Below are 230,686 nucleotides of genomic sequence, written 5' to 3'. Positions count from 1 at the left end.
GAGCCCGATGAGTCCCGGCAGGAACGGCAGCGGACGCTTGCGGGACGGATCGAAGAGGCCCTCCGCCTGCAGCTGGCGACGCAGCCGTTCGAGACGCTCCAGCAGCTCGCCGAGCCCCACATGCGACAGCTCGAAGACCTGCACCGTGAGGCTGCCGCCCTTCACCCAGAAGTTCGGCTTCACGAGCGCGATCACCCGGTCGCCCTGCGCGAACTCGCTCGTGAGCCGCTGCGCGACCGAACGCCACACGGTGAAACTCACCGTCGCATCCTGTCCCAGATCCTTGAGCTTGCCGTAGACGTGGCCGCCGCGCAGCTGCCACTGCGTGATCTCGCCCTCGATCCAGACCTGTCCGAGCCGATCGATCCACGCCGCGATCTTCTCGCTCATGAGACCCACCGGCCACGGAGCGTCGCGGGTGGCGGGTGCCTGGGATCCTGCTTCGGCCATGCGGACCAGCCTAGCCGCAGCCCCGACGGCCCTGAATGCGAAGAGGGACGGCCCAGGTAGGGCCGGTAGAATCGGGGCCATGAGTGACGTCCTCGCTGCCCAGACCGCCCCGCAGGCCCGGGATCCGCGCACCATCGGTGCGCCGGTCGTCAGCCTTGCGATGCCCCGGCTGCGGCGAGAAGCGGGCCGGCTGAAGAACGAACCCGTCTCGGGGGAGAAGAAGGTGCTGCTCGCGGCGCCCCGCGGCTACTGCGCCGGTGTGGACCGCGCCGTCGTCGCCGTGGAGAAGGCGCTCGACCGCTACGGCGCCCCCGTGTACGTGCGCAAGCAGATCGTGCACAACGTGCACGTGGTGCGGACGCTCGAGAAGATGGGGGCGATCTTCGTCGAGGAGGTCGACGAGGTGCCCGAGGGTGCGAACGTCGTGTTCTCGGCCCACGGCGTCTCGCCCGCCGTGGTGAACGCCGCCGAAGAGCGCGGCCTTCACGCCATCGATGCCACCTGCCCGCTCGTCACCAAGGTGCACCGCGAGGCCGTGCGCTTCGCGAAGCAGGATCTCGAGATCCTGCTCATCGGCCACACCGGCCACGAGGAGGTCGAGGGCACCGCTGGAGAGGCTCCCGATCACATCACCATCGTGAACTCCCCGGAGGACGTCGACACGCTCGAGGTCGAGAATCCGGACAAGCTCGTCTGGCTCTCCCAGACGACGCTCTCGGTCGACGAGACGATGGAGACCGTGCGCAGGCTCCGCGAGAAGTTCCCGAGTCTGCAGGACCCGCCGAGCGACGACATCTGCTACGCCACGCAGAACCGCCAGGTCGCGATCAAGAAGATCGCCCGGCAGGCCGATCTCGTGATCGTCGTCGGCTCGTCGAACTCGTCGAACTCGGTGCGCCTGGTCGAGGTGGCCCTGGAGTACGGCGCAAAGGCGGCCTACCGCGTCGACTTCGCCAGCGAGGTCAAGCAGGAGTGGCTCGACGGCGTGCGCACCATCGGAGTGACGAGCGGCGCCTCGGTGCCCGAGGTGCTCGTGCAGGAACTGCTCGACGACCTCGCCGATGCCGGCTACTCGGATGTCGAGGCGACCGTCACGGCCGAGGAGGACCTGGTCTTCTCACTGCCCAAGGAGCTGCGGCAGGACGCCTCGGGCAACCGCGACGCGCGGGCCCTCGGGGGGCGCGTGCGCTGACGCGCTGCGGCCTGTCGGCCTATGCTCACGTCGCGCGAGGCACGAGCGGTGCGGGCAGCACTTCGCGACGCATGGCGGAAGGCCGCTCGGGAAGTTCGAGCAGTTCGAGCATCATGCGGGCCGCGCGTTGCCCGAAGACGAGCGGGCTCAGGTCGACCGATGTGATCGGAGGCGTGTGGTACTCCATCATGGTGCTGTCCACTCCTGAGACGAGCTTGACGTCCTCGCCGACGACGTACCCCAAACTGCGCAGCACGCCGGCGATTCTGACCGCGATGCTGTCTCCGCAGATGAACAGCCCATCGCAGGACTCGGCGTGCTCGCCGATCGCTGCGGCCAGTTTCTGGCGCAGCGAACCGTTCCCCTCGCCGGGGTCGAGGCGAACCACCTCGGGGGGGATCCCGCGTTCAGCGCACCATTCGCGGTATCGGGCCTCGATGCTCACGGTCCACTGCGAGACCGTCTCGACGGTCAGCAGCCCCGGGCGTTCGCTGCCTCTCGCGACCATGATGTCGAGCGCCTCGGTTGTGCTGGTGCGCGTATCGGACTCGACGACTCCCCAGGGCTCTGCTGAGCCAGGAGGAGCGGGGTCGATGCAGACGGTGGCGGCTTCGCCGCGCAGAATCTCATGCGTGCCGAGATCGTCCGAGTGCGGCTCGACCAGGATGTATCCGTCGACGGCTGGCAGATCCCGCAGGTCTCCGGTTTCGCTGGCTGAGGGCAGCATGACCGGCGAATACCCGGAGTCGGCCAGTCCGGCGACCACCCCGCGGGTGATCTCGCCGTAGTAGAGCGGATACTCCATGAGGGACGCGGGGGTGTAGATGCCGATGGAACCGACCCGCGAGAGCCGCAGGGCGCGCCCACTCTGATTGGGTCGATATCCGAGACGATCGGCCTCGGCGAGGATGACTGCACGCGTCGACTCCGAGACGCCAGGCTTGCCATTGATCGCCATGGATACCGCGGCCACCGAGAAGCCGGTGCTTGCCGCAATATCAGTCAGTTTCGTCGCCATAGTCCTCCGTTGCCGTCCCGAGTATAGCGACGGCAATCGTCGTGGCATCGTTCGCAGCCATTGCGGCTTGACACCTCGATGCGCGGTCGTCTAAGGTCGCTTCTCGTAGCTTAAACGATTAAGTTACTGAAAGACCTGTCTTGACAAAGGAGTCCTGTGGAGCACGTTTCTCTCGACCTCGCCATTCTGAACGGCGCGGTGTTCGACGGTGAGCAGTATATTCCGGCTCCCCACCACATCGGTATCCGCGACGGTCGAATCGTGATGGTCGGCCAGGAGGTGCTGGACGCTATCGAGAGCTCGACCGAGGTGGTCGACGCGGACGGCAAGCTCGTGCACCCCGGCATGAACGACTCGCACGTCCACCCGATCGAAGCGGGGATGGAGATGCTCGGCTGCGACCTGAGCGAGGGGTACACCCGCGAGGACTACCTCAAGCTGGTGCACGCGTACGTCGAAGAAAACCCCGACGTCGACTGGATCATCGGCGCAGGCTGGCAGCAGGCCGCCTTCCCCGGCGGAACCCCGGTGAAGGAAGACTTGGACGCGATCTGCACGGACCGGGCGATCATCATCTCGAACCGCGACCATCACAGCGCCTGGGTGAACAGCGAAGCTCTCCGCCGATGCGGTATCGACCGGAACACCCCCGACCCTGCAGACGGGCGGATCGAGCGCGACGACCAGGGCGAACCGACCGGAACACTGCACGAAGGCGCGCGCATGCTCGCCCTCCGCCACGCCCCGCAGCCCACCGTCGAGTTCATGTACGAAGGGTTCCTCGTCGGTCAGCGCAAACTCATCGAATACGGCATCACGAGCTGGCAGGACGCGCTGATCGGCCAGTACGGCAATCACAGCCCCGAGTTCTACAACGTCTATCGTGCGGCAGAAGAGCGCGGCGAACTGATCGCACGGGTCAACGGTGCGCTCTGGTGGGAGCGCACCCAAGGCGTCGAACAGATCGCAGACTTCGCCGCACGTCGAGCCGCGGTGGCCGGGCGCCGGTTCCGCGCCGACACCGTCAAGATCATGCAGGACGGCGTGGCCGAGAACCAGACCGCGGCAATGATCACGCCCTACCTCGCTCCGGGATGCGAGCATCGCGTCTCCGACAACTCCGGCATCTCCTTCGTCGATCCCGAGCGCCTGCGCGAATACGTCACCGAGCTCGACAGGCAAGGCTTCCAGGTGCACTTCCACGCCCTCGGCGACCGCGGCGTGCGCGAGGCCCTCGACGCAGTCGAGCAGGCACGCGAGACGAACGGCGAGGCATCGACCATGATGCACACGATCGCCCACATCCAAATCATCAACCCCGACGACGTGCCCCGCTTCGCGCAGCTCAACGCCTCTGCGAACATGCAGCCGCTCTGGGCCAGCTACGACCCCCAGATGCTCGAACTGACCGTGCCATTCCTCGGCGACGAGCGGGTGGGGCACCAGTACCCCTTCGCCTCCCTGCTCGGCGCAGGCAGCCACCTGAGCGGCGGCTCGGATTGGCCGGTCACCTCGGCCGACCCGTGGCTCGGGATCCACGTCGCGGTGAACCGCCAGGTGCCCGCCGACCACCCCGACTTCAGCGAACGCGTGTTCCTCGAACACGAGCGGCTCCCGCTCGCCGCCGCCCTGCGGGCCTACACCCTCGGCGGCATCGAGACCAACGGTCGCGATCACGAAGTCGGGCGTATCGCCCCCGGAATGCTCGCCGACGTCGTCATCGCGAATCGCGATCCCTTCCTCGGCGAGAGCGCGAGCATCCACGAAACCGTGGCAGAGCGGGTCTACGTCGACGGTCGCCTCGTGCACAGCCGCTGATCCACACCCTGCGACCCCATCCGCACCTCGAATCCATCACACCCATCCAATGAAAGGAACCCACATGAAGAAGAGCCTGCTGGCAGCAGCGGCGATCGCCGCCATGCTGCTCACCGCTGGTTGCTCGGGCGCCGGCAAGGACGCCGACCCGAAGGCCGCTGAGGAGACGACGTCCGCGAACACCGCGGTCGACCTCGCGAAGCTCGGAGTCAACGAAGAGGCCAAGGCCCTCGTCCCCGCTGATATCGCAGAGCGCGGCAGCGTCACCGTCGGCGTCGATGCGACGTACCCGCCCAACGAGTTCAAGGACGCGGACGGCAACGCGATCGGCTGGGAGGTCGACATGGTCGCCGCCGCCATCACCCGGATGGGCCTCGAGCCGGAGCTGAAGATCGCGAAGTTCGAGAACATCATCCCGAACATCGAGCTCGGCAAGTTCGACCTCGGCATTGCCGGCTACTACGACACGCTGAAGCGCCAGAAGGACTTCGACGTCGTCGACTTCATCTGGGCCGGCAACCAGTTCGCCTCGCTTGAAGAGAACGCGATCGACGATGAACTCGACATCTGCGGCCAGAAGATCGCCGTGCCCAACGGTGGCTCCGCACCCCTCTACTACCTCCCCGAGGTGCAGAAGAAGTGCGATGCGGCGGGCAAAGGCACCATCGACACCCTCGGCTACGACACCACTGACGAGATGGTCGCCGCGGTGAATCTGGGACGCGCATACGCGCTCGTCGCAGACTCGCCCGTCGTCAGCTACGCGGTGAAGAACTCCGAGGGCAAGCTCGTCGGCTCGCCGATCTACGAGAACATGCCCGCCGGTGCGCCGTTCTCGAAGAAGACCGGCGGCGAACTGGCCGAGGCCTTCGCCGTTGCCCTGCAGTCAATGCACGACGACGGCACCTACGACCAGATCCTCGAGTTCTGGGGTGTCGAGGCCGGGCGCTACGACAAGATCACCATCAACGCTGGCGATAAGGACTAACACGTGACCCAGCCGATCACCCAGGTGGTCAATGTGGCACCGCCGAAGCCGATTCGAGCGGTGCCACTCCGCCACCCCTGGCGCAACTTCTTCGCGGTCGCTCTCATCATTGCGATCATCGCGTTCGTCCTCGATGCGGCCCAGCGCGAGGCCTACGACTGGCCTTCCTTCGCGCAGTACCTCTTCGACGGCCGCGTGATGATGGGCGCGCTGAACACGCTCGCCCTGACCGTGCTCTCGATGATCCTCGCGATTGTCGTCGGCATCGTTGTCGCGATCATGCGCGAGACGACGAACCCTGTGCTCCGGAGCATCGCGTTCGGGTTCCTGTGGCTGTTCCGCGGCACCCCCGTCTACGTGCAGCTGGTCTTCTGGGGCCTCTTCACGGCGATCTACCAGCAGGTCAACGTCGGGCTGCCGTTCGCCGAGCCGTGGTTCACACTTGAGCTTGCCGACGTCATCCCGGTGTTCTGGATCGCAGTCGTCGGCCTCGGTCTGAACGAAGCGGCCTACATGGCTGAGATCGTGCGGGCAGGTCTGCTCTCGGTCGACCGCGGCCAGAGCGAGGCCGCCGACGCTCTCGGTATGAGCTGGTGGTTGCGAATGCGCAAGGTCGTCATTCCGCAGGCGATGAGGGTCATCATTCCGCCAACCGGCAACGAGCTCATCTCGATGCTCAAGACGACGTCTCTGGTCACCGCAGTTCCGTACAACTACGACCTCTACACCCGCGCCAGAGACATCTCATCGGCGACGCTCAACCCGATCCCACTGCTCCTGGTCGCCTCGGTGTGGTACCTGGTCTTCACTTCGATCATGATGTTCGGCCAGAGCCGACTCGAGCGTCACTTCTCCAAGGGGCAGAACGCTCGAATCGAGCGCAAGCGCAAGAAGACCCGGGGCCCGGCACAAGCCGAGATCCCCGTGGTCGGCAACGAGGAGGCCACGCGATGAGCGAAGCAAAGATGACGGCGCTCGATGTGCACAAGTCCTTCGGGGACAACTACGTGCTCAAGGGCATCGACATGACGGTGAAGCGGGGCGAGGTCAGTTGCCTGCTCGGCCCCTCAGGCTCGGGCAAATCGACGTTCCTGCGCTGCATCAACCACCTCGAGACGATCGACTCCGGGCGCATCGAGGTCGACGGTGAAGTGATCGGATACCGGGAGCACGGCGACAAGCTGTACGAGCTGCACCCTCGTGAGGCAGCCAAGCAGCGCGAGAACATCGGCATGGTGTTCCAGCGATTCAATCTCTTTCCGCACATGACGGCACTGGAGAACATCACCTGCTCTCCAATGTTCGTCAAGGGCGAAGGTCGGGCGGAAGCGAAGCGCTCTGCGATCGATCTGCTCGAGCGGGTGGGGCTGGCCGACAAAGCCGACTCGTACCCGAGCGAGCTCTCAGGAGGACAGCAGCAGCGGATCGCGATCGCCAGGGCGCTCGCGATGAAACCTGATCTCATGCTCTTCGACGAGCCGACCAGCGCGCTTGACCCCGAACTGGTCGGCGAAGTGCTCGACGTGATGAAGTCGCTCGCGGAGACCGGCATGACGATGATCGTGGTGACCCACGAGATGGGATTCGCCAAGGAGGTCGCCGACACGGTGACGTTCATGGACGGTGGCCAGGTTGTCGAGTACGGTTCACCCGAAGAAGTGCTGGTGAGACCTCAGCACGGTCGAACCCAGGCGTTCCTCTCGAAGGTGCTCTAGGCCAGCGGTGACGGGCTGGAGCCTGCGCTGACGCGCTGCAGGCCGGCCGGGGCATGACCCGGAAGGGGAGCGGGATCCGCGATTGCTGTGCATGGCAGCGCCCGGTTCCGTCGCCGGGCCGCTTTCATCGAGGTCACCCGTGTGGCCCTTTGCGCGCGAGCGAAAGGACTACACGGGTGACCTCGATGCATACCCGAGGGCAGCTGGGAAGGCCGTCGCGCTCGCGAGCCCGCTGCTCGCGAGCGGCGGCCCCGCGAGGGGCGGGCCTGTCCGCGCGCTACGGCTGCGTCGAGTTCAGGTAGTCGAGCAGCTTCTGCATGGACGCGGGATCCTCCGCGGCCTGCATGAGCTCGGGAACGCTCAGCATGGCGATGAGGGTGAGCACGAAGGTGAGGATCACCGCGAGCACACCCGCCGAGAGCGGCACCCAGAAGGCGAGCTTGCCGCCGCGCATGCGCTGGATCGAGAACACGAGGGCGACCGCGTAGAGCGCGAACATGGCGAGCGCGCTCACCGTGCTGAAGGTGCCGAGCCACGCGGGTGCACTGAAATCTGCGATCTCGAGGGCGTCGCCGACGAGCGAGATCGTGGGCGGCAGCGAGAACAGCACGAGCGCCGAGTAGAGCGCGCCGAAGGCGCCGAGCGCGAGCAGGGCGATGGTGAACGCCATGTCACCCGCTCGCCGGGGCTTCGCCTGCGGCGTCGGGCCCTGCGCGAAGCGGGGCTGCTGGCCGGGCCGCGCGGCGGGCGGCTCATCGGCCCGGTAGGGCGGCGGATCGCCGGCGCCGTGCTGCGGTCCGCGCTCCGGGGCGGGCGCCTCGGGTCGCGCGGCCCGCGGGGCCTGGGGAGCTTGAGGGGCCTGGGGCGCCACACCGAGATTGTGGGGCACACCAGCGAGGGAGCCCTGATCGGGTGCCTCGGCCTGCGCGGCCTCGGCGCCCTCGGGCTTCCAGCTCCAGCCCTCGGGAGCGTACTCGCCGTAGGCGGGGGTGGGGCGGTCGTCGCGCGGATCCGCCACTAGGCGCTCACCGACTTGCCGGCGGAACCGAGCTGATCGGCGGCGAGGGCGATGCGGGCAGCCATGCCGCTCTCGGCGAGCTTGCCCCAGGCGCGCGGGTCGTACTGCTTCTTGTTGCCGACCTCGCCGTCGACCTTCAGCACCCCGTCGTAGTTCTTCAGGATGAAGTCGGCGGCGGGCCGGGTGAAGGCGTACTGGGTGTCGGTGTCGATGTTCATCTTGATGACGCCGTTGCGCACCGCCTCGGCGATCTCCTCGGCGCTCGAACCGGAGCCGCCGTGGAAGACGAGGTCGAGGGGCTTCGCGCCGGTGCCGTACTTCGCCTGGAGGCCTTCCTGGATCTCGGCGAGGAGCTCCGGGCGCAGCTTCACGCCGCCGGGCTTGTAGACGCCGTGGACGTTGCCGAAGGTGAGCGCGGTGAGGTAGCGGCCCTGCTCGCCGAGTCCGAGCGCCTCGACCGTCGACACGGCGTCGTCGAGGGTCGTGTAGAGCTGGTCGTTGATCTCGTGGGTGATGCCGTCCTCTTCGCCGCCGACGACGCCGATCTCGACCTCGAGGATGATGCCGATCGCCGCCATGCGGGGGAGCAGTTCCTTGGCGATGTCGAGGTTCTCGGCGAGCGGCACGGCCGAGCCGTCCCACATGTGCGACTGGAAGTAGGGCAGGCCGCCCTGCTGCACGCGCTCTTCGCTCGCGGCGACGAGCGGCAGCACGAAGTTGTCGAGGTGCTGCTTCGGGCAGTGGTCGGTGTGGAGCGCCACGGTCACGTCGTAGGCCTTCGCGACCTCCTCGGCGTACTTCGCGAAGGCGATGGCGCCGCCGACGCGGTTCTTCACGGTGTGGCCGGCGAAGTAGTCTGCGCCGCCGAAGCTGACCTGGATGATGCCGTCGGAACCGGCCTCTGCGAAGCCCTGGAGCGCTGCGTTGAGGGTCTGCGAGCTCGAGACGTTGACGGCGGGGAAGGCGAAGCCGCCCGTCTTCGCGGCGTCGAGCATGGCTGCGTACTGTTCCGGAGTTGCAACTGGCATCTGTGCTCCTTGGCGTCGTGAAGGATCGGCTCCCTGCCGCTCCGAGGAACCAGTCTACGCGGTAGGGTTATGGGTATGACTGAACCTGTTTCGCTGGGCGATTGGCAGCCCGATCGCAACCTCGCAATGGAACTCGTGCGCGCCACGGAGGCCGCTGCGATGCGCGCCACCCCGTGGATCGGGCGGGGCGACAAGAACGCCGCCGACGGTGCAGCGGTCGACGCGATGCGGCGCTTCCTGTCGACGGTCAACATGAACGGCACCGTGGTGATCGGCGAGGGCGAGAAAGACGACGCCCCGTGGCTCTACAACGGTGAGCAGGTCGGCAACGGCGAGGGCGCCGAGTGCGACGTGGCCGTCGACCCGATCGACGGCACCCGCCTCACCGCTGAGGGCCGCCCCGGCGCGCTCTCGGTGATCGCCGTCGCCGACCGCGGCAGCATGTACGACCCCTCGGCCGTCTTCTACATGGACAAGCTCGTGTGCGGCCCGGCCGGCGTGGGCGTGGTCGACATCCGCCGCCCGATCGGCGAGAACGTCCGCGCGCTCGCCCGCGCCAAGGGCGTCGATGTGTCGGACATCCGCGTGGCCGTGCTCGACCGTCCGCGTCACGCGCAGCTCATCTCGGACATCCGCGAGGCCGGCGCCGGCACGCGGCTCATCATGGACGGCGACGTCGCGGGCGGCGTCAACGCCGCGCGCTGGGATTCGCGCATCGACATGTGCGTGGGCATCGGCGGCACCCCCGAGGGCATCATCACGGCCTGCGCGGTGAAGGCGCTGGGCGGCGTGATCCAGGGGCGCCTGTGGCCGAAGGACGACGAGGAGCGCCAGAAGGCGATCGACGCCGGCCACGACCTCGACCGCGTGCTCGAGGCGAACGACCTGGTGTCGAGCGACAACTGCTACTTCGTGGCGACGGGCATCACCTCGGCGGAGTTCGTCGACGGCGTGCAGCGCCGCGGCCCGTTCGTGCGGGCCGAGAGCATCGTGATGCGCGCCCACTCGGGCACGATCCGTCACGTCATCAGCGACATGGACCCGGATCGCTGGAGCTGATCCCGCTCAGCTCCCGACCTCGTAGTTCGCGGGGTTGATGATCGAAGCCCTCAGGCGCTCGCGCCTGGGGGCTTCGATCAGTTGTGGGCCTCAGCGTTGTCGCTCTCATCACCCCCGTCGGGGCGCAGTTCGGGGGCGATGAGCGGGCGCACCGCGTCGTCGAGCTGCGCGGGTTCAGTGCCGATCTTCTCGCCGTTGAGCGCGCCGATCTTGCGGGCGGTGGGCAGCACCTGGCGTTCGAGCGAGCCGACGTAGGCGTTGTAGTCTTGCACGCCCCGCGAGAGGGTTCGGCCGAGCTTGTCGAGGTGGGTCGCGGTGCGGCCGAGCCGGGTGTGCAGCTGGCGACTGAGGTCGAACAGCGTGCGCGCCTCGGCGGTGAGCGACTCCTGGCGCCAGCTGTGGGCGATCGATTTGAGAATGGCCCAGAGGCTCACCGGGGAGGCGAGGGCCACGCGCCGCTCGAAGGCGTACTCCAGCAGCAGCGGGTCGGTGTCGAGCGCGCTCGACAGGAGCGATTCGCTGGGCACGAAGGCGACGACGAGCTCGGGGGAATCGGGGAGCGCGGACCAGTAGCTGCGATTGCTCAGCGCGAGGATGTGCTCGCGCAGGGCCTTCGCATGCCGCCCGAGCAGGGCCGCGCGCCGGGTCTCGTCGTCGACGTGCTGCGCCTCGAGGTGGGCGTCGAACGGCACCTTCGCATCGATCGCGATGCTCTTGCCGCCGGGCAGGCGCACGACGAGGTCGGGGCGCGCGGCGCCGTTCTCGGAGGTGAGATGCTGCTGCACCTCGAAGTCGACGTGCTCGATCATGCCCGCGGCCTCGATGATGCGGCGCAGCTGGGTCTCGCCCCAGAGGCCGCGCGTGGTGTTCGAGCGCAGCGCGGCGGCCAGGCTCTCGGCCGTGCCGCGCAGCTTCTCCTCGGCTCGCGCCGCCTGCCGCAGTTGCTCGGCCAGCTCGCCGTGCTGCGAGGCGCGCTGCTGCTCCAGCGCGGTGACCGTGGTCTCGAGCTTGCCCAGGCTGTCGCGCAGCGGTGCCAGCTGCTGCAGCACCCGCTGCTCGTCGCGGTCGAGTTCGGAGCGCTGCCTGGCGTGCTCGTGCGCGTCGCGCAGCCGATCCTCGAGCCCCTGCACCCGGGTCTCGGCGGCGGCGAGCTCTTCGCGCAGCAGGCGCGCCCCCGATTCGGCGTCGAGCCTGGCCTGCTGCACGGCCAGAGTGCGCTCGTGCGCGGCCCGCGCCTCGATCTCGGCGATACGCTGCGCTGCGGCGGGAGCGGCGGCTCGGCGCCCGATGGCGAAGCCCGCGACGCCGAAGATGAGCGCTGCGACGACGATCAGGAGAAGAGTGGGAACGGTCATGCCGACATCGTCTCAGGGACCACTGACATTCTCGGCTCGGCCGATCAGAGTTTGAGGGGGATCGCCTTGAGCTGTTGGATGCGCAGCCCCGTCTTCTTGGCGAGCGCGGCCACGTCGCCCGCCTCGTGCCGTCGCGCCGCATCGGAGATGATCGCGGCGCAGGCCTCGGCGTCGGCGAGCGCGTCGTGGTGCGCGAACTCGCCGAACCCGGCCGCCTCGGCCGCGAGGGGGAGCCGGTGCGATGGGATCTCGTAGGTCTTGCGCGACACCTGCACGCTGCACAGGTAGCGCAGCCGAGGTGTTGGCGTGATGGTCTCGGCGCAGGCCGCCCGGATCACGCCCATGTCGAAGCTCGCGTTGTGGGCCACCGCGACGTCGTCGCCGATGAAGTCGCGCAGTTCGGCCAGTTGGCCGGCCCAGTCGCGGGCCTCGGAGACCATCTCGGCGGTGATGCCGTGGATCTTGATGTTGAAGGGAAGGAAAGCGGCGTGCGCCTCCGGCGGGCGGATCAGCCACTCCACGCGATCCACCACGCGCCCCTCGCGCACGCGCACCATGCCGACCGCGCAGGCCGAGGAGGGATGGCTGTTGGCGGTCTCGAAATCGATGGCGGTGAAGTCGACGGGCACGCATCTAGGGTGTCACACGCGTCTGACATTCACGGGCGCGAGGCAGTCGTGCGGGCGCACTGCGATGCTTCGACGGACATCATCGGTGTTTCGGGGCAGAAAGGCCGATTGCTTCCGAAATGCCGGAGAGATCCGAAACAGCGGGCCCCAGCGCACGTTGCGGCCGCACCAGCGGCGAAGTACCCGGGTGACGGGTAGGATGGACCCTCGTGGCTCTGACAATCGGCATCGTGGGACTCCCCAACGTGGGCAAGTCCACCCTCTTCAACGCACTCACCCAGAACGACGCGCTCGCCGCGAACTATCCGTTCGCCACCATCGAGCCGAACGTGGGCGTGGTGAACCTGCCCGACGCGCGCCTCGACAAGCTCGCCGAGATCTTCGGCAGTGAGCGGATCCTGCCCGCACCCGTCAGCTTCGTCGACATCGCCGGCATCGTGCGCGGCGCGAGCGAGGGCGAAGGCCTCGGCAACCAGTTCCTCGCGAACATCCGCGAGGCCGACGCGATCGCGCAGGTAGTGCGCGGCTTCAGCGACCCCGACGTGGTGCACGTCGACGGCGCCGTCGACCCGGCGAGCGACATGGAGACGATCAACACCGAGCTGATCATCGCCGACATGCAGACCCTCGACAAGGCCATCGTGCGCCTTGAGAAGGAGCTCAAGAACAAGAAGATCGACGCCTCGGTCGTCGAGACCGCGAAGGCCGCCCGCGCCGCGCTCGACGACGGTCAGGTGCTCTCGCACGCCGGCATCGACCTCGAGCCGATCAAGGAGCTCGGGCTGCTCACCGCGAAGCCGTTCCTCTACGTCTTCAACGTCGACGAGACCGTGCTGCAGGATCGCGCCCGCCTCGACGAGCTCGCCGCGCTCGTCGCGCCCGCAAAGGCGATCTTCCTCGACGCCAAGATCGAGAGCGAGCTCATCGAACTCGACGCCGAAGACGCCGCCGAACTGCTGGCCTCCATCGGCCAGGAGGAGAGCGGGCTGGATCAGCTCGCCCGCGTCGGCTTCGATACCCTCGGCCTGCAGACCTACCTCACCGCCGGCCCCAAGGAGGCCCGCGCCTGGACCATCAAGAAGGGTGCGACCGCCCCCCAGGCTGCCGGCGCGATCCACACCGACTTCGAGAAGGGCTTCATCAAGGGCGAGATCATCTCCTTCGAAGACCTCGTGGAGTGCGGATCGGTGGCCGAGGCCCGTGCGAAGGGCAAGGCGCGCATGGAGGGCAAGGACTACGTGATGCAGGACGGCGACGTCTGCGAGTGGCGGTTCAACGTCTAGGAGAAATCAGCGTAGATGAGATCCTCGAGCTGGGGCGTGCTTGGAGGTGCGACTGCGTGGGATCGCACGGGTGCTTGAGCCGGTGATCGGCTTCTCGTTCGGGCGGGGGCTGCGCGCAGACCGGGCTCGGCTCGCCCATCTGCTGGAAGAGGTATGCCCCGACGGAGACGAATCCCCGGGAGCTGAGAAGGTCGCGTAGGCCGCGAGTGGCTCGCGGCCTCAGACGTGGAGTCGGTTCGCCGGCCTGCGTCACCGCCGCCCGACGGGCGACAAAATGTGCCTGGAAGCGGTGGAGAGGCCGTGGCGGGAAAATGACAGCCCGCCGAGAGGCTTCGCATCGCGCGCCTCGCTCGCGGCGAGGCGCCCTACAGGGTCGGGCATCGAGGGCCAGAGCGGACGCCGACGAATCGGTTGGTGGAGCGCTGAATTCTCTCATAGGATGAGTGCAGCGAAATCGCGGTGACAGTTGGCATGACAACGACGATTTCGTCAGGCGCCCCGGGCATGGCGGCGCCGATCGTGATCTCAGCTGGATCTCTTCGACCCGGCTGTTATAGGGGGCTGCCTGCAGCCGGGGGAATTGCAATTGAAGAAGATCTTCTCAGTGGTGGTCACTGGCGTACTCGCTGTGCTCTTGGCGTTCACCGATGTGCTCGGCGGGGTCAGTGCAATCCCCGCGGCGGTCGCCGACGAACTGCCGAGCGTCACGCTCAACGGCACCGTGAGCGCGGGCGAGCCCGGATACCTCAACCCGAAGGCCAGCGTGCTCTCGACGGGCACGGAGACGCGACTGAACTACCGCCTCGTGCCGGGCTGGGCGTCGGGCGCCGCGAGCGGCGTGCGTGTGGCGATCCACCTGCCGTCGCTCGAATACGACGAGGCCACCGGCGAGTACCGGGTGCTTCCTCGGGATCGCGCACCCAGCAAGCTCGGCGTGCAGGGCCGCGTGAGCGCCGGCGGCGGCTGGAACGTCATCTCGGACACGACGATGCGGGGCGGCGCGATCGTCATGGAGTACGACGGCGACCTCGGCGCCGGCACGAACCCCGCCTTCGACATCTACCTCACCACCTACAACGACGGCACGGATGGCCCCTACGGCGGCGTGCCCGAGGGCACGACCTTCGAACTCAACGGATTCGTCTCGTACGAGATGTTCAACCGTGTCGAGGGCTCGTCGTGGAGCACCCCGCACGAGCTCGACGACGAGTCGCGCGTCTCGGTGATCTCATCCGACCTGCACTGGGAGACCGGCATCGAGTCGTACGTGCCCGGCGGCGGCTCGGACCTGGTGCCGATCTGGGATCGCTACCAGTACATCGACTACATGTACACCCTCTCGAACACCTCGGAGAACCCGGCCGCGAACATCGACGGCTACTCGGTGACCTTCGACATCGACTCCACCGCCAGCAGCGTCAACGGCATCATCCCCTTCGACATCAACCGGTGGGTGCACAACGAGGGCGGAACGCCGACGGCCAACCCGGACCGCGACTACACCTCGGGGCAGTTCGTGGGCGTGCCCGGCGAGGGCGGCATCCTCATCTACGACGTGACCGACTGGGACGGCGAGAGCGAGCTCACCGATGAGATCCCGTACACCTACTCGGGCACGGGCATGATCACGATCGATCGCGAGCACGGCGCGAACAAGCAGCCGATCACCCCAGGCGACGCCAGCGAACGCAAGTACCTCATCTCGCTGCCGCTGAGCCGGCAGGGCTTCCCGAGCCCGCCCACGAAGTTCAAGGTCACCGCCATCACGAACGTGCTGTTCGCGAAGACCGCCAACTGGGCGAAGACCCGGCTCGTCGAGCGCGAGATCGTGGTGCCCAGCTACGACTTCACCTTCTCGCACACGACCAAGCAGAACGACGTGGTCTACGGCTACGAAACCTACAACGAGATCACGAATCTCACGAGCGCGTCGAACGCTCCGGTGTTCGACCCGCGGATCGACTACGGTGTCGACCCCGACTTCGCCGTCGACCGGGTCACCTACGAGTTCGACCAGGCCGACACCGACTTCGAGAAGGCCGAGATCGTCTACTCGTACACAGACGAGAAGACCGGGGAGAAGGTCACCCAGACCCTGCAGCCGGCGCAGCGCGAAGAGGACGGCGCCGGCCTCGTCACCCTCACCTTCGACCTCTCCGAACTGAACGAGCTCGACTGGGACCGTCAGCTGTCGTTCAGCCTCACCGACCGCGTCGACCCGGGCGAGACACTGCCCGTGACCATCAAGATCTTCGGCGAGCCCTACCGGGTCGGCCCGATGAACTCCGAAGCTACCGTCGTCTACATCGAGAAGATCGCGAGCAACGACGACTTCGGCGAGAACACCACTTACACCGAGGTCGAGCACGAGGCGAAGCGCGACGTGAGCTTCAACGTGATCTACCCGAAGGAGGTCGTGCCGAGCATCCAGGTCAGCGTCGACGGCAAGGGCCCGCGCGCGACGGTGCCGTGGAACTCGACGAGCACGATCGACTTCCTCTTCGGCGTGAACGACACCGTGGCCGCGAACTCGACCACGACACTCGTGCTGAACAGCGGCGCGGAGCGGTTGAAGGACGCGGAGCTGATCCTCAAGGAGGCGCTCTTCGCCCAGGCCGAGAACGTCAGGGTCAAGTACGAGACCCTGGCCGGCAAGGTTGAGGAGCTCGATCTGAGCGAGTACTCCGGCACCGGCGATCTGCGCATCGCGCTCCCCGCGGGGGTCGCGAAGGTGTTCATCGACACCGACGAGCTCAGCTCGAACGGCGCAGTGAACTTCGTGTCGGTCGCGGCGCGGGTCGGCGACAATCTCGACAAGCAGCACACGGTGACCGCTGAGATCCGCACCTACCAGCCGAAGCCCTACGACAAGGACACGAAGCGTCAGGCGACCGGCACGATCGACATCCAGCTGCCGAACGAGCTCGTCCCGGCAGTCGACGTGGTGGGCGTGTACGGTGCGAGCAAGACCCAGACCACCACCCACGTGGGCTACGAGTCGCGGTTCGGGGTCGAATACAAGCTCGACACACGAGGGGTGAACTCTCCCTCCTCGGAGTACGTCATCGACATGCTCAAGGCGACGAAGACCGGCTCGCTGGTCTTCTCGAAGATCGCGCTGCAGAGCCCCTACCTCGACAACGCCTCGGACATCCGCATCGTCTTCGTGGACGCCGCGGGCGCCAAGCAGGAGTTCACGCAGGCCGAGGTCGCCGCGGGCGACGTGACCCTCGGCGACATCGCCAAGATCATCATCACGGGCGAGGATCTCAGCCTGCAGGGGCTGCAGACGATCGCGATCGTCGAGTACGACGCCGACATCGAGATGGGCTCGTCCCAGACCGTCCGCGCGACCTTCACCGGAACGCAGGAGCCGCCCTACACCGTCGAGAAGACCGCGACGAAGAACAACCAGATCACGGTGCGCGAGACCAAGACCGGCGTGAAGGTCGAGGGCGTCAACCAGGTCACCCGCGGGCTGGGCGCCGGCAGCAGCTACTCGATGGAGATCTACCGTCCTTGGAGCTGCGACAGCTACACCTGCGTCATCCACGACTACACGCTCGATCAGGGGTACAAGTCGCTCGGCGGCTTCACCTCCACGATCACCCGGCCCACGGCCGCCTACGACAACAACAATCAGCGCGTCAGCGTCGACGTCAACCTGCCCTTCGAGCACTTCGACCTCTACTACCTGAAGATCCGCGAGGAGATGCGGCCCTACATCGACACGGTGGAGATCTACCGCATGGTCGACGGAAAAGAAGAGCTCTGGAAGACGGTTCCCGGCAGCGAGTGGGTGGAGAACACCCAGGAGGGATCGCGATTCTGGCGGATCAACACCGCTCGCCCGGACATGGCCGACGATCAGCTGTTCGTCACCCACCCCTCGGTCGCCGGTGTGCAGGACCACCCCTACTACAAGGAGGCCTGGGACGCCGACGTGCGGCCCGAGGCCCCGGTGTCCCGCGTCGCGGTCAAGCTGCAGTTCACGCGCGACAGCAATGACGCCCTGCCCCAGATGGCGGGCACCCAGAACGACGTCGTCGAGTACATGGGCCGCTTCCACTCCTCCTCGGTCACCGGCAAGAAGCCGACGGTGCTCACCTCGACCGACCGTATCGGCCTGAAGACCGTGCTCACCCGCACGGCCACCCACTCGGTGAACTCGCTCGTCGGCTACCCCGTCGCCGAGACGAGCACCGGTGCGAACGACACCACCTCGCTGCCGGACAAGGTGATCCCGATGGGGCGGATCGGCGAGTACCTCGCGAGCATCCGGAACGTGAACACCTACCAGCCCAGCCGGTCGTACTGCCTGGGCCACGGGCCGAATCTGCACGTGCCGGTCGCGACCGAAGCCGACGAGTGGCTCTGCACGTACGACCCGGCCTCCTTCCACGACGAGCTCATCTACGAGTTCACCTACCCGGCGAGCCCGAAGGACGACGCCGTCTACAACCTCGAAGCCAAGTACTTCACCATCGCCGACTCGACAACGATGAAATACCTGACCGGGGTGCGTGCGTTCGACGAGCGGGGCGACTCGGTCGAGATCCGCTTCGACGCACCGCTCTCGGCGGCCGCCCGCTTCGACTACGACAACACCCAGGCCCGCGGCATCCACGACGACGGCGACGGCACCTTCACCGTGTCGTTCGGCGAGAACGGCGGCTACCCGAAGCGCTTCGAGGCCGTCTTCTCGAAGGCGGCCGGATTCGGCGAGCGGACCGCGGAGATCGACGGCGCCGCCGCCGACACCCTCGGCGCCTCGCTCGCCGAGGTCGACGTGCGCGTCGGCGGCATCGTGAACGGCAACAAGGCGCTGCGCGGCACCACGAAGCTGTACCGCGTGCCGGACGACACCGGCACGAAGACCCTCATGAGCACCACGAGCGCGACCCTCACCGGGTACACGCCGAAGCTCGGCGCGAAGCTCAGCATGGTGATCAACGACGGCGTCACCAAGGTCTACGACTACGCCGCCAACGGCACCGACCCCAACACCACACGGGTCGCCGTCGGCATCGAGAACAGCTCGGAAGCCGACATCAAGGACGCGGTCATCAACGTGCGCCCCGACGCCGCGTTCCGCACGCGCGCCGTCGAGATCCCCTCCGACATCTTCGCGGGGGACTGGTCGGTGCAGTCGGTCGTCGTCTCGCAGGGCACGAAGCACGTGACCCTCGACCTGGCCGACTTCACCGACCGGGGCGACGGATTCCACGTCTTCGAACTGCAACCGCTGTTCGACGACGGCACCCTCACGACGCAGGACGTGCCCGTCTCGCTCGGCGGCACCGCCACGCTGCGCAAGCAGCACCTCGACAACATCGCGGTGAAGTTCGTGGCGAAGGACGCGACCGTGGGCCTGTGGGGATCCCTCACCCGGGCGAACTCCGTCGATCCGCTGCCCACGAAGATGCGCGAGGGCGGCGACGTCTTCCTCGCGGGCGTGTGGGTCGACGAGGAGACCGGTGGCCCGAGCTGGCAGTCGAAGCCGTCGTTCGTCACCGACCGCACCAAGGGCGGCAACGAGACCCTCATGTACCACACCTCGTTCAACACGAACGCCGTGGTGACCTCGTACAACACGATCTCCGTCTCCGCGGGCGCCGCGAACAACAGCGACAAACCCACGCTCACGCTGTCGAGCGCGTCGGGGCATCCGGCCCCCCGCCTCTACACGCGCGTCGCACGCATGGAGACGCACGCGGTGCATCTGCAGCAGAACTTCGAACGGGCCGCGGATCCCGCCCTCTTCTACGACGCCGACACCGGCGCGCAGATCGACTATCGCAATATGGCAGTCGGCGACACCACGAAGGTGCTCTACGAGCTGCGGAACGTGGGCGGCACGGCTCCGGCCGACGATGCGCCCGGCGCGCTTCCCGTCTTCCGCCCCGTCGCGCACATCGAAGCACCCGCCGGACTGCGGATCTCCGACGTGCAGGCGAGCTCCGACTTCATGCGCGGCAACCCGAACCGGGAGGCCCGCCTCTCCGAAGGCCCCAACACCGCCGTCGAGGTCGCACCTGGCGACGTGACGATCGCCACCCCGAACACCAAGCGCGCCGACGTCTCGTTCGACGTCACGCTCAATGATCGCGAATCGGTGTTCTTCTACGTCGAGTTCACCGCGGTGAACGACTTCGGCGCCGCCCTCGGCGCCACGCAGGGCAAGACCCCGCAGTGGAACGCCTACGCGCGCCCCGCCTACACGCACCACTTCATGAGCTACGACAGCACGGGCGTCAACGGCACCCGCATCACGGGCACCACCACCACGAAGAACTACGACGGCGACAGCTTCGCGGAGCACCTCGGGCAGGTGCAGAACCACCTCTACCGCTACTCCGACCCGAACCAGCTCGTCATCGAGAGCCGATTCGACCGTGAGAACGTCTCGGGCGAGACGATGACGCTCACCGTCAAGAACATCCGCAACGAGATCCTGCACGACAACACCGATCTCGACCTGAACATCGCGCTCGACGCAGGCGCGCTCGGCGCATTCGAGCTCACCGGCTTCCCCGCGCCGCAGTACCCCGCCGGCTTCACGGGAACCTTCGGCGCGACCGAGACCGGCGTCGCCGAACCGAAGGTGTTCTTCAAGCACGGCAGCGACTGGGTGCCCGTGGCAGACTTCGACCCCGACGTCCACAAGATGGCGGCGATCAACGAGCTGCGGGTCTCCTACGGCACCGTGCCCGCAGTGGACCCCGCCACCGGGGCGACCTTCGAGGCCCAGCCGTTCACCATCCCCGGGATCGGCCACTGGCGCAGCGCGGGGGCAGCGACGACCAAGTCGTACGTCATCAGCTCGCAGGCGCGCACCACGCTCACCCACCAGGACGACGCGTGGCAGCCCGTCGCCTCCTACACCTACCTCGCCTCGGCGAGCCAGCGCGTGTACAAGGCGATCCCCACCGTCGAGTTCAATATCCAGTCCTTCGGCAGCGCCGCAGAGGCTGCGGCGAGCTACTCCGGCTCGCGGGTCGGCAAGACCGACTACGTCGCGGGCGACGAGGTGTTCTACCGGCTGACTGCGAAGAACCACACAAGCAGGCAGGGCACGAGCACGGATACGCCCTACGGCAAGGCGCCGCTGCGGCACCCCGTGATCTTCGACAAGCTGCCCGAGTACCTCCAGGCCGAACTCTCGCAGCACGTGCACGGCGGCGAGCTCGACGTGCAGGCGGCGATCGACGCCGGCGCGCTGCAGATCGTCGTGCGCGACGAGGCCGGTCAGCCGCGGGCGTTCACCCCGCCGAAGGTGACCGTGGAGGCGGCCACGGGGCTCGACATCGCCGGCTCGCAGACCTTCAACAAGGCCGGTCACAACAACGGCTGGGGCCTGCTCTCGAACGCGGAACCGCTGAACACGACCGCGAACCCCGCCGATGAGATCGACTTCCAGGTCTTCACCTACGACTTCCAGGACGAGACCCTGGGTCGCGGCGAGCAGATCGAGATCATCTACCCCTCTCAGGTGCGCACCGATATTCCGCTGCCCCGGGCCGACTACGCCGACGGCACCCCCGTGTTCGCACCGCTCTTCGGCTGGTACAGCAGCAACGTGCCCGTCGCGAACTCCGCGATGAACACCTCGATGGACATGGCGTCGCTGCTGCACGACGCGGGCATCACGGGCAACCGCGGCCACGAGATGACCGATCTCGAGTTCCTCTCGAACTCCTACTCGTGGCAGCCGGGCTCCAACGCGCAGCGCCGACACCCCAACAACTCGTCGGGTTCGAACCTGCAGACGACCTTCTACGACGAGACCGCGAACAAGCAGAAGTCGCATCCGGCCTATCTGCGCGAGGCGTATGCGGCGGGCAACGACCGCTACAAGAACGACCTCTACCTCACCTTCGCGGCGGCCGATCTCGAGGACAACTTCCGATTCGCCTCGAAGGGCCGTGTCAACGACGGCGCGGTGCTGTCCGATGAGCGCATCCTGTGGGCCCAGGACGGCATGCAGCTCAGCCGTGCCTGGTTGTACGGGGCGAGCGAGATGCTGCCGGCCGTCAAGCGCGGGGCCTACGGCACCGACGCGGCGAACTTCTACGAGCACGACGGCACGCTCAACTCCTACAACCGGCATCGTCTGGGCTACACGCCCTACGTGGACGACCCCTACACCTACGCCGTCGAGCTCCACGAGCGCTTCACCGTGCGGCTCCACGCCGCGAACCTCGGCGACCGCGAGGTCGAGAGCGGTCTCCTGTACACCGAGATCCTGCCGCTCGGCATCACCCCGTACGACGAGGACGGCAAGCTGATCGGGATCACCGCGGTCGGCGGGAACGGGAACTCAATCCCGAGCACCTTCGAGGTGATCCAGAGCCCGGACGACGACCAGGGGTATCGCGCCCCGGCGCAGTCCCAGGAAGCGGGAACGTACAAGACCGCGACGCTCGACGACGGCGTGCCCTACGTGGTGCAGGTGAAGGTCGCGACGCCGCTCACGGGCATGTTCAACGCGCCCGGTTCGAGCGCCAACGACAAGTACCAGCGCGTCGACATCGGCGTGCGCGTGTACGAGGAGCGCCCGCCCGCGACCGCCGCGGACGCCACTCGCCTCGCCAACATCTCGTACTGGCACGACCAGTTCACGCTCACCTCGATCGAGGAGGAGGAGTACCTCGAGATCTACGGCGCCACCTACGGGGGCTTCAGCGCCGGCATCAACCAGAACAACACCTGGCGCTACCCGAACGACGGCATGTCGCAGGGGATCGAGGTCAACGATCTCGCCTACTACTTCGGCAGCTACACCTCGTACTTCGCCGTCGAGCCGTGGGGTGCGTACATTCGCGGTCTGAACGCCCAGGGCACCACGACGACTTCGAGCGGCAAGCCCGCCATCGTCACCGGCGACCAGATCGCGATGCGCAAGCCCACGCTCCGCGTGTGGACCAGTTCCGAGAAGGACGAGTACGCGAGCGGGATCGATCCCACGATCCAGGACTTCAGCCTGGAACTGTACGAGGAGTTCACGCTCCACTCCACCGTGGAGAACCAGCAGCTGGAGGTGCTGGGCGAGTACAACCGGGTCAACAGCGGCTACAACTACTACTCGGGCGACAACCTCAACCAGGACATCTGGCTCTACGCGCCGCAGACCATCGGCGGCGCCCGCGGTTCGTGGTTCGAGCCGACCGTCACGATCGCCCTGCCCTACGGCGTGGCACCGGTGCTGGAGGACGGCTCCTACGGCCGCTACTATCGCGACCTCGACGAACAGCAGAACGTCGAGTTCACCGCCACCGTGAACAACGTCACCTACCGTTCGACGACGGTGGACAAGCCCGTCACCGAGTTCTTCGACGTGCGCGTCGAGATCGTGGAGAGCACCGCCGGCAAGCGCTTCGTGCTGCACTTCACGGTCAACGAGGATCGCGCCGCCGACGTGGCCTACGGCCAGTCGCTCGTGATCTCGCCGCGCGTGGTGACCATCGACACCCCCACCTTCGGCCCCGACACGGACGACACCCGCTACCAGGAGGTGCTGGCCTTCGCGAACACCGAGCGCCCGGTGTTCAACCCGATCGTCTCGGGCAGGTACACGACGGGCTCCCCGACCTCGCTCACCGAGCGGGACCAGGCCACCGGCTACCCCTACGTGAAGTCGTCGAACGGCCAGACCATCACCGCGAACGATCGCACCCGCCGCGACACCACGAGCACGTGGAGCAGCAACATGGGTGTGCTGAAGGTGACCGAGCGGCTCATCTCGGCGACGAAGGGCTACCAGGGCGACACGGACATCTCGCTGAACAGCAACGTCGCGTGGACGGAGCCGGGGGAGACCTTCAGCCCCGAGGGCGCGGCCGACAAGCATCCGAAGTCGGGCGCCTACGGAGGCACGCTCCTGAACCTGCGGAAGCCCTCGATCACGAACGTGACGAAGGTCGCCGCCTACCCGGGCGCCCCCGAGGCCGAGACCATCCGGGTCGACGCGGCCGGCAAGTACTGGTACACGACCGAGGTGACGAACGCTCCCGAGCAGATCGTCAACCCCTACGAGAAGATCAAGACCGCCGGTGACGTGCACAACTCGCGCTTCGTGGTCACGCACCACGTCACCGAGTTCGCGGAAGCGACGGGCGAGGTGCGGCTGCAGATCGGTGGCGACATCTACGATCGCGCCGCGTTCGAGGCTCTGGGCTACACGGTCGAGCGGGCGACGCCCGCCGTGTCGGAGGTGGGCGAGCGCAAGCGCATCCAGTGGCTGGTGACCCCTCCCGCGAACGAGCGCGGCACCCGGGGCGAACTGCAGTCGGGCGAGAGCTTCAAGCTGCTCTACGAGGTGCAGCTCGTAGACGGCTATGAGGACAACGTGGTGTCCGAGGATCCGGTCTGGAAGACCGACGACCTCATCGTCGACTCCTACGTGTCGCTCATCACGGACGACACGAGCCTGATTCCGGCCGATGCGGATCCCGCCCAGCGACCCGAGGACTTCATCGTGCAGTCCGCGGCCTCGATGGGCTACCGCAGCTACGCTTCGGACGCGGGCTCGTCCCTCGACATCGACGGCAACGGCGACCTCGACGGGCGCTACGCCGCGGACGAGGCGCAGGTGGAGATCCTGAAACCGCGGGCCGAGGTGCGCGTGAACACCACCCGCCCCCGCATCGCCTACTCCAACGGCATGTCCGGCGACAACTACTTCAACTCCTCGGACACGATCGAATACCTCGTCACCCACGCGAAGAACTCGGGCTCCGGCCTCAAGGAGTTCGTCGTCGAGAACATCCTCCCCACCCACCTGAGCAACGACAGCACGGTCTCCCTCAGCGGTCACCCGGTCTCGACGACCACGATGTACCTGACCTCGGGTGCGTGGGAGCTGCCGCAGGCGACGCTGGATCACCTCGCCGCCGACGGCACCGACATCGACGATGCATTCCGCAGCTACGTCTACGTGTCGCACGAACTCGCCGAGAACGGATACGAAGGCGGCGCCTGGAAGCTGCTCAACCCGGGCGGCAGCTCGATCCTCGCCAACGAGCGGCTGACGCTCGACTCGGGCGCGGAGCGCGCAGACGTCAAGAAGTTCCGCGTCGTGGTGAAAGCGCTCCAGCCGGAGCGCTACCTCGTGCCGCAGGGGCTGCGACTCGACGTCGACGCCGATCCCGTCGCAGACGGGAAGCAGTCGGTGCTCGAGACCGACCCCACCAACCAGAGCATCGAGCAGTACCCGGCGTCGGTGACCGACGCCGCGGTGAAGGTGGGCATGCGCGCCTCGTCGACCGCCAAGTCGACGCTGTTCGTGTACGGCACCGCGCAGGCCTGGGGCAACTACGTCAGCACGAGCGTGTCGAAGCTCGCTCAGAGCCAGACCCGCTCCTACCTCACCCCGTCGCGCCCGGTGGTCAACGTGAAGTACGACGCGCTCTACTACCGCAGCGACTCGACGCGCCCCCAGGGGGAGCGCTTCGGCTGGTCCGACATCATGGCCATCGCGCCGAAGTCGTCGCCGCACCTGAAGTTCACGGGCGAGTTCATCAACGCCGACGACACGATGTGGTCGCGAGACGAGGACAACACGTACTCCGCGGACACCCTGGTGGATCCGTTCGTGACCTTCCAGCTGCCGACGGTGATGGAGTCGGGAGGAGCCTTCAAGTACGTGCCCGCCGATGAGATCACTCCCGACCATCCGCTGAGCGACGAGCACCGCTCGCGCTACTCGCTGACGGCGCAGGAGAAGAACCTCTGGACCTGGAAGCTCGTGCGCGCCGACGGCAGCGAGGCGAGCCCGGATTCGCATCTGAAGCACACCGATCTCTACGCGGGTCCCTGGCCGGGCTTCGATCGCAACGTCATCTCGATCTGGTTCGAGGGCAACGTCTACCCCGGTGACAAGATCGTGGTCGAGTTCATCGGATCGGTCGACGCCTATTCGCCGGGCGCCGACGCGGAGGATCTGAAATCGCGCGCGGTGGTCACCAACAGCACGGGCCTGCTCTACCCGCTGAACTCGCAGCAGAACTCGGGCAACCGCCTGGGCTACTCGACCGACTACAGCGACTTCAACAAGAACAGCCTGATGAACGACCGCCTCGTGTTCTCGGAGCGCACGCTGTTCCAGTACGAGACCTACGACAACTTCGGCAAGCGCAAGATCGCCTACTCCGACCTGAACCGGGCCGGCACCGTCGCGCCGGAGATGACGCCGGTGCGAGAGGGCGGAGACTTCTCGTTCGAGGTGTCGGTGGACAACTCGAAGGAGTCCGGAGACCGGGCCTACCCCTATCCGATCCTGTACGACGTGCTCCCTTTCTCTGGCGACACCTCGATCAGCAACGCGACTCTGCAGCGAGGATCGCAGTACTCGGCGTGGCTGCAAGGCGACGGCATGAAGCTGGAGCGCGAGGGCGCCGAGAAGAAGACGTACCAGCCGAACGAGTACACGGTCTTCGTCGGCCCGTTCACGAAGCAGGGCGGCAAGATCGTCGACGCTGCGATGGTGCCTCACGCGGACGCGGGGAGCGAGTCGTTCTTCGACGCCCTCGGGACTCCGGGCGTGCCCTCGACGGTGCGCGACCGCCACTTCGTCGCGCTCGACGAGCTCAAGGCCGAACCCGAGCTGCTGAAGCGGGCGAAGACCCTGCTCGTGCTCTTCAACAACCCGAACGAGCAGCTGCCCGGTCAGAGCAAGCTCAAGTTCACCTATCAGATGAAGGCACCGCTGAACGCGCCGGCCTACCTCGAGCAGTTCGACGGTGCCGACCGCAAGCCGAGCGCCGCGCTCTGGAACTCGTTCATGGCCACGCAGCGGGTGAGCCGCTTCATCCCGCAGGAATCCAACATGGCCGGCTCCTTCGTGACGGAGAAGCGGGATCACGTCTACCTCGGCAACTACGTGTGGCACGACGTGAACTACAACGGCGTCCAGGACGAGGGCGACCCCTTCGTGGACGGCAACGGCCGCACACTGCTCGAACCGTCGAAGGATCTCGACTTCGACGGTGAGATCGACGACCCCGGCATCAACGGCGTGCGCGTCACCCTGCTCACGCCGAAGGGCTACAACGTCGACGCGCTCGGCAACCCGATCCACCGGGTGGGCGCCCAGTGGGAGGTCGTGGACGAGGCCACCGGCAAGTCGGTGCTCGACGAGGTCTTCCAGCAGCCGATCCGCTCTGAGGGTCCCCTGACGACCCTCACCGAGACCGACTACCACGGCAACGACGGGTACTACACCTTCTCGAACATCCAGCCGGGCGACTACCGCGTGATGCTGGAGTTCCCGCAGGAGTACGATTCGTTCTCGGCCACGACCACGGAGGTGTTCAAGCGCGCCGGGGTGACCGTCTACGCTCCCGGCGAGCAGCTCGACGTGCCCGCCGAGGTCGATGATGCGGCGCTGGTGACGATCACCGACGCCGCCCGGGTCGACACGGCCACGAGCGACGAGGAGCGCATGAGCTTCGACTTCGGCGTCGCCCAGACGCTGCGCGTCGGCGGCACCGTGTTCGCGGAGGACATCGACACCCTCGACGGCTACCAGGCGGGACCCGGCGAACCCGGCATCGCCGGCTACCACGTCTACCTCAAGCGGATGAACGGCGACACCGCCGTCGACGCCTACGGCGAGCCGATGGTCGCGGTGACCGACGCGCAGGGCAAGTACGCCTTCGACGTGCTGCCCGTCGACCGCGAATACTACATCGAGGTGACCGACCGCAACGACGGGTTCAACCCCGAGTGGGTCGTCTCGCCATTCGTGCACCACATCGATCCCTTCGCCGAGGCGACCGATAACGACGGCCTGAACGAGAAGGGCACGAAGGTCGTCAAGACGAACACCCTGCGGTTCGATCTGGAGGGGCTCTTCGAGTCCGGCTTCGCCGACCGCGAGTCGGTGAGCATCGGCTTCTACGAGAAGTCGACCTCGGGCGTCATCGGCAACCGCGTCTGGGACGACCTCGACCGCGACGGCGTCCAGGACGACGGCGAGCCCGGCATCGCCGGACAGGCGCTCGCGCTCCAGCAGTACGTGCGCCCGGCCGGAGGGGAGTGGACCCGCACCGGCTTCACCCAGTCCACGGTCTCGAACGCCGACGGCTACTACTACTTCACGAAGGTGCCGAGCGCCGTCTTCGAGGCGGGCGAGCCCGTCGAGACGAGGTACCAGGTGGTGGTCGACCGGCTGGTCGACGGCTACACCTTCGCGCTCGCCCATCAGGGGTCGGGTGCCGACGCCGCGGAGTTCGACTCGGACTTCTTCCCGAACGGCACGATGCACCGGACGGCGAAGGTGGGCGACAACCTCGTCAGCATCGGCGACTTCGACGAGGCGACGGGCGTGATGTACGGCATCAACGACAACACCGTCGATCTCGGCCTGGTCGCTCACGCGCGCTCGTCGCTGTCGGGCGAGGTGTTCATCGACACCGACGGCGACGGCGTGAAGAACGACGCCGCGAAGGCCGAGAATCGCTACACGGCGACGCTCGAGGTGCTGCACCAGGGCGCCTGGGTGGAGGCGAAGCAGGATGCGCAGGGGCTCATGATCGAGCCGGCCGTCGCGCAGAGCACGGACCCCGCGATCCGGAGCACCGCCGTCTCCGCCTACTCCTTCGAGAATCTGCACATCATGGACTCGGTGGAGCGGGTGCCGTACGAGTACCGGGTGAGGGTCACCGAGATCCCGCTCTGGCAGGACGTCACGAAGCTGCACGTCGGGTCCGATCCGGCGCGCGACAACGACTTCGTGCACGACGCGCGCACCATCGCCAACTCCGCGGTCTCGGATGCGCGCATCCTCGGGGAGCTGCAGCAGGGGCAGCTGCACCCGATCGAGACCTTCACCGGGGTGCCCGCGGTGAACGTCGACCTCGGCCTCGCCGAGCTCGAGACGGAGGCGACGATCGGCGACCGGATCTGGCACGACCGCGACGGCGACGGCGTCCAGGACGCCGGCGAACCCGGCCTCGTGGGCGTCGAGGTGGTGCTCAACCGCGTCGTCGCCGGCGCGCTGGTGCCCGTTGATCGCACGCGGACCGGCGCCGACGGCGCCTACGAGTTCACCGCCGAGGTCGCCGACACCGATCCCACGAGCCCCGGCTACCAGACGCCGCACGTCTACGCGGTCGAGTTCAACCTGACCTCGCGTCAGTCGCTCTCGCCCACCGTCGTCGACGGCGCGGCGACCGAGTCGAAGTTCTCGAACCTCGAGGTGGCGGGCGCGGCGCGCTACGATCACGGTGTGCAGGATCCCCGCCACACGGCGGTGTCCGAGGAGATCGTGCTCGTGGAAGCCGACGCGAACGGCTACGCGCGCTACGACACCTTGGAGAGCACCGAGCTGATCGACGGCGGAGTTCTGGTGCACGAGTCGGTCCGGGTGATCGGCGACACCGTCTACGATGACCGCGACCGCGACGGCGTGCAGTCGGCGGGTGAGCCCGGCATCGGCGGGCTCACCGTGAAGCTCTTCAAGCTGAACCGCGACACCGGCCTCTGGGAGGCCTCGCAGGGCGCGGGCGACTCGTCGTCGACGATCACCGACGCCAGCGGGCGGTACCGCTTCGAGGTCGAGGTCGCGGATCTCGACAAGGATTCGCCCCACTACCGCGAGGCCGAGGAGTACCGGGTGCTCGTCGAGGCTCCGGCGAACATGCGACTGGTCGAGATCGGCAACGTGTTCTTCTACCAGAGCACCGTCGACGTCGATGGCATCGCCATCGCCAAGCCCTTCAGCTACGTGCTGACCGACCCGGTGAGCCTCGTCGATGCGGGCGCCGACGGCGTGGACCTCGCCACTGCGCGCGACGTGCTCACCGCGGATGCCGGCTTCGCCGTGTACGACACCTCGGTGGTCGTCGGCGGCCGGGTGTGGGACGATGCCGATCTCAACGGTCTGCAGGACGCCGGTGAGGTCGGCGTCGCCGGTCGCACGGCGGTGCTGTGGGAGCTGGTCGACGGCGAGTGGCAGGAGACGGAGGATCTGGCCGGGCGCAGCCGCGTCGTGACCGGAGCCGACGGGATCTACGCCTTCGAGGTGAGCCCGACCCGCTACGAGGAGCACGAGCCCGGGTTCCTCGCGCCGCGCGAGTACCGCGTCACCGTCGAGCGCGAGGGGTACCACGTCTGGTCGCCGCTCAACGTCGGCGACGACCCGACGATCGACAGCGATGTTCAGGCGGCCGAACCGGAGTTCGGCACGCGGTACACCGGTGTCACCCACTCCTTCGTGATCGCGGATCATGCCAATGGTGTGATCGACATCGCGAGCGTCCGCGACGATCGCGCCATGGACATCGGCCTCAAGGTCTACGATCACGAGGTGATCGTCGGCGGCGCAGTCTGGAACGATATCGACGAGGATGGCCGGCAGCAGCACTCCGAGCCGGCCCTGCCGGGTCAGCGGGTGACGCTCTGGGAGCGGATCGACGACGAGTGGCGGATCGTCGAGGACGCCCGCGGGCGCTCGACGCAGCTCACCGACGACGCGGGACGCTACGAGTTCGAGGTGCACCCGACGAGCTACGACGAGGAGTCGGAAGCGTTCCTGCAGCCGCGGGAGTACCGCACCACGGTCGGTGTGCCGCAGGGCTACCGCCTGAGCGGGGGCAGCCTCACGGCCGAGCTGGAGGACGAGCTGGTGGTCTCCGCGAACGCGCAGATCTCCGAGCTCGACGAGGACGGCAAGGTCGACCTGGCGGTCAGCCGCGACGATCTCACGCTCGGCTTCCCGTTCGCGGCGGTGCCGGAGCCGGCTCTGGCGCTGACCGGTGCCCGGTCGATCCTCGTCATCGGCGTGCTCGTGCTCGCGCTCGGCGCCGTCGCGGTGCTCATCGGCGTGCGGCGTCAGCGTCGGGCGCGCGGAAGCGAGGAGGCGTGATGGAGGGAGATGCCGTGACGGAGCAGCCGGAGGAGGAGCCCCGCGGCCCGCGCGATCAGCGCCCGCGGGCGCCCCGGCGCAGGGCGCTGTGGATCGCGGCTGCGGCGGTGGCCGTGGCGATCGGTGCGCTGGTGTGGCTGAACTGGCCGGCGCAGGACGTGGAGTCTGTGACGGTCGGCGGTGCGGAGTTCGCGACCAACGTGCAGATGGAGGAGCAGGGCGGCTACGTGTACGCCTACATCCCGGTCAACACGGATGTCGGCGATGTCGTGATCGAGGTCGCCGACGCGGAGGACAACCGCGAGATCCGCGAGTTCCTCGACTCGCTCGACACGCTGGTGCCGGGGGAGCACGTGCTGGCGCTGAGCGATTCGAATCTGCACATCATCGTGGACGGCATGTCTGAGGGCTGATCCCACAATGTTGACGCTGCTCACATGCGATCGTAGGATCGATGTGAGCAGCGTCAACATATGCGGCTCGAGAGAGGCGGGCACGACATGCGGACGATCCTGGGCGCGGGCGGGCAGATCGCCGTCGAACTGGCGAAGGAGCTGCATCGCGCCTCCGGCCCCGAGCTGAGGCTCGTGAGCCGCAAGCCGCGCAGGGTCGAAGATACGGATGAGGTCGCGAGCGCCGACCTGCTCGACGCCCGGCAGACCCGGGCCGCGGTGGCCGGGAGCGACATCGTCTACTTCACCGCCGGGCTGCCCGCCGACACCGAGCTCTGGGAGGCGCGGTTCCCCGCTATGCTCCGCAACGCGCTCGACGCCGCCCGCGCCGAGGGCGCGAAGTTCGCCTACTTCGACAACACCTACATGTATCCGCAGGACGATCGGGTGCAAGACGAGCAGACGCCGTTCGAGCCGGTCGGGCGCAAGGGGGTCGTCCGCGCCCGAATGGCCGAGATGGTGCTCGCCGAAATGGATCGCGGCGACATTCCGGTGCTGATCGCCCGCGCCCCCGAGTTCTACGGCCCCGGTCGCACCCAGGGCTTCACGAACGCGCTCGTCATCGACCGGCTGCGCGCTGGCAAGACCCCCCTCGTGCCCGTGCGCGACGACCGCTTGCGCACGCTCATCTGGACGCCCGACGCGAGTCGCGGCCTGGCCGCCCTGGGCAACGCCCCCGACGCGTACGGCCAGACCTGGCACCTGCCCGTCGACGACGATCGCCCGACGTACCGAGAGCTCGTGGCCATGGCGGCCGAGGCCTTCGGGCGGGAGCCGCGCCACCGGGTGATCCCGCGCTGGCTGCTGCGCGCGGCGGGCGGTGTGAACGCCCAGGCGCGCGAGATCCGCGAACTCCTGCCGCGATATGCGAGCGACAGCATCTTCGACTCCGCGAAGTTCAGGTCCCGCTTCCCGGACTTCCGGGTGACCTCCTACCGCGAAGGGCTCGACCTCATCCGTGCGGAGTCGCGCACCGGAAGCTGACGGCGGCGCCAGCTGCAGCTAGCCGAGCACGGAGAACCCGGGGGAGAGGGCGCGCCGCCCCGTCAGCGCCTCCAGCAACCGCGGTCCGTCGCCGGCGTCCACCGCGAGCTCGGCGGCCAACGCCGCTGTGCGGTCCAGTGCGGGCCGGGGAGGCGCCGGATCCACCCCCGCCGCCCGGGAGATGTCGATGCCGTGCACCACCAGCTCGAAGGTGCGCGTCGGCAGGTAGTCGCTGAGCCGGATCCCGCCCACGAGGCACGCGATCGTCGGATCCCCGGCCCCGCTCAGCAGCCCGGTCACCCGATCCGCGATCCGCGAGAACGCGGCTGCCGGATCCGCGCCGAGCGCATCCCCCGCGGCCACGCCGCGCGCGTGCACCTCGTCCGGGCCCGCGCCCGTCGCTCCGCGGGTGCGCCGGAAGTACTCGGCCGGGCTCATGACATCCACCCGCTGCGCCGGCCTGTCGAGGTACTGCTCCACCGTGAGCAGCGCCCGGCTCGTGTGTCCCACGAGGGCGCGCAGATCCCAGGCGCCGAGGGCCGGTGCCGCCCAGTCCGGCTCGGCGATGCTCGTCACGAGCGCGCTCACCCACCCGGCCGCTGCGGCGAAGTTTGCGGTCGCACCGCCGGCATCGACCGCGGTACCCGGCGGTGCGAGATCTGGCGTGTCGCTCTGCATGCTCCTAGTGTGGAGCCAGAACGGAAGGAGCACCAGATGGCGGAGCCGACGAAGGGGCCGAAATCGTACTTCCCGTCGATCGAGGCGAAGTACGGTCGCTCGATCGACGAGTGGATCGCCCTGCTGCGTCCGCACGCGGGCGAGAAGCACATGGATCAGGTCGCCTTCCTCAAGGAGCAGGGCATGGGGCACGGGCACGCGAACGCGCTCGTGCACGTCTTCCGCGCCGAGCACGACGGGGCGTGACGCGGCGGCCGGTATCATCGGGGACGATCACCGATGAACGGAGCCCGATGACCGAGAACGCGCTGCCAGAACTGCCCCCGTGCCCCGAGTGCGCGAGCGAGTACGCGTACGAGTCCGGCGCACTGCTCGTCTGCCCCATGTGCGGACACGAGTGGGCACCCGTCTCCGGTGATGCCGCTGATGACGACGGCCCCCGGCCTGTCAGGGACGCGGTCGGCAACGTGCTCTCGGACGGCGATTCCGTGACCCTCGTGAAGAGTGTGAAGATCTCGGGCGGAGGCGGGGGCGCCATCAAGGCCGGCACGAAGGTGACCGGGATCCGCCTCATCTCGGACGGGGTCGGGGACCACGACATCGACGCCCGCGTGCCCGGCTTCGGCAAGCTGCAGCTCAAGTCGAGCGTCGTCAAACGCGTCGGCTGAGTCCCGTCGCGCTCCGGGGGTTCTGCATCCCGCCCGTCGGGCGCATACTGGGATGACGGTCACCCGACGCGAAGGAGCAGGACATGCCGCACACACTCGCAACGTACATCGCGCTGCCGGGCACCACCGGCGAAGCCATGGAGCACTGGCACGAGGTCTTCGGCGGTGACCTGCAGATCCTGAGGTACGGCGACATGCCCCCGATGGAGGGCATGCCGTTCACTCCCGATCCGAAGTCGGTCGCCCACTCCACGCTCGTGCTGCCGGAGGGCGCCGGGGTGATCGCCGGCGGCGACGCCATGGACGACGGCACCGACTACCCGGTGCGCGGATCCGCCTACTCGCTGCTCTACACGACCGACACACCCGACGAGGCGCGCGGGCTGATCCAGAAGCTCGTCGACGGCGGCGGTTCCGTGGGCATGCCGTTCGAGCAGGCTCCGTGGGGCGACTGGTACGGGCAGGTCTTCGACCGCTACGGCGTGATGTGGTCGTTCTCCTGCGAGAGCGCCTGACCGATAGCGTGGAGGGGTGACCGAGCAGACCCGCCCCCCTGTGCACTCCGTCGTGGTCGGCGAGGCCGCGCCGCGCCGCGTGGTGTTCCTCCACGGCCTCTTCGGGCGCGGGAAGAACCTCATGCGCATCGCGACGGGGCTCGAACCGGAGGCGCAGAGCCTGCTCGTCGATCTGCCGAACCACGGCCGCTCGGCCTGGACCGAGGCCTTCGACTACGTCGAGATCGCCGATCTCGTCGCCGAGCACCTGCGCGCGGGCTTCGCCGCTGAGGGGCAGGTCGACGTCGTGGGGCACTCCATGGGCGGCAAAGTGGCGATGGTGCTCGCACTGCGCCACCCCGATCTGGTGCGCCGGCTCGTGGTGATCGACATCTCGCCCGTCGCCTCGGGATCCTCGCGCGGGGAGTTCCACCATCTGCTCGACGCGCTCGCGGGGCTCGACCTCGCCTCGGTGACGCGGCGCTCGGATGCGGATGCGGCCCTCAAGGCCGCGATCCCGCAGGACGGGGTGCGCGGCTTCCTGCTGCAGAATCTGCGTCGCGGCGACCACGGCTTCGAGTGGGAGCCGAATCTGCGGCTGCTGCGCGAGCAGCTCCCAGCGGTGATGGGCTTCCCAGATCTGCCGGGGCCGTCCTTCAGCGGGCCGGTGCTGTGGATCGGGGGCGAGCGCTCCGACTACGTCTCCGACGAGGATGCGCCGGCGATGCGCGCGCTCTTCCCGCGCACGGTTAGGATGACGGTGCGCGGCGCCGGCCACTGGGTGCACTCGGAGAAGCCCGACGAGGTCGTCACGGCGCTGCGCACCTTCCTGGGCGACTGAGGCGGCTGAGGCGGCCGCGGCCGTCGATATGGGATCTGCCGAAGATATGCGCGATCCCGCCCGAAACGACATATATTGGGCAGATCCCAGACCGACGGCGCCGTCGGAGGAGGTCGAGGAGCTGCCATGAACCCGCAGAGCGAGCACGCTCAGACCTGGAACGGCCTGCTGCGCGAGCAGATCGACTGGCACTGGGCCCACCAGCTCAGGGGCCGGCTGGCCGGGCTCGGCGACGAGGAGTACCTCTGGGAGCCCGTGCCGGGCTGCTGGAGCGTGCGCCCGAGAGGCGAGAGCACGGCGGCCGTGCAGGGCGGATCGGGCGACATGGTCATCGAGTTCGCCGCGCCCCCGCCAGACCCCGCCCCCTTCACCACGATCGCCTGGCGGCTGGGTCACGTCATCGTCGGCGTGCTCGCCATGCGCAACGCCTCCCACTTCGGCCGCGAGGCCGTCGACTACTTCAGCTACGACTACGCCGCCACTGCGGCGGAGGCGCTGCGGCAGCTCGAGACCGAGCTCGGCCTCTGGCAGGCCGGCGTGGAATCCCTGGGGGAGGAGGGCCTTGCGCGCCCCTGCGGAGCCGCCGAGGGCCCCTACGCGGACTGGGCGATGGCGGCCCTCGTGCTGCACATCAATCGCGAGCTCATCCACCACCTCTCCGAGGTCTGCCTGCTGCGCGACCTCTTCCTGCACACGCGACCGGCCGAGGCGGGCGACCCGGCCTGACCGCTCAGTTCTCGCAGAGGCAGAACGGGTGGCCGGCCGGGTCGAGGAACACGACGAAAGTGCCGTCCTCGCTCGGCTGCACCGGGTGGCGGATCGCACCGGCCGCCTCCGCCACCGGTCCGGCTTCGGCGATGGAATCGACGTAGAGATCGAGGTGGGCCTGCTGCGGGATCGGACCGTCGGGCCAGTCGGGCGCACGGTAGTCGTCGACCTGCTGGCAGGCGATCGCGAAGCCGGGGCTCTCGCCGGCGGGAGGAGTGACGTTCACCCAGTCGGGTTCGGAGGGGTTCGCGCTCCAGCCCAGCAGCCGCGCGTAGAACGCCGCGAGCGACACGGCGTCCGGGCAGTCGAGGGAGTAGACGTGTCGAGTGGCGCGGATCGAGGTGCTCATGCCGGGAAGTGTAGGCCGGATCGCACCGGCGGGGAAGGCCCGCCGGTGCAGTCTCAGCCCCCTCGGACGCAGGACCACTACTCTGGCGACATGAGCACAGCCGCAGTCGACAGCTTCGAGACGGGTTCGGACGGAGGCGGCTCCGACGACGAGATCACCATCTCCGCCAGCGCGCTGCGCGCCCTCGGGGATCAGATGCAGCGCTTCCTGCTGGAGTACCGCTTCGCGATGCAGGAGATCGAGACGAAGCTCGCGATCCTGCGCGAGGAGTTCCTGCACATGCACGAGTACAACCCCATCGAGCACGTCTCGAGCCGGGTGAAGTCGGTCGACAGCCTCGTCGACAAGCTGCAGCGCCGCGGCCTCGGCAGCGACTTCGACGAGATCCGCCGCGAGATCCACGACATCGCGGGCGTGCGCGTCACCTGCGCCTTCATCCGCGACGTGTACCGGCTCTTCGACCTGCTCACGCAGCAGGACGACATCACCGTGCTCGAGGTCGAGGATTTCATCAAGGAGCCCAAGCCCAACGGGTACAAGAGCCTGCACGCCATCATCTCGGTGCCGGTCTACCTGTCGACGGGCCGGGTGGACGTGCCGGTCGAGGTGCAGTTCCGCACCGTCGCCATGGACTTCTGGGCGAGCCTCGAGCACAAGATCTACTACAAGTACGCCCGCCGGGTGCCGGACGCCCTGCTCGCGGAGCTGAAGCACGCCGCGGACACCGCGGCCGAGCTCGATACGCGAATGCAGCGCCTGCACGTGCAGGTGCACGGCGAACCGCCGCTGCACACGGCCCCTATCGAGCTGCGCGGCCTGCGGGCGCAGCAGTAGAGTCGGGGCGTGGAGAACGAACACCTGCCGGGCGGATCCGGCGGCGTCTGGCGACGGCGCGCCCCGGGCGGCGAGATCCGCGTGCACCGTCCCACCGGCCCCTGGACCCCCGCCGTGCACGCCCTCCTCGCGTACCTGCACGAGCGCGGGCTCGACGGCGTGCCGCGCGTGCACGGCATCGACGCCGACGGGCTCGAAGTGCTCGACTACCTGCCGGGCGAGACCCTCGACCCCGAGACCGAGCAGCCCGGCGACCGGGCGCTCGGCGAGGCCGCGGCCTGGCTGCGGCGCTTTCACGACGCCGTGCGCGACTTCCGTCCCGGCGCCGTGGAGTGGCGCCAGGGCGAGCAGGATCTCGGCCCTGACGAGCTGATCTGCCACAACGACCCAGGTCTTTACAATTGGGTGGTCGAGGACGGAGCATTCGCCGGCATGATCGACTGGGACCGCGCCGGCCCCGGACGCCCGCTCGACGACCTCGCCTTCCTCTGCTGGTCCGGGGTGCCGCTGCTGCGGGAGATCCCCGTCGCCGAGGCCGCGCACCGGGTCGCGCTCGCCGCCGAGGCCTACGGCGGGATCGCTCCGGGGGAGCTGCTCGACGCGGTGGACGCGCGCATGGAGCTCATCGCGCAGCGCTGGCGGGCGGGCATCGAGCGCGGCGATCCCGGCACGATCGCGCTGCGGGACTCGGGCGTGATGGATCGCCACCTCGAAAGGGTGCGCGGCTTCGACGCCCGCCGGGAGGCGATCCGCCGACTGCTGTAGCGCGCGGCCGCGCCCACCGCGACGGGCATGTGCCACACTGGAGCGGAGACTACCGGAGAGGGCCGTTCGGAACGGCCCCGTGAGGAGTACCAGCATGACGAGCACGAGCACGACGAGCGGAGCAACGCGGCTCGGCCTGGCCGACGGCGGGATCGAGACCGCACTGACCGACCGGCTGGGGCAGCGATTGCCCGAGTTCGCGGCGTTCACGCTGCTCGGCACGGTGGCGGGCCGGGAAGCGCTCCGCGAGTACTACCGCCCGTTCCTGCGGCTCGCGATCGAGCACGGACGCCCGATCGTGCTCGACACCCCCACCTGGCGCGCCAACACTGACTGGGGCGAGCGCCTGGGCTACGAGCAGGAGGCGCTCGACGCGGTGAACGCCCACGCCGTGGCGCTGCTGCGGGAACTCGACGAGGACGAGGGCGACGAATCGGTCGAGGTCGTCGTGAACGGCTGCGTCGGCCCGCGCTTCGACGACCACTACATCGAGGGTCGTCGCATGACCGAGGCGGAGGCGGAGGCGTATCACGCTCCGCAGGTGAACGCGCTGGCCGAGGCCGGCGCCGACCGGGTCACCGCGGTCACCACGCTCGACGCCGCGGAGGGCATCGGCGTGGTGCGTGCGGCTCAGGCCGCCCGCGTGCCGGTGGCCGTATCGTTCGTGGTGGGGGAGGACGGCCTGCTGGCCGATGGCAGCACGCTCGCCGCCGCCATCGCCGCGGTCGACGACGCCACGGGATCCGCCGCGATCGGCTTCCTCGTGAACTGCGCGCACCCCGCCGCCGTCGCCGAGGGCCTCGCCGCCTGCGGTGCGAGCCCGGAGCTCGAGCGCCTCATCGGCTTCCGTTTGAATGCGGCGCACGTCGGCGACGATGGCCCCGGCGACGGCCCCGAGTCGTTCGCCGAGCTCGAGGCCGGCCTGCGCGAACTCGCGCCGAACGCGAGCGTCTTCGGCGGCTGCTGCGGCACGGACACCCCGCACATCGCGGCGCTCGCGGCGCGGCTGCCCTAGGGAGCGGCTCTGAATCGGTCCCGCCGGTTACGGGGCGGCGGCCGGTTGTGGTTAGGCTGGTGTCGTGAATAGAGACCCATTCGAGGAGCTGTTCGGGGCGTCGAATCGTGATGCCCACGAGTCCGCGTCGGCGCCGGTCCCCGCCCGCGAGCGTCTGGCGTACGAGCAGGCCGAGCGGGTACGCACCTCCCAGCTGCCCGCGAGCAAGCGCACCTCCCCGACGGATCCGGACGACGGATCCGGCGACCGAGCCGCTCGGGCGAAGCCCTGGATCGTCGTCGGCATCGTCGCCGTGCTGGCGATCATCGCGTCGATCGTGATCCTGAACCTCGCGCGGGGGCCTCAGGAGGCGCCGCAGCCCACGACGGAACCGACGACCACGCAGACGCCGCAGACGAGCTCCCCGGCGACGCCCGACGACCAGGACGATGACGACGACTCCGACGCGGATCAGCCGAGCGGCCCGCCCGCCGTCGACGTCGGGCCGACCTACGACATGGCGATCGGCCCCTGGAACGCGACCTCGCAGATCTCGCAGCGCTTCGGCGCGGTCAACTTCAACATTCCCGACGGCGTGAACCTCGTGCTCACCTCCGACCTGCTGTCGTCGTTCCCGGACTCTTGCGCCGCCATGCGTCAGGGCTGGGGAGCCACGAAGACCGCGACCGGTTACGAGGTGCTGAAGCCCGCCACCCGCTGCACTGCGGCGCCCGAGCTGTACGACGAGGTGTGGGGCCTCACCGACGCCTGGGTGCAGACGATCCGCTAGGAACCTCCTAGCCGGCGAAGAGCGCCGGCCAGAGTGCGACGGCGAGCGGGTATCCCGCGAAGCTGACGATGTCGAGGATCCAGTGGGCCACGATCAGCGGCAGGGATCTGCCCCACCGCTGATAGGCCCAGCCGAACACGAGACCCATCACGACGTTGCCGATGAAGCCGCCGAAGCCCTGGTAGAGGTGGTAGCTGCCGCGCAGCAGTGCGCTCGCGATCACGGTCGCCACGGGCCCGACGCCGAGACGGCGCATCCGGTCGAAGAAGTAGGCGACCACGATCAGCTCCTCGCCGAGCGCGGCCCTGAGCGCCTGCAGCACGAGCACCGGAACGGTCCACCAGAAGGCGTCGAGGGCGGTCGGCACGACGGTGGTGTTGATCCCGATCCACTTCGCGAACAGATAGAACCCCAGCCCGGGCACGCCGATGAGCGCGGCCAGCGCGAAGCCGGCCCCGGTCTCGCGCAGCCGCCAGCCGGCGCCGTTCGAGCGTGCGGGCGCTCCGAGCCCGAGCCTGCCGAGGTGGGGGCGGCGATCGCGCCAGAGCAGGAAGACCACGAGCGCGACCGGTGCGAGCCCGAACGCGAAGGCGAGCAGCTGGTAGACCAGGTCGAAGACGGGGCGCTCGGCGAGGGAGCGGTTGATCGTCGCCGTCTGCGTGCTCAGCGCGGCCTCGCGGGTGAGGCGCTCGATGATCGTCACCACCGCATAGACGCCGGAGGCTCCGAAGGAGAGCGCGAGCACGATGCCGAGTTCCCAGCGCAGCCGCGCGGGCGATGGATGATCCGTCACCGCACCAGCGTATGAGGTCGGATCCCTCTGCGCACCTCGCGCACGCCAGTTGGGCGATCCGCAACGCGATCTCCCAGGAAAATGGTGACTTCGCACAGTCGCACCCACGAACGGCGTGAGAACTTTCTCGGACTCCTACAGACCTCCATCACGATGCCGTTACGGACCCCGTTTTGTGCAGCCGCCCCTCCGGCGGTCGTTAGGCTGGGGTGGTTATATCGAATTCATCCGGGGCGGAAGCCACATCGGCGTGCCCAGACCGGATGGAACATTTCAAGGAGGAAACCTCGTGAAGCGATCCAAGATTGGCTTCGGGTTCATCGCTCTGGCGGCAGCGGGCGCACTCGCGCTCTCCGGCTGCACCTCGGGCGGCGACTCGAACGCCGGCGGCGATGCTGCAGCCGGCGGCATCATCACTGTCAACAACACCGAGCCCCAGAAGGGCCTGATCCCGGCGGACACCACCGAGGTCGGCGGCGGCAAGGTCGTCGACGCGCTCTGGGAGGGTGTCGTCTACTACGATGCCGACGGCGTGACCCAGATGGGCGTTGCCGAGTCGATCGAGCCCAAGAACGACACCAACACCCTGTGGGAGGTGAAGCTCCGCGACGACGCGGTCTTCTCCGACGGCACCCCCGTGCTCGCCCACAACTTCGTGGACGCCTGGAACTACGCGGCGAACGTCGACAATGCGCTGGGCAACCAGTACTTCTTCAGCGCGATCAAGGGCTTCAGCGAGACCGATCCGGTCGAGGCGATGGAGGGCCTGAAGGTCGTCGACGACCACACCTTCACCATCGAGGCCTCGCCCGACTTCCCCGACCGTCTCGGCTACTCGGCGTACTACCCGCTGCCCGACGTCGCGTTCGAGGACATGGAGGCCTTCGGCCAGAACCCGATCGGCAACGGTCTCTACAAGCTCGACGGCGAAGGCGCCTGGAAGCACGACGAGTCGATCAGCGTCGTGAAGAACGACACCTACGTCGGCCCGCGCGAGGTCGCGAACGACGGCATCGAGTTCAAGGTCTACGCCTCGCTCGACGCCGCCTACACCGATCTGCTCGCCGGTAACCTCGACGTGCTCGACCAGATCCCCGACACCTCCTTCGCGGTGTTCCAGGACGAGCTCGGCGACCGCGCCATCAACCAGGCCGGCGCTCTCACCACCACCCTCGCCATCTCGACCAGCCTGCCGCACTTCGGCATGGACGAAGAGGGCAAGCTGCGCCGCGCCGCGCTCTCGATGGCCGTGGACCGCGAGGAGATCATCGACGTGATCTTCGAGGGCACCAACGTTCCCGCGGTCGACTTCACCTCGCCCGTGGTCGACGGCTACGCCGACGACCTCGCCGGCAAGGAGAAGCTGGAGTTCAACCTCGACGAGGCCAAGAAGCTGTGGGCCGAGGCCGACGCCATCAGCCCCTTCGACGGCACCATCGAGGTCGCCACGAACTCCGACGGCCCCCACCAGGTGTGGGTCGAGGCCGTGGCCAACCAGTGGGCCACCAACCTCGGCGTCTCGGCCGCCCCGAAGCTCTACCCGACCTTCGCCGCCTTCCTCGATGACCGCGAGGCCGACGTCGTCGGCGGCCCGTTCCGTGCCGGCTGGCAGGGCGACTACCCGGGTGCGTACAACTACCTGCAGCCCCTCTACTACACGGGCGCCAGCTCGAACCACGGCTTCTACTCGAACCCCGCGTTCGACGCGAAGCTCGATGAGGCCGTGCAGCAGAGCGACCACGAGGCCCGCAACAAGATGCTGAACGAGGCCCAGGAGATGCTCCTCGAGGACATGCCCTCGATCCCGCTCTGGTACCAGGGCACCACCGGTGGCTTCGCCGAGACCGTCGACAACGTCGCGTTCGGCTGGAACTCGGTGCCGATCTTCAACGAGATCACCAAGAAGTAACCCTCAGCGAGGGCCCCGGGTCTCAGACCCGGGGCCCTCGCCTCGTCCCGGCTCCGTGCGCCGGGCGACCTCTGCTCTTCGAACCGGGAACGCCGCAGTTCCCGGCTTCGCGTTTCCGCCCGATTGCGAGAGAATACGCAACATGTCAACCTACTTCGAACGGGGAGGAACCGGCTCATGCTGAGATACATCCTCTTCCGTCTGCTGCAGGTGATCCCGGTGCTGCTGGGAACCACCTTCCTCATCTACTTCATGGTCTTCGCCATGCCCGGCGATCCCATCGCCGCCATGTTCGGCGACAAGCAGCCGAGCGAAGCGGTGCTCGAGCGCGTGCGCGCGCAGTACCACCTCGACCAGCCCTTCATCGTGCAGTACCTGCTCTACCTCAAGGGCATCTTCGTCGGCGACTTCGGCATCAGCTTCTCGGGCGAGCCGGTCTCGCAGATCCTCGCCCGCACCTTCCCGGTGACCATCAAGCTCGCCGCGATGGCCATCGCCATCGAGCTCGTGCTCGCCGTGATCATCGGCCTGTTCTCGGGCCTGCGCAAGGGCAAGCTGTTCGACAACGTCAACCTCATCATCGGCCTGCTGTTCATGAGCATCCCGATCTTCGTGATCGCGTTCATCGCGCAGTTCGGCCTCGGCCTCAAACTGGGGTGGTTCAAGCCCACGGTGAGCTCCGGCGCCCCCGTGCAAGACCTGCTGCTGCCGGCGATCGTGCTCGGCGTGAGCCTCTACGCCACGAGCATGCGCCTCACCCGCGCCTCGGTCATCGACACGCTCAACCAGGACTTCGTGCGCACCGCCTACGCGAAGGGACTCAGCCGCGGGAGGGTCATCCCCGTGCACGTGCTGCGCAACTCCCTCATCCCGACGATCACCAACACCGCCACCGACTTCGGCGTGCTCATGGTCGGCGCGACCGTCACCGAGGGCATCTTCAACGTGCCCGGCGTCGGCAACGTGCTCTTCCAGGCCATCCTGAAGGGCGAGAACGCGACGGTCGTCTCCTTCGTCACCGTGATGGTGCTCATCTACCTCGGCGTGAATCTGGTCGTCGACCTGCTCTACGCCGTGCTCGATCCGAGGATCCGCTATGCCTGAGCCGCAGAACCAGCCCCAGCCCGGGCGCACCGTGCGCCCGCCGATCGAGCACTTCGTGGCTCCCGTCGACGAGACCCCCATCGTTCCCGTCGACGCGGTGCGCATCAAGGAGAAGAAGTCGAACCTCTGGCTCGACGCCTGGCGCGACATGCGCCGCCGACCCATGTTCTGGATCTCGGTCGTGATCATCCTCATCGTCGTGCTCGTGTCGCTGTTCCCGGCCATGTTCACGCAGGTGGATCCCCGGGCGAGCTCGCTCGCGAACTCGAACGGCGCCCCTACCGCGGGGCACCCGCTCGGATTCACGAAGCAGGGATACGACGTCTACTCGCGCATCATCTACGGCGCCTCGACCTCCGTCTCCGTGGGTCTCATCGTGATCGCCATCACCTTCGTGGTGGGCACCGTGATGGGCGCCCTCGCCGGCTTCTTCGGCGGTGCGCTCGACACCGTGCTCTCGCGTCTGGGCGACATCTTCTTCTCGATCCCCTACATCCTCGCCGCGGTCGTCGTGATGAGCGTGATGCAGGACCACCGCAACCCGCTCGTGATCGCCTTCGCGATCGGCGGCTTCTCGTGGCCGATCACCGCGCGCATCGTGCGCAGCGAGATCCTGCGGGTGAAGAACGCCGACTTCGTGATGGCGGCCGAGTCGCTCGGGCTCTCGCGCTTCGCGACGCTCGTGCGGCACGTGCTGCCGAACGCGCTGGCGCCGGCCATCGTGGTGACCACCCTCTCACTGTCCTCCGCCATCGTGGCCGAGGCGACGCTCTCGTTCCTCGGCGTCGGTCTGCCTCCCGGGCAGTTCATCAGCTGGGGCAACGACATCAGCGCTGCGCAGCTCTCGCTGCGCACCGATCCGATGCCCCTCATCTATCCGTCGCTCGCGCTCACGGTCACCGTGCTGGGGTTCATCCTGCTCGGCGAGGTCGTACGCGACGCGCTTGACCCGAAGGCGAGGGCCCGTCGATGAGCGCAGCCAACCAGAACGAGCAGGCTGCGAAGCCGCTGCTGAGCGTGCGCGACCTGCGGGTCGCCTTCGGCTCGAAGAAGCAGCCGAACGAGGTGCTGCACGGCATCTCCTTCGACGTGCACCCCGGCGAGACCGTCGCGATCGTGGGCGAGTCGGGCTCCGGCAAGTCGACCACCATGCACGCCGTCATCAACCTGCTGCCGGGCACCGGCCGCACCACCGGCGGCTCGGTGCAGTGGAACGGGCGCGAGCTCGTGGGCATCCACCGGCGCGACATGGAGGCGATCCGCGGACGCGAGATCGGCCTCGTGCCGCAGGATCCCATGTCGAACCTCAATCCTGTGTGGTCGGTCGGATTCCAGGTCGAGGAGGCGATCCGCGCCAACGGGCTCGCGAAGGGCCGCAAAGAGGTCAAGCAGCGCGCCATCGAGGTGCTCGAGCAGGCCGGCCTGCAGAACGCCGAGCAGCGCATGAAGCAGTACCCCCACCAGTTCTCGGGCGGTATGAAGCAGCGCGCGCTCATCGGCATCGGCCTCGCCGCGAGCCCGCAGCTGCTGATCGCCGACGAGCCCACCTCGGCGCTCGACGTGACCGTGCAGCGCGTGGTGCTCGACCACCTCGCCTCGATGACCGAGCAGCTCGGCACCGCCGTCGTGTTCATCACGCACGACCTCGGCCTCGCGGCCGAGCGCGCCGAGAAGCTGATCGTCATGTACAAGGGCAACATCGTCGAGTCGGGTCCGAGCCGCGAGATCCTGCAGCACCCGCAGCACCCCTACACCAAGCGTCTCGTCTCGGCGGCGCCGAGCCTCGCGTCGCGCCGCATCGGCTCCGACGCCGTGGTGCCGGCCGCTCCCACCGAGAGCTTCGACCTCGCGGCGCTCGCCGAGAGCGAGAAGCCCACGGTGAAGCACGGCGAGCCCATGATCGAGGTGCAGGGGCTCGGCAAGGTCTACAAGATCCGCAAGGGCAACTTCGGCTTCGAAGACTTCCACGCCGTCTCCGACGCCTCGTTCACCGTGAACCGCGGTGAGACGATGGCGCTCGTGGGCGAGTCGGGGTCGGGCAAGTCGACGATCGCGAAGATGGTGCTGCAGCTCGAGAAGCCCACGTCGGGCTCGATCCGCATCGGCGGCGAGGAGACTGCGACGCTCTCGGGCCGCAAGCTGTTCGACCTGCGGCGCACCCTGCAGCCGGTGTTCCAGGATCCGTACGGCTCACTCGATCCGCTGCACAACATCGGCAACACGATCATGGAGCCGCTGAAGATCCACAGCGTGGGCGACGCGGCGAGCCGCAGGGAGCGCATGCTCGAACTGCTCGACCAGGTCGCACTGCCGCGCGAGCTCGCGACCCGCTACCCGAACGAGCTCTCGGGCGGGCAGCGGCAGCGCGTCGCCGTCGCGCGCGGTCTCGCGCTCAAGCCCGACATCCTCGTGCTCGACGAGGCCGTCTCGGCGCTCGACGTGCTGGTGCAGGCGCAGATCCTCGACCTGCTGGCCGAACTGCAGCGGGAGCTGGGACTCACCTACCTGTTCATCACCCACGATCTCGCGGTGGTGCGCCTCATCGCCGACCGGGTGTGCGTGATGCAGCAGGGACGCATCGTGGAGCAGGCGACCACCGAGGAGGTCTTCGAGAATCCCCAGCAGGAGTACACGAAGAACCTGCTCGCCGCGATCCCCGGCGCGAAGATCGAGCTCGGGATCAGCTGAAGCAGCGCCCGCGCACTGCGCGGCGCACGCAGAAGGGGCGGATCGGCCGATGCCGATCCGCCCCTTCTGCATTGCCGCCATCGCTCGTCTTTCCTGTGCCTCCCGCCATCGCTCGTCCTTCCTGTGCCTCCCGCACATGAAATCGGGGTCACTTCTGGTCGTGTGTCGCGCCATGACACGGCAAAAAGTGACCCCGATATCGGTACGTATGTAGATACGTGCGGGCGTGCGGGCGAGACGCAGGCCGTGCGCCGTGCGGGCGCTGCGGGCCGTGCGGGCGTGCTGCGGGCCGTGCGGGCGAGCGCGCCGTGCGCGGGTGACGGCTCAGGCGCCGCGGCGGTAGACGAGCACGCCGATGCAGCCGAGGATCGCCGCCGAGAGCACGAACAGCGACATCGGCAGGGCGGTGTGCTCGCCCCAGGCTCCGACGAGGGGCGAGGCGAGGCCGCCCACGGCGAACTGGCTCGCCCCGAGCAGCGCGGATCCCGCTCCGTGCGAGGCCTCGGCGAGGCTGAGGGCGAGGGCGCTCGCGTTCGACATGATGAGCCCGGTGCCGCCGGTGAGGGCGAAGGCGCAGGCGATGAAGAGCGGCGGCGAGAGCGTGGCGGAGATCGCCGCCGCCGTGAGCGTCGTGCCCGCGGCGAGGGAGAGCCCGCTGCCGATGAGCAGCATGCGCGTGGCGGGCACCTTGCCGGCGAGCCGCGCGTTCGTCAGGTTCGCGAGGATCATCGCGAAGGCGCCCGCGGCGAAGGCGAGCGAATACAGGAAGGGCGGCATGCCGAGCACGGTCTGGCCCACGAAGGGCGACGCCGAGATGTAGGCCATCATGCTGCCGAACCCGAGGCCGAAGACGCAGGTGAGCAGCAGGAACCGGCGGTTCGCGAGCAGTCGGCCGAAGTCGTGCAGCGCGGTGCGGACGCCCGAGGTGGTGCGGTGGTCGCGGGGGAGCGACTCGGGGACGAGGATCAGCGCGAGCGCGAACATGGCGGTGGCGATGGCGGCGAGCGTCGCGAGCACGGCGCGCCAGTCGCCGAGCATGAGGATCGCGCCGCCTACGGGCGGGGCGAGCAGCGGGCCGAGCCCGACGAACATCGCGATGAGGCTGATGGCGCGGATCGCGTCGGGGCCCTTCGTGAGGTCGACCGCGATCGCGCGGGAGACGACCACCCCGGCGGAGCCCGAGATGCCCTGCACGGCGCGGAGCGCGACGAAGACCGCGATGTTCGGTGCGAACACCATCGCGATGCTCGACGCGGCGAAGACGGCGAGCGCGATGACGAGCACGGGCCGGCGGCCGCACTGGTCGGAGAGGGGGCCGAGCAGCAGCTGGCCGACGCCCATGCCGATGAGGAAGGCGGTGAGGGTGAGCTGCACGGACGAGGGCACGGCGCCGAGATCGTCCGCGATCGAGGTGAACGACGCGAGGTACATGTCGGTCGCGAAGGGGCCGACGGCGGCGAGGAACGACAGCACGGCGAGCAGACCGGGGGAGAGGCGGTCGCGCGCGAACATTCACCGATCATATACGATCCAGGGCCGAGTGCGGCGCGTGCAGGAGCGGGCGCACGGGCGCAGCCCGATCCGCCATGTCCGTGATCCCAGACAACGGCGCGGGGAACCGCGTTGTCGCGGGGGCGGGAGCGCGCTGGAATAGGGGGAAGACCACCGGGTCGCTCCGCGACTCCCCACGAAAGGATCACCCATGGCTCTTCCCGGCGCCCGCCCCGTCCGCGCCCCCCGCGGCACCGAGATCTCGACGAAGAGCTGGCAGACCGAGGCCCCGCTCCGCATGCTCATGAACAACCTCGACCCGGAGGTCGCCGAGCGCCCCGACGACCTCGTCGTCTACGGCGGCACCGGTCGCGCCGCCCGCAGCTGGGAGGCCTACGACGCGATCGTCGACACTCTGCGCGACCTCGAAGAGGACGAGACGCTGCTCGTGCAGTCGGGCAAGCCCGTCGGAGTGTTCCGCACGAACAAGTGGGCGCCCCGCGTGCTCATCGCCAACTCGAACCTCGTGGGTGACTGGGCGACGTGGCCCGAGTTCCGCAAGCTCGAGGCCGAGGGCCTCATGATGTACGGCCAGATGACCGCGGGCTCGTGGATCTACATCGGCACCCAGGGCATCCTGCAGGGCACCTACGAGACCTTCGCCGCCGCCGGCCGCAAACTGCAGGGCCAGGGGCGCATCGAGACCGTCGAGGGCAAGGGCTCGCTCGCCGGCACCATCACCCTCACCGGCGGCTGCGGCGGCATGGGCGGCGCGCAGCCCCTCGCCGTCACCCTGAACGACGGCGCCTGCCTCATCGTCGACGTCGACAAGACCCGACTCGACCGCCGCGCCGGCAAGCGCTACCTCGACGAGGTCGTCGAAGACCTCGACGAGGCGCTCGCCAAGGTGCAGCAGGCCAAGGACGAGCGACGCGGATGGTCGGTCGGCCTCGTCGGCAACGCCGCCGAGGTGTTCCCCGAGATCCTGCGCCGCCACCAGGCCGGTGAGGTCTCCATCGACCTCGTCACCGACCAGACGAGCGCCCACGACCCGCTGTCGTACCTGCCCATCGGATACGTGGTCGAGGAGCGCCTGGAGCGCGCCGAGGCCGACCCCGAGCAGTTCACGAAGGACGCGCAGGCGTCGATGGCGGCGCACGTGCAGGCCATGGTCGAGTTCCAGGACGCGGGCGCCGAGGTGTTCGACTACGGCAACTCGATCCGAGACGAGGCGCGCAAGGGCGGCTACGACCGCGCCTTCGAGTTCCCCGGCTTCGTGCCGGCCTACATCCGCCCCCTCTTCTGCGAGGGCCTCGGCCCGTTCCGCTGGGCGGCGCTCTCGGGCGACCCCGAGGACATCCGCGTCACCGACGAGGCGCTCAAGGAGCTCTTCCCCGACAACACGCATCTCCACCACTGGCTCGACGCCGCCGCCGAGCGCGTCGAGTTCGAGGGGCTGCCCGCCCGCATCTGCTGGCTCGGCTACGGCGAGCGCCACCAGGCCGGCCTGCTCTTCAACAGGCTCGTCGCCGAGGGCAAGGTGAGCGCGCCGATCGTGATCGGCCGCGACCACCTCGACTCGGGATCCGTCGCATCGCCCTACCGCGAGACCGAGGCCATGGCCGACGGCTCCGACGCGATCGCCGACTGGCCGCTGCTCAACGCGCTCACCGCGACATCCTCGGGCGCCACCTGGGTCTCGATCCACCACGGCGGCGGCGTGGGCATCGGCCGCTCCATCCACACCGGCCAGGTCTCGGTGGCCGACGGCACCGAACTCGCTGCTGAGAAGTTGGAGCGGCTACTCACGAACGATCCCGGCATGGGCGTCATCCGCCACGTCGACGCGGGTTACGAGCGCGCGGCCGAGGTCGCCGAAGAGCGCGGGGTGCGGATCCCCGTCGCGCCGACCGTGCGCAACACCGAGCGGGCCTGGTAGCAGGGGGCGGGGTGCCCTGGGGCGCCCCACTCCTTGCGCCCTTCCACCCTTCTTCCCCGCCCGGGGCGCCGAGAGGCGGGTTTCGCAGGTCTTCGGATCGGAGGAGCTGCGAAACCCGCCTCTCGGGCGCATCCGGCCCCGCGTCACCGCGGCGATCCGACATGAACGATGAGAGAGTGAACCCATGAGCGAAGGAAGCGCATCGGCCGCGCCCACCCTGCTGATCGACAACATCGGCGAGCTGACCACCAACGACCCGAGCCTCGGTGAGGGGATCGGCGGGCGTCTGCGCGCCGCCGCCGTGGTGGTCGAGGCCGGCCGGATCGCGTGGGTCGGCCCCGCAGCGGCGGCCCCGGCCGCCGACGAGCGCGTCGACGCGGCCGGGAGGGCGGTGCTGCCCGGCTGGGTCGACTCGCACAGCCACCTGGTGTTCGGGGGCGACCGCACCGCCGAGTTCGAGGCGCGCATGGCCGGCGAGGCGTACGCCGCCGGCGGCATCAACGTGACGGTCGAGGCGACCCGCGCCGCGAGCGAGACGGCGCTCGCCGCGAACCTCGCCCGCCTCGTCTCCGAGGCCCGACGCGGCGGCACCACCGTGCTCGAGACCAAGACCGGCTACGGCCTCACCGTCGACGACGAGGTGCGCGCCGCGCGGGTCGCGGGCGGGCAGGTCGACGCGGTCACCTTCCTGGGGGCGCATGTGGTGCCGGCCGGGCAGGATCCGCAGTCCTATCTCGACCTGGTGACCGGGCCGATGCTCGAGGCCGTCGCCCCGTATGCGAGCGCCGTCGACGTGTTCTGCGAGACCGGCGCCTTCGACGAAGCCGCCTCGCGGCGCGTGCTCGACAGCGCCCGCGCGGCGGGCCTCGCCACCCGCGTGCACGGCAATCAGCTGGGACACGGCCCCGGCGTGCAGCTGGCCGTGGAGCACGGTTCGCTCAGCGTCGACCACCTCGGATTCCTGAACGACGACGACATCGCGGCGCTCGCCGGCTCATGGGCCGACGGCGGCCGCGGCACAGTCGCGACCGTGCTGCCCGCCTGCGACCTCTCCACGCGCATGCCGCTCGCCCCCGCCCGCGCGCTGCTCGACGCCGGCGCGGTGCTCGCGATCGCCTCGAACTGCAACCCGGGCACCTCGTACACGAGCTCGATGGGCTTCTGCGTGGCGACCGCGGTGCTGCAGATGGGGCTCACGGTCCAGGAGGCCGTGCGGGCGGCGACGCTCGGCGGTGCGGTGGCGCTCGGCATGCACGAGGACGGCTGGCGCGATCCGCGCGGCGCAGCCCAGGCCCGCGTGGGCACCATCGCGCCCGGAGCCCGGGCCGACCTGCAGCTGCTCGACGCGCCCTCGGTGACGCACCTCGCCTACCGGCCCGGCATGCCGCTCACCGCCGCGGTCTGGCGCGCGGGCGTGCGCGAGGTCTAGCGCGATCTGTCACCGCACGGTGCGCCGGCCGTAGATGCGGGTCGAGAGCACCTCGGCGGCGCCCCGCACCTCGGCCGCGAGCTCGGGGAGGCGGTCATCGGGCACCCGCTCATCCGGGAACGTCACCGCGATGGCCGCGACCGGCCAGCCCCGGTGATCGAGCACCGGCACGCCCACCGAGGTCAGACCCGAAGTGACCGATCCGCGTTCGAGGGCGAAGCCGCGCGTCACGGTCTCGTCGAGCACCGTGCGCAGTCGCGAGTAGCGGTCGATGCCGTCGCCCGGCTCGTGCCGGTGCACGAAGGCGCGCTGGTCGGGGAAGAGCGCCCGGGCCTGCGCCTTCGGCAGGGCCGCTAGCACTGCGCGGCCGCTCGCCGTGAGGTGCATCGGCAGGCGCACGTCGACGTCGGTGACCAGCGGGGGAGACCCCGGCGCGCGCTCCTCGATCACGTAGAGCACGTCGCGGCCGTGCGGCACGGCCAGGTGCCCGCTCATCCGCACCCGGTCGACGAGCGCGGCGACGAGCGGGCGGCCGATGCGCGCGAGCGGCTCCTGTCGCTCGTAGGCGGAGCTCAGCGCCACGGCGGCGAGGCCGAGGCCGTAGCGCTTCTCCTCAGGCAGGTGCATCACGAAGTCGTGCTCCTGCAGCGTCGCGAGCAGGTGGTAGACGGTCGACCGCGGAATGCCCAGCTGGGCGGCGATCATGGTGGCGGGCATCGGCCCGCGCGACGCCGCCAGCAGGCTCAGGATGCGCAGCGCGTGATCCGCCGCGGGAACCTTCGGAGTGGCCATGCTTCGCAGCCTACCTTTCCGGTCTCGTGCGGGCGTCGCGTGCGCTTCTGCGTTGGGCGGGCGTGCGGCGCGAGGAGCTGTGCGAGATCGGGGTCGCTTTTGGCCGCGTGTCGCCGTGACACGCGACCAAAAGCGACCCCGATCTCGGTGAGGACGGTGAGGGCTTTTGGGAGCGCGGGGAGGACGGGGCGGGATGGAAGGGAGCGCTCAGGCGAGCGGTGCGCCCAGTCGTTCCTCGACGGCCGCGAGCACGCTCCCGGTCACGACGAGCTCGTGGGCGGCCGTGATGCTCGGCGACAGGAACTCGTCGGTGTCCGGGGCCGGGATGCGGGTGCGGAAGAGCGCGTGCACGGCCGCCGTCGACGCTGCAGGGGCGCCCGCCTCGGGATCGTGGGCTCGGAAGTCGAGTGCCCGCGTGGAGGCGAGCAGCTCGATGGCGAGCACGCGCGACAGGCCATCGATCGCGCGACGCAGCTTGCGGCCGGCGTGCCAGCCCATCGAGACGTGGTCCTCCTGCATCGCCGATGACGGGATCGAGTCGACCGAGGCGGGCGCGGCGAGGCGCTTCAACTCGGAGACGATGCCGGCGGCCGTGTACTGCGCGATCATGAGGCCCGAGTCGAGGCCCGCGTCGGCGGCGAGGAAGGGCGGCAGCCCGTGGTTGCGGGACACGTCGAGGAAGCGGTCGGTGCGCCGCTCGCTGATCGAGGCCAGGTCGGCGACAGCGATGGCGAGGAAGTCGAGTACGTAGGCGACGGGCGCGCCGTGGAAGTTGCCGTTCGACTCGACGCGGCCGTCGAGCGTGACGACGGGGTTGTCGACGGCGGATCGCAGCTCGACGGCCGCGACGCGCGCCGCGTGATCGGCGGTGTCGCGCGCGGCGCCGTGCACCTGCGGGGAGCAGCGCAGCGAGTAGGCGTCCTGCACGCGCGTGAACTCGCCCTCGCGGGGGCGCTGGATCAGGCTCGACCCGGCGAGCACCGCGCGCATGTTCGCGGCTGCGGCGGCCTGGCCGGGGTGCGGCCGCAGAGCTTGCAGATCGGCGGCGAACACGGCGTCGGTGCCGGTGAGCGCTTCGACGCTCGCGGCCGCGGCGACATCGGCGGTCTGCAGCAGCGCTGCGAGGTCGTGGAGCGCGAGGCAGAGCATGCCGAGCATGCCGTCGGTGCCGTTGATGAGGGCGAGGCCCTCCTTCTCGGCGAGGACGAGCGGCGCGATGCCGGCGGCGGCCAGGGCTTCCGCGGCGGGGATCGGGGCCTGGTGCGGATCCTGCCCGACCCGCACGTGTCCCTCGCCCATGAGGGTGAGCGCGCAGTGGGCGAGGGGGCTGAGGTCTCCCGAGCAGCCGAGCGAGCCGTACTCGTGCACCACCGGGGTGATGCCGGCGTTGAGGATCGCGACGTAGGTCTCGACGACCGCGGGCCGCACGCCCGTGCGCCCCGACGCGAGGGTGTTGATGCGCAGCAGCATGAGGGCGCGCACCACTTCGCGCTCGACCTCGGGGCCGGTGCCGGCGGCGTGCGAGCGGATGAGACTGCGCTGGAGCTGCTGCCGCTTCTCGACGGGGATCTGCACCTTGGCGAGCGCGCCGAAGCCGGTGGAGACGCCGTAGTGCGGGCGGGTGTCGCCGGCGAGGTCTTCGATGATGCGGCGGCTCTCGGCGACGCGGGCCAGGACGGCGGCGGGGATCTCGACCCGTGCGTCGTGGCGGGCGACCGAGACGACGTCGCCGACGGAGAGGGTGGCGTCGCCGAGCACGACGGAGGTGGCTGCGGGTGCGTTCGCGTTCATGGCTTCGATCTCATCGCACGCGGCTGCTCGGGTCCAGCGGTTTCCCGGCTCAGCTGTCTGAGATCCCGGACATCTGGGCGACTCGCAGACGCGGGTCTGGAATCACAGACGGCAGCAGCGGCTCGGGGTGGCGACTTCGGCGCCCGCAGCTGTTAGCTTCGCTGGCATGAGCCACGCAACGCCCGCCCGCCCCGCCCTCTCCCACGACCCCTCCTGGCCCCGGACGGGCGGCTGGTCGGCGCCCGACGGCGCCCCCGCCGACCTCGTGCTCGTCGGCATCCCCACCTCGCAGACCTCGCTCTCGCCGACGAACGCCCACGAGACGCCCGCCGCGGTGCGCGAGGCCCTGCGCCGCTACTCCAGCCACGTCGTGGCCGAGGGCGCTCCGGACGCCCGCGGCGATGAAGCCGAGCTGGTGCTCGACGACGCGCTGCGCATCATCGACGCCGGCGACCTCGCCGACCCCGACACCGAAGAGGGGGAGCGGCTGGCCTCCGAGCGGGTGCGGCAGCTCTCCGAGACCGCGCAGCTGCTCGTCGCGCTCGGCGGCGACAACGCCCTCACGGTGCCGGCCGCGCTCGGCGTCGCCGGCGCGGATCTCGCGACGGCGGGCCTCATCACGCTCGACGCGCACCACGATCTGCGCGACGGCCGCAGCAACGGATCCCCGGTGCGGCGCCTCGTCGAGCTCGGCCTCGACCCCAGCCGCATCGTGCAGATCGGCATCGCCGACTTCGCGAACTCGCGGGCCTACCGCCGGCGCGCGAAGGATCTCGGCATCACGGTGATCCACCGCAGCGAGCTGCGCACCCGGAACCTCGCCGAGATCGTCGGCGAGGCGCTCGCCGTCGCGGGCGCGGCCGGCGGGCCGATCCACGTCGACCTCGACGTGGACGTCTGCGATCGCTCGGTGGCGCCCGGCTGCCCGGCATCGATCCCCGGGGGCATCGCCGCCGATGAGCTGCGGCTCGCGACCCGGCTGCTCGCCGCCGATCCCCGGGTGCGCGGCATCGACATCGCCGAGGTCGACGCGACCGCCGATGCTCCCGACGGGCGCACGGTGCGGCTCGCGGCGCTGCTCGTGCTCGAGGCCGCCGCGGGGCTCGCCGAACGGCTGAGCCGGTAGTCTCGACCCTCGTGGGGCCCACCCCGCGGCCGCAGCAGACCACGAAGGGACACGGCGATGAGCTCGATCCACGGCGCCGGTGATGCGGCCGCGGGCTCCGGCGACGCGACCGGGAGCGCCGGCGACGCGGTCGCGGACCCGGGAGACGCAGCCGGTGACGGCGGCCTCCGCCGCGGTCTCACCGCCCGTCACATCCGCTTCATGGCGCTCGGATCGGCGATCGGCACGGGCCTCTTCATGGGCTCCTCCGGCGCTATCCAGACGGCGGGGCCGGCGGTGCTGCTCGCCTACGTGATCGGCGGTGCCGCGGTGTTCATGGTGATGCGCGCCCTCGGCGAGATGGTCGTGCGGCACCCCGTGTCCGGCTCCTTCGGGCAGTACGCGTCGCGCTACATCCACCCCTTCGCCGGGTTCCTCGTCGGCTGGAGCTTCGCCTTCGAGATGTTCCTGGTCGCCGTGTTCGACGCCACTGCGATCGGCCTCTACATGCGCTTCTGGTTCCCCGAGGTGTCGCAGTGGGTGTGGGGGCTCGCGGTGGTCTGCTGCATCGCGGCGATCAACCTCGTCGGCGTGAAAGTGTTCGGCGAGCTGGAATTCTGGTTCGCGCTCATCAAGATCGCCGCCATCGTGGTGCTCATCGCGGCGGGCGTGGGCGTGATCCTCTTCGGTTTCGGGGTGGCCGATCACGACCGCATGGGGGTGCAGAACCTGGTGGATCACGGGGGCTTCATGCCCCACGGCGTCTGGGGTCTGCTCGCCTCGTTCACGATCGTCACGTTCGCCTTCGGCGGGATCGAGATCATCGGCGTCACGGCGGGCGAGGCGCAGGACCCGAAGCGCGTGCTGCCGAAGGCCATCAACTCGGTGCCGATCCGTATTCTGCTCTTCTACGTGCTCACGCTCGGGGTGATCATGTGCATCCAGCCGTGGACCGAGATCACGGGGGAGACGAGCCCGTTCGTCTCCCTCTTCGAATCGCTCGGGTTCCGAGCCGCCGCCGCGGTCTTCAACGTCGTGCTCATCACCGCGGCGCTCTCGGCGATGAACGCCGACATCTTCGGTGCGGGGCGCATGCTGCACGGCCTCGCCGAGCAGGGCCAGGCACCCCGGGCGTTCACGCGGACGACCCGCGCCGGCGTGCCGATCCTCACCGTCGTCACCATGATCGTCGGCCTGCTCGTCGGGGTGGTGCTCAACTGCCTCTACCCCGACCAGGTGCTCTTCCTGCTCGGCGCGCTCGCCACCTTCGCGACGGTGCTGGTCTGGCTCGTGATCCTCATCGCCCACATCCGCATGAAGGCCGAGATCCGCCGGGATCACCGCCTGCCGAGCGAGTTCCCGGTGCCGCTGTGGCCGGTCGCCTCATGGCTCACAGCGGCATTCATCGTCTTCGTCATCGTGATGGTCGGGATCGTGCCGGAGTCGCGTCCCGCGCTCGTGGTGGGGCTCGTCTGGGTGCTGCTCCTCGGGGCCTGCTACCTCCTCTTCGTGCGCGGCGAGGGCCGTGCGGCGTACCGGCTCGTCGACACGACGCGGCCGATCGAGGTCGCCAACCGGCAGAGTGCACGGCGGCGCGCGAAACGGGTGGAGTGAAGCGCCCAGTGCGGCTCGCAGTTTCGGCATGTAACATAGAACGTTCGCTGTTTCACGTTCGTTAGGAACCATCTATGGCTCTCGCCACTCGCGAAGACCTCCGCAACGTCGCCATCGTCGCACACGTCGACCACGGCAAGACCACCCTCGTCGACGCCATGCTGCGTCAGACCAACTCCTTCGACGCTCACGCCGAGGTCGACGACCGGGTCATGGACTCCAATGACCTCGAGCGCGAGAAGGGCATCACCATTCTCGCGAAGAACACGGCGATCACCTACGAGGGCGCTCACGCGAAGAACGGGCCCATCGTCATCAACGTGGTCGACACCCCCGGTCACGCCGACTTCGGCGGCGAGGTCGAGCGCGCGCTCTCGATGGTCGACGGCGTGGTGCTGCTCGTCGACGCCTCCGAGGGCCCGCTGCCGCAGACCCGCTTCGTGCTGCGCAAGGCGCTCGAGGCCCACCTGCCCGTGATCCTCGCGGTCAACAAGACCGACCGCCCCGACGCGCGCATCGAAGAGGTCGAGAGCGAGGCGCAGGACCTGCTGCTCGGCCTCGCATCCGACCTCTCCGAGGATCACCCCGACATCGACGTCGACGCCGTGCTCGACGTGCCGACCGTCTACCTCTCCGGCCGTGCCGGTGCGGCGAGCCACAACCGTCCCGCCGACGGCGACCTGCCCGACAACCCTGATCTCGAGCCGCTCTTCGAGACCATCCTCGAGCGCGTGCCCGCCCCCGTCTACGACGACGAGCACCCGCTGCAGGCCCACGTCACGAACCTCGACTCCTCGCCGTTCCTCGGCCGTATCGCGCTGCTGCGCCTCCACCACGGCTGGATCAAGAAGGGCCAGAACGTGGCCTGGGTGAAGCACGACGGCACCGTGCAGAACGTGCGCATCACCGAGCTCATGCTCACCAAGGCGCTCACCCGCTACCCCGCCGAGCAGGCGGGCCCCGGCGACATCGTCGCGATCGCCGGCATCGAGGACATCACCATCGGCGAGACCATCGCCGACGCCGAGGACGTGCGCCCGCTGCCGACCATCACGGTCGACGAGCCCGCCATCTCGATGACCATCGGCGCCAACACCTCGCCGCTGGTCGGCAAGGTCAAGGGCCACAAGCTCACCGCCCGCATGATCAAGGATCGCCTCGACCGCGAGCTCATCGGCAACGTGTCGCTGCGCGTCGTCGACACCGGCCGCCCCGATGCGTGGGAGGTGCAGGGGCGCGGCGAGCTCGCGCTCGCGATCCTCGTCGAGAACATGCGCCGCGAGGGCTTCGAGCTCACCGTCGGCAAGCCGCAGGTGGTCACCCGCGAGATCGACGGCAAGAAGCACGAGCCCTACGAGCACCTCACGATCGACACCCCCGAGGAGCACCTCGGCGCGATCACCCAGCTGCTCGCGGCGCGCAAGGGCCGCATGGAGAACATGGTGAACAACGGCACCGGCTGGGTGCGCATGGAGTTCATCGTGCCGTCGCGAGGCCTCATCGGCTTCCGCTCGGAGTTCATGACGATCACCCGCGGCACCGGCATCGCGAACGCGATCGCCCACGGCTACGACGAGTGGGCCGGCGTCATCAACACCCGCAACAACGGCTCGATCGTGGCCGACCGCGCGGGCGTGGCGACGCCGTTCTCGATCATCAACCTCCAGGAGCGCATGAGCTTCTTCGTGCAGCCGACCGAAGAGGTCTACGAGGGCATGGTCATCGGTGAGAACTCGCGTTCGGAAGACATGGACGTGAACATCACCAAGGAGAAGAAGCTCACCAACATGCGCTCTTCCACAGCCGACAGCTTCGAGTCGATGACCCCGCCGCGCAAGCTCACGCTCGAGGAATGCCTCGAGTTCGCGCGCGAGGACGAGTGCGTCGAGGTGACCCCCGAGAACGTGCGCATCCGCAAGGTCGAGCTCGAGGCGTCGCTGCGCGCCCGTGCCGCGTCGCGCCTCAAGAACCAGAAGTAGCACTGCGCTGCTGAGGGCCGCCGCCCGACCCCGAGATCTCGGGGCCGGGCGGCGGCCCTCGGCGTTTCCTGGGCCTGTCTGGGGTGCGCCCTTGCGCGCAGTCGCGCGCGAGTGAGTGCGGCCGCAGGATTGACGCCGCCTGGTCGCGTCGCTACCGTGTGGGTGACGGCGCGACGAAGGGAGCAGCCATGAACCCGGTGAGCCGCGATGCGACTCTGGGAGGCGGTCCGCGCGCGAGCGGTTTGCGCATCGATCCTGGGGATCCGCGCCCTCCGTTCGAGCAGCTGCGCGCGCAGCTCATCGAGCGGATCATGACGCGGCAGCTGCCCGAGGGCACGAAGCTTCCGTCGGTTCGGCAGCTCGCGGCGGATCTCGCGCTGGCGCCGAATACGGTCGCGCGCGCCTACCGCGAGCTCGAGGCCGAGGGGTATCTCGTCACCCGCGGACGCAACGGCACGACCGTGGCCCCCATCGCCCCCGCCGACGCGGCTGCGCAGCTGGGGGCGGCAGAGCTGGTGGCTGCGTATGTGGAGGGGATGCGGGCGCTCGGTTTCGGATCCGAGGCGATCGTGGGGGAGGTGCGCCGGGCCCTGTGACCCGGCGCACGATCCGCTTCGGGGCGTTCAGCGCCGCGGGAACTCCTCGCCGGCGACGACGGTGAGCCGGGGCTCGGCGGCGCGCAGCGCCTCGGCGCCATCGGCGAAGGGGTCCGCGTCGAGCACGGCGAAGTCGGCCCGGCGCCCGGCCGCCAGCACGCCCCGTGAGGCCCCCCACCCGCAGGCCTCGGCGGCGCCGCGCGTCGCAGCGACGAGGGCGTGCTCGAGGTCGAGGTGCAGCTCGGGGTGGTTGGCGGGGAGCTCGGGCCGTTGGGGAGAGCGCCGCGTCACCGCGATGAAGAGATTCGGCAGTGGGGCGTAGGGGGCGGTGGGGGCGTCGGTGCCGAGCGCGATCCGGGCGCCGGCGGCCGCGAACTCGGCCCAGGGGTAGCCGCGCTCGACGCGCTCGTCGCCGAGCTGGCTGCGCCACGCGCCCTGCACTGCGGGGTCGGAGTGCACCGGCTGCACGGAGGCGACCGTGCCGGACTGCGCAATGCGTTCGGCGGCACGGCGATCCACGAATTCGAGGTGCTCGATGCGGTGCAGCGGCCCGTCCACGCCGTTCGTGCGACGTGCCGCCTCGATCATGTCGAGGGCGAGGTCGACCGCTGCGTCGCCGATCGCGTGCATCGCGACCTGCAGGCCGGCGGCGTCGGCGGCGGTGACGATGGGTTCGAGCAGCGCCCGGCTCCACAGGGGGTCGGGGTGGGCTCCGTCGGCGTAGGGGGCGGACATCGCGGCGGTGCCGCTGTCGATGACCCCGTCGATCCACACCTTGATACCCGCGATGCGCAGCATGGGGTCGTTCTCGCCGCGCTCGGCGGATCGGGCGGCGACGCGGTCGCGGATTCCGATGGCCTGCTGCAGCTGCTCCTGCAGTCTTTCGGGGTCGGCGGAGGTTTCGACGCGGAGATAGCCGGCGACGGGGATCGGCAGCGCCCCGCCCTCCCAGGCCCGTTCGAGCGCTTCGAACTCCGCGCGGCGCAGGCCGAGGTCGGCGACCGCGGTCGTGCCGGCCGCGCGATAGCTCTCGAGGGCTCGCAGCACGGCGTCGTCGCGCACGGCGTCGTCTTCGAGCCGCTCGACCCCTCCGCGCATGAGCACGAGCGCAGCGGTTTCGAGCAGCAGGCCCGTCGCATCTCCGGCGGCGTCGCGCACAATGGTGCCGCCCTCCGGATCCGGGGTGTCGCGGTCGATACCGAGCTCGTGCAGCGCAGCCGTGTTGACCCAGCCGGAGTGCAGGTCGTTCGACACGAGGTACACCGGGCGGTCGGCGACGACGGCGTCGATCATGCTGCGGTCCGGCTGCGCACCGGCGAGCGGTTCCAGCAGCCAGCTGCGGCCCAGCACGCGGGGGGCGTCGGGCTTCGCCGCTGCGGCCTCTGCGATCCTGCGCTGCATCTCGGGGAGGTCTCCGGCGTCGAGCAGGTCGACCTGCGAGAGCGAGCGGCCGAGGTTCACGAGGTGACTGTGCGCCTCGACGAAGCCGGGGGTCACGAGCGCGCCGTGCAGCTCGACCACGCGGGTCGTGCCGGGGTGGTGCGCGGCCAGCTGGTCGGCTGCGGCGACGGAGCCGGCGAATCGGATCGCGCCGTCGTGCACCAGCAGGGACTCCGCCCAGGGGTGTGCGGCATCGGCGGTGAAGATGCGCCCGCCGCGATAGTGGGTGAGTAAGTGCGACATAGGTCCTTCCCTGTTCAGGAACAGGGTATCGGCTCGCCGGGGCCCCGGAGAGGCCGCCGATTTTTGCCCTGGCCGGAAACGCGCTAGAGTAATCCTCGCGTGAAAAACGCAATCGGGATGTGGCGCAGCTTGGTAGCGCACGTCGTTCGGGACGACGGGGTCGCAGGTTCAAATCCTGTCATCCCGACCACGAAAGCCGCGGAAACCTTATGGTTTCCGCGGCTTTTTCGGTTGGTGAACTCGACCCGGCCACGGGGAGACCACTCCGATTCACCAGAGCAGGGGCGAGGGCTGCCTCCTCTGATGCGGCACGGCCGCGGGCCCCTCCGCCCGTCCGCGCGAGTACGCTGAGCGTATGGAGGATCGCAGCGACGCTCTCCCCGCGGTTCGCGCCGCGAGGCTATCGGTTCGGCGCGGCCGGCGCACGGTGCTCGACGGCATCGGGTTCGAGATCCCGCGTGGGCAGGTTACGGGGCTGCTCGGCCCGTCGGGGTGCGGCAAGAGTACGCTGATGCGCTCGATCGTGGGCGTGCAGGCGGGTGTCACCGGTGAGCTGAGCGTGCTCGGCGAGCGGGCGGGATCGGCGCGGCTGCGTCGCCGCGTCGCCTATGCCACGCAGGCTGCATCCGTCTACGACGACCTCAGCGTGGCGCAGAACCTGCGCTATTTCGCCCGCGTGCTCGGCGTTTCCAAGGACGATGCGGATCGGGCGATCGAGCAGGTGGGTCTCGGCGAGTACGCCGGACATCGTGTCGAAGCGCTGAGCGGCGGGCAGCGCAATCGCGTCTCATTGGCGGCCGCACTGCTCGGGAATCCCGAGCTCGTGGTGCTGGACGAGCCCACTGTGGGCTTGGATCCGGTGCTGCGGGTGGAGCTGTGGGGCCTGTTCCGAGAACTCGCGAGCACGGGCACGGCGCTGCTCGTCAGCAGCCACGTCATGGACGAGGCGCTGCGCTGCGACCGCCTGCTGCTGATGCGCGAGGGCCGCATCATCGCCGATACCGCGCCGGGCGCCCTGCTCGCGCAGACCGACACCGACGACCCTGAGGCGGCGTTCCTCGCGATCATCGCATCGCAGCCGGGCGACGGCACCCACCCGGTCCCGCCCGCGAATCCCGCTGATCCACCTCACCACGGGCGCCACAGCGCCGACGGTGCCGCAGCTTCAGGGGAGGCGCGATGAACCTCTCCCGCACCTGCTCCACCGCCGGCCGCGTGCTGCGGCAGCTCAGCCACGATCCGCGCTCCATCGCCCTGCTGCTGCTCATGCCGAGCCTGCTGGTGGGCCTCTTCGCCTGGCTGTTCGACGCGCAGCCGGGCGCGTTCGCGCAGCTCGGCGGGCCGATCCTGGCGCTGTTCCCCTTCATCCTGATGTTCATCATCACCTCGGTGACGACGCTGCGCGAGCGCCGCTCGGGCACCCTCGAACGGCTGATGACCACACCGCTCGGCAAGGGCGACTTCATCGTCGGGTACGCGCTCGCCTTCGGCCTCGCAGCCACCGTGCAGGCGGTGATCACCGTCGGCTTCGCGGTGATCGTCTGCGGGCTGGAGGTCTCGGGACCGCTCTGGCAACTCGGGCTCGTCGCCGTGCTCGACGCGCTGCTCGGCACCGGGCTCGGGCTGCTCGCCAGCGCGTTCGCGCGCACCGAGTTCCAGGCGGTGCAGTTCATGCCGGTGCTCGTGTTCCCGCAGATCCTCCTCGGCGGCCTGCTGATGCCGCGCGACCAGATGCCCGAAGCGCTGCACGCGATCTCGGACTGGCTGCCCCTCAGCTACGCGATCGACGCGGTGATCGCCGTGACCCGTGGCGACGAGGGCTGGGGTCTCGGCCGGCCGCTCATCGTGATCGCCGCGGTGACGCTGGTGGCGCTCGGGCTCGCGGCGCTCACTCTGCGCCGTCGTACGCCGTAGCCCGGCGGTTCCACAGCTGGTGCGTGAGGCCGCTCGCGCTGGCGACCGTCTCGAGCGTGAAGCGATCCTCGAAGCCGGTCACCCCCTCCCACAGGCTCACCCCGCGGCCCAGTGTGATGGGCACGATGATCACGTGCAGGAAGTCGACGAGATCGGCGCTCAGAAACTGGCGGATCGTGGTCGGGCCGCGGCCGATCCGCACGTCCCGCCCGCCCGCCGCCTCCCGGGCCTGCCGCAGCGCCTCCTCCGGCCCGGCGTCCACGAAGTGGAAGCTGGTGCCGTTCTCGAACACCATCGGCTCGCGCGGGTGATGGGTGAGGATGAAGCAGGGCGTCTTGAAGGGCGGCTCGTCGCCCCACCAGCCGCGCCAGCCGTCGTCGGGCCACGGCCCCTGCTGCGGTCCGAACTTGCGGCGCCCCATGATCTCGGCGCCGATGCCCTGGCCCCACAGGCTGAACAGCGCCCGGTCCAGCGTCACCGGCTCCGCCACCCGGTGCACGCCCTCGATGACCCGGCCGTCGAACCAGCCGAAGAGGCTGCGTGCGCCGCCGATCGGCTCATCGAAGGTGACGTACTCCCCGGCGGAGAACCCGTCGAGCGACACGAACTGATTGTGGACGCGCGTGCGAGTCATGATGCCTCCAGCGGATCGGGCGGGGCCGGCCCAATCTCGGATGAGAGGGGTGCGACCGCGCTCTCGCAGATTAGATGATCGGCCCCTGCCGCGCCACCCTCCAGGTGCGCGGCGGCAGCGCGATCAGGCCTCGTCACCGCCGCTCGACAGCTCCGACAACCCGGCCTGCACGGCCCGCAGCCGCACCCGTGCCCGGCGATACCGCAGGTAGTCGCCGAGGTTCGCGAGGCACACGGCGCCGACGATGACGAGCAGGATCGGGACCCAGCCGGTGTCGTCGGCGCCGTACCCCGTCAGCGCGAACAGCGCGGTGAGCACCGCCGCGGTGACCACGGCGGCGATCGCGCCGTTGAGGAGGAAGTAGACGCCCGCCCGCGCGATGCGCGCGGGCAGCAGCGATGTGATCCACTCGGTGACGACCCCGACGAGCAGCCCGATGCCGCCGCTCACGAGCACGGCGAGGAGCCGCTCGCCGATCCCGCCGATGCCGGGGTCGAGCAGCAATACGAGCACCCCGACCGCCAGACCGAGGAGCAGCGATTTCACCACGTTGCCAGTGTTCATCGTGCACCTACATCCTCACCGCGGCGCGCAGGCGCTTCGCGTAGATCTTCGAGGCTTCGAGCTCCCCGCCGCCCGCCATCCGCAGCACGAGCCGGGAGTTGAACCAGGGGACGATCTCGCGCACGTGCAGCAGGTTCACGATCTGGGAGCGGTTGATGCGCACGAATCCGAGCGCGCTCCAGCCGTTCTCGTAGTGCTGAAGGGTCTCCCGCACGCGGAACCTGCCGTTCGCCGTGCACGCGAAGATCGCGTCGCCCGCGGCCTCGAAGTAGTGCACGTCTCGCGGCGCGAGCACGGAGAGCGCTCCCCGGCTGCCGTGGCCCGAGCTGTGGCCGGTGATGACGCGGGGCGGACCGGCGGGCAGCCCCGCGGCGATCATGCGCACCGCCTCCATGTAGTCGAGCGGGTCGAACAGGATCGCCGGGGCTCCGGCCGGCGCCTCGAAGCCCCGCTCGACGAGCGCCCACTCGGCCGCCGCACCCGGCAGGGGCGGGGCGTGATCACCACCGGTCGCTGCCACCGGCACTCCGGCGAGCGCGAGCTCGCGCGTGAGTCGCTGCGCCAGTTCTGGCGAGCACACCAGCCGCACCATGTCCCGGTCCTGTCGTCGTGTCGTCGTGTCGTGGCGTTCGGTCACTCCGCCAGCCGGTCGACGAGCAGTCGCGCGTCCACGAGCTGCTCGATCGCCTCCTGGTCGTAGCCCATCGCACCGAAGTTGGCGATGTAGTAGGTATCGCTGCTCGGATCGTACAGGGCGAACGAGCCCGTCGCCCCCACGGCTCCCCGCACATCCGACATCGAGAACAGCAGCGGCGAGAGCTCCGAGAAGCGGAACTGCATGATGCCCTTGCCGTAGCGGATGCCCGGCTCGATCTCCTGCTCGAAGCGGGTGAGTTCGGCGCGCGTCGGCGCCGAGAGGAGGTCCCCCTGTTCGAATGCGCGCGTGAAGCGCAGCAGGTCGTGCATCGTGGTCACCACGCCGCCACCGGCCCAGTCGGCGGAGAGCGCCCCGCGCTCGCTCAGATCCACGCCGGAGACGTCGAGGGCGAGGATGCCGCGCCCCGGGCCGAACTCGGTCATGAACTCGCTGTCGCTCATACCGAGCGGGGCGAAGATGCGGTCGTCGAGGATCTGCGCGTACGGCTTCCCCTCGATGCGTTCGAGGGCGAGGCCGAGCAGCACGTAGCCGGTGTCCGAGTACGAGAACGCCTGGCCTGGTGGGGCGATGGGCTGCTGGCGCTCGCGCGAGACGGCGAGGAGGTCGGCGGGCGCGTAGATCCGGTCGGGATCGGCGGCGATCTCTTCGAGCATCGTCGGGCCGCTCACCACCGGGCCGGCGAGGTAGTCCGCGACGCCCGAGGTGTGGGAGAGCAGCTGCCCGAGGGTGATGCCGGCGGCGTGGTCGACCCCGTCGACGGTGAAGAGACCGGCGAGTTCGCCGTCGTCGAGCCAGTTCGCCGCGGGGTCGTCGAAGTCGACGACCCCTTCGTCGACGAGCTGCCCGTAGACGGTGGCCAGCATCGTCTTGCCGACGCTGGCGGAGTGGTATCGGCTGTCGACCCCGGCGGGTTCGGGGCTGCCGGGCCGTTCCGAACCGACGGCGTACTGCATGAGCCGGTCGTCGTCGGCGGAGTAGATCGTGAGCAGCGCGCTCGACAGGCCGGCGTCGGATTCGACGGCGGCGCGCAGCTGCGCTTCGATGCTCCGATCCACCTCGGCCCGGCTGAGCGGTCGATTCATCACCGCCAGCGCACCGGCTCCGATGAGCACCAGCGCGAGCAGCCCGCTTCCCACCCCCAGCAGTGTTTTGCCGCGTGTCCGCATCCTCGAACTTCCTTCCGTCGGTCGTTCGAGCAGGCTACGGTCGGCGCGATCGGTCCCAGAAGACGGGGAGGCTCAGCGGTCCCGAACCGCGGTCGAGTGGTCGCTGAGCCGAGGTGAAGCGCTGAGCGGAGGTGAAGCGCTGAGCGGAGGTGAAGCGCTGAGCCGGGGTGAAGCGCTCAGCCGGCAGCGGTCCAGGTGCCCAGCCCCTGTCCGTCGAACGACTGGAGCGTCAGCGATCCGCGACCGTCGAAGGCTGCGCTCGCGCGCGACCCGAAGGGCGCGCTCTCGCTGCTGGGGGTGTAGGCGAAGGTGCCGCCGTCCCAGGGCTCGAGTTCGAGCACGGTGCGCCCCTCCGGGCCGAGCCGGAGGCGCAGACCGCCCTCGGTCGCGCTCGAGGTCTCCACGGTGAGCGGCCCGAAGTAGGGGTTGGCGTAGACCCCGGCGAGGGTGTCGAGGGCGGGCGGATCCGCGGGCGCCGTCGGCCGCTGCTCGTCGGCGAGGTCGCCGGTGGGCGCGGTGTACCCGGCGAAGAACCCGGCGGCGTCGGTGATCCAGTCGCGGGTGGTGTGCCCGTACTGCACGCGGTCGAGGAACTGCGCCGTCACTGCTTCGGGGAGGCCGACGGGGGCGCCGTTCGTGAGTACGACGATGCCGAGATCGAGTTCGGGAACGATCTGGAAGTTGGTCGCGGCGCCGAGCACGAAGGCGCCCGAGTGCGAGATCGCCATGCGGCCGCTCACCTGCGGCGAGGCGTTGAAGCCGTACCCGTAGTGGGCGGGGCGGCCGGTGAGTCCGGGGCCGGTGCCCGAGACCACCTGCGGGGTCATCGCGACCGCGAGCGCGTCGGCCTCGGCGATCCGCGTTCCCTCGAAGACGCCGTCGGCGAGCAGCGCGCGCAGCCAGCGGCTCAGGTCGTTCACGGTCGATGACACGCCGCCGGCGGGGGATTGCGGATCGGGGTCGCGATCGTACGCCGCGACGAACTCGCCCCCTTCGAGCGCGTGCAGCCGGGTGCGGTCGTCGTGCGCGATGAAGTCGTCGTGGCGGGCCGAGGTCGAGGTCATGCCGAGCGGGGCGAAGACGAGCTCGTCCATGAGCTGCTCCCAGGGTTCGCCGCGCGACGCGGCGACGGCCTCGGCGCCCGTGGTGAGACCGAAGTTGGAGTAGTGGTACTCGGTGCGGAAGGGGCTGAGCGGCTGCTGCCGAAGTCGCTGCAGGATCGCGGCGCGGTCATATCCGAGGTCTTCGAGGTCGTCGCCCGCCCCGGTTGCGAGTCCGAGGCGGTGGGAGAAGGCGTCGCCGATGGTGGCATGCTCGGTGGCGATAGGGTCGGCGAGCGCGAAGTCGGGCAGCAGGCTGCGGATCGGGGTGTCCCAGCCGATGGCACCTCCGCTTTCGCCGATGGCGGCGGCGACGCCGGTTGCCGACAGCGGCTTGGAGAGCGAGGCGATCTGGAACACGGTGTCGGGGGTGATCGGCTGACCGTTCTCGGCGGCGGTCGTGCCGTAGCCCTCGGCGAAGACGACTGCGTCGCCGTGCACCACCGCGATGGCCATGCCGGGAACGCCGCTCTGCTCGAGGGCGCGTTCGGCGATGTCGGGCAGCTCGGCGACGGCTCCTGCGATCTGCTGATCGAGCGGGCCGGGCAGCGCGATCGCGTCCTGGCCGGGGGTGTCTCCCGCGGTGACGGCGATCCCGGGCGGCGCGGCCGCGCAGCCGGGCAGCGCGAGCAGGGCGGCGAGGGCGGCGGTCGTGAACGCCGCGGAGCGACGGCTAGGCATGAGCGCTCGCGGCTGCCGGCTGCGCGGCCGGGTTGGAGCCGTCGTGCGCGTCGCGATCCGCCGGCCGTCCGCGTTCCCGAGTCGCGAAGCTCGCGGCCCACAGGCCGAAGCCGATGATCGGCACGATGATGTCGGTGTAGAGCACCACGCCGGCGTTGTGCGACGACATGTTGCCGCGGGCGATGATGTCGGCGATGTGCGCGCCGGCCGCGCCCCAGAGGAAGCAGGCCGGCCCGACGAGGGCCGCGAGCTTCAGGCTGTAGGGCATGCGCTGCGGAAAGGCCATCAGGGCGACGATGCCGATCCCGATGCTCGCGAAGCCCACCTCTGCCTGGAACCCGTTGTTCTCCCAGCCGATCAGCGAGGCGGAGAGATCGCCGAACACGGTGTGCATGATGCCGTTGAAGATGTAGGTGATGCCGATGCCGAAGAGCAGGAACCAGTTCAGCAGCGTGGCGAGAGCGATGTGACGCGAGGGGCGCTTCACGACGATCACGATGACGGCGATGAGCAGACCGGCTGCGGTGAACGTCGCCGTGAAGTTCATGAGCACGAAGGCGATGGTGAGGCTCAGCGGGTCGTTCATGGGCGAGGGCTCCGTCTTCGTTCGGGTCGGCGCTGTGGGGTCCTCGGTGTTCGGGCCGCGCGCACCGTTCTCATGCAACAATACTGAAACTAGCATGACTGCATCAATAGCTCGCCGCGAGGAAGGAGCGGCCGTGGTCGCACCGCACGAAGCCGAAGGGGAGCCCGGCGCCTCCCGCCACACCCGCCGGAAGGCGCGCACGCGAGCGCGCATCGTCGAGGCGGCGAACCTGCTCTTCGCCGAGCAGGGGTATCTGCAGACCTCGGTCGAGGACATCTCGCTGCGGGCCGACGTCGCCGTGCGCACGATCTACACGCACTTCCCGTCGAAGGCCGCGATTCTGCTCGACCACTTCGACCGCTGGCTCGATGCGCTCGTCGACGGTCTGGCGGCGCGCCCCGTCGACGAACCCATCGCCGATGCGCTCGCCGCCGCGCTGCGGACCATGGCCGAGGCGGGGTGGACCGATCGCAGCTACGGCGACGTGGCGGGATCCCCGCCCTCCGCGTTGGGTCTGGTCGTCGGGCCGCCCGAGGTGGCGGGGTACATGATGCACGCCTGGATGAGGGCGCAGGATCGGATCGCCGCCGATGTTGCGGATCGCGGCGGCTTCGAGGCGGGGGCGCTCGTGCCCGCGGCCCGGGCTGCGGCGGTGTTCGCGGCCTGCATGGGGCCGATCGTCGCCGCACGCCTGTCGCTGGCGGGGGATCCGCTGCCGGCGGAGGCCACGGCGAACGGCCTGATCGGAGACTTCATCGGCCGGCTCACCGATGGGAAGCTGTGACCTCATACTTGGCACTTGTGTTGTTATTGCATGAAGTGCAATACTCTTTCCGTTGCATTTCAGTCGAGTGACGGAGGAATCGAGATGTCGAGAAGAATCTGGCGAGCGCCCGCTGTCGGGCGTGGAACCGCGCGCTGGTGCGGGGGAGCGGCCGCCACCGCCGTGCTCGCGCTTGCGCTGATGAGCTGCACGGCCGGTACCGCAACGAGCCCCGTCGCCGAAGCCCCCGCGGCCCAAGAGGTCGCCGAGGCCGGCGCCATGGAGGGGTTCGAGCCGCTGGTCGCCCCCAAGGAGGTCGGCGGCGGCGACGGCTCGGCTCTGCTGCCCGACCACGTCGTGACCGCTGCCGAAGACGCCGAGGACGACCTCGACGATGTGCCGATCGCCGTGGTCGAGGGCGACGGCGAGCCCGAGGCTGCGCCGGCGCCCGAAGCCGAGGACATCGTGAAGCTTCGAGAGGTGATGCAGGACATGCCGAAGGGCTTCGTCACCCCGAAGATGGACATGGACGTCGAGACCGCCGCGCCGCTGCAGCGCATCGCGTGGAGTCAGACCCGCGACGCCGAGGGCTGCAGCACCTACGACCGCCCGCTCTACACCATGGCCGCGGGAGAGAAGGGCGGCTACTGCTTCCGAGTGCACGGCGGCGACCCCGACGCCTGGGTCGACGTGCAGTACCGGATCGGCGACACCACGGAGGTGCTGCACATCAAGGCGCGGGTGCCGCTGATGGGCGACAACGTCGTCAGCTGCGACATCGTGAACAACGGCGACGGCAAGCCCGTGCTCAACTCGAAGTACGTGTGCGAGAAGAGCTGGCAGAACACCGATGATCCCGATGGCTACGGCCACGGCAACAACCCGAAGCCGAGAATCGTGCTGAAGCAGAAGCCCGAGGTCGTCGTCACCGACATCGCACAGGCTCAGCAGCTCGTCAAAGACAACTGCATCAAGAACAAGAGCGCGTGCGACTACAGCACGGCGGTGCAGGATGTGCGCGAGCTGCCCGAGGACGAGGCCTACCTCTACGGCTCGCCGCACACCAACTGCTCGACCAAGAAGGAAGAGGAGCACAGCTTCTCCGACTCCGTCACGATCGGTTGGAGCGACTCGATCGGCGGCTCGGCGAACCTGGAGGTCACCTTCCTGAAGGATGTCATCAAGGGAAGCCTCGAGGCCAGCTACGAGCACGTGATCACGGAGGAGCGCACCTTCAAGAACGCGGTGAACGGGTGGGTGGAGTACGGCAAGACCCACGCCTTCTACGTCGTGCCCGGCGTGGTGCATGTCGAGGGCGATGTGCGGGTGACCAAGCCCGACAAGATCTACGTCATCAAGAACCAGCAGTTCGACATCCCGCTCGCGAAGAACTGGAACCCGAACGGTGGTCGCGGCCAGGCCGTGTCGGCCGTGCGCAGCATCTCGCGCAGTTTCGACACGAAGTGCAAGGACGGCAAGCCCGTCGAGAAGCTCATCTTCCCCGATCGAGGTTTCCCGAAGACGCCGAGCGGGCTCACCGTCGAGCCGGTCGAGGCTGACGGCTCGGACGAGGCTGACGGCTCGGACGAGTAACCCGGCCCGGTTCGGCCCAGTTTGGCCCGGCCTGGTTCGTCGCGGTGCGGCGCAGCTCAGGAAGTGGATCGCAGCTCAGTCGGAGGTATTCGCCGAATACCTCCGACTGAGCTGCGATTTCAGGTCTGAGGAGAGGCACGGGTGGGGTCGGGGCGGGCGGATCGGGTGGGTTGGGGCGGGGTCGGGGCTGCGGTCGGCAGTGGATCGCGAGCGGTCGTCGGGAAGGGAGTCGAGGCGCTGGGTGAAGTATCGGGCGCAACGGGGTGAAAAACTGATGCGTTTGGGCCTAGTGCGTCTGGCGTGTGCGTATGGTGGTGAGGAGACCCGGGGTCGATCGGTGCGTTGAGGGGAGCGACGCGGCATCGGGGGTTCGATGTCGGTTCGACCTTGGGAGTGCGGCTATGCATGATGACGTTCGGAGTGCGCCGGTGAGCGCGCCGCGGTACGGGAGGCGGCTGTCTGCCGCGGTGGCGGCGGTCGCGTTGGGTGCGACCGCGCTGATGGGCGTCGCGGTCAGCGCGGCCCAGGCTGCGCCGTCGAACATCGACCCGAACCTGCCCCGGTCGCTCACGATCCACAAGCTCTCTCAGCCCGCGACCCCGGGTGTTGCGGGCGACGGCTCCGAGCTCGCTCCGGGCAGCCTGCCCGTCGACGCCCTCCCGATCAACGGGGTCGAGTTCACCGTCGAACAGGTCACCCAGATCGGTGGCACTCCGATCGATCTCACCACCGACGCCGGGTGGGCGACGATCCAGCCGTATCTGAACGGCACGACTCCGTTCGATCCGCTGACTGCGACCCTGGGGGCACCGGTCGCCGAAACGACCGCGAACGGCGGTCTGGCCGTGTTCGACACGCTCCCGGTGGGCCTGTTCTACGTCACCGAGACCGACTTCGGCGGCAACTCGATCGACACCCCGGCACAGCCCTTCCTCGTGACCCTGCCCATGCCGACGACGGAGCCGGGGGTGTTCCGGTACGACGTGCACGCGTACCCGAAGAACACCCTCGGGGACGAGCCGTACGCGGTGAAGACCGTCGACGATGCCAGCGCGTACGCCATGGGAGAGAAGTTCACTTGGGCGATCTCGACCCAGATCCCCAACACCCCCGGCTATACGGTTGTCGACTTCACCTGGGCCGACAACGATGGCGAGTTCTTCCAGGGCACGTATGATCTTCCCCCGGGACTCATGCTGCCCCAGTCGATCACTGTCATCACGCCCGGTGGCGTCGAGACGGAACTCGACTACAACGACTACTTTTCGCCATCGACTGGCGGCACGGTGTGGAATCTGACGACGTCTGGTCTGGCAAAGGTGAACACTGCGGGCCCCGGTTCCGTGATCCGCATCGTTTACGCATCAGTCGTGAAGAAGATCCCTGGCAATGGCGTGATTGAGAACGTGGCGACGGTGTGCGTGAACACTGGCAATCCCGGCGTCTGCGCTATGGGCGATCCCAACATGCTGAACGTCCGGGCTGAGACGCTCTGGGGGAAAGCGCTCCTCACGAAGCACGCCGCGGGTGACGCGACGAAGGTGCTCGCGGGTGCAGGCTTCCAGGTGTTCGCCACCGAAGCCGCCGCGAATGCGGCCGCCGCGCAACTCGCCGCCGGGCAGACCGTGACCGGAGCGCTCGAGTTCTGTGAGGATCCCTGGATCACCAATAGCGACATGGCGCCACGTTGCTCCGAACCGGTTCAGTCGACCTTCACCACTGACGACACGGGCGTTGTGACGATCCCGGGTCTCAAGGCGTCGCAGGCGGGCATCACGTACTGGGCGGTGGAGACGAAGGCGCCGGCGGGCTACGTCGCGTCGACCACTCCGATCGAGTTCACCGTCACCCCGGGTGACACCCCGACGGGTGCTGCCGCGGTGAACGTGCCGAACCAGATGCGCCAGGCGGGCGCCCTCCCGGTCCTCGGTGGGGCGGGCATGGCCGCGATCGGTATCGGGGGAGCGATCCTCATCGCCGGCGGCGTGCTCTTCGCGATCTTCGGCCGCCGCAAGAAGCAGCAGGAACAGGCCGCCGACACCGCCACCGCGGCCTAGCCCGCCACCACGCCCGAATCGCCCTCGCGGGTGCTGCACTGCTCACCGATAGCGCAGCACCCGCGAGGGCAAAGTTATGACGCCAGGGCTTCGACGGGCCGCAGAACGCGAGCCCGCCAGGATTACAGCGATCCGCCGGTGATGTGGGCCAGCACACCGAGCCCGCCGCTGTCGACCTGCTCGATCGTGACGCGCTCGTCGTTCATCGCGCGCTGCCGGGCCACCGACATCGCCGCGATCCACGAGGCGAAGACCGCGGTCGCGCGCGCCTGCGGTTCGAGCGACCCCGGCTCGTAGGCGCCGCGATCCCGCGCATCGGCCGCGATCTCCTCCATCTCGCGCATCCAGCGCTGCAGGATGTGACCCGCGATGTCGGGGGCGCCGCTCGCGAGATGCTCGGCGATCGGGTGCACGCGCACCGCCTCGTTCTCGACGCGATCCACCCAGCCCGCCTCGGCCATCGCCGCCAGGGCTTCCCGCACCGACTCGACCACCGGCTCGTCGAGGGGGCGCCGCTTCACCTCGCCGACGAACGCCTCGACCCAGCCGTCGAAGTAGGCGAGCATGATCGCCGCCTTCGTGGGGAAGTGCATGTAGATCGTGCGCACCGCGACATCGGCGAGCTCCGAGATGTCCTCGATCGAGGTATCGGCGTAGCCGCGCTCATCGAACAGCCGCTCTGCGGCGTCGAGGATCTTGGCGCGCGTCGCGGCCTTCCGGCGGTCCTGGCGGGTTCCGGGGCGGGGGTCGGCTGCGGCGGGCATGACCCCAACTCTACGCACCGGGGTAGCGATGTGCACATTTGCAGAGCGTGCAATACGCGCGCTGAGGCGCCACTGTCCTCCGCTTAGCACCGCGCGCTCCTGAGCCGCAATGGGCAGCGGCGCGAGCCCCGCCCTCGGTAGACTGCGAACAGAGAATCGCAAGGGGGTGCCATGACCGAGATGCAGGACATGACGGGCGGACGCGAGCTCGTCATGGTGTCGAATCGGCTGCCGGTGGACCGAGTCGTCGAAGCCGACGGATCCACCTCCTGGCGCACCTCGCCGGGAGGCCTCGTGACCGCCGTCGCGCCGATCGTGGAGCAGCTCGGCTGCCTCTGGGTGGGGTGGGTCGGGGCGGCCGACGAGACCCTCGACCCCTTCGAGATCGGATCGATGCGGCTCGCACCCGTCGAACTCAGCGAGGACGACGTCGAACTCTACTACGAGGGCTTCTCGAACGGCACGCTGTGGCCGCTGTACCACGACGTGATCGCCCGCCCCGACTTCCACCGCGTGTGGTGGGACCGCTACCAGCGGGTGAACCAGCGCTTCGCCGAACGCGTCGCGCAGCACGCCGCGCAGGGCGCGATCGTCTGGGTGCACGACTACCAGCTGCAGCTCGTGCCCGCGATGCTGCGCGAACTGCGACCCGACCTCACCATCGCGTTCTTCCTGCACATCCCGTTCCCCCCGAGCCGGCTCTTCGCGCAGCTGCCCTGGCGCAAGCGCGTGGTCGAAGGACTGCTCGGCGCCGACGTGATCGGCTTCCAGCAGGTCACCGACGCGGTGGCGTTCCGCATGACCGCCGAGCGCTTCACCCGAGTGCCGGCCCTCGGCAACACCATCGTGGTGCCCGGCACCGCGGAGCAGCACTCCCGCACGGTGCTCGCGCAGGAGTTCCCCATCTCCATCGACGCGGCGGCCTTCGCCGAGGTCGCCGCGCGGCCCGAGGTGCAGGAGCGCTCCCGCCAGATCCGAGCGGAGCTCGGCAACCCGAAGACGGTGATGCTCGGCGTCGACCGGCTCGACTACACCAAGGGGATCCGCCACCGGCTGAAAGCCTTCGACGAGCTGCTCGGCGACGGCGAGATCGACGCCGACGACGTCGTGCTGGTGCAGGTCGCGAGCCCCAGCCGGGAACGGGTCGACGCCTACCGGCAGCTGCGCGACGAGGTCGAGCTCACGGCCGGCCGCATCAATGGCGAGCACGGCTCGATCGGCCACGCCCCCCTCGTCTACCTGCACCGCGGTTACACACGCGACGAGATGGTGGCGCTCTACCTGGCCGCCGACGTGCTGCTCGTCACCCCGCTGCGCGACGGCATGAACCTCGTGGCGAAGGAGTACGTGGCCTGCCGCACCGACGAGCAGGGCGTGCTGGTGCTGAGCGAATTCGCGGGCGCCGCAGACGAGCTGCGCGACGCGCTGCTCGTCAACCCGCACGACATCGAGGGATTGAAGGCGGCCGTGGTGCGCGCCGTGCACATGCCCCGCGAGGAGCAGCGCCGACGGATGCGCTCGCTGCGACGCACCGTCTACGACAACGACGTGGCCCACTGGGCGACGGGATACCTCGGAGCGGTCCGCGCCGCCGCCGAGGCGCAGCGCCCGAGCCGCACGGGCGAGCGCACCGAGCCGATCCAGGTCAGCACTGCGTTCGTGCCGCGCAGCATCGACGACCGGGTGCGCCGCCTCGCGGCGCTGCCGCAGCTCATCGTGGCGAGCGACTTCGACGGCACGCTCGCGCCCATCGTGCCCCGCCCGCAAGATGCGCGGATCCTGCCTCGCGCGCGGCAGGCGCTCGAAGTGCTGCGCAGCGCGCCGGACACCTACGTGGCCGTGCTGACGGGACGCTCGCTGGCGGGCCTCGCCGAGACGGGGCTGCAGAGCGAGGGCTGGATCGTGTCCGGCTCGCACGGCTCCGAGCTGACCGGGCTCGACGTGAGCGTCGTGTCCGGGGACGCCCCGCCGCTCGGCAGCCCGCTCACCGGCGAGGAGGACGAGCGGCTGCAGCGCGTGGTGCGCCGCTTCGAGCGGGTGCTCGGCGGCGAGCCCGGGGTGCGGCTGGAGCGCAAGCCGTTCGGGATCGCGGTGCACACGCGGCAGGTGCCCGACGCCGAGCAGGCGGACGAGCTGCTGGCCGCGGCGGTGGAGCTCGGGCTCGCCGCGGAGATGCACGTGCGCGAGGGCAAGCAGGTGCGGGAAATCTCCGTGCGGGACTCGAACAAGGGATCGGTGCTGCGCAGCATCCGCGCGGCCCTCCCCGCCGCGCCCGTGCTGTTCCTCGGCGACGACGTCACCGACGAGGACGTGTTCGCCTCGCTCGGCCCCGACGACCTCGGCATCAAAGTCGGGGACGGGGCGACGGCCGCCGTGGAGCGGGTGCCGGACCCTGAGACCGCCACGGCGGTGCTGGCCCTGCTCGCAGAGCTGCGCACCGGCGTCGTCATCGGCTCCGAGTAGCCGCAGCGCCGTTCGAGGCCGTTCGCGGCTGCGCTTATAAGGTGCGCCTATCGGCTGCGCGTATCGGGTGCGCGCCTGCGAAATCAACCCCGGTGACACGGATTCCCCGCAGCCCCTACGCTCGAACCCAAGCCGGGTGCACTGCGCTGCCCGGCCGAGATCGAAGGAGGGCGACATGGCAGCCGACGAGTTCCGCAGTTTCGGGGTGGAGGAGGAATACCTGCTGCTCGACGCCGGGCAGGGCACCCCGACCGATCTGGCAGCCGAGCTCGTGCGCTCGGCCCCGCGCTCGGTTGCGCCCGCCGAGCGCGAGTTCTTCTCGAGCCAGCTCGAGACCGCCACCCCCGTGTGCCGCACCGCCGAGGAGGCGCTCGACACGCTCACGGAGTTCCGCAGCGCACTGTCGCGAGAGGCCGCGGATCGCGGCATCGTGCTGGCGGGCAGCGGCCTGCCGCCCGTCGGCGGCGACGAGGCGGGCACGGTCACGCCGAAGTCGCGCTACCGCGAGCTCGGCGCGCAGCTGCGCAACGCGGCGACCTACCAGTATGTCACCGGGACGCACGTGCACGTCGAGATCCCGTCGCCCGACGCGGGTGTGGAGGTGCTTTCGAGGCTCGCCCCGTGGGCTCCGGCGCTGCTCGCGATGACCGCGAACTCGCCGCTCTGGTGCGGCGAGCCGACGGGGTTCGCGAGCTGGCGGCACGTCATGAACATGTCGTGGCCGGTGGCCGGATTCCCGCCGGAGTTCGCGAGCGGCGACGACTACGCGCACGCGGTGGAGCAGTTGGTCGGCAGCGGGGTGCTGCTCGACTCGGGCGTGGTGACGTGGCTCGCGCGGCTCTCGCAGAACTTCCCCACGATGGAGCTGCGCATCGCGGATGCACAGCTGGACGCGGAGGACGCGGTCTGCTTCGCCGTGCTGGTGCGGGCGCTCGTGGACCGGGCGCTGCGCGATGCGGAGGCCGGGAAGCCGAGGCCGCAGGCCGCGGCCGGCCTCGTGAACGGTGCGATCTGGATGGCGGCGCGCGACGGCCTCGAAGCCGATCTCATCGATCCGATCACCGCGCGTGCGGAGCCGGCCTTCGACACGCTCGAACGCATGGTCGGCTCGGTCGAGTCCGAGCTGCGTCGCACCGACGACCTCGACCGGGTGATCCGCTACTGCGACCGGTTGCGCCGTACGGGCGGCCCCGCCCGCCGCCAGCTCGAACGCTTCGAGGCGGATGGCCTCGCCGGCTTGATCAGCCTCTACCGCGAGAGCTCCGGCGCAGGCTGACCCTCGGGGCGTGTTTCGGAACAGCTTGAGCCGGGTGAACACCCCGTTGAGCACGACCGCGGCCCGGTACACGATCGCGAGTTTGTCATGAGGAGCTGAAATCGTGACAGACATCCACGATCCCAGCTCCCCTCAAGAGCGCTTCCGAGACACGCCTTAGCGGGCTATCAGTTCGTCTGTCGCGACTCCGGGTATCGCGAGGGTGACTCGTGTGCCCCATGGATCATCGAGCGCGAGCGTTCTGCCGTCGGAGGCGAAACCGATCTTGTGGCGGCGGAGGCGTTCTGCAACAGCATCGAGTTCCGACCGGTCGGGTACGGTGATCGAGACGTCGGCCAGCCCGAGCTGTGCCGCGCGGGGCCCGGCACCGTGGCTGTTCCAGGTGTTCATGGCGATGTGGTGGTGGTATCCGCCGGCTGAGGCGAAGAGTGCTCCGGGATATCGACTCTGGGTGATCTCGAACCCGAGGGTGTCGATGTAGAACGCTCGTGCGGTTGCGAGATCACCGACTTGAAGGTGGACGTGTCCGACGGTGCCTGCCTGGGTGGGTGCGGCAGCGGCTGCCTCCGGGCTGAGGTGCTCGCGAAGGAAGGCGTTGGGGTCGAGGAAGATGGTGTCCATCTGGATCTCGCCGTCGACTCGTGTCCATTGCTCTCGTGGACGATCCGTGTAGAGCTCCACCCCGTTGCCCTCCGGGTCGGTGAAGTAGAACGCCTCGCTCACGAGGTGATCGCTCGAGCCGGTGAAGGTGCCGCGGCGATCCTGCGCTGCGCGGTAGGCCGTCGCCGCGAGACTCGCGGCGTCCTCGAAGAGGAAGGCCGTGTGGAACAAGCCGGCCTGACGCGGATCGACCGCGGGAAGGTCCGGTGTGTGGATCAACCGAACGAACGGGGTCTGCCCGCGACCGAGCACGCGATGCGTCTCGTTGCCCTGGGCCGCCTCTTCGAGGGGCTCGAGCGCGAAGGCGCCGGAATAGTAGTCGGACATGATCTGCATGTCACCGACGCGGAGCGTGACCGGACCCATGGTCGTCTGCGCGTTCAGTATCTCGTCGTGTGTCGAGGTGCTCATGATGCTTCCTGTCTTGTCGGGGTGCCGTGGGGCACCCCGACATCAAAGTGGGGGTGTTACTTCGCGATAGCGAAGCCGCCGGTCCAGGAGATCTTCTCGCTCGCAGCGAGCGTGAGCTGGAGGAAGCCGAGCGCCTCCAGCTCGTGTGCACGGCTGAGCGAACCGGCATCGATGGCGGCCAGCCCGCCCGCGACGATCGCCCCGGCGAGCTGAGCCTTCGCCTGCGTGTCATCGCCCGCGATCAGGACCGTGGTGGTCGCGCCGCCGACCTGCTTGCTCGCAAGGGTCGCCGCGAAGTTGGTGTTGAACGCCTTGAGCACCTTGCTCTGGGGAAGCCGCGCCTGGATCTCTGCCGTCGCCGAGCTGCCCTGCGGCACCACCAGAGAGTCGAAGGTCTCGAAGTTCAGCGGATTGGTGATGTCCACCACCGTCTTTCCCGCGAGCTGCTCCTCGTGCGCCGCGAGGATGCCCTCGACCGCCGGGTACGGTACGGCAAGCACGACCACGTCACCCGAGATGCCCTCGCTCTGAAGCTGCTCGCGCGAGAGGTGCGACACGCTGGCGCCACCGGCGGCCAGAACACCGCCGATCGCTGATCCCATGTTTCCTGTGCCGATGATCGTGTAGCTGGTCATGATTCGTTCCTTCCTGTTGGTGGCGTATGGTGACGCCGAAAGATTACTTGTAGATGAAACTAACATGAATTGCTTGCGTCTACAACTAAAGTTAGAGTGGATGACATGAGCCGACTGAACCAGCAGGAGCGTGTTGCCATCGCGCGTTTGCGAGCGATGCTCGAACTGCTGCCCACAGAACTGGACCGCCGAATGGGCGGTGCGGGAGTCACATCGTTCGAGTTCACGCTCCTCGAAGCGCTCTACGAGGCCGACTCCCATACGTTGCGGCTGAGCGCCCTTGCCGCGCGTACGAACGCAACCCTTCCGCGTCTGTCCCGAGTGGTCGACAGTCTGGAACGAAAAGGGCTCGTGGTTCGATCGGTCTGCGCGGCAGACCGGCGGGCGACGAACGCAACCCTGTCGATGGACGGGGTCGCGGTCTATCGGCGCGCTTTGCCGCTCTACAGCGACGCGGTGAAGTCGCTCGTGTTCGCCGGCCTCGGAGAAGAAGGCGCCGCTCGGATCGCAGATGTCTCGTTCGGGATTCTCACCCAGCTCGATCCAGACCGACGCTTCGCCGTCACCGAAAGCGAGTGCGGGGCCGATCCCGCACCGAACGCACGCGGGGAAGAAGGGGAAAGCTGCTCGGCCGACCCCGGGCCCGTTCCTTCGGACTGCCCGGCAGATCCCGAACCGACATAAGAGCGATCGAAGGCCGGGCCGCGGTCGTACTCAACGGGGTGTGTGCCTGGCTCGACCTGTTCCGAAACACGCCCCAAGCTGAGCCCCAAGCTGAGCCACCTGCGGGCGCACCGGGGGCGGGTGCTGCGCGGGGCAGGGAGCGCAGGTGACGCTCACGGCTGGACGCGGGGAGGGGCCTCAGACGGTGGCGCTCGCGACGAGCTCGCGGGTGAAGGGGTCGCTCGGATCCGCGAACACCCGCTCCGTCTCGCCCGACTCGACCACGCGCCCGTCGCGCATGATGAGCACCCGATCGCAGATGGTGCGCACCGCCGCGAGATCGTGCGAGACGAACACGAGCGAGACACCGCGCCGCTCCTGCAACTCCCGCAGCAGCTGCAGGATACCCGCCTGCGTGGTCACGTCGAGCGCCGACACCGGCTCGTCGCACACGAGCACATCGGGATCCGCGGCCAGGGCCCGCGCGATCGCGACGCGCTGGCGCTGACCGCCCGAGAGCGTCGCGGGCCTGCGACGCAGATACTCGGGGCCGAGACCCACCTGCGCGAGCAGCGCCTCGGGGGAGCGAGCGAGATCGCGCAGTGAGGCCGCCAGGATCCGCTCGACCCGCCAGCGCGGATCGAAGGTGGCGAGCGGATCCTGCGGGATCAGCCGCACGCGGCACCCGGGATCGACGCGCTCGACCGTGCCCGCATCCGGCTGTTCGGCACCTACGAGGAGGCGCGCGAGCGTGCTCTTGCCCGCGCCGGACTCGCCGACCACGCCCACCGCCTCGCCCCGTCGCAGCACCAGATCGGTCCCGTGGAGGCCGGCGCTGCCGCCGGCGGGAGCCGGGAAGCGACGGGCGGCCCCGCGCAGTGCGAGCAGCACGGGGGACTCGAGGGCCGGGGAGGCGGCACGGCTCGCCGCCCCCGGTCTCGGGCCGCGCGGGATCGCGGCGACGAGCGCGCGGGTGACGGAGTGGGCGGGCCGGTGCAGGATCTGCTGGGCGTCGCCCTGCTCGACGACGCGACCCCGGTCGAGCACGACGATGCGGTCGGCGACGCGGGCGACGCTCGCGAGATCGTGGCTGATGAGCAGGATCGCCGTGCCACGCCGTCTCACCTCGTCGAAGAGGCCCAGCACGCGCGAGGCCGTTGTGGCGTCGAGCGCGGTGGTCGGCTCATCGGCGACGAGCAGCGCGGGCTCGTGCACCAGCGCGGAGGCGATGAGCGCGCGCTGCCGCATCCCGCCCGACAGTTCGCTCGACCGCTGCCGCAGGCGCGATGCGGCGTCGGGGAGGCCGGCCGCCTCCAGTGCGCGGATCACGGCGGCCCGTCGCTCGCGGCGGCCGATCCCGCGCACCGCCAGTGCCTCGCCGACCTCGGCTTCGATGGTGCGCAGCGGGTCGAGCGACTGCAGTGCGTCCTGCAGCACGAGCGCTACCGAGCGCCCGCGCAGCCCTCGCCACCGGCGCGGCGTCAGGCGGCGCGCATCGTGTCCGACCGCCTCGAAGACGTCGGCCCCCACGGCCCACCGCGAATCCGCCTGGGTGAGCCCGAGCAGCGTGCGCGCGAGCACCGACTTGCCGGCCCCCGACTCACCCACCACGGCGACGCACTCGCCGGAGTACACCCGCAGATCGATGCCGTCGAGCACCGGTGCGTCGACAGCCGCCCGCCGCCCGCCGCGCAGCGTCACGCAGAGCCCCTCGACGTCGAGCACGACCGTCGCGCGCCCTCCCGCCTGAATCGAGCTAGTCACGAGCAGCCCCCAATCGTCGCCCCAGCACCGTGAGCGCCCCCGCGACCAGCACGATCGCGAGACCCGGGCACACCGTCATCCACCAGGCCGTCGTGAGATACACGCGCCCCGCGTTCAGCATCGCCCCCCACTCCGGCGACGGCGGCAGCGCGCCGAGACCGAGGAATCCGAGCGCCGACACCCACACGATGGCCTGGCCGATCCCGAGCGTCGCGGCCGAAGCCAGCGGCCACAGCGAGTTCGGGGCGATGTGCCGCACGAAGACCCGCACAGGCCCCACCTCGTCCAGGCGCGCCCACTCCGCATAGCCGCTGGCCGCGATCCCGCGCACGCGGGCGCGCAGCATCCGCGCGTAGCCGGGGATCGTGGCGAGGCCGATCGCGAGGATCGACGCGGTGGGGCCGGAACCCATCACCGAGATGAACAGCAGCGCCATCACGAGCGTGGGCAGCGCGAACAGCACCTCGAAGACGCGGCCGAGCGAGCCGTCGAGCCAGCGCGGGCCGAGCCCCGCCGCGAAGCCGAGCACCGCCCCGACGCCGATGCCGATACCGGTCGCCGCGAGGCCGATGCCCACCGAGGCGGCGGCTCCGTGCACGACGCGGGTGAAGAGGTCGCGGCCCGACTCGTCGGTGCCGAAGAGGTGCGCCGCCGAGGGAGGCTGGAAACCGTCGGCCGGGTGCACGGCGAGCGGATCACCGGGGGCCAGCAGCTGCGGTGCGCAGACCGCGATGAGCGCGACCACGAGGATCGCCGCGCTGATCCATCCCGACCATCCGAAACTCCGGGCAGCATCGAAGCCGGCACCGCGCCAGAACGCGGTGCCGCGCCGGCTCCCGCCGATCCGCAGCGCCCTCATGCGGGGATCACCCCCCGGCGGCGCAGCCGCGGATCGACGAGCTGCTCGAGCAGGTCCGAGAGCAGCATGATCGCCACGTACAGCAGCGCGATCACCACGACCGCCCCGATCACCACGGGCACGTCGCGCACAGTGGCCGCTTCGAGCAGCATCCGCCCGATGCCCTGTCGTGCGAAGAGCGCCTCCACGACCACGGCACCGCTCAGCAGCGATCCGTACGCCCAGCCGGACAACGCGAGCGCCGGCAGTGCGGCGTGGCGCAGCGTGTGGCGCAGTAGCACGCGGGCCTCCGACGCGCCCCGCGAGCGCGCCGTGACGGCGAAGGGAGCGTCGTCGGCCTCGATGAGCGAGCCCTGCAGCACGTGCGCAAGGTAGCCCGCGATCGGCACCGCGAGCGTCACCACGGGCAGCACGAGCCCCGCGGGCGTCGAACCGCTGGTGGCGGGCAGCAGGCCGAGCCCGCTCGCGAAGACGAGGATCAGCACGGCGCCCACGAAGAACTGCGGCGCCACCGACGCCACCGTCTCGATGCCGGCCAGCGCGGACCGGATCGCGCGGCCGGCGCGGCCGTGACCGGCGACCGCGACGACGAGCGCGCCGATCACCACGAGCACCCAGGCGAGCAGCAGCGCGAGCGTCGCGATGAGCAGCGTCGGCGGCAGGTTCGCGGCGAGCAGTTCGGCCACCGGCTGCTTCCGGGAGTAGGAATCGCCGAACTGCAGGGTGACGGTGTTCCAGAGCTGCGCGAGATACTGCACGACGAGCGGGCGGTCGAGCCCGTAGGCCTCCCGCGCCCGCTCCGTCGCCTCGGCGCCCGCCTGCGAACCGGGACCGCCCATGATCGCCTCGAGCGGGTCGCCCGAGAGTCGCAGCGCGAAGAACACCACGGTGGCCGTCAACCAGACCACGAGCAGGGCTGAGCCGATCCGCGTCGCGACCGCGCGCGCGATCCGTCTGGCTGTCACGTGAACTGCTGCCCCTCAATCGAAGCGGTGCGCGCGGTTCGCCCCTGATGCGCGTCGGCGCATCAGGGGCGAACGCCGCGCACTCGCGTACGCCCTATTCTGCCGGTTCCGCCTCAGTCGAGCTGCTTCACCCGATCCGCCTCAGCCGAGCTGCGCGTTGACGAAGGTGGGCGTCGCCACGGTGCCGAGCGTGGTCACGCCCTCGACACCGTTCACCAGGAAGTGGTTCTGCTGGTCGTAGAGCGGCAGCACGGTGTAGCTCTCGAGGATGCGCTGCTGCGCGTCGGCGTAGAGCTTCGTGCGCTCGGCCTCGTCGAGCGTGGCCGAGGCCTGCTCGAGGATCGCATCGAGCTCGGGATCCTTGAGCTGCGCGTTGTTCGCGAAGTAGCCCGAGGGTGCCGGGATGGTGCCGTCGGAGTGGTAGAGGATGCGCAGCACGTCGGGGCCGACCTTCGTGTAGGGGGCGCTCACGGCCTCGTACTCGTGCGCCGCGAGGGCGCCGTACCAGCTGCTGAGGTCGACGGGCTCGATCACCACGTCGAAGCCGACGGCTGCGGCGTTCGCCTGGATCTGCTCGAAGAGCGACTGCTCGGCGGCGGTCGACTGGTTGGTGCTGACCGGGAAGCGCACGGTCAGCCTCGCGCCGTTCTTCTCGCGCACGCCGTCGGAGCCCGCGACCCAGCCGGCCTCGTCGAGCAGCTTGGCCGCGGCGGCCGGATCGGTGCCGAACAGCGACTCGTCGCCCGCTGCCGTGGGCTCGACGCTCGCGAGCGGCGAGTAGGTGCGGGCGGCCACGCCCCGGAAGAGCGATTCGATGCCGGGGTTCGGGTCGGCGACGCGGATGAACGCCTCGCGTACGCGTGCATCGTCGAAGGGAGCCTGGCCCGAGTTGAGCTCGATGCGATTGACCGCGCCGGGTCGGGGGGCGTCGATGTGCTCGATGCCGTCGCCGCCGTTCTCGGCTGCGACGATGTCGGCGGGCAGCGGATTGTCGATGACGTGCACCTCGCCCGAGGCGAGCGCCGCGTTGCGGGTCGCCGCGTCGGGGATGAAGCGCCACTCGATGCGCTCGAGGTGGGCAGGTCCTTCATGGTCGGCCTCGGGGCCGGGGGTGCGGTAGTCGTCGTTGCGCACGAGGTCGACCTGCTGCTGCGGGGTCCAGCCCTCGACGATGAAGGGGCCGGTGCCGATGGGCGCCTGGCAGTTCTCCTCCATGCCGCGCTCGATGCCGGCGGGCGACTGGATCGCGGTCCACTGCTGGCTCAGCGATTCGAGCAGCGCCGAGTCGGGGGCCGAGAGGTGGAAGCGCACGTGCGTGTCGTCGACGGTCTCGATCTCGGCGATCTTCTGCACGGCGAGGTATCCGGTGGACGACTGCGTGTCCGGATCCTGCAGGTGCTCGATGTTCGCCTTGATCGCGGCGGCGTCGAGCGGTGTGCCGTCGGTGAAGGTGACGCCGTCCTGCAGTGTGAAGTCCCAGGTCAGGCCGTCGTCGCTCGCCTGCCACTCGGTCGCGAGCCACGGCTGGATCTTGCCGTCGGCATCGCGGCCGACCATCGGCTCCAGGTACTGCGTCGAGATGAGCGCCTGCGGGTAGTTGCCGCCCACGTGCGGGTCGAGGCAGCTCGGCTCGGCGTCGCCGGTCGCGTAGACGAGGGTGCCGCCCTCCTGCGGGGCGGCGTCGCCGGTGGCGCTGCAGGCGCTGAGGGCGAGGGCGCCGACTGCGGCGAGCGCGAGGGGTGCGAGGGTGCGGGCGGGGTGCGGGGACATGGGTGTGCTGGGCTCCTCGGGTGTGGGAGGGAGATGATTGGCGATCCGAAACCATTTGTTAGATCCGGTTCAACAAAGTCATCCTACATGCTGCGCATGCACCCTCGAGCATGCGGTGCCGGGCGCCAGCTCCGCAGTTCGGCCGGGAGATGCCGCAGCTCGGACCGTGGATCGCAGCTCAGGCGGAAGTTTTCGCCCAGATCCTCCGCCTGAGCTGCGATCCACGGTCTGGCCTGCGGCCCACGGTCTGGCCTGCGATCCGCCGTCCCGCACCGTGTGAGCTGCGATCCGGCGACTACTCTGGAACCCATGAAACCGTCGCGCGGCCGCCCGCCTGCCTCCTCCCGCGAAGTGCTCGCGGATGCCGCCTGCGAGCTCTTCCTCGAGCAGGGCTACGAGGCGACCTCGATCACCGAGATCGCGCGCCGCGCCGGCGTGAGCCGGTCGAGCTTCTTCAACTACTTCCCGGGCAAGTCCGAGATTCTGTGGTTCGTCTTCGACGGGCGGATCGGCGCGCTGCTCGACGCGCTCGCCGATCCTGCGCTGCCGCTCGCCGACGCCCTCGCGACCTTCGCCGTCGGGGAGGCGCCCGGCACCCTCGCACTCGCGATCGTCGACGCCCGCACGATGGGGGTCGAACAGGAGCTGGCGACGGGACGGGCTGCACGCCAGCTGCGCATCGGCACCGCCATCGCGTCTCGCCTCGAACGCGACGGCGTCGAGTCGGTGCGGGCTGCCGTGATCGGGGCCGGCTACGCGGCGGCGCTCGTGACGGCGGTGTGGCAGTGGGCGGATCGCGGCGCCGGCCGCCACCCCCTCGACCGCGCGCTCAGCGAGGCGCTCACCGTCGCGCGCGAGGTGCTCCGGACGCCGTCGCACTGACCGGCGGCACCAGCGCTGCCTGAACCGCTACAGCTCCGCCGCGAGCCGCGTGCCCTGCGCGATCGCGCGCTTCGCATCGAGCTCGCCGGCCACGTCGGCGCCGCCGATGAGGTGCGTCGCGATCCCGAGGGCCGCGAGTCGGTCGTGCAGTTCGCGCGAGGGGTCCTGGCCGGTGCAGAGCACGACGGTGTCGACCTGGATCGTGTGCTCAGCGGCCGATGCGGAGACCCCGCTGCCGTGCTCCGTTTCGCCGATCGGCAGGCGCACCCGCAGACCGGCGTCGTCGATGCCGAGATACTCGGCTCCGGGCACCATGCGCACCCCGCGCCGTGCGAGCTCGGTGCGGTGGATCCAGCCCGTCGTCTTGCCGAGCCCGGCGCCGAGCTTGCCCGGCTTGCGCTGCAGCATCACGACGCTGCGCGCAGGCCGCTCCGACGCCGGTGACCGCAGGCCGCCCGCGCCGGTGAAGTCGCGATCGACGCCCCAGTGCGCGAGGAACGCGTCGAGCGCCGCCGGATCCTCCGCCGCCGCGTCGCTCCAGCCCGGATCGTCGGCGGGTGCCGTCAGGTACTCGGCGACGTCGAAACCGATGCCGCCGGCTCCGAGGATCGCGACGCGCTCACCCACGGGGGCGCGCTCGCGCAGCACGTCGAGGTAGCCGAGCACGCTCGGGTGGTCGATGCCCGGGATGTCGGGGCGGCGCGGCACCACGCCCGTCGCCACCACCACCTCGTCGAAGCCCTCAGCAGCCAGAGCCTCGGCGGTCGCCCGATGGCCCAGCCGCAGCTCGACGCCGGTCTCCTCGATCCGCACCCCGAAGTAGCGCAGCGTCTCGCGGAACTCGCTCTTGCCCGGCACCTGCAGCGCCACGTTCAGCTGCCCGCCGATGCGATCCGAGGCCTCGAACAGGGTCACTTCGTGGCCGCGCGACGCCGCCGTGGTGGCGCAGGCCAGCCCGGCCGGGCCCGCACCGACGACCGCGATCCGCCTCTTCGCGACTGTCGGGGCGATGACGAGATCGGTCTCGTGCCCCGCGCGCGGGTTCACGAGGCAGGAGGCCGGGCGGCCGGAGAAAGTGTGGTCGAGGCAGGCCTGATTGCAGCCGATGCAGGTGTTGATGCGCTCGGGGGCGCCCGCGGCGGCCTTGCTCACGAACTCGGGATCGGCGAGGAATGGGCGCGCGAGCGACACCATGTCGGCGCAGCCCTCGGCGAGCAGCCGCTCTGCGGTGCCGGGGGTGTTGATGCGGTTGGTGGTGATGAGCGGGATCGACACCGCATCTGCGAAGAGTCGGGTCGCCCACGAGAACGCGCCGCGGGGCACCGAGCTCGCGATGGTGGGCACGCGGGCTTCATGCCAGCCGATGCCCGAGTTGATCATGGTGGCGCCCGCCGCCTCGACGCGACGCGCGAGCTGCAGCGCCTCATCGAGGGTCGCGCCGTCGGGCACGAGTTCGAGCATCGAGAGGCGGTAGATCACGATGAAGCGCTCGCCGACGGCCTCGCGCACGCGGCGCACGATCTCGATGGGGAAGCGCAGTCGGCCGTCGAGGGTGCCACCCCAGCGGTCGTCGCGGTGGTTGGTGCGCCGCGCCGTGAACTGGTTGATGAGGTAGCCCTCCGAACCCATGATCTCGACGCCGTCGTAGCCGGCGAGCTGCGCGAGGCGGGCGGTGCGGGCGAAATCGTCGATCGTGCGCTCGATCTCGGCGTCGTCGAGCTCGCGCGGTGTGAGCGGCGAGATCGGTGCCTGAATGGGGCTCGGCGCGACGATGTCGGGGTGCGCGCCGTAGCGGCCGGCGTGCAGGATCTGCAATGCGATCCGGCCGCCCTCCTCATGGACGGCGTCCGTGACGGTGCGGTGGTGCGGCAGCTGGTCCTCGGATTCGAGCGTCGCAGCCCCCGGGGTGAGCCGCCCCTCCGGGTTGGGGGCGATACCGCCCGTCACGATGAGCGCGGCGCCGCCGCGAGCCCGCTCGCGGTAGAACGCGGCGAGCCGTTCGGCGCCGTCGGGGGCCTCTTCGAGACCCAGATGCATCGACCCCATGAGCACGCGGTTGGGAAGGGTGACGAAGCCCAGATCAAGGGGCGCGAAGAGGTGCGGGTAGGTCGGCTCTGACATGGATCCCCGTTTCGGTTCGGACGCGGTGCCCCGAATGTAGTGCCGCTGCCGAAGGGCTGTCGAACCGGGTGTGGCGAGTGCACAAAACCGGGCGCCGCGACAGGCCGGTTGCGCAGCTCGGACGCCAGCCGGAAACGGACGGCGTCGGCGGGACACGGCCGGGGGCCGGACCGTCCGTCCCGTTCGCGGCCGATCGAGGATCGGGGTGCGCGTTCGAGGCGGCGGGGCGATACTGGAGACGGGATCGCGCACGGCGAGCGAAGGAGACGCTGATGGGCCACTTGATCTACTCGATGGTCGTCTCGGCCGACGGGTACACGAAGGACACTGCGGGCGGTTTCGACTGGGGCATGGCGAGCGAGGAGCTGCACGCCGTCGTCGCCGAGGCCACCCGATCCGTCGGCACCTACCTCTACGGGCGGCGCATGTACGAGATGATGGTCTACTGGGAGACCGCCGATCAGGACGCCGAGATGCCACCGGGGGTCGCGGAGTTCGCGAGGCTCTGGCGGGCCTGCGACAAGATCGTGTTCTCGACCACGCTCGACGAGCCCCGCAGCGCCCGCACGACGCTGCGCCGCACCTTCGACCCGGATGAGATCCGCGAGCTGAAGCGCACGCTCGGGCACGATCTCACGATCGAGGGTCCCGAGCTCGCGAGCCACGCCCTGCGTGCCGGGCTCGTCGACGAGCTGCAGGTTTACCTCGCGCCGGTGGTGGTGGGCGGCGGCACGCGCTTCTTCCCAGAGGGACTGCGCTGCGAGCTCGAACTGCTCGATCAGCGCAGCCTCGAGAACGGGATCGTGTATCTGCGCTACCGGCTGCGGGGGTGAGCTCGGGGCCGTGCGGCGCCAGAGGGCAGCCGGGTGCTACGGGAAGCAGCGGGTGAGCGTCGATCATGGGCCCGCCGCCTGCGCCGGCCGCCCGCGCCCGCTGCCCGCGGCGTGCAAGGCCGTGGAAACGTGAGCGGGGGTGCGGGGCCGAAGCCCCGCACCCCCGCCGGTGTCGCGCTGTGCTTAGAGCGCGCGGATGTTGCTCGCCTGCAGACCCTTGGGGCCCTGCTCGACGTCGAACTCGACGCGCTGGTTCTCGAAGAGGTCGCGACGGCCGTTGCCCTGGATCGCGCTGAAGTGCGCGAAGACGTCGGAGGCTCCGTCGTCGGGGGTGATGAAGCCGAAGCCCTTTTCGGAGTTGAACCATTTCACGGTGCCGATGGCCATAGTGTGTTTCCTTCGTGTGTTGCTGGCCGCGCGGAGCGACCTGGATGCCACGGCGACGGCGCCGACGTGGAGACTGGTGGTGCGTGCTGCGGCGGGCCGCAGCGATAAAACGTGTCTGGACTGCTCCAACGTTCGGCATTACTGGTCTTGCGGCGAGCCTATCCCAGATGCTGTGAATGCGACAGTTTCGTGACCTTCTTGTGTCTTCCGGCGAATGCGCTGCTGGCGAAATTGACTTATGGTCATAGTGACTATAAGTTGGCGTGGTCGGGACTGACACCCCGCCGCCGCCCTGACCAGCACCGACCAGCACCGACCGAGGAGCACTGTGCCGTACGAGACCGCGAGTGTGAGCGAGCGCCGCACCCTGCCGCCGGCAGTGGCGGTCTCGACCGTCGCCTTCGCGCTCAACCCGCCGGACGGGGCGCTCATCGGCGAGGCGGCGGCGAGCCCCGACGCGGGTGCCGACGCGAGGATCACGCTCTGGCTGCCGCTCGTGCGGCGCACGCGCGCGCCGTTCCTCGGACGCTGGGCGCTGCCGGGCGGCCCGACCCGCTGGGACGAGACCCTCGCCGACACCGCGCTGCGCACGCTCCACGCGGCGGTGCGGCGGGATCCCGGCTACCTCGAACAGCTCTACTCCTTCGGCGGCGTCGAGCGCTCCGCCGAAGCGCAGCGACTCGTCACCATCGCCTACTGGGCGCTGTACGGAGAACGCGAACTGCTCGCCTCGCCCCTCCCGGCTGCCGGCACCGCCGAGCGCGGCCAGGATCGCGGGCGCGCGCGACGCTGGGACGACCCCGAGCCCGCCGAGACCGCGGCCGAGAGCGGCGACCGCCCCGGAACGCAGGGGGCCACGGCGCCTGGCGATCCGGACCCCAATGTGGCCTGGTTCTCGGCCGACCGCCTGCCGGAGCTGGCGTTCGACCACGCCGAGATCGTGGCGTACGCGCTCGCGAGACTGCGCTCGAAGACCGAGTACGAAGCGGTGGCGCACCGCTTCCTCGGGCCGGTCTTCACCCTCGGACGGCTGCGCGCCGTGACCGAGGCCGTGCTCGGCGAAACCGTCGACCCGGCGAATTTCAGGCGCCAGGCGCTCGCGCAGGGCCACCTCGTCGACACCGGCGAGACCGAGACCGGGACGCGGCACCGTCCCGCCCGCCTCTACCGTTTCCGGGAGGATCCGCCGACGCGGCCCCCGGGCCACCCGGGCCGGCCCGCCGCGCCCCACGACCCCGCACCGAGGAGCGCAGTATGACGAGCGTGCACGAACTCATCCGGGCGGCCGCCGAGCGCGAGAGCGCGGCCCGCCCCCCGCAGAAGGCCGCGGGCGGCCCGGCGTCGCACCGCCGGCCCATCGCCCTCCGGGCGACCGGCCTCTCCAGCTGCGACACCGGCCTCGCCAGCGATCCCTGGACGATCGACCGCGCCCCCGGCTACGGACCGGGAGCGTCGGCGCCGGACCCGATCCCGGGCGACGCGCCCCGCCAGGGGCCGCTGCCCCGGCGCTACACCGACGCCTCCGACGAGCAGCTGCACGACTGGATCGTCGCCGCCAAGCAGCAGCTCGGCGACCGCGTGCGCATCCTCGGCCACTTCTACCAGCGCGACGAGATCGTGCAGCACGCCGACTTCGTGGGCGACTCCTTCATGCTGGCGCAGGCCGCGAAGGGGCACCCCGAGGCCGAGGCCTTCGTCTTCTGCGGCGTGCACTTCATGGCCGAGACCGCCGACATCCTCTCAGAGTCGTCGCAGGCGGTCGTGCTGCCGAACCTCGCCGCCGGCTGCTCCATGGCCGACATGGCGACGATCGAGCAAGTGGAGCGCTGCTGGGAGGAGCTGACCGGCGCGCTGGGCGCTGATGCCGAGAACGGTCTGCAGCCAGTGATCCCGGTCACCTACATGAACTCCACGGCGGCGATCAAGGCGTTCTGCGGGCGCAACGGCGGCATCGTCTGCACGTCGTCGAACGCTCGCACGGTGCTCGAGTGGGCCTTCGAACGCGGGCAGCGCGTGGTCTTCTTCCCCGACCAGCATCTCGGCCGCAACACCGCGAAGGCGATGGGCATCCCCGAGGAGCTGATGCCGCTGTGGCGGCCTCACCTCGCACTCGGCGGCAACACCGTCGAGCAGCTGCACGAGGCGCGCGTGATCCTCTGGAACGGCTTCTGCTCGGTGCACAAGCGCTTCACCGTGCAGCAGATCGAACGGGCGCGCGCCGAGTATCCCGGGGTGCGCGTGATCGTGCACCCGGAGTGCCCCGCCGCGGTCGTCGAGGCCGCGGACGGTGCGGGATCGACGGAGTACATCCGCAAGGAGATCGAGGCCGCCTCGCCCGGCGACGTGATCGCGGTGGGCACCGAGGTCAACCTCGTCAATCGCCTGCAGGAGCAGCATCCCGAGCTCACGGTGTTCTGCCTCGACCCCGTGGTGTGCCCCTGCTCGACCATGTACCGGATCCACCCCGCGTATCTCGCGTGGACGCTGGAGTCGCTCGTGGCGGGCTCGGTGCCGAACCGCATCTCGGTCTCGGAGGACGTGGCCGGCGACTCCCGCGTCGCCCTCGAGCGGATGCTCGCGGCACGGCCGTGATCCTCGTCGTCGGCTCGGGGGTCGCGGGGCTCTCCTGCGCGCTCGCCGCGGCCCGGGCGGGGGCGGCGACGGCGCTCGTCGTGCCCGGCCGACTGCAAGCGGGCGGTGCGAGCGGTGCGGGCGGCCCGGCCGGCAGCGCGGTCGACGGTGCGGTGGGCGGGAGCACCGCGCTGGCGCAGGGCGGGATCGCCGCGGCGATCGGCTTCGGGGATACGCCTGAGGCGCACCTCGCCGACACGGTGGCCGCGGGGGCGGGTCTCGTCGACGTCGAAGCCGCGGCCGCGCTGACTCGCGACGGGGCTGAGGCGGTGCGGGAGCTGCTGCGGCAGGGCTTCGCGGCGGATCGCGCGGCGTCCGGCGCCCTGCGTCTGGGGCTCGAGGGCGCGCACGGCTACGCCCGCATCGTGCACGCGGGCGGCGACCGCACAGGCGCGGTGCTGCACCGGCACCTCGTAGCGCTCGTCTTGGCCGAGGCGGCCGCGGGCCGGATCGAGCTGCTGGAGGAGCGCGTCGCCGTCGATCTGCGGAGCGAGGCGGGAGCGGTGCGCGGAGCCGTGCTGGAGAGCACCGTCGACGGCGCGCTCGAGTTCCGTCGAGCCGATGCGGTGGTGCTCGCGACGGGCGGATACGCCGCGCTGTACGAGCGCTCGACCAATCCCGCCTCGTCGCGGGGCGAGGGCGTGGTGCTCGCGGCGCGGGCCGGCGCGGTGCTCGCCGACCTCGAGTTCGTGCAGTTCCATCCCACAGTGCTGCACGGCTCGGGCCTGCTCGTGTCAGAGGCCGTGCGGGGCGCCGGGGCGGTACTGCGGGATGGATCGGGCGAGCGCTTCATGGTGGGGCGGCATCCGCTCGCCGAGCTCGCGCCGCGCGATGTCGTGTCGCACGAGATGCAGCGGGTGATGCGGGAGCGTGGGGAGCCGCGGTTGTGGCTCGACGCGACGGGGATCGAGCGCGAGGGCGGACCGGGCACCCTGGAGCGCCGCTTCCCCGGCATCACCGCAGCGGTCGCCGCAAGCGGCGTCGACTGGAGCCGCGAGCCGGTTCCGGTCTCGCCGGCCGCCCACTACACGATGGGCGGTATCGCCTCGGATCTGCGGGGGCGCAGCTCCGTTCCCGGTCTCTTCGTCGCGGGCGAGGCCGCTGCGACGGGCGTGCACGGCGCGAACCGGCTCGCCTCGAACTCGCTGCTCGAAGGTCTCGTGTTCGGCGGCCGGGCAGGCGTCGCCGCCGCCGACTTCGCCCGCTCACGCTCGAATTGGCGCCTGGAGGGCGCTGGGATGGGCGCGCTTGTCGCCGAAGCCCGGCCGGAGGCGATCGCGGTCGCCGTCGAGGTCGAGCAAGGCGGCGGGTCCGGCTCCGCCGCCCGCTCTGAGGCGGCGTCCAGCTCAGCGGCGGCGGCCCGCTCCGCAGCCAGCCTGCGAGCGATGATCGAGCTTGCCGCCCAGGCCCGCTGCGAGTCCCGCGGTGCTCACCAGCGGGTCGATGCGCCCGACACCGATCCGGCCCAGGCCCGGCGCCGCGGCTTCGTATTCGTGATCGCGGATCCGCCGCCTGCCGCTCTCGCCGCTTCCGCCACCCCCGCCGACCCCGCGCTCGGGTTCGCCCCCGACCGCATGCAGCAGAGGAGCCTTGCGCAGTGCTGACCCCCCATCTCATCGAATCCGTCGTGCGCGCAGCTCTCGTCGAGGACGCCCCGTGGGGCGACCTGACGGTCGAGCTCGCCATTCCGGCGAGCACCACCATCGACACGAGGCTCGTGGCCCGGGAACCGGGGATCTTCGCGGGCGGTGCGCTGATCGTGGAGACCTTCCGGCAGCTCGACCCGCGCATCGAGGTGACCGAGCTCGCCGAGGAGGGGGAGGCATTCGACGCGGGCGGCTCACTCGCCCGTATCGCCGGACCGGCCCGCGGCGTGCTGACGGGGGAGCGGGTCGCGCTGAACCTCTGCCAGCGCATGAGCGGGATCGCGACCCTCACCGCGCAGTACGCGGCCGCCGTCGCCCACACCCGCGCGCGCATCGCCGACACCCGCAAGACCACGCCGGGCCTGCGCGCGCTGGAGAAGCACGCGGTGCTGGCGGGTGGCGGATCGAACCACCGCTTCAGCCTCTCCGACGCGATCATGGTGAAGGACAACCACCTGGCGGCCCTCGGCGCCGTCGACGACGCCTCGATCACGGCCGCGCTGCGCAATCTGCGGGAGCGCGCCGGGCACACCACCTCGATCGTGGTCGAGGTCGACCGGATCGAGCAGATCGTGCCCGTGCTCGCCGCCGCGCCGACCGGCATCCTGCTCGACAACTTCTCGAATGCCGAGCTGGTGGAGGGCGTGCGCCTCATCGATGGCCGCGCGGTCGTGGAGGCGAGCGGCGGTGTGGATCTCGGCACCGTCGCGAGCATCGCCGAGACCGACGTCGACGTCATCTCGGTCGGTCGGCTCACCCACGGCGCCCGGGCCCTCGACCTGGGCCTGGATGCGCCGTGAGCGCGCGCGAGGCCGGGGCTCGTGAGCCCGGGATTCATGAGGCCGGGGCTCGCGCGTCGGTGATTCACGGGGTCGGATCTCACGAGGCCGGGTCTCGCGCGGACCGGCGCTATCTCGATGCGGCCGCCACGGCCCCGCTCCGGCCGGAGGCGCGCGCGGCGATGATCGAGGTGCTCGACGCCGGGCCAGCCAACCCGTCGAGCGTGCATCAGGCCGGACACCGCGCGCAGCAGACGGTGGAGGCTGCGCGCGCCGCCATAGCCTCTGCGCTCGGGGCCCGGCCGGGGGAGCTCGTGCTCACCTCGGGCGGCACCGAGGCCAACAACCTCGCGATCCTCGGGCTGGCGCTCGCGGCCCCGCGCGGGCGCCACCTCGTCACCACGCCGATCGAGCACCCCTCCGTGCTCGAGAGCTGCCGCTTCCTCGAGCGTGTGCACGGCTTCGAGGTGAGCGTGGTGCCGGTGGACGAGCACGGCAGCGTCGACCCCGCCGCGGTCGGAGCGGTGCTGCGCGACGACACGACCCTGGTCTCGGTCGGGCTCGCGAACGCCGAGGTCGGCACCGTGCAGGCGCTGCCCGAGATCGCCGCCGAGGCTCGCGCTCGCGGAGCCCTCGTGCACACCGACGCGGTGCAGGCGGCGGCCTCGCTGCCGGTCTCGTTCGGCGGTGCCGGGCTCAGCGCGGCCGCCTGGCCCGGCGCCGGCATCGACGCCATGACGGTGGCCTCGCACAAGTTCGGCGGCCCCCAGGGGGCCGGTGCGCTGCTCGTGCGCGCGCAGCTGCGCATCGAGCCCCTGCTGCACGGCGGAGGGCAGGAGAGCGGCCGGCGCTCCGGCACCGAGAACGTCGCGGCGATCGCGGGCTTCGCGGCGGCCGTCACGGCTTCCGCGCGCGAGATCGGCACCCGCGCCCTCGCGCTCGCGCGCAGCCGGGACGAGCTGGTCGAACGCGTGCTCGCCGAGGTGCCGGGTGCACGGCTCACCGGGCATCCGACTGAGCGGCTGCCGGGTCACGCTTCCTTCGTCATGGCCTCGGCGAGCGGCGAATCGCTCTTGGTGGCGCTCGACGCGGCAGGCTTCGCGGTCTCGTCGGGGTCGGCCTGCGCCGCCGGGAAGGACGAACCGTCGCCGGCCCTGCTCGCGATGGGCATCGCCCCCGAGCTCGCGCAGACGGCCGTGCGGTTCACCCTCGCGAGCCCCCTCGACGGCGACGATGTCGAGCGCGTAGTGAGCGTGCTGCGATCGGAGATCCGCTCGCGCTGACCCGCGCAGCCCCCACGCAGCCACCCCCGTAGGCACCTGTGCAGCCACCTGCGCGCGCCCCGGCAGCCACCCGCGCGTACCCCGCGCCGGGCGCCGGGTGCTCATGCCGCCCTCGACTGCGGCTGCGTGAGGAAGCTCATCGAGGGCGGTGCGGCGGTGAGCCGCTCGACGATGCGCGCGAGTTCGTGCTGCGGATCGATGGCGAGTGCGTCGCGCAGCTGCTTCGCGGATACGGACTGGGATCCGCTCAGCCACCACAGCCAGGCGCTGAAAGCGAGCAGCGCCGGCCGCAGCTCATCGGGCGCCACCGACACGGCCTCGATGATCCGCCTGCGCAGCGGCGGCACGCGCTGGAACTCGGTGAACTCGGGCGAGAGGTCGGCGAGTAGACGGCGCAGCGACCAGCCCGGGACGCGGGACGGCGCAGGCCCGCCGTCGAGGTCGACCGGCACCGCCACGAACTGCCCCGGCCCGATGTCTTCGGCGAGTTCGACGGGGAAGAGCGGCCGTGTGAGCACGCCGAGGGCGAGCAGGAGCCACCGGTCGGGCAGTTGCGCGCAGCGGATCAGACGCGCCGTCATGGTGGGGGTGAGGGGTGCGCGGTCATCGAGCAGCGCCTCGGCCACCTGTGCGGTGGCGCGCATCCAGTCGTAAGCCTCCGGGGGAGCCGGGTGGGTGTGCTGTTCGGCCTCCACCGCGGCGAAATCACGCCGGATCGGCGCCGGTGCGCGCCCTGGGCCAGGGGAACCGCCTGCGGTGCGCCGGCGGAGGTGCGCGGCCTCGAGCGCGGGCAGCTCTGCGAGCGCGGCGAGCACCGCATCGCGGTGCTCGGGGTCGGCTTCGGGGATCGCCCCGAGTTCGCTGATATCTCTGGGGGCGGAGGCGCCCGGCTCCGCGTCGAGCGCGAGCGGGCTCTCGGCGATCTCGCTGAGGGGGCGCCCGCCGGTGGGCGCTGTCGGGTCGAGGAAACTGATCCAGCCGTCTGGCGCCTGGCAGCACAGCTCTCGCACGGAGATGCCGTCGCGTCGCAAGCGGCGCTCGATGCGCCGGGCAAGCGCCCGCCACGGCGGCCCATCGGCTTCGGCGAAAGTGCGGGTGCAGGTGATGGCGACGGCCGGCGAGGAGCGGAACTCGTCCCCGAGCCCGCGCAGTGTGGCGCTGATGAAGTCGAGCAGGGGCGCGACGTGCCGGGGCGCGTCGTCGGGCGGCAGGTCGAGGCGCATTGCCTGGCTCGTGCGGGAGCCGGAGAAGAACACGACGAAGATGCTGTCGGTGGCGGTGTAGCCGACGAGGCGCGGGAGGGCCGCGAGGAAGTCTGCGGTGCCGTGGCACTTCAGAACGCGGAGCGGGGCATCGGGAGCGGTTTCAAGAGTCATGGTCCGATCCTGCGCCGGGCGAGCGCACGTATCGGGGCTATCCACAGGCCAGCGGCCGATTCGAGTGGAATCCACCCGAATCGGCCGCCTGTGAGCGAAGTGCGGTGATCCGCCCGGCCCTGTGAAACCGGGGCCCAGCTACTCGACCAGCTTGCCCGCGACGGAATCGTCGGCGTCGGCGTAGGCCAGCTCGCGGAACGCCTCGGGCGCCTCGGGCAGCGGCTCGAACACCACGCCCTCCGACGGCGACCACACGAAGTTGCCGCGCAGCTCCTCGCTCTGCTCGGGGAAGTCGGAGCGGTTGTGGCAACCGCGCGTCTCGCGCCGCTCGAGCGCGCACTCCAGGGTGGCGCGCGCGGCGAGCATCGAACCGTAGAGATCGAAGGCGTGGGCGAGATCATCGAAACCGGCGATATCGGGGTGCGCGGTGACCTGGGCCACGCGCGCCTCCAGCGCATCGAGCTTCGCGAGACCGGCACGCAGCCCAGCCTCGGAGCGCACCACGCCGGCGTGCTCCGTCATCAGGTCGCGCAGCGCGCGCTGCAGGCGGCGCGGGCTCTCGGTGCCGCCGCCGGTGAGCAGCCCCTGCATCTCGGCGCGGGCCTCGGCGACGGCCGCCGGATCGCGCCTGATCTCGGTGAGCCCAGCGACGTAGCCCGCGGCGTCGGCGCCGGTGATCCGCCCGTAGACGAGCAGCTCGATGAGGGAGTTGCCGCCGAGGCGGTTGGCCCCGTGCAGCCCGCTCGACGCCTCGCCGATGGCGTAGAGCCCGTCGACCCCGGTGCCGTGGTCCTCCGGGCGCACCCACACCCCTCCCATCGAATAGTGGGCGGTCGGGGCGATCTCGATGGGGTCCTCGGTGATGTCGAGCATCTGCAGATCGATGAGCGTGCGGTAGACCCGCGGCAGCTTCGCGAGAATCTGCTCGCGGGGCAGGTGCGAGACGTCGAGGAAGACGCCGCCGTTCGTGGTGCCCCTGCCCTCGGTGATCTCGGTGTAGCTCGCGAGCGCCACGCGATCGCGGGTCGACAGCTCCATGCGCTCGGGATCGTACTTCTCCATGTAGCGCTCGCCGAGCGCGTTGCGCAGGATGCCGCCCTCGCCGCGCGCGGCCTCGGAGACGAGCGTGCCGGCCGCCTCGGCGGGCTCCAGGATGCCGGAGGGGTGGAACTGCACGAGCTCGGCGTCGCGGATGCGGGCCCCGGCGAGCGCCGCCAGGCGGAACGAGTCGCCCGTGTTCTCGTCTCGGCGCGAGGAGGTGTTGCGCCAGATGCGCGTGTGGCCGCCGGCGGCGAGGATCACCGCGTCGGCGTGGATCACGACGGGCGTGCCGTCGACGATGTCGAAGCCGTAGGCGCCGAAGACGCGGCCGTCGCTCACGAGCAGGCGGGTGATGTAGATGGTGTCGACGATCGGCACGCGCAGTTCGGCGGCGCGGCGCATGAGAGTGCGCTGGATCTCCAGGCCCGTGTAGTCGCCGGCGTAGCAGGTGCGGCGGTACTTGTGCGCGCCGAAGAAGCGCTGACTGATGCGGCCGTCGTCCTCGCGGGCGAAGGGCATGCCCCAGCACTCGAGCTCCTCGATGCCCTGGGCGGCGCCGCGGGCGACGACCTCGACGATGGCGGGGTCGGCGAGGAAGTAGGACTCGCGCAGCGTGTCCGCGGCGTGCTGCTGCCAGCTGTCCTCGGGGTCGACGGTGCCGAGGGCGGCGTTGATGCCGCCGGCGGCGAGGGTGGTGTGGGCGTCGTGAGCGCGGCGCTTGCCGACGGCGAGCACCTGCACGCCGCGCTCGGCGAGCTCGATGGAGGCGCGGAGGCCGGCGCCGCCCGTGCCGATGACGAGCACGGAGGTGGAGAGGAGCCGCTCGGTGGGGGCGGATCCGTGAGTGTCGGTGGTTGCTGCGATGGTGTTCATGCGGACCACGCTAGGCACCCGACGATGATTACTCCAATGAATAGATCGGATCATTATGATGCGAATAGGCTATGAATATGAATCTCGAACAGCTGCGCGGTTTCGCGGAGGTCGCCCGCACCGGTCACTTCACCCGGGCCGCCGAGCACCTCCACCTGGCCCAGCCCTCGCTCAGCCGGCAGATCGCCAGTCTGGAGGGCGAGCTCGGCGTCGAGCTGTTCCACCGGGTGCGCGGCAACGTGACGCTCACCGCGGCGGGGGAGCGCCTGCTGCCGTTCGCGCGGCGCATGCTCGCCGATGCCGAGACCGCGCGCGGCGAAATGGCCGAGCTCGCCGGTCTCAGCCGGGGGCGCATCCGGCTGGGAGCGACGCCCACACTCTGCACGAGCCTCGTGGCCGATGTGCTCGCCGAGTTCCGCGGGCGGCACCCGGGCATCGACATCGAGATCCTCGAACGAGGATCGCGCAGTCTCATCGCGGCGCTCATGGAAGGCGGGCTCGACCTCGCCCTCATCGTGACGAGCGTCTCGTCGGGCGCGGCGCGCGCCGTGCTCGAACGGGAGCCCATCCTGAGCGAGCGCCTGGTGGCCGTCTCCGCTGCGGAGGAGCCGGATCCTTTCGCCGGGGCCGCCGCCGTCGGGCTGGCCGAGCTCGCGCGCGTGCCCCAGGTGATGTTCCCCGAGAACTACGATCTGCGCGTCGCGATGGACGCCGCCCTGCGCAGCGCCGGGATCGCCCCGCTCGTGGCCGTCGAGGGCGCCGAGATGGACGCGGCGCTGAGCTTCGCCGAGCGTGGGATCGGCGTCGCGGTGGTGCCGGCGATGGTGGCGGCGGATCGGCCCAAGCTGCGCGTCACCCCGCTTGCGGGCGACGGCCTCACCCGAACGATCAGCGTGGCCCGCCGTTCGGACATGGCGCCCACCCACGCCGGCGCGGCGATGCAGGCCATCATCCGGGAGGTCGCCGACCGGCTGGCCGCGACCGAGCACGGTCTCGTCGCACGGGCGTGAGTGGCACGCCGGCTCGCGAGCGCTTGCGGCGTCGCGAGCGGGGCTGCCCCGCAGCTCCTGCCCCGTGTTGCCGCGGGCGGGCCGCGCTCAGGCCGTCGACCGGGCCGCGCTCAGGCCGTCAACTTCGCCGTGCTCAGCCCGTCGACCGCCCCGTGCTCAGCCCTCGCGTCGGGAGACCAGCTCGGCGATCGCGATCGGAGCGTACGGCGAGGTGCAGTTCGGGGGCGTCGGATAGTCCTTGAGCACCCCGAGGCGCTCGCCGATCGCGATGGCGCGGTCGCGGTGCTCCGGGTGGCAGACCCCGATCTGGGTGAGGCACCAGTTCATCGACCACTGCAGGCGCTCCGGCGCGTCCCGCATGCCCAGCTCGATCACGTCGAGCAGCATTCCGGCGTCAACGCCCTCCGGGTTCCTCGCGACGCGCTCCGAGGTGAGCTCCCAGCCGGCGCTCGCCACCACGGGGTCGTCGTCCATGAGCCAGATCAGACGCAGCTGTTCGGCGTGCGGGCTCTTCTTCACGATGTAGTTGACGAGCCAGCCATGCACCTTGGGGATGTATGCCTCTCGCAGCATGGAGTCGAGCTGGGCCTGTGTGAACGCGCGCGGCCGTGCCACGAGAGTGGCCACGAGCCGGGCCGGCGTGTAGCCGGTGGCCCACAGCTCCAGCGCGAGATCCTGGTTCTTCTTCAGCGGCTTCGCGACCTCACGCAACCGTGTGAGGTTGACCCCGTGGTCGTCGCCGTGACGTTCGTTGACCGCGCGGGCCTTCGGATCCTCGAGCGCTTCGAGCGCGGCGACGACCTCGGCGACCGTGCTGTCGATCGTGATCTCGGCGCTCACGCGCGCTGCCCCTCGACTTGGCGCAGATCCGCCTCGAGCGCGACCCAGCCGAGCATCGCGCACTTCACCCGCATCACGAACTTCGCGACGCCCTGCAGCGCGACCGCGTCGCCGAGCAGTTCCTCGTCGGGTTCGCCCTCGCCGCGCGCCTGGATCATCTCGCGGAACGCGGCGATCCGCAGCTGCGCCTCCTCGGTCGTCAGTTGTTCGTCGCGGACCAGCTGGGAGAGGATCGAGGCCGAGGCCATCGAGATCGAGCAGCCCTGCCCCTCCCACGCCAGCCGCTCGATGCGGCCGGTTGCGGGATCGACGGCGATCGCGAGGTCGATCTCGTCGCCGCAGCTCGGGTTGAACTCGTGGTGCGACGCGGTCAGGGCGCCGTCGGGCGCTTCGAGGGCGCCCTTGCCCACCGGGCGCTTCGAGTGATCGAGGATCAGCTCCTGGTACAGTCCGTCGAGCGCGCTCACGCCGACACCTCCACTCCGAAGTACCGCTGAGCGCCGCGGAGCGCGTCGAGGAAACGATCGATCTCGTCCTCGGTGGTGGTGAGGTGCACGCTCGCCCGCGTCGACGAGGCGATGCCGAAGGCGCGATGCAGCGGTTGCGCGCAGTGGTGGCCCACCCGCACCAGCACGCCCTGCTCGTCGAGGAACTGGCCCACGTCGTGCGCGTGCAGACCGTCGACCGACACCGCGGCGAGCGCCACGCGCTGCGCGGGGTCGGCAGGGCCGAGCAGCCGCACGCCCGGCGTCCCCTCGATGCCGGCGACCAGCCGCTCCACGAGTTCGTGCTCGCGAGCGGCAGCCCGCTCCATGCCGACGGTCGAGAGGAACTCGACCGCCGCGCCGAGGCCGACCGCCTGCGAGACGGGCTGGGTGCCCGGCTCGAAGCGCATGGGCGGCGGCATGAACTCGGCCGACTCCATGGTGACGCGGGTGATCGCGGAGCCGCCCGTGCGCGACGGCGCCAGCGCGGCCAGCATCTCGGGGCGGCCGTAGAGCACGCCGATGCCGTTGGGCCCGAGCATCTTGTGGCCCGAGAACGCGGCGAAGTCGACGCCGAGGGCGTCGAGGTCGACGGGGATGTGCGGCACCGACTGGCACGCGTCGAGCACGGTGATCGCGCCGACGCTGCGCGCGAGCTCGGCGAGTTCTGCAACGGGGGCGACGTAACCGGTGACGTTCGAGATGTGGGCGAAGGCGAAGACGCGGGTGCGCTCGGTCAGTGCCTCCCGCGCGTCGTCGACCGTCCAGGTGCCGTCTTCGCGCACCGGGATGTAGCGGAACGTGGCGCCCGTGCGGGTCGCGAGTCGCTGCCACGGGATGAGGTTGGCGTGGTGCTCGGCCTCGGTGACGAGGATCTCGTCACCCGGCCCCACCGCGAAGCGCTCGCTGCCGGGCACGCCGAGCGCCGGGTTCGCGCTCGCCTCGCCGATGCCGAGCGCCACGATGTTCAGGGCATCGGTGGCGTTCTCGGCCCACACGATCTGCTCGGGCGCCGCAGCCCCCACGAAGCGCGCGACCGCGGCGCGCGCGCCCTCGAAGGCCTCCGTCGCCGCCCCGACGGCTCCGCTCGTGCCGCGGTGGACGGCGGCGTTCGCGGTCTCGAGGAATCGCCGTTCGGCGTCGAGCACCTCGGCGGGCCGCTGCGAGGTCGCGGCGGCATCGAGGTAGGCCGGAGGCGTCGGGATCCCGGCCTGCAGCGCGAAGTAGGGGAAGGCCGCGCGCAGCTCGGCGACCTCCGCGGGGGTGAGAGCAGACATGATCTCCATTCTTCCACCCGGGCTGGCGCCCGTGGAACCTCCCAGTACAACACCCGCGCCCGGACGCCTATTCCGTCGCCGGGGTGCGGATCGCGGATCGTCGCGCGCAGTTCGCAGCCGAGCGCCCAGCCCGGACGAGCGCCCGGCTCGACGCCGCGCCCGGATAGAATCTCACCCGTGATGAGCACTGTCGTCTACGAGATCCTGCAGCTGTCTGGCATTCTCGCGTTCGCGATCTCGGGTGCGCTCGTGGGCGTGCGCCGCCGTCTCGACATCCTCGGCGTCGTGGTCGTGGGCTCGTTCACCGGAGTCGGCGGCGGCATCGTGCGCGACATGCTGCTCGGTGTGCATCCGCCCATCTCCTTCGTGCACTGGCCGAACCTCGCGGTCGCGCTCGTGGGCTCGCTCGCGGTCTTCTTCATCCACCCCGGGATCACGCGGATCCGCCACTTCGAGGTGGTGTTCGACGCCTTCGGCCTGGGGCTCTTCTCCGCGAACGGCGCCGCGACGGCGCTCGCCGCCGGGCAGACCCCGCTCACCGCGATCCTCGTGGGCACCATCACCGCGATCGGCGGCGGTGTGATCCGCGACGTGCTCGTCAACACGGTGCCGGGGGTGCTGACGCGCGAGCTCTACGCCGTGTCGGCGCTCGTGGGCGCCGGGCTCGCCGTCGCGATCATGGCGCTCGGCGGCAGCGCCGGCCTCGCATCGCTCGTGGGCGGCGCCGCGGCGATCGTGCTGCGTCTCACCTCGGTGGCCCGCGGCTGGCATCTGCCGAAGCCGCGCATCGGCCGGGATCCGGGAACCGCCGAGAGCTGAAGCGCTGGGGCCGAGCGCGCGCTCTGACCGGCTCGCGGCCGCATCCGGGCCGCATCCGGGCCGCATCCGGGCCGCAATGTTGTTTCGGGTCTCACCGTTGTCTCGGGCCAGTAGCGGCAATGCGATCCGCACCATCGGTGAAATCCGAAGAAACGGCTCGGGCAGCGCGCCCGGGCGGCGCCGGCATCCGAAGAAACGGCGCGGCAGCGCGCAGCCGCGGCTCAGTCGAGCTCGATCGGCCCCGTGCTGAGCCCGAGCTCTCGGCCCGCCGGGGTGAGCACCCAGTTGGCGACCCCCGCGAGCACCGCGAGCACCGCCGACACGAGCGGCAGCACGAGCGCCGCGCGCGTGCCCAGATCGGTCGAGACCACGCCGGTGACGGCCGCCGCGAGCGACTGGCCCACCATGAGCCCCGAGCCGAGCATCGTCATCACGGTCGCCGAGCGCCCCTCGGGGCTGCGCCGCGCGCCGAAGCTGTAGAGCGTCACGAGCAGCGGCCCGATCCCGATCCCCATCATCGCGAGGCTCAGCAGGATGCGCGGCAGATCGTCGGCGGTCTGCAGCAGCGCCGTGCCCGCGAGGATCATGAGGGCGAACACCAGCCAGCGCGCCCGCAGCGTGAAGCGCGGGGGCAGCAGTGCCACCCCGATCGCGAAGATCGCGGACCCGATGCCCATCACACCGTAGACGAGGCCGGCGCTCTCGGCGTCGCCGCGATCCTGCATGAACGAGGTGAGCGAGGTGAGCATCGAGCCGAAGAACAGCCCCACGGTGAAGATGCCGAAGACCGTGACGAGCAGCGCGGGGCGCCACAGCTCGGAGGCCGGGGCGAGGGTGGCGGCGCGCTCCTCGGCGCTCTTCGCGGGCGCGCTCGTGCGGTGCATCGCGAACGCGGTCACGAAGCAGAGGGTGAGGATCGCGGCGCCTGCGATCGGGGCCCACGCTCCGAGCGTGGTCGCGAGCGCGCCCACCGCGACGGGGCCGAACACGAAGATCACCTCGTCCGCGGCGGACTCGTAGGCGAGCACCGTCGAGAGCAGGCGCGGCCGCCGCTGCCGGGGCAGCTCGGTCGAGATGATCGTGACGAGACGCGATCGCGACATCGGGGAGATCTGGGGCACGGTGGCGCCCACCGCGAAGGAGGTGAGGAACAGCACCCAGGTGGGTGCCGGGCTGAACGCGACCCAGGCGAGCGCGCCCAGGAGCGCGCTGTTCACCGCGCCTGCGATGAGCAGCGTGGGGCGCTGTCCGAAGCGATCGGCCGCGGCGCCGATGAGCGGGCCGACGCAGGCGATGCCGAGGCCCACCATGGCCGAGTTGAGGCCGCCCAGTTCGACGGACCCCCGCGCCGAGACCACGAGGGTGAGCACACCGATCACCATCATCGCGAACGGCAGCCGGGCCACGAGTGCGATGGGGTAGTAGGCGGCCCCGGTGCGCGAGATCAGGGTGGGGGAGGGCTGCCCGGCGCCGCGCCGGTCGGTCTCATGCATAGCCGACCGAGTCTAGCAGCGTGCGCGGCTGGGCGGACCCCGGAGGCTGCAGGCGGCCCCCGGACACCGGAGGCCCGCGCCGGGATCCCGGATCAGCCGAGCTCGACGCCCTGCTGAGCGAGGAACGCCCGGAACGCGTCGCCGTCGCGGGGGTCGCCGGGGTAGGGCACGCCGTCGACCACGACCAGCGGGGTGCCGGTCACTTCGAGCCCGGACTCCTTCGCGCCGGGCACCGGGGTGCTGAACACCCAGTCGTTGAGGGCCTGCGCGAAGGGCACGAAGCGCTCCTCCTCGATGCAGGCGCGGGCGTCGCCGTTCAGCCCGCCGGCGGCGCGGTCGAGCTCCGCGATGAGCGCGGCGTTGTCATGTCCCTCGGTCCCCTCCTCGGGCTGGAAGCCCTGGTCGAGCAGCGCCTGATGCCCGGCCCAGGCCGCCTCGGGCTGCGCGTCGGCGAGGCACTCGATCGCGCCGGCCGCGCGCGACGAGTACGCGCTGTCGGCTGAGAGGCGGTCGAGGAAGGTGAGGGGGTGGATCTCGACGGCGGTGCCGCCCTGGAGCACCGCCTGTTCGAGCGTCTCGGCGTTCGCCTCCTCGAAGAACGCGCAGTAGGGGCAGCGGTAGTCGAGGTAGATGCGGATGTGGTGCTCTGCGCCGATGCCTGCCGCGTCGACCGGTGCGGGCACCGCATTGCCGCTCGGGGCGTCGGAGGCGAGCACGTCCACCGCGCCGTCGCGCTCGACGAACACGATGCCGCCCGTCGCGAGGTTCGCCGGCCACTCCACCGCCGACGCCGTCGCGTCCGAGCCGTCGGGCGCCTCAGCGGTCGGGGCGGCGACGGGGGCGTCGGCCCCGCCGCGCAGCTGCACCGTGGTGTACCAGACCATGAGCCCCGTGAAGAGCAGGGCGACGAGAGCGGCGGCGATCCAGATCATCGCCCGCTTCGACCCGCGCTCCACGGCCGAAGCCTGCGGCGCGGCGAACGGGTTGACGGGCGGTGAGGGGCGCTGGGGATCGCCGGGAGCCTGCGGATCGGGGTGCGTTTCGCTCATGCCCCACATTCTGGCAGTGCCGGCCGGGGAGTTCGCCGGGCGCCGAGTCCGTCGCCGAGCCGAATGCCGGGCCGGGCACTGAGCCGGGCGCCGCGGCGCCCACCGCCGACGGCGAGGCAGGGCCTACGATGGAGGCATGATCCTGCTCGCGGCCACCCCCATCGGCAACCTGGGGGACGCCTCGCTCCGCCTGCGCGAGACCCTCGAGGCCGCGACCGTGATCGCCGCGGAGGACACCCGCCACACGGCGCAGCTGCTGCGCCTGCTCGGCATCGAGAACCGGCCCGAGATGCTCGCGCTGCACGACCACAACGAGCACGAGAAAGCGGCGGCCCTCGTCGAGCGCGCCGCCGGCGAAGACGTGGTGCTGGTGAGCGACGCCGGCATGCCCACGGTCTCCGACCCCGGCTTCCGCGTCGTGCAGCTCGCCGCCGAGCGCGGCGTCGAGGTGAGTGCGATTCCCGGTCCGAGCGCGGTCATCACCGCGCTCGCCGTCGCGGGCCTCCCCACCGACCGCTTCGCGTTCGAGGGATTCCTGCCGCGCAAGGCGGGGGAGCGGTCCCGCGCGCTCGCGGCGCTCGCCGCCGAGCGCCGCACGCTCGTGTTCTTCGAAGCGCCCACCCGCCTCGCGGCGTCGCTCGCCGATCTCGCGACGGCGTTCGGACCGGATCGTCCCGCGGCGGTCTGCCGCGAGCTCACGAAGCTGCACGAGGAGGTGCGCCGCGGATCGCTCGCCGATCTTGCCGACTGGGCCGCCGAGGGCGTGCGCGGCGAGATCGTGGTGGTGGTGGGCGGAGCCCCCGAGGTCGTGGTGTCGGCCGAGACCGCGCTCGCGGAGGTGCAGCAGCGCGTCGCCGAGGGCGAGCGCTTGAAGGACGCGACCCGGTCGGTCGCTGAGGCCACCGGCCTCTCGGCGCGCGAGCTGTACGCCGCGGCGCTCGAGGCCCGAGCGGAAGGAACCCGATGAGCGCGAACGCGGCGGCGGAGCGGCGGCGGATCTCGATCGAACTGTGGCGGCTCGCCCTGCCCGTGCTGTGGATCGGCATGGTCGCGGCGATCTCCTTCATCGAGGCCCCGCTCAAGTTCCAGGCCCCCGGCATCACGATCCCGCTGGGCCTCGGCATCGGACGGCTCGTCTTCGCGGTGCTGAACCTCGTGGAGGCAGCGATCCTGCTCGCCTACACCGCGGTGTGCTTCTGGCCGGCGGCCACCCGCATCGCCGGCGCCCGGCTCTGGACCTGGATGGCGCTGCTGCTGGTCTTCGTCTTCAAGCTCACCGTGGTGCGGCCGCCGTTGAACGCGCGCACCGACCTCGTGCTGCAGGGGGCGGATCCGGGCCAGTCGGCGTGGCACTACGTCTACATCGCGTGCGACCTCGCCACGTTGGCGCTGCTCGCGGTGATCGCGGTGAGCGCCGCACGCGCGGTGCTCCCGGCGAAACCGGGTCGCTGAGCCGCGACGGGCGCCCGCCTCGGAGCCCCGGCGGTCGTGCGCGATCCGCGGTCTGCTGCTCCCAGGTGACGGAGAGCCGGATGCGGAATACTGAAGCGGTTGCCAGTCACCCGTCACATGTCAGGAAGTCAGCTACCGTGAAAATCTCCTCCGTTCTCCTGCCCGCGGCCGTCGCCGGGGCACTGCTCTTGACCGGCTGCACGGGGGGCGGCGGAACCGGCAAGGACGCCTCGGGCGAGGCCTGCGTGCCCGCCGGCGAGGCCAGCAAGAGCATCGCGGTGAAGGGCGCCGTCGGCACCGATCTCGAGATCACCTCGAAGACGCCGGTGAAGGCCAAGGAGATGGAGCGCTCGGTGCTCGAGCAGGGCGAGGGCGATGTCATCGAGAGCGGGCAGAGCATCGCGGTGTCGATGGCGATGTTCAACGGCGCCGACGGCACCAGCCTGCAGCAGTTCCCCGAGAGCGAGGTGCCGTTCGTCAAGGATCAGCTCATGCCCTGGGCCTACGAGGGCATCCGCTGCGCGACCGCCGGCGAGCAGGTCGCACTGGTCGCGCCCTACGCCGACATCTTCGGCGAGCAGAAGGCCGAGGACAGCGGCGTCGAGGGCCTCACCGAGAAGGACTCGATTGTGGTCGTGATGGAGTTCGGCAAGATCACCGACGGGGCCGACGCCGCCGGTGCCGGCGAGCCCGGCACCCTCGAAGCCGACAAGCTGCTGAAGAAGGCGGAGGGCAAGGCCCAGAAGGCTCCCGAAGGCTTCCCGACGGTGAAGCTCGCCGAGAACGGCGAGCCCACCATCACGATCCCCGAAGGCGTCGAAGCGCCGACGGAGCTCAAGATCGCGACCCTCATCGAGGGCGACGGCGAAGAGGTCAAGGCCGGTGACCGCGTCTACGTGAACTACCGCGGCGTGATCTGGCGCACCGGCGAGGAGTTCGACTCGAGCTGGAGCCGCGGCGAGCCCATCGACTTCACCACCGACGGCGTGATCGGCGGCTTCTCCGAGGCGCTCGTGGGCCAGAAGGTCGGCTCGCAGGTCATCTCGGTCGTGCCCGCCGAGGACGGCGGCTACGGCGCGGCCGGCCTCGAGCAGCGCGGCTTCGAAGCCGACGACGTGATGGTCTTCGTGCTCGACATCCTCGGCACGGTGCACGCCGACGCCAAGTAGCATCACCGACGAAGCCCGCCCCGCGACGCATCCGGGGCGGGCTTCGTCGTTCCCGCAGCCCGGCCGGAGGGCAGGCTGACAGAATGGACGGCATGAAGCGCATCGTCATTCTCGGGTCCACGGGTTCCATCGGCGAGCAGGCGCTCGATGTCGTGCGCAAGAACCCGTCGAAGTTCCAGGTCGTCGGGCTCGTCGCCGGCAGCCAGGCGGATCGGGTGCGCGAGCAGGCCGACGAGTTCAACGTGGAGCACACCGCGCTCGGCGCCGTCGACGCCGCGAAGCTGATCCGCGACGTGCCGGCCGACGTGGTGCTCAACGGCATCACCGGATCCATCGGTCTCGGCCCGACGATCGCGGCGCTGGAGGCGGGTCGCACACTCGCCCTCGCCAACAAGGAGTCGCTCATCGTGGGCGGAGACCTCGTCACGGGGCTCGCGAAGCCGGGGCAGATCGTGCCGGTCGATTCCGAGCACTCCGCCATCGCGCAGGCGCTGCGCTCCGGCAGCGGCGATGAGGTGCGGCGCCTCGTGCTGACGGCCTCGGGCGGCCCCTTCCGCGGGCGCGGCCGGGAGTCGCTGCGCGATGTCACGCCCGCCCAGGCCCTCGCGCACCCCACCTGGGACATGGGCCGCGTGGTGACGACGAACTCGGCCACGCTCGTCAACAAGGGGCTCGAGGTGATCGAGGCGCACCTGCTGTTCGGCGTCTCCTACGGCGACATCGACGTGGTGGTGCACCCCCAGTCGATCGTGCACTCCATGGTCGAGTTCATCGACGGCTCGACCATCGCCCAGGCCTCGCGACCCGACATGCGGCTCCCGATCGCGCTCGGCCTGAGCTGGCCGAACCGGGTGGCCCACGCCGTGCCGCCGCTCGACTGGACCGCCGCCACCTCCTGGGACTTCGAACCGCTCGACTCCGAGGCCTTCCCAGCCGTCGACCTCGCGAAGGAGGTCGGGCGCGCGCGCCGCACCTACCCGGCTGTCTACAACGCGGCCAACGAGGAGGCGGTGGAGGCGTTCCACGACGGCCGCATCGGCTTCCTCGACATCGTCGACACGGTGCGCGACGTGCTCGAGGCCCACACCGCGCCCGATGCGCTGACGCTCGACGCGCTCGCCGAGGCCGAGCGCTGGGCTCGCGAGCGCGCCCAGCAGGTCATCGCCGCTCGCGCTGCGCGCTGATCCGCCGCGCCGCCGTACTGCGCGCCGATCCGCCGATCCGCCCGCTCGCGCTGCGCGCCGATCCGTCCGTCCGCCGCTGATCCGCCGCCCTGCGCGCTTCTCCACTAAATCGGGGTCACTTTTGGCCGCGTGTCGCAGTGCGACACGGCAAAAAGTGACCCCGATTTCGAGGTCGGGAGGAATAGCGAGAGGGAGAAGAGGAAGGAAGGAAGGGAGGGAGGAAGGGAGGAAGGGAGGAAGGGAGGAAGGGAGGAAGGGAGGAAGGGAGGAAGGGAGGAAGGAAGGAAGGAAGGGAAAGCGCTCCCCGCAACTCCACAGCGCAGCGCAGTAGCCTGGGCGAGTGATTGAGGTGCTGCTCTACGTGCTCGGGATCCTGATCGTGCTCGTCGGGCTCGCGGTCTCGATCGGCCTGCACGAACTCGGGCACCTCATCCCCGCGAAGCTGTTCGGCGTGAAGGTGACGCAGTACATGGTCGGCTTCGGCAAGACCCTGTGGTCGCGGAAGCGAGGCGAGACCGAGTACGGCGTCAAGGCGCTCCCGCTCGGCGGCTACGTCGCGATGATCGGCATGTACCCGCCCCAGAAGCCGGGGGAGGCGCCGCGCGAGTCGACCACCGGCTTCCTCAACACCGTCGTCGAGGAGCGGCCCGCCCTGGGTCACCGCTCGTCGGGCGACGTGGTCGCCGAGGTGGTGCGGATCGGCGATCCCGAGGCGACCGCGCCCCGGACCGCCCCGCAGAGCACCGCCGACCCCGGCACCGGTGAGCCGCGCGGCGGCATCGCCGGCATGGTCGACGACGCCCGCCTCGCGAGCGCCGAGACGATCGAAGCGGGCCAGGAGCACCGCACCTTCTACCGACTGCCGGTGTGGAAGAAGATCGTCATCATGCTCGGCGGCCCGCTCATGAACCTGGTGCTCGCTTTCGTGTTCTTCGGGATCGTGCTCGTGGGCTTCGGCCTGCCGCAGAGCAGCACCACGCTCGGCAGCGTGAGCGAGTGCCTGCTGCCGGCCGGCAGCACCCAGACGACGTGCGGCGAGGGCGACCCGGCAGCGCCGGCGGCAGCGGCCGGCATGCGGCCCGGCGACCGGATCGTCGCCGTGAACGGCGAGGAGATCGCGAGCTGGGAGCAGTTCCGCGGCATCGTGGCAACTGCACCGGGGCAGTCGCTGCACGTGCTCATCGAGCGCGACGGGGCCGAGCAGACACTCACGATGACCCCCGAGCCGAATGCGAGGGCCGTGGTCGACGAATCGGGCCGGCCCGTCACCGATGCCGCCGGAGACCCGGTCACCGAGACCGTCGGCATGATCGGGGCGGTCGCGGCGAGCGAGACCGTGCCCCAGCCCGTCACCGAGGTGCCGGCCTTCGTCGGCGAGAACGTGCAGCAGGTGGCGGGCGTGATCCTGCGCCTCCCGCAGCGCATGGTCGACACCTGGAACGCGGCGTTCGGCGCCGAGGAGCGCGACCCGAGCGGCCCCATGAGCGTGGTCGGCGTGGGCCGGTTGGCGGGCGAGATCGTGAGCCTCGACGAGGCGCCCGTCGCGGCGCGCGCCCAGAGCGTGATCGGCCTGCTCGGCTCGCTCAACGTGGCGCTGTTCGTCTTCAATCTGGTGCCGCTGATGCCGCTCGACGGCGGCCACATCGCGGGCGCCCTCTACGAGGGGGCGAAGCGCGGCATCGCGAGGATCCGCCGCAAGCCCGATCCCGGCCCCGTCGACACCGCCCGCATGGTGCCCGTGACCTTCGCCGTGGTGGTGGTGCTGGGCGCGATGTCGCTGCTGCTGGTGTACGCCGACATCGTGAAGCCGGTGTCGCTCTTCGGTTGAGCCGTGCCCGACACGCCCTAAACTGGGCGGCGTGAACGAGCACCCCACCGAGCACCCCGCGCCCGTGCCCGAGCCGGCAGCGGCCGAGCCGCCCGCGTCAGCGCCCGAGCAGTCCGGCGATCGCGCGCGCCGCCGCCGGGCGATCATCTGGGGTGCGGCCGCGCTCGCCGCGGTCGTGGTCGCCGCGCTGGCGCTCGGCGCGGTGCGGTGGGCCGACGAGCGGAGCGCTCGCGACGAGTACCGGACCGTGCTGGAGCAGTGGCAGACGGTGGACGATGACGCTCCCGGTGCGCTCCCGGCCGAGCTGGCAGGGCTCGACGCCGAGATCGCGGCCGCTCGGGCGCTGTCGGCGGCGCTGCCGGAGCCGCTGGTCGGCGCCGAGCTGAAAGCCGCGCTCGACGGTGCCGCTGCGACGGCGCAGCAGACCGCCGAGCAGCACGGCGGAGTCGTCGACGGGCGCGGCACCGCCGCCACGTCGGAACCGGAGGGCGCCGCGGAGCTGCGGGCTGCGACGCGGCGGATCGAGACCGCCCTCGCCGAACGCGAGGAGGCGGCGCGCGACGCCGACGCCGCGCTCGCGGCGGTGACCGGGCAGCGGGCGGCGGTCGTGGCGGCGGTCGATGCGGCGCGGGGCGCGCTCGCGGCGGCGGTCGCGGATCAGGCGGCGACTCTGACCGGGGCGTCAGCCGAGGCGCAGCAGGCGCTCGCGACGGCGAGCGGCGTCCTCGCCGCGGCACCGCTCGCGGAGGTGGCCGCGTCGGCGACGGCGCTCACCGCCGCCCTCGACGCGATGCGGGCCGAGCACGAAGCCGCCGCCGAGACCGCGGCCGCGGCGAACGTCGACGATCCGGCCTCGATCACCGTGGTGGTGAACAAGCAGCGCCCGCTGAACCCGATCTCCTGGCAGCCGGGCGATCTGCGCATGCCCGCGGGCATCCCAAACCCCAACGGGCAGCCGGTGCGGGCGGAGGCGGCGACCGCTCTCGAAGCGATGTACGCGGAGGCCGCGGCGGCGGGAGTGCCCTTCATCATCACCAGCGGGTACCGGGGCTACGGTCTGCAGACCTCCCTGTTCGAGAGCTACACCGCGCGCGACGGGCTCGCTGCGGCCGAGACGTACTCGGCGCGCCCGGGGCACTCGGAGCACCAGACCGGGCTCGCGGTCGACCTGGACGACGGCTCGGGGTGCGCTTTCGACAGTTGCTTCGGCGACACCGCGACCGGCCGCTGGCTGCGCGAGAACGGCCACCGCTTCGGCTTCATCCTGCGCTACGACGCGGGGCAGGAGCCCGTGGTCGGCTTCATCTACGAGCCGTGGCACTTCCGCTACGTGGGGCCGCAGGTGGCCGGAGACATGCGGGCGCGCGGGATCACGAACCTGGAGGACTACTTCGGCCTGCCGGTCGCTCCGACGTACTGACCCGTCATCGGGCGGCGCTCAGCGGGCGACGCTAGACTCGTCTCCGTGGCAGCAGTGAATCTAGGAATGCCGAAGATCCCCGAGGTCCTCGCCCCCCGGCGCAAGACCCGGCAGATCAAGGTCGGTTCGGTGATGGTGGGCGGCAACGCCCCCGTCTCGGTGCAGTCGATGACCACGACGCCCACCACGGACATCAACGCGACGCTCCAGCAGATCGCCGAGCTCACGGCGTCCGGCTGCGACATCGTGCGCGTCGCGTGCCCGTCGCGCGACGACGCCGAGGTGCTGCCGATCATCGCGAAGAAGAGCCAGATCCCGGTCATCGCCGATATCCACTTCCAGCCGAACTACGTGTACGCGGCGATCGATGCGGGCTGCGCCGCGGTCCGCGTCAACCCGGGCAACATCCGCAAGTTCGACGATCAGGTCGGCGAGATCGCGCGGCGCGCGAAGGCCGCGGGCGTCTCGATCCGCATCGGCGTGAACGCGGGATCGCTCGACCCCCGCCTGCTGCAGAAGTACGGCAAGGCGACGCCGGAGGCGCTCGTCGAGAGCGCGGTCTGGGAGGCATCCCTCTTCGAGGAGCACGACTTCCACGACTTCAAGATCTCGGTGAAGCACAACGACCCGATCGTCATGGTGAAGGCGTACCGTCAGCTCGCCGAGCGGGGCGACTGGCCGCTGCACCTCGGCGTGACCGAGGCCGGCCCCGCCTTCCAGGGCACGATCAAGAGCGCCACAGCGTTCGGCATCCTGCTCTCGGAGGGCATCGGCGACACGATCCGCGTCTCGCTCTCGGCGCCCCCGGTCGAAGAGGTCAAGGTGGGCCTGCAGATCCTGCAGTCGCTCAACCTGCGCGAGCGCAAGCTGGAGATCGTTTCCTGCCCGTCGTGCGGCCGCGCGCAGGTCGACGTCTACACGCTCGCCGAGCAGGTCACTCAGGGCCTCGAAGGCATGAGCGTGCCGCTGCGCGTCGCCGTGATGGGCTGCGTCGTGAACGGCCCGGGAGAGGCCCGCGAGGCCGATCTGGGCGTTGCGAGCGGCAACGGCAAGGGCCAGATCTTCGTGAAGGGCGAGGTCATCAAGACCGTGCCCGAGAGCGAGATCGTGGCCACCCTCATCGAGGAGGCGAACCGCATCGCCGACGAGATGGGTCATACGGCGGGAACGGGCGCGCCCGAGGTCGTCACGCTCTGAGCCGCCGGCCGCTCGCCGCGGTCGGGCGCGTCGCGTCGTCGGCCTCGTAGACTCGGGGCATGGACGACGGGGGAGTGATCGAAGGCCGTGACGGACTGCGGGCGCGGATCGCCGGGCTGCTCGACGAGGCCGGCGTGCGCGGGCAGCGCAAGCTCGTCTCGCAGCTCGTCGAGACGAGCCTCGGGCTCGGGCAGGACGGTGCGAGCCGCGCCAATCTGAAGCTGTCGGCGGCGGCGCTCACCGAGATGCGCCGCGCCTTCCGCATTTTCGCCGCGCACGAGGGCACGCCCAAGGTCACGATCTTCGGTTCGGCGCGGGTGCGCGCCGGCGATCCGCTCTGGGCGCAGGCCGAGGCCGTCGCCGAGGGGCTCGCCGAGCGCGGCTGGATGCTCGTGACGGGGGCGGGGCCCGGCATCATGGAGGCCGCGGCGCGCGGCGCGGGCCCGGAGCGCTCGCTCGGCGTCTCGATCAGGCTGCCCTTCGAGGAGAAGCCGAACGACATGATCAGCCAGGACGGCAACCGTGTCGCGATGAAGTACTTCTTCACGCGCAAGCTCATGCTCGTGAAGGAGTCGAGCGGCTTCGTCTGCCTGCCGGGAGGTTTCGGCACGCTCGACGAGACCTTCGAGCTGCTCACGCTGCAGCAGACGGGGAAGGCGGTGCCGACCCCGATCGTGCTGCTCGACAGGCCCGGCGGCACCTTCTGGCGAGGTTTCGAGAGCTTCGTGCGCGAGCAGCTCGCCGACTACGGCATGGTGTCGCCCGGCGATCTGGATCGGGTGCTCATCACCGACTCGGTCGAGGCGGCGGTGGCCGAGATTGCCGGGTTCTGGAGCAACTACGATTCACTGCGGTGGGTTCCGGATCGCGATGGCGCCGGGACGGTTCCGCCGCAGGCGCAGCCCGAGCCGGTGCCCTCCGAGGCCGGCGGGGCGCCCGCGGGCCCGGCGCCCGAGGCGCCCGCGCCGCCCGTGCAATACGACCGTCTCGTGCTGCGGCTGCGGCGCGCGCCGAGCGAGCGGCAGCTCGACGAGCTGACCGAGCGCTTCGCGGGGCTGCTCGCGAAGGGGCGCATCGAGCTCGCGCAGCCCTCGCCCGAGGAGCTCGCCGACCGCGACCGCCTCGAACTGCCGCGCATCACGCTGGTGCCCCGGCCCCGCGCGATCGGTGATCTGCACCTGCTCATCAGAGCGCTGGGCGGGCTCGCCGCGGAGTAGGCGCCGGGGAGGCGCGGGGGAGACGCCGCGCAGGCGCAGCGCACACGCGGCCGGGCCGCGGGTCGCTGCCCGCCCGGGCACCCGCTACTGTGGTGCGGGTGAGCGGAACGGCTGCGCCTGCGGGCATCGTGATCACCGAGCTGTCGGGCGTCGAGACCGGCGACGGCGCGCTGAGCGGGGTGCGCCTCGCGGTGAAGGACAACATCGACGTCGCGGGTGCGCCCACGACGGGCGGATCCCGCATCTGCGGTCATGAAACCGCTCTGATGACTGCTCCCGCAGTGGCCGCGCTCGCGAGCGCGGGCGCGAGGCCCGTCGCCAAGGTGAACCTGCACGAGTTCGCCTACGGGGTGAGCAGCGACAACCCCTGGCACGGACGGGTGCCGAACCCGCGGTACCCGGGCCACGTGCCCGGCGGCTCCTCGGGCGGCAGTGCGGCGGCGGTCGCGGCCGGTGTCGCCGAGCTCGCGCTCGGCACCGACACGGCAGGCTCGATCCGCATCCCCGCCGCGTGCACGGGCACTGCGGGGCTGCGCCCGCGCAACGGGGCGCTCGACCTCGCCGGCGTGCAGCCGCTCTGCCCCTCGTTCGACACGGTGGGGCCGATGGCGGCGAGCGTCGCGCTCGTCGCCGCGGCCTGGCGAGTGCTCGCCGCCGGTGCCCCGGGGTCTCTCGCGCCCGAGCCGGGCGACGAAGGCGCCGCCAGCGGCGCGCTGCCCGCGCGGGTGGGCGTCTGCGGCGATCCCGCCTCCGTCGCCCTGCGCCTCCTCGGCGAGCTCGGGGTGGAGACCGTGCCGCTCGAACTGCCTCTCGCCGAGATCGAGGAGGCGTTCTGGCCCGCGTTCCGCGCCGAGATCGCGCGCGTGCACCAGGCGAGCTACCCGCGGCTGGCCGACGAGTACGACCCGAACGTGGCCGCGAAGCTGGCGGGAACGCAGGGGGTCTCCGTGGCATGCTACCGGGAGAGCCGGGAACGGCTCACCGCCCTGCGGCGCGGGGTGCTCGACGGCTGGCGCCGGCTCGGGGTGACCGCCGTGGTCAGCCCGGTGCTCGGAATCCCCCTGCCCCGCGTCGGAGAGCGCGAGGAGGACTACCGGGATCTGCTCGGGCTCTACGCGGTGCCCGCCTCGGCGCTCGACCTCGCCGCGCTCGCGATTGGCGACCTGCAGATCACCGCCCGCACCGAAGCGGAGGCGCTCGCCCTGGGAACCGCGCTCGAGGAGGCCGGGCTCACTCCGGTGCCGCCGCGTCTCGGCTGATCGCCTCGCGCAGCCGCCGCACGAGGCGCTGCGCGGGCTGCTGCGGTGCGCGCCGCGAGACGAGCGCCCACACCCGGCGCGACAGCGCGAGCTCCGGCACGTCGAGCACGCGCACGCCGGGCGGGAGCTCGCCGAGCGCGACCTCCGGCATGAAGGAGGCGGCGTAGCCGCTGCCGATGAGCTTCAGCGCGACCCTGAAGTCGTCGCAGCGGGCGACGATCCTGGGGCGCAGCTCCCGGGCCGAGAAGGCGCTCTCGATCTCGGCGATGTCGCTCGAACCGGGGTGGTGCAGGATCCACGGCCGGCCCACGAGCTGCGCGGTGCTCACGGGGCCGTGCCGGTGCAGATCCCAGCTCTCGGGCACCGCGACGCGGTAGCGGTCCTCGCCGAGGTACTCGGGGTGTACGGAGTCGGGCCACGACAGTCCGCTCTCGCCGACCTGGTAGACGAGCGACACGTCGACCTCCTCGCCGTTGCGCAGGGCTTGGATGGCGGGGGAGGGGTCGCGCACGGTGAGGCGCACCCCCAGCAGCGGCTCGTCGACGAGCTGCTCGGCCAGGAGGTCGGGGAAGAGCCGGTGGGCGAGACTCGCGTAGATGCTGAGGCGCAGCTCCTCGTGGGTGTCGAGCCCGGCCCCGGCCGCGGCTTCGAGCAGCGTGTCGAGGTCGGCGAGCACGGTGACCGCGTGCTGGGCCATGATCTCGGCGGCCTGCGTGGGACGCGCGCTGCGCGCGGTGCGCTCGAACAGCCGGATGGCGGAGTCGTGCTCCAGCGCCGCCATCTGCTGCGACACCGCGGAGGGCGTGTACCCGAGGCGGTTGGCGGCGCCCGCGAAGGAGCCCAGGCGCACGACCTCGAGCAGCGTGCGCAGGTGGATCGGATTGAGCATGAGGGCCTCCGCTCGTGAGAAGCATCAGTTCTGCTGATGCTCAGCGTAGCCGATTCGCGCAGCCGCGGAGTGGAAGAGCGAGGGTTGTTTGCCCTAGCCTGAGCGATGGACGGGCTTCGAAGGCGATGCGAGAGGGTAAGTGATACTGATGGTTTCCACACTGTTCCTGCACGGGGTGATCCGCTCGCTCGAATCAGAGAACGCCGTGCACGAGGCGATGCTCGTCACCGACGGACGCATCGTCGCCCTCGGCACCGAGACCGAGCTGCGCCAGATCGCGCCCGCAGGCACCGAGCTCGTCGAGCTCGACGGCGGCGTGGTGCTGCCCGGCTTCCACGACGCCCACTTCCACATCGGCAACCTCGCCCGGGAACTCGAAGCGCCCGATCTGCGCGGCGCCGCCACCCTCGACGAGACGCTCGAACGGCTGCGCGACTGGGCCGACGCGCACCCCGGCGACGGCTGGGTGCTCGGCGGTCGCTGGGACCGCAATCTCTGGCCCACCGGCCAGATGCCCACCCGCCAGGCGCTAGACGCGCTCTTCGGCGAGCGCCCGGTCTCGCTCCCCAGCGTCGACGGCCACGCAGTCTGGGCGAACACCGCCGGCCTGCGCGCCGCCGGAATCGAAGCCGGCACCCCTGACCCCGTCGGCGGCCGCATCGAGCGCGAGCCCGGCACCGACGAGCCGAGCGGCCTGCTGCTCGAAGCCGCCGGCGATCACATCCGCGACTGCTCCGAGGCCGCGCTCGTCGCAGAGCTGCACCGCCTCCTCGAACGCGCCCAGCAGGCGCTCCTCGCCTGCGGCATCACGCAGATCACCAACTTCGAGGGCGAAGACGTGCGCGCCGGCCTCGAACGTCTGCGATCCGACGGGCGCCTCGCGATCCGCGTCCACATCGGCGTCGCGATGAGCGATCTCGACCTCGCGATCGCCGAGGGGCGGCGCACCGGCCGCGGCGACGACTGGCTCACCGACGGCCCCGTGAAGCTCTTCTCGGACGGTGCACTCGGATCGCACACCGCGCACCTGCACGACGACTTCGCGGGGGAGCCCGGCAACCACGGCATCGAGGTCATCCCCTTCGACGAGCTCTGCGAACTCGTCGAACGGGCCGTCAGCCACGGCATCGCCGTCGCGACCCACGCCATCGGAGACCGCGCCAACACCCTCGTGCTCGACGCCTACGAGCGCCACCGCGAACTCACCGCCGCGGCCGGCCTCACCAACCGCATCGAGCACGCCCAGCACCTGCGTTGGGAAGACCTGCCCCGCTTCGCGGCGCTCGGCGTCGTCGCGTCGCAGCAGCCCATCCACTGCACGAGCGACTTCCCGCTGAGCGTCGAACTGCTCGGCGACCGCGACATCGCCCACTACCCCTGGCGCTCGCTCCTCGACTCCGGGGCGCTCGTCGCCTTCGGCTCCGACGCCCCCGTCGAACCCGCGAACCCGCTCTACGGCGTGCACGCCGCGGTGACCCGCGAGACCCGCGAGGGTCGGCCGCCGGGCGGCCGCGAGCCCGAGCAGCGGCTCACCCTGCTCGAAGCACTGCGCGCCTTCACCGAGGGCGGCGCCCGAGCCGCAGGCCTCGCCGACCGCACCGGCCGGCTCGCCCCGGGCCTCCTCGCAGACTTCATCGTGCTCGACCGCGACATCTTCGCCGTCGAACCGCACGAGATTCCCGCCCTCACGGTGCGCACCACCGTCGTCGGCGGCCGCATCGTCCACCGCGCAGCCTGACCGGCCGCGCAGCAGGATCCACTCCGCGCACATCGAGGTGCGCACCCACCACCCACGAATGGAGAACCAGATGAAGAACAGCACGCGAGCACTGCAGCTCTCGGGAGCGATCGTCGCGGGCGTCGCCCTGCTCGGCCTGACCGCCTGCGGCGGGCAGTCCCTCAGCGACACCGGCACCGCCGCGAACGCCTCCGGTGAGGTCGAGTTCATGGCCGTGCCCGACGAGGAGAAGGCCAAGGACGTCATCGAGGGCATCGAGCCCTCCGAGAAGGCCGCCGCGCTGCTGCCCGACCAGTTCAAGAACGACGGCCTGCGCTGGGTCACCTCCGTCGGCTACCCGCCCATGGAAGAGTGGGCCTCCGACGGCGAGGGCATCATCGGCGTCGACCCCGCGCTCGGGCACGCGATCTCCCGCACCCTCGGCGTCTCGATGACGATCGAGGACCAGGAGTTCAACTCGATGATCCCGGGCCTCATCTCGAAGCGCTACGACGTGCTCGCGAGCTCCATGACCGACAACGCCGAGCGCCGCGAGACCACCACCTTCATCAACTACGTGAGCGCCGGCAACGCCTTCCTCGTCGCCACCGGCAACCCCGAGTCGATCAAGACGCCCGCCGACCTCTGCGGCAAGATCGTCGCCGTCGTCGACTCCGGCTCCTCGGCCGGACTCGCCGAGGAGTACTCGGCCGAGTGCGAGGCCGCCGGCAAGGCCCCCTACGAGATCCTCGCCTTCGACGGCGACTCGCCTGCCAACCTCGCGGTGCAGAGCGGCCGAGCCGTCGCGACCATCACCGACTACCCGGTCGCCGCGGCCCGCGCCGCCGACCCCGAGAACAAGATGGACGCCGTCGCGATCGAGGGCGGCGAGAGCCTGTGGGGCCTCGGCGTCGACAACTCGAACGAGGAGCTGGCGAAGGCGATCCAGGCCGCGCTGCAGGAGCTCATCGACAACGGCACCTACCTCGAGATCCTCGAGGCCTGGAACGTCGAGGGCATGGCCATCGACGAGGCCACCATCAACGGCGGCGCCTGAGCCGCACCGCGGGCATCGCACACGAGAACGCAGGAACCGAGAGGAGGACCGCGATGAGCGGCACTCGAAAAGAACCCTTCCCAGGAGCCGGAGGCGCGACGATCGAGATCGCCCCCAGGCTGCACGTCAGCCGATGGGTGGTGGGGGCCGTCGCGGTCGCCGCCGTGCTCTGGGCCGTGTCGATCGTGGTGTTTAACGAGAACATCAGGTGGAACCGCGTCTGGGAGTACCTCTTCTCCCCGAGGATCCTCGAGGGCGTGGTCGTCACCATCTGGGTGAGCATCGCGGCCACGATCCTCGGCCTCGTGCTCGGTGTGGTGCTCGCGGTGATGAAGCTGTCGAAGAACCCGGTGCTGCGGTGGATCGCGGAGGGCTACATCTGGTTCTTCCGCGGCACCCCGGTGCTCGTGCAGCTCATCTTCTGGTTCAACCTGGCCTTCCTGCTGCCCTACATCACGCTGCAGGTGCCGTTCACCCAGATCGGCATGCGCTGGGACACGAACCAGCTCATCAGCGGCTCCGTGGCGGCGCTGCTCGGCCTCGGCCTCAACCTCGCCGCGTACTTCGCCGAGACCGTGCGCGCCGGCATCCAGGCGGTCGACCGCGGCCAGCGCGAGGCGGCGCTCGCGGGCGGCATGACCCAGAGCCAGACCATGCGGCTCATCGTGCTGCCGCAGGCGCTGCGCATCATCATCCCGCCCACCGGCAACGAGTTCATCTCGATGCTCAAGACCACCTCGCTCATCGTCGTGGTCGCGGGCAACGATCTCATGACCAACGCGAGCCGCATCTACAAGCAGAACAACCTCATCATCGAGCTGCTCATCGTGGCGAGCCTCTGGTACATGCTCATGACGGCGATCGCCACCTACCTGCAGTCGCTGCTCGAGAAGCGCTTCGGCGAAGACCGCGTGCGGCTGGTGCGAGGCCCCGGCTTCAGCCAGCAGCTGATCCGCGCGGCCACCGGAGCGATCACCCTGCCCAAGGGCAAGAAGGCGGAGAAGGAGGCGGCGCGATGAGCGAGCTCTTGGTGGACGCGCGCGGAGTGCGCAAGTCCTTCGGACAGAACGAGGTGCTGCGGGGCGTCGACTTCACCGTGCGACCCGGCGAGGTGAGCTGCATCATCGGCCCCTCGGGCTCCGGCAAGTCGACCTTCCTGCGCACGATCAACGCGCTCGAGACGATCGACGCGGGCAGTCTCGTGGTGCGGGGCGACCAGGTGGGCTACGAGCTGCGCGGCGGCAAGTACCACGAGTGGTCCGATGCGCAGCTCGCGAAGTTCAGGTCGCGGATCGGCATGGTCTTCCAGCGCTTCAACCTCTACGGCCACTACGACGCGATCGAGAACGTCGCGGCGAGCCTGATCCACGTCAAGCGCATGCCGAAGGCCGAAGCGCACGCCCGCGCCGAGCGGGAGCTCGCGGGCGTGGGACTCTCGGACCACATGCACAAGAAGCCGCACCAGCTCTCGGGCGGGCAGCAGCAGCGGGTCGCCATCGCGCGGGCGCTGGCGATGGACCCCGAGCTCATCCTCTTCGATGAGCCGACGAGCGCGCTCGACCCCGAGCTCGTGGACGAAGTGCTCGAGACCATGCGCCAGCTCGCCGACGGCGGCATGACGATGATCGTGGTGACCCACGAGATCGGCTTCGCCCGGGAGGTGGGCGACACGCTCAGCTTCTTCGACGAGGGCAGGGTGCTCGAGCACGGCACCCCGGAGAGCGTGCTCACCGGCAGCGACTCGCAGCGGATCCGGGGCTTCCTGGACCGGGTCCGATGAGCGCGATCCGCGGGGGTGACCGCGCGGTGATCGGAGTGCTGGGCGGGATGGGGCCCGCCGCGACCGCTGACTTCTACGCGAAGATCGTGCAGGCCACGCCCGCCCAGCGCGACCAGGATCACCCGCGCACCCTCATCTGGTCGGATCCGTCGATCCCGGACCGCACCGGGGCGCTCATCGCGAGCGGCCCCCACCCCGGTCCGCAGCTCGCGGCGGGCGCGCGCATGCTCGAACGCTCCGGAGCCGACGTCATCGCGGTGCCGTGCAACACCGCCCACGCCTTCCTGCCGGAGATCAGGGCCGCGGTCGGGATCCCCGTGCTCGACATGGTGATCGAGACGCGCGACCGGGTGCTGGACATGCTCGAAGCCGGAGGTCGGGCGGGCCTGCTCGCCACGGACGGCACGATCCGGGCGAGGCTCTACGAGCAGGCCTTCGCCCAGCGCGGCGAGCCGCTGCTCGTGCCCGCGGCCGATGAGCAGGCGCGGGTGATGGAGGCGATTCGCCAGGTGAAGGGCGACCCGGGCAGCGCGGCCGCGGCGCAGACGCTGTGCGCGGCTGTCGCCGAGCTCGCCGAGCGCGGTGCGGGCGTGGTGATCGCGGGCTGCACGGAGATCCCGGTCGCGCTCGCGGGCGCGGTGGGGCTTGCCGTCCCGGTCGTCGACTCGACCGAGGTGCTGGCTCAGGCCGTGGTGCAGTGGGCCCTGACTCATTCGAGCAGGGAACGGAACGAGGAGACCGAACGATGGAGCGCATGACCGCGCAGACGAGGCCCCGGCTCGACGAGCTCGGGATCGGGGCGGGCAAGTACGCCCGCGGCAGGATCAACGCGATCACCGATGTGCCCGGCGTGCGCGTGGGGCACGCGACGATCTCCGACGAGCGCTACAACACAGGCGTCACCGCGATCGTGCCTGAGCAGCTCACCCCCGAGCGGCGCTCGTTGCCCGCCGCGCTCGCAGTAGGCAACGGCTACGGCAAGATCGTCGGCGCGACGCAGCTGCAGGAACTGGGTGCGATCGAGACCCCCATCCTGCTGACGAGCACGCTCTCCGCGTTCCGCGTCGCCGACGCGCTCGTGGCGCAGCTGCTCACGCAGCCCGGCCACGAGCAGACCACCACGATCAACCCGGTCGTCGGCGAGACGAACGACGGCGCACTCTCGGCGATCCGGGATCGCCCGGTGGGGCCCGAGCAGGTCGCCGAGGCGCTCGTCTCGGCCGCCGGCGGTCCGGTCGACGAGGGCTGCGTGGGCGCGGGCACCGGTACCACCGCGCTCGGCTTCAAGGGCGGCATCGGCACCGCGTCGCGCCTCGCCGCGATCGGCGAGGCCGAGTACACGGTCGGCGCGATCGTGCAGAGCAACTTCACGGGCATGCTGCGGATCGCGGGAGTGCCGATGCCGGCGGCCGAGATGCTGCCCGAGCCCTCGGCGGAGACCATCGGCAACTCGTGCATGATCGTCGTCGCGACCGATGCGCCGCTCGAATCCCGGCAGCTCGCCCGTGTCGCGCGGCGCGCGGTGTACGCGATGCGCGGCGTCGGCGCCGACTTCGATCAGGGCAGCGGCGACTACGCGATCTCGTTCTCCACCGCGGAGCCCGCCGCTCCGCCGCGCGACGAGGATCTCTCGCCCCTGTTCCACGCGACCATGCTCGCGGTCGAGGAAGCGCTCATCAACTCGGTGCTGCGCGCGACCACGCGCCGCGGGCCGGAGGGGCGGATCGGGCACGAGATCCCCATCGACGAGGTGCGGCGCAGGCTGGCCGCGGCCGGGGCGCAGGAGCTGGAATAGCCCCGCCTCGCAGCACCGCACGACCACGCTCCCAGTCGGATCCCAGTGATCTCATAGCCCAGCGAAAAGCGTCTCCCACACCATAAGATGGAGATGCAACACATGTGTGGGAAAGGTGTGGGGATGCCGAAGATGAGCGGGGCAGGTGTGTTGGCGAGCGTTCGAGAGCGCGCGACGATGTACTCGGTCGCGACGGCGACGCTCTGCGGAGTCTTCGCGGTGCTGCTCCTGTCGGACCTGCTGCTGCAGGGCGGCCCGCGACTCGGCGTCCCCGTCACGATCGTCATCATGCTCGTCTCCGTGTTCGCAGCGATCGGCTTCCTGCTGCTGGGCGACCGCTTCGGGCTCTGGCCCGCCCTCGTGATCGTCGCCGCCAACGGCGTGCTGATGGTGCTCGACTTCACCGTGCTGCGCTCGCCGTTCAACACCATCGGCTCCGTCATCCAGATGCCGGTGCTCGCGCTGTACCTCGGCATCTTCCTGCGGCCTCTCGCGGCGCGGGTCATCGAGGCCGCCGTGCTCGTCGCGGTGCTCTCGGCCGCGGTGCTCGGGCACGTCGGCACCGACGTCTTCCACGGCGGGCGGAACCTGCTCAAGATCCTCATCTTCGTGTGGCTCTGCCTGGAGGCCGGCATCTACGCCCAGAAGCGCTTCAAACTGGAGACGCACCGCGACGGCCTCACCGGCCTGCTGAACCGGCAGGGGCTCATCGACCGCGCCTATGCCGAGCGGGCCCGTGCGACGCGCTTCGAGCATCCCGTGAGCGTCGCCATGATCGACCTCGACCGTTTCAAGCAGGTCAACGACACGAAGGGGCACAGCGCCGGCGACCACGTGCTGCGCGACCTCGCGGTGCAGTGGAAATCGCAGCTGCGCGAGAGCGACGTCATCGCCAGGCTCGGCGGCGACGAGTTCGTGGTGGTGCTGCCCGAAACCGATGCGTCCACCGGGCGCGACGTCATGGAGCGGCTCAACCGGCAGAGCACCCACCCCTGGTCGTGGGGCCTCGTCGAGTGGAAGCCCGAAGAGAAGCTGGGCCTCGTGATCGCGAACGCCGACCGCGAGATGTACCGCGACAAAGCCACCCGCCGGGAACCGGCGGAGCGATAACCGCGGGGTGATTTCGCAGCCCGGTAGCCGCGGGGTGAGACCCCAGCGCGGCGCCGAGCGGTAGCCGTGGCATGTGCTGAGCGGTGATTCCGCGGCGGGGCGCCGAACGGCAGCCGTGGCACGGTGCCGTGGCACGGTGCTGGGCGGGACTCCCGCGGTCAGCGTCTCCCGCTGAGGCGGATCATGCCTCGGCTCCTACGTACTCGGCGAGGTGCTGCCCCGTGAGGGTCGCGCGCGACTCGACGAGGTCGCGCGGCGAGCCCTCGAACACGACGGTGCCGCCCTGCTGGCCGGCGCCCGGGCCGATGTCGACGATCCAGTCGGCGTGCGCCATGACCGCCTGATGGTGCTCGATCACGATCACGCTCTTGCCCGCGTCGACCAGCCTGTCGAGCAGACTCAGCAGCTGCTCGACATCGGCCAGGTGCAGGCCCGTCGTGGGCTCGTCGAGCACGTACACGTCGGCGTCTTCGAGCATGTGGATCGCGAGCTTGAGTCGCTGCCGCTCACCGCCCGACAGCGTCGAGAGCGCCTGGCCCAGCTTGATATAGCCGATGCCGACGTCGACGAGCCGTTCGAGGATCTTCGCCGCCTTCGGGATCTTCGACTCGGGCGCCGAGAAGAACTCGAGTGCCTCCGCCATCGACAGGTCGAGCACGTCGGCGATGCTCTTGCCGCCGAGGGTGTACTGCAGCACCTCGGCGTCGTAGCGCTTGCCGTCGCACACCTGGCACACGCTCTCCATCGTCGCCATCATGCCGAGGTCGGTGTAGATGATGCCCGCGCCCTTGCACTCGGGGCATGCGCCCTCGGAGTTCGCGCTGAAGAGCGCCGGCTTCACACCGTTCGCCTTCGCGAACGCGGTGCGCACGGGATCGAGCAGGCCCGTGTACGTGGCCGGGTTCGAGCGGCGCGAGCCCTTGATCGCGCCCTGGTCGACCGCGACGACGCCGTCGCGCTTCGACACGTAGCCGTGGATGAGCGAGCTCTTGCCGGAACCCGCGACGCCCGTGATCGCGCACAGCACGCCGAGCGGCACGTCGACGTCGACCTGTTGCAGGTTGTGGCGATCCGCCCCGCGCACCTCGATCGCCCCCGTGGAGCTGCGCACCGTCTCCTTGAGCCGTGCGCGGTCGTCCAGGTGCCGACCCGTGAGCGTGCCGGAGGCGCGCAGCGCCTCGACCGTGCCCTCGAAGCAGATCTCGCCGCCGTCGGCGCCTGCCCGGGGACCGAGATCGACGACGTGGTCGGCGATCGCGATCATCTCCGGCTTGTGCTCGACCACGAGCACGGTGTTGCCCTTGTCGCGCAGCTTCAGCAGCAGCTGGTTCATGCGCTGGATGTCGTGGGGGTGCAGCCCGATGGAGGGCTCGTCGAAGACGTAGGTGGCGTCCGTGATGGGGGAGCCGAGGTGACGGATCATCTTGGTGCGCTGCGATTCGCCGCCGGAGAGGGTGCCCGTGGGTCGGTCGAGGCTCAGGTAGCCGAGCCCGATCTGTACGAAGGAGTCGAGCGTTTCGCAGAGCTTGGCGATGAGCGGCGCCATGCCGGGGTCGTCGATGCCGCGCACCCACGCGGCCAGGTCGGAGATCTGCATGGCGCAGACGTCGGCGATCGAACGGCCGTCGATCTTCGATGAGCGGGCCGTCTCGTTGAGGCGGGTGCCGTCGCAGTCGGGGCAGGCGTGGAACACGATCGCGCGATCCACGAAGGCCCGGATGTGGGGCTGCATCGCCTCGCGGTCCTTCGACAGCATCGACTTCTGGATGCGGGGGATGAGACCCTCGTAGGTGAGGTTCGTGCCCTCCACCTTGATCTTCGCGGGCTCCTTGTAGAGCAGGTCGTCGAGCTGCTGCTCGGTGAAGTCGCGGATCGGCGTGTCCATCGGCAGCAGCGCCGCGAACAGGCGCCCGTACCAGCCGTCCATGCTGTATCCCGGCACCTTCAGCGCCCCGCCCGCGAGAGTCTCGTCGGCGTCGTAGAGCTCGTCGAGGGCGAAGTCGCTCACCGCCCCGCGACCCTCGCAGGTGGCGCACATGCCGCCCAGGATCTCGAAGCTGCGGCGCTCCTTCACCGTCTTGCCGCCCTTCTCGAGGGTGACCGCACCGGCACCGCTCACCGAGGCCACGTTGAAGGAGAACGCGTTGGGCGAGCCGATGCGCGGCTGGCCGAGGCGCGAGAAGACGATGCGCAGCATCGCATTCACATCGGTGGCGGTGCCCACCGTCGAGCGCGGGTTGGCGCCCATGCGCTCCTGATCGACGATGATCGCCGTGGTCAGCCCCTCGAGCACGTCGACGTCGGGGCGCGACTGCGACGGCATGAAGCCCTGCACGAACGCGCTGTAGGTCTCGTTGATGAGACGCTGCGACTCGGCGGCGATCGTGCTGAATACGAGCGAGCTCTTGCCCGAGCCCGAAACCCCGGTGAAGACGGTGAGCCGGCGCTTGGGCAGCTCGACGCTGACGTTCTTCAGATTGTGCTCGCGGGCGCCCTGCACCCGGATGCGGTCGTGGCTGTCGGCAGGGTGTGCAGCAGAGGATGCAGCGGTGCGCTCGTCGGTCATGGGGACAGCGTAGCGCGGGCCCCCGACACGGTACTTCTTCATTCCTGATCGGTGCGGCCCCCGGCTCCCGGCCCGCGGCTGCCCCTCGTCGAGTCGGCCTGTTCGCACCGAGTCGGCCCGGAATACGCGTGAAATTTCGGCCGACTCGGTGCGAACAGGCCGACTCGATTCCGAGCGCGGGCGGTCGCGGATCGGCCTGCGGTGAGCGCTGCCAGACGCTAGCCTGAGTGGCATGCCGAGCACGACAGCGGGATCGGGGCTGCGGCCGGGCCCGATGCTCGCCGCCGTGCTCACGGTGCTCGCCGCGCCCGCGTTCTTCGTCGTCGAGCTGCCGCTGCTGGGGGTCGCGCTGCTCGCCGGCGGGCTGCTCGTCGCGTGGGCCGTCTCGCACGGCCCCCGGAGCGCCGAGGGCAACGGCGGCGCGGGATCCGCCGCAGCGGGAGAACCGGCCGCCGTCGAGCGAGCCGGACCCGCGACCCGCCGGCCCAGCCTCCTGCGCGACCTCTCTCTCATCGCGATCGGCCTCCTCGTCGTGCGCACCATCCCGCTCGCCGCAGAACTCGACAACTGGTCGATGCTGAAGTTCACCCTCGCCCTGGGCGGCGCCGTCGCCGTGCCCTACGCCGTCTCGCGCTGGGTGTACCGCGACCGCGCCGTCGCGTTCCCGTGGCGGTCCGGCCAGCGCTGGGGACCGCTGCACTGGTCATGGCTCGCGGCGGTGCTCGTGCTGGGGTGGCTGATCCTGCCCGGCTACTTCATCGGCTCCGGCGTCTACCGCAACTGGCCCGCCGTCGATGACGGCGACCTCATCGCCCGCCTGTTCGTCGGCGTCGGCGCCGTCGGCATCTGGGACGAGCTGTTCTTCATCTGCACCGTGTTCGCGGTGCTGCTGCGGCACTTCCCGCCCTGGCTCGCGAACGTGCTGCAGGCGATCGTGTTCGTGTCGTTCCTCTGGGAGCTCGGCTACCGGGCCTGGGGCCCGCTCCTGACGATCCCGTTCGCACTCGTGCAGGGCGTCATATTTGTGCGCACGCACTCGCTCGCCTACGTCGTGACCGTGCACCTGCTCTTCGACGCGGTGGTGTTCGCGGTGCTCGTCCACGCCCACAACCCGCACCTGCTCGACGTGTTCGTGACGGCGCCGTAGCCGCCCACGGCCGCCGCGCCCCTCTTCGAGTCGGCCTATTCGTACCGAGTCGGCCGACGATTCGCGCGCATTCCGGGCCGGGTCGATACTTGCGGGCCGACTCGATTCCCACAAGAGCGGGAGGGGCGGATCAGCTCACGTCTCCGCCCATCTCGCCGAACCCGTGCTCCACCATTCTGTGCGCGTCGCCGAGCTCGCGACGCGCATCTCCGAGTCCGAACAGCTCCGGATCGACCCCGACCTGCTCTGGATCGCGAGCCTGTTCCACGACTTCGGGACCGTCGCCGGGGCCGAGGCTCCCGAACGATTCGAGGTCGTCGGAGCCCAGGAGGCGGTGCGCTTCCTCCGCACGCACGGCGTGCAGGACGAGGCCGCGCAGGAGGTGTGGGACGCGATCGCGCTCCACACCTCCCCGCACATCGCCGAAGCACGAGGCGGCCTCACCCGGGCGATCCGGCTCGGCGTGCTCATGGACTTCGGCGATGACGTGCTCGCAGACTCCGCCGCGATCAGGGCCGAGCTCGAGCGCACCGCGCCTCGGCTGGACATCGAAGTCGTCCTCGCGGACGCCGTGGTCGGGCAGGCGGTCGCCTGCCCGGAGAAGGCCCCGCCGTCGAGCTGGCCGGGAGATCTGTACTCATGGCATCTCAAGCACCCCGAGCACAGCGGCAGGAGCGCCGCCTTCTGAGCCGGCGCATCCGCGCTCGAGCGGCTCGAGGTCCCCGACATCGGCGACGACCGCAGCAGGCTCCCCTCCAGGGTCGCCCGGGTACACCTAGTCGGAGAGGAGCGCCGCGAGACGGCGCACCGCGAACTCGTATCCCTGGACGCCGCATCCGACGATCACGCAGCTCGCGATATCCGACACGAAGGAGCGGTGGCGGAACTCCTCGCGCGCGTGCACGTTCGAGATGTGCACCTCCGCGATAGGCAGCCCGACGCCCGAGAGCGCGTCGCGGAGCGCCACCGAGGTGTGGGTGAACGCGGCGGGGTTGATGACGATCGCGGCGCAGTCCTCGCGCGCGGCGTGGATCGCGTCGATGAGCGAGCCCTCGTGGTTCGACTGCACCGCGCGCACCTCGAGGCCGAAGGCCGCGGCGGTCCGCTCGACGAGCGCCTCGACGTCGGCGAGGGTGTCCGCGCCGTAGATCTCGGGCTCGCGCGTGCCGAGCAGGTTGAGGTTCGGGCCGTTCACCAGGAGAAGTCTTCTGGACATGGTGCGTTCCCTCCGCGTCGACGTGTGCCTCCATGGTACCGCCGGGGTGCTGCTATCTCACTCCCGCCCCTTCCTCCCTTCCGCATCGACGAAGCGCGGCGTCCGCCCCGAAGCTGCCGCCGCGCGCGGTGGGCTACCGTAGACGGGTGACCGACCAGCAGCCCCTGCCACACAAGAGCTTCGACCCCACGACCTTCCGCGACAAGCCCGTCTCCTTCGTGCGCCGCAGCGGGCGCATGACGCCCTCCCAGGTGCGCGCCTGGGAGGAGCACCGCGCGAAGTACGTGCTCGATATTCCGCACGGAGCCGCGGCGACGAGCGTCGCCGACGACGCGACGGGGGATCCGCAGCAGATCTTCGGGCGCAGTGCGCCGCTCGTGGTCGAGGTCGGCTCGGGACAGGGGCACGCCATCCTGCACGCAGCCGAGACGCGTCGCGACACCGACTTCCTGGCGGTCGAGGTGTTCCGCGCCGGGCTCGCGCGCACCATGATCCGCGCCGAGCTCGCCGAGCTCGGCAACCTGCGCCTCGCCGAGGTCAACGCCCCAGAACTGCTCGAGAAGTACCTGCCCGAGGGATCCGTCGCCGAGATCTGGGTGTTCTTCCCCGATCCCTGGAAGAAGGAGCGCCACAAGAAGCGCCGCCTCGTGAGCGACGACTTCGCGCGCATCGCGCACCGCGCGCTGCAACCCGGCGGCGTGCTGCGCCTCGCGACCGACTGGGAGGACTACGCCGAGCAGATGCGCGAGGTGCTCGACGCGGCCCCGGGCTTCGTACGCGATTTCACGGGGGAGTGGGCGGATCGCTTCGACGGTCGCGTTCTCACCGCCTTCGAGCAGAAGGGCGCCGAGAAGGGTCGCGAGATCCGGGACCTCAGCTACCGACGCGCGTGAATGTCGGGGGTCGCCTCTAACATGTGAATCATGAGCGAATCCGGCCCCTCCCTCTCGCAGCGCCTCGACGCGCTGCCCTTCACCCGCAAGCACGGGCGCGTGCTGACGGGGTCGGGCCTCGGTTGGGCGCTCGACGCGATGGACGTCGGACTCATCTCGTTCATCATCGCCGCGCTGGTGCAGCAGTGGGGCATCTCGAAGGGCGAGAGCGGCCTCATCGCGTCGGTGGGGTTCCTCGGCATGGCGATCGGTGCGAGCCTCGGCGGGCTGCTCGCCGACCGTCTCGGCCGCCGCCAGGTGTTCGCGATCACGCTGCTCGTCTACGGTGCGGCGACGGGGGCCAGCGCGCTCGTCGGCGGCATCGCGCTGCTGCTCGTGCTGCGCTTCTTCGTGGGCCTGGGGCTCGGGGCCGAGCTGCCGGTGGCCTCGACCTATGTCAGCGAGTTCGCCCCGGCCCGCATCCGGGGCCGGCTCATCGTGATCCTCGAGGCCTTCTGGGCGGTGGGCTGGACCGCTGCGGCGCTCATCGGCTACTTCGTGGTGCCCGCCTCCGAGAACGGCTGGCGCTGGGCCTTCGCGCTGGGAGCGATCCCCGCCGTGTACGCGCTCGTCGTGCGCTGGGGGCTGCCCGAGTCTCCGCGCTGGCTCGCCGGTCGCGGGCGCACCGCCGAGGCCGAGCGGATCGTCGCGCAGTTCGAGGCCTCCGCAGGCTCCGCCCGGTCCTCGGCGCCCGCAACAGCCGGCGACGTCGGCGCCGACGTCGAGCGCGGTGCGCACGGCGCCGCGGCCCAGCCCCACTCCGCGTCCGCTGCGACCGGCGCCGTGCCTTCGGCGGGCAGGATCGGAGCGCGGTCGCGGGTCGCGGCGCTCTGGTCGGCCGAGTTCCGTCTGCGCACGGCGTCGATCTGGCTGGTCTGGTTCTGCGTGAACTTCGCCTACTACGGCGCGTTCATCTGGATCCCGAGCATCCTCGTCGATGCCGGCTTCGACCTCGTGCGATCGTTCGGTTTCACCCTCATCATCACGCTCGCTCAGCTGCCCGGCTACGCGGTGGCGGCGTGGCTCATCGAGGTGTGGGGGCGACGGCTCACGCTGTCGCTGTTCCTGCTCGGTTCGGCGGCGTCCGCGGTGGTGTTCGGTACGGTGCACGCCGAGGCGGCGATCATCGCCTCCGGCATGGCGCTGTCGTTCTTCAACCTGGGTGCGTGGGGCGCTCTCTACGCCGTAACGCCTGAGATCTACCCGACCTCGCTGCGGGCCACCGGCGCCGGCTGGGCGGCGGGGGTGGGGCGGATCGCCTCCATCGTGGCGCCGCTCGTCGTGCCGGTGATGCTGGTCGCCGGGGGCGCCGGCCTCACGTTCGCGGTCTTCGCGGTGTTCTTCCTCATCGCGGCGGGCGCCGCCTGGGGGCTGGTGGATCGGCGCGGTCAGGCACTCGACGACCGCTAGAGCGCCGGACCTCCGCCGCCCGGGCTGCCTTGCCCTCGGTCTGCCTGGCTGCCGCCCGGCGTGGCTGCCGCCTTGCCGCCCGGCTGCCGCTCTGCCGCCCGGCAGGCGCCTTGCCGCCCGGCAGCCGCTCTGCCGTCGCGCCGTCGGTTCGCCGCGTCCTCCTGCGTCCGCTGGCACGCAACAGCACCGATCGACGCTCCTGCACCTCGAATCAGGGAATCGAGGTGCAGGAGCGTCGATCGGTGCTTGAGAGGCGGACGCCGGACGTCAGCGGGGGCAGCGGCAGCGCTCGGCGGCGGGCACGCCGGCGAGGGCCTCTTCGACGTGCTCGCCGCAGCCCACCCAGCTCGGCTTCTCGCAGTTCTGGCAGCTCACTCGCTGGCACATGGCGGTTCTCCTTCGGTCGGGGTTCCGCGGTCGCGGATCGCAGCTTCCATTGTGGGGGCTGCCGCCGCGATCCGCTATTCCGCGACGATCGGCAAACCGGTCGCGGCCGAGGCCTGCTCGACCGAGCCGAGGTTGGTGACGCTCGTGAACCCCGCCTGCTCCATCAGGGCGACGGCCTGGCCGGAACGGTTGCCCGATCGGCAGTAGACGAGGTAGTCGGCGTCGGGGTCGAGCGCCGGGATCGCGTCTTGCACCTTACCGCCGGCGAAGTCGATCAGCCGGGCTCCTTCGACGTGGCCCGCCGCGAACTCCTGGGCGGTGCGCACGTCGAGCAGCACGGTGTCGGCGCCGAGCTCGACCGGGCTGGTGCTCGGCGCGGAGGTGGGCGAGCACGCGGTCAGGCCGAGGGCCAGGGCCGCGGCCGCGAGGGGGATGGCACTGAGGGGGCGGATCGCGGCGTGCAGGGCGTGCCTGGGGCGCAGGGCGGTGCGTGACATGAGGGGGTCTTCCTGGGGGAGGTGAGCGGGATGAGGGAAGTACGGGGCTCTGATTCTCGTGGGCGGGGCGTCGGACGGGAGACGGTGCCCCTGACCGGAGGCGCCCCACCGCGCGGGAGCCTTAGGCGACGACGGGCTCGTTGCCGGGAATCGCCGTCCAGCCGAGGTAGCTGCCGTCGAGTTCGACGACGTCGTAGCCGGCGCGTCGCAGTGCACTCGCCGCGACGCTGCCGCGCACGCCGCTCTGGCAATAGGCGACGATCGGCCCTGCGCCCTTCGCGGGCAGCCGATCCTGGTGCCAGAGTACGCGTCCGCCCGAGAGTTGGGCGGCACCGGGCAGGTGCCCCGCCGCGTACTCGCTCGTGTTGCGTACGTCGACCAGCAGGGCCCGCTCGAAACGGTCGAGCGCGTCGGGCTGCACGAGCTTCGGCTGTGCGAGTTCGAGGCCGTCGAGCGAGGTGATGAAGCCGTGCACGGCGTCGATGCCGACGCGCGCGAGGTGGTCGCGCATGATCTCGGCTTCGACGCGCGAGCCGCTCAGCAGCACGAGCGGGCGCTGCTCGGTCTCGGGGTCGTAGACCCAGGCGCCGTAGCTCGCGGCCTTCGCGATGCCGGGGATGTTGAGCGAGCGGGGCACGGTGCCCTCGTGCACATCGCGGTGGTGGCGGGTGTCGACCAGGATCGCGCGGTCGGCCGCGAGTTCGGCGGCGAAGCGTTCGGTCGTGTACTCGGTGAGTTCGGGCGCTTCGCCGATGATGGCTGGGCCGATCCGGTTCTGCGTCTTCATACGACCGAAGTAGGCGTGGGCGTCGGGCTGCCCGCTCAGGAGCGCGTCGACGAAGCCGGCTTCGTCGTCGGCGGCGAGGTGGGGCGCCCACCAGGAGAAGTTGCGCTCGTAGCCGACGGTCGACGTGGGGATGGATCCGAGGGCCTTGCCGCACGCCGAGCCGGAACCGTGGGCGGGCAGCACCTGCACGTAGTCGGGCAGGGTGAGGAAGCGGTCGCGCAGGCTCGCGAAGAGATCCTTCGCGCCCTGGAAGCGGGTGTCGACGCCGCCGGCGGCCTCGTCGAGCAGGTCGGGGCGCCCGAGGTCGCCGACGAAGACGAAGTCGCCGGTGAGCATGAAGCCCGGCTCGTCGCTCTGCGCGCCGTCGGTGATGAGGAAGGAGAGGTGCTCGGGGGTGTGGCCCGGGGTGTGCACGGCTTCGGCGGTGATGTTGCCGAGCGCGATGCGGTGACCGTGTTTCATGCGCACGGCGGGCTCGTCGCCGTCGTCGAAGGCCGGTCCGTAGGTCCAGTCCGGGCCGCCCTCGTCGGAGACGTGGATCTGCGCGCCGGTGGCGGCCGCCAGTTCACGCGTGCCCGAGAGGTAGTCGGCGTGGATGTGCGTCTCGGTGACGGCGACGATGCGCATGCCGTGCCGCTCGGCGAGATCGAGATAGACGTCGATGTCGCGGCGCGCGTCGACTACGAGCGCTTCGCCGCGGGCCTGGCAGCCGATGAGGTAGCTCGCCTGGGCGAGGTCTTCGTCGTAGATGCGTTCGAGCAGCATGGTGCCTCCTCAGGTGGTTGTTCGTGTCAGCCGCAGTGGCAGCGGTCGGGTTCGGGGATGCCGGCGAGAGCGTCCTCGATGTGGTTGCCGCAGCCGGCCCAGGTGGGCTTGCCGCAGTCGGGGCAGGTGGTGCGTGCGCACATGGTCGGTGGTCCTTTCGGGTCGGGGAGGGGAGCGGGTCAGCGGCCGAAGAGGCGGGCGAGGAAGGTGCCGCGCGATGCCTTCGCGGCGGTGATCTCGGCTGCGGTGTGCGTGCCGCCGCACCAGTCGTTCCGGGGCACTGAGGCTTTGACGGCGGCGACGTGCTGGCCGCAGCCGGCCCAGGTGGTCTTGCCGCAGACGCGGCATCGGGTGGGACGGCACATGGGGTTCCTCTCGGTTCGTAAAATACCCCCGGGGGTATTAATGGCATTCACTATACCCCCTGGGGTATCATGGGTGTCAAGTCCGATTTCGAGCGAGGGGTGCGACATGAGCGATGCGAGCATCGACGAGGGGGCCGTGTTCGGGCACGATCCCGAGGCCAAGCGGAAGGTCGTGAACCGGCTCAAGCGTGCGCAGGGGCAGCTCGCCGCGGTGATCGACGCCGTCGAGGGGGACGCGCACTGCCGAGACGTGGTGCAGCAGCTGGCCGCGGTGTCGAAAGCCCTCGACCGCGCCGGGTTCCTGGTGATCTCGTCGTCGCTCAAGGAGTGCCTGCTGAACCCCGACGCCGAGGGCTCGCCGCAGCCCGACGAACTCGAAAAGCTGTTCCTGTCGCTCGCCTGAACCGGTGGCGCGGGCGACCCTCCGAAGTGCGCTAGGCTAGTCGCGGCTGCCAGTGCTCGCCTCCGTAGCTCAGGGGATAGAGCGCCGGTTTCCGGTACCGTAGGTCGGGGGTTCGAATCCCTCCGGGGGCACGAAAAGCAGCCGCGAGCGGGCCGGTTGGGTGTAAACACCCAACCGGCCCGCTGCTGTTTCCGGGGGGTGGATATGCTCGGTGCAGACGGCGCCACCCGCGCGTCGCGGAGGGCGAGGCCGACATGAGCGATGCGAACGAGACGGCCGCGGCGGCCGAGACGGCGCGCGGATCCCGCCGCCGGCTGGGATTCTGGGTGCTGGTGGGCGTGCTCGCGGCGTCCGGCGTCGCGATGGCGTTCATCGTGCTGTTCGGGCTGGCGGAGTCGCAGGCTTTCTCGCTCACCTGGCGCATCTTCGTCGCCGACGTCTACCTCATCGCCTCGCTGGCCGCGCAGCACGAGTGGCTGAAGCGCACCATCTGGATCGGTACCGCGGTGTCGTTCCTGCTCGGCGTGCTCGTGACCTTCTGGCCTGACGACGACTACTACCTCGATTCCAGCGTCGACTACGAGAACCTGCAGCGGGCCCCCTTCGGCGTGCTGAACGACGTGGACGCCGCCACGCACATCATGCTGGTGGCTCTCGTCGTGCTCGGCTTCCTCTCGCTCGGATACCGCTATCTCCGCGACGAGCGGGTGCTGAGGATCATCTACATCGCGACCTTCGTCGCCGGTCTCGCGGCTGCGGGCACCTGGGCGATCGAGGCGCTCGCGCAGAGCTGGCTCGACACCCCGGTGCAGCTCGGCATCCTGATCCTCGCGCTCACCGCCGCGGCGATCGTGATCATCGCGGCGCTCGTGCAGCGGAAAGCGTGGAAGGATCGCGAGGCCGCGATTCCGGATCGCGCGGCGCTCGGATCGGGGGTCGTAGGTGCGCGGCTCGACGATCCCGAGCTGCGCGCGCTGGTGCGGCGCTACGTCGACGAGTACCTGGAGGAGCGCGGCCGCTGATCCGCGGCTCCGGCATCGCCGTGCGGCCCCCGGGATCAGCCGTCGCCCCGTCCCTCCGATCCTCTAGAGTTGGCACATGACCGGCCTCATCATCGCAGCGATGCTCGCGATCCTGGTGTGGTCGCTGCTGAGCGACCGGCTGCGGCGCTGGCAGATCTCGGGCCCGGTCTCGATGGTGGCGCTCGGCCTCGTCGCGGGCTTCGCGGTCTCGGGCGAGCTGGTCGCCGGGCTCAACACCGACCTCGCGGAGCGCTCCGTCGAACTCATCCTCGCGGTGATCCTGTTCGTCGACGCCACGGAGGTGCGGGGCGGCTTCCTGGCGGGCGAGCGGGGGATCGTGGCCCGGCTGCTCGGGATCGCGCTCCCGCTGTCGCTCGTGCTCGCGGTGCTGTGCGGGATCCCGCTCCTCGGCGGTTCGTCGCTGCAGGTGGTGCTGATCGTCGCCCTTGTCGTGATGCCGGTCGACTTCGCGCCCGCGGGGGAGCTGCTGCGCGACTCCCGGGTCCCGAGGCGGCTGCGCCACAGCCTCACCGTGGAGAGCGGCTACGCCGATGCGATCCGCTCGCCGCTCTTCGCGGTGGCGCTGATCGCCGCTTCGGCGCCGACGCAGCAGCAGTCGCTGCTCGACGTCGTGGAGCACGCGATCCCCGAGATCGGCTTCGCGGTGCTCGTCGGCGCCGGCACCGGGCTGCTCGCCGGCGTGCTCGCTCGCGCGTCGGTGGCGCGCGGGTGGGCGTCGACGCACGGCGTCCGGCTGGGAACGGCGCTGCTGCCGATCATCGTCTACGGCGGGGCCACCGCGCTGCACGGCAACGGCTTCCTGGCAGCTTTCCTCGCCGGCATCGCCTACAAGAGCGCCCGCGTCGGGCGGGCACCCTCGGGCGACGAGGTGATGCGCGAGGAGGTCTCGCTGCTCGACGAGATCGGCGTGCTCTCCTCACTGGTCATGTGGTTCGTGTTCGGAGCGGCGGCGGTGCTCGTCTTCCTCGCCCCGCTCGACTGGGCGGCCCTGCTCTACGGCCTGCTCGCGCTCACGCTGCTGCGGGTCGTGCCCGTGCTGCTCGCCCTCCTCGGCAGCCGATCCACCGGGCGGGACCGCGTCACGCTCGGCGTGCTGGGGCCGCGGGGCACCTCGACCATCATGTTCGGGCTGCTCGCCTTCAATGCGCTCGACGACGACTCCGCGAGCACGGTGCTCTACGTCATGGTCGTCACCGTGCTCGGCAGCGTGCTGCTGCACGGGGTGCTCGGATCGCGGCTCGTGCCGGCGCTCGGCTGGCGGAGCGCCCCGCCGCGCGCGCGGCCCGCGACGGTCGGAGAGGAACCCGCATGAGCCTCGCAGAGCTGCCGGCCGTCGACGCCGTGTTCGAGAACGGCTGGATCCACACCGGCCACGAGGCGGGACCGCGGGCGGGAGGCCTCGCGGTCGGCGGGGGCCGCATCCTCAGCTGCGACGCCGAGGAGGTCGCACGCCTCGCGTCCCGGGCCGCGCAGCGCGTCGATCTCGACGGGCGGCTGCTGCTGCCGGGCTTCCAGGACGCCCACGCGCACCCTGTGATCGCGGGCATCGAGCTGCTCGGCTGCGATCTCTCCGCCTGCGACGACGCCGAGGCCGCGCTCGCCGCCATCCGGGCCTACGCCGAGGCGAACCCGGAACGGGAGTGGATCATCGGCGCGGGTTGGTCGATGGACGCGTTCCCCGGCGGCACACCCACGCGCGGGCTGCTCGACGCGATCGTGCCGGATCGTCCCGTGCTCCTCGAGAATCGCGATCATCACAGCGCCTGGGCGAACACGCGCGCCTTCACCGCCGCCGGCATCGACGCGGGCACCCCCGATCCGCCCGACGGCCGCTTCGAGCGCGAGGCCGACGGCACCCCCGCCGGCACGATGCACGACGGCGCCATGTTCCTGTTCGACGCGGTGCGGGCGAAGCCCTCCGAGGAGGATGCCTACGCAGGTCTCCTCGAAGCCCAGCGGCGCATGCTCGCGCTCGGTGTGACGGCCTGGCAGGACGCGGCCATCGGCAGCCTCATGGGCCGCCCCGACACGTTGCCGGTCTACCTGCGGGCGCTCGCCGAGGGCACCCTGATCGCGCGCGTGCGCGGGGCGCAGTGGTGGGATCGCGGCGCGGGTCTCGCGCAGCTCGCGAGTCTGATCGAGCGCCGTGACGCGGTGGCGGCCCTGCACCCGCCCGAGCGCTTCTCGCTCGGCACCGTGAAGATCATGGTCGACGGCGTCGCGGAGAGCCGCACCGCCGCGATGCACGGCCACTACCGCGACGCCGCAGGGGCGCCGACGGCCAGCACCGGCATCGCCTTCTTCCCGTCCGAGCAGCTGGCCGAGTTCGTCGCCGCGATCGACGCCGGCGGCATGCAGCTGCACTTCCACGCGCTCGGCGACCGGGCGGTCACAGACGCGCTCGACGCGCTGGCGCACGCGCGGCGCGCGAACGGCGATCACGATCTGCGCCACCACCTCGCCCACCTCGAGACCGTGGCCGAGTCGGACCTGGCACGCTTCGCGGCACTGGGCGCGACCGCGAACCTGCAGCCGCTGTGGGCGGCGCACGATCCGCAGCTCGACGAGCTGGTCATCCCGTTCCTCCCCGACGGCGTCGAAGCGACCCTGTACCCTTTCGCCGCGCTCGCGGCGGCCGGAGCACCGCTCGCCGCAGGCAGCGACTGGCCGGTGTCGTCGCCGGATCCCGTGCAGGCGATCCACGTGGCCGTGAACCGGCGGCGGCCCGGCTCCGCGGCGGCGCCGCTGGGCGAGACGCAGGCGCTCACCGTCGCCCAGGCCGTGAACGCCTACACCGCGGGCACCGCGCGCGTGAACCACCTCGACCACGTCACGGGCCGGCTCCGGCCGGGAGCGCTCGCCGACCTCGCGATCCTCGATCGAAATCTCTTCGCCATCGACGCCGCCGAGCTGCACACGGCCGTCGTCGACGAGACCTGGATCGAGGGCCGCCGGGTGCACTCCCGTCACGGCGCCTGAGCGCCGGGCCCGCCGCGCGGAGGCGGCGGCCGTTCGACGGGTAGACTGGGCGCTTGTGACGCCTCAAGAACTCGCCAGCGCCCTCGCCCGCATCCTGACCGACATCGTCGCCGCCCGAGGCGCCGACATCGAGGTCACCGAGCAGGACACGCAGGTGGAGCGACCCAAGAACCGCGAGCACGGCGACTGGGCCTCGAACGCCGCCATGAAGTTCGCGAAGCGCATCGGCACGAACCCGCGCGAGCTCGCCGAGGAGATCGTGGCGCGCACCGCCGAGATCGACGGCGTCGCGAAGGCCGAGATCGCGGGCCCCGGCTTCATCAACATCACGCTCGACGCCGCCAGCGCCGGCGAGACTGCGCGCCGCGTGGTCGAGCAGGGCGAGGCCTACGGCCGCGGCGACGCGCTGGCCGGCCAGCACATCAACCTCGAGTTCGTGAGCGCGAACCCCACGGGGCCGCTGCACATGGGCCACACCCGCTGGGCGGCGCTCGGCGACTCGACGGCGCGGGTGCTGCGCGCCGCCGGTGCCGAGGTCACGAGCGAGTACTACATCAACGACGCGGGCGCGCAGATGGACAAGTTCGGCCGCTCCGTGCTGGCCGCGGCCCTCGGCGAGGACGCGCCCGAGGACGCCTACCCGGGCGAGTACATCCAGTCGCTCGGCGCACGCGTGCGCGAGCAGATCCCGGGCCTTGCGGAGCTCGCCGCGAACGACCGCGCAGCTGCGCTCGAGCAGGCCCAGGAGCTCGCCTACCAGCTGCAGCTCGCCGAGATCCAGGACTCGCTGGAGCGCTTCAACGTGCACTTTGACGTGTTCTTCTCGGAGCGCACGCTGCACGCCCCCGCCGAGGACGGCGGCAAGAGCCCCATCGAGGCCGCGATCGACCGCCTGCGCGAGCAGGGGCACGTCTTCGACGAGGACGACGCCGTCTGGGTGCGCACCACCGACTTCGGCGACGACAAGGATCGCGTCTTCACCCGCGGCAACGGCATCTACACCTACTTCGCGGCCGACGCGGCCTACTACCTGTCGAAGATGGACCGCGGCTTCGGCGAGAAGATCTACCTGCTCGGCGCCGATCACCACGGCTACATCGGCCGTCTCACCGCGATCGCGGGCGCGGCCGGCGACAACATCGAGACCGACATCACGGTGCTGATCGGCCAGCTCGTGAACCTCAACGGCGCGCGCCTCTCGAAGCGCGCGGGCAACATCATCGAGCTCGACGACCTGCTCGAGTGGCTCGGCAGCGACGCGCTGCGCTACTGGCTGGCGCGCTACCCCGCCGACTCGCCGCTGGCGCTCGACGGCGAGAAGCTGCGCAGCCGCACCAACGACAACCCGGTCTTCTACGTGCAGTACGCGCACGCCCGCACCTGCGCCGTCGACCGCAACGCGGCCGCAGCGGGCGTCGACCGCAGCGCTTTCGCGCCCGAACTGCTCACGCACCCCACGGAGGCCGATCTGCTCGGCAAGCTGCAGCAGTACCCGGGCATCGTCGCGGGCGCCGCCGAGCTGCGCGAGCCGCATCGCATCGCCCGCTTCCTGGAGGAGCTCGCCGCCGCGTACCACCGCTGGTACGACAACTGCCGCGTGATCCCGATGGGCGAGGAGCCCGTCGAGGACCTGCACCGCACCCGCCTCTGGCTGAACGACGCCGCGGGTCAGGTGCTGCGCAACGGCCTCGACCTGCTCGGCGTCTCGGCCCCCGAGCGCCTCTGAAACCGGACGGGCGAGGGAGATGAGCGAGCGGAAGCCCCGCTGGTGGACCCGGCTGCTGGGCGTGCTCATCGCGGTGGTGCTGCTCGCAGGTGCGGCCGAGGTCGCGCTGCGCCTGATCGTGCCCGACACGATCCGCAGCGCTGCCCGCGTGGGCCTGGGGCTCACGGCGGATCATCCGGTGGAGGTCTCGCTGGGCGGATCCGCGCTGCTCAACGCCTTCCGCGGCGGCGTGGGCGATGTGACGGTGACGGTGCCGGACGCTCCTCTCATCGAGGGCGTCAAGGCCGACGCGACGGTGCACGCCGCGCTCGTTCCCTTCAACCCCATGGCGGGTGAGATCCGGGGTGCGTCGGTGTCGCTGCGGGTCGACCGTGAGCAGCTCGGTCCCGTGGTGAACCTCGTCACCCAGGGCGTGGCCCAGACGGGGGAGGTGCAGGACGGCTCGCTCGTGGTGGGGCGCTCGATCGACCTCTTCGGCCAGCCCGTGCCGCTCTCGGCGAAGCTGGGCGTGGCGGTCGCGGGGGCCGGCGAGATCGAGATCGAACCGCGCGGCGTGACCGCCGCGGGGCTCGACCTCAGCGCGGATCAGCTGACGCAGGCCGCCGGCGGCCTGCTCGATCCGCTGCTCCGACCGCAGGTGCTGTGCGTGCGCGACCAGCTGCCGCGGGGCGTCGAGCTCACCGGCATCACGCTGTCGAGCACCGGATCGGCAACCATCAGCGCCGATCTGGCTCCCGGCATCGTCTCGGACGAGCAGCAGCGCGAGAACGGCAGCTGCGCCTGAGACGTCGCTCGGCGCGCGCGGCATGGCTGATTCGCTAGACTGAGCGGGTCCGTTCCGAGGGAGACCTCCGTTCGCACGGCTTCAGGGGCCAATCCGGGTCCGCTCGCCAGAGGTGCACGCCTTCGCGAGCGTTCGCACGACACCGTATCTGACAGCCGAGGAAACCACTGATGACCGAGCCGCAGCTGCGCGCCGAATCCGCGCCGGTCGACGCGCGCCTCGACGCGAACGCCATCGATCCCCGGGTGTTCCCGCCGTCCGCCCGTCGCGGCAGCCGGTGCGGCGCCCTCAAGCTCGGGGGGATCCGCGCCGCGGAGCTCACCGCGAAGCACGGCTCGCCGCTCTACGTCATCGACGAGGAAGCCGCCCGGGGGCGCGCCCGCGAGGTGCGCGAGGCGCTGCAGCGCGAGGCGGAGCGGATCGGCACCGAGGCGACCGTCTACTACGCGGGCAAGGCGTTCCTCTGCGTGGAGGTCGCGCGCTGGATGGAGGAGGAGGGCCTGGCTCTCGACGTCGCGAGCGGGGGAGAGCTCGCGGTCGTGCTCGCGGCCGGGGTGGACCCGGCCCGCATCGGCTTCCACGGCAACAACAAGTCGGAGCGCGAGATCGTGCGCGCGGTGGAGGCCGGAGTCGGCACGATCATCATCGACAGCGAGATCGAGACCGAGCGGATCGCGGCGGCGGCGAGCGCCGCCGGCCGTCGGCAGCGCGTGCGCCTGCGGGTGAACAGCGGCGTGCACGCCTCGACGCACGACTTCCTCGCGACCTCGCACGAGGATCAGAAGTTCGGCCAGCCGCTCGCGGAGGCCCCTCGCCTCGTCGCGGCGATCCTCGCCCACGACAGCCTCGAGTTCGTCGGCCTGCACTGCCACATCGGCTCCCAGATCTTCGCGACCGACGGCTTCCGCGAGTCGGCTCGCCGCCTGCTCGGCGCCTACCCCGAGCTGGAGCGCCTGGCGGGCGCGCCCATCCCCGAGCTGAACCTCGGCGGCGGCTTCGGCATCGCCTACACCAGCGCCGAGGCCGACGAGGCGCCGGCCGTCGCCGACATCGCGCGCGAGCTCGCCGACATCGTGGCCGACAGCGCGCGGGAGTTCGGCGTCGCCGTGCCGAAGCTCGCCTTCGAGCCCGGGCGCTCGATCATCGGTCAGGCCGGGGTGACGCTCTACACGGTGGGCACGACGAAGGCGGTGGCGCTCGCCGGTTCCGACGCGGCGGCCGATCCTGCCGATCTCGGCAGCGACACCCGGCTCTACGTGAGCGTCGACGGCGGAATGAGCGACAACGCCCGTCCGGCGCTCTACGGCGCCGACTACCAGGTGCGGATCGCGAACCGCGAGAGCGACGCCGAGCCTGCGCTCGTGCGGGTGGTCGGCAAGCACTGCGAATCGGGCGACATCGTCGTGCCGCGCGACCTGTTGCCGGGCGATGTGCGCCCGGGCGACACCCTCGCTGTGGCGGCGACGGGGGCCTACTGCTGGTCGCTCGCGAGCAACTACAACTACGTGCCGAGGCCCCCGGTGGTGGCGGTACGGGAGGGCGCGTCGCGCCTCATCGTGCGCGGCGAGACCGAGGACGAGCTGCTCGCCAAGAGCGTGTTCCCGGCTCCCGCCCCGTGAATGTCGGTGGTCGCCAGCAGACTGATCCCACGGTCAGGCGGCCCCGAACCTTGACAGCTGAACAGAATCCCGAACGAAACGGAGATACGAAGTGAACGAGTACCGTGACCTGCGGGTCGCGCTGCTGGGCTGCGGCTCGGTCGGCGCACAGGTGGCCCGGCTCATCATCGAGCACGGCGATGAGCTCGCCGCGCGCGTCGGCGCGCGCCTCACGCTGGCCGGGATCGCGGTGCGCAGCCTCGATGCGAAGCGCGACGTCGAACTGCCCGCCGAGCTCTTCACCACCGACGCGGAGCGCCTGGTGCAGGGCGCCGACATCGTGGTCGAGCTGATGGGCGGCATCGAGCCGGCCCGAACCCTCATCCTGCAGGCGCTGCAGGGCGGCGCCGACGTGGTCACCGCGAACAAGGCGCTGATCGCCGCGCACGGCCCCGAGCTGTCGGACGCCGCCGAGCAGGTGGGCGCGCAGCTCTCCTACGAGGCCGCGGTGGCCGGTGCGATCCCCATCATCCGGCCGCTGCGGTGGAGCCTCGCCGGCGACCACGTGACGCGAGTCATGGGCATCGTCAACGGTTCGACCAACTACATCCTCGACCGCATGGACCGCTTCGGCGACAGCGCCGAGGATGCGATGCGGGTGGCGAGCGAGCTCGGCTTCCTCGAGGCCGATCCGACCCTCGACGTCGAGGGATACGACGCCGCGCAGAAGGCCACCATCCTCGCGAGCATCGCGTTCCACACCGATGTGCCGGTCGACGCGGTCTACCGCGAGGGCATCACCTCGGTCACGGCCGAGCAGATCGAAGCCGCGAAGCACGCCGGCTACGTCATCAAGCTGCTCGCGATCGCCGAGCGGATCACCGCGGCTGACGGCACCGACGGCGTCTCGGCGCGCGTCTACCCCGCGCTCATCAGCCGCGAGCACCCGCTGGCCGCGGTGCACGAGGGCAAGAACGCCGTGTTCGTCGAGGCCGAGGCCGCCGGTGAGCTCATGTTCTACGGCGCGGGCGCGGGCGGCGTGGAGACCGCCTCGGCCGTGCTCGGCGACCTCGTATCGGCGGCGCGGCGTCACGTGGCGGGCGGCCCCGGCATCCCCGGCACGCAGCACGCCGACCTCCCGATCCTGCCGGTGGGCGAGGTCAACACCGCCTACCAGGTGATGCTCGAGGTGCGCGACCGGCCCGGCGTGCTCGCGACGATCGCGGGCATCCTGGCCGAGCACGGCGTCTCGGCGGCGAGCGTCGAGCAGACGGTCGAGCAGGGCGCCGACGACGACACGGCCCGGGCCGCGCTCGTGATCGGCACGCACACGGCCCGCGAAGCGGATCTGGCGGCGACGGTCGAGGCGCTGCGCTCCTCCGACATGGTGATCGAGGTCACCAGCGTACTGCGCCTGGAGGGCAAGGCGTGAGCGGCGCGACGGCGAACGGTGCCGGCGGTACGGCCGGAATCGGCCGCGGTGTGCGGGTGCGGGTGCCGGCCACCAGCGCCAACCTCGGCCCCGGCTTCGACACGCTCGGCATCGCGCTCGCCCACGGCGACGAGCTGACGGCCGTCGTGCGCGAGGCCCCCGGTGCGACCGTGCAGGTGTCGGGCGTGGGGGAGGGCGAAGTGCCCACCGACGCCTCCAACCTCGTGGTGCGCTCCGCCGCGCACGTCTTCGAGCGTCTGGGGCGCCCGGTGCCCGGGCTCGATGTCACCGCGCACAACCGCATCCCGCACGGCCGCGGCATGGGCTCGTCGGGATCGGCGATCGTCGCGGGCGTCATGATCGCGGCGGGGCTGCTGCAGAGCGACCCGGTCGATCCGGTCGAGCTGAGCGAGGAGCAGCTGCTCGGCTTCGCGACCGAGCTCGAGGGACACCCCGACAACGTCGCGCCGGCGCTGTTCGGCGGCCTCACGATCGCCTGGACCACGCCCGACGGCCCCCGCTTCAAGCGGCTCATGGTGCACCGCGGTGTCGCGCCCCTGGTGCTCGTGCCCGGCTTCACGATGTCGACTGAGCTCGCGCGCAGCCTGCAGCCGAAGCAGGTGCCGCACGAAGACGCCGTCTTCAACGTGTCGCGGTCCGCGCTGCTCATCGCGGCGCTCACCCAGAGCCCCGAGCTCCTGCTCGAGGCCACCGAGGACCGGCTGCACCAGAACTACCGCGGCGACGCCATGCCCGCCACCCGCGACCTGATCCGCGAGCTGCGCGAGGCGGGGCATCCGGCCGTGGTCTCGGGTGCGGGCCCCTCGATCCTGGTGCTCTCGAACGGCCCGGCCGATCGCCTGCGCGCGGTCGACCTCGTCGAGGCCGAGCACGCCGACTGGCGCGCGCTCATCCTGGCCGTCGACACGAAGGGTGCTACAGTGGAGGCGATCCCCGCCTAGCACTCGTGCGGAGGGGCAGAGCAGTCGGCGGTGCACCGTCTCCGCCCGCTGCTCTCCCGCAAGGGCCGGTGGATCGTTCCCTCACCGAGACGACAGGTCCGGTGATCCCCGAAGCACATTCTGTGCATCACCGCGGATGGGCTGCGCCGAACGCGCACGCCGGCTCCGCGGCGTTCCGAAAGGAAGAACGATGGAATCGAACGTCGAAGAGACGAACACCGCCCCCGCAGCCGAGGAGACCGCTCCTGTGCGTCGCCGCGCTTCGCGTCGGGTGACCGCCGCGGCGGGCGCCACGAGCGAGGCCGCCACGGCCGTGTCGGCTCCCGCCGAGGCGGCGGCCCCCGCCGAGGCTCCCGCTGCGGAGGCGCCGGCTGCTCCGGCCGCCGATGCGGGTGAGGCTCCGGCCGAGGCGCCGAAGAAGCGTGCGACGCGCAGCCGCAAGAAGGTTGCGGAGGAGGCTCCGGCCGAGACCGCGGCCGAGGCTCCCGCTGCGGAGGCGCCGGCTGCCGCGGCGACCGCTCCGGCCGAGGCGGCCGAGGACTCCGAAGCGGCCCCCGCCAAGCGCGGCCGCTCTCGCCGGGCGCAGGCTTCGGAGGCGGCACCGCAGGCCGACACCGCGAACGACGCGCCCGCCGAGAACGGCGCCGAGCAGACGTCCGAAGGCTCCCAGTCGAGGGGCCTCAAGCCGGCTCAGGGCGGCGCCGCTCAGGGCGAGGCCCCGGCCGAGGCCGCGAAGGCCGATGCCGATGGTGAGAACGAGAAGGGCGGCCGCGGCCGCAACCGCCGCACCCGCGGGCAGAAGAACGAGAACGGCGAGTCGGCCGAGACCGCCGAGCAGAGCGACGAGACCAAGGGACGCGGTCAGAACCAGGGCGGCGACAAGAACGGTCAGAACGGTCAGAACGGCCAGGGCAAGGGCGACTCCGCCTCGCGCTCGACCCGCACCCGTCAGCGCGACCGCAAGCGCCGCGGCCAGAACGACGACCTCGAGCCGGAGATCACCGAGGACGACGTGCTGCTGCCCGTCGCGGGCATCCTCGACGTGCTCGACAACTACGCCTTCGTGCGCACGAGCGGCTACCTGCCGGGCACGAGCGACGTCTACGTCTCGCTCGGCCAGGTCAAGAAGTACGGCCTCCGCCGCGGCGACGCCGTGGTCGGCGCGATCCGCCAGCCCCGCGAGGGCGATGCCGGCGGTCGCCAGAAGTACAACGCCATCGTGAAGGTCGACACCGTCAATGGCCGCACCGCCGAGGAGAACGAGCAGCGCGCCGACATCGCCGATCTCACCCCGGTGTTCCCGCAGGAGCGCCTCCGCTTCGAGACCGCTCAGGACCGGCAGCTCGGCCGCGCCATCGACATCGCGGCCCCCGTCGGCCTCGGCCAGCGCGGCCTGCTCGTGCTGCCCGCGTCGGCCCACGGCACCTCGGTGCTCGTCGAGCTCGCCCAGGCCGTGACCGCGAACCGGCCCGACGCGCACCTCATGGTCGTGCTCGCGAACGCGCAGCCCGAGGAGATCACCCACCTGCAGCGCACCATCGCCGGAGAGGTCGTGGCGGCCAGCTTCGACCGTCCCGCCGAGGATCAGGCCACCGTCGCCGAGCTCGCGATCGACCGCGCCAAGCGCCTCGTCGAGCTCGGGCACGACGTGGTCGTGCTCGTCGACTCGCTGAACCGCTTCGCCCGCGCCTACGCGCAGGCTCAGCACGCCTCGGCCCGCCCCGCGCTCGACGAGATCGACGAGTTCGCGCTCGGCCAGATCAAGCGTCTCCTCGCAGCCGCCCGCAACGTCGAGAACGCGGGCTCGCTCACCGTGCTCGCCACGGTGCAGACGAAGACCGGGATCGACGCCGACAAGATGCTGCTGCGCGAGGCGCGCGCCATCGCCAACAGCGAGATCCGCTTCGAGAAGGGCGCGCCCGGCGCGATCCCCGCCGTCGATCTCGCGTCGTCGCTCACCCGCAACGTCGACGCGATGCTGGGTGCCGACGAGGCCGCGGTGCTCGCGGGGCTCCGCACGCGCATCGCCGCCGACGACGAGGCCGCCGAGCAGCTCGCCGAGCGCCTGCGCGCCACCGCTTCGAACGCCGCGCTGCTGGCCGAGCTGCAGCGAGGCCGCGCCTGATGTTCGAGCAGGTCGAGGGGCTGCTCGCCGAGCACGCTCGGCTGCAGGACGAGCTCGCGGATCCCGCGCTGCACGCCGATGCCGCGCGAGCGAAGAAGGTGAACCGCCGCTACGCGGAGCTCAGCAAGATCAAGGCGGCCCACGAGCAGTGGCTGCAGCTCGGCGACGACCTCGAGGCCGCGCGCGAGCTGGCCAAGGAGGACGACGCCTTCGCCGAGGAGATCCCCGCGCTCGAGCAGGGGCTCGCCGAGGCGCAGGAGAAGGTGCGCCGCCTGCTGATCCCGCGCGACCCGGACGATGCCCGCGACGTGATCCTCGAGATCAAGGGCGGCGAGGGCGGCGCCGAGTCGGCGCTCTTCGGCGCCGACCTGCTGCGCATGTACATGCACTATGCGGAGTCGAAGGGCTGGAAGACCGAGATCCTCGAGAAGGACGAGAGCGACCTCGGTGGCTACAAGAACGTGCAGCTCGCGATCAAGTCGAACGCGAGCGATCCGTCGCAGGGCGTGTGGGCGCACCTCAAGTACGAGGGGGGCGTGCACCGCGTGCAGCGCGTGCCGGTCACCGAGTCGCAGGGGCGCATCCACACCTCCACGACCGGGGTGCTCGTGTACCCCGAGGTCGATGAGCCCGAAGAGGTCGAGATCAACCAGAACGACCTCAAGATCGACGTCTACCGCTCCTCGGGCCCCGGCGGTCAGTCGGTCAACACGACCGACTCCGCGGTGCGCATCACCCACTTGCCCACGGGCATCGTGGTCGCGATGCAGAACGAGAAGTCGCAGCTGCAGAACCGCGAGGCGGCCATGCGCGTGCTGCGCGCCCGCCTGCTCGCGAAGCAGCAGGAGGAAGCAGCCGCCGAGGCCAGCGCCCACCGTTCGAGCCAGATCCGCACCATGGATCGCTCCGAGCGCATCCGCACCTACAACTTCCCGGAGAACCGCATCGCGGATCACCGCACGGGGTACAAGGCGTACAACCTCGATCACGTCATGAACGGCGCGCTCGAGCCCGTCATCGTCTCCTGCATCCGCATGGACGAGGAAGACCGACTGCAGGCGCTCGGGCAGTAGCCCGAAGCCGCGACGGCGCCGACCGCTCATCCTTCGGGACGGGCGGTCGGCGCCGTTCGTCGTTTCGGGGGAGGGGGAGCAGAGGTGCGTCAACCGAACCATTCCGACGAATTTCGAATCAGATCGCGATGATCTCTTCGAAATGAGTGAAATATGCCTGAGACGACGGAGAAAAACGTTGTTCAGGCGGGTCTGCGAGCGTTACGCTGATGCCATGACCACAGCATCGTCCTTCACCCCCGTCTCGGGGCCGCTCGTCACGCTTCGCGCCCCGCAGGCCGCCGACGCCGCGCCCCTCCTCTCGATCCTCAGCGAGCCCGAGGTGGCCGTGTGGTGGGTCGGCTACACGCCCGAGCGCGTGCAGGAGGAGATCATCGACCACCCCGACACCGCGCGCATCATCGAGGTCGAGGGGCAGTGCGTCGGCGCGATGTTCGTGCTGCGCGGCAGCGACGCCGAATACCCCACCACGGTGATCCACATCTTCCTGAGCACCGCCTACCGCGGACGCCGCATCGGCGAAGAGGCCCTGGCGCTCGCGATCCGCGAGGAATTCGCAGACGGCATCACGCGGATCACGCTCGACCCGAACATCCACAACGACGGTGCGATCCGCAGCTACGAGCGCCTCGGCTTCCGCCGCATCGGAGTGCTGCGCGACTACCAGGTGCGCCCGGGCGGGCACCTCGAAGACGCCCTCTTCATGGATCTCACCCGCAGCGACTTCCCCGACGGCCCGCCGCTGCCGCCCCGCGACTGACCCCGCCGCAGCGCGGCCGACACCCGGAGGAGGAGTACAGTTGAGCCTATGCGCACGGCTCGGCCACTCCTCCCCTGGGTGGTGTGGGGCGTAGCCGCACTCGCCTACGCGGTCGCCATCATCAATCGCTCCTCGCTCGCAGCACTCGGCCCCGCCACGCAGGAGCACTTCGGGATCGACGCGACCACGCTCTCGATGTTCGCGATGATCCAGCTCGTGGTCTACGCGGGCCTGCAGATTCCCGTCGGCACCCTGCTCGACCGCTTCGGCTCGACCACGATGATCCTCACCGGCGGCCTGCTCATGGTGGCCGGGCAGGTCATCATGGCGACGGTCGCCGATGTGCGGCCCGCGATTCTCGCGCGCGTGCTCGTGGGCGCGGGCGACGCCTGCACCTTCATCAGCGTGATGCGGCTGCTGCCCGAGTGGTTCGCGGTGCGCCAGCTGCCCACCGTCAGCCAGCTCACCGGGCTCATCGGGCAGGCCGGACAGCTCGTCTCGGTCACCCCGCTCGCGTTGCTCGTGGGCGCGGGCGGCTGGATGACCGGCTTCCTCGGCGTCGCCGCCGTGGGCCTGCTCGTCGCCCTCCTCGGGGCGCTGGTGCTGCGTGATCGCCCCGGCGCCGGCACGCTGCTCGAACGGGCGACGGGGCGGCCGGGCGGCCTCACCCGCAACGCTCGCTCCCTCGCCACGCCCCCGCCCACCGGCGTGGTCGAGATGGCTCCGCCCGCCACGGGCCTGATCCCGGTGGGGAAGCCTCCGCGCCTCCGCGCGCTCGGCTTCTGGGACCGGATCCGCCGACTGCTGCGCATCCCGGGCGTGCGGCTCGCCTACTGGGTGCACTTCACCACCCCGTTCGCGCTGAACGCGTTCGTGCTGCTCTGGGGAACACCCTTCCTCGTGGGCGGCATCGGGCTGTCGCCGGCGGCCGCGAGCGGGCTGCTCAGCCTCACCGTGGTGTCGTCGATGGCGGTGGGGCTCGTGCTCGGCCCGATCAGCTCGCGCTTCATCGAGCGTCGCGTCTGGATCAGCGTCGGCATCGCCGTGGCGATCGCGGTGTGCTGGATCACGGTGATCGCCTGGCCCGGCACACCGCCCATCGCGGTGCTCATCGTGCTGCTCGTGGTCATGCCCTTCGGCGGCCCCGGGTCGATGATCTCGTTCGAGGTGTCGCGCTCGCACACGCCGCGCAGCTTCTCCGGCTTCGGCACCGGGCTCGTCAACACGGCGGGGTTCACGGCCTCGCTGCTCGTGATCGTGCTCATCGGCTTCGTGCTCGACCTGCAGGGCGCCGGGTCTCCCGAGAGCTACTCGCTCGGTGCGTTCAAGACCGCGTTCGCGGTGCAGATCCCGTTCTGGGCGCTCGGGATCACGATGATCGTGATCGAGCAGCGCCGCACCCGGCGCTGGATGGAGGAGCACGGCCGGCGCCTGCGCTGAGCCGGGGTCCGGGCGTGGCTTGCGGATCCTTGCCTGCGGCGCGCGCCCGTTCGGGGCGCCTCGCTGCGTGGTCGTCGTCGAACCCGAACCGCGCTCAGATCACGTAGAAGTCGGCGAGGTCCGGCGTCTCGGCGACGGGGGCGCCGCGACGCGGCCGGCCCGCAGCGGGGATGCCGGTGAGCGTGGTCCACGGCGGGGCTGAGCGCACGACGACCGCGTTCGAGCCGACGGCGCTGTCGTGGCCGAGCTCGATGTCGCCGAGCACCTTCGCGCCGGCGCCGATGATCACCCGGTCACCGATGGTGGGATGCCGCTTGCCGCGGCTGTGGCCCGTGCCGCCGAGCGTGACGCCGTGGTAGATGAGCACGTCGTCGCCCACGACGGCGGTCTCGCCGATCACGACGCCCATGCCGTGATCGATGAAGAGGCGGCGGCCGATCGTAGCGCCGGGGTGGATCTCGATACCCGTGAAGAAGCGCACGAACTGCGAGATGGCGCGGGGCAGGAATCTCATGCCCCGTCGCCACATGCTGTGGGAGAGGTGGTGCCACCACACGGCGTGCAGGCCCGAGTAGATGAGGAACACCGAGAGGCCGCCGCGCGCCGCCGGGTCGCCGGCCTTCGCTGCGCGGATGTCCTCGCGGATGCGGCTGAAGATGCTCACGGTATCCCTTCTGCGCTGGGTCTCGGGAAATGCAACACCGGGCCCGCGCGGGGGATTCCCGCACGGACCCGGTGGGTGCGGATCAGACGTTCAGATCCTCGAACAACACCGTCGAGAAGTAGCGCTCGCCGAAGTCGGGCACGATCACCACGATCTTCTTGCCGGCGTTCTCGGGTCGCTGCGCGACCTGCGCGGCGGCCCAGACGGCGGCGCCGCCGGAGATGCCGGCGAGGATGCCCTCGTCGGTGCCGAGCGCGCGAGCCTTGGCGATGGCGTCGGGCAGGGCGACGTCGATGACCTCGTCGTAGACCTCGCGGTCGAGGATGTCGGGCACGAAGTTGGCGCCGAGGCCCTGGATCTTGTGGGGGCCGGCGGTGCCCTCGGTGAGCAGCGGCGAGTCGATCGGCTCGACGGCGATCACCGTGACGTCGGGGTTCTGCTCCTTCAGGTAACGGCCCGCGCCGGTGATGGTGCCGCCGGTGCCGATGCCGGCCACGAAGATGTCGACCTTGCCGTCGGTGTCATTCCAGATCTCGGGGCCGGTCGTGCTGCGGTGGATCGCGGGGTTCGCGGGGTTCGCGAACTGCTGGGCGAGCACGGCGCCGGGGGTGTTCGCGGCGATCTCCTCGGCCTTGGCGACGGCGCCCTTCATGCCGAGGGGGCCCTCGGTGAGCACGATCTCCGCGCCGTAGGCCGCGAGCAGCTTGCGGCGCTCGATGCTCATCGTCTCGGGCATGGTGAGGATCACGCGGTAGCCGCGCGCGGCGCCGACGAAGGCGAGGGCGATGCCGGTGTTGCCGCTGGTGCCCTCGACGATCGTGCCGCCGGGCCGCAGCGCTCCGGACTCCTCCGCCGCGTCGATGATCGCGATGCCGATGCGGTCCTTGACGCTGCCGGCGGGGTTGTAGAACTCGAGCTTCGCGTACACCTCGGCGCCCTCGGTGACGCGGTTGAGGCGCACGAGCGGGGTGTTGCCGAAGGCCTGGGTGATGTTGTCGTAGGTGCGTGCCATGGGTGTGATCTCCTCCAGAGGGTTCGAGCGGCGAAGCCACCCCAAACTATAGCGCGTCGTTATCCGAGAATGTGGCGCTGGTTATGCGTGCGACGCTCTGTTACGCGCGGCTGTCGCGCCTCGCCCTCGCATCTCGCCGCCGCGCCGCGCGGTCGTGCCGCCGGTAGGGTGGGGGAGTGAACGAAGCGATGAACGACGTGCGAGACGTCCGGGCCGTGCTGGGCCGGCTGTGCGAACGGTTCGAGGCGGCGGGGATCGCGGATCCGGCCGCGGATGCCGAACTCATCGTGGGCCACGTGCTCGGCGTCTCGCGGGGCCGCGTGCAGGCGCTCGACGTGATGGGGGCCGAGCTCTCGCCCGAGCAGCTGGATGCCGTGCACGGGCTCTCGGAGGAGCGGGCGAGGCGGGTGCCGCTGCAGCACCTGACGGGGCGCGCCCCCTTCCGGCAGCTGGAGCTCTCGGTGGGCCCCGGCGTCTTCGTGCCGCGTCCGGAGACCGAGACGGTGGTGCAGTTCGGCATCGACGAGTTGCGAGCGCTGCCGGACGCAGAACCGATCGCCGTCGACCTGTGCACGGGCAGCGGCGCGATCGCCCTCGCGATCGCGCACGAGGTGCCCGCCGCACGGGTCTGGGCGGTCGAGAAGAGCGCCGAAGCGCACGCGTGGGCCGAGCGCAACGTGCGGGAGTGGGGCGCGGGGCGCGTCGCGCTGCTGCGGGGCGACGTGACCGAGCTCGACCGGGGCGGTCGCGCGGCCGATGCCGGGAGCCGTGACGGCGATCCCGGATCCGCATCGTCGATCGGCGCGGCCTTCGAGCCGCTGCAGGGGCGTGTGGCGGTGCTCGTGTCGAATCCGCCCTACGTGCCGCGGGACATGGTGCCGCGCGACCCCGAGGTGCGAGACCACGATCCCGCGCTGGCTCTCTACAGCGGAGCCGATGGTCTCGACCTGATCCGCGTCATCAGCCGGATCGCCCTGCGGCTCGTTCGGCCGGGCGGCTTGCTCGTGCTCGAGCACGCCGAGATGCAGGGCGCCGCGATCCGCGCCCTCCTCACCGCGGATGGCTGGGCGGGTGCCGAGACCCGCCCCGATCTCACCGGGCGCGACCGCGCCACCCTCGCGCGCCGCTGAGCCTGCACGAACGGGCGGCGGCCTGTCATCCCATGCGTCTGAGCTCACCCATATTTCGGAGCGATCCGTGGGGCGTTGATCCGACATGCGGGTGAACTCCGAAATATGGGTGAGCTCATGAAGTTCCGGAGCGGCGCGGCACCGTCCGCGCCCAGCGCAGCACAGCACGGCGGGAGTAGGATGGGCGGTTATGGCCGAGGTCTTCGAATGCTCCGACAGTTCCCAACTGCTCGCCGGAACGCGCACCGCGCGCCGCGCGATCGGCAGCGGGCAGCTCGTCGTGCTGCCCACTGACACCGTGTACGGCGTCGCCGCCGATGCGTTCTCGCCGGAGGCCGTGCAGCGGCTGCTCGACGCGAAGGGCCGGGGCCGCCAGTCCCCGCCGCCGGTGCTGATTCCGAACACCGCCACCCTCGCCGCGCTCGCCGCCGAGGTCACCGAGCCCCTGACCGCGCTCGCGGAGGCCTTCTGGCCGGGGCCGCTCACCATCATCACCCAGGCCAACCCCTCGCTGAGCTGGGATCTCGGCGAGACCGGTGGCACGGTCGCGCTGCGCATCCCGAACCAGCCGCTCGCCCTCGAACTGCTGCAGGAGACCGGCCCGCTCGCCGTGTCGTCGGCGAACCTCACGGGGCAGCCGGCGGCCCGCACCGCGGCAGCCGCGCGCGAGATGCTCGGCGACTCGGTCGAGGTCTACCTCGAGGCCGGGGACGCCGCAGGCGGCGGCGTCGCCTCGACGATCGTCGACGCCACGCGGCTCACCGCCGAGGGCGGCGAGCTGCGTATCCTGCGCGAGGGCGGCGTGAGCCGCGAGGCGCTCGCCGAGGTGCTGCCGCAGGCCGTCTTCGCGGACTGACCGGCCGGAGAACGAGATGGCGCCCTACCTGGTGGTCGCGGCGGTCGCGGTGCTCGTGACGGCCGTCGCGTCGTACGCGGTGCTGCAGCTCAGTCGCCGCTACCGGCTCGCGCCCGAGGTGCGCGACCGCGACGTGCACCGCACCCCCACGCCGCGACTGGGCGGCATCGCCATGTTCGCGGGCCTCCTCGCAGCCTTCGCGGTGGCGGGGGCGCAGCCGGAATTCGCGCCGCTGTTCACGCGCGGGCCCGAGATGTGGGCGCTGCTGGGGGCGTGCGCGATGATCGCGGCGGTCGGGATCCTCGACGACCTGCTCGATCTCGATTGGATGGTGAAGCTCGCCGCGCAGCTCGCGGCGGCCGGCCTGCTCGCCTGGAACGGCGTGCAGATCGTCTCGCTGCCCTTCGGCAACACGCTGATCGTCGGCTCGCCGGCGGTGAACTTCGTGCTCACGGTCTTCCTCATCACCCTCGTGATGAACGCGGTCAACTTCGTCGACGGCCTCGACGGCCTGGTGGCGGGGGTCGCGATCATCGCGAACTCGCTCTTTTTCATCTACACGCGCCTGCTGAACGAGCAGATCGGGCGCGTCGACTCGGTCGTCTTCGCGAGCTTCATCGGCATCGTCGTCGTGGGGATCTGCGTGGGCTTCCTGCCCTTCAACTGGCATCGCGCCCGCATGTTCATGGGCGATACGGGCGCGCTGCTCGTGGGGCTGCTGATGGCGACCTCGACGGTGTCGGTGACGGGCCAGCTCAACCCGGCGGCGCTCGATCAGAAGCTCGTTCTCGCGAGCTACATCCCGATCATCCTGCCGATGGCGGTGCTCGCGCTGCCGCTCGCCGACTTCTCGCTCGCGGTGGTGCGACGGCTGAAAGCGGGCAAGAGCCCCTTCTCGGCGGATCGCCAGCACCTGCACCACCGCCTGCTCGATATGGGCCATTCGCCGTTGCAGGCGGTGCTCATCTTCTACCTGGGCACGGCGGTGCTGTCGGTCGCCGTGCTGCTGGTCTTCACGCAGCAGAGCTGGGTGCTGCCGGTGGTGGTGCTCGCGGTCGGGGGAGTGGCCTGCGTGCTGCTGCTGCTCTTCCCCGCGGTGCGGGTGCGCGCACGCTTCGCCCAGCGGGGATTGGTACCGTTGACGAGGCGGGGATCACCCGTCGAGGCTCCGGACGCCGAGCGCGCGGCCGAGAGCGAATCGAACGAGAGGATCCCCGAGTGAGCGACGCAACCCAGCCCGAGCCGCAGGAGACGCCCGATCCGGGCCCCCGGCCCATGCCGGCGTCGCAGCCGGTGCTGCTGCGCGCCCTGCGCTGGGGAATCACCGCCACCGTCGTGCTGATGGCCGTGTTCGCCGGCATCGGCTGGCTCGTGTCGGGCGGGGAGGGCGTCGTGGGCGGCCTCATCGGTACCGCGATGGGCGGCTTCTTCCTGCTGCTCACGGTCGGCAGCATCGCGTTCGCGAACCGATTCGTCGAGAGCCCCTCGTACATCGGCGTCTTCTTCGGCATCGTGCTCGGCTGCTGGCTGCTGAAGTTCATCGCGTTCATCGTCTCGGTGGTCCTGCTGCGCGGGCAGCCGTGGCTGGACACGCAGATCCTGTTCTTCGGCCTCATGGCGAGCGTGCTCGTCTCGCTCGCGCTCGATGTGGTCGTGGTGACGCGGTCGCGGATCCCGATCATCTCGGACCCGGCATGATCCGCAGGGCGCCGCGGGGCGCCCGGTTTCATCTGAGTCAAAAACCTTGCTAGGATTGAAGGGTTCCCAGCCGGGACGCGCTATGCGTATGCCTGTGAGCACTGGGGGCACGACCATCGTTCGCCGTTGTGCAGTTCTGATCTGCACCCCGAATCAGGAGAATGGCGCTGTTCGCTAACGCTGTGCAACTCGTGGCCCCTGTCGTCTTTACCGCGGAAGAGGGTGGCTTCCACCCGCCGTCGATCGAGGAGTTCTTCCCCGACGCGATCTTCTTCGAAGGAACCATCTTCCAGATGGACCGCATCATGATCATCCGCGTGATCATGGCGCTGCTCGTGCTCGTGCTCTTCTGGCTCGGCACCCGCAAGATGCGTGTGATCCCCTCCCGGGGTCAGTCGCTCACTGAGATGGCGCTCGACTTCGTGCGCGTCAACATCGCGGAGGACCTGCTCGGCAAGATCGACGGCCGTCGCTTCCTGCCGATCCTGAGCGCGATGTTCTTCATGATCCTGGCGTTCAACGTGACCGGCATCGTGCCCGGCCTCAACGTCGCCGGCACCGCCGTCATCGGCACCCCCCTCGTGCTCGCGGTCGTCTCGTACGTCACGTTCATCTACGCGGGCATCAAGAAGAGCCCGAAGAACTTCTTCAAGAACTCGCTCTTCCCCGCGGGCGTGCCCAAGCCGATCTACATCATCGTCACGCCCATCGAGTTCATCTCGACCTTCGTGATCCGTCCCGTCACGCTCACGCTCCGTCTGCTGATGAACATGATGGTCGGCCACATGCTGCTCGTGCTCTTCTTCGCAGCGACCAACTTCTTCATCCTGTACGCCGGCGGATTCTTCCCCGTGCTCGGCGTCTTCACCTTCGGCTTCGGCTTCGCGTTCACGCTCTTCGAGATCCTCGTCGCCGTGCTCCAGGCCTACGTCTTCACGCTTCTCACCGCTGTCTACATCCAGCTCGCGCTGGCTGAAGAGCACTAAACCAACCCGGGTTCGGCAACCGCCGCACTCAACACACGGAAGGAAACACATACTGTGTCTGTTCTCGCTCAAGTTTCGGGTAGCATCGCCACCGTCGGTTACGGTCTCGCCGCCATCGGCCCCGCCATCGGCGTGGGCATCGTCGTCGGCAAGACGATCGAGGGCGTCGCTCGCCAGCCCGAGCTCGCCGGCCGTCTGCAGGTGCTGATGTGGATCGGTATCGCGTTCACCGAGGCCCTCGCCTTCGTGGGCATCGGCACCGCCTACATGTTCGGCTACTAAGAAACGTTCCCTTTTACACAACGTTTCGTAACCTGACATGAGAGGAGGCAGCGATGATCAACACAATCGTTGTTGCTGCTGAGACCGCGGATAGGAATCCGCTGCTCCCCGCGACCTACGACATCGTATGGTCGGGAGTCATCTTCGTCATCCTGCTCATCGCATTCTGGAAGGTCTTCCTGCCCAAGATGCAGGCGATGCTCGACGCTCGCGCCGAGGCCATCGAGGGCAACATCGCCAAGGCCGATGAGGCTCAGGCGAAGGCGGAGGCGGCGCTGCAGGAGTACACCGCGCAGCTCGCGAGCGCTCGCGAAGAGGCCGGCGTGATCCGCGAGGACGCCCGCGCCGATGGCGACAAGATCCGCGCCAAGGCCCGCGAAGAGGCCGTTACCGAGCAGGCCCGCATCGCGCAGGCCGCCCAGGCGCAGATCGAGGCGGAGCGCCAGAGCGCTGTGGTCTCGCTGCGCAAGGACGTCGGTTCGCTGGCCCTCGGCCTCGCTTCCAGCGTGGTCGGCGAAACCCTCGCCGACGACCAGAAGGCATCGGCGCTCGTCGATCGCTTCCTCGCTGATCTCGAGGCATCCGAGAAGGCGGCGAACTGATGGGAAGCGCGTCACGCGAAGCACTGGCCCAGGCGCGCACCGCGCTGCGGGCGGGACTCGACCCGGCTACCGGCGGCGCACTGCTGCAGGCGGCGGATCGGATCGCCGAGAGCCCCGCGCTCGCCTCGGCACTCGGCGACGCCTCGGCGAGCGCCGAGGCCAAGGGGCAACTCGTCGCACGGCTCTTCGGCGGGCTCACCGCTGACGCGCGCTCCGTGCTCACCGCCGCCGTCGAGGCGCGCTGGTCGAACGTCGAGGAATTCGTCGCGGGTGTCGAGGAGCTCGGCCTGCGCGCCGAGGGCCTCGCCAACGCGGCGCTCTCCGACGAGCTGCTCGCGGTCGCCGATCTCATCGATCGCAACCACGAGCTCCAGCTCAGCCTCGGCAGCAAGCTCGCCGATCCGGCCAGCAAGGTGCAGCTCGTGCAGCGCCTGCTCCAGGGCAAGGCCTCGGCCTCCACGGTCGCGGTCGCGAGCCACCTCGTCGCGAACCCGCGCGGTCGCAGGCTCGACGCCTCGCTCCGCAGCGCCGCTCGTACCGCCGCCGACCAGAACGGCAGCGACCTCGCGACCGTCACCGTCGCGGCACCGCTCTCGGCGGCTCAGCAGGAGCGGCTCGCCCGCGCCCTCGAGCAGTCGGTCGGCCGTCCGGTGAAGATCACGACGGTCATCGACCCCGAGCTCATCGGCGGCGTGCGCATCCAGATCGCCGATGACGTGATCGACGGCAGCGTTCGCGCCCGCCTCGATGACCTCCGACAGCAGCTCGCTGCATAGGGCACAACTTTTCACCCCGGGGGCGGCGCTTCCGGACCAGACAGAGGAAACGAAATGGCAGAACTCTCAATCAGCCCGGACGAGATCCGCGACGCGCTGAATGACTTCGCAGCGTCGTACGAGCCGGCCCAGGCGGAGAAGACCGAGGTCGGCACCGTGGTCGACGCCGCTGACGGCATCGCCCACGTCGAGGGCCTCCCCGGCGTGATGGCGAACGAGCTGGTGCGCTTCGCAGACGGCACCCTCGGCCTCGCGCAGAACCTCGAGGAGAACGAGATCGGTGTCGTCGTGCTCGGCGAGTTCACCGGCATCGAGGAGGGCCAGCAGGTCACCCGCACCGGCGAGGTGCTCTCGGTTCCCGTGGGCGAGGGCTACCTCGGCCGCGTGGTCGACCCCCTCGGCAACCCGATCGACGGCCTCGGCGAGATCGCCGGTGTCGAGGGCCGTCGCGCCCTCGAGCTCCAGGCTCCCGGCGTCATGCAGCGCAAGTCGGTGCACGAGCCGCTGCAGACCGGCATCAAGGCGATCGACGCCATGATCCCCGTCGGCCGTGGTCAGCGTCAGCTCATCATCGGCGACCGCCAGACCGGCAAGACGGCGATCGCGATCGACACGATCATCAACCAGAAGGCCAACTGGGAGTCGGGCGACACCACCAAGCAGGTGCGCTGCATCTACGTCGCCATCGGCCAGAAGGGCTCGACCATCGCCTCGGTGAAGGGCGCGCTCGAGGACGCCGGCGCGATGGAGTACACCACCATCGTCGCATCCCCGGCCTCCGACCCCGCGGGCTTCAAGTACCTGGCGCCCTACACCGGTTCGGCCATCGGCCAGCACTGGATGTACGACGGCAAGCACGTCCTCATCATCTTCGACGATCTGTCGAAGCAGGCCGAGGCCTACCGCGCCGTGTCGCTGCTCCTCCGCCGCCCGCCGGGGCGCGAGGCCTACCCGGGCGACGTCTTCTACCTGCACTCCCGCCTGCTCGAGCGCTGCGCGAAGCTCTCGGACGAGCTGGGTGCCGGCTCGATGACCGGTCTGCCGATCATCGAGACCAAGGCGAACGACGTCTCGGCCTACATCCCGACCAACGTGATCTCGATCACCGACGGCCAGATCTTCCTGCAGTCCGACCTCTTCAACGCCAACCAGCGTCCGGCGGTCGACGTGGGCATCTCGGTGTCGCGAGTCGGCGGCGACGCGCAGGTGAAGTCGATCAAGAAGGTCTCCGGTACCCTCAAGCTCGAGCTCGCCCAGTACCGCGCTCTCGAGGCGTTCGCGATGTTCGCCTCGGATCTCGACGCGGCCAGCCGCAAGCAGCTCGAGCGCGGCGCCCGCCTCACCGAGCTCCTCAAGCAGCCGCAGTACACCCCGTACCCGGTCGAGGAGCAGACGGTCTCGATCTGGGCCGGCACCAAGGGCTTCCTCGACGAGGTCCCGGTCGAGGACATCCTGCGCTTCGAGCGCGAGTTCCTCGACTACCTCGGCCGCAACTCCGAGGCGCTGAACACGCTCCGCTCGACCAACGTGCTCGACGACGACACCGTCGCCGAGATCACCGCGCAGATCGAGAAGTTCAAGAGCGAGTTCCGCACGTCGTCCGGCAAGAGCCTGAACGAGCAGTTCGGCGCGCTCGACGAGGCAGAGATCAAGCAGGAGCAGCTGGTCGTCAAGAAGTAGTGACGGATCCCGGTGGGGGCGTCAGCCCCCACCGATCCCGAACCACCTCGACCAGCCAGCCCCGACCAGTACAGGAGAGACATGGGAGCGCAACTTCGGGTCTACCGGCAGAAGATTCGTTCTGCCCAGACGACCAAGAAGATCACCCGTGCGATGGAGCTGATCGCAGCCTCTCGCATCCAGAAGGCGAAGGCACGCGTCGAAGCGTCGACGCCGTACGCCACCGCGATCACCCGTGCGGTGTCCGCGGTCGCCACGCACTCGAACACCGCACACCCGCTGCTCGTCGAGGCCGACAAGGTCGAGCGGGCGGCAGTGGTGATCTTCACCTCCGACCGCGGTCTCGCGGGCGCCTTCAACTCGCAGGTGCTGCGGGAGGCGGAGCAGCTCACCGAGCTGCTGCACGCCGAGGGCAAGGAAGTCGTGTACTACCTGATCGGCCGCAAGGCCCAGGGGTACTTCTCCTTCCGTCGCCGCGCTTCGGAGCGCGTGTGGACCGGTGACACCGAGACCCCCACCTTCGAAACGGCGAAGGAGGTCGCGGAGGCCCTGCTCGAGATCTTCGCCCGCCCCGCCGCCGAGGGTGGCGCGCAGGAGATCCACCTCGTCTACAACCGCCTCATCAGCATGGTGAGCCAGGTTCCCGAGGTGCACCGCCTGCTCCCGCTGCAGGTCGTCGAGGGCGTCGCCGAGGCGACCGAAGCCCCCGAGGCGCTGTACGAGTTCGAGCCCGACGCCGACACGGTGCTCGATCAGCTGCTGCCGGCCTACATCGAGTCGCGCATCTTCAACGCCATGCTGGAGTCGGCCGCGGCGAAGCACGCCGCGACGCAGAAGGCGATGAAGTCGGCGAGCGACAATGCCGACGCGCTGATCCGCGACTACACGCGCCTCGCGAACAACGCCCGCCAGGCCGAGATCACCCAGCAGATTTCCGAGATCGTAGGCGGCGCCGACGCGCTGTCGAGCTAGAAAGCACGAAGAGAGAGAAACATGACCGAAACCGCCGCAGTGGCGACTGAGGCCGCAACGAAGGTTGTCGGGCGGATCGCTCGAGTGACCGGCCCCGTCGTCGACATCGAGTTCCCGCACGACGCGATCCCCGCCGTCTACAACGCTCTCGAGACCACCGTGAACATGGGCGAGGGCACCGAGCCCTTCACGCTCGTGCTCGAGGTCGCGCAGCACCTCGGCGACAACGTCGTCCGCGCCATCGCACTGAAGCCGACTGACGGCCTCGTGCGCGGCCAGGAGGTCGTCGACACCGGTGACTCGATCACCGTCCCCGTCGGCGACGTGACCAAGGGCAAGGTGTTCGACGTCACGGGCAACGTCCTCAACCTCCCCGAGGGCGAGACCATCGAGGTCAGCGAGCGCTGGAGCATCCACCGCACGCCCCCGGCCTTCGACCAGCTCGAGTCGAAGACCCAGCTCTTCGAGACCGGCATCAAGTCGATCGACCTCCTCACCCCGTACGTGCAGGGCGGCAAGATCGGCCTGTTCGGCGGCGCGGGCGTCGGCAAGACCGTCCTCATCCAGGAGATGATCCAGCGCGTGGCCCAGGACCACGGCGGCGTCTCGGTGTTCGCCGGCGTCGGCGAGCGCACCCGTGAGGGCAACGACCTCATCCACGAGATGGACGAGGCCGGCGTCTTCGACAAGACCGCCCTCGTGTTCGGCCAGATGGACGAGCCCCCGGGGACGCGTCTGCGCGTGGCCCTCTCGGCCCTGACCATGGCGGAGTACTTCCGCGATGTGCAGAAGCAGGACGTGCTGCTCTTCATCGACAACATCTTCCGCTTCACGCAGGCCGGTTCCGAGGTCTCGACGCTGCTCGGCCGCATGCCCTCCGCTGTGGGCTACCAGCCGAACCTCGCCGACGAGATGGGCATCCTCCAGGAGCGCATCACCTCGACCCGCGGTCACTCGATCACCTCGCTGCAGGCCATCTACGTGCCCGCGGACGACTACACCGATCCGGCCCCGGCGACCACCTTCGCGCACCTCGACGCGACGACCGAGCTCTCGCGCGAGATCGCATCGAAGGGTCTCTACCCCGCGATCGATCCGCTCACCTCGAGCTCGCGCATCATGGATCCCCGCTACTTGGGCGAGGACCACTACCGCGTCGCCACCACGGTGAAGCAGATCCTCCAGAAGAACAAGGAGCTCCAGGAGATCATCGCGATCCTCGGTGTCGACGAGCTCTCCGAAGAGGACAAGATCACCGTGGCCCGCGCGCGCCGCATCCAGCAGTTCCTCTCGCAGAACACCTACATGGCGAAGAAGTTCACCGGTGTCGAGGGCTCCACGGTTCCCCTCGCGGAGACCATCGAGTCGTTCGACGCGATCTGCAAGGGCGAGTTCGACCACGTCGCAGAGCAGGCCTTCTTCAACGTGGGCGGCATCTCGGACGTCGAGGCGAACTGGGCGAAGATGCAGAAGGATCTGGCCTAACCATGGCGCTCAACGTGAGTGTCGTCTCGGCCGACCGCGAGGTCTGGACGGGTGAGGCCGCTCAGGTCGTCGCGAAGACGGTCGAGGGCGAGATCGGCATCCTCAGCGGACACGAGCCGCTGCTCGCCCTGCTCGCGCAGGGCGAGGTGCGCGTGACCACCGCCGGTGGCGAGAAGGTCGCGGTCGACGCCGAGGGCGGTTTCCTCTCGGTCGACCACGACACGGTGACGATCGTCGCCGGTCGCGCGAGCGTCGCCGCCTGACGCTCGTCCGTCGCACCCCTGACCTCGGGGCCCGGATCACCACCTGGTGATCCGGGCCCCGAGGCGTTTCCAGGGACGTTGCCGCTAGGCTGGAAGCACCATGATGATCCTGCTGCCCCCCTCCGAGACGAAGCGCACCGGGGGCGATGGATCCCTGCGGCTCGCCGAACTGCGCGGGCACGAGCAGCTGCGAGAAGCGCGAGACCGGGTGCGCGCGGCGCTCGAAGAGCTCAGCCGCGGCGACGAGGACACCGCCGCGAAGGCCTTGAAACTCGGGGTCAAGAACCGGGGCGAGCTGCAGCACAACCTGCGACTCGACGAGAGCGGCGTGCTGCCCGCCATCGAGCGCTACACGGGCGTGCTCTACGACGCGCTCGACGTGCCGACGCTGAACGCCGCGGAACGCGCCTGGCTCGCCGAGCACGTGCTCGTGCAGTCGGCCCTGCTCGGCCTCGTCGGCGCGGGGGACCGGATCCCCGCCTACCGGCTCTCGGCCGGATCCCGCCTGCCCGGCCTCGGCTCCCCGCTCAAGCGCGTCTGGAGCGAGGCGCACGCCGGCACCGACTGGGCCGAGGCGGGACTCGTGCTCGACCTGCGCTCGAAAGACTACGCGGCCCTCGCGCCGCTGCCCGCCGGAATCGGGTATGCGCTGCACGTGGTGCAGCGCGGCGACGACGGCGCAGTGCGCGCCCTCAACCACTTCAACAAGGCGGCGAAAGGCGACCTCGTGCGGCGCCTCGCCCGATCCGGAGCCCGCCTCGACACCCCGCAGCAGCTGCTCGACTGGGCGCGAGCAACCGGCCTCGAGCTGAGCATCGACGAGTCGACGCGCGTCGTCACCCTCGTCACCGAGCTGGGGGCGCCGTCGGCGCGGTCGTCGGCACGCACCGCGGCGCGGTAGGATACTCGGGTGTCTCAGAGGTGGAAGCAGTGACCGCGCGCGGCGAGAACGCGTCGCGGCGACGTCTGCCCTACCGCAAGGACAGCGACCTCGAGATCGAGCTCTCGTGGTTCGCCCTGAGCGACGTCGGACACCGACGCGAGACCAACCAGGACAGCTACGTCGCCATGCCGCCGATCTTCGCCGTCGCCGACGGCATGGGCGGCCACTCGGCCGGTGAGATCGCCTCCGCCGCGGTCGTGCGTCGGCTCGCCGAACTCGGCGGCACCGAGAACGCGACCGAGCGCGACATCGACGAGCTGCTCGGCGACGCCGTCGAAGACATCGAACTCGACGCCGGCGAGACCGAGCTCGGCGCCGGCACCACGGTCACCGGCGTCTGCCTGAGCACCGAGGACGACCCCACCTGGCGGGTCTTCAACATCGGCGACTCCCGCGTCTACCAGTACTTCAAGGGCGCCCTCAGCCAGATCACCGTCGATCACTCCGTGGTGCAGCACCTCATCGACACCGGTGCCATCAGCGAAGAAGAAGCCGAGGTGCACCCGCACGCCAATGTGATCACGCGCGCGGTCGGCTTCAACGAGGCCCCCATCCCGGACTACACCTCGCTCGCGCTCATCCCCGGGCAGCGACTGCTCCTCTGCTCCGACGGGCTCACGAAAGAGCTCACGGATATCGGCATCCAGCACTACCTCGCCTCCCAGCCCACCGCCGAGGATGCCGCGCGCACGCTCGTGCAGCAGGCGCTCGACAACGCGGGCCGCGACAACGTCACGGTGATCGTGATCGACGTGCACGCCGTGGGCGATGTGGTCGACACGGGCAGCTTCGAGGCCTCGGGCCTCGAGATCACGGGCTGACGCGGATCGCCCCGCGTCTGCCGCGCTCGCGCGCTGCGCGCGCGAGCCCGCTTGCCCCTGCACCCGCTCGCCCCTGCACCCGCGCGTAGCTACGCCCTCGAAAGGCGCATTTCGCATCTGAGGGCGGGCGGATTCATGCGAAACCCGCCTCTCGGTGGGCGTGGCGGGTGTGGCGGGTGTCAGCGCGGGGGACGAGAGAGCACGCGAAACCCCGCCGCCTCGGAGGAGGCGGCGGGGTGAGGTGGTACGGGTTCGATCCGCCTACGCCGCGGCGAAGGCGGCGTCGAGCACGCCGATGACGTCGTCGATGAGCTCGTCGCTCATCTTGAGCGAGGGCAGGAAGCGAATGGCCTGGTTGTGCACGCCGGTGCTCAGCAGTACGACGCCCCGCGAGGCCGCGAAGTCGACGATGTGCGACACGAGCTTCGGGTCGGCCTCGAGCGTGCCGGGCTTCACGATCTCGATCGCGAGCATCGCGCCGCGGCCGCGCACCTCCGCGATGCTGTCGTACTGCTCGGCCAGGCGTCGCAGGCCGGCGGTGAAGGCGGCCTCGATGCGCTTCGCCTCGGCGAGCAGGTTCTCGCGTTCGATCTGCTCGAAGACCGCGACGGCGGCGGCGCAGGAGACGGGGTTGCCGCCGAAGGTGCCGCCGAGGCCGCCCGGCTGCGACTGGTCCATGATCTCGGCGCGGCCGGTGATGCCGGCGAGCGGGAGGCCGCCTGCGATGCCCTTCGCCGAGAGCACGATGTCGGGCTCGACGCCGAACTGCTCGATCGAGAAGACGGTGCCGGTGCGCGCCATACCGGTCTGCACCTCGTCGGCGATGAACACGATGCCGTTCGCACGGCACCACTCGGCGAGAGCGGGCAGGTAGCCGTCGGCGGGCACGATGAAGCCGCCCTCGCCCTGGATGGGCTCGACCACGAGGCACGCGAGATCTTCGGCACCCGCCACCTTCTCGAGGTGGGCGATGGTGCGGGCGGCGGCCTCGGCACCGCTCAGGCCGTCGTGCAGCGGGTACGAGTTGGGGGCCTTGTAGATGTCGCCGGCGCGGGGGCCGTAGCCGAGGGCGTAGGGCGCGGCCTTGTGGTTCATGCTGCTGGTGAGCATGGTGCGGCCGTGGTAGGCGTGCTCGAGCACGGCGACGCCGGGGCGGCCCGTGTACTTGCGGGCGATCTTCACGCCGTTCTCGACGGCCTCCGCGCCGGAGTTCATGAGCAGGGTCTTGTAGGGCCGCTCGGAGGTCGACCCGGGAACGTGCTTCGCCAGGTGCTCGGCGACCTGCACGTACGGCTCGTAGGGCGTCATGGTGAACAGGGTGTGGGTGACCTTGTTCAGCTGCTCGGTGGCGGCTGCGACGACGGCGCCGTCCGTGTGGCCGACGGTGGTCACGCCGATACCGCCGCAGACGTCGACGAGGTGGTTCCCGTCGACGTCGACGAGGATTGAGTCGTGCGAGCGCTCGACGTAGACGGGGAGCACGCTGTGCACTCCGGGCGGCACGACCGCGCGGCGGCGCTCGTGGATCTCTCGTGAGCGGGGCCCCGGGATCTCGGTGACGACGAGACGCTTCTGGGGGATGGACGATTCGGTGACGGTCGCTTCTTCGCTCATGCCCTCGATCTTACTCTCGGGCGGCTGGGACGACCGCGGGCGCGCAGCACCGGAGCGCCCGCGCTAGGCTGGCCGCGTGAGCGACGTGCACGAGTACCGCGTGGGGATCGAGTGGACCGGCAACCGGGGGACCGGCACGAGCGGGTACCGCGACTACGGCAGGCAGCTGCTGATCCGCGCCGCGGGCAAGGCCGCGCTCGAAGGCTCGGCCGATCGCACCTTCCACGGCGACGCCGACCGCTGGAATCCCGAGGAGCTGCTCGTCACCGCGCTCGCGCAGTGCCACATGCTCTCGTACCTGCACATGGCCGTGCGCGCGGGCGTCGTGGTGACGGCGTACACCGACGATGCGGTGGGCACGATGCGGCAGGAGGGGCTGGGCGGCGCGTTCACGGAGGTGGTGCTGAGACCACGGGTCGCCGTCGCCGAGACTTCGATGGCGGAGGCGGCGCTCGCGGCGCACGCCGCGGCGAGGGACGCGTGCTTCATCGCGAACTCGGTGAACTTCCCGGTGCGGCACGAGCCCGAGATCGTGGTCGCGGGCCCGGCGTAACACGGACGAGCGCGTCGGCGGTTCCCAATAGAATGGCACCCATGGCACTCGACCAGCAGGCACAGCCCTCCTCGTTCTTCATCACCACCCCGATCTTCTACGTGAACGACGCGCCCCACATCGGGCACGCGTACACCGAGGTGGCGGCTGACGTGCTGGCGCGGTGGCACCGGCAGGCGGGCGACGACACCTGGTTCTTGACGGGCACCGACGAGCACGGTCAGAAGATCCTGCGCACCGCCACGGCGAACGGCGTCGCGCCGAAGGAGTGGGCGGATCGCCTCGTCGAGTCGGCGTGGAAGCCGCTGCTCGACACGATCGATCTCTCCAACGACGACTTCATCCGCACCACCGACGCCCGGCACGAGGAGGGCGTCGCGAAGTTCCTGCAGAAGCTCTACGATGACGGCCACGTCTACGCCGGCGAGTTCGAGGCGCTGTACTGCGTAGGCTGCGAGGAGTTCAAGCCGAAGAGCGAGATCGTCGACGGCGAGGGCGCCTTCGCGGGCGAGAAGGTGTGCGCGATCCACTCGAAGCCGCTCGAGCTGCTGCAGGAGAAGAACTACTTCTTCAAGATGAGCGCCTTCCAGGAGCGCCTGCTCGCGCTCTACGAGGAGCGCCCCGACTTCGTGCAGCCTGCGAGCGCGCGCAACGAGGTCATCGCCTTCGTGCAGCAGGGCCTCGAAGACCTGTCGATCTCGCGCACCTCCTTCGACTGGGGCATCCCGATCCCCTGGGACTCGTCGCACGTCACCTACGTGTGGTTCGACGCGCTGCTCAACTACGTCACCGCCACGGGCTACGGCGCCGACGCCGCGCAGTTCGAGCGACGCTGGCCCGCGACCCACATCGTGGGCAAGGACATCCTGCGCTTCCACGCCGTGATCTGGCCGGCCATGCTGATGGCGGCGGGGCTCGAAGTGCCGCGCAACGTGTTCGCGCACGGCTGGCTGCTGGTGGGCGGCGAGAAGATGTCGAAGTCGAAGCTCACCGGCATCGCGCCGAACGAGATCACCGACACCTTCGGGTCCGACGCCTTCCGCTACTACTTCATGCGTGCGATCTCCTTCGGGCACGACGGCTCGTTCAGCTGGGAGGATCTGGCGGCCCGCTACCAGGCCGAGCTCGCCAACGGATTCGGCAATCTCGCCAGCCGCGTGCTCGCGATGAACCAGAAGTACTTCGAGGGTCGGGTGCCGCAGGCGGGCTCCGATGAGCAGCCTGCCGACGCCGCGATCCGCGAGCTCGCCGCGGATGTCGCCGCGCGCGCCGACGAGCGCATCTCGGCCTTCGCGATCCACGAGGCGATCGCCGCGGTGTGGGAGCTGGTCGACGCCCTGAACGGCTACATCACGGAGCAGGAGCCGTGGGCGCTCGCGAAGGACCCCGCGCAGCGCGACCGTCTCGCGTCCGTGCTCTACACGACCACCGAGGGACTGCGGGTGCTCGCCGAGCTGCTCGCGCCCGTGATCCCGCAGGCCGCGGCGAAGCTGTGGGCGGCGCTCGGCGCCGAGGAGGCTCTGGGCGCGCTCGAGGCCCAGCCGATCCGCGAGGCCGGCCGCTGGGGCCGTCTCGTCGCCGGCACCGAGCAGCAGCGGATCGCCGTGCTGTTCCCCCGCATCGAGATCGACGGCGAGGGCAAGTGACCGCCGCGGAGGTTCCCGCGGGCGGTCTGCGCAAGCGGAATGCGGGTCCGGCTGCGTCGGGATCGGGATCGCGCGATCTGAGCCGGCCCGAGAGCCCCGAACCGCTGCCCGTCGCGGTCTACGACAACCACGCCCACCTCGAGTTCGAGGACGGCGTCGACCAGCTCGATCCGCTCGACTCCCTCGACCGCGCCGAGGCTGCGGGGGTGCGCGGCATCGTGCAGGTCGGCACCGACCTGGAGACGAGCCGATGGAGCGCGCAGCTCGCGGCGAGCGACCCGCGCGTGCTCGCCGCGGTCGCGCTGCACCCCAACGAGGCGCCGCGACTGTTCGCGGAGGGGCTGCTGAGCTCGCACCTCTCGGAGATCGCGCGCCTCGCCGCGCAGCCCCGGGTGCGCGCGGTGGGCGAGACCGGTCTCGACTTCTTCCGCACGGGCGAGGACGGACGGGCGGCGCAGATCGAGTCGTTCGAGACGCACATCGAGATCGCGAAGGCCAACGGCATCGCGCTGCAGATCCACGACCGCGACGCCCACGACGAGGTCGTGGCGACGCTGCTGCGGGTCGGAGCCCCCGAGCGCACGGTGTTCCACTGCTTCTCGGGCGACGCGCGGCTCGCCCGCGTCTGCAACGAGCACGGCTGGTACATGTCGTTCTCGGGCACGTCGACCTTCAAGAACGCGCCGGCGCTGCGCGAGGCGATCACGGTGGCACGGCCCGAGCTCGTGCTCGCCGAGACCGACGCCCCGTTCCTCACCCCGGAGCCGTTCCGCGGCCGGCCGAACGCCCCCTACCTGCTGCCGCACACGGTGCGCCGCATGGCGGAGACGCTCGATGAGCCCCTCGCCGAGGTCTGCGCGCGGATCGCGGCGAACACCGAGCGCGTCTACGGCGCGTGGGAGGTCGGCGGCGATGACTGACGCCCCCGCGCACCCCCGACTGCTCGGCCCGAACGAGGTCCGCGACCTCGCCGAGCGGCTCGGGGTCTCGCCCACCAAGAAGCTCGGGCAGAACTTCGTCATCGACCCGAACACGGTGCGCAAGATCGTGCGGCTCGCCGGGGTGGACGCGGGCGACCGCGTTATCGAGATCGGCCCGGGCCTCGGCTCGCTGACCCTCGGCATCACCGAGGTGGGCGCCGATGTCACGGCGGTCGAGATCGACCGCCGTCTCGCGGCCGAGCTGCTGCAGACGGCGCGCGCGATGCAGCCCGAGGTCTTCGCGGATCCCGCCGCGCCGCGCCTGCGCGTCATCCACACCGACGCGCTCGATCTGAGCGCCGAGATGCTGACGGCCGCGCCGGAGCCGCCCGAGGTGCTGGTGGCGAACCTGCCCTACAACGTGTCGGTGCCGATCCTCATGCACCTGCTCGAACTGATCCCCGGCCTGCGCGGCGGGCTCGTGATGGTGCAGGCCGAGGTCGGGCACCGCATCGCGGCCGGTCCCGGCTCGAAGGAGTACGGTGCGCCGAGCGCGAAGGCGGCCTGGTACGGGGAGTGGCGGATCGCGGGCACCGTGAGCCGCCGCATCTTCTGGCCGGTGCCGGGCGTCGACTCGGTGCTCGTCGGATACGAGCGACGCGCGCAGCCGCGGGGCGATGAGCAGGAGCGGGCGCTGGTCTTCGAACTGGTGAACGCGGCGTTCGCGCAGCGGCGCAAGATGCTGCGGCAGGCGCTGCAGCCGGTGCTCGGCGCGTTCGACGAGGCGGTGGCCACGATCGAGGCGGCGGGGCTCGCGCCGACCGCGCGGGCCGAGCAGCTCGGCATCGACGACTTCCTCGCCATCGCCCGGGCGCATCTGACGCGCTCCGGCGTGCGCTAGCGTGTAACCATGAGCGCGATTCGGGGGCGATCGATCACGGTGCGGGCGCCGGGCAAGATCAACGTGTTCTTCCGCGTGGGCGCGCTGCAGGGCGACGGCTATCACGATGTGGCGTCGCTGTATCAGGCGGTGTCACTGTTCGAAGAGGTCACGGCTGTGCCCGCCGAGGGGTTCTCGGTGCGCTTCACGGGCCCGATCGACGGCAGCGGGCTGGCGACCGACGGGTCGAACCTGGCGATCCGCGCGGCGCAGCTGCTGGCCGACCGCACGGGGTACGAGGGGGGCGTCGACCTGACGATCTTCAAGCGCGTGCCGATTGCGGGTGGCATGGGCGGCGGTTCGGCGGATGCGGCGGCGACGCTCGTCGCCTGCGACGAGCTGTGGGGCACCGACCTCGGCCGGTCCGGTCTGCTGCCGCTCGCCGCGGAGCTCGGCGCCGACGTGCCCTTCGCGCTCGAGGGCGGTACCGCGGTCGGCACGGGGCGCGGCGACGAGCTCAGCCCCGCGCTCGCGAAGGGCACGTTCCACTGGGTGCTGGCGCTCTCCGATGCCGGGCTCAGCACGCCGGTGGTGTACCGGGCGCTCGACAGGCACCGCGACGTGCACCTGCGCGATCTCGGCAGGCAGCCCGAGCAGGTGAAGGTCGACACGGCCGTGCTGCAGGCGGTGCGCGTGGGCGACGCCGACTCGCTGGCGGAGTCGATGCACAACGACCTGCAGGTCGCGGCGCTGAAGCTCGCGCCCGAGCTCGCCGAGCTGCTGGAACTGGGGGAATCGCGGGGGGCCCGCGCGGGCATCGTCTCGGGATCGGGGCCCACGGTGGCGTTCCTGGTCGGGGACGCCCAGGAGGCGGCCGAGCTGCGCAGCGTGCTGAGCCGTGCCGGGGTGCGCGCGCTCACGGTGACGGGCCCCGTCGCGGGAGCCCGCATCCTCTGACGCGAGCCGCCGCGACGGCCGCTGATCCGCGAACGTCCGCTGCCCCGGAATACTGCGACGGCCGCCACGGTTGCACCCGGCATGACTGAGACGATCCGCGTCGATATCTGGTCGGATATCGCCTGCCCCTGGTGCTACATCGGCAAACGCCGCTTCGAGGCGGGAGTCGCCGCGTTCCGTGAGGCGCACCCCGATGTCGAGTTCGAGGTGGCGGGCCACAGCTTCGAGCTCGCCCCCGACACGCCCCTCGACTTCAGCGGCAGCGAGGTCGACTTCCTCGTGCGCCACAAGGGCATGCCCGCCGCGCAGGTGGAGCAGATGCTCGCGCAGATGACCGAGCTCGCAGCGGCCGACGGCATCGTGTTCGACTTCTCCCGCGTGAAGCACGCGAACACCGCCCGCGCGCACCGAATCCTGCACCTCGCCGCCGAGTCGGGAGCGCAGGACGCGGTGCAGGAGCGGCTCTTCCGCGCCTACTTCGCCGAGGGGGAGGACCTGTCCGATCCGGAGACGCTCGCGCGTCTCGGAGCGGAGGCCGGCCTCGACCCGGTGGCCGTGCGCGCCGCGCTCGACGACGACGGCTACGGGGAGGCGGTGCAGCGCGACATCACCCGCGCGCGTATGCTCGGGGTGAACGGGGTGCCGTTCTTCCTGCTCGACCAGAAGTACGGCATCTCGGGCGCGCAGAGCGCCGAGGCCTTCGCCGGGGCGTTCGAGCAGGTGCTCGGCTTCCGCACCGGCGAGGGTGCCGATGACCACCCCGCAGACCAGGCGTGAAGGGAACGAAGATGAGCGAGAACCGAGATGCGGCGACGATCGCAGCCGAGGCCGTGGAGGCCGAGATCCAGGCCGGCCTCGACCCCGCGGCCGGGCTGCAGGGAGCGGCGGGCTTCGCCGACGCCGAGTCGCGCGAGATCCTCAACCTGCTGAACGACACCGAAGCGGGCGGGTCCTGCTGCGGCGGCAGCTGCTGCGTCTGACCGCGGCCCGCTGAGGCCGTTGCGGCAGGAACCTGAAGCGGGGCCTCCGCGGGATTCGAAGCGCGGCTGAAACGCGCCGCGAATCTTGGATTGTGGCTAAAACTAATTTACGTCTACAGTTGCGTCTATGAGTGAGGATACGACACAGCCGCCCCGTGCCCGCGACCGCGCGACCCGGCCCGGCTGGCTGCCGTTCTCGATCGTCGTCGCGACGCTGTGCGCGATCACGGCCGTGCCCGTCGCGCTCGGGGTGCTCGCTCCCGAGCGCGCCGAGGGAACGGTCGGGGTCTACGAACGGGTGAGTTTCGACGCCGACGCCGCAGGATCCATCGGCATCGGCGGATTCATCGCGCCGGAGGGGTGGTCGCGTCAGACGAACGAGGAGCCGACCGACGGCACCGCGACCCCGGCGTCCACGCACGCCGCGTTCGTCTCCGCCGCACGAGACGCGCGACTCGAAGCGAGCCTGCACGTCGGCGAAGACGACGCCGACGCGCTGCTGCGCTCGGGCAGCCCCGCGGGCGCCGCGATCCTCCCCACCCGGCCGGTGCCGCACGGCGGAGGACGCGAGACCCGCATGATCGAGTACGACCTCGGCGTCGGCGGCGGTTTCACGCAGAGCTTCGCGATGTGCACGGATCGCGCACCCTTCGTCTGCCTGCGCTTCGACGTCGAGATGCTCACCGATGCCGACGGCCCCGGTGCCATCCGACCCGACATCTCAGCCGTTCTCGACTCCGCGGAGGTCTACTGATGCCCCAGGAACCGATCACCGCGACCCAGCCCCGACCCGCAGTCGCCCGTCGGCGCCGCCCCGTACTGTGGCAGCCGCACCAGCCCGTGTTCTGGCTGTGGCTGGTGCTCACGGTGCCGAGCACCGTGCTCCTCCTCATCGACATCGTGCGGCGCACCGACAGCATCGCGGGGCTCGCCGCGGCGACAGTGCTCGTCGGTGCGCAGGGCGCGGCGCTCTGGCTGCTCATCCGCGCACTGCCCCGCTTCCGCCGCCAGCCGCTCTCCCTGCGCCTGGCAGCGCTGCTCTGGGGCGGGACCTTCGCGATCATGGCCGCCGGCGCCCTCAACAGCGCCAACTCCGATGAGCTCGACCGCTACGGCCTCACGACGCTGTCGGCGTCGATCAGCGCACCCCTCAACGAGGACCTGCTGCGCTTCCTCGGCATTCTCGTAGTGCTGGTGCTGGCCTACGGGCGCCGGATCACGGTGATGGACGGCGCGCTGTACGGCTTCCTCGTGGGGGCGGGGTTCGAGCTCGTCGAGAACCTCTGCTACGCGCTGCAGAGCACCGACGTGGCCGAGACGCTGCGCATCGGCGTTGCGCGGCTGCTCGTCGGCTTCGCGCTCCACGCCCTCTGGTCGGCGTTCTCCGGGGCGGTGCTCGCGTACTGCCTCTCGCGGACGCAGCGGCGACTCGGAGGCCGCTGGCTGCTCATGATCCCCGCGATCCTCGCCCCGATGCTGATGCATGCCGCGTGGGACTCCCCTCCCCTCTCGGTGATCGGCGCCGTGCAGCTGCTGCTGTACCTCCTCCTGTACGGGATCACGCTCACCCTCTTCTGCTGCGCCGTCGCGTGGGGGCGACGCAGCGAGTTCGCCTGGTACACCGAGACGACGGGGTGGAGCGGCGGGCGTCGGGAGTTCGCCAGGCTGCCTCGCCGCGAGCGCAGAGCGCTCGCCGCGACGGCCATCGCGCAGGAGCGCGACGGGGCGGATCCGGCCGGCACGGCCGCGACGGGAGCGAGCGCGGCCGGAGCAGCCGCCGTCTGACCGGGCGCCGCTTCGCGCGCCCGGGTTCCGACCGGGCGCCCCGCGGCCCCGACGCTACTTCGGCAGCTCGGAGCAGTTGGGCGTGGCCGGGGCGCCGTCCCAGCGGTCGAGCGTCCACTGCACGATCTGCGGCGTGAGCGGCGAATCCGCTGCCACGAGCGAGTTGTGGCTGAGGCCCGGGAAGGTGCGGTAGTCGATCTGCTCACCGGCCTTGCAGCGCGCGGCGACCCAGTCGTGCTGCATATCCGGCTTCACCAGCGGATCGGCGAGCCCCTGGGCGACCATCACGGGTGCCGGGAAGGGCCCCTGCGGATCCTGCGCCTTGAGCCGGTCGCCGAAGGCCCCCTCGAGCAGCCGGTCGGGGAAGATCTGGTTCGGCACCTGGGTGCCGCGCAGGATCGCCGCGAGCACGTCGTCGCCGTTGAAGCAGAGATTCTCGATCTTCTCGACCCCGCCGGCGGAGCCGGGGGTCAGGTGCTGCTCGAGTTCGAGTTCGGGGTAGATGTCGTTCCAGGTGGCCGCGATGTAGGCGGAGACGGTCTTGCCCGCGGCCTCCGTCTTGTCGGCCTCGGCGAGCCCGAAGAGATCGGCCGCGGGGGCGAAGGCGGCGACGCCCTCGACGGTGAGCTCGGGCGCGTAGTCCTCGGCGATCTGGCCGGTCCAGAGCGCGCCCTGGCCGCCCTGCGAGTGGCCCCAGACGACGGTGCGGGTGGTGGTCTCGATCTGGTCGAACTGCTGCACCGCTCGGGAGGCGTCGAGCACGTTGCGCGCTTCGGCGTCGCCGATCAGGTAGGGGTGCGGCCCCGCGGTGCCGAGCCCGATGTAGTCGGAGGTGACAGCCGCCCAGCCGTGCTCCGTGACCATTTCGGCGAGCGCCGTGCCCGCTCCGTCGGCGAAGGGCGTCGCGCTGAGCGAGGGGGCGCACTTCGGGGCCACTCCGGTCGTGCCGTGCGCGACGGTGAGCAGCGGGAGCGGATCGTCGCCGAGGTGCTGCGGCGCGATGACCGTGCCGCTGGAGATGGCGGGCGACCCGTCGGGGTGGGTGGTGGTGTAGAGGATCTTCCAGGCCTGTGCCCCCACCGGAACCCCGGTGGTGAGCGGCTCGGCGCGCAGCAGCCGACCGGGCTCGCTCGGGACGTCGGCGGGTGCGGCGTAGAAGCGGCCGGGCTCCGGGAGCGGCGCGCCGCCCAGGATCGTGCCGCTGCCGTATGCGAGGAGGAGCGCGAGCGCGAGCGCCGCCACAGAGCCGACGGCGCGAGTCCAGCGCCGTGCCCGCGACGGGCGCACGGCGCCGCCCCCGGTGCCGGCCTCGCGATCCGCCGCATCACCGCGACGGGAGCGCCGCCGGGGGATCAGCTCGATCAGCGTGCGCAGCCCGAAGAACACGAACCAGGCGCCCACCCCGTAGCGGAACACCGCGAGGGTGAGTACCGGCCAGGTGAATGTGAGCGCGCCGAACGCTGCGGTCGCGACCGCCGCGATGAGGTCGGAGGCGCGGTCGGGGGCGTCCGAGCGGATCGCGCGCACCACCGAGAACAGCCCGTGCGCGATGAGCGCAGCGCCGATGAGGAACGCGAGGCCCGGAGCGCCGCCCGCGGGCCAGATGGCGATGACGGCGCCGAGGAGCATCACGAGGATGGCGAGCGCGAGACCCGTGCGCGAGATCTTGCCGGAGCCGGTCGCGCGGTCGCGGCGGGTACGCAGCAGCAGCACGACGCCGGTGAGCAGGAGCGCAGCGCCGGTGACGACCGCGATGGCCTGCGGCGACAGCGGGGCCAGGAACAGGGCGACGCCCGCGAGCGCCGAACCCAGGCCGAGCATGATGCGCAGCGGCGTGCCCGCGTGCGACGCTGAGGATGTCATGGACCTACTCTGGCACAGCCGTCGCCGTTGCGGGAGTCGCGGATCACCCTCCGGTGGCGCGGCGTCTAGCGCGACATCTCGTCCGACCAGAGTTGGTCGACCTCGGTTTCGATGCGGCGCCAGAAGCTGCGCATGACGGAGCTGGAGCGCGCCCCCATCCAGAGCATGAAGTGCCAGGAGTGCGGGTCGGCGCGAATCCACTCGGAGAGCCACGCGTCGACGGCGTCGGCGAGAATCTGACCCCGGGGCGTGCCGATGCCGGGGCGAGTGCTCGGACGGCGCTCCTCGCGGCACAGCCAGGTCACTCCGACGTGGTGCGGCGTATCGAGCGGTTGGATCTGGAACGGTGTGAAGACCTCGATGAAGATCTGGCCGTAGCTGTGGCGGGGCAGGGAGGCGCACCAGGCCCGCAACCCCGGCAGGTCGCTGATGTCGCCCGCTGCGAGCACGCAGTCGAGGTGGCCGGGCTCGTGATCGGCGTGCGTGCGGGGGGTGCTCGGTGCGAAGTCGGCGGGGTCCATGCCTGCAATGTTAGGCAATACTTCCTTTCATCTGATGAATGCGGAGAGAATCCTCAGGTACTGCCGCGACGACATCCCGGAACCGGGATGTCGGCGCACAGCACGGATGGTGAGGCGCTCACTAGACTGGACGGGTTATGGCTCATCTGCTGGGGGCCGAGGCCCTGCACCTCGAAGTTCCGACCAAGACCGTCTTCGACTCGGTGACGCTCGGCGTCGCCGAAGGCGACCGCATCGGCATCGTCGGCCGAAACGGCGACGGCAAGTCGAGTCTGCTCATGATGCTCGCCGGACGCCGCGAGCCCGACGGCGGCCAGGTCACCGTGCGCAGCGGCACCACGATCGGCGTGCTCGACCAGGCCGACGTGTTCGACGCGGGCGAGACGGTCGGACACGCGATCGTGGGGGAGCGGCCAGAGTACGAGTGGGCCGGAGACCCGCGCACGCGCGACGTGATCGCGGGGCTCGTGGGCGATCTCGACTGGGAAGCGCCGGTCGATGCGCTCTCGGGCGGGCAGCGCCGCCGCGTCGCCCTGGCGCGGCTGCTGGTCGGCGACTTCGAGATCCTCTTCCTCGACGAGCCCACGAACCACCTCGACGTCGAGGGCATCGCCTGGCTCGCCGAGCACCTGAAGCGGCGCTGGCCCGCCGGCCAGGGCGCGCTGCTCGTGGTCACGCACGACCGCTGGTTCCTCGACGAGGTGTGCACCGCCACCTGGGAGGTGCACGACCGCATCGTGGAACCGTTCGAGGGCGGCTACGCCGCGTACATCCTGCAACGGGTGGAACGTGATCGCCAGGCCGCGACCATTGAGCAGAAGCGGCAGAACCTCGCCCGCAAGGAGCTGGCGTGGCTGCGGCGCGGGGCCCCTGCGCGCACCTCGAAGCCGAAGTTCCGCATCGACGCCGCGAACGAGCTCATCGCCGACGTGCCCGAGATCCGCGACCGCGTCTCGCTGCAGTCGATGGCCGTGCAGCGCCTCGGCAAGGAGGTCGTGAACCTGCACGATGCAGGCGTCTCCTACGGCGATCGCGTGATCCTGGAAGACGTCGAGTGGCTGCTCGCCCCGGGCGAGCGCACGGGCATCCTCGGAGTGAACGGCGCCGGCAAGTCGACGCTGCTCGGGCTCATCTCGGGCGACGTGGAGCCCACCTCAGGGCGGGTGAAGCGCGGCAAGACCGTGAAGGTCGCGACGCTCACCCAGCGCCTCGATGAACTCGAAGCGCACCTGAACGAGCCGGTGCGGGCGGTGATCGCTCGTCTGCGCACGAGCTTCACGGTGGGCAGCGGATCGAAGGCCCAGGAGCTCACGCCCGGCCAGATGCTCGAGCGCATGGGCTTCACGAGCGCGCAGCTGTCGACCCCGGTGAAAGATCTCTCGGGCGGGCAGAAGCGGCGCCTGCAACTGCTGCTGATCCTGCTCGACCAGCCGAACGTGCTGATTCTCGACGAGCCGACCAACGACCTCGACACCGACATGCTCGCGGCGATGGAGGATCTGCTCGACTCGTGGCCGGGCACCCTCATCGTGGTGTCGCACGACCGGTACTTCCTGGAGCGCGTCACCGACCAGCAGTACGCGATCCTCGACCGGCACCTGCGGCACCTGCCCGGCGGAGTGGATCAGTACCTCGAGCTGCGGGCGGCGCAGGACCGCGCGGCCGAGCCCGCCGCGGCAGGATCGGGCGTGTCTGCGGCCGCGGCTGGTGCTGGGGCTGCGCTGACCGGAGCCGAGCTGCGCGCCGCCCAGAAGGAGCTCTCCGCCGTGGAGCGCAAGATGGAGCGCCTGCAGGCCGACATCGCGAAGTCGCGCGACGGCCTCGCCGACCTCGACCAAGCCGACTACCAGCTGCTGAACGTCGAGATGGCGAAGATCACGGCGCTCGAAGACGAGGTCGCGATGCTCGAGGAGCGCTGGCTCGAACTCGGAGAGCAGATCGGCTGACCCCCGATCCGTGTGCGGGGAGGCCGCTCAGCGGGCTTCGCGGTCGAGCTGCGCGGCGACCGCGCTCAGCACGGCGTCGGGCGATCCCGAGGCGTCGTAGACCGCGACCAGCACGCGCTGCCGGTCGCCCTCGGCCGTGAGCCAGCGCTCGTAGAGCGCCGTGAGCCGGTGCAGGTCCCGCGTCACCGCGCGCGGGGCGTCGGCGATGCGATCCCGCAGCCAGTCGCGCAGCGCGGCGTTGTGCACCGCCACGAGCGACGCCGCGAGTGCGGGGGCCACCCAGTCCGGGGTGGCGGGCTGCTGCACGCGGCGGATGTAGCGGGCGAAGACCCGCTCGTACCGGTGCGTGATCACCAGCTCGCGGTCGCGCAGCGCCGGACGCTCATGCATGAGCTCGAAGCGCAGCCGTGCCGCCTCCGGGTCGCGCACGAGCAGGCGCAGCACGTCGGCGGTGCCCTCGACCAGCGCCTCGTCGGCCGGGAGCTCCGTCGCGTCGAGGAACCCTTCGAGCTGGGCGAGTGCGTGATCGTGGTCGGCGAAGATCACGTCGTCCTTGCTGCCGAAGCGCCGGAAGAAGGTGCTGCGGCTCATGCCGACCGCGTCGGCGAGGTCGCCGGCCGTCGTGGCCTCGTATCCGCGCTCGGCGAGGTGACGGATCGCGGCGACGGAGCTCTGCTGATCGGCTGGCGCTGTCGGGGGCTTCGCTGGCATATGCCGAAGGTATCACGTTTCGAAGCATTTGGGACTGGGTTTCACTCGCCGCTGCCATGCTTCTTGAGGGGAGCATGAGAACGCCCCGTAAGAATCGTCTTGACATGAGACTGAGTGTCAGTCATGCTCGAAGCACGCGCCGAACCGTCGTGCCCCTCGCAGCGACGCCAGACCCGACGGCGCAGGGAGGATCCCCATGTCGCAGAACCGCACGTCGCCCCTCGCCCTGGGAACGCAGGAGCCCGAGTACGACCTCTGGGAGCCGATCGACCCCGACGTCGCGGGCGTGTTCCGCGGTATCTCGGCCGACGACCTCTCCTACCGCGACCGCGCCCGCGAGTTCGTGCAGCAGGAGGTGCGCCCCGTGATCGCCGGCATCTGGGATCGCGCCGAGTACCCCCTCGACCTCGCGAAGCGCCTCGGCGATCTCGACCTGCTGCGCGACGGCGTCGACGTGCCCGGATTCCCCGAGCAGAGCCTGCTCGCCGCGAGCCTCACCACGATGGAACTGTCGCGCGGCGACGGCTCGATCGCCACGATCGTCGGGGTGCAGGGCGGCCTCGCCCTCCGCTCCATCGCGGCGTGCGGCTCAGAGGAGCAGCGGCAGCGCTGGCTCGAGCCCATGGCCCGCGGCCTCGAACTCGGCGCCTTCGCGCTGACCGAGCCCACCCACGGCTCGGACTCCGTGAGCCTCGAGACCCGCGCCGAGACGAGCGACGACGGCTACGTCATCACCGGTCACAAGAAGTGGATCGGCTCCGGCAGCGTCGGCCGCATCGCCGTCGTCTGGGCGCGCGGCGACGACGGGCAGGTGCAGGGCTTCATCGTGCCGCAGGACGCCCCCGGCTACAACGCCACCACCATCGAGGGCAAGATGTCGCTGCGGGCCATCTGGCAGGCGCACATCGAACTCGACGGCGTGCGCGTTCCCGCGAACGCGAAGCTGCCCGGAGCGCGCAGCTTCAAGGACACCGCCCGCGTGCTGCAGGCCACCCGCCTCGGCGTCGCCTGGGGCGCCCTCGGCCAGGCGACGGCCGTCTACGAGACGGCCGTGCACTACGCGGGTCAGCGCGTGCAGTTCGGCCGCCCCCTCGCGGCCTCCCAGATCGTGCAGTCGCGGCTCGCCCAGATGCTCTCGCAGCTCACCGGCCTGCAGACGCTGCTCATGTCGCTGACCCGGGCCGAGGAGCGGGGCGAGCTGTCGGGCCCGGGCGCGTCGCTCGGCAAGTACACCGCCACCCGCACCGCCCGCGACATGGTGGCCAACGCCCGTGACCTGCTGGGCGGCAACGGCATCCTGCTCGAGAACCGCGCGGGCCGGCACTTCGCCGACATCGAGGCGCTGCACACCTACGAGGGCACCGAGACCGTGCAGGCGCTCATCATCGGCCGCGACATCACGGGGGTCTCGGCCTTCGCCTGATCCTCATTCCGGATCGGCGGCCGCGGACGCCCGCGGCCGCCGATCCGGAGCTCAGCCGCCGTGTCGCGCGCTGTCGCCGAGATCAGGCAGTTCGACCGCGGCGGTGAGCGGCCGGCCCTCGCGGATCAGGCGGCGCTTCGTGACCGCCCACATGGCGCCGAGCACGATGAACCAGATCGGCGTGAACAGCAGCGGGAGTCGCGTGTCCTCGGCGAGCGCGAGGGTCACGAGGATGAACGCGAAGAAGCCGAGCACCACCCACGGCACGATGCGGGGGAGCGGCGTCTTGAACGACGAGCTCCGGTGCCGTTCGGGGTGCTTGCGCAGGTACTGGATGAAGCTGATGGCGATCATGCTCCAGATGAAGAGGATGAACGTCGACGCGACCGAGGTGACGAAGGTGAAGGCCTCGATCACGCTCTCGCCGAGCAGCAGGATCGGCACCGCCGAGAACACGAACACCGCCGAGAAGAAGACCGCGCGCCGGGGCACGCCGCGGCGGTCGGTGAGGGCGAAGCGCGAGGGCGCGTGGCCGTCGTGGGCGAGCGCGTGCATCATGCGGGTGCCCGAGTAGAAGCCGGAGTTCGCGCTCGACGCGGCCGAGGTGAGCACCACCAGGTTGATGGCGAAGGCCGCCGCGCCGAAGCCGGCGTAGGCGAAGGTCGTCACGAAGGGGCTGCGGTCGGGGTCGAGCTTGTCCCACGGCGTGATCGCCATGATGACGGTGAGCGCGCCGATGTAGAAGATGAGCACGCGCACCACGATCGAGTTGATCGCGCGCGGCAGGTTGCGGTGCGGATCCTTCGTCTCGGCGGCCGCGGTGCCGACGAGCTCGACGCCGATGAACGAGAAGATGCCGAGCTGGAAGCCGAGCAGGAAGCCGCTCGCGCCGAAGGGGAACATGCCGCCGTGGTCCCAGAGGTGGGCGAGCGACGAGCGGGTGCCGGTGTCGGGGTTCTCGAACCCGGTGACGAGCAGCACGATGCCCGTGGCGATGAGTGCGAGGATCGCCACGATCTTGATGATCGAGAACCAGAACTCGAACTCGCCGAAGAACCGCACGGGCTGCAGGTTGAGCACGGTGAGCACGGCGGCGGTGATGAGGGCCGGCACCCACGCGGGGATGGAGGCGTTGATGTAGGAGACGTAGCTGGTGATCGCGATGATGTCGGCCACGCAGATCACCACCCAGGTGAGCCAGTACGTCCACGACACGAAGTAGCCCGCCCACGGCCCGATGAGATCCTTGGCGATGTCGCCGAAGGTCTTGTAGTTCAGGTTGGAGAGCAGCAGTTCGCCGAGGGCGCGCATGAGAAAGAACATCATGCAGCCGATCACCGCGTAGATGAAGAGCACGGAGGGGCCGGTGAGGCTGATCACCTTGCCGGAGCCGAGGAACAGCCCGGTGCCGATGGCGCCGCCGATGGCGATGAGCTGGAGGTGCCGGTTCGAGAGGCCCCGCTGGAGCTCCTCGTGCGGCGCCTGGGTCGCGGTCTCGGTCATGCTCGTCTCTTTCCAGTCGGGCCGGTGGGTGTGACCGAGTCTAGCTCCGGCGCGGGCGACCGCCCGCTCCGACGAGCGGCCGGAGTGCGACGACGATGGTGCGCTGCGCTTCGGCGGCCGTGAGCTGGCCGGTGAGCCAGCGGCCGGAGAGCCCTTCGACGAGGGCGGTCAGGATGAGCGCGGCCGCGTCGGGGTCGGTGTGCGGGGCCGCCTCTCCGAGGAGGCGCCGCACCTCGCGCTGCCAGTCGGCGGTGGCGCGGGCGACGGCGACCGCCCGATCCGGATCGAACACCGCTGCGGCGCGCAGTTCGTTCCACGCCGTCGATCCGGCGCGGACCTGCGGGTCGTCGCCGAACTCGGAGCACAGCAGCGCGGCGAGGCGCTCGGCCGGGCCGGTGAGGCCGGCGGGCTCGGCAGCAACGGCGGATCCGGTGCCGGGACGGTTTCCGGCAGCGGATCCGCCCCCTGCCCGCGCGCGTCTCGCGGCGCTCTCGTTCACGTGGTCGAGGGCGGCCTCCAGCAGCCCGTCCCGGTCGCCGAAGTGGTAGGAGAGCAGCCCGATGGAGACGCCGGCCTCGCGGGCGACGTCGCCCATGCGGAAGCCGCGCAGGCCGCCCTGGGCGATGACGCGCTCGCACGCCTCGATGATGCGCTCTCGGGTGTCGTTCGCCATGGCCGCCCTCTCTTCCGCCGCGCGGGCGACACGGGGCACTTGACACCCGGCCGTCCAGAACTGAAACTATTTTCAGGATACGGCGCACCGCCGACCGCGGCAATGGCCTGAACCGGGCGCACCAGCAGAGAGACGAGGGATCCATGAGCGATCGCACCGACGCGTTCGAACTGATCGAAGCGAGCATCGACGATGTGCTCGGCGCACTGCGCCGCGGAGAGATCACGAGCACCTGGCTCACCGAGCGGTACCTGGCCCGCATCGAGGCCTACGATCGCGGCGCGGAGGGCCTGCACGCGATCGTCGTGGCGAACCCCGAGGCGCTGGCTCAGGCCGCGGAGTCGGACCGCCGCTACGCCGCGGGGGAGGCGCGTGCGCTCGAGGGCGTGCCGTTCACCGTGAAGGATTCGTACATGGTCGAGGGCCTCACCGTCGCCTCGGGCTCGCCCGCGTTCCAGAACCTCGTCGCCCAGTGGGACGCGTTCTCGGTCGCGAAGCTGCGCGAGGCCGGCGCCGTGCTCATCGGCAAGACGAACATGCCCCCGATGGCCGACGGCGGCATGCAGCGCGGCGTGTACGGCCGCGCCGAGAACCCCTACAACCGCGACTACCTCGCCGCCGCATACGCATCCGGCTCGTCGAACGGCTCCGGCGTCTCGACCGCGGCCAACCTCGCCGTCTTCGGGATGGGCGAGGAGACCGTGTCGAGCGGCCGCAGCCCCGCCTCGAACAACGGGCTGTGCGCCTACACGCCGAGCTGGGGCGTGCTCTCGATCCGCGGCAACTGGCCGCTGTTCCCCGCCCGCGACGTCGTCGTGCCCCACACCCGCTCCATGCCCGACATGCTGCGCCTGCTCGACGTGCTGGTGCAGGACGACCCGATCACACGCGGCGATTTCTGGCGCAACCAGGACGTCGTCGCGCTGCCGAAGCCGAGCGAGCATCGCCCGGCCTCGTACCTCGACGTCGCCGACCCCGCAGCCCTCGCGGGCAAGCGCTTCGCGGCGCCGAAGATGTACCTCGGCCAGGATCCGGCGTTCCCGATCGCGGTGCGCCCCTCCGTGCTGGCGCTGTGGGAGCAGGCGAAGGCCCGCCTCGAATCGCTCGGCGCCGAGGTCGTGGTGACCGACTTCCCGCTCATCGAGCAGTACGAGGGCGATCGGCCCGGTCAGGAGAACGTCGGCGCGCTCGGCGTGCTGCCCGAGGGGTGGATGGAGACCGAGTTCAGCGACTTCCTCGCCTTCGGCTGGGACGACTTCCTGAAGGCCAACGGCGATCCCGCGATCCCCGAGCTCGCCGTCGTCGACCCGGATCAGATCTTCCCGCAGCCCCCCGGCACGCTGCCCGACCGCTACGAGGAGGTCGAGGACTACGAGAACCGCTACCGCGAGACCGTGGCCTACGCGCAGCGCGGCATCCCGGATCCGCGCGAGCGCGCCGACTTCGCCGACGGACTGCGCGCCCTCGTGCAGCTGCGCGGAGACCTCTTCGAGCGCTGGCTCGCCGAGAACAGCTTCGACGGCGTGGTATTCCCCGCGAACGCCGACGTGGCTCGCGAGGACGCCGAGCGCGATCTGGACGCCGCCGACCACGCCTGGTCGAACGGCGTGTTCTTCTCGAACGGCAACTACGCGCTGCGCCACCTCGGCATCCCGACCGTCACGGTCGCGATGGGGGTCATGAGCGACACCGGTGTGCCGGTCGGCCTCACCTTCGCGGGGGCGGCCTACGACGATCCGGCGCTGCTCGGCTACGCGACCGCGTTCGAGGGCGGCGGATCGGGCACGCTGCGGCAGCCCCCCGCTTCGACCCCCGCCCTGCCCGAGGACGGCGAACTGCCCGCATAGCCGGCGGGTGCGCGGCCTGCGACCCAGCGGGCCGCGCGCAGCCGAACCGACGCGAATGGCCGCCTCCCCGGGGGAGGCGGCCATTCGCGTCAGCTCGCTGGAGCGGAGGGCTCGTCCAGGTCGGGCAGCGTGATCGGACCGGTGACCGGCTCGAAGCGGTCGACGCTCAGCGCGAGCCGGCGCAGCAGCACCGAGAGCCGCTCGCGCTCCGAGCGGGCGAGCCCGCCCAGCAGGCGCTCCTCGGCATCGCTGAGGCGGGTCATGGCGGCGTCGACGAGGGTGAGGCCGTGCGCGGTCATCTCCACCAGCACGCCGCGACCGTCGTTGGGGTCGGTGAGCCGTCGCACGAGGTCGCGATCGACCATGCGGTCGATGCGGTTGGTCATCGTGCCGCTCGACACCATGGTCTGCTGCACGAGCACCTTGGGGCTCTGCGTGAAGGGCTCGCCCCCGCGGCGCAGCACGGCGAGCACGTCGAACTCCCAGGACGCGAGGCCGGACCGCTCGAAGGCGTGCGCGCGGGCGCGGTCGAGGTGCTTCGTGACGCGCCACAGGCGCGAGAAGATCGCGAGCGGTGCGAGATCGAGATCCGGGCGTGCTCGGGTCCAGTCTGCGATGATGCGATCGACCTCGTCCTCGTGCTTCATCCCTCCATTATCCGGGTTCGGGCGCTGAGCTTCGCGGGTCGTTCCGTCCACCCACGTGAATCGGGGTCACTTTTGGTCGCGTGTTGCCAGGACACGCGGCCAAAAGTGACCCCGATCTCGGAGAGGGGCAGTGGAAGGGGAGGTCCGGGCTGACGATGTGAGCCCGGGCGGATCGTGGCGTTGCGGTGCGGGCGGACGGGACCGTTCGGGGGCGAACGCGAGGAGTCGTACGATCTGGCAGACTTGTACGGTGCCGTTCTCGGTGCGATCCGCCTTGGTGTAATGGCAGCACGACAGCCTTTGGAGCTGTTAGGTCTAGGTTCGAACCCTAGGGGCGGAGCGGAGTTTCGATGCGTAGCATTGAAACGCCGTTCCGCCCTGCGCTCACCAGCGCAGGCAGTATGCAGTGAAGCGGAGCTTCTCTGCGTGTTGGGAGCGGAGTTTCGATGCGTAGCATTGAAACGCCGTTCCGCCCTGCGCTCACCAGCGCAGGCAGAGCTGAAGTGCAGCGAAGCTTCTCCGTGCGCGGAGAGCGAGCTCGCTCGGTAGAACACCCTGGGGAGCCGATCCGGACCTTTCCGGTGCAGGGAGAAGGAGACACACCATGCCAGAACGCTCGCTCGCCGTTGTGATCCTCGCCGCGGGGCAGGGGACGCGGATGAAGTCGTCGCTGCCGAAGGTGCTGCACCGGATCGGCGGCCGCTCGCTCATCGCGCACGTGCTCGACACCGCGGCCGGCCTGTCGCCGCAGCAGGTGCTCGCCGTGGTGCGGCACGACCGGGATCGGGTGGCCGAGGCGATCCTCGATCATGCTCCCGACACCGTGATCGTCGACCAGGATGCTGTCCCCGGTACGGGCCGGGCGGTCGAGCAGGCGCTCGCGGCGCTGCCCGAGCACTTCGAGGGCTCGGTCGTGGTGCTGTCGGGCGACGTGCCCCTGATCGACACGGCCACGCTCGACCGCCTGGTGCGCGGGCACCTCGACGGCGGCCGGGCCATGACGATGCTGTCGGCGATCTTCGACAACCCGACGGGGCTCGGACGCATCTTGCGCGATGCGAACGGCTCGGTCACGGGCATCGTCGAGGAGAAGGACGCGACGGAGGCGCAGCGCCGCATCACCGAGATCAACGGCGGCATCTACGTGTTCGCGCGCCGTGCGCTCGAGTCGGCGCTCGCTCAGATCGACACGAACAACGCCCAGGGCGAGAAGTACCTCACCGACGCCGCGGCCCGCATTCTGTCCGGCGGCGGGGCCGTCGAGGCGGTCGCCACGGACGACCCGTGGATCATCGCGGGGGTCAATGACCGGGCCCAGCTCTCCGAGGCCGGCCGCGAGCTGAACCGCCGCATCGTGCGCGAGCATCAGCGCAGCGGTGTCACGATCCAGGATCCGGCCACCACCTGGATCGACGCCGACGTCTCGATTGCGGCCGACACCGAGATCCTGCCCGGCACCTTCCTGCAGGGCGCGACGACGATCTCGGCGGGGGCTGTGATCGGCCCGGACACCACGCTCGTCGACTGCGAGGTGGGCGAGGGCGCCCGCATCCGCCGCAGCGAGGCCACGCTGGCCGTGTTCGGCCCGGGCGCGAGCGTCGGCCCGTTCGCGTACATCCGGCCGGGCACCGAGCTCGGGGAGGCCGGCAAGATCGGGGCGTTCGTCGAGACCAAGAACGCGAAGATCGGCGACGCCAGCAAGGTGCCGCATCTCAGCTACGTGGGCGACGCGGTGATCGGCTCGGACAGCAACGTGGGCGCCGGCACCATCTTCGCCAACTACGATGGCGTGCAGAAGCACCAGTCCGTCGTGGGCGACGGTGTGCGGATCGGCTCGAAGAACGTGCTGATCGCGCCCGTTACCATTGAGGATGGCACGTACACGGCCGCTGGTACGGTCGTGCGGAAGAACGTCCCCTCGGGGTCGCTGGCGCTCAACGTGGCGCCGCAGCGCAACATCGAGGGGTGGGTAGCCGAGCACCGGCCCGGCACGAGCACCGCGAAAGCGGCGGAACGATCGAACACTGCGAAGGACGGCGGGAAGTAGTACATGAGCAAGATCGAGATGGCGGGGCAGAAGAAGCTCGTCCTCATCACGGGCCGGGCGTACCCCGAGCTCGCCGAGCAGGTGGCCGCCGAACTCGGCGCCGAGCTCGTCCCGACCGACGCGCGCACCTTCGCGAACGGCGAGCTGTACGCGCGGTTCGACGAGAGCGTGCGCGGCGCCGACGCGTTCGTGATCCAGTCGCACACCAACCCGATCAACGAGTGGCTCATGGAGCAGCTCATCATGGTCGACGCGCTCAAGCGGGCCTCCGCGAAGCGCATCACGGTGGTGGCGCCGTTCTACCCCTACTCGCGTCAGGACAAGAAGGGCCGCGGCCGTGAGCCCATCTCGGCGCGTCTCGTCGCCGACCTCTTCAAGGCGGCCGGCGCCGACCGCATCATGTCGGTCGATCTGCATGCGCCGCAGATCCAGGGCTTCTTCGACGGCCCCGTGGATCACCTCTTCGCGATGCCGGTGCTGCTCGACCACTTCAAGCGCACGATCGACCGCGACGACCTCACGGTCGTGTCGCCGGACATGGGCCGCGTGCGCGTCGCCGACGTGTGGAGCGACAAGCTCGACGCGCCGCTCGCGATCATCCACAAGCGCCGCGATCCGCTCGTGCCGAACCAGGTCTCGGTGCACGAGATCGTGGGCGAGGTGAAGGATCGCTGGTGCGTGGTGGTCGACGACATGATCGACACGGGCGGCACTATCGCGAAGGCGGCTGAGGCGCTGAAGGCGAACGGCGCGAAGGGCGTCACGATTGCCTGCACGCACGCGATCTTCTCGGGTCGTGCGACGGAGCACCTCTCGCAGGACTTCATCGATCAGGTGGTCGTGACCGACACGCTGCCGGTCGGCCCGGAGAAGCAGTTCGACAAGCTCACGGTGCTGCCGATCGCCCCGCTGCTCGCGAAGGCGATCCACGAGGTCTTCGAGGACGGCTCCGTCACGAGCATGTTCGAGGGCGCAGCCTGAAGCAAAACGCGCCAGCGTTTTGCCGGGCTGCGGTGCCGCCCATGGCGGCAGCCCACGGAGCGAAGCGCGGGGTGGCAGCCTGAAGCAGAACGCGCCAGCGTTTTGCCGGGCTGCGGTGCCGCCCGCGGCGGCAGCCCACGGAGCGAAGCGCGGGGCGGCGGCGTAGGGCACACGCGCCAGCGCAGGCACCCGCCACGATACGGCTGAGGGCCCGGGAGCATCGCTCCCGGGCCCTCAGCCGTTGCTGCGCGGTGCGATCAGTGCTCGTCGACCACGTCGAGCACCTCGGTGCCGTAGGCGCCGGGCTCGGTGCCGTGGCCGATCCGCTGGTAGACCTCGGGCTTGCGCGAGCGGAGCACGAGGCCCCACACGATGCCGATGATGCCGGCGGCGAAGATCAGGCCGGGCAGGATGAAGGTGGTGGCATCGGGCTGATCCTGATCCAGCATCAGCTGGAAGTTCGCGAGGATCATGATGAATACCCAGAGCAGCGCGAGACCCGAGACGACGGGGGCGACGAGGGTGGTCCAGACGCTCAGCCCGCGGCGGTCGCGGCGGAAGAAGCCGATGACGGCGGCCGCGATGATGGCCATGAGCAGCACGAGCGCGGCGGCGCCCGTGTTGGTCAGCCAGGTGAACATGGTGAGCACGGGGTAGAGGAACGCCATCTCGCCGAACATCGATTCGGCGGCGCCGAAGGCGTCGCCGGCGAGTGCGAAGCCGGCCACCACGATGACCGCGATGACGGTCTGCGCGACCGATCCGGCCCAGGGGGCGCCGTGCTTGCTGGTGTGCGCGAACCAGGCGGGGAGCACGCCTTCGCGGCCGAGCGAGAAGAAGTAGCGCGCGACTGCGTTGTGGAACGACTGGAGCGCCGCGAAGAGGCTCGTGATGAACAGCAGCGTCATGATGTCGGCGAAGATGACGCTCGTGTGCTCGCCCATGAACACGAACATGAGGTCGGGGCCGAACTCCTGCGAGGCGCCGACGATGCTCGACGGGCCGATGCCGACGGAGAAGGCCCAGGCGCTGAACGCGTAGAAGACGCCGATGATCGCGACGGCCGCGTAGGTGGCCCGGGGCACGGTTCGCTTCGGATCCTTCGCCTCCTCGCCGTAGATGGCGGCGCCCTCGAAGCCCATGAACGCGGCCACGCCGAAGACGAGGATGATGCCGAGCGCGGGGCCGAAGAGGTGGGTGGGGTCGAGGGTGGCGGCGGAGACGCCCTCGGGGGCGACGTTCAGCGAGACGATGTCGAAGATGATGACGACGAGGAACTCGAGGCCGACGAGCACGCCGAGCACCTTCGCGGAGAGGTCGACGCGGTTGACGCCGAGCACGCCGACGACGACGATGCAGAGCAGGATCCAGAGCCACCAGGGCGAGGCGAAGCCGAACTTCGCTTCGAGGAACATGGAGAGCTGGAATCCGAACAGGCCGTAGATGCCGACCTGCATCGCGTTGTAGGCGACGAGGGCGATGAGCGAGGCGCCCACGCCGAGCGGGCGGCCGAGGCCGCGCGAGATGTAGGCGTAGAAGGCGCCCGCGTTGGTGATGAAGCGGCCCATCGCGGTGTACCCGACGGCGAAGACCGTGAGGATCACCGCGATGAGCAGGAAGCCGAGGGGCACGCCGAGCGAGCCGGTGACGGCGAAGGAGGTGGTGACGCCGCCGGCGACGACGGTGAGCGGCGCGGAGGCCGCGATGATCATGAAGGTGATGGCCGGCACGCCGAGTGTGCGGCGGCTGAGCCCCGCGTCGTGCGGCGCTTCGGTTGGGACAGCTGGGGCGGTCATGGTGGTTTCCTCTCGGGATGGCTGCGTTGCCGGTGCGCCGAGGATGGCGCCGGAGGCATGCTCGTGTTGAGTCTATGAATCGACAGGGAAAGATCGAAGGGGAAGGCTGTGCGGAGGGCGCACGGGAGTTGACGATGCGCGCATGGCTGTCCAAATGGATAGTGGCGGATCCGGCGCGACGGCGACGGACGGCCTGACCGCCAGTGCGGATCCCGGCCGTTCGCTTGACTGTGAGCGCGGCGCGGTGACGGGCACTCCCGCTGCGGCGCTTCCCGTGCTATGAAGAGGGCACGGAAGCGCCGGGCCGCGGTCGACGGAGACCGAGGCACCGCTGCCGCGGATCCGGAGAAGATCCCGGGTCCCCGGCATCCGGCGGTATCGAGAACCCTCACACCACTCAGGCTCCCCGGAGCGCGGAAACAAGGAAGTCTCCCATGAACGACACCTCTCAGAACCAGCTCGCAAGGAACAGGCTCGGCGTCGCGTCGATCGTCTTCCTCGTGCTCGCCGCGGTCGCACCGGTCACCGTCGCGATCGTGGTGCTGCCGCTCGCGATCTCCTTCGGCAACGGCGGTGGCACCCCCGTCGCGGTCGTGATCGTCGCGATCGCGCTGCTGCTCTTCGCGGTCGGCTACGCGCAGATGACGAAGGAGCTCACGAACGCCGGCGGCTTCTACGCCATCGCGGTGAAGGGGCTCGGCCGGGCCGCGGGTCTCACCACCGGCATCATCGCGACCATCGGCTACAACGTCTTCGTCGCGGGCGCGCTCGGCACCATCGGCTTCTTCACCGGGGCGGTGGCACTGCCCGTCATCTTCGGCTTCGAGCTGCACTGGTACCTCTGCGGCGTCGTGCTGGGCGTCGTGGTCTTCCTGCTCGCGCGCTCCGGCATCCACGTCAGCGCCGTCGTGCTCGGCGTCGCGCTCGTGCTCGAGATCCTGCTCATCCTCGCCTTCGCGTTCTCGGTGCTCTTCACGACGGGCTTCGACATCCAGGCGATCACCCTCGCATTCAGCCCCGAGATCCTGGTGGGCGGATCCGTCTGGATCGCGCTGCTGCTCGTCGCCACCGCGTTCATCGGATTCGAGGCCACGGCCCTGTTCGGCGAGGAGGCGCGCGAGCCCCGCAAGACGATCCCGCGCGCCACCTACGTGGCGATCATCCTCATCGGCGCCCTGCACGCCTTCGGCGCGTGGGCGATCGTGAGCGCGCTCGGCGTCTTCGACGCGCAGCAGGCCGGGCTCGACCACCTCGAGGGCGGCGACCTCACCCTCATGCTCATGGACCAGTACCTCGGGCCGGTGATGGGAATCGTCGCCATCGTGCTGCTCGTGGTCAGCCTGTTCGCGGCGCAGCTCGCCTTCCACAACTCGGCCGCGCGCTACCTCTACGCGCTCGGCCGCGCCCGGGTGCTGCCCGCCTGGCTCGCGCAGACCAACGCGAAGGGGGCGCCCCAGCGCGGCCTCGCCGTGAACCTGATCTTCGCGCTCGTCATCGCGGGCATCTTCGCGGTCTTCGTCGAGACCGACCCCGAGGGCAACCCGCTGCCGCCGGTGGCGACCCTGGTGCCGGTGGGGCTCGGATTCGGCACGCTCTCGATCATGATCGTGCAGGCGATCGCAGCGCTCGCCGTGGTGGTCTACTTCCGCCGCAAGCGCGATCCGCGCATCTGGAGCACCCTCGTCGCGCCCGGTCTCGGCTTCCTCGCGCTGCTGCTCTTCAGCGTCATGGCCATCGTCAACTTCGACCTCGTCGCCGGGTCGAGCGCGCTGTACGTGCTCATGCTGCCCTGGGTGCTGGTGCTCGCGGTGGTCGGCGGCGTGATCTACGCCCGCTATCTGCAGACGAAGCGGCCGGAGACCTACGCGAGCCTGTCGCAGGATCTCGAGAGGTTCGAGGAGCTGGAGGGCGCCGGCGCGCCCGAGTGATCCGAGCGGTGCGAGCGGTGCGAGCGGGCCCGGGCCGGGCCCGCTCGCACCCCCTCACGCCGCGATGAACGCGGCCCGCACCTCGTCGTGGGGCAGCGCGAAGCTCTCGTGGCCGTTGCGGCCGACGGTGTCGCGCGCGGCGACGAGGGCGTTGAGCACGGCCTCCTCGGTCGCCTCGACGACGCCGGTGAAGAGTGGATCGATGCGGCCCCAGGCGAGGTGGGCGATCTGCTCCACCACGGGCCCCGCCGCCATCCGCGATCCGAAAGAGCCCTCGTTGGCCGTGGAGAAGGCGAGGAAGATGTCCCCGGAGAAGTGGCTGCCGGTCGTGCCCGTGCGGGCGAGGCCGAGCGGTACGCGGCGGGCGAGGGCCTCGCACTGGTCGGGGAGCAGGGGTGCGTCGGTGGCGACGACCACGATGACGCTGCCGGCGCCGGGGACGGCGCGGGCGCCCGCGAGCTCCCGGCCGAACCAGTCGCTCGTCTCCATCGGGTTGGGGGCCTGCGATGCGCGGCCGAGCGGGCGGCCGACGACCTTGAGCTCTTCGCGCGAGCCGAAGTTGGCCTGCAGCAGCACGCCCACAGTGTAGGACTCGTCGCCGATCCGCACGGTGCGCGAGGCGGTGCCGGTGCCGCCCTTGAAGCCGTAGCAGTTCATGCCGGTGCCGCCGCCGACGCTCCCCTCGGCGAGCGGTCCGCCGCACGCCGAGTCGAGGGCCTGCTCGGCGTGCTCGGGGTGCACCGTGTCGGCGTTGATCGAGTTGAGGTAGCCGTCCCAGGTCTCTCCCACGACGGGCAGCATCCACGCCGCCGCGCTCTCGGGGTGGTGCGCGGCCATCCAGCGGTCGATGCCTCGGTGCACCGCGCCCACGGCGTGCGAGTTGGTGATGGCGATGGGCGCCTGCAGCTGGCCGGACTCCTCGATCCAGCTGCGGCCGGTGAGCTCGCCGTTGCCGTTGAGGACTGCGACGCCGGCGGCGCAGGGGAGCCCCGCTCGCTTGCGGCCGCGGGGCAGGATCGCGGTGACGCCGGTGCGCGAGACGACAGGGGCGTCCTCCGCGATCGTGACGAATCCGACCTCGAGGCCCGGCACGTCGGTGATGGCGTTCAGCGGGCCCGGCTCTCCGTCGAGGGGCACGCCGAGGTCGCGGGCGCGCGGCGACTGCGGCTGCTGCTGCGGCTGCTCGGGCGAGGGCTCCGAAGTATTGAACATTGTTTAATCCTTCCGTTTGTGATTACACTACCGTTCAGAGGCGATGAAAGCGATTGTTCGATCAGTGTTCGAGAAAGCCTCTGCGATCCGATGACGAGGGAGTCGACATGTCAGCACCGTCCACCACAGTAACGGCGACGAAGGACGGAGCGCTCGCCGCCGGCCGACTCGGCACCTGGGACATCGTCTTCTTCGTGATCTCCGCGGCGGCGCCGCTCACCGTCATCGTCAGCGGCGCGATCACCTCGTTCCGCATGGGCGGCATCGGCGCCCCCGGTGCCATCCTCTTCGCCGGCGCCGTGCTCATCTGCTTCGCGCTCGGCTTCACCGCCATGTCGCAGAGCGTGCGCAACGCCGGCGCCTTCTACGCGTACGTGTCGCGCGGGCTCGGCAAGCCGGCGGGCCTCGGGGTCTCCTCGGTGACGGTGTTCGCCTACGTGGCGCTCGTCGTCTGCTTCTACGGCTTCATCGGCTTCTTCGCCGAGTTCACCTTCGCCGAGCTCTTCGGGCTCGAACTGCACTGGGGCGTCTACTCGATCGCCGCGGTGCTCATCGTGGGGCTGCTCGGCTACAACAAGGTCGACGTGGGCGCGAAGGTGCTCGCCGTGCTGCTCACCCTCGAGGTCGCGATCCTGCTCGTGCTCGCCGTGTCGGTGCTCGCCGACGGCGGCCCCGAGCCCGCCAGCCTCGCCTCCTTCGACCCGCAGAACGTGTTCTTCGCCCCGGGCGCCGGTGCGCTCTTCGTGATCGGTTTCGGCGCCTATCTCGGCTTCGAGAGCACCGCGATCTACGCGGAGGAGGCGAAGCGCCCCGAGCGCACCGTGCCCCGCGCCACCATCATCGCGATCGCCTTCCTCGGACTGTTCTACGCCTTCACCTTCTGGATCCTCACCCTCGCCTTCGGAGCCGACGGCCTCATCGAGCTCGCCCGCAGCGACGCATTCGAGACGCTCGTCATCGAGGGCACGGGCGACTACGCCGGCGCCTGGGCGGCGTTCGTCATGAAGATCCTCATCGTCACCAGCTTCTTCGCCTGCGTGCTCGCCTTCCACAACGCCTGCACCCGCTACCTCTTCTCGCTCGGCCGCGAGGGACTGCTGCCGCGGGCCCTCGGCCGCGCGAGCGCCCGCAGCCAGTCGCCGGCCCTCGCGAGCCTCACGCTCTCGGCGATCTCGCTGCTCGCCGTCGTGGTCGCCCTGCTGCTGCGCGCCGACCCGTTCCTCGGGCTCGCCATCTGGACCTACGCGACCGGCGTGCAGGGGCTCGTCTTCGCGCAGGCCGTCACCGCGGTCGCGGTGGTCTGGTACTTCGTGAAGGATCGCCGCGGTCACAGCGCGTGGCGCGTCATCGTGGCCCCGGCCATCGGCGCGGTCGGCCTCATCGTCGGCTACATCCTCATCGTGACGAACTTCGAGGTGGTCACCGGGCTCGAAGGTCCCATCAACCAGGTGCTGCTGCTGCCGACGCCGATCCTCTTCATCGGCGGCATCATCGTGGGCCTCGTGCTCAAGCGGCGCAAGCCCGCCTACTACGCGAGCCTCACCGAATCGGTGAAGGTCGTGCCCCAGCCCGTCACGGAGTGAGGGCGCCCGGAGGCCGGTAGGCTGACACCATGAACGCGACCGCGCGACGCCGCCACGAACGCCGCGAAGACATCATCCGCGCGTTCTGGCGGGTCGCCCGGTCGCGGCCCCGCAGATCGGTCAACGTGCGCTCCGTCGCGGCCGAGGCCGAGATGAGCCCGGCCAACGTGCTGCACTACTTCGCGAGTCTCAACGAGCTGCAGATCACCGCGCTCGCCGGCGCGATGGAGCAGTTCAGTGAGCGCCGCCAGCGCATCATCGACCGCCCCGAGAGCGCCACCGAGCGCATCTACGCCCTCATCGACGCGGGCGTGCCCGACGAGATCAGCGACGAGCTGCGCTACGTGTACGAGAGCGTGCCGATCCTCGCCGAGCACCCCGAGTACCTGCCCGCGCACCGCGCCCTCACCGAGCGCCAGATCATGCTCTACCGCACCCTCATCGAGATCGGGGCGGGCACGGGGGAGTTCGCCCTCGCATCGCCGCCGGGCGTCATCGCCCGCAACCTCGTCGCGCTCGAGGACGCCTACGACCTCTACCCGCTCGTGGGCGACCGCACCCCGCGGGAGGAGTGCCGCGCCGCGGTGCGCAGCTACGCCGAGCTCGCGCTCGGCATTGCGCCGCGGGAGCAGTAGCGCTCGCACCGCTCGGCCCGGCACCGGCCGGCCTCGCGGACGGTCCGGGATCCGCCCCCGCACGCCGAAGGGCCCGGGCGCGCACTGCGCCCGGGCCCTTCGCGAACTGCTCCCTAGAGCGTCTCGCCGAGCTTGAAGCCCTTCACATCGTCGCCCTCGCGGGTGTACGAGAAGCCGTCGGCGCCGATGGTCACGGCCATCTCGCTGTCGTCGGTGCGGGCCACGACCGGCTGCGGCTTGCCGTCGAGGTCGAGCACGAGCGAGGCATCGGTGTACCACGACGGCACGACGGGGTTGCCCCACCAGTCGCGGCGCTGGTTGTCGTGCACGTCCCAGGTGACGACCGGGTTGTCGGGGTCGCCGGTGTAGTAGTCCTGGGTGTAGATCTCGACGCGGTGGCCGTCGGGATCGCGCAGGTACAGGTAGAACGCGTTGGAGACGCCGTGGCGGCCGGGCCCGCGCTCGATGTGGTCGCTGAGACGCAGCGCGCCGAGCTTGTCGCAGATCGCGAGGATGTTGTGCTTCTCGTGGGTCGCGAAGGCGACGTGGTGCATGCGAGGGCCGTCGCCACCGGTGGCGGCGGTGTCGTGCACGGTCGGCTTGCGGCGCAGCCACGCGGCGTAGACGGTGCCCTCGTTGTCCTGGATGTCCTCCGTGACGCGGAAGCCGAGATCCTGGTAGTGGCGCACCGCACGGGGCACGTCGGGGGTGACCTGGTTGAAGTGATCGAGACGCACGAGCTCGCCCGGCTTCTGCAGGTCGTAGCGCCACGCGAGACGCTCGACGTGCTCGGTCTGGTAGAAGAACTCGTAGGGGAAGCCGAGCGGATCGACCACGCGCACCGAATCGCCGATGCCCTTCACGAAGCCCTGCTCGTTGCGGCGCACATCGCAGCCGAGCTCGGTGTAGAAGGCGACAGCCTTGTCGAGATCCTCGGGGGTGCGCACGCGGTACGAGAATGCGGCGACCGCAGCGACCGGACCCTTGCGCAGCACGAGGTTGTGGTGGATGAACTCCTCGGTCGAGCGGAGGTAGATCGCATCGTCGTCTTCCTCGGTCACGTAGAGGCCGAGCACGTCGACGTAGAACTCGCGCGATGCGGCGAGGTCGGTGACGACGAGCTCCATGTAGGCGCAGCGCAGGATGTCGGGCGCCTCCGCCTGCGGGGTCGTGACGGGGTTGTCGGTCTCGATCGGGGCCTCGGTAGTGACCCAGAAGCCCGAGGAGGTCTTGTCGCTTTCGTTGAGTTTTGCCATGGGAGCGTCCTTGCTGTGTGTGAGTGAGGGGGGAGGGGCAGGATCCGGACCGCGCATCGGAGGCGGCCCGGACCCCGATGGGTTAGTTGCCGGCGCCGAAGCGGGGGAAGTGGGCGGTGCCGAGCGTGATGTGCACGGCCTGCTGATCGGTGTAGAAGTCGATCGAGCGGTAGCCGCCCTCGTGACCGAGGCCCGAGGCCTTCACGCCGCCGAACGGGGTGCGCAGGTCGCGCAGGTTGTTCGAGTTGAGCCACACCATGCCGGCCTCGACCGCGTGCGCGAAGTTGTGCGCGCGCTTCAGATCGGAGGTCCAGATGTAGGCCGCGAGACCGTACTTGGTGTTGTTGGCGAGCTCGAGCGCCTCCTCCTCGGTGTCGAAGGGCGTGATCGCGACCACGGGGCCGAAGATCTCCTCCTGGAAGATGCGGGCGTCGGGCGAGACGTCGGCGAAGGCGGTCGGGGCGACGAAGTTGCCCTCGGGGAAGCCCTCCGGACGGCCGCCGCCGGCGATGAGGCGGCCCTCGCTCTTGCCGATCTCGACGTAGCTCATGACCTTCTCGTAGTGCTCGGGGTGCACGATCGCGCCCACCTCGGTCTTCGGGTCCGAGGGGAGACCCACCACGATGTTCTTGGTGCGCTCGGCGTAGCGCTCCACGAACTCGTCGTAGATGCCGCGCTGCACGAGGATGCGGCTGCCGGCGGTGCAGCGCTCGCCGTTCAGGCTGAACACGCCGAAGACCGTGGCGTCGAGCGCGGTCTCGAGGTCGGCGTCGTCGAAGACGACCGCGGGGCTCTTGCCGCCGAGCTCCATCGACAGACCCTTGAGGAAGGGCGCCGAGTTGCCGAAGATGATCTGGCCGGTGCGGCTCTCGCCCGTGAACGAGATGAGCGGCACGTCGGGGTGCTTGACGAGCGAGTCGCCCGCCGACTCGCCGAAGCCGCCGACGAGGTTGAAGACGCCGTCGGGGACGCCGGCCTCGCGGAAGATCTCGCCCCAGAGCGATGCCGAGAGCGGGGTGAACTCGGCCGGCTTCAGCACGACGGTGTTGCCGGTCGCGAGGGCGGGGCCGAGCTTCCACGACTCGAGCATGAAGGGGGTGTTCCACGGGGTGATGAGACCCGCGACGCCGATCGGCTTGCGGTTCACGTAGTTGATCTGCACGCCGGGCACCTTGAAGGTGTCGTCGTGCTGCGCCACGATCAGGTCGGCGAAGAAGCGGAAGTTCTCGGCCGCGCGACGCGCCTGACCCTTGGCCTGCGTGATCGGCAGGCCCGAGTCGAAGCTCTCGAACTGCGCGAGCTGCTCGTCACGCGACTCGACGATGTCGGCGACCTTGTGCAGGATGCGCGAGCGCTCGCGCGGCTTCATCTTCGGCCAGGGGCCCTCTTCGAACGCGCGCTTCGCTGCGGCGACCGCGAGGTCGATGTCGGCCTTCTGGCCCGAGGCGGCCATGATGTAGGTCTCGTTGGTGACGGGGTTGAGCACCTCGAACTCTTCGCCGCCGACCGAGTCGACGTGCTTGCCGTCGATGAAGTGGCGGATTTTGTCTGGCAGCCCTGCGGGCTTTTCCTGGGTCATGCTTTCGCCTCCGGTGATGGGGTTTCGGTGGTGGGTCTGTGGGGGATGGTCAGGCGGCCTGGATCGGGTGACGGTCGGCCGCGTGCTTGTGCTCCTCCGAGTGGGTGAGCACGGCTTCGAGGGTGGCGGTGCGGTGGGCGCGAGCCACCATCTCGATGTCGAGCGGATCCGCGCGGCTCTCGATGAGCTGCAGGAGCCGTTCGTGCTCCTCGACCGATTCCTGCGCTCGCCCGGGCACGAAGCTGAAGGACGAGTTGCGCAGCACCTTCATGCGGTTCCAGCCGCGGTGCACGAGGTCGAGGATGTGAGGGTTGGGGCAGGTTTCGAACAGCACGCTGTGGAACTCGAGGTTGAGCTCGGTGAAGCGCAGCGGATCGAAGGCGGTGAGCGACTCGCGCATGGTCTCGTTGACGGCGCGGGCGCGGGTGATCTGGTCGGCCGTGATGTGCGGCGCGGCGAGACCGGTCGCCGCGCCCTCGACGAGCGCGAGGGTCTGCATGGTGTGCAGGTACTCGGTCTCCTTGACGAGCGAGACCTGCGCGCCGACGTTGCGCTCGAAGGTGACGAGCTGTTCGGCCTCGAGGCGGCGGATCGCCTCGCGCACCGGCACGACCGACATGTCGAGCTCGTTCGCGATGGTGGCGAGCACGAGCCGGTAGCCGGGCACGTACTGGCCGCTGTCGATCCGGCTTCGGACCAGGCGGTACGCGCGCTCGGACTTCGATTCGGTGGCCATGACTACGCCTGCGCTTCCTTCTCGCCGCGCGCGGCCTCGTACTTCGCCTTCCACTCGGCGTTCATCGGGAAGAGACCGTCGACGGGGGCGCCCTGGGCGACCTGCTCGGCGACCCACGCGTCGGCCTCCTCCTGCGCGGCGGCCTCGCGGGCCACTTCGTCGAGCAGGAAGGGCGGGATCACGATGACGCCGTCGCGGTCGCCCATGATGATGTCGCCGGGCTGCACGGCTGCGCCGCCGCAGGCGATGGTGACGTCGGTCTCCCACGGCACGTGGCGCCGGCCGAGCACGCTGGGGTGCGCGCCCTGCGAGAAGACGGGGATGTCGAACTGCTGCACGGCTGCGAAGTCGCGCACGCCGCCGTCGGTGACGATGCCGGAGGCGCCGCGCACCTGGGCGCGCAGAGCGAGCACGTCGCCCACGGTGCCGGTGGAGGGGATGCCGCGGGCCTCGACGACGAGCACCTCGCCCTCGTTCACGGTGTCGAAGGCGCGCTTCTGGGCGTTGAAGCCGCCGCCGTGCTGCTTGAACAGGTCGGGGCGGAAGGGGATGAAGCGCAGGGTCTTCGCGGTGCCGAGGATCGTGTCGCCCTCGTGGTTCGGGTGCACGCCGTCGATGAAGATGTCGACGTAGCCGCGCTTGCGCAGTGCGGCGGAGACGGTGGCCACGGCCACGCCGTCGAGCAGTTCGCGGATCTCGGCGGTGAGGGGGCTCGACTCGGGCTGCTCGTCGAGCGGGGTGGCGCGGCCGGCGGCGACCGCGGCCGCGTGCTCGTCCTCGCTGCCCCACGCCTCGATGCGCTGCTTGTCGTCGACGGCGGGCGTGTTGCCGAAGTCGCCGAAGGCGTGCTCGCCCTGGGTGACGGTGGTGATGAGGCGGCCGGTGGAGGGTGCGCCGGGCGCGTTCGGCGCGTCGACCTCGACCTCGACGACGTCGCCGGGGATCACGACCGATGAGCCCGCGGGAGTGCCCGTGAGGATGACGTCGCCGGTCTCGAGGGTCATGTGCTGCGAGAGGTCGGCGACGAGCTGGCCGAAGGGGAACTTGAGGGTGTCGCTCGTGTCGTCCTGCGCGAGCTCGCCGTTGACCCAGGTGCGCACGCGCCACTGATCCTGGCCGATGCCGTCGGTGGGGATCGCGGCCGGGCCGACGGGGGTGTAGCCGTCGCCGCCCTTGTTGCGCACGTTGGAGCCCTTGTCTGCGGCGCGCAGGTCGTAGAGGCCGAAGTCGTTGGCGGCGGTGACGAAGGCGACGTGCTTCCAGCCGTCCTCGGGGGAGACCCAGCGGGCTGGTTCACCGATGACGAGGGCGACCTCGCCCTCGAAGGCGAGCAGCTCGGTGCCCGCGGGGCGCTCGATCGTGCTGCCCGTGGGGGCCAGCGAGGAAGCCGGCTTGAAGAAGTAGGAGGGGAATGCGGGGGTGCGGCCGCGCTGCGCGATCCGCGACGGATAGTTGAGATGGACGGCAATGATCTTGCCGGGGGTCTCGATTCCGTACGTCATGGCTACCTCGCTCATCTGGCTCCGTCCGGGGACGGGGCTCGTTGTATTTCTTATCGTATACGATCTGGGCGGTTTTGGGAAGTGCTGGGCGCGACCCGCCGCTTCCCCTGGCACGGAGCCCCGAACGGCTGCTGCTTCGCCTCTGCGATCGGCATTTCGGGACTCCGTGCTTCGGGTGAGGCGGGTGCTAGTAGCTGGAGCGCTCTGCGGTGCCCGCGCCCGTGAAGCGATCCACCATGGCCTCGGTCTGGCGGGCGAGGATCGCGACATCCGCGCCCACGGCGACGAAGGAGGCGCCGGCCGCGATGTAGCGCTCGGCGTCGGCCGGCACGAAGGCGTTGACGCCCACCGGCTTGCCCGCGGCGACGCCGGCGGCGATCGCGCGCAGCACCGACTCCACCACCTCGGGGTGATTCTGCTGCCCGAGCAGCCCCATCGACGCCGCGAGGTCGGAGGGGCCGACGAAGATCGCATCGATCCCGTCGACCGCCACGATCCGCTCGACGTCCGCGATGGCGGTCGCCGACTCGATCTGCACCGTCAGGCTGATCGTCTCCGAGGCGCGGCCGAGATATCCCTCCACCCGATTCCAGCGGGCCGAGCGGGCGAGCGCCGAGCCGACGCCGCGCACCCCGCCGCCGGCCGAGCCGTCCGGGTAGCGCACCGCCCGCACGATCTCGGCGGCCTGCTCGGCGGAGTCGACCATCGGGATCAGCAGGTTCTGCGCGCCGAGGTCGAGGAACTGTTTGATGGTGACGGTGTCCCCGTACGGCGGGCGCACGAGGGGTGCCACGGGGTAGGCCGACATCGCGTAGAGCTGCGCGAGCACCGACTCGAGTCCGTTGGGGGAGTGCTCGGCGTCGAGCAGCACCCAGTCGCAGCCGCTGCCGGCCACGATCTCGGCGGTGATGGGGCTGCCGGCGCAGGCCCACAGGCCGATGAGCGGGCGGTCCGCCGCGTCGAGGCGTTCGCGCAGGGTCGCGGGAAGCTCTACACGAATCGGCATGTCACCGATCCCAGCTCGTGGTAATCGGCGTGCACGGTGTCGCCGCGCTCGACCCACATGGGCTTGGTGAACGAGCCCGCGAGGATGATCTCGCCCGCTTCGAGAGTCTGCCCGTGCTGGGCGAGCTTGTTCGCGAGCCAGGCCACTCCGAGCGCGGGGTGACCGAGCACCGCCCCGGCGACGCCGGAGTCCTCGATGGTCTCGTTGCGGTAGAGCAGCGCCTTCGCCCAGGTGAGGTCGAGCTCGTCGGCCTTCACGGGGCGGCCGCCCAGCACCATCGCGCCCATCGCGGCGTTGTCGCTGATGGTGTCTACGATGGTGCGGCCCTCGAGCTCCAGGTGCGAGTTGAGCACCTCGAGGGCGGGCACCACGTAGGCGGTGGCGTCGAGCACGTCGAAGATCGTGGTGCCCGGGCCCGAGAGCGGCTTCGAGAGCACGAAGGCGAGTTCGACCTCGATGCGCACGTTCGAGTAGCGGTCGAACTCGAGCACCGATCCGGATTCGTAGACCATGTCGTCGTGGATCACGCCGTAGTCGGGTTCGGAGATGCCGGTCGCGACCTGCATCACCTTCGAGGTGAGGCCGATCTTGTGCCCGACGAGGCGGGCTCCTGCCGCGATCCGGCGATCCGACCACACCTTCTGGATGGCGTACGAATCCTCGATCACCATGCCGGGGTAGCGGGAGGTGAGCTTCGGCAGGATCGCGCGATCCTTGTCCGCCTGCACCAGTTCATCCGCGATGGATTCGATCTGTGACTGCTCGAGCACGAGGCCTCCGTTTCTGCGTGTGCGCGGTGCTGCGCTCTGCAGCCCCGCGTCGCCTGACTGTGATCGTATACGATCCGCGGGGCGGAGCGCCAGTGCGCCCCTCGCGAGAACCGTGTCGTTTTCGTGACATTTCTGCCGCGCCGCCCGACTTGTTTTTATTGTCAACGTGCGTAGAATGAAATCCGACGGCACGCCGAAGTGACGTCCATCGCATCTGATGGGACCCTGTTCCCGGGCTGCGCGGTGGAGCTGCAACGGTGCCTCACCCTCACCCACATCTCCGAAGACGAGAGAAGTAGACATGATGAAGAAAACCCTCACGGGCCTCGCAGCCGTCGCTGCAGCGGCGCTCGCGCTGACCGCCTGCTCCTCGGGCGGGGCGGACGCCGGCAACGGGGACGCGGGCGGCGAAGGCGCCGTCGCACCCCTCAACGTCGGCAACTTCCTTGACGTGACCTCCTGGGATCCCGCTCTCGCCGACATCGGCTTCGACGGCCCCTACCTGTCCGCCATCTACGACCCGCTGGTCGTCGACAACGGCAAGGGCGAGCCCGAGGCGGCCCTCGCCACCAAGTGGGAGGTCTCCGAAGACTTCAAGACCATCACGATGGACCTCCGCACCGACGCCGTGTTCTCCAACGGCGAGGAGTTCAACGCCGAGGCCGCGGTCAAGAGCCTCGAGTACCTCAAGCAGGGCGTGCGCTCGCAGGAGGCCTACACCAAGGTCGACAGCTTCGAGGCCGTCGACGAGGACACCATCGCGATCCACCTCAACCAGCGCGACGACACGATCCTGTACTTCATGGGTCTCGGCCGCAGCTACATGATGGCCCCCTCCGCCATCGACGACGGCAGCCTCGCCACCGCCCCCGTCGGATCGGGCCCCTACACGCTCTCCGACTCGAGCGTCGCCGGCTCCGAGTACCACTTCGACAAGGTCGCCGACCACTGGGCCGCAGCCGACTTCCCCTTCGACCCGCTCGTGATCTCGCCGCTCAGCGACCCGACCGCGATGCTCAACGGCCTCGAAGGCGGCCAGTTCAACGTCATCTACGGCGACCAGACCGCGATCGACATGGCCCCCGACTACGATTGGAACGTCAGCTCCGGCGTCGCCACCTGGGTCGGCCTGCAGTTCACGGACCGCACCGGATCCACCGAGATGGGCAAGCCCCTCGGCGACCTCAAGGTGCGCCAGGCCCTCAACTACGCCTTCAACGGCGCTGAGATGCTGGGCGCGATCGGCCAGGGCGCCGGCGTCGACACCAACCAGGTGTTCCCCGACGGCACCACCGGCAACCTGCCCGAGCTGAACGACCTCTACGCGCCGAACATCGAGACCGCGAAGAAGCTGCTCGCCGAGGCGGGCTACGCCGACGGCTTCGAGGTGAAGATGCCGATGGCTCAGCCCTTCCAGGCCTGGCAGGCCACCGTCGAGCAGGTCTTCGGCGAGCTGAACATCAAGGTGACCTGGGACGAGTTCCAGTTCATGGACTACATGGGCAACGCCCCCACCTACCCGATGTTCATCGGCGTGATCTCGATGGACGGCAACGCCGTCGCCACCGTCGAGCGCCAGATCGTCAACCCGCAGTGGTACAACCCCACCCCGGGCGTCGACGGCTTCCCCGAGATCAAGGCGCAGGCCGACAAGGTCTTCACCGCCGAGCCCGGCGAGGCCCAGACGGCCGAGATCGAGAAGCTCAACGAGATGGTCACCGATCAGGCCTTCTACTCGGTGTGGTACCAGGCCAACAACGCCTACATCTCCACGTCGGAGTTCACCGTCACGCCGGTCATCGGCATGATGTTCCCGACGCTCCGCCACATCAACCTCGAAGGCTGATCCGCCGCTGAGCCCCGTTCCCCCGACGCTGTCGAAGGGAACGGGGCTCAACGGCCGGGCCCACCCGTCTCGTCACGCGCGGAGCGAGTCGCAGAATCTCGCCTCCCGCGAGCCTGCGGCTCGCCTCGCCCGCTCGGGACGACGATATGTAACAACTCGACTCAGGAGATCCGATGCTCTCATTCACGCTCAAGCGGCTGCTCTCGGGGGTGATCCTGCTGTTCGCCGTCGCGACAGGCACATTCTTCCTCGCGCACGCCGCGATCCCAGATCCCACGCTCGGCCTGCTCGGCAGCGCCGCAACGCCCGAGGCCCAGGCCGCGCTCGCGCAGAAGATCGGCACGGATCGACCGCTGCTCGTGCAGTTCGGCGACTGGATCGGCGGCATGCTGCGCGGCGACTTCGGCGACTCCTGGAAGAACTTCCAGCCCATCGGCAAGCAGATCGCCCTCAAGCTGCCGGTCACGCTCTCCGTCGTGACCGTCTCCATCCTGCTCTCGGCCGTGCTCGGCGGCGTGCTCGGCGTCGTCGCCGGCCTCCGCCCCAACACCTGGATCGACCGCGCCGTCAAGGCCGGTTCCGTGATCCTCTTCGCGCTGCCCGGCTTCTGGGTCGCGCTCGTGCTCGTGATGACCTTCGCGGTGCAGCTCAAGTGGTTCCCGGCCGTCGGCTACACGCAGCCTTCGCAGTCCGTGGGCGGCTGGCTGCAGTCGATCACGCTGCCGGCGATCGCCCTCGCGCTCGGCGCGATCGTGATGATCGCCGAGCAACTGCGCAACGCCATCATGCAGGCCGACCGCCAGGACTACGTGCGCACGCTGCGCAGCCGCGGCCTGCCCCAGTGGCGCGTCGTGATCCACCTGCTGCGCAACGCCGCCCCGGCCTCGCTCACGATCCTCGCCCTCATGTTCGTCGGCCTGCTCTCGGGCGCCATCGTCGTCGAGCAGATCTTCGCCCTGCCGGGCATCGGCGCCATGACGCAGGGCGCCTCCCAGAACGGCGACATCCCGATGCTGCTCGGCATCACGGTGATCACCGTCATCTTCGTCGTCATCGTCAACTTCCTGCTCGACATCCTGCTCGGCTGGATCAACCCGAAGGCTCGTGTGAAATGACCGCACCGATCACCGACACCGTCGCCGACGCCGTCGACTCGCGCGGCGGCCGCCGCGGCACGACGTTCGCCCGCTTCCTGCGCCGCCCCGCCGGCGCCATCACCACCGTGCTGCTGCTGCTCATCGTGCTCGTCGCGGTGTTCGCGCCCTGGCTCTCGCCCCACGACCCCAACGCGGTCGACCTCGGCCTCACCCGCGCGCTGCCCAGCGCCGAGCACCCGCTCGGCGGCGACACGACCGGCCGCGACGTGCTCAGCCGCATCATCTGGGGCACCCAGATCACCCTGTGGGGCGCCCTCGTCGCGATCGTCACCTCGCTCGTGATCGGCGTGCCCTCGGGCCTCGCCGCCGGCTACTACGGCGGCACCGTCGACCGCATCGGCACCTGGATCAGCGACGGACTCCAGGCCATCCCCGGCATGATCATCCTGCTGATCGTCGCCGCGGCCTTCCGCAACGACTTCACCGTGCTCATGATCACCGTCGGCGTCTTCATGGCCCCCGGCTATTTCCGCCTCACCCGCTCCACGGTCATGGCGGTCCGCGGCGAGGCCTACGTCGACGCGGCGAAGGTGGCGGGCCTGTCCGACATCCGCATCATGGGGCGCCACGTCATCCGCGCCGTCATCGCCCCGATCGTCATCCAGTCGGCCCTCACCGCAGGCATGGCGATGGGTATGCAGGCCGGCCTGCAGTTCCTCGGCATCGGCGGCGGCACCACCCCCGGCTGGGGCGCCGCGATGAACGAGGGCTTCCGCGTCATGCGCACCGATCCGCTGCTGCTGCTCTGGCCCTCGCTCGCGCTCGGCATCACCATCGCCGCGCTCGCCATCATGGGGTCGACGCTCGCCGACGTCATCAGCGTCAAGACGCCGACGCTGTCGCGCCGGGAGCGGAAGCGGATCGCGCGCCTCAACGCCGAGAAGAAGCCCGCCGGCGCCACCGCGACGACGACCGGCTCGATCTCGGTCGCCGCCGTCGACTCGGCGGTGCGCCTCGAGAACCTGCGCGTCAACTACGAGACCGCCGACGGCGAGGTCGAGGTGGTGCACGGCATCACCCTCGACGTGTCGCCCGGCGGAGTGCTCGGCATCGTGGGCGAGTCGGGATCGGGCAAGTCGCAGACGGTGTTCTCGATGCTCGACCTGCTGCCCAAGTCGGGCTACTACACGGCCGACGCGATCTGGATCGGCGGCGAGGACGTCACCACGCTCTCGAAGCGCGACCGGGCCCAGCTGCTCGGGCACGAGATCGGCTACATCCCGCAGGAGCCGATGTCGAACCTCGACCCTTCGTACACGATCGGCTTCCAGCTCACCGAGCCGCTGCGCGCGGTGCACGGCATGAGCCGGACCGAGGCGCGCGACCGGGCGCTCGCGATGCTCGACCGCGTCGGCATCGTCGATCCCGCCCGCGTGATGAAGTCGTACCCGCACGAGCTCTCGGGCGGCATGGCCCAGCGCGTGCTCATCGCCGGTGCGATCGCGGGCCGGCCGTCGGTGCTCGTCGCCGACGAGCCGACCACGGCGCTCGACGTGACGGTGCAGGCCGAGGTGCTCGAACTGCTGCGCGAGCTGCAACAGGAGTACGACATGGCGCTCGTCATCGTCACCCACAACTTCGGCGTCGTCGCCGACCTGTGCGACCGCGTCGTCGTGATGCGCTCGGGGTCGATCGTCGAGATCGACGACGTTGGACCCATCTTCGCGAACCCGCACAGCGACTACACCCGCGAGCTCATCGCGGCCTCGCTCGACGGGGCGGAGAGCCGCGCCGAGCTCGACGCCGGGCTCGCCCGCACCGCACCCGCCCACCCCGGCGCCGTCCACGCCACGAACGAGGAGCAGCACGCATGAGCGAGACGATCCAGTCGCAGACCGCGCCGGCGGTGCAGCCGGCGGCGCACCGCGAGCCCCTGCTGCGGGCCGAGAACGTCGTCGTCGAGTACGGCTCGCGGCGCAAGCCCAACCGGGTGCTGCACGAGGTCTCGCTCGAGATCGGTGCGGGGGAGTGCGTGGGCCTCGTCGGCGAGTCGGGGTCCGGCAAGTCGACGCTCGGCAAGGCGATCCTCGGCCTCGTGCCCGTCGCGGGCGGCTCGATCACCTTCGACGGCCGCGACATCACGCACCTCAAGGGCCGCGCGCGGCGCGACCTCGCCTCCGACATCCAGGTCGTCTTCCAGGATCCCTACGGATCGCTGAACCCGATGATGACCGTCGGCGACATCCTCGCCGAGCCGCTCTCGACCGCTGGCACCTCCCGCGCCGAAGCGCGCAAGGTGGTGGGCGAGATGCTGGAGCGCGTGAACTTGCCGGCGAGCGTGATCGACCGCTATCCGAGCGAGTTCTCGGGCGGCCAGCGGCAGCGGATCGCGATCGCGCGTGCTCTCGTGCGCCGACCGCGGCTCATCATCTGCGACGAGCCGGTGAGCGCGCTCGACCTCACCACGCAGGCGACGGTGCTCGACCTACTCATCGAGCTGCAGCGCGACACCGGGGTGTCGTACCTGTTCGTCTCGCACGACCTGGGCGTCGTTCGGCGCATCTGCCACCGCGTCGCCGTGATGTACCGCGGCAACCTGGTCGAGATCGGCGACGGCGAGCTGGTGACGCGGGATCCGCAGCACCCCTACAGCCAGCGCCTGCTCGCGGCCTCGCCCGTGGCCGACCCGGCACTGCAGGCCGAGCGCCGCGCCGAGTGGCTGTCGCTCCGCGAGGCGCCCGCGGCGTAGTCCGCCCGCCCCTGGGCTGCCCCTAGGCTCCGGCCCCCGGGGTCTGCCCCCCCAACCCCTGCCCTAAGCTCTATCCCCCTGCCGTACCCTTGCCCTTGCCCGCAGCTCAGGGCGTGGATCGCAGCTCAGGCGGAGGTTCTCGCTGAGAACCTCCGCCTGAGCTGCGATCCACTGCACGAACTGCGGGGGTGTCGGCGGCGTGGACTTCGCTCACAGGGGCGGGTTCGCGGTGTGTGCAGCGCAGTTGTGCACAGATGTCGGGGTGGGTGCTGGTAGGGGGTGAGGCCTCGGCGAGCATGGGGGCATGAGGCTGACATCAGAGCTGTACCGGGGCGGTGGGATCATGCGCGCCAGCGAGTTGCAGGCTCGAGGATTCTCGGTCCACGCGCTGCGCACGGCGCTGGCGAAGGGCGAGGTGATCCGGCCGCAGCGGGGGTGGATCGCGTTGCGTTCGGCCGATCCCGAACTGGTCTACGCGGTCGAGCGTGGCGTGCTGCTCAGCTGCGTCTCGGTGACCGCGAGACTCGGACTGTGGCGCAAGCATGACGACGGCCCGCACTTCGCCGTGCGCGCCCCGCACGCGCATGCGCCGGTGCGCATCGGGCACCCACTCCACTGGGGCCTCCCCGTGCGGCGTCGGGAACCAGGCATGATCCTCGACTCCATCGAAAACGCGCTCAACTACGTCGCGAGCTGTCAGCCTCCTGAAGAAGCTCTCGCGGTTTGGGAATCCGCGCTGAATCGTGGCCTCGTGACGTTAGAAGCCCTGCGGGGCTACCAGTACATCGGGCGCGCGAAGGAGATTCTCCTCGCCGCGACGCCGTTCTCCGACTCCGGGGTAGAGAGCTACGTCATGCGGAGACTGCGATCGCTCCGGCTGCGCTTCGTGGCGCAGGCGTTTCTGCTGGGACACCGGGTCGACTTTCTTATCGAAGGGTGGCTCGTGCTGCAGATCGACGGCGGTCACCACACCGGTGAGCAGCGCGACGCGGACAATCGCCATGACGCCGAACTCGCCCTGAATGGATATCGCACCATTCGTGTCGGCTACCACCAGGTTTTCTCCGCCTGGCCCGAGGTGCAGGAATCGATCATGCGTGCCATCTCGCAGGGCCGGCCCCGCAGTTCAGGGGGTGGATCGCAGTTCACACGGAGCTTTTCGAGCGAAAGCTCAGCATGAGCTGCGATCCACCCCCTGAACTGCGGGGGTCGGGGTCGGGGGGCGGGCGGGGAGGGGTGACCCCGGCGCGGGATTTGGGGGAGTGGGCGGGGATCCGGGAGGTCCGGCGTGGCGTCGCGCAATCCGCGGTAGGATTGTATGATGACCAATTCTGAAAACGTCGACGTAGGCGAGCCCATCGAGACCGCCACCGACGAAGCCTCCACCGAGGCTGCTGTACCGGCTGCAACCCAGCCCGAAGTTCCCGCGGAGGCCGAGACCCCGGCCGGCACCGCATCCGAGACCACCCCCGAGGCGCCGGCCGAACCCCAGACCGAAGCCGCCGCGCCCGCCGAGAACACCGCGCCTGAGGCCGCCGAGACCGAGGTTGACGCAGCCGCCGAGTCGGAGACCGAGACCCCGGCAGAAGCCGCGTCCGAGGCCGAGCCCGCTGCGGCCCAGCCCGAGGCTGCGGCCGAACAGGAGCCTGCTACTGAAAAGGCGCCTGCGGCCGAAAAGGCGGCCGAAAAGCCGCGCACCACCTTCGCCGACCTCGGGCTCAACCCCGACGTGCTGCGCGCCATCACCGACGTGGGCTACGAGAACCCCTCGGCCATCCAGGCGGCGACCATCCCCGTGCTGCTCAGCGGCCGCGACGTCGTGGGCCTCGCCCAGACCGGCACCGGCAAGACCGCGGCGTTCGCGCTGCCGATCCTCTCCCGCATCGAGCCGGGCCTCGGGGTGCCGCAGGCCATCGTGCTGGCCCCCACCCGAGAGCTCGCGCTGCAGGTCTGCGAGGCCTTCGAGTCTTACGCCTCGCACCTGCCCGAGGTGCGGCTGCTGCCCGTCTACGGCGGCCAGGCCTACGGCCAGCAGCTGAGCGCGCTCCGCCGCGGCGTCGACATCGTGGTGGGTACGCCCGGCCGCGTGATGGACCACCTCAACCGCGGTTCGCTCGACCTCTCGCAGATCAAGTACCTCGTGCTCGACGAGGCCGACGAGATGCTCAAGATGGGCTTCGCGGAGGACGTCGAGACGATTCTCGCCGACACCCCCGCCGAGAAGCAGGTCGCGCTGTTCTCCGCGACGATGCCGGCCCAGATCCGCCGCATCTCGCAGCAGCACCTCAACGACCCGCAGGAGGTGAAGATCGCGGGGAAGACGCAGACGAGCTCGAACATCACCCAGCGGTACACCGTGGTGTCGTACACGCAGAAGCTCGATGCGCTCACCCGCATCCTCGAGGTGGAGGAGTTCGACGGCCTCATCGTCTTCACCCGCACCCGCGGCGACTCCGAGCAGGTGGCTGAGAAGCTGCGCGCTCGCGGCTATTCGGCGGCCGCCATCAACGGCGACATCCAGCAGGCTCAGCGCGAGCGCACTGTGCAGGCGCTCAAGGACGGCAAGCTCGACATCCTCGTGGCGACCGACGTGGCGGCGCGCGGTCTCGACGTGGAGCGCATCAGCCACGTCGTGAACTACGACCTGCCGATCGACACCGAGAGCTACGTGCACCGCATCGGCCGCACGGGCCGCGCCGGCCGCACGGGCGACGCGATCAGCTTCGTCACGCCGCGCGAGCGCCGTCTGCTCAGCGCCATCGAGAAGGCCACGAAGCAGCCGCTCACCCAGATGCCGCTGCCGCGCGTGGACGAGGTCAACGCGACCCGCCTCTCGCGCTTCGACGACGCCATCACGGCGGCGCTCGAGGAGACCAAGCGCATCGAGGCCTTCCGCGACATCATCGATCACTATGTGCGCCACCACAACGTGCCCGAGGCCGACGTGGCCGCCGCGCTCGCGGTGGTCTCGCAGGGCGAGACGCCGCTGCTGCTCTCGGAATCCGACGACCGCAAGTTCGAACGCGACCGGGCGCAGGCTGCGCGGTTCCTCGAGGACGGTTCGCGGGATCGCGCCCGCGGCGACCGGCCCGAGCGCGGCGATCGGAGCGAGCGTGCGGATCGCGGTCCGCGCGAGCGCCGTGACGACCTGGCCATGTACCGGATCGAGGTGGGACACCGCCAGAAGGTGAAGCCCGGACAGATCGTGGGCGCTCTCGCGAACGAGGGCGGACTGTCGCGCGACGACTTCGGACGCATCCAGATCCGCGACGAGTTCACGCTCGTCGAGCTGCCGAAGCAGCTGTCGGCCGAGGCGCTCGAGCGGCTCGCGCAGACGCGCATCAGCGGCAAGCTCATCGACATGGCGGTCGACAAGGGCGGTTCCTACGGCGGCGGTCGTGACCGCTTCGACCGCGGCGACCGAGGCGGCCGCAACGATCGTGGCGATCGCAACGACCGTTCGGGCGGCTACCAGCGCCGGGACCGGGACGACCGTGGCGGTTACGGCCGCGGCAACGGCGGCTACGATCGTTCCGATCGCGGCGGCTACGATCGTTCCGATCGCGGATCGCGCGATGATCGCGGCGGCTACGATCGCGGCGGCCGCAATGACCGCTCGGATCGCGGCGGCTACGACCGGGACCGTGGCGGACGAGGCGGTTACGATCGAGACGATCGTCGCGGCGGCTACGACCGCGGCGGCAACCGCGATGGCGGCTACCGCGATGGCGGCTACCGCGACGGCGGCAACCGCGATGGCGGCTACCGCGACGGCGGGAACCGCGACGGCGGCAGCAATCGGGCGGACGGCAAGCGCAAGCCGCGCTGGTAGCGCGTCGAGCCTCTGACGAGTGCTCCGAAGCATTGACGGCTGCGGCCCGGGAACTCTCGACTGAGAGATCCCGGGCCGCAGCCGTTCGCGCGGGCTGCGGGCGACGCCCCGGCCCTGCGCCTCAGGAGAGCGCCGGGGCGTCCCAGAGGCGCAGGCGCGTGCCGATGCCGCGTTCGAGCGCGTTGCGGTACACCTTCGTGGCCCAGGCGACGTCTTGCACGGGCAGGCCGCCCGTGCCGAACACGAACACCTCGTCTTCGTGCTCACGCCCGCGGGCGATGCCGGGGATGATCTCGCCGAGGTCTTCGAAGCGCTCGGCCGGCATCCGCCCGTCTCGCACGCGTTCCACGAGATTCACGCCCCACAGCCCGACGGTCTCGAAGGCGGGAGCGGGCACTTCGTCGACCCACACCTCGTAGATGCGCCGCGCGTCGACCACGTGCCGCGCCCGACGCACGAGCGCCTCGTCGAGCGCGAGGTGCGACGGGCAGAACACGAGCGCCCCGGGCTGCACCCAGTCGTCGACGATGAAGGGGTAGTGCTGCGATCCCGAGGGGCTCGGCACCGCGATGCTCACGATGTCGGATCCGCGCACCGCGGCTTCCATGGTGTCGACCGCTTCGACGGTCGTGACCGAGGGGGAGTGCTCCCGCACCCACGCGATGAACGCGGCCACGTCGGCGTCGACGATGCCGTAGACCTTCACGGCGTCGATCGCGGGGCGCACCGCCATGAACGCTTCAAAGGAGGCCCGGTTGATCGGCCCGGGACCCACGACGCCGATGGTGCGCGCCCCCTCGCGTGCGAGATACCGGGCGCCGACGCCGGGCACCGCTCCGGTGCGGTAGGCGCTCAGCAGATTGGCCGACATGATGGCGAGGGGCGCCCCGGTGTCGGTGTCGTTGAGGGTGTACATCAGGATGGAGCGAGGGAGGCCCCGTCGCCGATTCTCGACGTTCGAGCCGTACCACTTGCATCCCGTGGTGCGGTAGTCGCCGCCGAGGTAGGCGGGCATCGCCATGAAGCGGCGGTCCGGCCCGTCGGCCGGCATGCCGGGGAACACGGGATGCTCGGGGAACGAGAGCATTGCTCCGTGAGAGAGGCCGTCGTGCCCCGCCATGCGGTAGTCGCCGCGCGCGAAGAGCGCGAGCACATCGGCCATCGTGTCGACGCAGGCGGCCATGTCGGTCACGCCGGCGGCGATCATGTCGGGCTCGTCGAGGTAGAGGAAGTCGAGGCCGGGGTCGGCGGTCACGGGGCTCCTTCGGCGAGGCGGGGCTGGTCCGAGGCGGGGCGATCCGCCGGCTGCTGCTGCTCGGGACGGCGGATCGCGGGCGTTCAGACGGTGGTGAAGACCTTGCTCGTGATGCGCCACACGCCGTCGCGCTTGATGAGTCCGAAGTGATTGCGGAAGTCGGCGCCGAGGAAGCCCCGCTCGTCGAGCACGGCGTGCGCGACGTCGCCGGTGACCGTCACGCTGTGGATCTCGGACGAGTACTCGGGGCCGGCGGGTTCGGCCGTCGCGACCACGTTCGCCGCGAAGTCGGCGCCGCTCATCGTGGCGTAGTCGGGGCCGAGGTAGCCCCACATCACCGCGTTCGGGTCGAAGGCGTCCCGCACGACATCGGCGTCGGCGGCTGCGCACCCGTCGACGTACTTCTGCACTGCGGCCTCGACGGCTGCTGCTTCACTCATGACTGCTGCTCTTTCACTATGGAATCGGAGACGTGCTGCTGGTCATCGGCGCAGAGGGGGAGCGTTCGCGGACCGAACGCTCCCCCTCCGCACTTCCTCTCGGGATCAGCGTCCGCTGATCACCTGGGGCTCGGCGACGGCCTTCAGGCCCTCGACGCCGAACTCGCGGCCGTAGCCCGACTTCTTCGCGCCGCCGAACGGCACCATCGGGTGGAGCCCGCCGTGCGAGTTGATCCACGTGGTGCCGGCCTGGAGACGGCCGGCCACCTCGAGCGCCTTCGCGCGATCCTGCGTCCACACCGAGGAGCCGAGACCGAACTCGAGCTCGTTCGCGAGCTTGATGACCTGGTCGAGGTCGCTGTAGCGGATGATCGGCAGCGCCGGTCCGAACTGCTCCTCGACCACGAGGTCGTTGTGCGGATCGATGTCGGCGACGATCGTGGTCGGGTAGAAGTTGCCGGGTGCGTCGCGATCCGGCTCGCCGCCGAGCACCACGCGAGCGCCCGAGGCCTTGGCGGCTTCGACCAGGCGGTCGACGGTGTCGAACTGGCCGCGGTTCTGCAGCGGGCCGAGCACGTTGTTCTCGTCGAGGCCGACGCCCATCGGCACGTTCGCGGCGAACTTCGCGAGCTCCTCGACCACGGCGTCGTACACCGAGTCGTGCACGTAGAGGCGCTTCAGCGCGGCGCAGGTCTGGCCGGTGTTGATGAACGCGCCCCAGAACAGATCCTCGGCGATGGCCGCGGGATCCACATCGGGCAGCACGATGCCGGCGTCGTTGCCGCCGAGCTCGAGCGTGAGGCGGGTCACGTTGTTCGCAGAGGCCTCGATGATCTGCTGGCCCACCGGGGTCGAGCCCGTGAACATGATCTTGCCGATCTTCGGGCTGCGGGTGAGCGCGTCGCCCACGGTGCGGCCGGGGCCGGTGACGATGTTGAGCACGCCCTCGGGCAGCACCTGGTTCATCACGGCGACGAGCGCGCGCACCGACAGTGCGGTGGTGTCGGCCGGCTTGATGACGACGGTGTTGCCCATGCGCAGCGACGGTGCGATCTGCCAGATCGAGATCATCATGGGCCAGTTCCAGGGCGAGATCGCGCCGACCACGCCGATGGGGCGGTAGTGCATCTCGGCGTAGCCCGACTCGTCGTCGATGATGACCTCGACGGGCAGGGGCGTCTCGGCCGCGGTGCGGGTCCAGGCGACGCAGCCGCCCACCTCGAAGCGGGCGTTGGGGCCGTTGAGGGGCTTGCCCTGCTCGCGCGAGAGCAGCTCGGCGAGCGCCTCGGCCGAGGCCTCGATCTTGTCGGCGGCCTGGTGCAGGTACGCACGGCGCTCGTCGTCGCTGAGCGCAGCCCACGCGGGCTGCGCGGCCTCGGCCTTGTCGATCGCGGCCTCGAGATCCTCGATCGACTGCTTCTGCACCTTGCCGATCACCTCGTCGGTGGCCGGGTTGACCGAGTCGCGCGTCTCGCCGTCAGTGGCGACGATCGCTGCGAGCAGGCTTTCGTAGGTTTCCATGGATCCTCCAGGTCGAATACCGCTAGACATCATCAGGGTAGCTCTCCGCGCAGAGGAGGGCTTGACTCGTGCGGTGCCCCCGTTGTCTCTGAGGGAACAGTCGGCACGGGCCCCGTCGCGGTGCCCGGCAGGGACGCCGCTTCGGCCTCCGCCCGCGCCCGCGGGGTGAGGGGGCGCCGGGCGTCCGCCGGAGCCAGCCGCCGCACCGCGAGCCAGCCGATGAGCGCGGCGGCCGCCGAGGCCGCGGCGATGCTCGTCGCCATCGTCGCCGCCGAGCTGCCGGCGAGCGCCGACACCACGGGGGCGGCCACCGCCCCCGCCGTGAACATCGCCATGCCGAGCAGCGCCGACGCGGTGCCCGCGCGGGCACCGTGCCCGCCGAGGGCGAGCGAGGTGCCGTTCGGGCCGCCGAGCCCGGCCGCGCCCAGATACAGCGCGAGCAGGGCGATGAACACGGGCGCTGGTGCCCCGAGCAAGGTGGCGCCGAGCAGTGCGCACGCCGCGACGGCACCCGCGAGCTGGCCCGTCAGGTACATGCGGGCCGTGCCCAAGCGGCGCACGAAGACGCGGCTGAGCTGCGCGCCGCCCAGCTGGGAGAGCGCGTTCATCGCGAAGACGAGGCTGAAGAGCTGCGGTGTGAGCCCGAACTGGCCCTGCAGCACGAAGCTCGACATCGACAGATACGAGAAGAACGCCGCACCGCCCAGGCACGCCGCCAGCATCAGCGCCACGAACAGCGGATCGCGCAGCACCACCGAGGCGTGGCTCGCCGTCGTGCCGAGCACGCTGCCCGAATGCCGCCCGCTCTCGGGCAGCGACTCGCGCAGCCCGAACACGGCCACGAACACGAGCGCGAGGCCGATCCCGGCCAGCACGAAGAAGATGCCGCGCCAGTCCATCACCCGCGCCAGCTGGCCGCCGATCACCGGCGCGATGATCGGAGTGAGCGAGGTCACCAGCGCCAGCAGCGACAGCATCCGCGACAGCTCGATCCCGTGGAACAGGTCGCGCGCGACGGCCATGCTGATCACCACGCCCGCCGATCCCGCGAGCCCCTGCAGCAGCCGAGCCGCGAGCAGCACCTCGATCGTCGGCGCCACGGCGCACACCGCGGAGAGCACCGCGAACAGCACCACGCCCACGATGAGCGGCCGCTTGCGGCCGAAGCGGTCCGAGAGCGGGCCCGCGACGAGCTGGCCGATGCCGAGGCCGATCATGCACACCGACATCGTCGCCTGCGCGAGCGCGTCGGAGGTGCCGAGCGTGCGCGCCAGCTGGGGCAGCTGCGGCAGGTACAGGTCCATCGAGAGCGGGCCGAACGCTTCGAGCAGGCCGAGCACCAGCGTGATGCGCAGCAGCCCCATCGGCCGGGCGGGGGAGCCCCCCGCCCGCCGGCGCGTGCGCGCGCTCATCGGGCGAGGATCCGGCGCCACCAGCTGTCGCGGGCGTCGTTCGCCGCCCGCGACACGGTGGCGTCCGGCGAGAAGCCGGTGAAGCCGTGGTACCCGCCGGACCAGACGTGCAGCTCGGCGTCGCCGCCCGCCGCCCAGATGCGGCTCGCGTAGTCGACGGACTCGTCGCGGAACACCTCGGCCGAGCCGACCTCGATGAACGCGGGCGGCAGCCCGGAGAGGTCGGTCGCGCGGGCTGGCGCCTGATAGGCGTGCACGCGCTCGCCGCCGCGGTCGGCGCCGAGCGCCGCGTCCCAGCCGGTGTCGTTGTTGTTGCGATCCCAGGCGCCGATGCCGTCGTACTGCCACGCCGAGACCGTCGTGTTGCGGTCGTCGATCATGGGGCAGCCCACGAGCTGGCCGGCGATCGCGGGGCCGCCGCGGTCCCGCGCGATGAGCGACACCGCGGCGGTGAGGCCGCCGCCGGCGGAGGCCCCCGAGACGACGATGCGGTCGGGGTCGATGCCGAGCTCGTCGGCGTGCTGCGCCATCCACACCAGCGCCGCGTAGCAGTCCTCGGCCGCGGCCGGGGCGGGATGCTCGGGGGCGAGGCGGTACTCGACCGCGACGCCCACCGTGCCGAATCGCTCGGCGAGGTCGATCAGCTCGGCGGTGCCGAAGAAGCGGGTGCCGAGGACGTAGCCGCCGCCGTGGATGCCGAGCACGCCGGGGCGGGCGGGGGCGGAACCGGCGGGCGTCGCCTCGCCGGCGGGCGTCGCCGCCTTGCCGGGCGTCGCCGCCTCGCGGGGGCGCACGATCGTCACCTCGACGTCGGGGGCGCCCGCGGGGCCGGGGATCGTGCGGTGCTCCCACTCGATCGCGCGGCCGTCGGCCTGCACCTCCATCGACGGCGTGATCGAGGCGAAGTGGGCGCGGTTCTCGAGGATCGTGTGGGCGCGCAGCGGGATCCGCTCCACGAGGTCGAGGAAGAAGGCGAGGCCCGCTTCGAGCTCGGGGTCGTAGGGGACCGTCGCGGGGCGGATCTCCGGCTCGACGGCGCGGTAGGGCTGCTGGGCGGTCATCGCTCGACCCCCGCCCCGATCATGCGGGCGATCCACGAGTCGCGCGATGCGAGCGCGGCTCGGGTGATCTCGGCGTCGGGCATGTACATGTCGAAGCCGTGGCAGCCGCCGGCCCAGACGTGCAGTTCGGCTTGGCCGCCGGTCGCCCAGATGCGGGTGGCGTAGTCGACGTCCTCGTCGCGGAACATCTCGGCAGCGCCGACCTCGATGAAGGCGGGCGGCAGGCCGGAGAGATCCGCGGCGCGCGATGGGGCCGCGGTGGCGGGCGCCTGCTCCGAGTAGGCCAGTTCGGTGCCGAGTACGCATTCCCAGGCGAGCAGGTTCGCGTCGCGCGTCCAGGTGCCGATGCCGTCGTACTGCAGGCTCGACACGGTCGAGTTGGTGTTGTCGAGCATGGGGCACAGCAGCAGCTGCCCGGCGATCGCGGGGCCGCCGCGGTCGCGGGCCATGAGCGACACCGCAGCGGCGAAGGCGCCGCCCGCGCTGCCGCCCATCACGATGAGGCGACCCGGATCGACACCCAGCTCGTCGGAGTGCTCCGCGACCCAGCGGGTGGCGGCGTAGTTGTCCTCGGCTCCCGCCGGGTACGGGTCCTCGGGGGCGAGGCGGTACTCGACGTTGACGCCGACCACGCCGTGCCGCTCGACGAGGTCGAGCACGCGGCCGTGCTCCCAGGAGCGGTGGCCGACGATCATGCCGCCGCCGTGGAAGTTGACGAGTACGGGCAGTGGATCGGGGCCGCGATCCGCCGGCGCGAACACCGTGATCTCGAGGTCGGGGGCGCCGTCGGGGCCGGGGATGACCCGCTCCTCGGCGGTGACCGCGCGGCCGGCGACCAGTTCGGCGCCGCTCGGGAAGCCCGGGCCGAGCCCGGGTTCGCGCATCGCGGCCAGGGTCTCGCGGCTGAGCCCCGGCTGCGGGGCGGCCGCGAGCGCTTCGAGCACGGGGGCGATCTCGCGGTCGAAGGGCACGGGGGCGACGGTGGGGCGGCCGTGCGCGACGGGGCGGGCGGATCCGGTTCCGGCGGTCGTCTCGGTGACGTCGGTGCTCATGGTCACGGCCCCTCGGGATCGACGAGGCCGCGGTCCGCCCAGAACGGTTCGACGCGCGCCCGGATGGTCTCGGCGCCGACGCGGTCGAGCAGCTCGAGGCTGCCGAGGTTGGCTTCGAGCTGTGCCGCGCTCGACGTGCCGAACAGGGTGGTCGCGGTCGCCGGGTGGGTGAGCGTGAACGCGACCGCCAGCTGCGCGGGGGTGCCGCCGAGTTCTTCGGCGAGGGCGACGAAGGCGGGGACGTCGTCGATGATGCGCTGGCGGATGCCGCCCGGATCGCGGCCGACCTCCCGCTCCGTCGACACCTTGCCGGCGAGGTAGCCGCCCTCCATCACGTCGGAGGCCTGCATGGAGAGCCCCTGTTCCCACAGCCGTGCGAACGGCTCGCCGTCCGGGATGGAGCGGCGGGAGACGCTGTACTTGAGCTGCGCGATCTCGGGGGCGGCGATGCCCTCGGCCGCTGCGATGTCGAGCAGGGCCTGCACGTTCGACGCCGACCAGTTGTTCACGCCCCAGGCGCGGATGAGGCCCGCGCGCTGCAGTTCGTCGAGGCTGAGCGCGATGTCGCGCAGTTCGAGGTCGTCGCGGCGCAGATCGCCGAGGATCACGAGGTCGGCGTGGTCGTCGCCGACGCGGAAGAGGGCGTTCTCGAGCTGGGGGCGGAAGCCGCGGTCGGCGTCCCAGCCCTCGAGCCAGAGCTTCTCGGAGAGTAGGTATTCGTCGCGTGGCACGCCCACGGCCCGGATGATCGCCGAGAACAGCACGTCGGTGAAGGCGGGCGGCATGCCGGGGGCGCCGTAGACGCCCACGTCGAAGAGGTTGATGCCGCGGTCGACGGCGGTGCGCACCATCGCGACGGCGTCCTCGAAGTGCATGCGGTCGTAGATGTGCCACGAGCCGAGGGCGAAGACGGAGGTCTCGAGCTCGCTGCGGCCGATGCGGCGGCGGGGAACGGGGGTGGTCATGGGGATCCTTTCGTGGAGTCTGCGTGCGGCGCGGCGGCGGATCAGGACGCGTCGATCCGCGGATCGATCACGGCCTTGACCTCGCCCAGCCGGTGCATGTTCGCGATGCGGTCGGAGGCCTCTGCGAGGCCGCAGGGCTGCGAGAACAGCTCGTCCCAGGGGAAGCGGTCGGCGAAGGTGCGGAAGAACTCGATGGAGCGGAAGTAGTCGGAGACGTCGCCGTTCAGCGAGCCGACGACGGTGAGCTCCTTGCCCATGATGGCCGAGAGCGGGAAGGGGTCGCCGGTGGGGCCGGTCGAGCCGACGATGGCGACGGTGCCGCGCTGGGCGGCCATGCCGATGGCCTCGGGGCCGATGCTCGGCGCGCCGGCGAAGTCGAGCACCAGGTCGGCGCCCTGGCCGCCGGTGATCTCCATCACGCGCGCGATCGTCGCCTCGGAGCCGCCCGCGATGTCGATCGTGTGGGTGGCGCCGAAGCGCTCGGCGAGTGCCAGGCGGGGGGCCGGCGCTCCCACTGTGATGACGGTGCCGGCGCCGGAGATGCTGGCGACGGCGGTGGCGAACAGCCCGAGCGCGCCGGATCCCTGCACGACGACGCGGGATCCGGGGCGCACTCCGCCCGCGCGGTCGAAGGCGCGCAGCACCGTCTTCGCGGCGCAGCCCGCGGCGGAGGCCCAGGTGTCCTTGACCTCGGCGGGGAGGCGCAGCTTCTGCGCGCCGGGGGTGACGTAGGCGTACTCCGAGAGGCCGGCGGTGGCGTAGGGCGGCACGTCGCTGCGCTGCAGGAAGCCGTAGCCGCGCCGGGAGCACGCGACCGGCTGGCGCAGCACGGTGCAGCCGAAGCACTGGCCGCACACCGACTCGGACCAGCCGATCCGGTCGCCCACCGCGAGCGGCTCGCCGAGGGCGTCGACCGCGCCGTCGCCAACGGCGATGACCTCGCCCACCATCTCGTGTCCGAGCACCATCGGCAGCATGCCCGGGAAGGTCATCTTGCCCGCCCAGATCTCGATGTCGGTGCCGCAGAGGGTGGTGCAGGTGATGCGCACGAGCGCGGCGCCCGGCTCGATGCGGTCGGGGAGGGGCAGCTCCTGCATCTCGAGCGGGGCTCCGTGCTCGGTGAGCACGGCTGCGCGCGTGGATGTGGGAATCGTCATCGAAAGCTCCATTCCGTGGGATGTCGGCATGGCGTCGTTGCCCGGATGCCGAGGATGTGGTTTTATTCTACATACGTTGACCCAAACGGGAAGCCCCGATTCGCTGATGAGTCGCGGGCCTCGCTGTTGCGAGAGAATCCACTGAGACGGAGTGCATCCATGACACCGAAGCGGAGCGCATCATGACGCGGCGCAGTGCGGCGACCACGGGCGGCAGCGCCCCCACGGCACCCGGCGGAACCGCCGACCTCGTGCTGCTCGGCGGCGCCGTGCTCACGATGGACGAGACCGGCAGCCGCGCCGACGCGGTGGCCGTGGCCGACGGCCGCATCCTCGCCGTCGGCGCGCGGGCCGAGATCGAACCGCTCATCGGCGAAGGCACCCGCGTCATCGAACTCGACGGCCGCGCACTGCTGCCCGGCATCAACGACTCCCACCTGCACGCCACCTGGCTCGGAGCCCGCTGGCCCCACACCTTCTTCGGCGCCCCCGACCCCGAGGCTGCGGCGCAGGTGAGCGGCGTGCTCGCCGCGGACCGCGAGGCCCGTCGCACCGCGATCCTCACCGCCGGCCGCATGCTCTCCGAAGTCGGCATCACCAGCTACACCGAACCCGGCATCGGGCCCGGTGAAGACGACGGCGAAACCGGCTGCTTCCACAGCGAAGTGCTCGACGTCTACCGCGAGCTCGCCGCCGCGGGGGAGCTGCGGCAGCGCGTCACCATGCTCGCCCTGTACGGCGTGCTCGACGGGCCGAGCGACGTCGAGACGGTGCTCTCCGGCATCCGCGAGCGCGCCGCCGCCGCACCCGAACCCGACCCCGCCTGGCTCAACATGCCCGGCGTCAAGATCTTCGGCGACCTCATCCCGCTCTCCCGCCAGGCCTGGACCGAGCGGCCCTACGACGATGGCACCCACGGCGACCTGCTCGTGAACGGCGACAGCATCGAGCAGAAGGCCGAACGGCTCGCCGAGATGATCCGCTCCGCGCACGCCGCCGGCCTGCAGATCGGCCTCCACGCCACCGGCGACCGCACCATCGGGCTCGCCCTCGACGCGATCGCGGACGCCGCGGCCCAGCCCGGTGCCCCCTCCGCCCAGCAGCTCGGCCACGTCATCATCCACGGCGACCTCGCCACCGCTGAGCAGGTGCGCCGCATGGCCGAGCTCGGCGTGTGGCTCAACGCGCAGCCCGGCATCGCATCTATCACCGGCGCGTGGCTCACCGCGATGATGGGCCCCGACGCCGCCGCCGAGGCCTGGCAGTTCGGCGCCGCGCTCGACGCCGAAGTGCTCGTGCTCTCGTCGGACGCGCCCGTGCTGCACCACGACTGGCGTCACTGGATCGCTGCCGCCGAGGAGCGCATCGTCGCGATGGGCGGCGACGCCTCGCCCGACGCCGCGCGCGCCCGGCTGCACCGCCTGCTGCGCGCCTACACCGCGGTGCCCGCGGCCCAGGACCGGGCGGCGTCGTGGAAGGGCACCGTCGAGGTCGGCAAGGTCGCCGACCTGGTGGTGCTCGCGAGCGACCCCTTCGAGGTCGGCGCCGCCGGCCTGCCCGAGGTTCCCGTCGACCTCACCGTGCTCGACGGCCGCGTGATCTTCGAGCGATAGCAGCGGCGGGGCCGGGGCTGCTACGGCAGGCTCCGGCACCGCCTCGGCCGGGAGCGCCCTGACCGGCACCGCCTCGGTCGGCACCGCCTCGGTCGGCACCGCCTCGACCGGCGGTGCCGGGCGGGGCGGATCGGCGCGCCGCCGATCCGCCCCGCCCTCGGGGCTCAGGTGAGCAGTTGACCGCCGTCGACGGCGAGGCTCACGCCGGTGATGTGACCCGCGTGCTCGCTCGCGAGGAACACGACGGCCGGCGCGATGTCCGTCACCTTGGCGAGATCGCCGAGTGGGATGCGGCTCGACCAGGCTTCGCGCGCCGGCGACCCCTCGGGCATGCCCATCTCGAGCATCGGGGTGAGCACGGGGCCGGGGGCGACCGCGTTCACCCGGATGCCGTGCGCGGCGAGCTCGATGGCGGCCCACCGGGTGACGGAGTCCACGGCAGCCTTGCTCGACTCGTAGGCGCCCATGCCGGGGGTGGGCTGGCGGCCCCCGATCGACGAGATGTTGACGATCGTGCCGCCGCCTCCGGCCGCGATGCGGTGCTTCGCGAAGGCCTGGATCATGGTGAAGGTGCCGATCACGTTGACCTCGAGGATCGAGCGGTAGGCCTCGGGCTCGAGCTCGGTCACGGCGCCGTGCACGGAGAGGATACCGGCGTTGTTGACGAGCACGTCGACGCCGCCGCGTTCTGCGAGGCCCTGCAGTGCCTGCGCGACTGCGGCGGCGTCGGTGATGTCGAGGGGGAGCGCTTCGGCTCCGAGCGCCTCGGCTGCGGCGGTCACGGCCTCGGCGTCGCGGTCGGCGAGGATCGCTCGGTCGCCCGCCGCGATGAAGGCGCGGGCGATGCCCTGCCCGATGCCGCCGACGCCGCCGGTGACGAGGACGGTGCGGAATCCGGCGCTGCCGGGGGTGGGTGAGGTCACGGTGACTCCTTCGTCGATGCGGATGTGGGGGTGATCCGAGCGTTGCTGGGAGCAGTGCTGGATCGATCCTCATTTATATTATACGATCGTAGAAAATAAAGGGGCAACGGGTTCGCGACAGCGGCTCCGGATCCCGAAGCGCAGACTGCGAGGAGGCGGTTGTGGAGTTCAACGGCAAGGTTCCCACTCGGAAGCTCGGACCCGGCGGGCCGGAGGTGCCGGTCTTCGCGCTCGGCTCCTGGAACATCTGGGATCGCATGGAGGCGGCGGATCGCCTCGCGCTCATCCGCCGCGCCGTCGACGTCGGGTCGGCGTTCTTCGACGTCGCCTACTACAACATGGGCCCGCACGCCGAGGCCTCGCGCACCGACCTGCTCTTCGGCGAGGCGATCCGCGAGCTCGGCCTCGCCCGGGCCGACTACCAGCTCTGCGGCAAGCTGTGGCTGTGGGAGTACCCCCAGACCGGCTTCGCGGGGCAGATGGACGTGTCGCTCGAACGCATCGGAGCGGGCGCCGGCGGGCCCGACAGCTTCGACACCGTCGTCGTCGGCGACTTCATGGGCGACATCGACATCGCCCAGGTGGTGCGCGACGTGCAGGCCGAGATCGACCGCGGCAGCTTCGCGAGCTGGGGCGTCAACAACTGGCCCGCCGAGTCGCTGCAGCTCGCCCTCGACACCGCCGCGGCCGAGGGTCTCACCCCGCCCTGCTTTGCCCAGCTCAAGTACGGGCTCGTGCGGCGCAGCATGGCCGAGGGGGAGTTCTACGGCCGCTGGTTCGAGGAGGGCGCGCTCGCGCTGCAGGCCTCCAATGCGTTCGAGGGCGGCATCCTCGTGGGCAAGCTCAACCCGCAGCGCAAGATCGGCGCCGACGTGGGTGGCATCCGCGAGCGCATCGTCGCCGCCTACCCCGAGGTGCAGCGCATCGCGGCCTCATTCGACGCGACCCCCGCGCAGCTCGGCATCGCGTTCTGCCTCGCGAACCCCGCGACCGCGAACGTGCTCTTCGGCACATCGAGCGTGCGCCAGTTCGATGACAATCTCGGCGCGATCACGCTGCTCGAGAGCGTCGGCGCCGAGCGGATCCGCGAGGCCGCGGCCGGCCTCTGGCTCGACCGCGAGGTGCGCGCCGACGGCGTCTGGGCCCCGCCCGCCGCCTAGCCGCCGCGGCCGCCCGGCGGACGCGGCCGCCCGGCGGCCCGCTGAGTCGGCCTGTTCGTACCGAGTCGGCCCGGAATTCACGCGAATTCCGGGCCGACTCGATGCTTGGGGGCCGACTCGATGAGCAGCCCGCCGGGGCGGTGCCCCTACTGGGCGAGGAAGTGGATCGCGGCCTCGCGGAACTCGGGGCTGTCGAGCGCCGCCCGGTGGTCGCCCGGCACGTGGGTGAGCGAGGCCTGCGGCAGCGCGTCGGCGAGCTGTTCGACGTCCTGCGTCATCTGGTCGTCGCTGCCCGCGACGAGGAGCGTCGGCACCTCGGGGCCGCCCTGCTGCGGCGCGAAGGGCTCGCTCGCGAGGCCCGGGATCAGCTTCGCGAGCGACGCGGTGTCGCGGCCGGGCGCCGAGATCATGCCGGCTATCATGCCGACGAGGGGGTTCGCGGGTTCTGCACCGCCGAGCACGGCGTCGAGTTCTGCGGGGTCGACCGCGGTGAACGGCTCGAAGACGCTGAGCCCGCCGAGCACGAGGCGCCGCACGCGGGGCGACACGGCGGGCAGCTCCCACGCGAGCCGCGATCCCAGCGAGTACGCGATGACGTCGAGGTCGCCCTCGGGGGCGACGGTCGCGGCGGCATCGAGGATCGCCGTGACGACCGCCGAGGTCGAGGCCTCATCGGCCGTTGCGACGGCGGGGCTGCCGCCGTGGCCGGGCAGGTCGACCGCGATGACGGTGCGGCCCGCGGCGACGAGGGCCTCGGCCCAGCCGGTGGTGAGGAAATCCTCGGACGCGCTCGACGCGAAGCCGTGCAGCAGTACGACCGGGGGCTGCTGCGAGCCTGCGGCGGGGAAGTGGTGGACGCTGAGTGCCATGATCGACCTTTCGACGGTGAAACGGTGAAACGGTGGGACGGGATTCGGTGAGGCGGCTGGATGCTCGCTCGGAGCGCGGGCCGCGATCGGCTCTGCCCGGCGCCGCCTGCGCGGCCCGGGAGGGCGAGCGGCCTGATCCGCCATCTCTATTTTTCTATGTTAGTAGAAAATAAACTTACGCACCGCTGGACTTTTTATGTCTACGTATGTAGAGTTTCCGGCAGGCCACACCACGGACACCGTCGTCCCGTTCGACCGGGGCGGCCCTGAATCGTAAGGAACGACTCGCATGACCGCAACCCCCACCCGCATCGTCGACATCGCTATCGGCTTCATGGGCGCGAAGCAGCTCGACAACGCCGCCCGCATCGGCCTCTTCAAGGCGCTCGCCGAAGGCCCCAAGAACCTCTCCGAGCTCGCCGCCGCAACGCAGCACTCCGAGCGCCAGGTGCGCACCCTCGCCGACGCGATGAACAGCCTCGGCCTGCTGCGCCGCGAGAACGGCGTCTACTCGCTCGAGGCCGACGCCGAGAAGTACCTCTCGGGCAAGGGCGAGATCGACCTCACCCCCTTCATCGCCTTCCTCGGAGACATCAGCTACAAGCAGTGGCTCGGCTACGAGAAGACCGTCGACTCCGACGAGGCGGGCACCCTCGACCTCGACGAGGCCGGCTGGGGCGACTTCATGGCCGGCGTGATGACCTACAACGCGCTGCACGCCGAGCAGTTCGGCGAGGCCTTCGACTTCTCGCAGTACCGCAACGCCCTCGACTTCGGCGGGCTCGCCGCCGGCTTCTCGGTGGCCGCCATGCAGCAGAACCCCGAGCTCACCACCCGCTTCGTCTACGCGCCCGGCTTCACCGACGGCATCGCCCAGGCCGCCGAGGAGGCGGGCGTCTCCGACCGCATCGCGCTCGAAGAGGGGCCGACCGAGTCGACCGAGCCCGGCGGCGAGCACGATCTCGTGCTGCTCACCCACGTGCTGCACCGCTTCGACGAGGCGCAGAACCAGGCCATCCTGCGTGCCTCCCGCGGCGCCGCAGCAGACGGCGCCACGCTCATGCTGCTCGACTTCTTCCTCGACGAGGACGAGACGCAGCGCCCCATCGACGCGCTGCACGCCGGCGAGTACTTCAACATCGACGGCACGGTCGTCTACCCGATCGCGCAGGTCGAGGGCTGGCTGGCCGAGAGCGGCTGGAAGTTCGACCGCCTGGTCGCGCTGCCCGGCAGCCCGCGCGTGCTCGTCGCGACCGCGGTCTAACAGCGCCCGCAGAGGCGGGGTGCCACGGCTCCGACGCGTCGGAGCCGTGGCACCCCGCCTCGCGCCGGGCCCGGCCGGGTCGCGGCGATGATCACTGGAGGATCGCAGAATGCCCGTCATCGAGACCGTGCTGGCGCCCGTCGAGGCGAGCTCCGCGGGGCTCGTGCTCGCCGCCGAAACCCTGCTCTGCGCCCCTGCGGAGCGACGCGGCAACGCCGGGGTCCCCGCCGGCGACGCCGAGTTCGAGCGCAGCCCCGTCGACATGCCGGCGCTGGGCCGGCTCATGCTGGGAGCGGTCAACACCGATGACCGAACGCTCGCGGCGCCCGATGCCGAGGCCGCGCTCGACGCGCTCGCGGCCGCCGTGGGCGAGGGGCCGGTGCCGCTGCTCATCGCGCTCGCCGGGCACGGGTCGACAGCCCGCCCGGGCGCGCTCGCGTGCCTGAGCCGGGCGAGCGGGATCGCCATCGTGCGGGGTGCCAACGGTGCCGAGGGCACCGGCGGTACCGGCGGTACCAACGGCGCTAGCGGCGCCGACGCCGGCTCCGATGGCGATCCGGATCCCGAGGTCGCGGCCGCCCGCATCGCGGCCGAGCTCTCCGCCGATGAGCACCCCGCGGGGATCGTCGGCGCGATCCCGCTGCCGGGCGTCGACGCCCCGGACGCGCAGCAGGATCGCGCCTGCGCGGCGATCCGATCCGCCGCAGCCGCCGCCCATGCCGGAGGGGTGAGCCTCGTGCTCGCGCCCGCAGCCGACCCGTGGGCCGTCGCACCGGCGCCCGCGGACGGCGCCGAGCGCTTCGCCGTGCTCGCACGGGCGCTCCGCGCCGTCGACGCGGCCGGGCTCGACCGCTCGCGCGTGATCCTCACCGGGGCCGCCGGCCTCATCGCGAGCGACCGGGGCGACGGAGCCGACCTCCACCGTCTCGACGCACTCCTCGATCTCGGCCCGACGGTCTGCTTCGACGACCTCGGGCGCATCCCGAACGTGCGCACCGTCGTCTCCGACCACGACATCGCCGTCGCGATCCTGCGGGCCGCCGAGCGCGGCGCGGCGAACCGCATCGTGCTCAGCAGCGGGATCCGCAACAAGCACCGGCTCACGGCCTTCGGCGGCAACGGACTCGAGTTCGCGGCGACGCAGTTCCTGCCCTACCTGCGCATGCTGGGAGCCGACGACGCAGTCGTGAGCGCGGTCGGCGGCGGCAACGCGGCCCGGATGCTCGCACGCACCACGAACGAGGGAGCAGGGGAATGACGGATCGCACCACGCAGGCGGCGCCCGCGCTCGACGGGCTCGAGATCCCGAACCTCGAAGGGCTGGTGCAGACCGTGCTCGGCCCGGTGCGCCCCGAGCAGCTCGGCCCCACCCTCATGCACGAGCACATCTTCCTCGACATCAGGCGCCCCGCGCACACCGCGAACCCCCGTCCGGGGGAGTGGGACGCGGCGGCTCGGGATCCGCTCACCCTCGACGCGCTCGCCGCCGTGCGCCGCGGCCGCCCGAACGTCGACAACGACGTGCTCGGCGACTTCGACACCGCCCTCGACGAAGTGGGCGACTTCGCGCGCCAGGGTGGCGGCACCATGGTGGAGGTGACCCCCAGCGGCGTCGGCCGCGACGCGCGGGCGCTCGCGAGGCTCAGCCGCGCATCGGGCCTGCACATCGTGATGGGGGCCGGCTGGTATCAGAAAGACCTGCACCCTGTCGGCTTCGCCGAGCGCAGCCTCGACGAGCTCACCGCCGAGATCGTGCGCGACATCGTGACCGGTGTCGACGGCGCGAGCCCGGGCGCCGCGGCCTCTGGGGCCGCGATCCGCTCGGGCATCATCGGGGAGGTGGGCGCCGAGGGCGACCCCGTCGATCCCCAGGAGATGCGCAGCGTGCGGGCCGCGGGCCGCGCCTCCGCGATCACCGGCGCCCCGATCACCCTGCACATGGGCGGCTGGGGCGAGGCGAAGCTGCGGGTGCTCGACGCGCTCGAGGAGGAGGGGGCGGATCCGCGCTCCGTCGTCTTCGGGCACGCGGGCACCATCGCAGACGACATGGACCTCGCGCGCCGTCTGCTCTCCAGGGGCGTCGCCGTCGAGGCCGACTTCCTGGGCACGACGGGCAGCCCGTGGGGCACGCTCTTCCCGTTCACCGATCGCCCGGTGGCGCGCGGCTTCGCCGAGCTCGTCGCCGACGGCTGGGGGTCGCAGCTCGTGCTGGGCGGCGACGTGTGCCAGCGCGTGCAGCTGCGGCGCTACGGCGGGCACGGCTACGGCTACGTGATGGATCACTTCCTGCCGGTGCTCGCCGAGTTCGGCGTCGCGCCCGAGACGATCGACCGCATCATGGTGGAGAACCCGGCGCGGGTGCTCGCCTTCCGGGCGCCGCGGGGGCGCTGAGGCCGGAGCGCAGGAAGCCCGGGTCGCGCCCCGGGTCGCCAGGGCGTCGCAGGGCGTCAGGGGCGGCGCAGGCGCGCGACGAAGTCGGTGACCTGGGCGTCGAGCACGGCGCTGTTGAGATGCTCCGGGCTCACGACCCGGGTGACCGTGGCGCCGATGTTCATGAGCACGATCTCGCTGACGAGCTGCTCGTCGGGCGTCTCGGTGACGATGTCGCCGTCTTCGCGTCCCTCGCGCAGGTACTGCAGGTATCCGGCCTTCCAGCTGGTGAGATGCTCGCCGTAGTCGTGGTCGATCTCGCTGCTGAACGCGCACCGCTCCCAGAACGAGAGCAGCACGCGCGCCGCGGTGGCGTCCTCATTGGTGGGCAGCGTGTAGCGCATCGACATCTCGAGCGCCTCGATGCCGCGCTTGCCCTCGACGTGCGCTGCGAGGCGGCCCTGGATGCGTGACAGCGAGCGCTCGTACGCGCCCTCGATGATGGCGTCCTTGCCCGAGAAGTAGTGCTTGAGGGCGCCGTTCGCGAAGCCGGCCCGAGCGGCGATCTCGCGCATGGTGGCCGCTTCGATGCCGCCCTCCACGATGAGCTGCCAGGTGACGTCGACGATCTCCTTGCGGCGCTGATCGTGGTCGATGATCTTCGGCATTGAGGCATCCTCCGGCAAGCGTTGGCTTTCTCCTCCAGTGTAGACGAAAAACTGCCGAGCACCCCGAGACGCACCGCGTCCCGGCGATCCGCCCTCCTGCGCGTGCACTCCTGCGCCCGCCCTTCGCTCGAAAGGCGAAAAACGCATGGGAATCCGCGGCCCGGGCTGCGTTTCTCGCCTTTCGGTGCTCTCGGCCGGGGCGCGCCCGCCCTGAACCGTCGATTGACCGGAGCGGCAGGGGGCTTGCGCCTCCGAGCACGACTCCGGGGCCGCTCTCGACGCGGGGGCACCGCTGATGGGAGGCTGAGCGGGGTGCGGCGAAGGAGCCGCACGCGAGAGGAGTTCTGATGTCGGAGCATTCTGGATCTGCGCGCGCACCGAAGAGCGCGATCGTGGTCGGCGCGGGATCGGCCGGCTCGGTGGTCGCCCGCCGGCTCGCCGATGCCGGGGTCGAGGTGACCCTGCTCGAGGCGGGCGGGGAGGACACCAACCCCGCGATCCACGATCTCAGCCGCATGGGCGAGCTGTGGCACTCGTCCGACGACTGGGACTACTACACGACGCCGCAGCCGGGCGCGAACGGTCATCGTCTGCACTGGCCGCGCGGCAAGGTGCTGGGCGGCTCGCACTCGCTGAACGCGATGATCTGGGTGCGGTGCGTGCCGCAGGATTTCGACCACTGGGCTTCGCTCGGCAACGACGGCTGGTCCTGGGATGACGTGCTGCCCGTCTACCGCGCGATCGAGAACTACCGCGGCGGCGGGGAGCCGGCGCTGCACGGCGCGGAGGGGCTGCTCGACGTCACCGACGAGTACGAGCTGTCGCCGATCCAGCAGTCGATCATCGACGCCGCGGTCGAGGAGGGTCTGCCGCACAACCCGGACTACAACGGCGCATCGATCGAGGGCGTCGCGCAGCAGCAGATCACGGTGCGCGACGGCAAGCGCTTCAACACGTACATGGCGTATGTGAAGCCGGTGCGGGATCGCCTCACCCTCGAGGTGGGCTGCCACGTGCACGAGCTGATCTTCTCCGACGACGGGGCCGACGACACCGCGGGCGAGCGCCCGCGCGTGGTGGGGGTGCGTTTCGCGCAGGGCGGCGAGGTGCGCGAGCTGTTCGCCGACGAGGTGATCCTCGCGGCGGGCGCGATCGATTCGCCGCGGGTGCTGCTGCGCAGCGGGATCGGCCCCGCCGATGAGCTGCGCGAGGCGGGGATCGAGCCCCGCGTCGACCTCCCCGGTGTGGGCAAGAACCTGCACGACCACTATCTCGCGCCCGTGATCTTCGACACGGAGAAGCCGATCGACCCGCCGCGCGAGGGCGTGTCGGTGACGCAGACGCACCTGTTCTGGAAGAGCCGCGAGGAGCTGGATCGCCCGGATACGCAGCCCATCAACTTCTCGGTGCCGATGTACGGCGATTTCCTGGAGCCGAAGGGCGCCAACGGCTTCTCGCTGATGGCGGGGCTCGTGACGCCGGAGTCGCGGGGCGAGATCCGCCTGTCGGGCCCGAACCCGGAGGATCCGCTGGTGATCGACCCGCAGGCGCTCACGGCCGAGCACGATGT

At 70.5% G+C, this 230,686-nt stretch carries 191 protein-coding genes and 3 tRNA genes (2 of these 194 only partly in view); 125 read left to right on the top strand and 69 right to left on the bottom strand.

Features of this window, described 5'->3' with window-relative positions:
• On the bottom strand, positions 1–450 hold the 5' portion of the coding sequence (xseA, locus tag H629_RS0101420) for an exodeoxyribonuclease VII large subunit (protein WP_024355577.1). It extends 795 nt beyond the left edge of the window; only the first 450 of its 1,245 coding nucleotides appear in the window; it begins with the start codon at positions 448–450; its stop codon lies off the left edge, out of view.
• Between the two features lie 160 nt (positions 451–610).
• Between xseA and H629_RS0101415 the strand changes: the two genes are divergently transcribed.
• Positions 611–1,642, top strand: coding sequence for a 4-hydroxy-3-methylbut-2-enyl diphosphate reductase (locus tag H629_RS0101415; RefSeq protein ID WP_029746433.1), 1,032 nt, complete (start codon positions 611–613; stop codon positions 1,640–1,642).
• A 25-nt stretch (positions 1,643–1,667) separates the two neighbouring features.
• Here the strand turns inward: H629_RS0101415 and H629_RS0101410 are convergent, their stop codons facing one another.
• Positions 1,668–2,660: a LacI family DNA-binding transcriptional regulator gene (locus H629_RS0101410; protein WP_024355575.1), complete on the bottom strand. Its 993-nt coding sequence runs from the start codon at positions 2,658–2,660 to the stop codon at positions 1,668–1,670.
• Between the two features lie 156 nt (positions 2,661–2,816).
• On the opposite strand from H629_RS0101410, the gene H629_RS0101405 reads away from it, so the two are divergent.
• From H629_RS0101405 to H629_RS0101390, 4 genes are all read left to right on the top strand, one after another.
• A complete protein-coding gene (locus H629_RS0101405; protein WP_024355574.1) occupies positions 2,817–4,478 on the top strand; it encodes an amidohydrolase in 1,662 nt (553 codons plus the stop codon).
• Positions 4,479–4,542: 64 nt separating this feature from the next.
• A complete protein-coding gene (locus H629_RS0101400; RefSeq protein WP_024355573.1) occupies positions 4,543–5,466 on the top strand; it encodes a transporter substrate-binding domain-containing protein in 924 nt (307 codons plus the stop codon).
• Positions 5,467–5,469: 3 nt separating this feature from the next.
• Positions 5,470–6,420, top strand: a complete 951-nt coding sequence (locus tag H629_RS0101395; RefSeq protein ID WP_205618675.1) for an amino acid ABC transporter permease — start codon at positions 5,470–5,472, stop codon at positions 6,418–6,420.
• Positions 6,421–6,431: 11 nt separating this feature from the next.
• A complete protein-coding gene (locus tag H629_RS0101390) occupies positions 6,432–7,181 on the top strand; it encodes an amino acid ABC transporter ATP-binding protein (protein WP_024355571.1) in 750 nt (249 codons plus the stop codon).
• A gap of 277 nt (positions 7,182–7,458) precedes the next feature.
• Here the strand turns inward: H629_RS0101390 and H629_RS0101385 are convergent, their stop codons facing one another.
• Positions 7,459–8,199: a DUF6264 family protein gene (locus tag H629_RS0101385; protein WP_024355570.1), complete on the bottom strand. Its 741-nt coding sequence runs from the start codon at positions 8,197–8,199 to the stop codon at positions 7,459–7,461.
• Positions 8,199–9,227 (bottom strand): class II fructose-bisphosphate aldolase, encoded by a 1,029-nt coding sequence (gene fbaA, locus H629_RS0101380; RefSeq protein WP_024355569.1) that lies wholly within the window; start codon positions 9,225–9,227, stop codon positions 8,199–8,201. Before fbaA ends, H629_RS0101385 begins: the two co-directional genes overlap by 1 nt.
• Positions 9,228–9,302: 75 nt before the next feature.
• Here fbaA and glpX point away from each other — a divergent pair, with 75 nt between their 5' ends.
• Entirely contained in the window at positions 9,303–10,286 is a 984-nt protein-coding gene (gene glpX, locus H629_RS0101375) for a class II fructose-bisphosphatase (RefSeq protein WP_024355568.1), read from the top strand.
• Positions 10,287–10,363: 77 nt separating this feature from the next.
• Here the strand turns inward: glpX and H629_RS0101370 are convergent, their stop codons facing one another.
• Entirely contained in the window at positions 10,364–11,641 is a 1,278-nt protein-coding gene (locus H629_RS0101370; protein ID WP_024355567.1) for a DNA recombination protein RmuC, read from the bottom strand.
• 44 nt (positions 11,642–11,685) lie between these two features.
• Positions 11,686–12,270 (bottom strand): 3'-5' exonuclease, encoded by a 585-nt coding sequence (locus H629_RS0101365; protein ID WP_024355566.1) that lies wholly within the window; start codon positions 12,268–12,270, stop codon positions 11,686–11,688.
• A gap of 209 nt (positions 12,271–12,479) precedes the next feature.
• Here H629_RS0101365 and ychF point away from each other — a divergent pair, with 209 nt between their 5' ends.
• The 4 genes from ychF (at position 12,480) to H629_RS0101345 (ending at position 31,856) form a co-directional block, all read left to right on the top strand.
• Positions 12,480–13,553, top strand: a complete 1,074-nt coding sequence (ychF, locus tag H629_RS0101360; RefSeq protein WP_024355565.1) for a redox-regulated ATPase YchF — start codon at positions 12,480–12,482, stop codon at positions 13,551–13,553.
• Positions 13,554–14,139: 586 nt separating this feature from the next.
• On the top strand, positions 14,140–30,420 hold the full coding sequence (locus tag H629_RS0101355; RefSeq protein WP_024355564.1) for an SdrD B-like domain-containing protein: 16,281 nt from the start codon (positions 14,140–14,142) through the stop codon (positions 30,418–30,420).
• Entirely contained in the window at positions 30,420–30,833 is a 414-nt protein-coding gene (locus H629_RS0101350; RefSeq protein ID WP_024355563.1) for a hypothetical protein, read from the top strand. The genes H629_RS0101355 and H629_RS0101350 overlap by 1 nt, the downstream gene beginning before the upstream one ends.
• Positions 30,834–30,920: 87 nt before the next feature.
• Positions 30,921–31,856 (top strand): NAD-dependent epimerase/dehydratase family protein, encoded by a 936-nt coding sequence (locus tag H629_RS0101345; RefSeq protein ID WP_024355562.1) that lies wholly within the window; start codon positions 30,921–30,923, stop codon positions 31,854–31,856.
• Between the two features lie 18 nt (positions 31,857–31,874).
• On the opposite strand, the gene H629_RS0101340 is transcribed toward H629_RS0101345, so the two are convergent.
• The gene (locus tag H629_RS0101340) at positions 31,875–32,534 is read right to left on the bottom strand and encodes a maleylpyruvate isomerase N-terminal domain-containing protein (protein ID WP_024355561.1); all 660 of its coding nucleotides are present in this window, start codon (positions 32,532–32,534) and stop codon (positions 31,875–31,877) included.
• Between the two features lie 36 nt (positions 32,535–32,570).
• Here H629_RS0101340 and H629_RS0101335 point away from each other — a divergent pair, with 36 nt between their 5' ends.
• The 5 genes from H629_RS0101335 (at position 32,571) to H629_RS0101315 (ending at position 35,263) form a co-directional block, all read left to right on the top strand.
• The gene (locus H629_RS0101335; protein ID WP_024355560.1) at positions 32,571–32,780 is read left to right on the top strand and encodes a DUF4287 domain-containing protein; all 210 of its coding nucleotides are present in this window, start codon (positions 32,571–32,573) and stop codon (positions 32,778–32,780) included.
• A gap of 47 nt (positions 32,781–32,827) precedes the next feature.
• Positions 32,828–33,202, top strand: a complete 375-nt coding sequence (locus tag H629_RS0101330) for a zinc ribbon domain-containing protein YjdM (protein ID WP_024355559.1) — start codon at positions 32,828–32,830, stop codon at positions 33,200–33,202.
• 83 nt (positions 33,203–33,285) lie between these two features.
• The gene (locus tag H629_RS0101325) at positions 33,286–33,717 is read left to right on the top strand and encodes a VOC family protein (RefSeq protein ID WP_024355558.1); all 432 of its coding nucleotides are present in this window, start codon (positions 33,286–33,288) and stop codon (positions 33,715–33,717) included.
• Positions 33,718–33,733: 16 nt separating this feature from the next.
• On the top strand, positions 33,734–34,537 hold the full coding sequence (locus tag H629_RS0101320; protein WP_024355557.1) for an alpha/beta fold hydrolase: 804 nt from the start codon (positions 33,734–33,736) through the stop codon (positions 34,535–34,537).
• 126 nt (positions 34,538–34,663) lie between these two features.
• A complete protein-coding gene (locus tag H629_RS0101315) occupies positions 34,664–35,263 on the top strand; it encodes a DinB family protein (RefSeq protein WP_024355556.1) in 600 nt (199 codons plus the stop codon).
• 4 nt (positions 35,264–35,267) lie between these two features.
• Here the strand turns inward: H629_RS0101315 and H629_RS0101310 are convergent, their stop codons facing one another.
• The gene (locus H629_RS0101310; RefSeq protein ID WP_024355555.1) at positions 35,268–35,654 is read right to left on the bottom strand and encodes a VOC family protein; all 387 of its coding nucleotides are present in this window, start codon (positions 35,652–35,654) and stop codon (positions 35,268–35,270) included.
• 90 nt (positions 35,655–35,744) lie between these two features.
• Between H629_RS0101310 and H629_RS13845 the strand changes: the two genes are divergently transcribed.
• From H629_RS13845 to H629_RS0101290, 4 genes are all read left to right on the top strand, one after another.
• Entirely contained in the window at positions 35,745–36,488 is a 744-nt protein-coding gene (locus H629_RS13845; protein WP_024355554.1) for a GTP pyrophosphokinase, read from the top strand.
• Between the two features lie 9 nt (positions 36,489–36,497).
• Entirely contained in the window at positions 36,498–37,253 is a 756-nt protein-coding gene (locus H629_RS0101300; protein WP_024355553.1) for a phosphotransferase, read from the top strand.
• A 94-nt stretch (positions 37,254–37,347) separates the two neighbouring features.
• A complete protein-coding gene (locus H629_RS0101295; protein WP_024355552.1) occupies positions 37,348–38,268 on the top strand; it encodes a homocysteine S-methyltransferase family protein in 921 nt (306 codons plus the stop codon).
• Between the two features lie 64 nt (positions 38,269–38,332).
• Positions 38,333–39,037, top strand: a complete 705-nt coding sequence (locus H629_RS0101290; protein WP_024355551.1) for a hypothetical protein — start codon at positions 38,333–38,335, stop codon at positions 39,035–39,037.
• Positions 39,038–39,044: 7 nt separating this feature from the next.
• Here H629_RS0101290 and H629_RS0101285 read toward each other — a convergent pair whose 3' ends face one another.
• Entirely contained in the window at positions 39,045–39,830 is a 786-nt protein-coding gene (locus H629_RS0101285; RefSeq protein WP_024355550.1) for a CPBP family intramembrane glutamic endopeptidase, read from the bottom strand.
• A 289-nt stretch (positions 39,831–40,119) separates the two neighbouring features.
• Between H629_RS0101285 and H629_RS0101280 the strand changes: the two genes are divergently transcribed.
• The 4 genes from H629_RS0101280 (at position 40,120) to H629_RS0101265 (ending at position 45,531) form a co-directional block, all read left to right on the top strand.
• Positions 40,120–41,739, top strand: coding sequence for a peptide ABC transporter substrate-binding protein (locus tag H629_RS0101280; protein WP_024355549.1), 1,620 nt, complete (start codon positions 40,120–40,122; stop codon positions 41,737–41,739).
• A gap of 177 nt (positions 41,740–41,916) precedes the next feature.
• Complete coding sequence (locus H629_RS0101275) at positions 41,917–42,843, top strand: ABC transporter permease (RefSeq protein WP_024355548.1); 927 nt, start codon at positions 41,917–41,919, stop codon at positions 42,841–42,843.
• Complete coding sequence (locus H629_RS0101270) at positions 42,836–43,816, top strand: ABC transporter permease (protein ID WP_024355547.1); 981 nt, start codon at positions 42,836–42,838, stop codon at positions 43,814–43,816. Before H629_RS0101275 ends, H629_RS0101270 begins: the two co-directional genes overlap by 8 nt.
• Positions 43,813–45,531 carry a dipeptide ABC transporter ATP-binding protein gene (locus tag H629_RS0101265; protein WP_024355546.1) on the top strand — a complete coding sequence of 573 codons (1,719 nt, stop codon included), beginning with the start codon at positions 43,813–43,815 and terminating at the stop codon, positions 45,529–45,531. Before H629_RS0101270 ends, H629_RS0101265 begins: the two co-directional genes overlap by 4 nt.
• Positions 45,532–45,855: 324 nt before the next feature.
• Here the strand turns inward: H629_RS0101265 and H629_RS0101260 are convergent, their stop codons facing one another.
• The gene (locus H629_RS0101260; RefSeq protein ID WP_051137760.1) at positions 45,856–47,043 is read right to left on the bottom strand and encodes a multidrug effflux MFS transporter; all 1,188 of its coding nucleotides are present in this window, start codon (positions 47,041–47,043) and stop codon (positions 45,856–45,858) included.
• Between the two features lie 190 nt (positions 47,044–47,233).
• Between H629_RS0101260 and hutU the strand changes: the two genes are divergently transcribed.
• Together hutU and hutI are read left to right on the top strand one after the other, a co-directional pair.
• Entirely contained in the window at positions 47,234–48,961 is a 1,728-nt protein-coding gene (hutU, locus tag H629_RS0101255) for a urocanate hydratase (RefSeq protein WP_024355544.1), read from the top strand.
• A 184-nt stretch (positions 48,962–49,145) separates the two neighbouring features.
• A complete protein-coding gene (gene hutI / locus H629_RS0101250; protein WP_029746416.1) occupies positions 49,146–50,390 on the top strand; it encodes an imidazolonepropionase in 1,245 nt (414 codons plus the stop codon).
• A gap of 9 nt (positions 50,391–50,399) precedes the next feature.
• Here the strand turns inward: hutI and H629_RS0101245 are convergent, their stop codons facing one another.
• Both H629_RS0101245 and hutH read right to left on the bottom strand, forming a co-directional pair.
• Positions 50,400–51,182: an IclR family transcriptional regulator gene (locus H629_RS0101245; protein ID WP_024355542.1), complete on the bottom strand. Its 783-nt coding sequence runs from the start codon at positions 51,180–51,182 to the stop codon at positions 50,400–50,402.
• 207 nt (positions 51,183–51,389) lie between these two features.
• A complete protein-coding gene (gene hutH / locus H629_RS0101240; protein ID WP_024355541.1) occupies positions 51,390–52,973 on the bottom strand; it encodes a histidine ammonia-lyase in 1,584 nt (527 codons plus the stop codon).
• A gap of 166 nt (positions 52,974–53,139) precedes the next feature.
• Here hutH and H629_RS0101235 point away from each other — a divergent pair, with 166 nt between their 5' ends.
• The 4 genes from H629_RS0101235 (at position 53,140) to H629_RS0101220 (ending at position 58,267) form a co-directional block, all read left to right on the top strand.
• The gene (locus tag H629_RS0101235; RefSeq protein WP_024355540.1) at positions 53,140–54,099 is read left to right on the top strand and encodes an arginase family protein; all 960 of its coding nucleotides are present in this window, start codon (positions 53,140–53,142) and stop codon (positions 54,097–54,099) included.
• Positions 54,100–54,156: 57 nt separating this feature from the next.
• Positions 54,157–55,692 carry an amino acid permease gene (locus H629_RS0101230; protein WP_024355539.1) on the top strand — a complete coding sequence of 512 codons (1,536 nt, stop codon included), beginning with the start codon at positions 54,157–54,159 and terminating at the stop codon, positions 55,690–55,692.
• A 74-nt stretch (positions 55,693–55,766) separates the two neighbouring features.
• Positions 55,767–57,671 (top strand): translational GTPase TypA, encoded by a 1,905-nt coding sequence (gene typA, locus H629_RS0101225; RefSeq protein WP_024355538.1) that lies wholly within the window; start codon positions 55,767–55,769, stop codon positions 57,669–57,671.
• Positions 57,672–57,859: 188 nt separating this feature from the next.
• Positions 57,860–58,267 carry a GntR family transcriptional regulator gene (locus tag H629_RS0101220; RefSeq protein WP_051137769.1) on the top strand — a complete coding sequence of 136 codons (408 nt, stop codon included), beginning with the start codon at positions 57,860–57,862 and terminating at the stop codon, positions 58,265–58,267.
• 27 nt (positions 58,268–58,294) lie between these two features.
• On the opposite strand, the gene H629_RS0101215 is transcribed toward H629_RS0101220, so the two are convergent.
• Entirely contained in the window at positions 58,295–59,950 is a 1,656-nt protein-coding gene (locus H629_RS0101215; protein ID WP_024355536.1) for an amidohydrolase, read from the bottom strand.
• Positions 59,951–60,063: 113 nt separating this feature from the next.
• Here H629_RS0101215 and H629_RS0101210 point away from each other — a divergent pair.
• From H629_RS0101210 to H629_RS0101200, 3 genes are all read left to right on the top strand, one after another.
• A tRNA-Pro gene (locus tag H629_RS0101210) sits at positions 60,064–60,140 on the top strand.
• Positions 60,141–60,305: 165 nt separating this feature from the next.
• Positions 60,306–61,133, top strand: coding sequence for an ABC transporter ATP-binding protein (locus H629_RS0101205; RefSeq protein ID WP_024355535.1), 828 nt, complete (start codon positions 60,306–60,308; stop codon positions 61,131–61,133).
• Entirely contained in the window at positions 61,130–61,864 is a 735-nt protein-coding gene (locus H629_RS0101200) for an ABC transporter permease (RefSeq protein WP_024355534.1), read from the top strand. The genes H629_RS0101205 and H629_RS0101200 overlap by 4 nt, the downstream gene beginning before the upstream one ends.
• Here the strand turns inward: H629_RS0101200 and H629_RS0101195 are convergent.
• The 6 genes from H629_RS0101195 to H629_RS0101170 all read right to left on the bottom strand — a co-directional run bounded on the left by H629_RS0101195 (position 61,839) and on the right by H629_RS0101170 (position 67,253).
• The gene (locus H629_RS0101195; protein WP_024355533.1) at positions 61,839–62,498 is read right to left on the bottom strand and encodes a dihydrofolate reductase family protein; all 660 of its coding nucleotides are present in this window, start codon (positions 62,496–62,498) and stop codon (positions 61,839–61,841) included. The two genes, H629_RS0101200 and H629_RS0101195, sit on opposite strands and share 26 nt — an antisense overlap.
• Before the next feature lie 123 nt (positions 62,499–62,621).
• Positions 62,622–63,062 (bottom strand): hypothetical protein, encoded by a 441-nt coding sequence (locus H629_RS0101190; protein WP_024355532.1) that lies wholly within the window; start codon positions 63,060–63,062, stop codon positions 62,622–62,624.
• A gap of 7 nt (positions 63,063–63,069) precedes the next feature.
• Complete coding sequence (locus H629_RS14375) at positions 63,070–63,654, bottom strand: LytTR family DNA-binding domain-containing protein (protein ID WP_024355531.1); 585 nt, start codon at positions 63,652–63,654, stop codon at positions 63,070–63,072.
• A gap of 41 nt (positions 63,655–63,695) precedes the next feature.
• A complete protein-coding gene (locus H629_RS0101180; RefSeq protein ID WP_205618674.1) occupies positions 63,696–64,856 on the bottom strand; it encodes a serine hydrolase domain-containing protein in 1,161 nt (386 codons plus the stop codon).
• A gap of 206 nt (positions 64,857–65,062) precedes the next feature.
• The gene (locus tag H629_RS0101175) at positions 65,063–66,667 is read right to left on the bottom strand and encodes a serine hydrolase (protein WP_024355529.1); all 1,605 of its coding nucleotides are present in this window, start codon (positions 66,665–66,667) and stop codon (positions 65,063–65,065) included.
• Positions 66,660–67,253: a DUF6790 family protein gene (locus H629_RS0101170; RefSeq protein ID WP_051137759.1), complete on the bottom strand. Its 594-nt coding sequence runs from the start codon at positions 67,251–67,253 to the stop codon at positions 66,660–66,662. The genes H629_RS0101175 and H629_RS0101170 overlap by 8 nt, the downstream gene beginning before the upstream one ends.
• A gap of 94 nt (positions 67,254–67,347) precedes the next feature.
• Here H629_RS0101170 and H629_RS14370 point away from each other — a divergent pair, with 94 nt between their 5' ends.
• From H629_RS14370 to H629_RS0101155, 3 genes are all read left to right on the top strand, one after another.
• Positions 67,348–68,037, top strand: a complete 690-nt coding sequence (locus H629_RS14370; RefSeq protein WP_161607963.1) for a TetR/AcrR family transcriptional regulator — start codon at positions 67,348–67,350, stop codon at positions 68,035–68,037.
• Between the two features lie 84 nt (positions 68,038–68,121).
• Positions 68,122–69,609, top strand: a complete 1,488-nt coding sequence (locus H629_RS0101160; protein WP_152485613.1) for a hypothetical protein — start codon at positions 68,122–68,124, stop codon at positions 69,607–69,609.
• Between the two features lie 428 nt (positions 69,610–70,037).
• Positions 70,038–71,666, top strand: a complete 1,629-nt coding sequence (locus H629_RS0101155) for a SpaH/EbpB family LPXTG-anchored major pilin (protein WP_161607961.1) — start codon at positions 70,038–70,040, stop codon at positions 71,664–71,666.
• Between the two features lie 122 nt (positions 71,667–71,788).
• Here H629_RS0101155 and H629_RS14365 read toward each other — a convergent pair whose 3' ends face one another.
• Positions 71,789–72,430 (bottom strand): TetR/AcrR family transcriptional regulator, encoded by a 642-nt coding sequence (locus tag H629_RS14365; RefSeq protein ID WP_024355524.1) that lies wholly within the window; start codon positions 72,428–72,430, stop codon positions 71,789–71,791.
• Positions 72,431–72,601: 171 nt separating this feature from the next.
• Between H629_RS14365 and H629_RS0101145 the strand changes: the two genes are divergently transcribed.
• Positions 72,602–74,893 carry a bifunctional alpha,alpha-trehalose-phosphate synthase (UDP-forming)/trehalose-phosphatase gene (locus H629_RS0101145; protein ID WP_024355523.1) on the top strand — a complete coding sequence of 764 codons (2,292 nt, stop codon included), beginning with the start codon at positions 72,602–72,604 and terminating at the stop codon, positions 74,891–74,893.
• A 175-nt stretch (positions 74,894–75,068) separates the two neighbouring features.
• Complete coding sequence (locus H629_RS0101140; protein ID WP_024355522.1) at positions 75,069–76,169, top strand: carboxylate-amine ligase; 1,101 nt, start codon at positions 75,069–75,071, stop codon at positions 76,167–76,169.
• 156 nt (positions 76,170–76,325) lie between these two features.
• On the opposite strand, the gene H629_RS0101135 is transcribed toward H629_RS0101140, so the two are convergent.
• Positions 76,326–77,240, bottom strand: coding sequence for a VOC family protein (locus H629_RS0101135; RefSeq protein WP_024355521.1), 915 nt, complete (start codon positions 77,238–77,240; stop codon positions 76,326–76,328).
• Between the two features lie 56 nt (positions 77,241–77,296).
• A complete protein-coding gene (locus tag H629_RS0101130; RefSeq protein WP_024355520.1) occupies positions 77,297–77,875 on the bottom strand; it encodes an NADPH-dependent F420 reductase in 579 nt (192 codons plus the stop codon).
• Between the two features lie 105 nt (positions 77,876–77,980).
• On the opposite strand from H629_RS0101130, the gene H629_RS0101125 reads away from it, so the two are divergent.
• The gene (locus tag H629_RS0101125) at positions 77,981–78,559 is read left to right on the top strand and encodes a MarR family winged helix-turn-helix transcriptional regulator (RefSeq protein ID WP_036084041.1); all 579 of its coding nucleotides are present in this window, start codon (positions 77,981–77,983) and stop codon (positions 78,557–78,559) included.
• Positions 78,560–78,736: 177 nt separating this feature from the next.
• Here the strand turns inward: H629_RS0101125 and H629_RS0101120 are convergent, their stop codons facing one another.
• From H629_RS0101120 to H629_RS0101105, 4 genes are all read right to left on the bottom strand, one after another.
• The gene (locus H629_RS0101120; RefSeq protein WP_240470985.1) at positions 78,737–80,302 is read right to left on the bottom strand and encodes an ATP-binding cassette domain-containing protein; all 1,566 of its coding nucleotides are present in this window, start codon (positions 80,300–80,302) and stop codon (positions 78,737–78,739) included.
• Positions 80,295–81,161: an ABC transporter permease gene (locus tag H629_RS0101115; protein ID WP_024355517.1), complete on the bottom strand. Its 867-nt coding sequence runs from the start codon at positions 81,159–81,161 to the stop codon at positions 80,295–80,297. The genes H629_RS0101120 and H629_RS0101115 overlap by 8 nt, the downstream gene beginning before the upstream one ends.
• A complete protein-coding gene (locus H629_RS0101110) occupies positions 81,158–82,126 on the bottom strand; it encodes an ABC transporter permease (RefSeq protein ID WP_024355516.1) in 969 nt (322 codons plus the stop codon). Before H629_RS0101110 ends, H629_RS0101115 begins: the two co-directional genes overlap by 4 nt.
• Positions 82,127–82,267: 141 nt before the next feature.
• The gene (locus H629_RS0101105; RefSeq protein WP_024355515.1) at positions 82,268–83,896 is read right to left on the bottom strand and encodes an ABC transporter substrate-binding protein; all 1,629 of its coding nucleotides are present in this window, start codon (positions 83,894–83,896) and stop codon (positions 82,268–82,270) included.
• Positions 83,897–84,205: 309 nt separating this feature from the next.
• Here H629_RS0101105 and H629_RS0101100 point away from each other — a divergent pair, with 309 nt between their 5' ends.
• On the top strand, positions 84,206–84,778 hold the full coding sequence (locus H629_RS0101100; protein WP_024355514.1) for a TetR/AcrR family transcriptional regulator: 573 nt from the start codon (positions 84,206–84,208) through the stop codon (positions 84,776–84,778).
• A 27-nt stretch (positions 84,779–84,805) separates the two neighbouring features.
• Here H629_RS0101100 and H629_RS0101095 read toward each other — a convergent pair whose 3' ends face one another.
• Complete coding sequence (locus H629_RS0101095; RefSeq protein ID WP_024355513.1) at positions 84,806–86,899, bottom strand: NADPH-dependent 2,4-dienoyl-CoA reductase; 2,094 nt, start codon at positions 86,897–86,899, stop codon at positions 84,806–84,808.
• A gap of 272 nt (positions 86,900–87,171) precedes the next feature.
• Here H629_RS0101095 and H629_RS0101090 point away from each other — a divergent pair, with 272 nt between their 5' ends.
• Entirely contained in the window at positions 87,172–87,732 is a 561-nt protein-coding gene (locus H629_RS0101090; protein ID WP_024355512.1) for a dihydrofolate reductase family protein, read from the top strand.
• A gap of 183 nt (positions 87,733–87,915) precedes the next feature.
• Here the strand turns inward: H629_RS0101090 and H629_RS0101085 are convergent, their stop codons facing one another.
• Entirely contained in the window at positions 87,916–88,119 is a 204-nt protein-coding gene (locus H629_RS0101085; protein ID WP_017883062.1) for a cold-shock protein, read from the bottom strand.
• A gap of 328 nt (positions 88,120–88,447) precedes the next feature.
• On the opposite strand from H629_RS0101085, the gene H629_RS0101080 reads away from it, so the two are divergent.
• Genes H629_RS0101080 through H629_RS0101060 form a run of 5 tightly spaced genes read left to right on the top strand, consistent with a single transcriptional unit; the run spans position 88,448 to position 94,458 of the window.
• Entirely contained in the window at positions 88,448–89,377 is a 930-nt protein-coding gene (locus tag H629_RS0101080) for an NUDIX hydrolase (protein ID WP_024355511.1), read from the top strand.
• A complete protein-coding gene (nadA, locus tag H629_RS0101075; RefSeq protein ID WP_024355510.1) occupies positions 89,374–90,711 on the top strand; it encodes a quinolinate synthase NadA in 1,338 nt (445 codons plus the stop codon). The genes H629_RS0101080 and nadA overlap by 4 nt, the downstream gene beginning before the upstream one ends.
• Positions 90,708–92,354 carry an L-aspartate oxidase gene (locus tag H629_RS0101070; RefSeq protein WP_024355509.1) on the top strand — a complete coding sequence of 549 codons (1,647 nt, stop codon included), beginning with the start codon at positions 90,708–90,710 and terminating at the stop codon, positions 92,352–92,354. Before nadA ends, H629_RS0101070 begins: the two co-directional genes overlap by 4 nt.
• Positions 92,348–93,196, top strand: coding sequence for a carboxylating nicotinate-nucleotide diphosphorylase (gene nadC / locus H629_RS0101065; protein WP_024355508.1), 849 nt, complete (start codon positions 92,348–92,350; stop codon positions 93,194–93,196). The genes H629_RS0101070 and nadC overlap by 7 nt, the downstream gene beginning before the upstream one ends.
• A gap of 59 nt (positions 93,197–93,255) precedes the next feature.
• Complete coding sequence (locus H629_RS0101060; protein ID WP_276202534.1) at positions 93,256–94,458, top strand: cysteine desulfurase family protein; 1,203 nt, start codon at positions 93,256–93,258, stop codon at positions 94,456–94,458.
• Positions 94,459–94,559: 101 nt separating this feature from the next.
• Here H629_RS0101060 and H629_RS0101055 read toward each other — a convergent pair whose 3' ends face one another.
• Together H629_RS0101055 and H629_RS0101050 are read right to left on the bottom strand one after the other, a co-directional pair.
• Positions 94,560–95,834, bottom strand: a complete 1,275-nt coding sequence (locus H629_RS0101055) for a DUF4192 family protein (RefSeq protein ID WP_024355506.1) — start codon at positions 95,832–95,834, stop codon at positions 94,560–94,562.
• Positions 95,835–95,972: 138 nt separating this feature from the next.
• Positions 95,973–97,748, bottom strand: a complete 1,776-nt coding sequence (locus H629_RS0101050) for an FAD-binding protein (protein ID WP_024355505.1) — start codon at positions 97,746–97,748, stop codon at positions 95,973–95,975.
• A 77-nt stretch (positions 97,749–97,825) separates the two neighbouring features.
• Here H629_RS0101050 and H629_RS0101045 point away from each other — a divergent pair, with 77 nt between their 5' ends.
• Positions 97,826–98,758 carry a LysR family transcriptional regulator gene (locus H629_RS0101045; protein WP_024355504.1) on the top strand — a complete coding sequence of 311 codons (933 nt, stop codon included), beginning with the start codon at positions 97,826–97,828 and terminating at the stop codon, positions 98,756–98,758.
• Positions 98,759–98,914: 156 nt separating this feature from the next.
• Here H629_RS0101045 and H629_RS0101040 read toward each other — a convergent pair whose 3' ends face one another.
• From H629_RS0101040 to H629_RS0101030, 3 genes are read right to left on the bottom strand one after another with little or no spacing between them, the layout of a single operon-like run.
• Positions 98,915–99,598: a DNA alkylation repair protein gene (locus tag H629_RS0101040; protein WP_024355503.1), complete on the bottom strand. Its 684-nt coding sequence runs from the start codon at positions 99,596–99,598 to the stop codon at positions 98,915–98,917.
• Positions 99,595–100,065: a Fe-S cluster assembly sulfur transfer protein SufU gene (gene sufU, locus H629_RS0101035; RefSeq protein WP_024355502.1), complete on the bottom strand. Its 471-nt coding sequence runs from the start codon at positions 100,063–100,065 to the stop codon at positions 99,595–99,597. Before sufU ends, H629_RS0101040 begins: the two co-directional genes overlap by 4 nt.
• The gene (locus tag H629_RS0101030; protein ID WP_024355501.1) at positions 100,062–101,360 is read right to left on the bottom strand and encodes an aminotransferase class V-fold PLP-dependent enzyme; all 1,299 of its coding nucleotides are present in this window, start codon (positions 101,358–101,360) and stop codon (positions 100,062–100,064) included. The genes sufU and H629_RS0101030 overlap by 4 nt, the downstream gene beginning before the upstream one ends.
• A gap of 180 nt (positions 101,361–101,540) precedes the next feature.
• Between H629_RS0101030 and H629_RS0101025 the strand changes: the two genes are divergently transcribed.
• A complete protein-coding gene (locus tag H629_RS0101025; RefSeq protein ID WP_029746401.1) occupies positions 101,541–102,179 on the top strand; it encodes a trimeric intracellular cation channel family protein in 639 nt (212 codons plus the stop codon).
• Positions 102,180–102,400: 221 nt separating this feature from the next.
• Here H629_RS0101025 and H629_RS0101020 read toward each other — a convergent pair whose 3' ends face one another.
• On the bottom strand, positions 102,401–103,672 hold the full coding sequence (locus H629_RS0101020) for an MFS transporter (RefSeq protein WP_024355499.1): 1,272 nt from the start codon (positions 103,670–103,672) through the stop codon (positions 102,401–102,403).
• Between the two features lie 92 nt (positions 103,673–103,764).
• Positions 103,765–104,721, bottom strand: a complete 957-nt coding sequence (locus H629_RS14360) for a DsbA family protein (protein ID WP_024355498.1) — start codon at positions 104,719–104,721, stop codon at positions 103,765–103,767.
• 136 nt (positions 104,722–104,857) lie between these two features.
• On the opposite strand from H629_RS14360, the gene rsmI reads away from it, so the two are divergent.
• The 9 genes from rsmI to H629_RS14355 all read left to right on the top strand — a co-directional run bounded on the left by rsmI (position 104,858) and on the right by H629_RS14355 (position 115,447).
• The gene (gene rsmI / locus H629_RS0101010) at positions 104,858–105,688 is read left to right on the top strand and encodes a 16S rRNA (cytidine(1402)-2'-O)-methyltransferase (protein ID WP_024355497.1); all 831 of its coding nucleotides are present in this window, start codon (positions 104,858–104,860) and stop codon (positions 105,686–105,688) included.
• A complete protein-coding gene (locus H629_RS0101005; protein WP_024355496.1) occupies positions 105,685–106,173 on the top strand; it encodes a hypothetical protein in 489 nt (162 codons plus the stop codon). Before rsmI ends, H629_RS0101005 begins: the two co-directional genes overlap by 4 nt.
• Before the next feature lie 137 nt (positions 106,174–106,310).
• Complete coding sequence (locus H629_RS0101000) at positions 106,311–107,342, top strand: FKBP-type peptidyl-prolyl cis-trans isomerase (RefSeq protein ID WP_024355495.1); 1,032 nt, start codon at positions 106,311–106,313, stop codon at positions 107,340–107,342.
• 92 nt (positions 107,343–107,434) lie between these two features.
• Entirely contained in the window at positions 107,435–108,526 is a 1,092-nt protein-coding gene (gene dxr, locus H629_RS0100995) for a 1-deoxy-D-xylulose-5-phosphate reductoisomerase (protein WP_024355494.1), read from the top strand.
• Positions 108,527–108,866: 340 nt separating this feature from the next.
• Positions 108,867–110,354, top strand: a complete 1,488-nt coding sequence (locus tag H629_RS0100990; protein WP_024355493.1) for a M50 family metallopeptidase — start codon at positions 108,867–108,869, stop codon at positions 110,352–110,354.
• Positions 110,355–110,385: 31 nt separating this feature from the next.
• Positions 110,386–111,774 carry a M15 family metallopeptidase gene (locus H629_RS15045; protein ID WP_024355492.1) on the top strand — a complete coding sequence of 463 codons (1,389 nt, stop codon included), beginning with the start codon at positions 110,386–110,388 and terminating at the stop codon, positions 111,772–111,774.
• 66 nt (positions 111,775–111,840) lie between these two features.
• The gene (gene ispG / locus H629_RS0100980; protein ID WP_024355491.1) at positions 111,841–112,971 is read left to right on the top strand and encodes a flavodoxin-dependent (E)-4-hydroxy-3-methylbut-2-enyl-diphosphate synthase; all 1,131 of its coding nucleotides are present in this window, start codon (positions 111,841–111,843) and stop codon (positions 112,969–112,971) included.
• A 59-nt stretch (positions 112,972–113,030) separates the two neighbouring features.
• Complete coding sequence (locus H629_RS0100975) at positions 113,031–114,188, top strand: LOG family protein (RefSeq protein ID WP_024355490.1); 1,158 nt, start codon at positions 113,031–113,033, stop codon at positions 114,186–114,188.
• A gap of 98 nt (positions 114,189–114,286) precedes the next feature.
• Positions 114,287–115,447: an amidase family protein gene (locus H629_RS14355; RefSeq protein ID WP_161607959.1), complete on the top strand. Its 1,161-nt coding sequence runs from the start codon at positions 114,287–114,289 to the stop codon at positions 115,445–115,447.
• Here H629_RS14355 and H629_RS0100965 read toward each other — a convergent pair.
• On the bottom strand, positions 115,419–116,336 hold the full coding sequence (locus H629_RS0100965; protein ID WP_024355488.1) for a LysR family transcriptional regulator: 918 nt from the start codon (positions 116,334–116,336) through the stop codon (positions 115,419–115,421). The genes H629_RS14355 and H629_RS0100965 overlap by 29 nt on opposite strands.
• 148 nt (positions 116,337–116,484) lie before the next feature.
• On the opposite strand from H629_RS0100965, the gene H629_RS0100960 reads away from it, so the two are divergent.
• The 7 genes from H629_RS0100960 (at position 116,485) to H629_RS14350 (ending at position 123,795) form a co-directional block, all read left to right on the top strand.
• Positions 116,485–118,074 (top strand): amidohydrolase, encoded by a 1,590-nt coding sequence (locus tag H629_RS0100960; protein WP_024355487.1) that lies wholly within the window; start codon positions 116,485–116,487, stop codon positions 118,072–118,074.
• 70 nt (positions 118,075–118,144) lie between these two features.
• Positions 118,145–119,110, top strand: a complete 966-nt coding sequence (locus H629_RS0100955; RefSeq protein WP_029746395.1) for an ABC transporter substrate-binding protein — start codon at positions 118,145–118,147, stop codon at positions 119,108–119,110.
• A 53-nt stretch (positions 119,111–119,163) separates the two neighbouring features.
• On the top strand, positions 119,164–120,129 hold the full coding sequence (locus H629_RS0100950) for an amino acid ABC transporter permease (RefSeq protein WP_024355485.1): 966 nt from the start codon (positions 119,164–119,166) through the stop codon (positions 120,127–120,129).
• Entirely contained in the window at positions 120,126–120,890 is a 765-nt protein-coding gene (locus H629_RS0100945) for an amino acid ABC transporter ATP-binding protein (protein ID WP_029746394.1), read from the top strand. The genes H629_RS0100950 and H629_RS0100945 overlap by 4 nt, the downstream gene beginning before the upstream one ends.
• Positions 120,887–121,648, top strand: a complete 762-nt coding sequence (gene cuyB / locus H629_RS0100940; protein ID WP_024355483.1) for a cysteate racemase — start codon at positions 120,887–120,889, stop codon at positions 121,646–121,648. The genes H629_RS0100945 and cuyB overlap by 4 nt, the downstream gene beginning before the upstream one ends.
• Positions 121,645–122,685 (top strand): P1 family peptidase, encoded by a 1,041-nt coding sequence (locus H629_RS0100935; protein ID WP_024355482.1) that lies wholly within the window; start codon positions 121,645–121,647, stop codon positions 122,683–122,685. The genes cuyB and H629_RS0100935 overlap by 4 nt, the downstream gene beginning before the upstream one ends.
• Before the next feature lie 132 nt (positions 122,686–122,817).
• Positions 122,818–123,795, top strand: coding sequence for a GGDEF domain-containing protein (locus H629_RS14350; protein ID WP_161607957.1), 978 nt, complete (start codon positions 122,818–122,820; stop codon positions 123,793–123,795).
• A gap of 181 nt (positions 123,796–123,976) precedes the next feature.
• Here the strand turns inward: H629_RS14350 and H629_RS0100925 are convergent, their stop codons facing one another.
• Positions 123,977–126,361 carry an ATP-binding cassette domain-containing protein gene (locus tag H629_RS0100925; RefSeq protein ID WP_024355480.1) on the bottom strand — a complete coding sequence of 795 codons (2,385 nt, stop codon included), beginning with the start codon at positions 126,359–126,361 and terminating at the stop codon, positions 123,977–123,979.
• A gap of 232 nt (positions 126,362–126,593) precedes the next feature.
• Here H629_RS0100925 and H629_RS0100920 point away from each other — a divergent pair, with 232 nt between their 5' ends.
• Together H629_RS0100920 and H629_RS13835 are read left to right on the top strand one after the other, a co-directional pair.
• Entirely contained in the window at positions 126,594–127,508 is a 915-nt protein-coding gene (locus H629_RS0100920; protein ID WP_024355479.1) for a CPBP family intramembrane glutamic endopeptidase, read from the top strand.
• A gap of 163 nt (positions 127,509–127,671) precedes the next feature.
• Complete coding sequence (locus tag H629_RS13835) at positions 127,672–128,196, top strand: HD domain-containing protein (protein WP_161607955.1); 525 nt, start codon at positions 127,672–127,674, stop codon at positions 128,194–128,196.
• Positions 128,197–128,283: 87 nt separating this feature from the next.
• Here H629_RS13835 and aroQ read toward each other — a convergent pair whose 3' ends face one another.
• Positions 128,284–128,724: a type II 3-dehydroquinate dehydratase gene (gene aroQ / locus H629_RS0100910; protein WP_024355477.1), complete on the bottom strand. Its 441-nt coding sequence runs from the start codon at positions 128,722–128,724 to the stop codon at positions 128,284–128,286.
• Positions 128,725–128,870: 146 nt separating this feature from the next.
• On the opposite strand from aroQ, the gene trmB reads away from it, so the two are divergent.
• Both trmB and H629_RS0100900 read left to right on the top strand, forming a co-directional pair.
• Positions 128,871–129,617 (top strand): tRNA (guanosine(46)-N7)-methyltransferase TrmB, encoded by a 747-nt coding sequence (gene trmB, locus H629_RS0100905; protein WP_024355476.1) that lies wholly within the window; start codon positions 128,871–128,873, stop codon positions 129,615–129,617.
• A gap of 30 nt (positions 129,618–129,647) precedes the next feature.
• Positions 129,648–131,066 (top strand): MFS transporter, encoded by a 1,419-nt coding sequence (locus H629_RS0100900; protein ID WP_024355475.1) that lies wholly within the window; start codon positions 129,648–129,650, stop codon positions 131,064–131,066.
• A 461-nt stretch (positions 131,067–131,527) separates the two neighbouring features.
• Here H629_RS0100900 and H629_RS0100890 read toward each other — a convergent pair whose 3' ends face one another.
• The 3 genes from H629_RS0100890 to H629_RS0100880 form a co-directional block, all read right to left on the bottom strand.
• Entirely contained in the window at positions 131,528–131,950 is a 423-nt protein-coding gene (locus tag H629_RS0100890) for a rhodanese-like domain-containing protein (RefSeq protein ID WP_051137757.1), read from the bottom strand.
• A gap of 121 nt (positions 131,951–132,071) precedes the next feature.
• Positions 132,072–133,502: an MBL fold metallo-hydrolase gene (locus H629_RS0100885; protein ID WP_024355473.1), complete on the bottom strand. Its 1,431-nt coding sequence runs from the start codon at positions 133,500–133,502 to the stop codon at positions 132,072–132,074.
• Positions 133,503–133,681: 179 nt separating this feature from the next.
• Positions 133,682–133,867 carry a hypothetical protein gene (locus H629_RS0100880; RefSeq protein WP_024355472.1) on the bottom strand — a complete coding sequence of 62 codons (186 nt, stop codon included), beginning with the start codon at positions 133,865–133,867 and terminating at the stop codon, positions 133,682–133,684.
• Positions 133,868–133,973: 106 nt separating this feature from the next.
• On the opposite strand from H629_RS0100880, the gene H629_RS0100875 reads away from it, so the two are divergent.
• The 14 genes from H629_RS0100875 (at position 133,974) to H629_RS0100810 (ending at position 150,192) form a co-directional block, all read left to right on the top strand.
• A complete protein-coding gene (locus H629_RS0100875) occupies positions 133,974–134,270 on the top strand; it encodes a metal-sensitive transcriptional regulator (protein ID WP_024355471.1) in 297 nt (98 codons plus the stop codon).
• A gap of 58 nt (positions 134,271–134,328) precedes the next feature.
• Positions 134,329–134,401: transfer RNA gene (locus tag H629_RS0100870), tRNA-Arg, on the top strand.
• A gap of 123 nt (positions 134,402–134,524) precedes the next feature.
• Positions 134,525–135,292, top strand: coding sequence for a hypothetical protein (locus H629_RS0100865; protein ID WP_024355470.1), 768 nt, complete (start codon positions 134,525–134,527; stop codon positions 135,290–135,292).
• A 76-nt stretch (positions 135,293–135,368) separates the two neighbouring features.
• Entirely contained in the window at positions 135,369–136,625 is a 1,257-nt protein-coding gene (locus tag H629_RS0100860; RefSeq protein WP_024355469.1) for a cation:proton antiporter domain-containing protein, read from the top strand.
• Positions 136,622–138,292 carry an amidohydrolase gene (locus tag H629_RS0100855; protein WP_029746389.1) on the top strand — a complete coding sequence of 557 codons (1,671 nt, stop codon included), beginning with the start codon at positions 136,622–136,624 and terminating at the stop codon, positions 138,290–138,292. The genes H629_RS0100860 and H629_RS0100855 overlap by 4 nt, the downstream gene beginning before the upstream one ends.
• A gap of 55 nt (positions 138,293–138,347) precedes the next feature.
• Positions 138,348–140,018 carry an arginine--tRNA ligase gene (gene argS, locus H629_RS0100850; protein ID WP_024355467.1) on the top strand — a complete coding sequence of 557 codons (1,671 nt, stop codon included), beginning with the start codon at positions 138,348–138,350 and terminating at the stop codon, positions 140,016–140,018.
• 19 nt (positions 140,019–140,037) lie between these two features.
• Complete coding sequence (locus H629_RS0100845; protein WP_024355466.1) at positions 140,038–140,802, top strand: hypothetical protein; 765 nt, start codon at positions 140,038–140,040, stop codon at positions 140,800–140,802.
• A 170-nt stretch (positions 140,803–140,972) separates the two neighbouring features.
• Entirely contained in the window at positions 140,973–142,421 is a 1,449-nt protein-coding gene (gene lysA, locus H629_RS0100840; RefSeq protein ID WP_024355465.1) for a diaminopimelate decarboxylase, read from the top strand.
• A 91-nt stretch (positions 142,422–142,512) separates the two neighbouring features.
• Positions 142,513–143,832, top strand: a complete 1,320-nt coding sequence (locus H629_RS0100835) for a homoserine dehydrogenase (protein WP_024355464.1) — start codon at positions 142,513–142,515, stop codon at positions 143,830–143,832.
• Positions 143,829–144,794, top strand: a complete 966-nt coding sequence (gene thrB, locus H629_RS0100830; RefSeq protein ID WP_024355463.1) for a homoserine kinase — start codon at positions 143,829–143,831, stop codon at positions 144,792–144,794. Before H629_RS0100835 ends, thrB begins: the two co-directional genes overlap by 4 nt.
• Before the next feature lie 190 nt (positions 144,795–144,984).
• Complete coding sequence (gene rho / locus H629_RS0100825) at positions 144,985–146,919, top strand: transcription termination factor Rho (protein ID WP_024355462.1); 1,935 nt, start codon at positions 144,985–144,987, stop codon at positions 146,917–146,919.
• A complete protein-coding gene (prfA, locus tag H629_RS0100820) occupies positions 146,919–147,992 on the top strand; it encodes a peptide chain release factor 1 (RefSeq protein WP_024355461.1) in 1,074 nt (357 codons plus the stop codon). Before rho ends, prfA begins: the two co-directional genes overlap by 1 nt.
• A gap of 214 nt (positions 147,993–148,206) precedes the next feature.
• Positions 148,207–148,752, top strand: coding sequence for a GNAT family N-acetyltransferase (locus tag H629_RS0100815; protein ID WP_024355460.1), 546 nt, complete (start codon positions 148,207–148,209; stop codon positions 148,750–148,752).
• A 48-nt stretch (positions 148,753–148,800) separates the two neighbouring features.
• Positions 148,801–150,192 carry an MFS transporter gene (locus tag H629_RS0100810; RefSeq protein WP_024355459.1) on the top strand — a complete coding sequence of 464 codons (1,392 nt, stop codon included), beginning with the start codon at positions 148,801–148,803 and terminating at the stop codon, positions 150,190–150,192.
• Positions 150,193–150,286: 94 nt separating this feature from the next.
• Here H629_RS0100810 and cysE read toward each other — a convergent pair whose 3' ends face one another.
• The gene (cysE, locus tag H629_RS0100805; RefSeq protein WP_024355458.1) at positions 150,287–150,856 is read right to left on the bottom strand and encodes a serine O-acetyltransferase; all 570 of its coding nucleotides are present in this window, start codon (positions 150,854–150,856) and stop codon (positions 150,287–150,289) included.
• Between the two features lie 82 nt (positions 150,857–150,938).
• Positions 150,939–151,868 (bottom strand): cysteine synthase A, encoded by a 930-nt coding sequence (gene cysK, locus H629_RS0100800; RefSeq protein ID WP_024355457.1) that lies wholly within the window; start codon positions 151,866–151,868, stop codon positions 150,939–150,941.
• 188 nt (positions 151,869–152,056) lie between these two features.
• Here cysK and prmC point away from each other — a divergent pair, with 188 nt between their 5' ends.
• The 14 genes from prmC to H629_RS0100730 all read left to right on the top strand — a co-directional run bounded on the left by prmC (position 152,057) and on the right by H629_RS0100730 (position 164,362).
• Positions 152,057–152,998, top strand: coding sequence for a peptide chain release factor N(5)-glutamine methyltransferase (gene prmC / locus H629_RS0100795; RefSeq protein WP_024355456.1), 942 nt, complete (start codon positions 152,057–152,059; stop codon positions 152,996–152,998).
• 190 nt (positions 152,999–153,188) lie between these two features.
• Complete coding sequence (locus H629_RS0100790; protein ID WP_024355455.1) at positions 153,189–153,854, top strand: L-threonylcarbamoyladenylate synthase; 666 nt, start codon at positions 153,189–153,191, stop codon at positions 153,852–153,854.
• A gap of 16 nt (positions 153,855–153,870) precedes the next feature.
• Positions 153,871–155,076, top strand: coding sequence for an MraY family glycosyltransferase (locus H629_RS0100785; protein ID WP_024355454.1), 1,206 nt, complete (start codon positions 153,871–153,873; stop codon positions 155,074–155,076).
• Entirely contained in the window at positions 155,073–155,552 is a 480-nt protein-coding gene (locus H629_RS0100780) for a Cg1360 family ATP-synthase-associated protein (RefSeq protein WP_024355453.1), read from the top strand. The genes H629_RS0100785 and H629_RS0100780 overlap by 4 nt, the downstream gene beginning before the upstream one ends.
• Positions 155,553–155,713: 161 nt before the next feature.
• Positions 155,714–156,538, top strand: a complete 825-nt coding sequence (atpB, locus tag H629_RS0100775) for a F0F1 ATP synthase subunit A (RefSeq protein WP_029746386.1) — start codon at positions 155,714–155,716, stop codon at positions 156,536–156,538.
• 54 nt (positions 156,539–156,592) lie between these two features.
• Positions 156,593–156,820, top strand: a complete 228-nt coding sequence (atpE, locus tag H629_RS0100770) for an ATP synthase F0 subunit C (protein WP_017883370.1) — start codon at positions 156,593–156,595, stop codon at positions 156,818–156,820.
• A gap of 53 nt (positions 156,821–156,873) precedes the next feature.
• A complete protein-coding gene (locus H629_RS0100765) occupies positions 156,874–157,422 on the top strand; it encodes a F0F1 ATP synthase subunit B (protein WP_024355451.1) in 549 nt (182 codons plus the stop codon).
• Positions 157,422–158,198 carry a F0F1 ATP synthase subunit delta gene (locus H629_RS0100760; protein ID WP_024355450.1) on the top strand — a complete coding sequence of 259 codons (777 nt, stop codon included), beginning with the start codon at positions 157,422–157,424 and terminating at the stop codon, positions 158,196–158,198. Before H629_RS0100765 ends, H629_RS0100760 begins: the two co-directional genes overlap by 1 nt.
• Before the next feature lie 54 nt (positions 158,199–158,252).
• Positions 158,253–159,878 (top strand): F0F1 ATP synthase subunit alpha, encoded by a 1,626-nt coding sequence (gene atpA / locus H629_RS0100755; RefSeq protein ID WP_024355449.1) that lies wholly within the window; start codon positions 158,253–158,255, stop codon positions 159,876–159,878.
• A gap of 81 nt (positions 159,879–159,959) precedes the next feature.
• Positions 159,960–160,850, top strand: coding sequence for a F0F1 ATP synthase subunit gamma (locus H629_RS0100750; protein WP_024355448.1), 891 nt, complete (start codon positions 159,960–159,962; stop codon positions 160,848–160,850).
• Positions 160,851–160,871: 21 nt separating this feature from the next.
• On the top strand, positions 160,872–162,335 hold the full coding sequence (gene atpD / locus H629_RS0100745; RefSeq protein WP_024355447.1) for a F0F1 ATP synthase subunit beta: 1,464 nt from the start codon (positions 160,872–160,874) through the stop codon (positions 162,333–162,335).
• 2 nt (positions 162,336–162,337) lie between these two features.
• Complete coding sequence (locus tag H629_RS0100740) at positions 162,338–162,598, top strand: F0F1 ATP synthase subunit epsilon (RefSeq protein ID WP_024355446.1); 261 nt, start codon at positions 162,338–162,340, stop codon at positions 162,596–162,598.
• A gap of 103 nt (positions 162,599–162,701) precedes the next feature.
• Positions 162,702–163,499 carry a YaaA family protein gene (locus tag H629_RS0100735; RefSeq protein WP_338034101.1) on the top strand — a complete coding sequence of 266 codons (798 nt, stop codon included), beginning with the start codon at positions 162,702–162,704 and terminating at the stop codon, positions 163,497–163,499.
• A gap of 29 nt (positions 163,500–163,528) precedes the next feature.
• Positions 163,529–164,362, top strand: a complete 834-nt coding sequence (locus H629_RS0100730) for a PP2C family protein-serine/threonine phosphatase (protein ID WP_024355444.1) — start codon at positions 163,529–163,531, stop codon at positions 164,360–164,362.
• Positions 164,363–164,623: 261 nt separating this feature from the next.
• On the opposite strand, the gene H629_RS0100725 is transcribed toward H629_RS0100730, so the two are convergent.
• A complete protein-coding gene (locus tag H629_RS0100725) occupies positions 164,624–165,976 on the bottom strand; it encodes an aminotransferase class III-fold pyridoxal phosphate-dependent enzyme (protein ID WP_024355443.1) in 1,353 nt (450 codons plus the stop codon).
• Between the two features lie 76 nt (positions 165,977–166,052).
• Here H629_RS0100725 and H629_RS0100720 point away from each other — a divergent pair, with 76 nt between their 5' ends.
• The 9 genes from H629_RS0100720 (at position 166,053) to H629_RS0100680 (ending at position 173,697) form a co-directional block, all read left to right on the top strand.
• Positions 166,053–166,529, top strand: a complete 477-nt coding sequence (locus tag H629_RS0100720) for an OsmC family protein (RefSeq protein ID WP_024355442.1) — start codon at positions 166,053–166,055, stop codon at positions 166,527–166,529.
• 41 nt (positions 166,530–166,570) lie between these two features.
• Complete coding sequence (gene metG, locus H629_RS0100715) at positions 166,571–168,175, top strand: methionine--tRNA ligase (RefSeq protein WP_024355441.1); 1,605 nt, start codon at positions 166,571–166,573, stop codon at positions 168,173–168,175.
• Positions 168,172–169,095, top strand: coding sequence for a TatD family hydrolase (locus tag H629_RS0100710; protein ID WP_024355440.1), 924 nt, complete (start codon positions 168,172–168,174; stop codon positions 169,093–169,095). Before metG ends, H629_RS0100710 begins: the two co-directional genes overlap by 4 nt.
• Positions 169,088–169,996 carry a 16S rRNA (adenine(1518)-N(6)/adenine(1519)-N(6))-dimethyltransferase RsmA gene (rsmA, locus tag H629_RS0100705; protein ID WP_024355439.1) on the top strand — a complete coding sequence of 303 codons (909 nt, stop codon included), beginning with the start codon at positions 169,088–169,090 and terminating at the stop codon, positions 169,994–169,996. Before H629_RS0100710 ends, rsmA begins: the two co-directional genes overlap by 8 nt.
• Positions 169,997–170,005: 9 nt before the next feature.
• Positions 170,006–170,932 carry a 4-(cytidine 5'-diphospho)-2-C-methyl-D-erythritol kinase gene (locus H629_RS0100700; RefSeq protein WP_024355438.1) on the top strand — a complete coding sequence of 309 codons (927 nt, stop codon included), beginning with the start codon at positions 170,006–170,008 and terminating at the stop codon, positions 170,930–170,932.
• 81 nt (positions 170,933–171,013) lie between these two features.
• Positions 171,014–171,709 carry a DsbA family oxidoreductase gene (locus H629_RS0100695; RefSeq protein WP_024355437.1) on the top strand — a complete coding sequence of 232 codons (696 nt, stop codon included), beginning with the start codon at positions 171,014–171,016 and terminating at the stop codon, positions 171,707–171,709.
• Positions 171,710–171,720: 11 nt separating this feature from the next.
• Complete coding sequence (locus H629_RS0100690; RefSeq protein ID WP_024355436.1) at positions 171,721–171,912, top strand: hypothetical protein; 192 nt, start codon at positions 171,721–171,723, stop codon at positions 171,910–171,912.
• A gap of 127 nt (positions 171,913–172,039) precedes the next feature.
• A complete protein-coding gene (locus H629_RS0100685) occupies positions 172,040–172,666 on the top strand; it encodes a hypothetical protein (protein ID WP_024355435.1) in 627 nt (208 codons plus the stop codon).
• On the top strand, positions 172,666–173,697 hold the full coding sequence (locus H629_RS0100680; RefSeq protein ID WP_024355434.1) for a PrsW family intramembrane metalloprotease: 1,032 nt from the start codon (positions 172,666–172,668) through the stop codon (positions 173,695–173,697). Before H629_RS0100685 ends, H629_RS0100680 begins: the two co-directional genes overlap by 1 nt.
• Before the next feature lie 54 nt (positions 173,698–173,751).
• On the opposite strand, the gene H629_RS0100675 is transcribed toward H629_RS0100680, so the two are convergent.
• Together H629_RS0100675 and H629_RS14345 are read right to left on the bottom strand one after the other, a co-directional pair.
• Complete coding sequence (locus H629_RS0100675) at positions 173,752–175,560, bottom strand: lipase family protein (RefSeq protein WP_024355433.1); 1,809 nt, start codon at positions 175,558–175,560, stop codon at positions 173,752–173,754.
• A 65-nt stretch (positions 175,561–175,625) separates the two neighbouring features.
• Entirely contained in the window at positions 175,626–176,081 is a 456-nt protein-coding gene (locus H629_RS14345; protein ID WP_024355432.1) for an SIP domain-containing protein, read from the bottom strand.
• Between the two features lie 137 nt (positions 176,082–176,218).
• Between H629_RS14345 and H629_RS0100665 the strand changes: the two genes are divergently transcribed.
• Entirely contained in the window at positions 176,219–178,027 is a 1,809-nt protein-coding gene (locus H629_RS0100665) for an ABC-F family ATP-binding cassette domain-containing protein (RefSeq protein WP_024355431.1), read from the top strand.
• 27 nt (positions 178,028–178,054) lie between these two features.
• Here the strand turns inward: H629_RS0100665 and H629_RS0100660 are convergent, their stop codons facing one another.
• The gene (locus tag H629_RS0100660) at positions 178,055–178,738 is read right to left on the bottom strand and encodes a TetR/AcrR family transcriptional regulator (protein ID WP_024355430.1); all 684 of its coding nucleotides are present in this window, start codon (positions 178,736–178,738) and stop codon (positions 178,055–178,057) included.
• A gap of 196 nt (positions 178,739–178,934) precedes the next feature.
• Between H629_RS0100660 and H629_RS0100655 the strand changes: the two genes are divergently transcribed.
• The gene (locus tag H629_RS0100655) at positions 178,935–180,161 is read left to right on the top strand and encodes an acyl-CoA dehydrogenase family protein (RefSeq protein WP_024355429.1); all 1,227 of its coding nucleotides are present in this window, start codon (positions 178,935–178,937) and stop codon (positions 180,159–180,161) included.
• A 51-nt stretch (positions 180,162–180,212) separates the two neighbouring features.
• Here H629_RS0100655 and H629_RS0100650 read toward each other — a convergent pair whose 3' ends face one another.
• Complete coding sequence (locus tag H629_RS0100650) at positions 180,213–181,664, bottom strand: amino acid permease (protein WP_024355428.1); 1,452 nt, start codon at positions 181,662–181,664, stop codon at positions 180,213–180,215.
• 40 nt (positions 181,665–181,704) lie between these two features.
• The gene (locus H629_RS0100645; RefSeq protein ID WP_024355427.1) at positions 181,705–182,337 is read right to left on the bottom strand and encodes a TetR/AcrR family transcriptional regulator; all 633 of its coding nucleotides are present in this window, start codon (positions 182,335–182,337) and stop codon (positions 181,705–181,707) included.
• Positions 182,338–182,480: 143 nt separating this feature from the next.
• Here H629_RS0100645 and H629_RS0100640 point away from each other — a divergent pair, with 143 nt between their 5' ends.
• Positions 182,481–184,184: an amidase gene (locus H629_RS0100640; RefSeq protein WP_024355426.1), complete on the top strand. Its 1,704-nt coding sequence runs from the start codon at positions 182,481–182,483 to the stop codon at positions 184,182–184,184.
• Positions 184,185–184,273: 89 nt separating this feature from the next.
• Here H629_RS0100640 and H629_RS0100635 read toward each other — a convergent pair whose 3' ends face one another.
• Positions 184,274–184,831: a MarR family winged helix-turn-helix transcriptional regulator gene (locus H629_RS0100635; RefSeq protein ID WP_024355425.1), complete on the bottom strand. Its 558-nt coding sequence runs from the start codon at positions 184,829–184,831 to the stop codon at positions 184,274–184,276.
• A 268-nt stretch (positions 184,832–185,099) separates the two neighbouring features.
• On the opposite strand from H629_RS0100635, the gene H629_RS0100630 reads away from it, so the two are divergent.
• The 3 genes from H629_RS0100630 to H629_RS0100620 all read left to right on the top strand — a co-directional run bounded on the left by H629_RS0100630 (position 185,100) and on the right by H629_RS0100620 (position 187,859).
• A tRNA-Gln gene (locus tag H629_RS0100630) sits at positions 185,100–185,171 on the top strand.
• A 264-nt stretch (positions 185,172–185,435) separates the two neighbouring features.
• Entirely contained in the window at positions 185,436–186,878 is a 1,443-nt protein-coding gene (gene glmU / locus H629_RS0100625) for a bifunctional UDP-N-acetylglucosamine diphosphorylase/glucosamine-1-phosphate N-acetyltransferase GlmU (protein ID WP_024355424.1), read from the top strand.
• Positions 186,879–186,881: 3 nt separating this feature from the next.
• Positions 186,882–187,859 carry a ribose-phosphate diphosphokinase gene (locus tag H629_RS0100620; protein WP_024355423.1) on the top strand — a complete coding sequence of 326 codons (978 nt, stop codon included), beginning with the start codon at positions 186,882–186,884 and terminating at the stop codon, positions 187,857–187,859.
• A gap of 257 nt (positions 187,860–188,116) precedes the next feature.
• On the opposite strand, the gene H629_RS0100615 is transcribed toward H629_RS0100620, so the two are convergent.
• Positions 188,117–189,655 (bottom strand): APC family permease, encoded by a 1,539-nt coding sequence (locus tag H629_RS0100615; RefSeq protein WP_024355422.1) that lies wholly within the window; start codon positions 189,653–189,655, stop codon positions 188,117–188,119.
• A gap of 434 nt (positions 189,656–190,089) precedes the next feature.
• On the opposite strand from H629_RS0100615, the gene H629_RS0100610 reads away from it, so the two are divergent.
• On the top strand, positions 190,090–191,583 hold the full coding sequence (locus H629_RS0100610; RefSeq protein ID WP_024355421.1) for an APC family permease: 1,494 nt from the start codon (positions 190,090–190,092) through the stop codon (positions 191,581–191,583).
• Positions 191,584–191,637: 54 nt separating this feature from the next.
• Here the strand turns inward: H629_RS0100610 and H629_RS0100605 are convergent, their stop codons facing one another.
• Positions 191,638–192,795 (bottom strand): DmpA family aminopeptidase, encoded by a 1,158-nt coding sequence (locus H629_RS0100605; protein ID WP_024355420.1) that lies wholly within the window; start codon positions 192,793–192,795, stop codon positions 191,638–191,640.
• Between the two features lie 107 nt (positions 192,796–192,902).
• On the opposite strand from H629_RS0100605, the gene H629_RS0100600 reads away from it, so the two are divergent.
• Positions 192,903–194,378, top strand: a complete 1,476-nt coding sequence (locus H629_RS0100600) for an APC family permease (RefSeq protein ID WP_024355419.1) — start codon at positions 192,903–192,905, stop codon at positions 194,376–194,378.
• A 29-nt stretch (positions 194,379–194,407) separates the two neighbouring features.
• Positions 194,408–195,013 (top strand): TetR/AcrR family transcriptional regulator, encoded by a 606-nt coding sequence (locus H629_RS0100595; RefSeq protein ID WP_024355418.1) that lies wholly within the window; start codon positions 194,408–194,410, stop codon positions 195,011–195,013.
• A 113-nt stretch (positions 195,014–195,126) separates the two neighbouring features.
• Here the strand turns inward: H629_RS0100595 and hpaD are convergent, their stop codons facing one another.
• The 6 genes from hpaD to H629_RS0100565 form a co-directional block, all read right to left on the bottom strand.
• Positions 195,127–196,269, bottom strand: a complete 1,143-nt coding sequence (hpaD, locus tag H629_RS0100590) for a 3,4-dihydroxyphenylacetate 2,3-dioxygenase (protein WP_024355417.1) — start codon at positions 196,267–196,269, stop codon at positions 195,127–195,129.
• A gap of 82 nt (positions 196,270–196,351) precedes the next feature.
• On the bottom strand, positions 196,352–197,848 hold the full coding sequence (gene hpaE, locus H629_RS0100585) for a 5-carboxymethyl-2-hydroxymuconate semialdehyde dehydrogenase (RefSeq protein WP_024355416.1): 1,497 nt from the start codon (positions 197,846–197,848) through the stop codon (positions 196,352–196,354).
• A gap of 49 nt (positions 197,849–197,897) precedes the next feature.
• On the bottom strand, positions 197,898–198,584 hold the full coding sequence (locus tag H629_RS0100580; RefSeq protein WP_024355415.1) for a GntR family transcriptional regulator: 687 nt from the start codon (positions 198,582–198,584) through the stop codon (positions 197,898–197,900).
• Positions 198,585–198,586: 2 nt separating this feature from the next.
• Positions 198,587–200,086 (bottom strand): fumarylacetoacetate hydrolase family protein, encoded by a 1,500-nt coding sequence (locus H629_RS0100575; RefSeq protein ID WP_024355414.1) that lies wholly within the window; start codon positions 200,084–200,086, stop codon positions 198,587–198,589.
• A 187-nt stretch (positions 200,087–200,273) separates the two neighbouring features.
• Positions 200,274–201,092, bottom strand: coding sequence for an HpcH/HpaI aldolase family protein (locus H629_RS0100570; RefSeq protein WP_024355413.1), 819 nt, complete (start codon positions 201,090–201,092; stop codon positions 200,274–200,276).
• Positions 201,077–201,862 carry a fumarylacetoacetate hydrolase family protein gene (locus H629_RS0100565; protein WP_024355412.1) on the bottom strand — a complete coding sequence of 262 codons (786 nt, stop codon included), beginning with the start codon at positions 201,860–201,862 and terminating at the stop codon, positions 201,077–201,079. The genes H629_RS0100570 and H629_RS0100565 overlap by 16 nt, the downstream gene beginning before the upstream one ends.
• Positions 201,863–202,163: 301 nt before the next feature.
• Between H629_RS0100565 and H629_RS0100560 the strand changes: the two genes are divergently transcribed.
• The 6 genes from H629_RS0100560 to H629_RS0100535 all read left to right on the top strand — a co-directional run bounded on the left by H629_RS0100560 (position 202,164) and on the right by H629_RS0100535 (position 211,386).
• Positions 202,164–203,708: an ABC transporter substrate-binding protein gene (locus H629_RS0100560; RefSeq protein WP_084705307.1), complete on the top strand. Its 1,545-nt coding sequence runs from the start codon at positions 202,164–202,166 to the stop codon at positions 203,706–203,708.
• A 173-nt stretch (positions 203,709–203,881) separates the two neighbouring features.
• Positions 203,882–204,823, top strand: coding sequence for an ABC transporter permease (locus tag H629_RS0100555; protein ID WP_024355410.1), 942 nt, complete (start codon positions 203,882–203,884; stop codon positions 204,821–204,823).
• On the top strand, positions 204,820–206,679 hold the full coding sequence (locus H629_RS0100550) for a dipeptide/oligopeptide/nickel ABC transporter permease/ATP-binding protein (protein ID WP_024355409.1): 1,860 nt from the start codon (positions 204,820–204,822) through the stop codon (positions 206,677–206,679). Before H629_RS0100555 ends, H629_RS0100550 begins: the two co-directional genes overlap by 4 nt.
• Entirely contained in the window at positions 206,676–207,554 is an 879-nt protein-coding gene (locus H629_RS0100545; RefSeq protein WP_024355408.1) for an ABC transporter ATP-binding protein, read from the top strand. Before H629_RS0100550 ends, H629_RS0100545 begins: the two co-directional genes overlap by 4 nt.
• Before the next feature lie 343 nt (positions 207,555–207,897).
• A complete protein-coding gene (locus H629_RS15610) occupies positions 207,898–208,734 on the top strand; it encodes an endonuclease domain-containing protein (protein WP_240470983.1) in 837 nt (278 codons plus the stop codon).
• Between the two features lie 141 nt (positions 208,735–208,875).
• Positions 208,876–211,386, top strand: coding sequence for a DEAD/DEAH box helicase (locus H629_RS0100535; protein ID WP_024355406.1), 2,511 nt, complete (start codon positions 208,876–208,878; stop codon positions 211,384–211,386).
• A 121-nt stretch (positions 211,387–211,507) separates the two neighbouring features.
• Here the strand turns inward: H629_RS0100535 and H629_RS0100530 are convergent, their stop codons facing one another.
• The 8 genes from H629_RS0100530 to H629_RS0100495 all read right to left on the bottom strand — a co-directional run bounded on the left by H629_RS0100530 (position 211,508) and on the right by H629_RS0100495 (position 220,249).
• A complete protein-coding gene (locus tag H629_RS0100530; RefSeq protein ID WP_024355405.1) occupies positions 211,508–212,641 on the bottom strand; it encodes a tyramine oxidase subunit B in 1,134 nt (377 codons plus the stop codon).
• A gap of 83 nt (positions 212,642–212,724) precedes the next feature.
• Complete coding sequence (locus H629_RS0100525) at positions 212,725–213,081, bottom strand: nuclear transport factor 2 family protein (RefSeq protein ID WP_024355404.1); 357 nt, start codon at positions 213,079–213,081, stop codon at positions 212,725–212,727.
• Positions 213,082–213,186: 105 nt separating this feature from the next.
• A complete protein-coding gene (locus H629_RS0100520) occupies positions 213,187–214,602 on the bottom strand; it encodes an aldehyde dehydrogenase family protein (protein ID WP_024355403.1) in 1,416 nt (471 codons plus the stop codon).
• Positions 214,603–214,634: 32 nt separating this feature from the next.
• On the bottom strand, positions 214,635–216,014 hold the full coding sequence (locus tag H629_RS0100515; RefSeq protein ID WP_240470982.1) for a multidrug effflux MFS transporter: 1,380 nt from the start codon (positions 216,012–216,014) through the stop codon (positions 214,635–214,637).
• Complete coding sequence (locus tag H629_RS0100510) at positions 216,011–217,075, bottom strand: alpha/beta hydrolase (RefSeq protein ID WP_029746376.1); 1,065 nt, start codon at positions 217,073–217,075, stop codon at positions 216,011–216,013. Before H629_RS0100510 ends, H629_RS0100515 begins: the two co-directional genes overlap by 4 nt.
• Positions 217,072–218,127, bottom strand: a complete 1,056-nt coding sequence (locus tag H629_RS0100505) for an alpha/beta hydrolase (RefSeq protein ID WP_084705306.1) — start codon at positions 218,125–218,127, stop codon at positions 217,072–217,074. The genes H629_RS0100510 and H629_RS0100505 overlap by 4 nt, the downstream gene beginning before the upstream one ends.
• Positions 218,128–218,129: 2 nt before the next feature.
• The gene (locus H629_RS0100500) at positions 218,130–219,092 is read right to left on the bottom strand and encodes an aldo/keto reductase (RefSeq protein WP_024355399.1); all 963 of its coding nucleotides are present in this window, start codon (positions 219,090–219,092) and stop codon (positions 218,130–218,132) included.
• A gap of 41 nt (positions 219,093–219,133) precedes the next feature.
• The gene (locus tag H629_RS0100495; protein ID WP_024355398.1) at positions 219,134–220,249 is read right to left on the bottom strand and encodes a zinc-binding dehydrogenase; all 1,116 of its coding nucleotides are present in this window, start codon (positions 220,247–220,249) and stop codon (positions 219,134–219,136) included.
• A 182-nt stretch (positions 220,250–220,431) separates the two neighbouring features.
• On the opposite strand from H629_RS0100495, the gene H629_RS0100490 reads away from it, so the two are divergent.
• A complete protein-coding gene (locus H629_RS0100490; protein WP_024355397.1) occupies positions 220,432–221,862 on the top strand; it encodes an amidohydrolase in 1,431 nt (476 codons plus the stop codon).
• 164 nt (positions 221,863–222,026) lie between these two features.
• Here the strand turns inward: H629_RS0100490 and H629_RS0100485 are convergent, their stop codons facing one another.
• A complete protein-coding gene (locus H629_RS0100485; RefSeq protein WP_024355396.1) occupies positions 222,027–222,785 on the bottom strand; it encodes an SDR family NAD(P)-dependent oxidoreductase in 759 nt (252 codons plus the stop codon).
• A gap of 161 nt (positions 222,786–222,946) precedes the next feature.
• Between H629_RS0100485 and H629_RS0100480 the strand changes: the two genes are divergently transcribed.
• A complete protein-coding gene (locus H629_RS0100480; protein WP_024355395.1) occupies positions 222,947–223,945 on the top strand; it encodes an aldo/keto reductase in 999 nt (332 codons plus the stop codon).
• 146 nt (positions 223,946–224,091) lie between these two features.
• On the opposite strand, the gene H629_RS0100475 is transcribed toward H629_RS0100480, so the two are convergent.
• A complete protein-coding gene (locus H629_RS0100475; protein WP_024355394.1) occupies positions 224,092–224,814 on the bottom strand; it encodes an alpha/beta fold hydrolase in 723 nt (240 codons plus the stop codon).
• A gap of 289 nt (positions 224,815–225,103) precedes the next feature.
• Here H629_RS0100475 and H629_RS0100470 point away from each other — a divergent pair, with 289 nt between their 5' ends.
• The 3 genes from H629_RS0100470 to H629_RS0100460 all read left to right on the top strand — a co-directional run bounded on the left by H629_RS0100470 (position 225,104) and on the right by H629_RS0100460 (position 228,469).
• The gene (locus tag H629_RS0100470; RefSeq protein ID WP_024355393.1) at positions 225,104–226,078 is read left to right on the top strand and encodes a methyltransferase family protein; all 975 of its coding nucleotides are present in this window, start codon (positions 225,104–225,106) and stop codon (positions 226,076–226,078) included.
• A gap of 109 nt (positions 226,079–226,187) precedes the next feature.
• Positions 226,188–227,336 (top strand): phosphotriesterase family protein, encoded by a 1,149-nt coding sequence (locus H629_RS0100465; protein ID WP_024355392.1) that lies wholly within the window; start codon positions 226,188–226,190, stop codon positions 227,334–227,336.
• Entirely contained in the window at positions 227,333–228,469 is a 1,137-nt protein-coding gene (locus H629_RS0100460; protein WP_024355391.1) for a phosphotriesterase family protein, read from the top strand. The genes H629_RS0100465 and H629_RS0100460 overlap by 4 nt, the downstream gene beginning before the upstream one ends.
• A 56-nt stretch (positions 228,470–228,525) precedes the next feature.
• Here the strand turns inward: H629_RS0100460 and H629_RS0100455 are convergent, their stop codons facing one another.
• A complete protein-coding gene (locus H629_RS0100455; protein WP_024355390.1) occupies positions 228,526–229,116 on the bottom strand; it encodes a TetR/AcrR family transcriptional regulator in 591 nt (196 codons plus the stop codon).
• A 347-nt stretch (positions 229,117–229,463) separates the two neighbouring features.
• Between H629_RS0100455 and H629_RS0100450 the strand changes: the two genes are divergently transcribed.
• Positions 229,464–230,686, top strand: the 5' portion of a protein-coding gene (locus H629_RS0100450; RefSeq protein WP_024355389.1) for a GMC family oxidoreductase. It continues 367 nt past the right edge of the window; only the first 1,223 of its 1,590 coding nucleotides appear in the window; the start codon lies at positions 229,464–229,466; the stop codon falls past the right edge of the window.

The sequence above is a fragment of the Leucobacter chironomi DSM 19883 genome (genome assembly GCF_000421845.1).
In the GTDB taxonomy this organism is placed as follows: Bacteria; Actinomycetota; Actinomycetes; order Actinomycetales; family Microbacteriaceae; genus Leucobacter; species Leucobacter chironomi.
This window is presented reverse-complemented; position numbering and strand designations above follow the sequence as displayed.

Excerpts from the sequence above, each read along its gene's own strand:
- H629_RS0100735 (WP_338034101.1), top strand. The coding sequence starts at position 162,702 with ATGATCCTGCTGCCCCCCTCCGAGACGAAGCGCACCGGGGGCGATGGA.
- H629_RS0101050 (WP_024355505.1), bottom strand. The coding sequence starts at position 97,748 with ATGAACACCATCGCAGCAACCACCGACACTCACGGATCCGCCCCCACC.
- H629_RS13845 (WP_024355554.1), top strand. The coding sequence starts at position 35,745 with ATGAGCACAGCCGCAGTCGACAGCTTCGAGACGGGTTCGGACGGAGGC.
- H629_RS0100495 (WP_024355398.1), bottom strand. The coding sequence starts at position 220,249 with ATGACGATTCCCACATCCACGCGCGCAGCCGTGCTCACCGAGCACGGA.
- H629_RS0100465 (WP_024355392.1), top strand. The coding sequence starts at position 226,188 with ATGCCCGTCATCGAGACCGTGCTGGCGCCCGTCGAGGCGAGCTCCGCG.
- H629_RS0100925 (WP_024355480.1), bottom strand. The coding sequence starts at position 126,361 with ATGACCGACGAGCGCACCGCTGCATCCTCTGCTGCACACCCTGCCGAC.
- atpB (WP_029746386.1), top strand. The coding sequence starts at position 155,714 with ATGGCGCTGTTCGCTAACGCTGTGCAACTCGTGGCCCCTGTCGTCTTT.
- H629_RS0100875 (WP_024355471.1), top strand. The coding sequence starts at position 133,974 with ATGAGCGATGCGAGCATCGACGAGGGGGCCGTGTTCGGGCACGATCCC.
- aroQ (WP_024355477.1), bottom strand. The coding sequence starts at position 128,724 with ATGTCCAGAAGACTTCTCCTGGTGAACGGCCCGAACCTCAACCTGCTC.
- H629_RS0101390 (WP_024355571.1), top strand. The coding sequence starts at position 6,432 with ATGACGGCGCTCGATGTGCACAAGTCCTTCGGGGACAACTACGTGCTC.
- H629_RS0101415 (WP_029746433.1), top strand. The coding sequence starts at position 611 with ATGCCCCGGCTGCGGCGAGAAGCGGGCCGGCTGAAGAACGAACCCGTC.
- glpX (WP_024355568.1), top strand. The coding sequence starts at position 9,303 with ATGACTGAACCTGTTTCGCTGGGCGATTGGCAGCCCGATCGCAACCTC.
- H629_RS0101130 (WP_024355520.1), bottom strand. The coding sequence starts at position 77,875 with ATGACCAGCTACACGATCATCGGCACAGGAAACATGGGATCAGCGATC.
- H629_RS0100760 (WP_024355450.1), top strand. The coding sequence starts at position 157,422 with ATGGGAAGCGCGTCACGCGAAGCACTGGCCCAGGCGCGCACCGCGCTG.
- H629_RS0100570 (WP_024355413.1), bottom strand. The coding sequence starts at position 201,092 with ATGCCGATTCGTGTAGAGCTTCCCGCGACCCTGCGCGAACGCCTCGAC.
- H629_RS0100860 (WP_024355469.1), top strand. The coding sequence starts at position 135,369 with ATGACCGGCCTCATCATCGCAGCGATGCTCGCGATCCTGGTGTGGTCG.
- H629_RS0100790 (WP_024355455.1), top strand. The coding sequence starts at position 153,189 with ATGGCCGAGGTCTTCGAATGCTCCGACAGTTCCCAACTGCTCGCCGGA.
- H629_RS0101335 (WP_024355560.1), top strand. The coding sequence starts at position 32,571 with ATGGCGGAGCCGACGAAGGGGCCGAAATCGTACTTCCCGTCGATCGAG.
- H629_RS0101115 (WP_024355517.1), bottom strand. The coding sequence starts at position 81,161 with ATGAGGGCGCTGCGGATCGGCGGGAGCCGGCGCGGCACCGCGTTCTGG.
- H629_RS0101270 (WP_024355547.1), top strand. The coding sequence starts at position 42,836 with ATGCCTGAGCCGCAGAACCAGCCCCAGCCCGGGCGCACCGTGCGCCCG.
- H629_RS0100725 (WP_024355443.1), bottom strand. The coding sequence starts at position 165,976 with ATGAGCGAAGAAGCGACCGTCACCGAATCGTCCATCCCCCAGAAGCGT.
- H629_RS0101410 (WP_024355575.1), bottom strand. The coding sequence starts at position 2,660 with ATGGCGACGAAACTGACTGATATTGCGGCAAGCACCGGCTTCTCGGTG.
- H629_RS0101095 (WP_024355513.1), bottom strand. The coding sequence starts at position 86,899 with ATGTCAGAGCCGACCTACCCGCACCTCTTCGCGCCCCTTGATCTGGGC.
- fbaA (WP_024355569.1), bottom strand. The coding sequence starts at position 9,227 with ATGCCAGTTGCAACTCCGGAACAGTACGCAGCCATGCTCGACGCCGCG.
- H629_RS0100535 (WP_024355406.1), top strand. The coding sequence starts at position 208,876 with ATGACCAATTCTGAAAACGTCGACGTAGGCGAGCCCATCGAGACCGCC.
- H629_RS0101325 (WP_024355558.1), top strand. The coding sequence starts at position 33,286 with ATGCCGCACACACTCGCAACGTACATCGCGCTGCCGGGCACCACCGGC.
- H629_RS0100815 (WP_024355460.1), top strand. The coding sequence starts at position 148,207 with ATGACCACAGCATCGTCCTTCACCCCCGTCTCGGGGCCGCTCGTCACG.
- H629_RS0101020 (WP_024355499.1), bottom strand. The coding sequence starts at position 103,672 with ATGCATGAGACCGACCGGCGCGGCGCCGGGCAGCCCTCCCCCACCCTG.
- H629_RS0101005 (WP_024355496.1), top strand. The coding sequence starts at position 105,685 with ATGAGCGCGAACGCGGCGGCGGAGCGGCGGCGGATCTCGATCGAACTG.
- H629_RS0100845 (WP_024355466.1), top strand. The coding sequence starts at position 140,038 with ATGAGCGAGCGGAAGCCCCGCTGGTGGACCCGGCTGCTGGGCGTGCTC.
- H629_RS0100900 (WP_024355475.1), top strand. The coding sequence starts at position 129,648 with ATGAGCGAATCCGGCCCCTCCCTCTCGCAGCGCCTCGACGCGCTGCCC.
- H629_RS0100665 (WP_024355431.1), top strand. The coding sequence starts at position 176,219 with ATGGCTCATCTGCTGGGGGCCGAGGCCCTGCACCTCGAAGTTCCGACC.
- ispG (WP_024355491.1), top strand. The coding sequence starts at position 111,841 with ATGCCGAAGATCCCCGAGGTCCTCGCCCCCCGGCGCAAGACCCGGCAG.
- H629_RS0101205 (WP_024355535.1), top strand. The coding sequence starts at position 60,306 with ATGGAGGATCGCAGCGACGCTCTCCCCGCGGTTCGCGCCGCGAGGCTA.
- H629_RS0100975 (WP_024355490.1), top strand. The coding sequence starts at position 113,031 with ATGGACGACGGGGGAGTGATCGAAGGCCGTGACGGACTGCGGGCGCGG.
- cysK (WP_024355457.1), bottom strand. The coding sequence starts at position 151,868 with ATGGCACGCACCTACGACAACATCACCCAGGCCTTCGGCAACACCCCG.
- H629_RS0100660 (WP_024355430.1), bottom strand. The coding sequence starts at position 178,738 with ATGCCAGCGAAGCCCCCGACAGCGCCAGCCGATCAGCAGAGCTCCGTC.
- lysA (WP_024355465.1), top strand. The coding sequence starts at position 140,973 with ATGACCGAGCCGCAGCTGCGCGCCGAATCCGCGCCGGTCGACGCGCGC.
- H629_RS0100810 (WP_024355459.1), top strand. The coding sequence starts at position 148,801 with ATGCGCACGGCTCGGCCACTCCTCCCCTGGGTGGTGTGGGGCGTAGCC.
- hutH (WP_024355541.1), bottom strand. The coding sequence starts at position 52,973 with ATGAACGCGAACGCACCCGCAGCCACCTCCGTCGTGCTCGGCGACGCC.
- H629_RS0100475 (WP_024355394.1), bottom strand. The coding sequence starts at position 224,814 with ATGGCACTCAGCGTCCACCACTTCCCCGCCGCAGGCTCGCAGCAGCCC.
- H629_RS0101030 (WP_024355501.1), bottom strand. The coding sequence starts at position 101,360 with ATGTCTGCTCTCACCCCCGCGGAGGTCGCCGAGCTGCGCGCGGCCTTC.
- H629_RS0101215 (WP_024355536.1), bottom strand. The coding sequence starts at position 59,950 with ATGTCGCACTTACTCACCCACTATCGCGGCGGGCGCATCTTCACCGCC.
- H629_RS0100935 (WP_024355482.1), top strand. The coding sequence starts at position 121,645 with ATGACCGCGCAGACGAGGCCCCGGCTCGACGAGCTCGGGATCGGGGCG.
- H629_RS0100525 (WP_024355404.1), bottom strand. The coding sequence starts at position 213,081 with ATGAGTGAAGCAGCAGCCGTCGAGGCCGCAGTGCAGAAGTACGTCGAC.
- H629_RS0101145 (WP_024355523.1), top strand. The coding sequence starts at position 72,602 with ATGACCGAGATGCAGGACATGACGGGCGGACGCGAGCTCGTCATGGTG.
- H629_RS0100640 (WP_024355426.1), top strand. The coding sequence starts at position 182,481 with ATGAGCGATCGCACCGACGCGTTCGAACTGATCGAAGCGAGCATCGAC.
- H629_RS0101275 (WP_024355548.1), top strand. The coding sequence starts at position 41,917 with ATGCTGAGATACATCCTCTTCCGTCTGCTGCAGGTGATCCCGGTGCTG.
- H629_RS0100575 (WP_024355414.1), bottom strand. The coding sequence starts at position 200,086 with ATGACGTACGGAATCGAGACCCCCGGCAAGATCATTGCCGTCCATCTC.
- H629_RS0101175 (WP_024355529.1), bottom strand. The coding sequence starts at position 66,667 with ATGCCTAGCCGTCGCTCCGCGGCGTTCACGACCGCCGCCCTCGCCGCC.
- H629_RS0100605 (WP_024355420.1), bottom strand. The coding sequence starts at position 192,795 with ATGTTCAATACTTCGGAGCCCTCGCCCGAGCAGCCGCAGCAGCAGCCG.
- glmU (WP_024355424.1), top strand. The coding sequence starts at position 185,436 with ATGCCAGAACGCTCGCTCGCCGTTGTGATCCTCGCCGCGGGGCAGGGG.
- cuyB (WP_024355483.1), top strand. The coding sequence starts at position 120,887 with ATGAGCGCGATCCGCGGGGGTGACCGCGCGGTGATCGGAGTGCTGGGC.
- H629_RS0100595 (WP_024355418.1), top strand. The coding sequence starts at position 194,408 with ATGAACGCGACCGCGCGACGCCGCCACGAACGCCGCGAAGACATCATC.
- hutU (WP_024355544.1), top strand. The coding sequence starts at position 47,234 with ATGGCTCTTCCCGGCGCCCGCCCCGTCCGCGCCCCCCGCGGCACCGAG.
- H629_RS14345 (WP_024355432.1), bottom strand. The coding sequence starts at position 176,081 with ATGGACCCCGCCGACTTCGCACCGAGCACCCCCCGCACGCACGCCGAT.
- H629_RS0101230 (WP_024355539.1), top strand. The coding sequence starts at position 54,157 with ATGAGCTCGATCCACGGCGCCGGTGATGCGGCCGCGGGCTCCGGCGAC.
- H629_RS0101100 (WP_024355514.1), top strand. The coding sequence starts at position 84,206 with ATGAAACCGTCGCGCGGCCGCCCGCCTGCCTCCTCCCGCGAAGTGCTC.
- H629_RS0100490 (WP_024355397.1), top strand. The coding sequence starts at position 220,432 with ATGACGCGGCGCAGTGCGGCGACCACGGGCGGCAGCGCCCCCACGGCA.
- prfA (WP_024355461.1), top strand. The coding sequence starts at position 146,919 with ATGTTCGAGCAGGTCGAGGGGCTGCTCGCCGAGCACGCTCGGCTGCAG.
- H629_RS0101315 (WP_024355556.1), top strand. The coding sequence starts at position 34,664 with ATGAACCCGCAGAGCGAGCACGCTCAGACCTGGAACGGCCTGCTGCGC.
- rsmI (WP_024355497.1), top strand. The coding sequence starts at position 104,858 with ATGATCCTGCTCGCGGCCACCCCCATCGGCAACCTGGGGGACGCCTCG.
- typA (WP_024355538.1), top strand. The coding sequence starts at position 55,767 with ATGGCTCTCGCCACTCGCGAAGACCTCCGCAACGTCGCCATCGTCGCA.
- metG (WP_024355441.1), top strand. The coding sequence starts at position 166,571 with ATGGCACTCGACCAGCAGGCACAGCCCTCCTCGTTCTTCATCACCACC.
- H629_RS0100615 (WP_024355422.1), bottom strand. The coding sequence starts at position 189,655 with ATGACCGCCCCAGCTGTCCCAACCGAAGCGCCGCACGACGCGGGGCTC.
- H629_RS0101265 (WP_024355546.1), top strand. The coding sequence starts at position 43,813 with ATGAGCGCAGCCAACCAGAACGAGCAGGCTGCGAAGCCGCTGCTGAGC.
- H629_RS0101085 (WP_017883062.1), bottom strand. The coding sequence starts at position 88,119 with ATGGCCATCGGCACCGTGAAATGGTTCAACTCCGAAAAGGGCTTCGGC.
- H629_RS0100865 (WP_024355470.1), top strand. The coding sequence starts at position 134,525 with ATGAGCGATGCGAACGAGACGGCCGCGGCGGCCGAGACGGCGCGCGGA.
- H629_RS0100960 (WP_024355487.1), top strand. The coding sequence starts at position 116,485 with ATGGTTTCCACACTGTTCCTGCACGGGGTGATCCGCTCGCTCGAATCA.
- H629_RS0101160 (WP_152485613.1), top strand. The coding sequence starts at position 68,122 with ATGTCGAGAAGAATCTGGCGAGCGCCCGCTGTCGGGCGTGGAACCGCG.
- H629_RS0100500 (WP_024355399.1), bottom strand. The coding sequence starts at position 219,092 with ATGACCACCCCCGTTCCCCGCCGCCGCATCGGCCGCAGCGAGCTCGAG.
- H629_RS0100460 (WP_024355391.1), top strand. The coding sequence starts at position 227,333 with ATGACGGATCGCACCACGCAGGCGGCGCCCGCGCTCGACGGGCTCGAG.
- H629_RS0101400 (WP_024355573.1), top strand. The coding sequence starts at position 4,543 with ATGAAGAAGAGCCTGCTGGCAGCAGCGGCGATCGCCGCCATGCTGCTC.
- H629_RS0100550 (WP_024355409.1), top strand. The coding sequence starts at position 204,820 with ATGACCGCACCGATCACCGACACCGTCGCCGACGCCGTCGACTCGCGC.
- H629_RS0100945 (WP_029746394.1), top strand. The coding sequence starts at position 120,126 with ATGAGCGAGCTCTTGGTGGACGCGCGCGGAGTGCGCAAGTCCTTCGGA.
- H629_RS0101330 (WP_024355559.1), top strand. The coding sequence starts at position 32,828 with ATGACCGAGAACGCGCTGCCAGAACTGCCCCCGTGCCCCGAGTGCGCG.
- H629_RS0100555 (WP_024355410.1), top strand. The coding sequence starts at position 203,882 with ATGCTCTCATTCACGCTCAAGCGGCTGCTCTCGGGGGTGATCCTGCTG.
- H629_RS0101295 (WP_024355552.1), top strand. The coding sequence starts at position 37,348 with ATGACGAGCACGAGCACGACGAGCGGAGCAACGCGGCTCGGCCTGGCC.
- H629_RS0100965 (WP_024355488.1), bottom strand. The coding sequence starts at position 116,336 with ATGCTCAATCCGATCCACCTGCGCACGCTGCTCGAGGTCGTGCGCCTG.
- dxr (WP_024355494.1), top strand. The coding sequence starts at position 107,435 with ATGAAGCGCATCGTCATTCTCGGGTCCACGGGTTCCATCGGCGAGCAG.
- H629_RS0100750 (WP_024355448.1), top strand. The coding sequence starts at position 159,960 with ATGGGAGCGCAACTTCGGGTCTACCGGCAGAAGATTCGTTCTGCCCAG.
- H629_RS0101310 (WP_024355555.1), bottom strand. The coding sequence starts at position 35,654 with ATGAGCACCTCGATCCGCGCCACTCGACACGTCTACTCCCTCGACTGC.
- H629_RS0100545 (WP_024355408.1), top strand. The coding sequence starts at position 206,676 with ATGAGCGAGACGATCCAGTCGCAGACCGCGCCGGCGGTGCAGCCGGCG.
- nadA (WP_024355510.1), top strand. The coding sequence starts at position 89,374 with ATGACGAGCGTGCACGAACTCATCCGGGCGGCCGCCGAGCGCGAGAGC.
- H629_RS0100610 (WP_024355421.1), top strand. The coding sequence starts at position 190,090 with ATGAACGACACCTCTCAGAACCAGCTCGCAAGGAACAGGCTCGGCGTC.
- atpA (WP_024355449.1), top strand. The coding sequence starts at position 158,253 with ATGGCAGAACTCTCAATCAGCCCGGACGAGATCCGCGACGCGCTGAAT.
- H629_RS0100885 (WP_024355473.1), bottom strand. The coding sequence starts at position 133,502 with ATGCTGCTCGAACGCATCTACGACGAAGACCTCGCCCAGGCGAGCTAC.
- H629_RS0100890 (WP_051137757.1), bottom strand. The coding sequence starts at position 131,950 with ATGTCACGCACCGCCCTGCGCCCCAGGCACGCCCTGCACGCCGCGATC.
- H629_RS0100560 (WP_084705307.1), top strand. The coding sequence starts at position 202,164 with ATGATGAAGAAAACCCTCACGGGCCTCGCAGCCGTCGCTGCAGCGGCG.
- rsmA (WP_024355439.1), top strand. The coding sequence starts at position 169,088 with ATGACTGACGCCCCCGCGCACCCCCGACTGCTCGGCCCGAACGAGGTC.
- H629_RS0101220 (WP_051137769.1), top strand. The coding sequence starts at position 57,860 with ATGAACCCGGTGAGCCGCGATGCGACTCTGGGAGGCGGTCCGCGCGCG.
- H629_RS0101105 (WP_024355515.1), bottom strand. The coding sequence starts at position 83,896 with ATGTCCCCGCACCCCGCCCGCACCCTCGCACCCCTCGCGCTCGCCGCA.
- H629_RS0100580 (WP_024355415.1), bottom strand. The coding sequence starts at position 198,584 with ATGGCCACCGAATCGAAGTCCGAGCGCGCGTACCGCCTGGTCCGAAGC.
- H629_RS0100855 (WP_029746389.1), top strand. The coding sequence starts at position 136,622 with ATGAGCCTCGCAGAGCTGCCGGCCGTCGACGCCGTGTTCGAGAACGGC.
- H629_RS0100620 (WP_024355423.1), top strand. The coding sequence starts at position 186,882 with ATGAGCAAGATCGAGATGGCGGGGCAGAAGAAGCTCGTCCTCATCACG.
- H629_RS0100645 (WP_024355427.1), bottom strand. The coding sequence starts at position 182,337 with ATGGCGAACGACACCCGAGAGCGCATCATCGAGGCGTGCGAGCGCGTC.
- H629_RS0101190 (WP_024355532.1), bottom strand. The coding sequence starts at position 63,062 with ATGAACACTGGCAACGTGGTGAAATCGCTGCTCCTCGGTCTGGCGGTC.
- H629_RS0100650 (WP_024355428.1), bottom strand. The coding sequence starts at position 181,664 with ATGACCGAGACCGCGACCCAGGCGCCGCACGAGGAGCTCCAGCGGGGC.
- H629_RS14350 (WP_161607957.1), top strand. The coding sequence starts at position 122,818 with ATGAGCGGGGCAGGTGTGTTGGCGAGCGTTCGAGAGCGCGCGACGATG.
- H629_RS14360 (WP_024355498.1), bottom strand. The coding sequence starts at position 104,721 with ATGAGCGAAACGCACCCCGATCCGCAGGCTCCCGGCGATCCCCAGCGC.
- H629_RS0101235 (WP_024355540.1), top strand. The coding sequence starts at position 53,140 with ATGAGCCACGCAACGCCCGCCCGCCCCGCCCTCTCCCACGACCCCTCC.
- H629_RS0101055 (WP_024355506.1), bottom strand. The coding sequence starts at position 95,834 with ATGACTCTTGAAACCGCTCCCGATGCCCCGCTCCGCGTTCTGAAGTGC.
- H629_RS0100600 (WP_024355419.1), top strand. The coding sequence starts at position 192,903 with ATGTCAGCACCGTCCACCACAGTAACGGCGACGAAGGACGGAGCGCTC.
- H629_RS0101140 (WP_024355522.1), top strand. The coding sequence starts at position 75,069 with ATGGCAGCCGACGAGTTCCGCAGTTTCGGGGTGGAGGAGGAATACCTG.
- hpaD (WP_024355417.1), bottom strand. The coding sequence starts at position 196,269 with ATGGCAAAACTCAACGAAAGCGACAAGACCTCCTCGGGCTTCTGGGTC.
- H629_RS0100920 (WP_024355479.1), top strand. The coding sequence starts at position 126,594 with ATGCCGAGCACGACAGCGGGATCGGGGCTGCGGCCGGGCCCGATGCTC.
- hutI (WP_029746416.1), top strand. The coding sequence starts at position 49,146 with ATGAGCGAAGGAAGCGCATCGGCCGCGCCCACCCTGCTGATCGACAAC.
- H629_RS0101195 (WP_024355533.1), bottom strand. The coding sequence starts at position 62,498 with ATGACTCGCACGCGCGTCCACAATCAGTTCGTGTCGCTCGACGGGTTC.
- H629_RS14375 (WP_024355531.1), bottom strand. The coding sequence starts at position 63,654 with ATGGTGCGGCTGGTGTGCTCGCCAGAACTGGCGCAGCGACTCACGCGC.
- H629_RS0100680 (WP_024355434.1), top strand. The coding sequence starts at position 172,666 with ATGCCCCAGGAACCGATCACCGCGACCCAGCCCCGACCCGCAGTCGCC.
- H629_RS0100765 (WP_024355451.1), top strand. The coding sequence starts at position 156,874 with ATGATCAACACAATCGTTGTTGCTGCTGAGACCGCGGATAGGAATCCG.
- H629_RS0101345 (WP_024355562.1), top strand. The coding sequence starts at position 30,921 with ATGCGGACGATCCTGGGCGCGGGCGGGCAGATCGCCGTCGAACTGGCG.
- H629_RS0101125 (WP_036084041.1), top strand. The coding sequence starts at position 77,981 with ATGAGCCGACTGAACCAGCAGGAGCGTGTTGCCATCGCGCGTTTGCGA.
- H629_RS14370 (WP_161607963.1), top strand. The coding sequence starts at position 67,348 with ATGACTGCATCAATAGCTCGCCGCGAGGAAGGAGCGGCCGTGGTCGCA.
- H629_RS0100635 (WP_024355425.1), bottom strand. The coding sequence starts at position 184,831 with ATGAAGCACGAGGACGAGGTCGATCGCATCATCGCAGACTGGACCCGA.
- H629_RS0100740 (WP_024355446.1), top strand. The coding sequence starts at position 162,338 with ATGGCGCTCAACGTGAGTGTCGTCTCGGCCGACCGCGAGGTCTGGACG.
- H629_RS0101135 (WP_024355521.1), bottom strand. The coding sequence starts at position 77,240 with ATGAGCACCTCGACACACGACGAGATACTGAACGCGCAGACGACCATG.
- H629_RS0100690 (WP_024355436.1), top strand. The coding sequence starts at position 171,721 with ATGAGCGAGAACCGAGATGCGGCGACGATCGCAGCCGAGGCCGTGGAG.
- H629_RS0100685 (WP_024355435.1), top strand. The coding sequence starts at position 172,040 with ATGAGTGAGGATACGACACAGCCGCCCCGTGCCCGCGACCGCGCGACC.
- H629_RS0101340 (WP_024355561.1), bottom strand. The coding sequence starts at position 32,534 with ATGCAGAGCGACACGCCAGATCTCGCACCGCCGGGTACCGCGGTCGAT.
- H629_RS0101200 (WP_024355534.1), top strand. The coding sequence starts at position 61,130 with ATGAACCTCTCCCGCACCTGCTCCACCGCCGGCCGCGTGCTGCGGCAG.
- H629_RS0101090 (WP_024355512.1), top strand. The coding sequence starts at position 87,172 with ATGGGCCACTTGATCTACTCGATGGTCGTCTCGGCCGACGGGTACACG.
- H629_RS0100880 (WP_024355472.1), bottom strand. The coding sequence starts at position 133,867 with ATGTGCCGTCCCACCCGATGCCGCGTCTGCGGCAAGACCACCTGGGCC.
- hpaE (WP_024355416.1), bottom strand. The coding sequence starts at position 197,848 with ATGACCCAGGAAAAGCCCGCAGGGCTGCCAGACAAAATCCGCCACTTC.
- H629_RS0100695 (WP_024355437.1), top strand. The coding sequence starts at position 171,014 with ATGACTGAGACGATCCGCGTCGATATCTGGTCGGATATCGCCTGCCCC.
- H629_RS0101025 (WP_029746401.1), top strand. The coding sequence starts at position 101,541 with ATGAGCACTGTCGTCTACGAGATCCTGCAGCTGTCTGGCATTCTCGCG.
- H629_RS0100700 (WP_024355438.1), top strand. The coding sequence starts at position 170,006 with ATGAGCGCGATTCGGGGGCGATCGATCACGGTGCGGGCGCCGGGCAAG.
- H629_RS0101245 (WP_024355542.1), bottom strand. The coding sequence starts at position 51,182 with ATGGCCACTCCGAAGGTTCCCGCGGCGGATCACGCGCTGCGCATCCTG.
- H629_RS0100950 (WP_024355485.1), top strand. The coding sequence starts at position 119,164 with ATGAGCGGCACTCGAAAAGAACCCTTCCCAGGAGCCGGAGGCGCGACG.
- H629_RS0100515 (WP_240470982.1), bottom strand. The coding sequence starts at position 216,014 with ATGAGCGCGCGCACGCGCCGGCGGGCGGGGGGCTCCCCCGCCCGGCCG.
- H629_RS0100510 (WP_029746376.1), bottom strand. The coding sequence starts at position 217,075 with ATGACCGCCCAGCAGCCCTACCGCGCCGTCGAGCCGGAGATCCGCCCC.
- H629_RS0100785 (WP_024355454.1), top strand. The coding sequence starts at position 153,871 with ATGGCGCCCTACCTGGTGGTCGCGGCGGTCGCGGTGCTCGTGACGGCC.
- H629_RS0101350 (WP_024355563.1), top strand. The coding sequence starts at position 30,420 with ATGGAGGGAGATGCCGTGACGGAGCAGCCGGAGGAGGAGCCCCGCGGC.
- H629_RS0101170 (WP_051137759.1), bottom strand. The coding sequence starts at position 67,253 with ATGAACGACCCGCTGAGCCTCACCATCGCCTTCGTGCTCATGAACTTC.
- H629_RS0101260 (WP_051137760.1), bottom strand. The coding sequence starts at position 47,043 with ATGTTCGCGCGCGACCGCCTCTCCCCCGGTCTGCTCGCCGTGCTGTCG.
- H629_RS0100520 (WP_024355403.1), bottom strand. The coding sequence starts at position 214,602 with ATGGAAACCTACGAAAGCCTGCTCGCAGCGATCGTCGCCACTGACGGC.
- atpD (WP_024355447.1), top strand. The coding sequence starts at position 160,872 with ATGACCGAAACCGCCGCAGTGGCGACTGAGGCCGCAACGAAGGTTGTC.
- H629_RS0100675 (WP_024355433.1), bottom strand. The coding sequence starts at position 175,560 with ATGACATCCTCAGCGTCGCACGCGGGCACGCCGCTGCGCATCATGCTC.
- prmC (WP_024355456.1), top strand. The coding sequence starts at position 152,057 with ATGAACGACGTGCGAGACGTCCGGGCCGTGCTGGGCCGGCTGTGCGAA.
- H629_RS0100955 (WP_029746395.1), top strand. The coding sequence starts at position 118,145 with ATGAAGAACAGCACGCGAGCACTGCAGCTCTCGGGAGCGATCGTCGCG.
- H629_RS14365 (WP_024355524.1), bottom strand. The coding sequence starts at position 72,430 with ATGCCCGCCGCAGCCGACCCCCGCCCCGGAACCCGCCAGGACCGCCGG.
- H629_RS0100455 (WP_024355390.1), bottom strand. The coding sequence starts at position 229,116 with ATGCCGAAGATCATCGACCACGATCAGCGCCGCAAGGAGATCGTCGAC.
- H629_RS15610 (WP_240470983.1), top strand. The coding sequence starts at position 207,898 with ATGCGCGCCAGCGAGTTGCAGGCTCGAGGATTCTCGGTCCACGCGCTG.
- H629_RS0101370 (WP_024355567.1), bottom strand. The coding sequence starts at position 11,641 with ATGACCGTTCCCACTCTTCTCCTGATCGTCGTCGCAGCGCTCATCTTC.
- H629_RS0100655 (WP_024355429.1), top strand. The coding sequence starts at position 178,935 with ATGTCGCAGAACCGCACGTCGCCCCTCGCCCTGGGAACGCAGGAGCCC.
- H629_RS0100470 (WP_024355393.1), top strand. The coding sequence starts at position 225,104 with ATGACCGCAACCCCCACCCGCATCGTCGACATCGCTATCGGCTTCATG.
- H629_RS0101045 (WP_024355504.1), top strand. The coding sequence starts at position 97,826 with ATGAATCTCGAACAGCTGCGCGGTTTCGCGGAGGTCGCCCGCACCGGT.
- rho (WP_024355462.1), top strand. The coding sequence starts at position 144,985 with ATGGAATCGAACGTCGAAGAGACGAACACCGCCCCCGCAGCCGAGGAG.
- H629_RS0100505 (WP_084705306.1), bottom strand. The coding sequence starts at position 218,127 with ATGAGCACCGACGTCACCGAGACGACCGCCGGAACCGGATCCGCCCGC.